The organism is Bacillus rugosus, from assembly GCF_023238245.1.
GTDB lineage: Bacteria > Bacillota > Bacilli > Bacillales > Bacillaceae > Bacillus > Bacillus rugosus.
In genome coordinates this window covers 1,448,917-1,679,602 of record NZ_CP096590.1, presented here as the reverse complement: position 1 = coordinate 1,679,602, position 230,686 = coordinate 1,448,917, and the positions used below count along the sequence as shown (strand labels likewise).

The 230,686-nt window shown below is 43.1% G+C and carries 233 protein-coding genes, 3 pseudogenes, 4 riboswitches and 1 other annotated feature (2 of these 241 running past the window's edge); of the genes and pseudogenes, 45 read left to right on the top strand and 191 right to left on the bottom strand.

Translation table 11 applies throughout. The features are described from left to right. Together M0696_RS08600 and M0696_RS08595 are read right to left on the bottom strand one after the other, a co-directional pair. Positions 1-185, bottom strand: the start of a protein-coding gene (locus M0696_RS08600; protein ID WP_166853050.1) for a DAK2 domain-containing protein. It extends 1,474 nt beyond the left edge of the window; the window shows 185 of its 1,659 coding nt (coding positions 1-185); it begins with the start codon at positions 183-185; its stop codon lies beyond the left edge, outside the window. A gap of 15 nt (positions 186-200) precedes the next feature. Continuing rightward, positions 201-563 carry an Asp23/Gls24 family envelope stress response protein gene (locus M0696_RS08595; protein ID WP_166853052.1) on the bottom strand — a complete coding sequence of 121 codons (363 nt, stop codon included), beginning with the start codon at positions 561-563 and terminating at the stop codon, positions 201-203. A gap of 278 nt (positions 564-841) precedes the next feature. Between M0696_RS08595 and rpmB the strand changes: the two genes are divergently transcribed. Further along, positions 842-1,030 (top strand): 50S ribosomal protein L28, encoded by a 189-nt coding sequence (gene rpmB / locus M0696_RS08590; protein ID WP_003221548.1) that lies wholly within the window; start codon positions 842-844, stop codon positions 1,028-1,030. 72 nt (positions 1,031-1,102) lie between these two features. Here rpmB and spoVM read toward each other — a convergent pair whose 3' ends face one another. The 17 genes from spoVM to M0696_RS08505 all read right to left on the bottom strand — a co-directional run bounded on the left by spoVM (position 1,103) and on the right by M0696_RS08505 (position 18,660). After that, positions 1,103-1,183: a stage V sporulation protein SpoVM gene (spoVM, locus tag M0696_RS08585; protein WP_003221545.1), complete on the bottom strand. Its 81-nt coding sequence runs from the start codon at positions 1,181-1,183 to the stop codon at positions 1,103-1,105. 70 nt (positions 1,184-1,253) lie between these two features. Then, the gene (locus tag M0696_RS08580) at positions 1,254-1,898 is read right to left on the bottom strand and encodes a thiamine diphosphokinase (RefSeq protein WP_166853054.1); all 645 of its coding nucleotides are present in this window, start codon (positions 1,896-1,898) and stop codon (positions 1,254-1,256) included. A gap of 69 nt (positions 1,899-1,967) precedes the next feature. After that, the gene (rpe, locus tag M0696_RS08575) at positions 1,968-2,621 is read right to left on the bottom strand and encodes a ribulose-phosphate 3-epimerase (RefSeq protein ID WP_166853056.1); all 654 of its coding nucleotides are present in this window, start codon (positions 2,619-2,621) and stop codon (positions 1,968-1,970) included. Positions 2,622-2,625: 4 nt separating this feature from the next. Continuing rightward, on the bottom strand, positions 2,626-3,522 hold the full coding sequence (gene rsgA / locus M0696_RS08570; protein ID WP_166853058.1) for a ribosome small subunit-dependent GTPase A: 897 nt from the start codon (positions 3,520-3,522) through the stop codon (positions 2,626-2,628). A 14-nt stretch (positions 3,523-3,536) separates the two neighbouring features. Next, the gene (prkC, locus tag M0696_RS08565; RefSeq protein WP_248602687.1) at positions 3,537-5,483 is read right to left on the bottom strand and encodes a serine/threonine protein kinase PrkC; all 1,947 of its coding nucleotides are present in this window, start codon (positions 5,481-5,483) and stop codon (positions 3,537-3,539) included. After that, positions 5,477-6,241: a protein-serine/threonine phosphatase PrpC gene (gene prpC / locus M0696_RS08560; protein WP_248602686.1), complete on the bottom strand. Its 765-nt coding sequence runs from the start codon at positions 6,239-6,241 to the stop codon at positions 5,477-5,479. The genes prkC and prpC overlap by 7 nt, the downstream gene beginning before the upstream one ends. 6 nt (positions 6,242-6,247) lie before the next feature. Beyond that, entirely contained in the window at positions 6,248-7,339 is a 1,092-nt protein-coding gene (rlmN, locus tag M0696_RS08555; protein ID WP_166853064.1) for a dual-specificity RNA methyltransferase RlmN, read from the bottom strand. A gap of 2 nt (positions 7,340-7,341) precedes the next feature. Continuing rightward, on the bottom strand, positions 7,342-8,685 hold the full coding sequence (gene rsmB / locus M0696_RS08550) for a 16S rRNA (cytosine(967)-C(5))-methyltransferase RsmB (protein ID WP_222142810.1): 1,344 nt from the start codon (positions 8,683-8,685) through the stop codon (positions 7,342-7,344). Next, complete coding sequence (fmt, locus tag M0696_RS08545; RefSeq protein WP_222142809.1) at positions 8,672-9,625, bottom strand: methionyl-tRNA formyltransferase; 954 nt, start codon at positions 9,623-9,625, stop codon at positions 8,672-8,674. Before fmt ends, rsmB begins: the two co-directional genes overlap by 14 nt. Before the next feature lie 4 nt (positions 9,626-9,629). Beyond that, complete coding sequence (gene def, locus M0696_RS08540; RefSeq protein ID WP_222142808.1) at positions 9,630-10,112, bottom strand: peptide deformylase; 483 nt, start codon at positions 10,110-10,112, stop codon at positions 9,630-9,632. Positions 10,113-10,138: 26 nt separating this feature from the next. Next, positions 10,139-12,556 carry a primosomal protein N' gene (gene priA, locus M0696_RS08535; RefSeq protein ID WP_222142807.1) on the bottom strand — a complete coding sequence of 806 codons (2,418 nt, stop codon included), beginning with the start codon at positions 12,554-12,556 and terminating at the stop codon, positions 10,139-10,141. After that, entirely contained in the window at positions 12,553-13,773 is a 1,221-nt protein-coding gene (gene coaBC / locus M0696_RS08530) for a bifunctional phosphopantothenoylcysteine decarboxylase/phosphopantothenate--cysteine ligase CoaBC (protein ID WP_248602685.1), read from the bottom strand. Before coaBC ends, priA begins: the two co-directional genes overlap by 4 nt. An 81-nt stretch (positions 13,774-13,854) precedes the next feature. Continuing rightward, positions 13,855-14,058, bottom strand: a complete 204-nt coding sequence (rpoZ, locus tag M0696_RS08525; RefSeq protein ID WP_003221520.1) for a DNA-directed RNA polymerase subunit omega — start codon at positions 14,056-14,058, stop codon at positions 13,855-13,857. Between the two features lie 3 nt (positions 14,059-14,061). Beyond that, on the bottom strand, positions 14,062-14,676 hold the full coding sequence (gmk, locus tag M0696_RS08520) for a guanylate kinase (RefSeq protein ID WP_010327898.1): 615 nt from the start codon (positions 14,674-14,676) through the stop codon (positions 14,062-14,064). A 7-nt stretch (positions 14,677-14,683) separates the two neighbouring features. Continuing rightward, a complete protein-coding gene (remA, locus tag M0696_RS08515) occupies positions 14,684-14,953 on the bottom strand; it encodes an extracellular matrix/biofilm regulator RemA (RefSeq protein ID WP_003154355.1) in 270 nt (89 codons plus the stop codon). A gap of 76 nt (positions 14,954-15,029) precedes the next feature. Next, positions 15,030-15,905, bottom strand: a complete 876-nt coding sequence (locus M0696_RS08510; protein ID WP_222142805.1) for a YicC/YloC family endoribonuclease — start codon at positions 15,903-15,905, stop codon at positions 15,030-15,032. A gap of 82 nt (positions 15,906-15,987) precedes the next feature. After that, a complete protein-coding gene (locus M0696_RS08505; protein ID WP_166853079.1) occupies positions 15,988-18,660 on the bottom strand; it encodes a calcium-translocating P-type ATPase, SERCA-type in 2,673 nt (890 codons plus the stop codon). 121 nt (positions 18,661-18,781) lie between these two features. Here M0696_RS08505 and rqcH point away from each other — a divergent pair, with 121 nt between their 5' ends. Further along, positions 18,782-20,494: a tRNA modification protein RqcH gene (gene rqcH / locus M0696_RS08500; RefSeq protein ID WP_222142804.1), complete on the top strand. Its 1,713-nt coding sequence runs from the start codon at positions 18,782-18,784 to the stop codon at positions 20,492-20,494. A gap of 38 nt (positions 20,495-20,532) precedes the next feature. On the opposite strand, the gene sirC is transcribed toward rqcH, so the two are convergent. The 53 genes from sirC to M0696_RS08235 form a co-directional block, all read right to left on the bottom strand. Beyond that, positions 20,533-21,021: a precorrin-2 dehydrogenase gene (sirC, locus tag M0696_RS08495; RefSeq protein WP_166853085.1), complete on the bottom strand. Its 489-nt coding sequence runs from the start codon at positions 21,019-21,021 to the stop codon at positions 20,533-20,535. Continuing rightward, on the bottom strand, positions 21,002-21,787 hold the full coding sequence (gene sirB, locus M0696_RS08490; RefSeq protein WP_133953802.1) for a sirohydrochlorin chelatase: 786 nt from the start codon (positions 21,785-21,787) through the stop codon (positions 21,002-21,004). The genes sirC and sirB overlap by 20 nt, the downstream gene beginning before the upstream one ends. Positions 21,788-21,789: 2 nt before the next feature. Further along, positions 21,790-22,563 (bottom strand): uroporphyrinogen-III C-methyltransferase, encoded by a 774-nt coding sequence (cobA, locus tag M0696_RS08485; protein ID WP_222142803.1) that lies wholly within the window; start codon positions 22,561-22,563, stop codon positions 21,790-21,792. A gap of 98 nt (positions 22,564-22,661) precedes the next feature. Further along, on the bottom strand, positions 22,662-23,255 hold the full coding sequence (gene cysC, locus M0696_RS08480; protein WP_222142802.1) for an adenylyl-sulfate kinase: 594 nt from the start codon (positions 23,253-23,255) through the stop codon (positions 22,662-22,664). A gap of 12 nt (positions 23,256-23,267) precedes the next feature. Then, positions 23,268-24,416, bottom strand: a complete 1,149-nt coding sequence (sat, locus tag M0696_RS08475) for a sulfate adenylyltransferase (RefSeq protein WP_166853097.1) — start codon at positions 24,414-24,416, stop codon at positions 23,268-23,270. Positions 24,417-24,464: 48 nt separating this feature from the next. Then, positions 24,465-25,529, bottom strand: coding sequence for a sulfate permease (gene cysP, locus M0696_RS08470; protein ID WP_222142801.1), 1,065 nt, complete (start codon positions 25,527-25,529; stop codon positions 24,465-24,467). Between the two features lie 11 nt (positions 25,530-25,540). Beyond that, complete coding sequence (locus M0696_RS08465) at positions 25,541-26,242, bottom strand: phosphoadenylyl-sulfate reductase (RefSeq protein WP_166853103.1); 702 nt, start codon at positions 26,240-26,242, stop codon at positions 25,541-25,543. Positions 26,243-26,406: 164 nt separating this feature from the next. Next, positions 26,407-26,512: riboswitch (SAM riboswitch) on the bottom strand. A 144-nt stretch (positions 26,513-26,656) separates the two neighbouring features. Beyond that, entirely contained in the window at positions 26,657-27,289 is a 633-nt protein-coding gene (pyrE, locus tag M0696_RS08460) for an orotate phosphoribosyltransferase (RefSeq protein WP_282707829.1), read from the bottom strand. Further along, entirely contained in the window at positions 27,286-28,005 is a 720-nt protein-coding gene (pyrF, locus tag M0696_RS08455; RefSeq protein ID WP_222142800.1) for an orotidine-5'-phosphate decarboxylase, read from the bottom strand. The genes pyrE and pyrF overlap by 4 nt, the downstream gene beginning before the upstream one ends. After that, positions 27,974-28,909, bottom strand: coding sequence for a dihydroorotate dehydrogenase (locus M0696_RS08450; RefSeq protein ID WP_222142799.1), 936 nt, complete (start codon positions 28,907-28,909; stop codon positions 27,974-27,976). The genes pyrF and M0696_RS08450 overlap by 32 nt, the downstream gene beginning before the upstream one ends. Continuing rightward, positions 28,909-29,679 carry a dihydroorotate oxidase B electron transfer subunit gene (gene pyrK, locus M0696_RS08445; RefSeq protein WP_222142798.1) on the bottom strand — a complete coding sequence of 257 codons (771 nt, stop codon included), beginning with the start codon at positions 29,677-29,679 and terminating at the stop codon, positions 28,909-28,911. The genes M0696_RS08450 and pyrK overlap by 1 nt, the downstream gene beginning before the upstream one ends. Beyond that, the gene (gene carB, locus M0696_RS08440; RefSeq protein ID WP_222142797.1) at positions 29,676-32,891 is read right to left on the bottom strand and encodes a carbamoyl-phosphate synthase (glutamine-hydrolyzing) large subunit; all 3,216 of its coding nucleotides are present in this window, start codon (positions 32,889-32,891) and stop codon (positions 29,676-29,678) included. The genes pyrK and carB overlap by 4 nt, the downstream gene beginning before the upstream one ends. Next, positions 32,876-33,970 (bottom strand): carbamoyl phosphate synthase small subunit, encoded by a 1,095-nt coding sequence (locus tag M0696_RS08435; RefSeq protein WP_166853122.1) that lies wholly within the window; start codon positions 33,968-33,970, stop codon positions 32,876-32,878. Before M0696_RS08435 ends, carB begins: the two co-directional genes overlap by 16 nt. Next, positions 33,967-35,253, bottom strand: a complete 1,287-nt coding sequence (locus M0696_RS08430; protein WP_222142796.1) for a dihydroorotase — start codon at positions 35,251-35,253, stop codon at positions 33,967-33,969. The genes M0696_RS08435 and M0696_RS08430 overlap by 4 nt, the downstream gene beginning before the upstream one ends. Beyond that, positions 35,237-36,151, bottom strand: a complete 915-nt coding sequence (locus M0696_RS08425; protein ID WP_222142795.1) for an aspartate carbamoyltransferase catalytic subunit — start codon at positions 36,149-36,151, stop codon at positions 35,237-35,239. The genes M0696_RS08430 and M0696_RS08425 overlap by 17 nt, the downstream gene beginning before the upstream one ends. A gap of 144 nt (positions 36,152-36,295) precedes the next feature. Beyond that, the gene (pyrP, locus tag M0696_RS08420; RefSeq protein ID WP_044445174.1) at positions 36,296-37,603 is read right to left on the bottom strand and encodes a uracil permease PyrP; all 1,308 of its coding nucleotides are present in this window, start codon (positions 37,601-37,603) and stop codon (positions 36,296-36,298) included. Between the two features lie 174 nt (positions 37,604-37,777). Then, on the bottom strand, positions 37,778-38,323 hold the full coding sequence (pyrR, locus tag M0696_RS08415; RefSeq protein WP_166853130.1) for a bifunctional pyrimidine operon transcriptional regulator/uracil phosphoribosyltransferase: 546 nt from the start codon (positions 38,321-38,323) through the stop codon (positions 37,778-37,780). A 182-nt stretch (positions 38,324-38,505) separates the two neighbouring features. Then, positions 38,506-39,417, bottom strand: a complete 912-nt coding sequence (locus tag M0696_RS08410; protein WP_166853132.1) for an RluA family pseudouridine synthase — start codon at positions 39,415-39,417, stop codon at positions 38,506-38,508. Between the two features lies 1 nt (position 39,418). Next, positions 39,419-39,883, bottom strand: coding sequence for a signal peptidase II (gene lspA, locus M0696_RS08405; protein WP_166853134.1), 465 nt, complete (start codon positions 39,881-39,883; stop codon positions 39,419-39,421). 102 nt (positions 39,884-39,985) lie between these two features. After that, positions 39,986-40,360, bottom strand: a complete 375-nt coding sequence (gene ylyA / locus M0696_RS08400; protein ID WP_222142794.1) for a sporulation-related RNA polymerase-binding protein YlyA — start codon at positions 40,358-40,360, stop codon at positions 39,986-39,988. A 144-nt stretch (positions 40,361-40,504) separates the two neighbouring features. Next, entirely contained in the window at positions 40,505-43,270 is a 2,766-nt protein-coding gene (gene ileS / locus M0696_RS08395) for an isoleucine--tRNA ligase (RefSeq protein WP_222142793.1), read from the bottom strand. A 52-nt stretch (positions 43,271-43,322) separates the two neighbouring features. Continuing rightward, positions 43,323-43,549, bottom strand: a binding site (T-box leader). A 62-nt stretch (positions 43,550-43,611) separates the two neighbouring features. Next, positions 43,612-44,106 (bottom strand): septum site-determining protein DivIVA, encoded by a 495-nt coding sequence (divIVA, locus tag M0696_RS08390; RefSeq protein WP_003221468.1) that lies wholly within the window; start codon positions 44,104-44,106, stop codon positions 43,612-43,614. Between the two features lie 93 nt (positions 44,107-44,199). Next, entirely contained in the window at positions 44,200-44,973 is a 774-nt protein-coding gene (locus M0696_RS08385; protein ID WP_166853141.1) for a YlmH family RNA-binding protein, read from the bottom strand. Between the two features lie 60 nt (positions 44,974-45,033). Beyond that, positions 45,034-45,306 carry a YggT family protein gene (locus M0696_RS08380; RefSeq protein ID WP_003221463.1) on the bottom strand — a complete coding sequence of 91 codons (273 nt, stop codon included), beginning with the start codon at positions 45,304-45,306 and terminating at the stop codon, positions 45,034-45,036. A 6-nt stretch (positions 45,307-45,312) separates the two neighbouring features. Continuing rightward, positions 45,313-45,768, bottom strand: coding sequence for a cell division protein SepF (gene sepF / locus M0696_RS08375; protein ID WP_166853143.1), 456 nt, complete (start codon positions 45,766-45,768; stop codon positions 45,313-45,315). Next, positions 45,765-46,457 (bottom strand): YggS family pyridoxal phosphate-dependent enzyme, encoded by a 693-nt coding sequence (locus M0696_RS08370; protein ID WP_222142792.1) that lies wholly within the window; start codon positions 46,455-46,457, stop codon positions 45,765-45,767. Before M0696_RS08370 ends, sepF begins: the two co-directional genes overlap by 4 nt. A 6-nt stretch (positions 46,458-46,463) precedes the next feature. Next, a complete protein-coding gene (gene pgeF / locus M0696_RS08365) occupies positions 46,464-47,300 on the bottom strand; it encodes a peptidoglycan editing factor PgeF (RefSeq protein ID WP_222142791.1) in 837 nt (278 codons plus the stop codon). A gap of 162 nt (positions 47,301-47,462) precedes the next feature. Further along, a complete protein-coding gene (locus M0696_RS08360; RefSeq protein ID WP_003232153.1) occupies positions 47,463-47,708 on the bottom strand; it encodes a YlmC/YmxH family sporulation protein in 246 nt (81 codons plus the stop codon). An 82-nt stretch (positions 47,709-47,790) separates the two neighbouring features. Next, positions 47,791-49,071 (bottom strand): acetylornithine deacetylase, encoded by a 1,281-nt coding sequence (locus M0696_RS08355; RefSeq protein WP_222142790.1) that lies wholly within the window; start codon positions 49,069-49,071, stop codon positions 47,791-47,793. A gap of 86 nt (positions 49,072-49,157) precedes the next feature. After that, positions 49,158-49,260, bottom strand: a riboswitch (TPP riboswitch). Positions 49,261-49,272: 12 nt separating this feature from the next. Then, a complete protein-coding gene (locus M0696_RS08350) occupies positions 49,273-50,067 on the bottom strand; it encodes an ABC transporter ATP-binding protein (RefSeq protein ID WP_222142789.1) in 795 nt (264 codons plus the stop codon). A gap of 153 nt (positions 50,068-50,220) precedes the next feature. After that, complete coding sequence (gene sigG, locus M0696_RS08345; protein ID WP_003221449.1) at positions 50,221-51,003, bottom strand: RNA polymerase sporulation sigma factor SigG; 783 nt, start codon at positions 51,001-51,003, stop codon at positions 50,221-50,223. 139 nt (positions 51,004-51,142) lie between these two features. Continuing rightward, complete coding sequence (sigE, locus tag M0696_RS08340; protein ID WP_003221446.1) at positions 51,143-51,862, bottom strand: RNA polymerase sporulation sigma factor SigE; 720 nt, start codon at positions 51,860-51,862, stop codon at positions 51,143-51,145. A 62-nt stretch (positions 51,863-51,924) separates the two neighbouring features. Continuing rightward, positions 51,925-52,854 carry a sigma-E processing peptidase SpoIIGA gene (gene spoIIGA, locus M0696_RS08335; RefSeq protein WP_222142941.1) on the bottom strand — a complete coding sequence of 310 codons (930 nt, stop codon included), beginning with the start codon at positions 52,852-52,854 and terminating at the stop codon, positions 51,925-51,927. Positions 52,855-53,048: 194 nt separating this feature from the next. Then, complete coding sequence (locus M0696_RS08330; protein ID WP_222142788.1) at positions 53,049-57,350, bottom strand: S8 family peptidase; 4,302 nt, start codon at positions 57,348-57,350, stop codon at positions 53,049-53,051. Between the two features lie 301 nt (positions 57,351-57,651). Next, positions 57,652-58,806, bottom strand: coding sequence for a cell division protein FtsZ (gene ftsZ, locus M0696_RS08325; RefSeq protein WP_222142787.1), 1,155 nt, complete (start codon positions 58,804-58,806; stop codon positions 57,652-57,654). 35 nt (positions 58,807-58,841) lie between these two features. Further along, a complete protein-coding gene (gene ftsA / locus M0696_RS08320) occupies positions 58,842-60,164 on the bottom strand; it encodes a cell division protein FtsA (RefSeq protein ID WP_222142786.1) in 1,323 nt (440 codons plus the stop codon). Between the two features lie 174 nt (positions 60,165-60,338). Continuing rightward, positions 60,339-60,704: a small basic family protein gene (locus tag M0696_RS08315; RefSeq protein ID WP_003238683.1), complete on the bottom strand. Its 366-nt coding sequence runs from the start codon at positions 60,702-60,704 to the stop codon at positions 60,339-60,341. A gap of 17 nt (positions 60,705-60,721) precedes the next feature. Then, on the bottom strand, positions 60,722-61,429 hold the full coding sequence (locus M0696_RS08310) for a DUF881 domain-containing protein (protein ID WP_248602684.1): 708 nt from the start codon (positions 61,427-61,429) through the stop codon (positions 60,722-60,724). A gap of 22 nt (positions 61,430-61,451) precedes the next feature. Then, positions 61,452-62,147 carry a DUF881 domain-containing protein gene (locus M0696_RS08305; protein WP_166853162.1) on the bottom strand — a complete coding sequence of 232 codons (696 nt, stop codon included), beginning with the start codon at positions 62,145-62,147 and terminating at the stop codon, positions 61,452-61,454. Further along, positions 62,144-62,935 (bottom strand): cell division protein DivIB, encoded by a 792-nt coding sequence (divIB, locus tag M0696_RS08300; RefSeq protein ID WP_222142784.1) that lies wholly within the window; start codon positions 62,933-62,935, stop codon positions 62,144-62,146. Before divIB ends, M0696_RS08305 begins: the two co-directional genes overlap by 4 nt. 128 nt (positions 62,936-63,063) lie before the next feature. After that, positions 63,064-63,975 (bottom strand): UDP-N-acetylmuramate dehydrogenase, encoded by a 912-nt coding sequence (murB, locus tag M0696_RS08295; protein WP_222142783.1) that lies wholly within the window; start codon positions 63,973-63,975, stop codon positions 63,064-63,066. Positions 63,976-64,006: 31 nt separating this feature from the next. Then, a complete protein-coding gene (murG, locus tag M0696_RS08290) occupies positions 64,007-65,098 on the bottom strand; it encodes an undecaprenyldiphospho-muramoylpentapeptide beta-N-acetylglucosaminyltransferase (RefSeq protein WP_166853168.1) in 1,092 nt (363 codons plus the stop codon). Between the two features lie 118 nt (positions 65,099-65,216). Then, positions 65,217-66,317 carry a stage V sporulation protein E gene (gene spoVE, locus M0696_RS08285; RefSeq protein WP_003244810.1) on the bottom strand — a complete coding sequence of 367 codons (1,101 nt, stop codon included), beginning with the start codon at positions 66,315-66,317 and terminating at the stop codon, positions 65,217-65,219. A gap of 60 nt (positions 66,318-66,377) precedes the next feature. Next, complete coding sequence (gene murD, locus M0696_RS08280) at positions 66,378-67,733, bottom strand: UDP-N-acetylmuramoyl-L-alanine--D-glutamate ligase (protein ID WP_222142782.1); 1,356 nt, start codon at positions 67,731-67,733, stop codon at positions 66,378-66,380. Further along, positions 67,734-68,708, bottom strand: coding sequence for a phospho-N-acetylmuramoyl-pentapeptide-transferase (gene mraY, locus M0696_RS08275; RefSeq protein WP_003238695.1), 975 nt, complete (start codon positions 68,706-68,708; stop codon positions 67,734-67,736). It abuts the gene before it with no gap. A gap of 111 nt (positions 68,709-68,819) precedes the next feature. Beyond that, positions 68,820-70,304: a UDP-N-acetylmuramoyl-L-alanyl-D-glutamate--2,6-diaminopimelate ligase gene (locus M0696_RS08270; RefSeq protein WP_248602683.1), complete on the bottom strand. Its 1,485-nt coding sequence runs from the start codon at positions 70,302-70,304 to the stop codon at positions 68,820-68,822. A 174-nt stretch (positions 70,305-70,478) separates the two neighbouring features. After that, positions 70,479-72,419 carry a stage V sporulation protein D gene (locus tag M0696_RS08265; protein ID WP_166853174.1) on the bottom strand — a complete coding sequence of 647 codons (1,941 nt, stop codon included), beginning with the start codon at positions 72,417-72,419 and terminating at the stop codon, positions 70,479-70,481. 134 nt (positions 72,420-72,553) lie between these two features. Continuing rightward, a complete protein-coding gene (pbpB, locus tag M0696_RS08260; RefSeq protein ID WP_487046756.1) occupies positions 72,554-74,698 on the bottom strand; it encodes a penicillin-binding protein 2B in 2,145 nt (714 codons plus the stop codon). Between the two features lie 5 nt (positions 74,699-74,703). Further along, positions 74,704-75,057, bottom strand: a complete 354-nt coding sequence (ftsL, locus tag M0696_RS08255; protein WP_166853178.1) for a cell division protein FtsL — start codon at positions 75,055-75,057, stop codon at positions 74,704-74,706. A 39-nt stretch (positions 75,058-75,096) separates the two neighbouring features. Continuing rightward, positions 75,097-76,032, bottom strand: a complete 936-nt coding sequence (gene rsmH, locus M0696_RS08250) for a 16S rRNA (cytosine(1402)-N(4))-methyltransferase RsmH (RefSeq protein WP_166853180.1) — start codon at positions 76,030-76,032, stop codon at positions 75,097-75,099. 69 nt (positions 76,033-76,101) lie between these two features. After that, positions 76,102-76,533 (bottom strand): division/cell wall cluster transcriptional repressor MraZ, encoded by a 432-nt coding sequence (mraZ, locus tag M0696_RS08245; RefSeq protein ID WP_003221402.1) that lies wholly within the window; start codon positions 76,531-76,533, stop codon positions 76,102-76,104. Positions 76,534-76,658: 125 nt separating this feature from the next. Further along, a complete protein-coding gene (bshC, locus tag M0696_RS08240; protein WP_248602681.1) occupies positions 76,659-78,278 on the bottom strand; it encodes a bacillithiol biosynthesis cysteine-adding enzyme BshC in 1,620 nt (539 codons plus the stop codon). 70 nt (positions 78,279-78,348) lie between these two features. Then, positions 78,349-79,245 carry a 2-dehydropantoate 2-reductase gene (locus M0696_RS08235; RefSeq protein WP_166853184.1) on the bottom strand — a complete coding sequence of 299 codons (897 nt, stop codon included), beginning with the start codon at positions 79,243-79,245 and terminating at the stop codon, positions 78,349-78,351. Positions 79,246-79,404: 159 nt separating this feature from the next. Here M0696_RS08235 and M0696_RS08230 point away from each other — a divergent pair, with 159 nt between their 5' ends. Further along, positions 79,405-79,887, top strand: coding sequence for an N-acetyltransferase (locus tag M0696_RS08230; protein WP_014113703.1), 483 nt, complete (start codon positions 79,405-79,407; stop codon positions 79,885-79,887). Between the two features lie 55 nt (positions 79,888-79,942). Here M0696_RS08230 and gerR read toward each other — a convergent pair whose 3' ends face one another. From gerR to M0696_RS08215, 3 genes are all read right to left on the bottom strand, one after another. Beyond that, positions 79,943-80,524 (bottom strand): sporulation-specific transcriptional regulator GerR, encoded by a 582-nt coding sequence (gerR, locus tag M0696_RS08225; protein ID WP_079287714.1) that lies wholly within the window; start codon positions 80,522-80,524, stop codon positions 79,943-79,945. Positions 80,525-80,669: 145 nt separating this feature from the next. Then, positions 80,670-80,849: a 50S ribosomal protein L32 gene (gene rpmF, locus M0696_RS08220; RefSeq protein ID WP_003154457.1), complete on the bottom strand. Its 180-nt coding sequence runs from the start codon at positions 80,847-80,849 to the stop codon at positions 80,670-80,672. A gap of 21 nt (positions 80,850-80,870) precedes the next feature. Beyond that, on the bottom strand, positions 80,871-81,389 hold the full coding sequence (locus M0696_RS08215; RefSeq protein ID WP_248602680.1) for a YceD family protein: 519 nt from the start codon (positions 81,387-81,389) through the stop codon (positions 80,871-80,873). A gap of 27 nt (positions 81,390-81,416) precedes the next feature. Here M0696_RS08215 and M0696_RS08210 point away from each other — a divergent pair. Both M0696_RS08210 and M0696_RS08205 read left to right on the top strand, forming a co-directional pair. After that, positions 81,417-81,602: pseudogene (locus tag M0696_RS08210) on the top strand (hypothetical protein). Then, positions 81,599-82,846: a nucleotidyltransferase gene (locus tag M0696_RS08205; RefSeq protein WP_248602679.1), complete on the top strand. Its 1,248-nt coding sequence runs from the start codon at positions 81,599-81,601 to the stop codon at positions 82,844-82,846. The pseudogene M0696_RS08210 and the gene M0696_RS08205 overlap by 4 nt, the downstream one beginning before the upstream one ends. 16 nt (positions 82,847-82,862) lie before the next feature. Here the strand turns inward: M0696_RS08205 and ddcP are convergent, their stop codons facing one another. After that, entirely contained in the window at positions 82,863-83,888 is a 1,026-nt protein-coding gene (ddcP, locus tag M0696_RS08200; RefSeq protein ID WP_019714317.1) for a protease DdcP, read from the bottom strand. Between the two features lies 1 nt (position 83,889). Beyond that, entirely contained in the window at positions 83,890-84,672 is a 783-nt protein-coding gene (locus tag M0696_RS08195) for a patatin family protein (protein WP_166853190.1), read from the bottom strand. Positions 84,673-84,852: 180 nt separating this feature from the next. Between M0696_RS08195 and spoVV the strand changes: the two genes are divergently transcribed. Beyond that, positions 84,853-86,079: a dipicolinic acid transporter SpoVV gene (gene spoVV, locus M0696_RS08190; RefSeq protein ID WP_166853191.1), complete on the top strand. Its 1,227-nt coding sequence runs from the start codon at positions 84,853-84,855 to the stop codon at positions 86,077-86,079. 10 nt (positions 86,080-86,089) lie between these two features. Here the strand turns inward: spoVV and coaD are convergent, their stop codons facing one another. From coaD to M0696_RS08150, 8 genes are all read right to left on the bottom strand, one after another. Further along, positions 86,090-86,575, bottom strand: coding sequence for a pantetheine-phosphate adenylyltransferase (coaD, locus tag M0696_RS08185; protein ID WP_003238727.1), 486 nt, complete (start codon positions 86,573-86,575; stop codon positions 86,090-86,092). Positions 86,576-86,579: 4 nt separating this feature from the next. Next, positions 86,580-87,134: a 16S rRNA (guanine(966)-N(2))-methyltransferase RsmD gene (gene rsmD / locus M0696_RS08180; RefSeq protein WP_222142777.1), complete on the bottom strand. Its 555-nt coding sequence runs from the start codon at positions 87,132-87,134 to the stop codon at positions 86,580-86,582. 325 nt (positions 87,135-87,459) lie between these two features. Next, positions 87,460-87,732 carry a YlbG family protein gene (locus M0696_RS08175; RefSeq protein WP_166853196.1) on the bottom strand — a complete coding sequence of 91 codons (273 nt, stop codon included), beginning with the start codon at positions 87,730-87,732 and terminating at the stop codon, positions 87,460-87,462. Between the two features lie 54 nt (positions 87,733-87,786). After that, entirely contained in the window at positions 87,787-88,236 is a 450-nt protein-coding gene (gene ricF / locus M0696_RS08170; RefSeq protein WP_003221370.1) for a regulatory iron-sulfur-containing complex subunit RicF, read from the bottom strand. A gap of 117 nt (positions 88,237-88,353) precedes the next feature. Then, complete coding sequence (locus M0696_RS08165; protein ID WP_166853198.1) at positions 88,354-88,593, bottom strand: YlbE-like family protein; 240 nt, start codon at positions 88,591-88,593, stop codon at positions 88,354-88,356. Between the two features lie 15 nt (positions 88,594-88,608). After that, on the bottom strand, positions 88,609-89,007 hold the full coding sequence (ylbD, locus tag M0696_RS08160; RefSeq protein ID WP_222142776.1) for a YlbD family protein: 399 nt from the start codon (positions 89,005-89,007) through the stop codon (positions 88,609-88,611). Between the two features lie 232 nt (positions 89,008-89,239). Next, positions 89,240-90,280 carry a CAP domain-containing protein gene (locus tag M0696_RS08155; RefSeq protein ID WP_166853202.1) on the bottom strand — a complete coding sequence of 347 codons (1,041 nt, stop codon included), beginning with the start codon at positions 90,278-90,280 and terminating at the stop codon, positions 89,240-89,242. 84 nt (positions 90,281-90,364) lie between these two features. Next, positions 90,365-90,811, bottom strand: a complete 447-nt coding sequence (locus M0696_RS08150) for a CBS domain-containing protein (RefSeq protein ID WP_003221362.1) — start codon at positions 90,809-90,811, stop codon at positions 90,365-90,367. 139 nt (positions 90,812-90,950) lie between these two features. On the opposite strand from M0696_RS08150, the gene M0696_RS08145 reads away from it, so the two are divergent. Further along, a complete protein-coding gene (locus M0696_RS08145) occupies positions 90,951-91,313 on the top strand; it encodes a YugN family protein (protein ID WP_166853204.1) in 363 nt (120 codons plus the stop codon). A 31-nt stretch (positions 91,314-91,344) separates the two neighbouring features. Here M0696_RS08145 and ctaG read toward each other — a convergent pair whose 3' ends face one another. The 6 genes from ctaG to cyoE all read right to left on the bottom strand — a co-directional run bounded on the left by ctaG (position 91,345) and on the right by cyoE (position 97,352). Continuing rightward, positions 91,345-92,238: a cytochrome c oxidase assembly factor CtaG gene (ctaG, locus tag M0696_RS08140; protein ID WP_222142775.1), complete on the bottom strand. Its 894-nt coding sequence runs from the start codon at positions 92,236-92,238 to the stop codon at positions 91,345-91,347. 26 nt (positions 92,239-92,264) lie between these two features. Continuing rightward, on the bottom strand, positions 92,265-92,597 hold the full coding sequence (ctaF, locus tag M0696_RS08135) for a cytochrome c oxidase subunit IVB (protein ID WP_166853208.1): 333 nt from the start codon (positions 92,595-92,597) through the stop codon (positions 92,265-92,267). A gap of 2 nt (positions 92,598-92,599) precedes the next feature. Further along, complete coding sequence (gene ctaE / locus M0696_RS08130) at positions 92,600-93,223, bottom strand: cytochrome c oxidase subunit III (RefSeq protein WP_003221354.1); 624 nt, start codon at positions 93,221-93,223, stop codon at positions 92,600-92,602. Beyond that, a complete protein-coding gene (gene ctaD, locus M0696_RS08125; RefSeq protein ID WP_222142774.1) occupies positions 93,223-95,091 on the bottom strand; it encodes a cytochrome c oxidase subunit I in 1,869 nt (622 codons plus the stop codon). Before ctaD ends, ctaE begins: the two co-directional genes overlap by 1 nt. Before the next feature lie 32 nt (positions 95,092-95,123). Then, complete coding sequence (gene coxB, locus M0696_RS08120; RefSeq protein WP_166853212.1) at positions 95,124-96,194, bottom strand: cytochrome c oxidase subunit II; 1,071 nt, start codon at positions 96,192-96,194, stop codon at positions 95,124-95,126. A gap of 240 nt (positions 96,195-96,434) precedes the next feature. Beyond that, positions 96,435-97,352, bottom strand: a complete 918-nt coding sequence (cyoE, locus tag M0696_RS08115) for a heme o synthase (RefSeq protein ID WP_003238752.1) — start codon at positions 97,350-97,352, stop codon at positions 96,435-96,437. 354 nt (positions 97,353-97,706) lie between these two features. On the opposite strand from cyoE, the gene ctaA reads away from it, so the two are divergent. After that, positions 97,707-98,627: a heme A synthase CtaA gene (gene ctaA, locus M0696_RS08110; RefSeq protein WP_166853214.1), complete on the top strand. Its 921-nt coding sequence runs from the start codon at positions 97,707-97,709 to the stop codon at positions 98,625-98,627. A 465-nt stretch (positions 98,628-99,092) separates the two neighbouring features. Here ctaA and pyc read toward each other — a convergent pair whose 3' ends face one another. The 4 genes from pyc to glsA form a co-directional block, all read right to left on the bottom strand. Beyond that, complete coding sequence (gene pyc, locus M0696_RS08105; protein WP_248602678.1) at positions 99,093-102,539, bottom strand: pyruvate carboxylase; 3,447 nt, start codon at positions 102,537-102,539, stop codon at positions 99,093-99,095. 74 nt (positions 102,540-102,613) lie between these two features. Further along, positions 102,614-103,825 (bottom strand): cell division protein FtsW, encoded by a 1,212-nt coding sequence (ftsW, locus tag M0696_RS08100; RefSeq protein WP_222142772.1) that lies wholly within the window; start codon positions 103,823-103,825, stop codon positions 102,614-102,616. Between the two features lie 200 nt (positions 103,826-104,025). Next, complete coding sequence (locus M0696_RS08095) at positions 104,026-104,307, bottom strand: Fpa/YlaN family protein (RefSeq protein ID WP_003221339.1); 282 nt, start codon at positions 104,305-104,307, stop codon at positions 104,026-104,028. A 97-nt stretch (positions 104,308-104,404) separates the two neighbouring features. Then, a complete protein-coding gene (gene glsA / locus M0696_RS08090) occupies positions 104,405-105,334 on the bottom strand; it encodes a glutaminase A (RefSeq protein WP_166853219.1) in 930 nt (309 codons plus the stop codon). Positions 105,335-105,436: 102 nt separating this feature from the next. Here glsA and M0696_RS08085 point away from each other — a divergent pair, with 102 nt between their 5' ends. Continuing rightward, entirely contained in the window at positions 105,437-105,922 is a 486-nt protein-coding gene (locus tag M0696_RS08085; RefSeq protein ID WP_166853221.1) for a peptidyl-prolyl cis-trans isomerase, read from the top strand. Between the two features lie 2 nt (positions 105,923-105,924). Here M0696_RS08085 and M0696_RS08080 read toward each other — a convergent pair whose 3' ends face one another. After that, on the bottom strand, positions 105,925-107,253 hold the full coding sequence (locus M0696_RS08080; RefSeq protein ID WP_003221333.1) for a PhoH family protein: 1,329 nt from the start codon (positions 107,251-107,253) through the stop codon (positions 105,925-105,927). Positions 107,254-107,407: 154 nt separating this feature from the next. Here M0696_RS08080 and M0696_RS08075 point away from each other — a divergent pair, with 154 nt between their 5' ends. Then, entirely contained in the window at positions 107,408-108,037 is a 630-nt protein-coding gene (locus M0696_RS08075; protein WP_222142770.1) for a YhcN/YlaJ family sporulation lipoprotein, read from the top strand. Positions 108,038-108,122: 85 nt separating this feature from the next. Next, on the top strand, positions 108,123-108,329 hold the full coding sequence (locus M0696_RS08070; RefSeq protein ID WP_003221329.1) for a YlaI family protein: 207 nt from the start codon (positions 108,123-108,125) through the stop codon (positions 108,327-108,329). Between the two features lie 58 nt (positions 108,330-108,387). Here M0696_RS08070 and M0696_RS08065 read toward each other — a convergent pair whose 3' ends face one another. Together M0696_RS08065 and typA are read right to left on the bottom strand one after the other, a co-directional pair. After that, on the bottom strand, positions 108,388-108,705 hold the full coding sequence (locus tag M0696_RS08065; RefSeq protein WP_003221327.1) for a YlaH-like family protein: 318 nt from the start codon (positions 108,703-108,705) through the stop codon (positions 108,388-108,390). Positions 108,706-108,760: 55 nt separating this feature from the next. Next, positions 108,761-110,599 (bottom strand): translational GTPase TypA, encoded by a 1,839-nt coding sequence (gene typA / locus M0696_RS08060; protein ID WP_222142769.1) that lies wholly within the window; start codon positions 110,597-110,599, stop codon positions 108,761-108,763. 112 nt (positions 110,600-110,711) lie between these two features. On the opposite strand from typA, the gene M0696_RS08055 reads away from it, so the two are divergent. Next, complete coding sequence (locus M0696_RS08055; RefSeq protein WP_003221324.1) at positions 110,712-110,900, top strand: YlaF family protein; 189 nt, start codon at positions 110,712-110,714, stop codon at positions 110,898-110,900. A 272-nt stretch (positions 110,901-111,172) separates the two neighbouring features. Next, on the top strand, positions 111,173-111,784 hold the full coding sequence (locus tag M0696_RS08050; protein WP_222142768.1) for a hypothetical protein: 612 nt from the start codon (positions 111,173-111,175) through the stop codon (positions 111,782-111,784). Positions 111,785-111,824: 40 nt separating this feature from the next. Here the strand turns inward: M0696_RS08050 and ylaD are convergent, their stop codons facing one another. The 4 genes from ylaD to M0696_RS08030 are packed head-to-tail and all read right to left on the bottom strand — an operon-like array spanning position 111,825 to position 114,835. Continuing rightward, on the bottom strand, positions 111,825-112,118 hold the full coding sequence (ylaD, locus tag M0696_RS08045; protein ID WP_166853229.1) for an anti-YlaC sigma factor ylaD: 294 nt from the start codon (positions 112,116-112,118) through the stop codon (positions 111,825-111,827). Further along, positions 112,115-112,636 (bottom strand): RNA polymerase sigma factor YlaC, encoded by a 522-nt coding sequence (gene ylaC, locus M0696_RS08040; RefSeq protein ID WP_248602764.1) that lies wholly within the window; start codon positions 112,634-112,636, stop codon positions 112,115-112,117. The genes ylaD and ylaC overlap by 4 nt, the downstream gene beginning before the upstream one ends. Continuing rightward, positions 112,636-112,905, bottom strand: a complete 270-nt coding sequence (locus M0696_RS08035; RefSeq protein WP_166853231.1) for a hypothetical protein — start codon at positions 112,903-112,905, stop codon at positions 112,636-112,638. The genes ylaC and M0696_RS08035 overlap by 1 nt, the downstream gene beginning before the upstream one ends. Continuing rightward, positions 112,895-114,835 (bottom strand): hypothetical protein, encoded by a 1,941-nt coding sequence (locus M0696_RS08030; protein ID WP_248602677.1) that lies wholly within the window; start codon positions 114,833-114,835, stop codon positions 112,895-112,897. Before M0696_RS08030 ends, M0696_RS08035 begins: the two co-directional genes overlap by 11 nt. 287 nt (positions 114,836-115,122) lie before the next feature. Here M0696_RS08030 and nprE point away from each other — a divergent pair, with 287 nt between their 5' ends. Both nprE and M0696_RS08020 read left to right on the top strand, forming a co-directional pair. Next, positions 115,123-116,688, top strand: a complete 1,566-nt coding sequence (gene nprE, locus M0696_RS08025; protein WP_248602676.1) for a neutral metalloprotease NprE — start codon at positions 115,123-115,125, stop codon at positions 116,686-116,688. A 398-nt stretch (positions 116,689-117,086) separates the two neighbouring features. Beyond that, positions 117,087-118,001 (top strand): class I SAM-dependent methyltransferase, encoded by a 915-nt coding sequence (locus M0696_RS08020; protein WP_248602675.1) that lies wholly within the window; start codon positions 117,087-117,089, stop codon positions 117,999-118,001. A 76-nt stretch (positions 118,002-118,077) separates the two neighbouring features. Here M0696_RS08020 and M0696_RS08015 read toward each other — a convergent pair whose 3' ends face one another. The 3 genes from M0696_RS08015 to M0696_RS08005 form a co-directional block, all read right to left on the bottom strand. After that, complete coding sequence (locus M0696_RS08015) at positions 118,078-118,506, bottom strand: GNAT family N-acetyltransferase (RefSeq protein ID WP_222142765.1); 429 nt, start codon at positions 118,504-118,506, stop codon at positions 118,078-118,080. Between the two features lie 25 nt (positions 118,507-118,531). Next, on the bottom strand, positions 118,532-119,329 hold the full coding sequence (suhB, locus tag M0696_RS08010; RefSeq protein WP_166853240.1) for an inositol-1-monophosphatase: 798 nt from the start codon (positions 119,327-119,329) through the stop codon (positions 118,532-118,534). Between the two features lie 138 nt (positions 119,330-119,467). Further along, complete coding sequence (locus M0696_RS08005; protein ID WP_166853242.1) at positions 119,468-119,656, bottom strand: hypothetical protein; 189 nt, start codon at positions 119,654-119,656, stop codon at positions 119,468-119,470. 238 nt (positions 119,657-119,894) lie between these two features. Between M0696_RS08005 and M0696_RS08000 the strand changes: the two genes are divergently transcribed. Beyond that, complete coding sequence (locus M0696_RS08000; RefSeq protein WP_222142764.1) at positions 119,895-120,533, top strand: YktB family protein; 639 nt, start codon at positions 119,895-119,897, stop codon at positions 120,531-120,533. A 32-nt stretch (positions 120,534-120,565) separates the two neighbouring features. Here the strand turns inward: M0696_RS08000 and M0696_RS07995 are convergent, their stop codons facing one another. Next, positions 120,566-120,832, bottom strand: a complete 267-nt coding sequence (locus M0696_RS07995; protein ID WP_166853246.1) for a UPF0223 family protein — start codon at positions 120,830-120,832, stop codon at positions 120,566-120,568. A gap of 184 nt (positions 120,833-121,016) precedes the next feature. Between M0696_RS07995 and speA the strand changes: the two genes are divergently transcribed. After that, the gene (speA, locus tag M0696_RS07990) at positions 121,017-122,489 is read left to right on the top strand and encodes an arginine decarboxylase (RefSeq protein WP_166853248.1); all 1,473 of its coding nucleotides are present in this window, start codon (positions 121,017-121,019) and stop codon (positions 122,487-122,489) included. 33 nt (positions 122,490-122,522) lie between these two features. On the opposite strand, the gene M0696_RS07985 is transcribed toward speA, so the two are convergent. Then, a complete protein-coding gene (locus M0696_RS07985; protein WP_222142763.1) occupies positions 122,523-122,642 on the bottom strand; it encodes a GapA-binding peptide SR1P in 120 nt (39 codons plus the stop codon). A gap of 419 nt (positions 122,643-123,061) precedes the next feature. Here M0696_RS07985 and slp point away from each other — a divergent pair, with 419 nt between their 5' ends. Continuing rightward, positions 123,062-123,436 carry a peptidoglycan-associated lipoprotein Slp gene (slp, locus tag M0696_RS07980; RefSeq protein WP_166853250.1) on the top strand — a complete coding sequence of 125 codons (375 nt, stop codon included), beginning with the start codon at positions 123,062-123,064 and terminating at the stop codon, positions 123,434-123,436. Between the two features lie 44 nt (positions 123,437-123,480). Here the strand turns inward: slp and lpdA are convergent, their stop codons facing one another. From lpdA to M0696_RS07955, 5 genes are all read right to left on the bottom strand, one after another. Beyond that, the gene (lpdA, locus tag M0696_RS07975) at positions 123,481-124,893 is read right to left on the bottom strand and encodes a dihydrolipoyl dehydrogenase (protein WP_166853252.1); all 1,413 of its coding nucleotides are present in this window, start codon (positions 124,891-124,893) and stop codon (positions 123,481-123,483) included. A gap of 4 nt (positions 124,894-124,897) precedes the next feature. Continuing rightward, on the bottom strand, positions 124,898-126,226 hold the full coding sequence (gene pdhC / locus M0696_RS07970) for a pyruvate dehydrogenase complex dihydrolipoyllysine-residue acetyltransferase (RefSeq protein ID WP_222142762.1): 1,329 nt from the start codon (positions 126,224-126,226) through the stop codon (positions 124,898-124,900). A gap of 114 nt (positions 126,227-126,340) precedes the next feature. Further along, positions 126,341-127,318 (bottom strand): pyruvate dehydrogenase complex E1 component subunit beta, encoded by a 978-nt coding sequence (pdhB, locus tag M0696_RS07965; protein ID WP_014113660.1) that lies wholly within the window; start codon positions 127,316-127,318, stop codon positions 126,341-126,343. Positions 127,319-127,321: 3 nt separating this feature from the next. Continuing rightward, positions 127,322-128,437, bottom strand: coding sequence for a pyruvate dehydrogenase (acetyl-transferring) E1 component subunit alpha (pdhA, locus tag M0696_RS07960; RefSeq protein ID WP_003222294.1), 1,116 nt, complete (start codon positions 128,435-128,437; stop codon positions 127,322-127,324). A 423-nt stretch (positions 128,438-128,860) separates the two neighbouring features. Then, positions 128,861-129,532, bottom strand: coding sequence for a YkyA family protein (locus tag M0696_RS07955; RefSeq protein ID WP_166853253.1), 672 nt, complete (start codon positions 129,530-129,532; stop codon positions 128,861-128,863). Positions 129,533-129,744: 212 nt separating this feature from the next. Here M0696_RS07955 and M0696_RS07950 point away from each other — a divergent pair, with 212 nt between their 5' ends. Then, complete coding sequence (locus tag M0696_RS07950) at positions 129,745-129,897, top strand: YjcZ family sporulation protein (RefSeq protein ID WP_003222298.1); 153 nt, start codon at positions 129,745-129,747, stop codon at positions 129,895-129,897. Positions 129,898-130,006: 109 nt separating this feature from the next. After that, complete coding sequence (def, locus tag M0696_RS07945) at positions 130,007-130,561, top strand: peptide deformylase (protein WP_151870254.1); 555 nt, start codon at positions 130,007-130,009, stop codon at positions 130,559-130,561. Between the two features lie 35 nt (positions 130,562-130,596). On the opposite strand, the gene M0696_RS07940 is transcribed toward def (M0696_RS07945), so the two are convergent. Beyond that, complete coding sequence (locus M0696_RS07940) at positions 130,597-131,370, bottom strand: Cof-type HAD-IIB family hydrolase (protein WP_222142761.1); 774 nt, start codon at positions 131,368-131,370, stop codon at positions 130,597-130,599. Positions 131,371-131,753: 383 nt separating this feature from the next. On the opposite strand from M0696_RS07940, the gene rnpZA reads away from it, so the two are divergent. Both rnpZA and rnjA read left to right on the top strand, forming a co-directional pair. Beyond that, on the top strand, positions 131,754-131,963 hold the full coding sequence (gene rnpZA, locus M0696_RS07935; protein WP_003222303.1) for an RNA polymerase subunit omega 1: 210 nt from the start codon (positions 131,754-131,756) through the stop codon (positions 131,961-131,963). 5 nt (positions 131,964-131,968) lie between these two features. Next, positions 131,969-133,636: a ribonuclease J1 gene (rnjA, locus tag M0696_RS07930; protein ID WP_014113653.1), complete on the top strand. Its 1,668-nt coding sequence runs from the start codon at positions 131,969-131,971 to the stop codon at positions 133,634-133,636. 35 nt (positions 133,637-133,671) lie between these two features. On the opposite strand, the gene ade is transcribed toward rnjA, so the two are convergent. The 5 genes from ade to abhA form a co-directional block, all read right to left on the bottom strand. Then, positions 133,672-135,405, bottom strand: a complete 1,734-nt coding sequence (gene ade, locus M0696_RS07925) for an adenine deaminase (RefSeq protein ID WP_248602674.1) — start codon at positions 135,403-135,405, stop codon at positions 133,672-133,674. Between the two features lie 157 nt (positions 135,406-135,562). Further along, entirely contained in the window at positions 135,563-136,228 is a 666-nt protein-coding gene (gene ktrC, locus M0696_RS07920) for a Ktr system potassium transporter KtrC (protein WP_003222311.1), read from the bottom strand. Between the two features lie 69 nt (positions 136,229-136,297). Further along, complete coding sequence (locus M0696_RS07915) at positions 136,298-137,125, bottom strand: gamma-glutamylcyclotransferase family protein (protein ID WP_248602673.1); 828 nt, start codon at positions 137,123-137,125, stop codon at positions 136,298-136,300. A 16-nt stretch (positions 137,126-137,141) separates the two neighbouring features. Continuing rightward, the gene (kinC, locus tag M0696_RS07910; protein ID WP_166853262.1) at positions 137,142-138,428 is read right to left on the bottom strand and encodes a two-component sensor histidine kinase KinC; all 1,287 of its coding nucleotides are present in this window, start codon (positions 138,426-138,428) and stop codon (positions 137,142-137,144) included. A gap of 191 nt (positions 138,429-138,619) precedes the next feature. After that, complete coding sequence (gene abhA, locus M0696_RS07905) at positions 138,620-138,898, bottom strand: transcriptional regulator AbhA (RefSeq protein WP_003244728.1); 279 nt, start codon at positions 138,896-138,898, stop codon at positions 138,620-138,622. Positions 138,899-139,181: 283 nt separating this feature from the next. Between abhA and mreBH the strand changes: the two genes are divergently transcribed. From mreBH to M0696_RS07890, 3 genes are all read left to right on the top strand, one after another. Beyond that, on the top strand, positions 139,182-140,189 hold the full coding sequence (gene mreBH, locus M0696_RS07900; protein ID WP_248602672.1) for a cell shape-determining protein MreBH: 1,008 nt from the start codon (positions 139,182-139,184) through the stop codon (positions 140,187-140,189). A gap of 101 nt (positions 140,190-140,290) precedes the next feature. Continuing rightward, complete coding sequence (locus M0696_RS07895) at positions 140,291-140,425, top strand: protein YkpC (protein WP_003238865.1); 135 nt, start codon at positions 140,291-140,293, stop codon at positions 140,423-140,425. Positions 140,426-140,537: 112 nt separating this feature from the next. Next, positions 140,538-141,770, top strand: a complete 1,233-nt coding sequence (locus M0696_RS07890; RefSeq protein ID WP_222142758.1) for an aminopeptidase — start codon at positions 140,538-140,540, stop codon at positions 141,768-141,770. Positions 141,771-141,799: 29 nt separating this feature from the next. Here M0696_RS07890 and M0696_RS07885 read toward each other — a convergent pair whose 3' ends face one another. Together M0696_RS07885 and M0696_RS07880 are read right to left on the bottom strand one after the other, a co-directional pair. Continuing rightward, the gene (locus tag M0696_RS07885) at positions 141,800-142,711 is read right to left on the bottom strand and encodes a ketopantoate reductase family protein (protein WP_222142757.1); all 912 of its coding nucleotides are present in this window, start codon (positions 142,709-142,711) and stop codon (positions 141,800-141,802) included. Positions 142,712-142,771: 60 nt separating this feature from the next. After that, positions 142,772-144,391: an ABC-F family ATP-binding cassette domain-containing protein gene (locus M0696_RS07880; protein WP_014113645.1), complete on the bottom strand. Its 1,620-nt coding sequence runs from the start codon at positions 144,389-144,391 to the stop codon at positions 142,772-142,774. A 181-nt stretch (positions 144,392-144,572) separates the two neighbouring features. Between M0696_RS07880 and M0696_RS07875 the strand changes: the two genes are divergently transcribed. Next, positions 144,573-144,842: a hypothetical protein gene (locus tag M0696_RS07875; RefSeq protein ID WP_222142756.1), complete on the top strand. Its 270-nt coding sequence runs from the start codon at positions 144,573-144,575 to the stop codon at positions 144,840-144,842. Positions 144,843-144,877: 35 nt separating this feature from the next. Here the strand turns inward: M0696_RS07875 and sipT are convergent, their stop codons facing one another. The 16 genes from sipT to M0696_RS07795 form a co-directional block, all read right to left on the bottom strand. Further along, positions 144,878-145,459: a signal peptidase I sipT gene (sipT, locus tag M0696_RS07870; RefSeq protein ID WP_166853270.1), complete on the bottom strand. Its 582-nt coding sequence runs from the start codon at positions 145,457-145,459 to the stop codon at positions 144,878-144,880. Positions 145,460-145,602: 143 nt separating this feature from the next. Beyond that, positions 145,603-147,507, bottom strand: coding sequence for a PTS fructose transporter subunit IIABC (locus tag M0696_RS07865; protein ID WP_222142755.1), 1,905 nt, complete (start codon positions 147,505-147,507; stop codon positions 145,603-145,605). A 14-nt stretch (positions 147,508-147,521) separates the two neighbouring features. Then, complete coding sequence (gene pfkB, locus M0696_RS07860) at positions 147,522-148,433, bottom strand: 1-phosphofructokinase (protein WP_166853273.1); 912 nt, start codon at positions 148,431-148,433, stop codon at positions 147,522-147,524. Further along, positions 148,430-149,185, bottom strand: coding sequence for a DeoR/GlpR family DNA-binding transcription regulator (locus M0696_RS07855; RefSeq protein WP_166853274.1), 756 nt, complete (start codon positions 149,183-149,185; stop codon positions 148,430-148,432). The genes pfkB and M0696_RS07855 overlap by 4 nt, the downstream gene beginning before the upstream one ends. A 279-nt stretch (positions 149,186-149,464) precedes the next feature. Next, complete coding sequence (gene skiZ, locus M0696_RS07850; RefSeq protein ID WP_222142754.1) at positions 149,465-150,658, bottom strand: sporulation-delaying-protein transporter subunit SkiZ; 1,194 nt, start codon at positions 150,656-150,658, stop codon at positions 149,465-149,467. Then, entirely contained in the window at positions 150,655-151,347 is a 693-nt protein-coding gene (gene yknY, locus M0696_RS07845) for an ABC transporter ATP-binding protein YknY (protein WP_222142753.1), read from the bottom strand. Before yknY ends, skiZ begins: the two co-directional genes overlap by 4 nt. After that, a complete protein-coding gene (locus tag M0696_RS07840; protein ID WP_222142752.1) occupies positions 151,348-152,481 on the bottom strand; it encodes an efflux RND transporter periplasmic adaptor subunit in 1,134 nt (377 codons plus the stop codon). A 4-nt stretch (positions 152,482-152,485) separates the two neighbouring features. Continuing rightward, positions 152,486-153,181 (bottom strand): YknW family membrane protein, encoded by a 696-nt coding sequence (gene yknW / locus M0696_RS07835; RefSeq protein WP_222142751.1) that lies wholly within the window; start codon positions 153,179-153,181, stop codon positions 152,486-152,488. Between the two features lie 114 nt (positions 153,182-153,295). Further along, on the bottom strand, positions 153,296-155,110 hold the full coding sequence (locus tag M0696_RS07830) for an ABC transporter ATP-binding protein (protein ID WP_222142750.1): 1,815 nt from the start codon (positions 155,108-155,110) through the stop codon (positions 153,296-153,298). 10 nt (positions 155,111-155,120) lie between these two features. After that, positions 155,121-156,878: an ABC transporter ATP-binding protein gene (locus tag M0696_RS07825; RefSeq protein ID WP_222142749.1), complete on the bottom strand. Its 1,758-nt coding sequence runs from the start codon at positions 156,876-156,878 to the stop codon at positions 155,121-155,123. Positions 156,879-157,100: 222 nt separating this feature from the next. Continuing rightward, positions 157,101-157,334: a molybdopterin converting factor subunit 1 gene (moaD, locus tag M0696_RS07820; protein ID WP_166853282.1), complete on the bottom strand. Its 234-nt coding sequence runs from the start codon at positions 157,332-157,334 to the stop codon at positions 157,101-157,103. Further along, positions 157,327-157,800, bottom strand: coding sequence for a molybdenum cofactor biosynthesis protein MoaE (locus tag M0696_RS07815; protein WP_019714246.1), 474 nt, complete (start codon positions 157,798-157,800; stop codon positions 157,327-157,329). The genes moaD and M0696_RS07815 overlap by 8 nt, the downstream gene beginning before the upstream one ends. Next, a complete protein-coding gene (mobB, locus tag M0696_RS07810; protein ID WP_019714245.1) occupies positions 157,800-158,321 on the bottom strand; it encodes a molybdopterin-guanine dinucleotide biosynthesis protein B in 522 nt (173 codons plus the stop codon). The genes M0696_RS07815 and mobB overlap by 1 nt, the downstream gene beginning before the upstream one ends. After that, positions 158,282-159,574: a molybdopterin molybdotransferase MoeA gene (locus tag M0696_RS07805; protein WP_166853285.1), complete on the bottom strand. Its 1,293-nt coding sequence runs from the start codon at positions 159,572-159,574 to the stop codon at positions 158,282-158,284. Before M0696_RS07805 ends, mobB begins: the two co-directional genes overlap by 40 nt. Before the next feature lie 17 nt (positions 159,575-159,591). Continuing rightward, complete coding sequence (locus tag M0696_RS07800; RefSeq protein ID WP_222142748.1) at positions 159,592-160,611, bottom strand: molybdopterin-synthase adenylyltransferase MoeB; 1,020 nt, start codon at positions 160,609-160,611, stop codon at positions 159,592-159,594. Positions 160,612-160,661: 50 nt separating this feature from the next. Continuing rightward, positions 160,662-161,261, bottom strand: coding sequence for a molybdenum cofactor guanylyltransferase (locus tag M0696_RS07795; protein WP_222142747.1), 600 nt, complete (start codon positions 161,259-161,261; stop codon positions 160,662-160,664). Positions 161,262-161,396: 135 nt separating this feature from the next. On the opposite strand from M0696_RS07795, the gene M0696_RS07790 reads away from it, so the two are divergent. Further along, positions 161,397-162,362, top strand: a complete 966-nt coding sequence (locus tag M0696_RS07790; protein WP_166853288.1) for a coiled-coil domain-containing protein — start codon at positions 161,397-161,399, stop codon at positions 162,360-162,362. Between the two features lie 40 nt (positions 162,363-162,402). Here the strand turns inward: M0696_RS07790 and rok are convergent, their stop codons facing one another. The 3 genes from rok to ahpA form a co-directional block, all read right to left on the bottom strand. Beyond that, positions 162,403-162,978 carry a transcriptional regulator Rok gene (rok, locus tag M0696_RS07785; RefSeq protein WP_222142746.1) on the bottom strand — a complete coding sequence of 192 codons (576 nt, stop codon included), beginning with the start codon at positions 162,976-162,978 and terminating at the stop codon, positions 162,403-162,405. A gap of 451 nt (positions 162,979-163,429) precedes the next feature. Beyond that, the gene (locus M0696_RS07780) at positions 163,430-163,888 is read right to left on the bottom strand and encodes a TlpA family protein disulfide reductase (protein WP_248602671.1); all 459 of its coding nucleotides are present in this window, start codon (positions 163,886-163,888) and stop codon (positions 163,430-163,432) included. A 69-nt stretch (positions 163,889-163,957) separates the two neighbouring features. Continuing rightward, complete coding sequence (gene ahpA / locus M0696_RS07775) at positions 163,958-164,500, bottom strand: biofilm-specific peroxidase AhpA (RefSeq protein ID WP_248602670.1); 543 nt, start codon at positions 164,498-164,500, stop codon at positions 163,958-163,960. Between the two features lie 247 nt (positions 164,501-164,747). Here ahpA and mscT point away from each other — a divergent pair, with 247 nt between their 5' ends. Further along, positions 164,748-165,551 (top strand): small-conductance mechanosensitive channel protein MscT, encoded by an 804-nt coding sequence (gene mscT / locus M0696_RS07770; protein ID WP_222142743.1) that lies wholly within the window; start codon positions 164,748-164,750, stop codon positions 165,549-165,551. Between the two features lie 36 nt (positions 165,552-165,587). Here mscT and M0696_RS07765 read toward each other — a convergent pair whose 3' ends face one another. The 13 genes from M0696_RS07765 to fadH form a co-directional block, all read right to left on the bottom strand. Then, a complete protein-coding gene (locus tag M0696_RS07765; RefSeq protein ID WP_019714238.1) occupies positions 165,588-165,833 on the bottom strand; it encodes a YkuS family protein in 246 nt (81 codons plus the stop codon). A gap of 61 nt (positions 165,834-165,894) precedes the next feature. After that, complete coding sequence (locus M0696_RS07760; RefSeq protein ID WP_222142742.1) at positions 165,895-167,019, bottom strand: N-acetyldiaminopimelate deacetylase; 1,125 nt, start codon at positions 167,017-167,019, stop codon at positions 165,895-165,897. Between the two features lie 69 nt (positions 167,020-167,088). Continuing rightward, positions 167,089-167,799: a 2,3,4,5-tetrahydropyridine-2,6-dicarboxylate N-acetyltransferase gene (gene dapD / locus M0696_RS07755; RefSeq protein WP_019714236.1), complete on the bottom strand. Its 711-nt coding sequence runs from the start codon at positions 167,797-167,799 to the stop codon at positions 167,089-167,091. A gap of 104 nt (positions 167,800-167,903) precedes the next feature. Beyond that, positions 167,904-168,359, bottom strand: coding sequence for a flavodoxin (locus tag M0696_RS07750; protein ID WP_166853292.1), 456 nt, complete (start codon positions 168,357-168,359; stop codon positions 167,904-167,906). Between the two features lie 15 nt (positions 168,360-168,374). Then, on the bottom strand, positions 168,375-169,268 hold the full coding sequence (locus M0696_RS07745) for an exo-alpha-sialidase (protein ID WP_222142741.1): 894 nt from the start codon (positions 169,266-169,268) through the stop codon (positions 168,375-168,377). Further along, positions 169,258-169,734 (bottom strand): flavodoxin, encoded by a 477-nt coding sequence (locus tag M0696_RS07740; RefSeq protein ID WP_166853295.1) that lies wholly within the window; start codon positions 169,732-169,734, stop codon positions 169,258-169,260. The genes M0696_RS07745 and M0696_RS07740 overlap by 11 nt, the downstream gene beginning before the upstream one ends. Before the next feature lie 111 nt (positions 169,735-169,845). Then, complete coding sequence (ccpC, locus tag M0696_RS07735; protein WP_014113620.1) at positions 169,846-170,727, bottom strand: transcriptional regulator CcpC; 882 nt, start codon at positions 170,725-170,727, stop codon at positions 169,846-169,848. A 146-nt stretch (positions 170,728-170,873) separates the two neighbouring features. Continuing rightward, positions 170,874-171,317: a cyclic-di-AMP-binding protein CbpB gene (cbpB, locus tag M0696_RS07730; RefSeq protein WP_166853297.1), complete on the bottom strand. Its 444-nt coding sequence runs from the start codon at positions 171,315-171,317 to the stop codon at positions 170,874-170,876. Positions 171,318-171,455: 138 nt separating this feature from the next. Next, positions 171,456-171,653: an AbrB antirepressor AbbA gene (gene abbA / locus M0696_RS07725; protein WP_010886502.1), complete on the bottom strand. Its 198-nt coding sequence runs from the start codon at positions 171,651-171,653 to the stop codon at positions 171,456-171,458. Between the two features lie 133 nt (positions 171,654-171,786). Further along, complete coding sequence (locus tag M0696_RS07720) at positions 171,787-172,305, bottom strand: ribonuclease H-like YkuK family protein (protein WP_019714231.1); 519 nt, start codon at positions 172,303-172,305, stop codon at positions 171,787-171,789. A gap of 109 nt (positions 172,306-172,414) precedes the next feature. Further along, positions 172,415-172,654, bottom strand: a complete 240-nt coding sequence (locus M0696_RS07715; protein ID WP_003218671.1) for a YkuJ family protein — start codon at positions 172,652-172,654, stop codon at positions 172,415-172,417. A gap of 614 nt (positions 172,655-173,268) precedes the next feature. Further along, positions 173,269-174,492 carry an EAL domain-containing protein gene (locus M0696_RS07710; protein ID WP_222142740.1) on the bottom strand — a complete coding sequence of 408 codons (1,224 nt, stop codon included), beginning with the start codon at positions 174,490-174,492 and terminating at the stop codon, positions 173,269-173,271. A gap of 63 nt (positions 174,493-174,555) precedes the next feature. Further along, complete coding sequence (gene fadH / locus M0696_RS07705) at positions 174,556-175,320, bottom strand: 2,4-dienoyl-CoA reductase (RefSeq protein ID WP_222142739.1); 765 nt, start codon at positions 175,318-175,320, stop codon at positions 174,556-174,558. Between the two features lie 142 nt (positions 175,321-175,462). Between fadH and M0696_RS07700 the strand changes: the two genes are divergently transcribed. The 4 genes from M0696_RS07700 to M0696_RS07685 all read left to right on the top strand — a co-directional run bounded on the left by M0696_RS07700 (position 175,463) and on the right by M0696_RS07685 (position 178,833). Then, complete coding sequence (locus tag M0696_RS07700; RefSeq protein WP_019714226.1) at positions 175,463-176,323, top strand: metallophosphoesterase; 861 nt, start codon at positions 175,463-175,465, stop codon at positions 176,321-176,323. Positions 176,324-176,379: 56 nt separating this feature from the next. Next, complete coding sequence (locus tag M0696_RS07695) at positions 176,380-176,874, top strand: L,D-transpeptidase family protein (RefSeq protein WP_248602763.1); 495 nt, start codon at positions 176,380-176,382, stop codon at positions 176,872-176,874. Between the two features lie 75 nt (positions 176,875-176,949). Further along, on the top strand, positions 176,950-178,242 hold the full coding sequence (locus M0696_RS07690) for an MFS transporter (protein ID WP_019714224.1): 1,293 nt from the start codon (positions 176,950-176,952) through the stop codon (positions 178,240-178,242). 126 nt (positions 178,243-178,368) lie between these two features. Next, positions 178,369-178,833, top strand: coding sequence for a YkyB family protein (locus M0696_RS07685; protein WP_019714223.1), 465 nt, complete (start codon positions 178,369-178,371; stop codon positions 178,831-178,833). Between the two features lie 40 nt (positions 178,834-178,873). On the opposite strand, the gene cheV is transcribed toward M0696_RS07685, so the two are convergent. Further along, complete coding sequence (gene cheV / locus M0696_RS07680; RefSeq protein ID WP_019714222.1) at positions 178,874-179,785, bottom strand: chemotaxis protein CheV; 912 nt, start codon at positions 179,783-179,785, stop codon at positions 178,874-178,876. A 206-nt stretch (positions 179,786-179,991) separates the two neighbouring features. On the opposite strand from cheV, the gene M0696_RS07675 reads away from it, so the two are divergent. Both M0696_RS07675 and M0696_RS07670 read left to right on the top strand, forming a co-directional pair. Continuing rightward, positions 179,992-180,153, top strand: a complete 162-nt coding sequence (locus M0696_RS07675; RefSeq protein WP_019714221.1) for a hypothetical protein — start codon at positions 179,992-179,994, stop codon at positions 180,151-180,153. Positions 180,154-180,353: 200 nt separating this feature from the next. After that, on the top strand, positions 180,354-181,535 hold the full coding sequence (locus M0696_RS07670; RefSeq protein ID WP_222142738.1) for an aminotransferase A: 1,182 nt from the start codon (positions 180,354-180,356) through the stop codon (positions 181,533-181,535). Positions 181,536-181,544: 9 nt separating this feature from the next. Here the strand turns inward: M0696_RS07670 and kinA are convergent, their stop codons facing one another. Both kinA and M0696_RS07660 read right to left on the bottom strand, forming a co-directional pair. Beyond that, positions 181,545-183,365: a sporulation histidine kinase KinA gene (gene kinA, locus M0696_RS07665; protein ID WP_166853303.1), complete on the bottom strand. Its 1,821-nt coding sequence runs from the start codon at positions 183,363-183,365 to the stop codon at positions 181,545-181,547. Between the two features lie 163 nt (positions 183,366-183,528). Continuing rightward, positions 183,529-185,649: a peptidoglycan D,D-transpeptidase FtsI family protein gene (locus M0696_RS07660; protein WP_248602669.1), complete on the bottom strand. Its 2,121-nt coding sequence runs from the start codon at positions 185,647-185,649 to the stop codon at positions 183,529-183,531. A gap of 337 nt (positions 185,650-185,986) precedes the next feature. On the opposite strand from M0696_RS07660, the gene M0696_RS07655 reads away from it, so the two are divergent. After that, the gene (locus tag M0696_RS07655) at positions 185,987-186,760 is read left to right on the top strand and encodes a CAP domain-containing protein (protein ID WP_222142736.1); all 774 of its coding nucleotides are present in this window, start codon (positions 185,987-185,989) and stop codon (positions 186,758-186,760) included. 468 nt (positions 186,761-187,228) lie between these two features. Here M0696_RS07655 and M0696_RS07650 read toward each other — a convergent pair whose 3' ends face one another. The 3 genes from M0696_RS07650 to mcpC all read right to left on the bottom strand — a co-directional run bounded on the left by M0696_RS07650 (position 187,229) and on the right by mcpC (position 191,682). After that, positions 187,229-188,119, bottom strand: a complete 891-nt coding sequence (locus M0696_RS07650; protein WP_222142735.1) for a Vgb family protein — start codon at positions 188,117-188,119, stop codon at positions 187,229-187,231. A gap of 575 nt (positions 188,120-188,694) precedes the next feature. Continuing rightward, positions 188,695-189,561: an NAD(P)-dependent oxidoreductase gene (locus tag M0696_RS07645; RefSeq protein ID WP_222142734.1), complete on the bottom strand. Its 867-nt coding sequence runs from the start codon at positions 189,559-189,561 to the stop codon at positions 188,695-188,697. A gap of 153 nt (positions 189,562-189,714) precedes the next feature. Continuing rightward, on the bottom strand, positions 189,715-191,682 hold the full coding sequence (mcpC, locus tag M0696_RS07640; protein WP_222142733.1) for a methyl-accepting chemotaxis protein McpC: 1,968 nt from the start codon (positions 191,680-191,682) through the stop codon (positions 189,715-189,717). 134 nt (positions 191,683-191,816) lie between these two features. Here mcpC and M0696_RS07635 point away from each other — a divergent pair, with 134 nt between their 5' ends. Then, positions 191,817-192,515 carry a GNAT family N-acetyltransferase gene (locus tag M0696_RS07635; protein ID WP_222142732.1) on the top strand — a complete coding sequence of 233 codons (699 nt, stop codon included), beginning with the start codon at positions 191,817-191,819 and terminating at the stop codon, positions 192,513-192,515. Here M0696_RS07635 and splB read toward each other — a convergent pair. The 8 genes from splB to papB all read right to left on the bottom strand — a co-directional run bounded on the left by splB (position 192,512) and on the right by papB (position 201,624). Continuing rightward, positions 192,512-193,540, bottom strand: coding sequence for a spore photoproduct lyase (splB, locus tag M0696_RS07630; protein ID WP_166853316.1), 1,029 nt, complete (start codon positions 193,538-193,540; stop codon positions 192,512-192,514). The genes M0696_RS07635 and splB overlap by 4 nt on opposite strands. A 77-nt stretch (positions 193,541-193,617) precedes the next feature. Beyond that, on the bottom strand, positions 193,618-193,857 hold the full coding sequence (gene splA, locus M0696_RS07625; protein WP_003218644.1) for a splAB operon transcriptional regulator SplA: 240 nt from the start codon (positions 193,855-193,857) through the stop codon (positions 193,618-193,620). Positions 193,858-193,947: 90 nt separating this feature from the next. Then, positions 193,948-195,660 carry a phosphoenolpyruvate--protein phosphotransferase gene (gene ptsP / locus M0696_RS07620; protein ID WP_003218638.1) on the bottom strand — a complete coding sequence of 571 codons (1,713 nt, stop codon included), beginning with the start codon at positions 195,658-195,660 and terminating at the stop codon, positions 193,948-193,950. Further along, positions 195,660-195,926 carry a phosphocarrier protein HPr gene (locus M0696_RS07615; RefSeq protein ID WP_003218637.1) on the bottom strand — a complete coding sequence of 89 codons (267 nt, stop codon included), beginning with the start codon at positions 195,924-195,926 and terminating at the stop codon, positions 195,660-195,662. Before M0696_RS07615 ends, ptsP begins: the two co-directional genes overlap by 1 nt. A gap of 97 nt (positions 195,927-196,023) precedes the next feature. Continuing rightward, positions 196,024-198,123, bottom strand: coding sequence for a PTS glucose transporter subunit IIABC (gene ptsG, locus M0696_RS07610; protein WP_166853320.1), 2,100 nt, complete (start codon positions 198,121-198,123; stop codon positions 196,024-196,026). 229 nt (positions 198,124-198,352) lie between these two features. Further along, complete coding sequence (gene glcT / locus M0696_RS07605) at positions 198,353-199,219, bottom strand: glucose PTS transporter transcription antiterminator GlcT (protein WP_222142731.1); 867 nt, start codon at positions 199,217-199,219, stop codon at positions 198,353-198,355. Between the two features lie 62 nt (positions 199,220-199,281). Further along, on the bottom strand, positions 199,282-200,247 hold the full coding sequence (locus tag M0696_RS07600) for a LacI family DNA-binding transcriptional regulator (protein ID WP_166853324.1): 966 nt from the start codon (positions 200,245-200,247) through the stop codon (positions 199,282-199,284). 282 nt (positions 200,248-200,529) lie between these two features. Next, the gene (gene papB, locus M0696_RS07595) at positions 200,530-201,624 is read right to left on the bottom strand and encodes a di/tri-peptidase (RefSeq protein WP_222142730.1); all 1,095 of its coding nucleotides are present in this window, start codon (positions 201,622-201,624) and stop codon (positions 200,530-200,532) included. Positions 201,625-201,788: 164 nt separating this feature from the next. On the opposite strand from papB, the gene M0696_RS07590 reads away from it, so the two are divergent. Then, a complete protein-coding gene (locus M0696_RS07590) occupies positions 201,789-201,992 on the top strand; it encodes a hypothetical protein (RefSeq protein WP_222142729.1) in 204 nt (67 codons plus the stop codon). 37 nt (positions 201,993-202,029) lie between these two features. Here the strand turns inward: M0696_RS07590 and pfeT are convergent, their stop codons facing one another. From pfeT to M0696_RS07565, 5 genes are all read right to left on the bottom strand, one after another. Next, entirely contained in the window at positions 202,030-203,943 is a 1,914-nt protein-coding gene (gene pfeT, locus M0696_RS07585; RefSeq protein ID WP_222142728.1) for a metal-transporting ATPase PfeT, read from the bottom strand. Positions 203,944-204,177: 234 nt separating this feature from the next. After that, positions 204,178-204,630, bottom strand: a complete 453-nt coding sequence (stoA, locus tag M0696_RS07580; protein ID WP_248602762.1) for an endospore biogenesis thiol-disulfide oxidoreductase StoA — start codon at positions 204,628-204,630, stop codon at positions 204,178-204,180. Positions 204,631-204,725: 95 nt separating this feature from the next. Next, the gene (gene ykvU / locus M0696_RS07575) at positions 204,726-206,063 is read right to left on the bottom strand and encodes a sporulation protein YkvU (RefSeq protein ID WP_166853335.1); all 1,338 of its coding nucleotides are present in this window, start codon (positions 206,061-206,063) and stop codon (positions 204,726-204,728) included. A 115-nt stretch (positions 206,064-206,178) separates the two neighbouring features. After that, a complete protein-coding gene (locus M0696_RS07570; RefSeq protein ID WP_166853336.1) occupies positions 206,179-206,808 on the bottom strand; it encodes a cell wall hydrolase in 630 nt (209 codons plus the stop codon). Positions 206,809-207,106: 298 nt separating this feature from the next. Next, complete coding sequence (locus tag M0696_RS07565) at positions 207,107-207,301, bottom strand: hypothetical protein (RefSeq protein ID WP_166853338.1); 195 nt, start codon at positions 207,299-207,301, stop codon at positions 207,107-207,109. A gap of 164 nt (positions 207,302-207,465) precedes the next feature. Between M0696_RS07565 and M0696_RS07560 the strand changes: the two genes are divergently transcribed. Beyond that, the gene (locus M0696_RS07560) at positions 207,466-207,651 is read left to right on the top strand and encodes a YkvS family protein (RefSeq protein WP_003218620.1); all 186 of its coding nucleotides are present in this window, start codon (positions 207,466-207,468) and stop codon (positions 207,649-207,651) included. 120 nt (positions 207,652-207,771) lie between these two features. Here M0696_RS07560 and M0696_RS07555 read toward each other — a convergent pair whose 3' ends face one another. The 7 genes and pseudogenes from M0696_RS07555 to M0696_RS07525 form a co-directional block, all read right to left on the bottom strand. Next, positions 207,772-208,062, bottom strand: coding sequence for a DUF3219 family protein (locus tag M0696_RS07555; RefSeq protein ID WP_248602668.1), 291 nt, complete (start codon positions 208,060-208,062; stop codon positions 207,772-207,774). Between the two features lie 285 nt (positions 208,063-208,347). Next, a complete protein-coding gene (locus M0696_RS07550; RefSeq protein ID WP_248602667.1) occupies positions 208,348-209,283 on the bottom strand; it encodes a glycosyl hydrolase family 18 protein in 936 nt (311 codons plus the stop codon). A gap of 97 nt (positions 209,284-209,380) precedes the next feature. After that, complete coding sequence (locus M0696_RS07545; protein WP_166853343.1) at positions 209,381-209,608, bottom strand: LysM peptidoglycan-binding domain-containing protein; 228 nt, start codon at positions 209,606-209,608, stop codon at positions 209,381-209,383. Positions 209,609-209,623: 15 nt separating this feature from the next. Beyond that, a complete protein-coding gene (locus M0696_RS07540) occupies positions 209,624-210,826 on the bottom strand; it encodes a DUF3880 domain-containing protein (RefSeq protein ID WP_222142724.1) in 1,203 nt (400 codons plus the stop codon). Between the two features lie 312 nt (positions 210,827-211,138). After that, a pseudogene (locus M0696_RS07535) lies at positions 211,139-211,351 on the bottom strand (tunnelling fold family protein); the annotation flags it as partial. Positions 211,352-211,420: 69 nt separating this feature from the next. Continuing rightward, positions 211,421-211,690: pseudogene (locus M0696_RS07530) on the bottom strand (tyrosine-type recombinase/integrase); the annotation flags it as partial. Positions 211,691-211,922: 232 nt separating this feature from the next. Then, positions 211,923-212,702 carry an SDR family NAD(P)-dependent oxidoreductase gene (locus tag M0696_RS07525; protein ID WP_248602666.1) on the bottom strand — a complete coding sequence of 260 codons (780 nt, stop codon included), beginning with the start codon at positions 212,700-212,702 and terminating at the stop codon, positions 211,923-211,925. A gap of 71 nt (positions 212,703-212,773) precedes the next feature. On the opposite strand from M0696_RS07525, the gene M0696_RS07520 reads away from it, so the two are divergent. After that, positions 212,774-213,130 carry a winged helix-turn-helix transcriptional regulator gene (locus tag M0696_RS07520; RefSeq protein ID WP_022553431.1) on the top strand — a complete coding sequence of 119 codons (357 nt, stop codon included), beginning with the start codon at positions 212,774-212,776 and terminating at the stop codon, positions 213,128-213,130. A 580-nt stretch (positions 213,131-213,710) separates the two neighbouring features. Here the strand turns inward: M0696_RS07520 and queF are convergent. From queF to M0696_RS07495, 5 genes are all read right to left on the bottom strand, one after another. Next, complete coding sequence (queF, locus tag M0696_RS07515; protein WP_003218613.1) at positions 213,711-214,208, bottom strand: preQ(1) synthase; 498 nt, start codon at positions 214,206-214,208, stop codon at positions 213,711-213,713. Between the two features lie 17 nt (positions 214,209-214,225). Further along, complete coding sequence (gene queE / locus M0696_RS07510) at positions 214,226-214,957, bottom strand: 7-carboxy-7-deazaguanine synthase QueE (protein ID WP_248602665.1); 732 nt, start codon at positions 214,955-214,957, stop codon at positions 214,226-214,228. Further along, positions 214,950-215,399: a 6-carboxytetrahydropterin synthase QueD gene (queD, locus tag M0696_RS07505; protein ID WP_222142721.1), complete on the bottom strand. Its 450-nt coding sequence runs from the start codon at positions 215,397-215,399 to the stop codon at positions 214,950-214,952. Before queD ends, queE begins: the two co-directional genes overlap by 8 nt. Further along, positions 215,392-216,051: a 7-cyano-7-deazaguanine synthase QueC gene (queC, locus tag M0696_RS07500; RefSeq protein ID WP_222142720.1), complete on the bottom strand. Its 660-nt coding sequence runs from the start codon at positions 216,049-216,051 to the stop codon at positions 215,392-215,394. Before queC ends, queD begins: the two co-directional genes overlap by 8 nt. 128 nt (positions 216,052-216,179) lie before the next feature. After that, positions 216,180-216,224, bottom strand: a riboswitch (PreQ1 riboswitch). A 140-nt stretch (positions 216,225-216,364) separates the two neighbouring features. Further along, entirely contained in the window at positions 216,365-217,408 is a 1,044-nt protein-coding gene (locus M0696_RS07495; RefSeq protein WP_222142719.1) for a YkvI family membrane protein, read from the bottom strand. A 366-nt stretch (positions 217,409-217,774) separates the two neighbouring features. Between M0696_RS07495 and clpE the strand changes: the two genes are divergently transcribed. The 3 genes from clpE (at position 217,775) to motB (ending at position 221,832) form a co-directional block, all read left to right on the top strand. Next, the gene (gene clpE / locus M0696_RS07490) at positions 217,775-219,874 is read left to right on the top strand and encodes an ATP-dependent protease ATP-binding subunit ClpE (protein ID WP_248602664.1); all 2,100 of its coding nucleotides are present in this window, start codon (positions 217,775-217,777) and stop codon (positions 219,872-219,874) included. A gap of 388 nt (positions 219,875-220,262) precedes the next feature. Continuing rightward, entirely contained in the window at positions 220,263-221,075 is an 813-nt protein-coding gene (gene motA, locus M0696_RS07485; RefSeq protein ID WP_003238984.1) for a flagellar motor stator protein MotA, read from the top strand. Beyond that, positions 221,047-221,832, top strand: coding sequence for a flagellar motor protein MotB (gene motB / locus M0696_RS07480; RefSeq protein WP_166853373.1), 786 nt, complete (start codon positions 221,047-221,049; stop codon positions 221,830-221,832). Before motA ends, motB begins: the two co-directional genes overlap by 29 nt. 39 nt (positions 221,833-221,871) lie before the next feature. Here motB and mhqR read toward each other — a convergent pair whose 3' ends face one another. Then, positions 221,872-222,309: a MarR family transcriptional regulator MhqR gene (mhqR, locus tag M0696_RS07475; protein ID WP_003232475.1), complete on the bottom strand. Its 438-nt coding sequence runs from the start codon at positions 222,307-222,309 to the stop codon at positions 221,872-221,874. Positions 222,310-222,501: 192 nt separating this feature from the next. Here mhqR and kinD point away from each other — a divergent pair, with 192 nt between their 5' ends. Continuing rightward, on the top strand, positions 222,502-224,022 hold the full coding sequence (gene kinD / locus M0696_RS07470; protein ID WP_166853375.1) for a sporulation kinase KinD: 1,521 nt from the start codon (positions 222,502-222,504) through the stop codon (positions 224,020-224,022). 26 nt (positions 224,023-224,048) lie between these two features. Here kinD and M0696_RS07465 read toward each other — a convergent pair whose 3' ends face one another. Both M0696_RS07465 and spo0E read right to left on the bottom strand, forming a co-directional pair. Next, positions 224,049-224,480, bottom strand: a complete 432-nt coding sequence (locus M0696_RS07465) for a hypothetical protein (protein ID WP_248602663.1) — start codon at positions 224,478-224,480, stop codon at positions 224,049-224,051. 86 nt (positions 224,481-224,566) lie between these two features. Next, positions 224,567-224,824, bottom strand: coding sequence for an aspartyl-phosphate phosphatase Spo0E (gene spo0E, locus M0696_RS07460; protein WP_003218598.1), 258 nt, complete (start codon positions 224,822-224,824; stop codon positions 224,567-224,569). 202 nt (positions 224,825-225,026) lie between these two features. Here spo0E and M0696_RS07455 point away from each other — a divergent pair, with 202 nt between their 5' ends. Continuing rightward, positions 225,027-225,347: a YkvA family protein gene (locus M0696_RS07455; RefSeq protein ID WP_222142716.1), complete on the top strand. Its 321-nt coding sequence runs from the start codon at positions 225,027-225,029 to the stop codon at positions 225,345-225,347. Between the two features lie 39 nt (positions 225,348-225,386). Here M0696_RS07455 and mtnD read toward each other — a convergent pair whose 3' ends face one another. The 5 genes from mtnD to mtnE form a co-directional block, all read right to left on the bottom strand. Then, entirely contained in the window at positions 225,387-225,923 is a 537-nt protein-coding gene (gene mtnD / locus M0696_RS07450) for an acireductone dioxygenase (RefSeq protein WP_003218594.1), read from the bottom strand. A gap of 14 nt (positions 225,924-225,937) precedes the next feature. Further along, the gene (locus M0696_RS07445) at positions 225,938-226,567 is read right to left on the bottom strand and encodes a methylthioribulose 1-phosphate dehydratase (RefSeq protein WP_248602662.1); all 630 of its coding nucleotides are present in this window, start codon (positions 226,565-226,567) and stop codon (positions 225,938-225,940) included. Then, positions 226,525-227,232 carry a 2-hydroxy-3-keto-5-methylthiopentenyl-1-phosphate phosphatase gene (mtnX, locus tag M0696_RS07440; protein WP_222142714.1) on the bottom strand — a complete coding sequence of 236 codons (708 nt, stop codon included), beginning with the start codon at positions 227,230-227,232 and terminating at the stop codon, positions 226,525-226,527. The genes M0696_RS07445 and mtnX overlap by 43 nt, the downstream gene beginning before the upstream one ends. Next, complete coding sequence (gene mtnW, locus M0696_RS07435) at positions 227,229-228,446, bottom strand: 2,3-diketo-5-methylthiopentyl-1-phosphate enolase (RefSeq protein WP_222142713.1); 1,218 nt, start codon at positions 228,444-228,446, stop codon at positions 227,229-227,231. The genes mtnX and mtnW overlap by 4 nt, the downstream gene beginning before the upstream one ends. 84 nt (positions 228,447-228,530) lie before the next feature. After that, positions 228,531-228,631, bottom strand: a riboswitch (SAM riboswitch). 41 nt (positions 228,632-228,672) lie between these two features. Continuing rightward, positions 228,673-229,866 carry a methionine-glutamine aminotransferase gene (gene mtnE / locus M0696_RS07430; protein WP_222142712.1) on the bottom strand — a complete coding sequence of 398 codons (1,194 nt, stop codon included), beginning with the start codon at positions 229,864-229,866 and terminating at the stop codon, positions 228,673-228,675. Positions 229,867-229,960: 94 nt separating this feature from the next. On the opposite strand from mtnE, the gene M0696_RS07425 reads away from it, so the two are divergent. Beyond that, positions 229,961-230,686, top strand: the 5' portion of a protein-coding gene (locus tag M0696_RS07425; protein WP_166853389.1) for a carbon-nitrogen family hydrolase. It continues 54 nt past the right edge of the window; the window shows 726 of its 780 coding nt (coding positions 1-726); the start codon lies at positions 229,961-229,963; its stop codon lies beyond the right edge, outside the window.

The window sequence follows — 230,686 nt, the reverse complement described above, 5'->3', positions numbered from 1 at the left end:
GTATCCATTTGCTCCACTTCTCTTGCTCCGGAAGTCATCGACAGGTTCATGTTTGTTCCAGTATCGCCATCCGGCACCGGAAACACGTTCAGCGCATCAACCGCACTCGCGTTTTGAGACAGATTCTGCGCTCCCGCAAGAATCATCTCGGCAAAGGTTCTGCCGTCTAATGTTCTGATAGACAATCCTACTCCTCCTAACTACGGGTTCGTCACTCGGACGCCTTGGACATAAATATTAACAGAGTCCACTGCCAGCCCGATGGTTTGATTTACTGTGTACTTTACTTTTGTTTGGACATTATGTGCCACTTCAGAAATTTTCGTGCCATAGCCGACAATGATATACATGTCAATATGTATCTGTTCTCCTTCTTGGCGAACTTGGACACCCCTGCTGAAATTCTCTTTCCGAAGGATCTCAGTCAGTCCGTCTTTAATCTGTTTTTTAGAGGCCATGCCAACAATGCCGTAACAGTCAATCGCCGCGCCTCCTGCAACCATCGCAATGACTTCATTAGATATATCAATCTGCCCGTATTTCGTTCTTAATTCAATGGACACACTAGTTCCTCCTTCGAATGCATAGAGTTACAGCTATTCTACTATATGGTTTCCATTATGAAAAGAAAAGACCCGGCTATTGCTGCCCGTCCCTCTACATATACTATAGCACCGCTGTTTCCGCAAGATGTCAAGTGAATTTTCTTGAAAGATGATGAAACAATAGTTGCAAACGTTTTTTAGCTGTGGTAAATTATTTAAAGTATCCATATCGAAAGCATCTAAGATTATATGAATGTTAAAAAGTAGATGTTTTGTGCAAGTGAGGAGGGAAACAAATGGCACGTAAATGCGTTATCACAGGTAAAAAAACAACAGCTGGGAATAACCGTTCTCACGCAATGAACGCTTCTAAGCGCACTTGGGGCGCGAATCTTCAAAAGGTTCGTATCCTTGTGAACGGAAAACCTAAAAAAGTATATGTATCTGCTCGAGCTTTGAAATCCGGTAAAGTTGAGCGTGTATAACAAAATGAACGCCTGCCTCGATAAGTGGCAGGCGTTTTTATGTGGTGAAAGAGGGCTTTGAACCCCTGGGCATTAATCTTTTCTAAATGAGCCCAGCATCGCCCGGACAATTCCTCCTAAAAACTTCGGCAATTTAATGGTGTAAAATTTCATTTTTTGTCCCCTCCTATAACGTCCCGTAACCGCCTGTTCATTGATTTCAGCAAATGAATGAAAGCACATGCTAATCCGTGCTTCTTATCATTATTAATATGCCTTTTGCAAACGAAAAAGTACCTCGTGAATGAATGAGTTCGTTACTAATACATAGTGTTGAACCAAGCGGAATATGACACTTATTTAGCGGATATTTAAAATCGGTCAGGGTCAGTTCATGTATTTCTTCGGAAAACGGTATAAAGGAGATATATCGCTTGTTTTCATCCTTCTCAATATCATATTCACCGGGAGGGAACATTTGAATATGATTTTGTTTGTCTATCAGCCTAATTTTTATATTCGTTTTTACACCTCTATACAGAAGCTGAATGTTTCCTAAAAAATGATCAGCTCTGCCGCCTGTAATGCCGAAAATCTGAATGATATCCGGCTGTTTTTCCAGCGCCCAATCAAGGGCGAGGTCTAAATCTGTTTGATCTTTTTCTGCTTGATACACATGGAGAGCGGGAGCGGCTTTTTCAATCCGGCGGCGTTCTTGCTCTGTTATGCTGTCAAAATCTCCAAAGGCTTCATCAGGAATGATCCCGGCATCTAAGAGAGTGACGGTGCCTTTGTCAACACCGACCCAAAGGATGTGCTCAGCCGTATAGCTCGTTAGATCAGGAATGAGATCTTTAGGGCCTCCCGCAACAATATTGATTGTTTTCATCTCTGATTCCTTTCTCTGCATACAGGAAAAAGAGCTTAGGCTCTGTATGCCCAGCTCTTTTTTTGCTGCTTATTTACTTCCTCTGATTTCAGAAATTGCTTTTTTGCGGTCGGACTGGCCATAAACAGCTGAACCGGCAACGAGTAAATTTGCACCCGCTTCAATAACTAACGGAGCGGTTTCCTTGTTGACGCCGCCGTCTACTTCAATTAACAGCTCTTTTTTTCCTCTTTCATCCGCCATTCGCTTAACCTCTTTGATTTTAGGAAGGACGGAATGAATAAATTTCTGCCCGCCAAATCCCGGGTTCACCGTCATTAACAGAACAAGATCAAGGTCGTCGAAAACATGTTCGATGACTTGTACAGGCGTGTGCGGGTTTAGAACAACACCGGCCTTTACACCTTGTTCCTTAATGAGCTGGATAGTACGGTGCAGGTGCGGACATGCCTCAGCATGCACGGACAGGATATCTGCGCCGGCTTTCGCGAAAGCCGGGATGTAACGATCCGGCTCTTCTATCATTAAATGAACATCAAGCGGCAGATCTGTTACTGGCCGGACAGCTTCTACAATCAGCGGACCGATCGTGATATTCGGGACAAAATGGCCGTCCATGACATCAATATGAATACAATCGGCTCCGCCCTTTTCTACATCTTTAATCTCATTGCCTAAAGCGGCAAAATCAGCGGAAAGAATAGATGGTGCAACCTTTATCATTATGCTAATACCTCGGCTTTCTGTCTTTTATCTCCGTCATAAATTCAACATAATGGTCATAGCGGTACTGCTTTAATTCCCCGTCTTCAACGGCTTGTTTCACCGCACATTTTGGCTCTTTTAGATGTAAACAGCCTCTAAATTTGCATGAAGAGCTTTTTTCTCTGATATCAGGGAAGGTATAGCCAAGCTCTTCTTCCTCAATGTCTGTAAATTCAAGTGAGCTGAATCCCGGAGTATCCGCAACCAAGCCTCCGGACGTGTGAATCAGCTCCACGTGGCGGGTAGTGTGTTTCCCGCGGCCCAAATGTTCGGAAATCTCGTTTGTTCTTAAACCAAGCTCCGGACTGATCGCGTTGAGAAGCGAGGATTTTCCAACACCGGACTGACCGGCAAATACCGTTGTTTTGTCTTGAAAATGCGGGATGATGTCCGCTAAACTGTCTTGGTTCTTAGAGGAGGTGAGATACACGTCATAACCAATATTTCGGTAGTCTTCTGCATAGGCTTGAATCGCATCTTGTGTATCTTGATCTTCAAGAAGATCCATTTTTGTAATGCATATAATCGGCTGAATATCATTGGCCTCAACGAGAACCAGGAAGCGGTCGAGCAATGCCGTGCTGAAAGAAGGCTGAACCGCTGAGAAAACAAGGACCGCTTGATCGACATTGCAAATTGGCGGCCTGATAAGCTCATTGGTTCTTTCTTTAATTTCTAAAAGATAGCCTTCTTTGTCATTTTCAGCCTGATATACAACGTAATCACCGACGAGAGGGGTGATTTTGTTTTTTCTGAAAATGCCTCTTCCTCTGCATTGTATTACTTTATCCGAATCCTCTGATTCATCCAGTACATAGTAAAAGCCGCTTAGCGCCTTAATAATTTTGCCCTCAGGCATATTTTCCCTCCTTGTTATTCATCTTTCGGATACTCAATGGTTTTGTAGCTGACGACTTTATTGTTTACCATTACTTGATAGTACCCTTTTTGGCCGGGTTCAATCTTTAGTTCAATCGTCCGTTCAGTCGGCTCTTTTATCTTAAATTCTTCGTAAGTGTCAGAGATGCTGTGATCCGCATCGTCAATTGCGATTTGCACTTCAAGCTCGTCCCCTTCATTTTCTGGCTCGTAGGGGATCTCGACCTTTTCTTTCACTGTTTTCGCAGGTTTTTTCTCAGGTCCCAGAGAGAATGTCACTTCAACTTCGTTTCCCGGCTTTACTGCCGCTCCTGCTGCTGGTTTTTGTTTGACAACCTGTCCTTCTGGAACGTCATCTGAGTATGCTTCTTTTTCTATCAATTTTAGTCTGTTGTCTTCCAGATATCCAGACGCTGCTTCTTTACTGTAAGTTTTCAAGTCTCTAAGCGTAATGTCTTCGGGTCCGATACTGACTGTGAGTTTGACTTGATCTTCACTCGGCACAAGCTCAGTCCCTGCTGACGGATTCTGTTCAATGACAGTGCCAGCGCTTTTCTCGTCATTCACTTCATTCACGGTTACATGTTTAAACCCTTGTTCCTTTAACGCTTTTTTTGCCTGATCGACCGTTTGGCCTGTAACATCACCGATCTCGGTTTTAGCTTTTCCGGTACTTTTATAAAGCGTGACCGTTGCGCCTTCTTTAACTGTGGAATCCGCTTTAGGATCCGTTTTTACCATCAGGCCTTCTTCAATTTTCTCATCTGAGATTTCCAAAACCTCGGAATCAACCTGCAAACCCTCTTTTTCCAAGAGGCCTGCCGCCTTTTCGTATTCCATTCCGGAGACATCAGGTATTTTGACATCTTCAGGCATAAAAAGCGACGGAAAAACGGTGACAGCGAGAATTCCAGCTGTAATGAAAACGATGCATATTGTGAGCAAAATCCATGGCCACTTTTTTCTTTTGCCGTTTTTCTTTGTTTTATTGTCTTGGGTGGATGTTACTTCAGCTTCTTTTTCGCCAGCAGCTTTAGCAAGCTCTTCATCTTTAATGATAGGAATCGCTTTTGTCATTTCTTCATCTTCTTGAACCGTAAATCTCTTTTCATTGAGTCTGTCGGCATCAAAAGCTGTTTGGATATCCGCTCCCATGTCTTCAGCCGTTTCGTAGCGATGAAAAGGATCTTTGGCAGTTGCCTTTAGTATGATGTTTTCAACGCTTTGGGGTACTGACGGATTCCACCTTCTCGCCGAAGGGGTTTCCGCCTGAAGATGCTTTAAGGCGATGCTGACTGCCGATTCCCCATCAAACGGGATACGGCCGGTTAAAAGCTCAAAAAGAACGATTCCTAGCGCATAAATATCCGATTTTTTTGTCGCCAAACCGCCCCGCGCCTGTTCAGGTGATAAGTAATGGACTGAGCCCAGCACAGAATTGGTATGGGTAATTGTGGTCGAACTTAGTGCTGTCGCAATTCCGAAATCCGTCACTTTGATATTTCCCATGTGGTCAATCAATATGTTATGCGGCTTAATATCTCTGTGAACAATCTGATTTTGATGGGCATGAGCGATGGCTGAGACAATTTGCTCCATGATGTCCAGCGCTTCTTTAGGGTGAAGCGGCCCGTTTGCTGTTATGTATTCTTTAAGCGTCATGCCCTCAACGTATTCCATGACAATATAATAGATATCATCTTCCTCGCCCAAATCGTAAATGCTTACAATATTCGGGTGATCGAGGCTTGATGCGGATTGGGCTTCTCTGCGGAAACGCCTGATAAACTCATTGTCGTTCACATAGTCAAACCGCAGGATTTTGATTGCGACTTCACGGTCTAGAATGATATCCTCAGCTAAATAAACGTTGGCCATTCCCCCGCCGCCTATAACGCGGAGAATTTGGTAACGTCCGCTGATCCGCTTGCCGATTAGCACTGATCTTCACCCTCTTCAACATGTAAAGCAAGCTCAAGCAAAACTGCTGTAATGTTGTCTTCCCCGCCATTCTGATTGGCTTTGTCCACAAGCAGGTTTACTTTTTCCTGAGGAGCTGAATCGCTTTGCAGGATGTCTTTTAACTCAGTGCCTTCCACTTTATTGGTCAGTCCGTCAGAACATAGAAGCAGTTTGTCCCCGGCTTCAATGTCAAAGGAACGTGTGTCAATGCTGACTGACTGGTCTGTTCCAAGTGCTTTCGTCAACACATTTTTACGCGGATGATGTTCAGCGTCTTCTCTGGAAATCTCCCCAGTGCGAACCAGTTCATTTACAAGCGAATGATCTTCTGTCACTTGGATGAAATCATCGTCCTGAAGCAAATAGCATCTGCTGTCACCTATATGAGCAACAGAAACCGTTTTCCCCGTAAAAAGCGCACAGACAATCGTCGTCCCCATGCCTTGGCATTCCTCGTGGGCTTGGGCATGATCGTATATTTTGCTGTTTACCGCAAGAATCTGTTCAATAAGCCATTTTTCACATTCTGAAGGCGCAACTGGAATCACCTCTGCTTCATTCCATTTCTCCCCCATGGCTTTCACAGCCATCTTGCTTGCAACATCTCCAGCAAGATGGCCGCCCATGCCATCAGCGACAACCGCTAATACAAATTCATCTTTCCCCTTGAATATCCCCGCATCATCTTCATTATGCTGGCGGATTTTTCCTGTATCTGTTTTTAAGGCTGTTAACAACCCTCATCACCTCGTCTCGTCTTGACGCTCCTTCGCGCGAAGCTGACCGCAGGCTGCATCAATGTCATGTCCTTGCTCTCTTCGGATTGTGACATTTACTCCGCGGGATTTCAGCGTTTTCTCAAAAGCAAAAATCTGATCACGCGGTGTGCGCACATAATCCCGTTCAGGCACGTAGTTTACCGGAATCAAGTTCACGTGGCATTTGACTCCTTCCAGCAAGTCGGCAAGTTCTTCAGCGTGCTCGACCTGGTCGTTTACACCCCCGAACAGCCCGTATTCAAAGCTGATACGGCGTCCCGTTTTATTAATATAATATTTAACGGCTTCCATTAAGTCAGGCAGCTTGTACGCTCTGTTAATCGGCATTAAACGGCTTCTGATTTCTGTGTTCGGCGCGTGCAGAGAAATCGCAAAGTTAATCTGCATTTGCTGATCAGCGAATTCGTAAATTTTCGGGATGATTCCGCTTGTAGAAACCGTAATATGGCGAGCACCAATATTCAGGCCCTTGTCATGGTTAATGATTTTCAAGAAAGCGAGCATTTCATTAAAGTTATCAAAAGGTTCACCGATTCCCATGATCACCACGGAGCTGACGCGTTCATCCGTTTCATCTAATGCTTTTTGAACTTTGAGTACTTGAGCGACAATTTCACCCGCTTCAAGGTTTCGTTTTAAACCTCCGAGCGTTGACGCGCAGAATGTACAGCCAATACGGCAGCCTACTTGAGTCGTTACACATACAGAATTGCCATACTCGTGTCTCATTAAAACGGTTTCGATTGTATAACCGTCATGAAGCTCGAACAAAAATTTCATCGTACCGTCTTGAGAGGTTTGCTTAACAGCCGTTTTCAGCGTTGTTAGCACAAAATGAGTGCTTAATTTCTCACGCAGATCCTTTGACAGGTTTGTCATTTCTTCAAAAGAAGATACGCGTTTTTCATATAGCCATTCAAAGATCTGTGCCGCGCGGAACGGCTTCTCTCCGTTGTCTGTCAGCCATTGTTTGATTTCATCTAATTCAAAAGAATAAATAGACGGACGCTCTGTCCGCAATTCTTTTCTAGCTTTTGTTTTTTTAAGTTCTGCCATTGTTATCCCTTCTTTCTCATGCTGCAAATAAAGAAACCATCTGTTCCGAAATAATGAGGAAGGATTTGCACCCTTCCATCCCGAACAAAGGGTCTCGCCTTTTCGGGCAGCCGCTTTTCAAGAGACAAATCGGGTTCAAAATCAGGATGTTCTTGTATAAACGCATGTATTACTTCTTCATTTTCTGTCCGGTCCATTGTACACGTACTGTAGACAAGAGTGCCACCTTTTTTTACTAATGGTGCGATTTCCCTCAAAATCGACAGCTGGATTTCAGAAAGCCGTGCGCTGTCGTCAGGCTTTTTCGTGTATTTCATGTCCGGCTTTCTTCGGATCACGCCAAAACCTGAGCACGGCGCATCGACCAATATCCGGTCAAACTGTCCATTTTCAAACGTTTCTCCTGCTTTTCTCGCATCCATTGATTTCGCGTTAATGATTGTAAGCCCAAGCCGGTCTGCAGCTTCTTTGATCAGCTTCACTTTATGCTTGTGAAGGTCAAGCGACGTAATGCTTCCCTTGTTCTCCATCAATTCTCCGATATGAGCTGACTTTCCGCCAGGCGCAGCACACGCGTCAAGCACCGTTTCACCGGGCCTAGGATCAAGAGCGCGGGCAACGAGCATGGAGCTCTCATCCTGAATGGAAACTTCACCGTTTTGGAAGAAATGAGTTCCAGCGATTGATCCCTTTAAAAGCTTCACCGCGTCTTCTGCAAGGTCACCTTTTTCAACTTCGATTCCCTCAGCAGCCATTTGATCAAGCAAATCCGCTCTGTCTGCTTTCATTTGATTGATACGCAGTGTCTGCTTCGGCGGAATAAGGTGGATGCGGCAAATCTTTTCAGCCGCATCAAATCCATACGCATCCGCCCACTCTTTCACGAGCCATTCCGGATGGCTTGTTTCTGTCGCCAACCGGCGGACAGGATCTTCGATGGCGTCAAAGGATGGAACTCCTTCACGCTGTATGGAACGCAGCACACCGTTGACAAATGAAGCAATGCCCTTGTGTCCGCGGATTTTAGCAATCTCGACTGCTTCATGAATGGCGGCCCTGTCTGGAATCTTCTCCAGATACTCCATTTGATATAAAGAGAGGCGAAGAAGCTGAATCACCCACGGCTTTACTTTTTGAGGCTTATTAATAAACGGTTTGAGCATATAATCAAGCGCGATCTTATTTTGCAATGTCCCGTAGACAAGTTCAGTCAAAAGCCCTCTGTCCTGATCACTCAGTTCATTTGATTTAATGACCGATTTCAGGAGCAGGTTGCTGTATGCCTGGTTTTGTTCTAGTTTGATCAGCGCCTCAAGGGCGATATCACGAACACTATTTTTTTTCATTGTTTACTCCTAACTTTTCACCAGCTTCAACATGAGCGCCGCGCACAAAATCCTCGCCTTTCATGCGCTTTTTGCCGGCTGGCTGAAGTTCGGTTAATAACAGGGCCGTATCGTTACCTGTGGCAACAATAATCCCTTCCTTTTCAACCGCAACGACTGTGCCGGGCTCTGCTTTTGTTGGTGCGGATGTTTTTTTCGACGCCCACACTTTTAAGTTTTGTCCATTTAGAGTTGTATAGGCAACAGGCCAAGGATTTAAGCCGCGGACCTGGTTGTAAAGCTCTTCACCCGTTTTTGACCAGTCGAGCAGCTCTTGCTCCCTTTTGATGTTAGGCGCATATGTCGCTTTCTCTTCATCCTGTTTTTCAGGTGATATGCTCCCTGCTATGACGTTTGGAACCGTTTCAGACAATAGCTTCGCGCCAGCTACGCTTAATTTATCGTGCAGTGTTCCGACATTGTCGGTTTCTTCAATGTCCACTTCCACTTTTGAGATCATATCGCCTGCATCCAATTTTTCTACCATATACATAATGGTAACACCGGTTTTTTTCTTCCCCTGCAGAATGGAGTAATGGATCGGAGCCCCTCCGCGCAATTCCGGCAAAAGAGACGCGTGAACGTTAATGCAGCCGTATTTCGGGCTGTCGAGAAGCTCCTTAGGCAAAATTTGCCCAAATGCTGCTGTTACAATAAGGTCAGGCTTTAATGCCAGCACTTTCTCAATTTCTTCTTTCAATCTGACTTTTTCCGGCTGAAGAACCGGGATGCCGTGACGCACTGCTTCTTCCTTTACCGGAGGCGGTGTCAGTACTTTTTTTCTGCCCTTCGGACGGTCCGGCTGTGTGACGACCCCCACTACTTCATAACCATCCTCGATCAGGGTTCTTAAAACAGGAACTGAAAAATCCGGCGTCCCCATAAATACGATTCTCGTCATCAAATCATCCTTCCATATCCGCTAGTTCATCTTCTGTATAGTATTTACTAATTTTAGATGTAAACAGCACACCGTCTAAGTGGTCCATTTCGTGCTGCACGGCTCTCGCTAAAAAGCCTCGCGCTTCCAGAATGAATGGTTTTCCCTGACGGTTAAATGCACGCACTTTGACATAATCGGCACGTGTGACATCACCATAGATGCCAGGAAAGCTCAGGCATCCTTCAATTCCGGTTTGCTCACCGCTTTTTTCTACAATCTCGGGATTAACGAGATCGATTCTGCCGCTGTTATCCCCGGTATCTACGACAGCCACCCTTTTTAAAATGCCGATCTGCGGCGCTGCCAGTCCGACTCCATCCATTTCAAGCATGGTGTCGTACATATCATCAAGCAGTTTTTTTAGCTTCTTATCAAAAACAGTCACGCTTTCCGCCGGTGTTTCCAAAACCTCCGCTGGATGTGTGACGACCTTTTTCACTGCCAATTTGTTACCCTCCAAGACGTGAGATCTTACATCATCATATAAGGATTCATATCAATTGAAATCATTACATGCTTTTGTTCAATTTCTCGTTTATAATGTTCCAGTATTTTCTTCAATAAAGCGGATAACTGGTTTTCCTGTTTGTATTTTATCACGCATTGATAGCGATATCTATCTTTGATCCTGGCTATCGGCGACGCGCTCGGCCCAAGAATTTTCGTGTCAGCTCCGCAGTTCTCTTTCAAGAAATGAGCGATTTTTTCAGCCGTAACAGCTGCTTTCGCTACTTCCTCATGAGAAACAGTCACAAGAGCCAAATAGTAATAAGGCGGATAGGATTGCTCTCTCCTGTGCGCCATTTCATGCTGATAGAACGTTTCATAATCGTGCGTCTTCGTCAGCTGGATGCTGTAATGGGACGGTGTGTATGTTTGAATGATCACATGGCCGGGTTTTTCATGCCTTCCTGCCCGGCCGCTGACTTGTGTTAACAGCTGAAATGTTTTTTCGGCCGATCTGAAATCAGGAATATGGAGTGTTGTATCAGCGCTTAACACTCCGACAAGGGTGACATTCGGAAAATCAAGCCCTTTCGCGATCATTTGCGTTCCGAGAAGAATATCTGCTTTTCCTTCTCCGAAAGCTGACAATAATTTTTCATGGGCGCCTTTCCGCGAGGTCGTGTCAACATCCATCCGAATCACTCTTGCATTTGGCAGAACTTTCGTCAGCTCTTCCTCCACTCGTTGTGTACCCGTTCCGAAAAAGCGGATATGCTCACTTGCGCATTCGGGACAATTATGCGGGACAGGCTCTTCATGCCCGCAATAATGGCATTTCAGTCTCTGGCCATAACGATGATACGTCATGGAAATGTCGCAATGCGGGCATTGTGGGACATATCCGCAATCCCTGCACATCACAAACGAAGAATAGCCTCTTTTATTTAAAAACAGCACTGCCTGCTCGCCCTTGGCAATCGTTTCTTCAAGCTTCTCCATCAATTCAACTGAAAACATCGAGCGATTGCCGTTTCTGAGCTCCTCTCTCATATCGACAAGCGAAACCTCAGGCATTACCTGATGGTTAACGCGGTGCTTCAACGAAAGAAGCTCGTACACACCCTTTTGCGCCCGTGCATATGACTCTAATGTCGGCGTAGCACTTCCCAGCACAACCGGACAGCTATGATGCTCAGCCCGTTTGATCGCCACCTCTTTTGCATGATAGCGCGGCATTTCTTCTTGCTTATAAGAGGATTCATGCTCTTCATCGATGATAATCATTCCGAGATTTTCAAACGGTGCAAAAATAGCCGATCTGGCGCCGACGACAAGCCGCACTTCCTTCCGGTGGATTTTACGCCACTCATCATATTTTTCCCCTGTGGATAATCCGCTGTGCATGACTGCTACCTGAGAGCCAAAACGCCCCTTGAAGCGATTGACCATCTGCGGTGTCAGCGATATTTCCGGTACGAGGACGATGGCTTCTTTTCCTTTCGCCAGTACTTTCTCAATCGATTGCAGATAAATTTCTGTTTTTCCGCTTCCTGTTACGCCGTGAAGAAGGAACACTTTATGCTCATCGTTGTCCAACGTCTGGCGTATTGGCTGAAAGGCAGCGCTCTGTTCGTCTGTCAGCGGGAGCGGCTCTGTTTTTTTGAACATTTTGTCCTGATAGGGATCTCTGTAAACCTCTTCATAGCTTTCCTGCAATAGCCCTTTTTGGATAAGGGTTTTGATGGTCGCAGAGCTCGCGTCCGTTTTTTTGCACAAATCCGCCGCAGGGATTTTCACCCCTTCCGGCTCAGTGATGAAAAAGTGAAGAAGCGCCTGCTGCTTGGCCGCTTGGCGGGATAATCCCTCAGCTTGCTTGCTAAGCTCTTCTTTACTGGCATTTGCCTGAATATGCCTGACCATTTTTTTATTGGTTTTTTGCGCAACTTTATACGTCACATCAATGCTGCCTTTTTGAACATGCTTTTGAATCAGTTTCAGCGTATCGTGATCGGGTATATCCGAATACAGAAGAGTCTTTGTTTCAGAAAACAGCCGTTCAACTTGAGGCGGAAGATCAGCGCCGTGTACGATTTTTAACTCTTTTTCATATTTCGCCTTTAATGCGGCAGGCAGCATCGCTTGTAGCGCCGTTATTTTAAAAGACAGTGTTTTGTCGGACAGCCATGATGACAGATTCATAAGCTCCTCTGTCAAAACAGGTGTAAGGTCTAATAAATCCTCTACTTCCTTGACAGATTTCCCCGAGAGATCGGATGCTTCTTTCACAGCTGTCACAAACCCTTGAATTTTACGGGGGCCAAACGGTACAATGACTCGCATGCCCGTTTTGATCATGCCTTTGAGATGGTCTGGGATTTTGTAATCAAAAGGCCTGTCTATATTTTTGGTGCTGACATCAACGATGACTTCGGCAAAATTCATGAGCGCTCTCCGGTTTGTTTTGAGAGCGCTGCGATTTCCTGAAGAATTTCAAAAGAAACATCAAGCTTAGACATGATCGGAAGCTCGCGTTTGCGCCCGTCTTTGAAGAAGATTGTTACGATATTCGTATCAGCACCAAAACCGGCCCCATTTGCTTTTACATCATTTGCCACAATCATATCAAGATTTTTGACAGCGAGCTTTTTACGCGCATAGTGTTCAATGTCTTGTGTTTCAGCTGCAAATCCGACCAACAGCTGCTCCTGCTTTCTCTCGCCTAATTCTTTTAAAATATCGGCCGTTCTTTTCAGTTCAAGGGTCATACCGCCGTCTTGTTTTTTCATTTTATGGTCAAATACTGTTTTCGGCGTAAAATCGGCTACCGCAGCTGTTTTGATGACAATATCACTCGAGCCATACACAGAGAGGACTGCATCGCGCATATCCGCGGCAGATTGAACAGGGATAAACTGAGCAAGGCCTTTCGGCTGTTCCAACGAAACAGGGCCAGAGATTAAAGTTACCTGTGCGCCGAGCTGGACAGCCGCCTCCGCTAATGCGTATCCCATCTTGCCCGTTGATTTATTGGTGAAAAATCGGACAGGATCAATGGCTTCCCGGGTCGGGCCAGCTGTAATGACCACATGTTTGCCTTCTAAAGGAGCGATTTTTTCCTCAGCAAAATGCTTTTCGGCTAGCTTCACAATATTTTCAGGCTCTTCCAATCTCCCTTTTCCTACATAACCGCACGCTAAATAACCCTCGCTCGGCTCAATAAAACGATAGCCATCCTGATAAAGAACAGAAATATTTCGTTTGACTGCCGGGTGGTCATACATGTGAACGTTCATCGCCGGCGCGATCCATACGGGAGCCGTTGCTGCTAACAATGTTGTTGTCAGCATATCATCAGCGATACCGTTTGCCAGTTTTCCAATCACATTAGCCGTAGCAGGCGCAACGATAATCAAGTCAGCCCAGTCTGCGGCATCAATATGAGAAATGACGCTTGGATTTTGTTCTTTAAATGTATCTGTATATACTTCGTGGCGGCTCAATGCCTGAAATGTCAGCGGTGAGACGAAACGGCATGCTGATTCAGTCATAATCACTTTGACATTTGCTCCTGCCTGAACCAGCTTGCTCGTTAACGCACAGGCTTTATAAACAGCGATGCCTCCGCTCACGCAAAGTAACACATTTCGATTGTTAAGCAATGACTTCTCCCCCTCTGCACTTTACAAAAACCGCACGGAAAAAAATAACAACCTACATGATATAGGTTGCTACTTGTGCTACTATTCGCGGTCTTCCTTTTCAAACGAAAGCAGGCCTGCATCAATTTCTTCTAAAGCTTTGCCTACATATTTGTGTGAAATCGTATGTTCAATCATTTGGTCTTTTTTGATTTGCATTTCACGGGCACGTCTCGCAGAAACAGTCACGAGCGTGTATTTAGAATCTAATTTATTCATTAAAGAGTCAATTGACGGATCTAACATTTGTTATTCAACCTCCAGCATTTTCTTATATCTCGGTGCAACGCGCTCGCGCTTTAAGTGTTCAGCGAGAACGATTGCTTTGATTTTATCGCAAGCCTTTTCAACATTATCGTTTTCAACGACATAATCATATGCATCCATCATTTCGATCTCAGCTTTTGCGGCTTTCATTCGATTTTCAATCAGAGCGTCTGTTTCTGTTCCTCGTGTCACGATTCTGTTCTTCAGTTCAGAAAGGCTTGGAGGCGCAAGGAAAATAAACAGGCCTTCCGGGAAAGCATTTCTGACTTGAAGAGCGCCTTGAACTTCAATTTCTAAAAAAACGTCTTTTCCATCTTGAAGCGTCTGTTCAACATAATCGACAGGCGTGCCGTAATAATTGCCGACATACTCTGCCCACTCAAGCAGCTTGTTGTCTGCAATCATTTGCTCGAATTCTTCTCTCGTTTTGAAGAAATAATCGACTCCGTTCACTTCGCCCTCTCGCGGACTTCTTGTGGTTACTGAAATCGAATATTCAAATTTTGTGTCTTCCTGCGAAAAGATCGCTTGCCGAACCGTTCCTTTACCAACTCCTGAGGGACCTGAGAGAACGATTAATAACCCTCTTTCTTTCATGCGGCAATTATCCCTGCCCTTCATCCATAATTTCTTCTTTAACAGAAAGTCTGTGTGCAACTGTCTCAGGCTGGACGGCAGATAAGATAATGTGATCACTATCCATGACGACAACTGCACGGGTTCTTCGTCCGTATGTAGCGTCAATTAGCATTCCGCGGTCTCTTGCATCCTGAATCATCCGTTTGATTGGCGCAGACTCCGGGCTGACAATCGAAATCATCCGATTAGCGGAGATAATATTGCCAAATCCGATATTAATCAGTTTAATCGTCATCTTCTACGTTCCCCCTGTAAAATAGACGTCTCTAGTTTAGCCTAGTAAGACCGTCTGTAAACAATACGCACAGTCACTATTCTATATTTTGCACTTGTTCTTTTATTTTTTCAATAGAACTTTTCATTTCGACGACAAGCTTTGTGATCTGATGATCATTTGCTTTTGAGCCAATTGTATTTGCTTCCCGATTCAGCTCCTGAACGAGAAAGTCGAGTTTGCGCCCGACAGCTCCGCCACCAGCTAATATATCACGAAACTGGGCGAAGTGGCTCTTCAGCCTGGTAATCTCTTCAGTAATATCAGAGCGGTCTGCAAAAATTGCACATTCTGTTACAAGCCGGCTCTCGTCTAATACATCTTCAGTCCATTCTTTTATTCTGGCGTACAGCTGTTCCCGATAACGAGATACGACATCCGCTGCCAGCAATTCAGTTTCTTTCACCAGCTCTTCAAGCTGATCAATATGCTTCAGGCAGTCTTTCGCTAAAAGCAGCCCCTCTTTTTCACGCATTTTACAGAGACCTTTTACCGCTTCCTCTGCAGCAGCGGTGATTAACGCCTCCAGCTTGTCATTTTGCGTTTGTTCTTCATGAATCTGGACGACATGGTCAAGCTTAAAGAAATCCATTACATCAGGCTCTGCAGACAATTGATACCGCTTCTTCATATTTCCCGCAGCTGCGACAAACTCATCAAGCAGCGGCCAATCAATTTCAAGCCTTTTCTCTACAAGCATATCGCTGTCAACTGATACGAAAAGCTCAATTCTTCCGCGCTGGATATGCTGCAGAATGGTCTGTTTCAGCTTATCTTCAAAATATAGCAAAGGCCTTGGCAAACGAGCGTTCACTTCTTTAAACCTGTAGTTCACAGATTTAAGTTCAACGCTTACAGAGAGATCATCTTGTGTTTTGCTTGCACTGCCGAAGCCTGTCATACTTCGTATCATTTTAAAACACCCAATTCTTCCCTGTTCTCATAATAAAAGGGCAATAGACATGCTATTACCCCTAAGATTATATCATATGAATTTATTTTTTTCTTGTCAAAAGTGACCCAGCCAGCAAAAAAGTAGGAATGGCGGACATGCCGATGACGAGCATCCAGTCTCCTGGCGTGATGGCAACGGTATGGAAAATCGGCTGAAGCGGCGGATAGTAGATCACAACAAGCATCAGTAAAATTGATGACAATACTGCACCGATTAAGTACAGATTTTGAAACGGATTTCTGGAAAAAACAGAGGTCTCGCTGCGGCAGTCAAAAACGTGAATAAGCTGAGCCAGCACCAATGTGGCAAACGCGATTGTCTGGGCATAAGCCAAATTCTCCGGATTACGGTGATACACAATGATAAACGCTAAAATAGTGGCAGCTCCGATTAAAAACCCTCTGGAGACGACCTTCCATCCAAGCTTGCGGGCAAACACCCCTTCTTTCGGGTGACGAGGCTTCCGCTTCATCACATCACCTTCCGGCTGATCCATGCCGAGCGCCATTGCCGGCAATCCGTCCGTCACCAAGTTGACCCACAAAATCTGAATCGGCACGAGCGGCAAAGGAAGGGCAAGGAGCATCGCAAACAGCATGACAAGAATTTCTCCGACGTTAGAAGCCAACAGATATCTGATAAACTTTCTGATATTTTCATAGATGTTTCTGCCCTCTTTTATCGCAGATTTGATCGTCGCAAAATTATCATCCACGAGAACAAGGGATGACGCTTCTTTTGCCACATCTGTCCCGGTAACGCCCATAGCGACTCCGATGTCAGCTTGTTTAATAGCTGGGGCGTCATTGACGCCGTCTCCCGTCATCGCCACAATATGCCCGTTTTCCTGATAGGCTTTCACGATTTTCAGTTTATGCTCAGGAGAAACGCGGGCAAATACATACACGTTCTCCACCACATCAGAAAGCTCTTCTTGAGAAAGTTCATTCAGCATCTTGCCGTCCATGATTTTGCCGTTTTTCGGAAGGAGACGCAAGTCTTTCGCTATCGCTTTTGCGGTCTCCACATGATCGCCGGTAATCATGACGGTCTTAATTCCCGCTTCACGGCATTCTTTAATCGCCTGTCTGACTTCGGGCCGCGGCGGATCAATGATGCCCGAAAGACCGAGCATCGTCAGATCTTTTTCCGCCTGCTCCATAGACGGTGTTTCACCTGCTTTTATCTGCCTGTAGGCGACCGCTATCGTTCTGAGCGCCTGTGATGCCAAATGTCTTAATACCGCCTCTGTTTCTGCTTTTCTCTCATTTGAGAAAAGAGCTGCTGAGCCGTCATAAAAAATACGGGAAGAGCGCTGCATCAGCACATCTGGTGCGCCTTTTGTAATGATATACCGCTTTCTGTCCTGATCCTCAACAATGACAGTCATCATTTTCCGTGCAGAATCAAAGGGAAATTCTTCAATTACCCGGTAATGAGATTCAACAAACTCCTTTGAAAAACCGCCTTTTCTTGCTGCGGTGAGCAGCGCTCCCTCAGTTGGATCTCCGTCAAGCACATATTCTCCGTCTCTTTTTTCAATATTAGAGTTGTTACAAAGCGCTCCAAACAGGAGCATTTGCTGAAGCGGCATATGCTCATTCACGCTGATCTCTTTTTCGTTCAGTGTGAAGCTTCCTTTCGGTTCATAGCCTGCCCCTGTCACTCTCCATGTTTTCCCTCCGGACCAGACATGTGTCACCGTCATTTTGTTTTGCGTCATTGTCCCTGTTTTATCAGAACAAATGATAGACGCACACCCAAGCGTTTCAACCGCAGGGAGCTTTCTTACGATTGATTTTTGCTTAATCATCCGCTGTACACCAAGCGACAGCGCCACTGTGACAATCGCCGGGAGCCCCTCCGGAATCGCGGCTACCGCTAACGACACACCCGCTAAAAACATGCTGTACAGATCGTGACCCTGGATGACACCGACAGCAACGACAAGTACGGTCAGAAGCAGTGCAACAACAATTAAAATCTTCCCGAGCTGCTCCAGTCTTCTTTGCAGCGGGGTTGACAGTGTCCCTGCCGATTCAAGCATATCAGCAATTTTCCCCATTGCCGTATTCATTCCTGTGCCAACCACGACCCCGACACCGCTGCCGCGGGTCACAATCGTTCCCATAAATGCCATATTCGTAATATCGCCGAGCGAAACATCCGGTTTTTTCAATTTATCGGCATGCTTCACAACCGGGATTGATTCCCCGGTCAGCGCTGATTCTTCTATTTCAAGGCTTCTCGCTTCGACAATTCGAACGTCCGCGCCAATCCTGTCTCCGCTCGTAAATTTTACAATATCACCCGGCACAAGTTCTTTAGAAGGAATCTTTATCCAACTACCTTCCCTGAGCGCCATGACATGCGGTGTTGAAAGCTCTTTTAAAGCCTGTAGAGATTGCTCAGCACGCCTTTCTTGAAAGAAACCGAGTATGCCATTCACAAACACAATCGCAATAATCGCAACCGCGTCTACGTATTCACCAAGAAATCCTGAGATTAACGTTGCTGCCAGAAGCACAAGCACCATAAAATCTTTGAACTGCGCGAAAAACAAGAGAAGCGCTGATGTTTTTTTCCCTTCTTGCAGCTCGTTTGGCCCATGCTTATCGAGGCGTTTTTTCACCTCTTTTTCTGTTAATCCTTGTTTCATGGACGTATTGGTTGCCTCTAGTAAATCTGTTTGTCCCATTTCATGAAACTTCATTCCGCTCGTCCACTCCCCTGCTCTCTTATAGAGATATCACTCTATAAGCATGCTTATTCTGACTCGTCCCATTTCATGCTATAATTATCGAATGCAGGAAGAATGAGAGGGTGTATTGCATATGTCGTTTGATGGCATGTTTACATACGGAATGACACAAGAACTTAACGAGAAAATGACGGGCGGACGAATTACGAAAGTCCATCAGCCATATAAGCACGATGTGATTTTTCACATCCGCGCCAATGGAAAAAACCAAAAACTACTATTATCGGCACACCCGAGCTATTCACGGGTGCACATCACGACACAAGCTTATGAAAACCCAAGCGAACCGCCAATGTTTTGCATGCTGCTGAGAAAGCATATTGAAGGCGGATTTATTGAGAAAATTGAACAAGCGGGCTTAGACCGCATTATGATTTTTCATATCAAAAGCCGGAACGAAATTGGTGATGAAACCGTCCGAAAGCTTTATGTAGAAATTATGGGACGCCACAGCAATATCATTCTGACCGATGGAGCAGAAAATGTGATCATCGACGGGCTTAAGCATTTATCGCCGTCAATGAACAGCTACCGTACAGTACTGCCCGGCCAAGATTATAAACTTCCGCCGGCGCAGAACAAAATCTCGCCGCTTGAGGCGACAGAAGACGATATTTTACGTCATCTCAGTTTTCAAGAAGGACGGCTGGATAAACAAATTGTCGAGCACTTTTCAGGTGTGTCTCCGCTCTTTGCCAAAGAAGCGGTTCATAGAGCCGGTCTTGCCAACCAAGTCACACTGCCAAAAGCATTGCTGGAGCTTTTTGCCGAAGTGAAAGAGCACCGTTTCATTCCCAACATTACGACCGTAAACGGAAAAGAATATTTTTACCTGCTGGAGCTGACTCATCTAAAAGGAGAATCGCGCCGTTTTGATTCATTAAGCGAGCTGCTCGACCGTTTTTATTTCGGAAAAGCTGAACGAGACCGGGTCAAACAGCAGGCCCAGGATCTTGAACGGTTTGTTGTCAATGAACGGAAGAAGAATGCAAACAAAATCAAAAAATTAGAAAAAACACTGGAGTATTCGGAAAACGCGAAGGAATTTCAGCTATACGGGGAGCTTTTAACTGCTAACTTATATATGCTGAAAAAAGGTGATAAACAGGCTGAGGTCATCAACTATTACGATGAAGAAAGTCCGACAATCACGATTCCTTTAAACCCGAACAAAACGCCTTCTGAAAACGCGCAGGCCTACTTCACGAAGTATCAGAAAGCGAAAAATTCGGTCGCGGTTGTCGAAGAGCAAATCAGGCTGGCACAGGAAGAGATCGAATACTTTGATCAGCTGATTCAGCAACTCTCGTCCGCTTCTCCTCGAGATATCAGCGAAATCAGGGAGGAGCTTGTGGAGGGCAAATATTTACGGCCTAAGCAGCAAAAAGGACAGAAAAAGCAAAAACCGCACAACCCAGTATTAGAAACTTATGAATCCTCTTCAGGCTTAACGATTTTAGTAGGTAAAAACAACCGCCAAAATGAATATTTAACGACAAGAGCGGCAGCCAGAGACGATATTTGGCTTCACACGAAGGATATTCCAGGCTCCCACGTTGTAATCAGAAGCAGCGAACCGGATGAGCAAACAATTATTGAAGCCGCAACAATTGCAGCTTATTTTTCAAAAGCTAAAGATTCAAGTTCAGTGCCTGTAGATTATACAAAAATCAGGCATGTCAAAAAACCGAACGGCGCGAAGCCCGGCTTCGTCACTTATGACAGCCAGCATACCGTCTTTGTCACACCTGATGCAGATACTGTCATCAAACTGAAAAAAAGCTGAGTCGCATAAAGAAAAGCCAGAGCATTGTATGCTCTGGCTTATTTCTTTCTTCTAACCTGATAAAGCCTGTCAACTTCAGCGACAAAATCACCGTCAATCTGCTCATCCACTTTTTCAGCCAGCTCCTTTGTGTGCTTTGGACTGGCGCCGTTTGTAGAAACAGACACCGTGACATGCCCTTTTTTTACGATTTTCGGTATGTACACGTTGCCAAGCTCAGCTTCACTGACACAATTGACAAGCTGAAAAGGTGAAGCTGTTTGAGCAATTTCTTTGTTCACTGCAGCATGATCCGTCGCGGCAATAATCAAAAAAGCATCGAGATAATCTTCTTTTTCAATTGTGCGGCTGACCCATTTGATGCGGCGATTGTCTGCCAACTGCTTGATTTCCGGTTCAACATCCGGACTGACAAGTGTAATATCAGCTCCCTCAGAAAGCACCGTTTTCAGCCTTCTGAGAGCGATGCTGCCGCCGCCCGCAATGACAACCTTTTTCTTTTCCAGGCTAATGTGCAGCGGGAGCATATGAACCTCCGTCAAAATCAAATTGTCCCTCAGGATTTTCGGCAGTTTCTCTCACACGGTTCAAAAATGCGTTTTTCACATGAGGGTGGAAACCGATATAGGAAGAGAGGTAGACATTCGGATTATCAGCCTTTAATGTCTGAACTTCTCGTTCGATTTCATTCATCAGCATGCCGGTAAAGAGCAGATATGGAACGATAAAGGTTGTCACGCCGTCATCTTTTTTAAGTTCTGAAAAAACCTCTTTGTAATTCGGGCCGCATGCTGTCAAAAAGCACGGGATGACTTCCTTGACCGGAATCATATTTTGAAGAAGATTGGCAATACCGGTTACGTCTCTTTTTACATCAGGATCTGAACTTCCCCTTCCGATGAGCACGACTCTGGCATTTTCATACGGAACACCGATGTCCTTCATTCGGTGATATACAGCCTTGACAACTTCTTCGTCAATCCCGATCGGCTTTCCATATGAAACGCGGACCGAAGGATATAGGGATGCAGCACGTGCAATTTCTTCGGGAATATCATGTTTTGCATGCGCAGCTGTTAAAAGAAGCAGAGGCACCACTGCGATATGAGTAGCGCCTTGCTTCACACATGCTTCAAACCCTGTCTCAATTGTCGGCTCCTGAAGCTCTAAAAAGCTGATTTCCTGTATAGGCGCAGAGACGTGCGCCTTGCACCCTTCCAAAAAGGCTGCGGCTTCTTGCTGCGCCTTTTTTACCCGGCTGCCGTGACCGACATATAAAATTGCTTGCTTCATTTTTACAACGCCTCGCTTAAATCTTGTTTTTTCAGCTCAGATTCAAACCATTCCAGCTTATAGTGATAATTTACAACATTTCCAATGACAATTAAACTCGGATTTTTAATGTCTTCTTTTATCACCGTTTCTGAAAGGGTGTCAACTGTACAAAAAACAGATTTTTGCCTGTCCGTTGTTCCCCAGTGAATAAAGGCTGCCGGCGTAGAACCGTCCCGGCCGTTTTCAAGGAGTTTTCTTTCAATCTGCTGCACGTTTTTGATACCCATATAGATGACAAGTGTATCAATTCCTGTAGCCAGCGCTTTCCACTTTTCATCAAAATCTTCGTCTTTTTTGTAATGACCCGTTACAAAAGCGACGTTAGAGCCCGCATCCCGGTGAGTAACAGGAATTCCGGCATAAGCAGCTGCCGCAATTCCTGACGTAATGCCAGGGATGATTTCAAACGGTATTCCGTTTTCAGAGAGGCATTCCGCTTCTTCCCCTCCTCTGCCGAACACAAAAGGGTCTCCGCCTTTCAGTCTGACAACGTTTTTCCCTTTTTGCGCATACTTCACAAGAAAGCGATTGATGGTTTCCTGCTTCATCGTATGAAAATCTGGAAGCTTCCCGCAGTAGATCAGGTCTGCTTGCTCTTTGGCATATTCTAAAATCTCTTTATTTACTAATCTGTCATATAGGATGACATCAGCTTTTTCAATGGCTTTCAGCGCTTTAATTGTCAGCAGATCAGGGTCACCGGGACCCGCTCCTACAATATATACTTTCCCCATCGTATTTCCCCCGATCTATTCGAGTTCTTCCAGAACATTCGCTGTGGTGTTGTTCTAGCTTGCATTCCGCCTTCTGAGAAGAACACAGCAGATCATATTCAGCTCAATTTTTGTTTGACAAACTCGATCAGCTGGCTCTTGCACGCTTCACGGTCATGCTGTCCTGAATCAAGAACGAGCTCTGGTGCTTCAGGCTCTTCATAAGGAGAATCAATTCCTGTAAAGAACGGAATTTCCCCGTTTCTTGCTTTTTTATAGAGCCCTTTCGGATCTCTTTGTTCACAAATATCGAGGTCGCATTTAATGTATACTTCATTGAATTCGCCTGCTTCCACAAGCTGGCGAACTTGCTCTCTGTCCTTGCGGAAAGGAGAGATAAAAGCAGTAATCACAATGGTGCCCTGCTGAACAAAAAGCTTTGCCACCTCTCCAATTCGGCGGATGTTTTCTTTTCGGTCTTCATCAGAAAAGCCAAGATCCTTATTTAAGCCGTGACGGATATTATCTCCATCCAGCACAATGACTTGGTAGCCCAGCTCAAACAATTCTCTCGCAGCGGCATTGGCAATCGTTGATTTGCCTGAACCGCTCAACCCTGTCAGCCAGAGAATGGAGCTTTTGTGCTTGTTTTTTTGCTGGTACTCTTCTTTTGTAATAGAGGCTTCATGCCATACGATATCGCGATTTGTCACTGCCAGTCCTCCTTAAGATACGCCTGCTTCTTCTTTTTTCTTCATCCCTCTGATTAACACTTCTACGACTTCTGCGCGGCTGAATTCTGCAGGTGGCAGTACACCGTCTCTCAGCATGCCTCTTACCTTAGTGCCTGATAAAATAACATGATGCTCTCTGCCGTGAGGGCACGTTTTCGCTGTTCCCATATTTCCGCATTTTTCACAGAAGAAGCTGTGCTCGAATTTTAGCGGTGTAATCCCGAGCTCTTCAGGTTTAAATGTGTCAAACAGCTCTTGTGCCTCATATGTTCCGTAATAGTCACCTACACCTGCGTGATCGCGGCCGACAATGAAATGCGTGCAGCCATAGTTCTTTCTGACAAGCGCGTGGAAAATCGCTTCTCTCGGTCCTGCGTAACGCATCGCCGCTAAGAAAACGCCGAGGAACACGCGGTCTTTCGGATAGTAATTGTCTAGAAGCACTTGGTAGCTTTCCATCCGCACATCAGCTGGGATGTCATCAGATTTTGTTTCGCCTACCAGAGGGTTCAAGAACAAGCCGTCTACTGTTTCAAGAGCCGTTTTTTGAATGTATTCATGCGCTCTGTGAACAGGATTTCTTGTTTGGAAACCGACAATGGTTTCCCAGCCTTTTTCCGCAAACTGGCGTCTTGTTTCCGCTGGTTCAAACGTAAACTCTGGGAACTGTTTTGAAGCTTTTTTAATCAATGTGATTGGTCCGCCGACGTATGTATCGCCGCGGCTGAACAGCTTTTTAACACCCGGGTGCTCCTGCTCATCCGTTTTGTACACATTGACAGCTTCTTTTTGTTTGTCAGGAACATACAAGTCTTCAATTTGGATAACGCCGTATGTTTCTCCTTCATACGTTAATTTAACCGTTTCACCGATTGACAGTTCCTCTGCTTTTTGCGCATCAACCGGAAGCGTGATCGGAAGAGACCAGACAATACCAGAAGATAGACGCATGTTTTCGACAACAGATACGTAATCTTTTTCATTGAAGAAGCCTTCGATCGGGCTGTATGCGCCGATTCCGATTAATTCCAAATCTGCAAAAGAAATTAAATCAAGTTCAATTTCTTTTTGAATGCTGCTCACATCATATGATTCATTTACTCTGTTTACTAATGTTCCTCCGTGTGGTGCTAAGCTCATAATATCGATTTCCTCCTAGTTAACATATAAAATAACTCAGATTAATAATCAGATTCCCCCGCCTTGTTCGTGGACAGAGCGTCTCTCTTTACGAATGGCCTTCGTCAGGCTTACGGCACCGCCCGTCGCTAAAAGCACACTTACCATGATAAAGATTGAATAATAATCCGCTTTTAAAAACAAGGATACAAGCAGATAAGAAATTGATAGAGATAAAAACGGCGATACGATCCATACCTTCAGCATCGTTTGCACAACTTGTTTATGAAACACGTTCGGACCGTTTTTCGCCATGCCTATTCCGATAATAGACGATGACGTGACTTGCGCCAAGGGCACCGGCATCCCAAATACAGAACTGATGATCACCAGTCCGGCTCCTGTACCGGATAAGAGAATGCCTTCTCCTTTTGAGAATCTCGTAATTTTCTTCCCGTTTGTTTCTAACACCCGCCGTCCTAATAACAGCGCGCCTAGAGCCACAAAAGCTCCCCCATACAAGGTTCCTTTCGCTACATCCAGCACACCGGCCGCTACTAACGGGCCAACGGCATTCGCCACGTTGTTCATGCCGGCAGAGAATGCTTCAAAAAATCCGGCACCTAACAAAACAATGCCAAGAATTTTTTGCTTTTTAGAAGATTTAATTTCAATCTTAAAATAACGAAACAGCTTAGATACGAAATATGTGAAACCGAAAGCGAACAGCGGGACAAAAACCCAAAACGACACAATCACCAGAAGGTTGTTCACAAACAATACTTTGTAAGCCACTCCCACGCCGACAACTGCGCCGACTGTTACTTCACTTGTCGACAAAGGAATGCCGAGGAGATTAGCCGTAAAAAGCGAAAGCGCCGCTGCTCCAATAATAATGCAAACAATCGTCAGTGTAATCGTCTGCTCGGGGATAATCCCGGAGCTGATGGTTTTTACAACCTCGCCCCCGCCAATGACCGCCCCGGCCAGCACACCGACTGCGCATAGGATCAAAGCGTAGGTTTTCTTTTTGATGGCTCCAGAGCCGTAAGCAACTCCCATCGAAGCTGCAGCGCCGCTAGCACCAATATTCATCGCGAAAAACAAGCTAAATAAAATAGCGGCTAGTTCCATTTTGCAGCTCCTTATTCATGCAGTCCGCATTCTGTTTTCGCCATACCATTCCATCTGCCTGAACGTAAATCCTCTGCAGTAAAAGCAGGAGCCGTACAAGGCGCGCAGCCAATACTAGGATATCCTTGGTCATGAAGCGGATTGTAGTCAAGCTCATTCCGGGATGTGTATCTCCAAATGTCTTTCCAAGTCCAATGGATAAGCGGGCATACTTTTACTGATTTGAATTTTTCATCTTTGTTTAAGAAATTCGTATTGGCACGGCTTGGCCCTTGATCGCGGCGCAGGCCGGAAAGCCAGGCTGGATGTCCTGAAAGCGCCTCTCTTAAAGGAACGATCTTTCTAAGATAGCAGCACTGATTCGGCTCTCTTTCCCACAGTTTGTCACCATGTTCTGCGGCTTGCTCCTCAAGGGTAAGGTCTGGTTTTTTCAGGATGATATTTAGACCCGGATAACGTTCCTTCACTCGTTCAATCGTTTCATAGGTTTCTTTAAAATGAAGTCCTGTATCAAGAAACACAATCTCTGCGTCTTTTTTCACTTTATAAATTAAGTCAATCAGAACGATTCCCTCAATTCCGAAACTGCAGGCATAAACAAGCTGGTCGCCGTAATGGCCGTATGCCCACTTTAAAACTGACAACGCTCCTTTATAAGGATCGTCTTCCGGAAATGTAATCGTTGGCTCTTCCCAATTATCGTACGTTAACATTTCTTCTTTCCTCCTTTCGGAGACAAACAAACAGTAGCTTTCTGCCGGTTGTCTTTTCCCAATTGTAATGTGATGCGCGGCTGCTGTTATCACAGACAGCCTTTTTTCCTCTTAAAATAAAAAACTTTCAATCCGGCGGAAAGAAAGACAGGAACAGCATGTAGCCCTTATCTTTCAAAATGGAATTCATTTTGCTGGAAGTAGCACCTTACAAACTATGCAGGTTGCCGGGCTTCATAGGTCCAGTCCCTCAGCCGCTCTTGATAAGTTTTTAGATTTGTAGTAAATTTTAGCACAATTCTAACATAAGTCAACCCGACTTTTTTTATAGGAATAATAAAAAAACAGGCCGCGAGGCCTGTTTTCAAGTACAGAAAGGCTTTGAAGCCTCTATACATCACCGAAATTTATTTTTTATTTTTTAAACCAATCTTTTGACTCGGGATTTTGTTTCCACGTTTTCAGTTTTTCTAGATCGTCTGAATGAATATTCCCGTTTTCAAGCGCGACCTCTGTGAGCGTATCATAATCAGTTAATGAGTAGTATGGCAGTTCTGCTTTCGTGAACGCTTCCTGCGCTTTAGGGAGCCCGTACGTAAAGATTGAGACGACACCGAGCACTTCGCAGCCAGCCGCTTGTAAAGCTGCCGCAGCTTCAAGTACGCTTCCTCCTGTTGAGATTAAGTCTTCAATGACGACAGTTTTTTGCCCCTTTTGCACAGCTCCCTCAATCTGATTGCCTTTTCCATGCGCTTTTGGTTTACTTCTCACATAACACATCGGAAGGTTCAAACGGTCAGCCGCCAGAGCAGCATGAGGAATACCGGCTGTTGCTGTGCCCGCAATCATTTCAGCATCAGGAAAATGCTCTTCGACAAGCTTACTGATGCCTGAGGCTACATCATTTCTGACCCCAGGGAAAGATAGCGTAAGGCGGTTGTCACAGTAGATTGGCGATAAAATGCCGCTTGCCCATGTAAATGGCTCGTTCGGGCGTAAAAATACAGCTTGGATGTCTAATAGATGTTTTGCAATGATTTGTTTCATGATTTGATTCCCTCCCATTCGAGTCTGACAGCTTCATAGGCTTTTACCGGGTCTTTCGCTTTTGTAATCGAGCGTCCTACTACAATTGCTGATGAACCTTTCTCTCTTGCAATCGCGGGTGTCGCTACGCGGATTTGGTCATTCGCAGCGTCCTCTGACAATCTGATCCCCGGAGTGACAGTGAGAAATGAAGGCGACACCGCTTGGTAAATGGCTTTTGCTTCATGAACAGAGCAGACCACTCCATCGAGCCCGCTTTCTTCTGCCAGTTTGCTGTAATGTACAACCGTGTCGATCAGAGGCTTTTCGATCAGCAGTTCATTATTCATAATTTGTTCAGATGTGCTTGTCAGCTGGGTTACCGCGATAAGTGACGGGCGTTTTTTTCCGGACGGCGTTCCTTCTTCTAAGCCTTCCAGAGCTGCTTGCATCATTTTTTTGCCTCCGGCCGCATGAACATTGACGAGATCCACTCCGAGACCGGCAAGGCGCTTCATCGCTTTGTTTACAGTGGTCGGGATGTCATGAAGCTTTAAATCTAAAAACAGCTCGCAATTTCTTTCTTTTAATTGTTTGACTATTGATGGCCCTTCTTGATAAAAAAGTTCCATTCCAACCTTTACAAATAACGGTTCTTGCTGAAAGAGCGCTAAGAACGCTAGCGTTTCTTCAGCTGATGCAAAATCAAGCGCGATGATGGGCAGGTTGTTTTTCATGGTTCCAGCTCCTTCCGATGCACTCTTCAATTGATTGATAGCCGTATTGACTCAAAACAGCTGGAAGCTGTTCAATAATGTCCGGGCATGCAAAAGGATTCACAAAGTTTGCTGTTCCGACAGCGACCGCGCTTGCTCCCGCGAGAAGAAATTCTAAGGCATCTTCGGCCGTCTGCACGCCTCCCATTCCAATAATCGGGATATTGACCGCTTGGCTGACTTCATACACCATGCGAATGGCAACCGGCTTTATGGCAGGACCGGAAAGTCCGCCTGTTTTATTAGCTAATATCGGCTTGCCTGATTTTAAATCGAGCCTCATGCCGATTAATGTGTTAATCATCGTAAGACCGTCCGCTCCCGCCTCTTCGATCGCTGACGCAATTTCTGTGATGTTTGCCACGTTCGGGGAAAGCTTTACATAAACAGGTACATCTGAAACCTCTTTAACCGCTTTCGTCAAATCAGCAGCCATTTCAGGGTTCGTGCCAAAAGCGATCCCGCCTGTCTTCACATTCGGACAGGAAATGTTCAATTCAAGTGCATGAACATTAGGCGCTTTACTGATATGCTCTGCGACTTCAACGTAATCCTCGACTTGAGAACCTGCGACATTGGCAATAATCGGCGTATCAAACTGTTCAAGCCACGGCAGCTCATTTTGCAAAACGCGTTCAAGGCCCGGATTTTGGAGACCGATCGCATTTAGCATTCCAGCGCCAGTCTCAGCTACCCTAGGCGTCGGGTTCCCGAAGCGGGGCTCCTTTGTCGTAGCTTTGATCATGATTGCTCCGAGACAAGATAAATCATAAAAACGTGCAAACTCTTTTCCAAAACCGAAGCAGCCTGATGCAGGGATGATCGGATTTTTCAATTCAAGTCCAGGCAGTTTGACCTCTAGCATTACAGTGCCACCTCCTGAGCTTTAAATACAGGTCCGTCGAGACATACTTTTACGTAGGATGTCTCACTTTCGTTTGTATGGCACACACACGCGAAGCATGCGCCGATTCCGCAACCCATTCGTTCCTCCATGGAAAGGTAAACTTCTTTATGGGCATATTCCTGTTTTAACGCCTTCAGCATCGGTGTCGGCCCGCAGCTGAGGAGAATGTCAAACTCTAGATTTTTCTGTTTTATTACATCTGTGACAAATCCGGTTTCCCCGTAGCTTCCGTCAGCTGTTGCCACATACGTGTCTCCATACTGCCGGCACTCTTCTTCGTAAAAAACATCCTTTGCCGATTGGAAGCCTAACACATGTATAACCTTTACCCCTTTTTCGTTCAAGCGTTTCGACAGCTCTTGGAGAGGCGGCACACCTACACCGCCTCCTACCAGCAAAGCCGTCTTTCCAGGTTGGATTTCATTAACAGGAAAGCCATTACCCAAGGGTCCGAGGACATCCACAAGCTCCCCCTGCTGCTTGAGCGACAAGAGTCTTGTGCCTTCCCCATCTACTCGATAAATGATAGTGACTTCATTTTTTTCAAAGTTGACGTCGGCAATGCTGATTGGCCTTCTTAAAAGAGGCGTAACCGCTTCGCTCACTTTAAGATGGAGGAACTGTCCCGGGGTTGTAAACCCTTGGACAAGCTCCCCTTTCAGAACCATTTGATACACCCGGTCTGCAATTTGCTGGTTAGAACATACTGTCAAATACGCTTTTTTCATATAGTGACTGCCGCCTCCTGATTTGTGTTGACTGCCGGCATTTGATCAGCACGGAATGTCATGCTTTCCAGTACTCGCAAGATTGCTTCAGCCGTATCTAAAGATGTTAAGCAGGCAACACCGTTTTCTACTGATTCACGTCTGATTCTAAATCCGTCTCTTGCCGGCTGCTTTCCTTTTGTCAGCGTATTGATAACAAACTGTGCTTCTCCGTTTCTGATCACATCAAGCAAGTTCGGGCCGTCCTGGCCGATTTTTCCGACGACCTTCGCCGGAATTGAAGCTTCTTTCAGGTAACCTGCCGTTCCTTCCGTGGCTAAAATGTTGTAGCCGATCGCATGGAACCGCTTAGCGATGGCAAGCCCTTCTTCTTTGTCCTTATCAGCCACTGTTAAAAGCACGGAACCGTAGTTAGGGATTTGAATGCCTGAAGCAATCAGAGCTTTGTAGAGTGCTTTTTCAAGGGTGGAATCTTTCCCCATGACCTCACCTGTTGATTTCATTTCAGGCCCTAACGTAATATCCACTCTTCTCAGCTTAGCGAAGGAGAAGACCGGCGCTTTTACAAATACACCCTGCTGTTCAGGCTGAAGGCCCTCTGTATAGCCAAACACATCCAGCTTTTGACCGAGAATAACTTTTGTGGCGAGATTTGCCATTGGGATACCCGTAATTTTACTTAAGAACGGTACGGTTCTGCTTGATCTCGGATTTACTTCGAGCACGTACACTTCGCCTTGTGATAAGACGAATTGAATATTGAGCAAACCGACAATGTTCAGCCCTTTAGCAAGTGCGATCGTGTGTTGTTCAATTTTTTTCTTGATGTCCTCTGTAAGTGACTGAGGCGGATAAACAGCGATTGAGTCTCCGGAGTGAACCCCCGCACGTTCAATGTGCTCCATAATTCCCGGAATGACGACTGTTTCACCGTCAGATACTGCATCCACTTCGATTTCTTTTCCTGTTAAATATCTGTCAATTAATACAGGGTGCTGCGGATTGATTTTGACTGCGTTTTTCATGTAATGAAGCAGTTCTTCTTCATGATAAACAATCTCCATCGCCCGGCCGCCAAGTACATAGGAAGGGCGCACCAGTACCGGGTAGCCGATATCACTCGCGATGCTTATCGCCTGATCAACTGATGTCGCTGTTTTGCCAAGCGGCTGCGGAACACCAAGTTCTCCAAGCGCTTGTTCAAATTTATCCCGATCTTCCGCACGATCTAAATCTTCTAATGAAGTCCCAAGGATTTTCACTCCGCGTGCAGAAAGCTCGTCAGCAAGGTTAATGGCAGTTTGTCCGCCGAATTGTACGACAACGCCCATTGGCTGTTCGAGATCAATGATGTGCATGACATCTTCAATCGTAAGCGGTTCAAAGTACAGCTTATCTGAAATACTGAAATCAGTTGAAACGGTTTCCGGGTTATTATTGACAATAATGGCTTCATAGCCTGCTTGTTTAATTGCCCACACAGAGTGAACAGTAGCGTAGTCAAACTCAACACCCTGACCGATTCGAATCGGACCGGAGCCAAGCACGATCACACTTTTCTTATCCGTAACGACAGACTCATTTTCTTCTTCGTATGTGCTGTAGAAGTATGGTGTTTCTGATTCAAATTCTGCCGCGCATGTATCTACCATTTTGAAAACCGGCGCAATTCCCGCTTGTTTTCTCAAGCTGTAAAGCTTCGATTCTTTCATTTTCCACTCACGGCTGATGTACTTATCAGAGAATCCTAGTTCTTTTGCCCGTCTCAGCACGTCAGTATCACCCGCATTTGCCTTCAGTTCTTTTTCAAACTGTACGATTCCGAACAGCTTATGCAGGAAGAAGACATCGATCGCGGAAAATTCATGTAGGTCTTCTACCGTGTAGCCTCTTCTGTACGCTTCAGCTAAGTAGAATAAGCGTTCATCACCGGCCTTTTTAATTCTTTTTTCAAGAAGCTCATCTGAAATGTCAGCAGCGTCCTTCAATTCAAGATGATACACATCCGCTTCCAGGGAACGAACAGCCTTCAGCAATGATTCTTCAAGCGTGCGGCCGATTGCCATGACCTCTCCTGTCGCTTTCATTTGCGTGCCGAGCTTTCTGTTTGCTGATTCAAACTTATCAAACGGCCAGCGCGGAATTTTGGATACGACATAGTCAAGAGCCGGTTCAAATGCTGCATATGTTTTTCCTGTCACCGGGTTCATCATTTCATCTAATGAAAGGCCGACAGCGATTTTAGCAGCAAGTTTGGCAATCGGATATCCCGTCGCTTTTGATGCAAGGGCAGATGAACGGCTGACCCGTGGGTTTACTTCAATAATGTAGTATTGGAAGCTGTCTGGGTCTAAAGCGAGCTGTACGTTACATCCGCCTTCGATTCCAAGTGCGCGGATCAGTTTTAACGATACATTCCGCAACAGCTGATATTCGCGGTCGCTGAGCGTTTGGCTTGGCGCGACAACAATACTGTCTCCAGTGTGGATTCCGACTGGATCAATGTTCTCCATATTACAAACGACAATGGCGTGGTCCTGGCTGTCTCTCATGACTTCATATTCGATTTCTTTATAGCCGGCGATGCTTTTTTCAAGCAGACATTGGTGCACTGGGCTTAATTTTAAGCCGTTCTCAACAATTTCTTTCAGTTCGGTTTCATTCGAGCAGATGCCTCCGCCTGTTCCGCCTAATGTATATGCTGGGCGGACAATGACAGGGAAACCAATTTGACTGACGAAGTTTTCAGCTTCTTCCAGAGAGTGGATGATCTCACTTTCAGGCACCGGTTCATTCAGCTCATTCATTAATGTTCTGAACAAGTCGCGGTCTTCAGCCTGCTGAATCGCAGTCAGCTTCGTGCCAAGCACTTCGACGCCACACTCTTCCAGCACGCCTCTTTCAGAAAGCTCAACCGCAAGATTCAAACCGGTTTGGCCTCCGAGAGTAGGAAGAATGGCATCCGGGCGTTCTTTTCTGATGATTCTCGTCAGGAATTCAGGAGTGAGCGGTTCGATGTAAACCCGGTCAGCCATTTCTGTATCTGTCATAATAGTGGCAGGGTTTGAGTTGACAAGGATGACTTCATAGCCTTCTTCTTTCAAAGCAAGGCAGGCTTGCGTTCCCGCATAGTCAAATTCTGCTGCTTGGCCGATGATGATCGGTCCAGATCCGATCACTAAAATTTTGTTAATGTCTACGCGTTTTGGCATACCGCTTCCCCTTCTTTCTCTGTTGTTTCGATCATTTCGATGAATCTGTCAAATAGATGGTTGGCATCCTCAGGACCAGGTGAGGCTTCAGGATGATATTGAACCGTAAATGCCGGCAGTGTTTTATGCTTCAGCCCTTCAATCGTATCGTCGTTAATGGCGATATGTGTCACGTCCAATTCTGTTTCGCTGATGGATGACACTGTATAGCCATGGTTTTGAGATGTTAAGGCGACTTTTCCAGTAGCCAGCTCTTTTACCGGGTGGTTTGAGCCCCTGTGGCCGAATTTCATTTTTTCAGTATTCGCTCCGCATGCCAGCGCAAATAATTGGTGGCCGAGACATATTCCGAATAACGGCACTTTTCCGAGAACACCTTTAATCATTTCAATCGCTTCAGGCACATCTTTCGGATCCCCAGGTCCGTTAGAAAGCATGATGCCGTCCGGTTTCAGCTGAAGCACTTCTTCCGCTGTAATGTTGTAAGGCACAACGATAACGTCACATTTCCGTTTGTTCAGCTCTCTAAGAATGCCGTGCTTCATGCCAAAGTCAACCAAGACAATGCGTTTGCCCCTTCCCGGGCTCGGATATGCTGTTTTGGCAGATACTTGGGATACTTGATTTCTCGGCAGTTCTGTTTCGTTCAGCCTTTTCAGCACCGCCTCGATATCTTCATCAGGTGAAGCGAATGTTCCTTTTAGGGCGCCTGCCGTGCGGATCATTCTTGTCAGCTTTCTTGTATCAATTCCCTGCAGTCCCGGAATGTTTTTCATTTTTAAATACTCGTCTAATGTGTATGCTGAACGCCAGTTGGAAGGCAGTTCACATAATTCTTTGATGATCAGCCCTTTCACAAAAGGGGTAATAGATTCAAAATCATCGCGGTTAATGCCGTAATTTCCGATAAGCGGGTACGTTAATGTTACGATCTGCCCGCAGTAAGAAGGATCAGATAAAATTTCCTGATAGCCTGTCATCCCAGTGTTAAAAACGACTTCTCCCATGCTGTGTTCTAAGCTTCCGAAGGCTTTCCCCTCGAATACCGCTCCGTTTTCCAGTACTAATCGTCTCTTCATTTGACAAGTCTCCCTTCTTCATAAGCAAGCTTCCCTGCCGCCATTGTAGCGACCGGCCAGCCGGTGCAGCTGATGCCGTTGAATGGCGTATTTTTTCCTTTTGATAAAAATGTTTCATTGTCTATAACTGTTTCTTTTTCCAAATCGATTAACGTAATGTCAGCAACTTGCCCCGTTTGTAATGCTCCGTATGGGAGACCGAATGCTTCGCATGGTTTGATTGTCATATAGTCAATGAGCTGTTTCAGCGACCAGCTGCCATTTTTGACAAAATGTGTGTATAGGAGCGGGAACGCCGTTTCTAAGCCGACAATTCCGAATGGCGCCAGCTTCATTTCTGTGTTTTTCTCTTCTTCTGTATGCGGGGCATGGTCTGTTGCGATAAAATCAATTGTTCCGTCTAAAAGACCTTCGATTAAAGCCGCTCTGTCTTCCGCACTGCGGAGAGGAGGGTTCATTTTATAATTTGTGTCAAGCCCCGGAATGTCCTCATCACAAAGCAGCAAATGGTGTGGCGACACTTCTGCTGTCACTCTGATTCCTGCTTTTTTCGCATCACGTACGACTCTGACAGATTCTTTCGTACTGATATGGCATACATGGTAATGGCAGTTTGTCGCCTCTGCCAGCAACACATCGCGGGCAATATGAACCGATTCACACACAGAAGGAATGCCATTGAGCCCATTCGCTTTAGAGAATGTTCCCTCATGAACGCTTCCTCCGTAAATTAAGGAGTTGTCTTCGCAATGTGCAACAATCGCTTTGTCGATCGCGGCTGCCCGTTTCATCGCTTCATACATCATTCCTGCTGTCTGTATACCGACGCCGTCATCTGTAAAAGCAAATGCCCCTGCTTCTTTTAAAGCTTCAAAATTTGTCATCTCATCACCGATTTGTCTGATCGTAATGGATGCATATGGAAGAACTCTGATGCATGATGTTTCTTTTATACGGTTTTGCACCCATTCCATCTGCTCCTTCGTATCAGGAACCGGCCGCGTATTCGGCATTGCAGCTACTGTTGTATAGCCGCCGCGCGCCGCGGCTTTTGCACCGGTTTCAATGGTTTCTTTTTTCTCTCCGCCCGGCTCTCTGAAGTGTACGTGGAGATCGACAAATCCAGGTGAAACAAGCAAGCCTTTTGCATCAATTACCGTTTCTTCACCCGCTGCATCAAGCTTGCCAATTTCGGAAATGATTTCTCCCGTCACTCGAATATCCGTTTCTGTTTTTTCACCATTTTCGTTAAGTATCCAGCCGTTTTTAATGAGATATGACATACGCTGCTTCTCCTCTTTTCACATTTGTTTGTAAGGCACGCTGTATCACTGCCATTCTGATAAATACGCCATTTTGCATTTGCTTGAAGATTCTTGATTTTTCGCTTTCGACTAAGCTGTCATCAATCTCCACTCCTCTGTTTACCGGAGCTGGATGCATAATGATCGCATGCTGCTTCATACGCTCAGCCCGTTCTACGGTCAGGCCGTATTTGTTTAAATAGCCGTCCTGACTGACAGCAGACTGATGTCTTTCATTTTGAATGCGCAGCAGCATAACGACATCGGAAGACTCAACTGCTTCATCCATTGTGACATACGTGCCGAATAGATTTTCTTCATCCTGCCATTCCGAAGGACCTGAAAACAGGATACGGGCACCCAATCTTGTCAAAACTTCCGCATTTGATCTAGCCACTCTGCTATGTTTGATATCGCCGTGAATGGAGACGGTGAGCCCTTTGAACGTATTGAACTCTTCATAAATCGTCATTACATCAAGCAGTGATTGTGTCGGATGCTGGCCGCATCCGTCTCCCGCGTTCAGAATCGGGATATTCACCTTGCTGACAAGCTCTTCATAGTACTCATCCTCACTGTGCCTGATGACGCACACGTCCACACCGATTGACTCGAGCGTCCGAATGGTGTCATATAAGGTTTCGCCTTTTTGCACGCTTGTGCTTGTTCCATCAAGATTCAGGACATTCATACCCAGCTTTTTTTCTGCGACCTCAAAGCTGAATCGCGTTCTCGTGCTTGGTTCAAAAAACAGGTTTGCTGCAAACTTTCCCGTAAGCTGATTGTCTATTTTTCTGCTTTTGAGGTCTTGTGCTATTTGAAGCAAATCTTTGATTTCCTCAGTGCTGAGTTCACTCATCGTCGTTAAATGCTTCATGTTTTTTCCCCTCTCATTTCAACATTAAGGCTGAAAAAACCCCGGTCTAAGATAGACTCGGGGTACGGTTAAATAGAGGGCAGCATTGAAGCTTCCTTCTCTTCATAACCCTTCCAAGCCTCTCTGGACTTTCTTTAAAAGGTTTTAAATATGATGTTGTTCAGATGTGTCCGCCTGCTCTTCCTTTGCCTGCGGAAGAATCAGGTTTAAGATGACACCGACAATTGCGGCAAGCGCCATTCCTGACACTTGGAATCCTCCTTGAGACACTTGGATAAACGCGCCGCCTACACCGATCACAAGGATAACTGACGTAATAATGAGGTTTCTGTTGTTTTCATAATCAATTTTGTTGTCAATCAGCATTCTGAGACCGCTCGATGCGATGATTCCGAACAGCAGGAAGGAGACGCCTCCCATGACCGCTGACGGCACTGAACTGATCAGCGCTGAGATTTTGCCGATAAAGCCGAAGCAAAGGGCAATCACCGCCGCGCCTCCGATGACAAAGACGCTGAATACTCTTGTAATGGCCAGCACGCCAATGTTTTCCCCATAAGTCGTTGTCGGCGGACCGCCGATCAGGGAAGCAAGGATTGTGGCCACGCTGTCACCCATGATGGAGCGATGCAGCCCCGGCTTTTTAATGAAATCTTGTCCAACAACTTTGCTTAGCACCATTTGGTGGCCGATATGCTCCGACATTGTCACAAACGCGACAGGAACCATTGCCGCTGCGATGCCGAGTGTTACTGACGGTGAATAGTCTTTGAACGGGATGATAAATTCAGGCACTGCAAACCATTTCGCGTCAAGCACCGGCTGGAAGTTGACGATCCCTTGAGTAAGGGCAAACAGGTATCCGCCGATGATTCCGATCAGAACCGGAATCAGGCTTAAAAATCCTCGTAAGAAAATCGCGCAAATAATCGTGATCGCCAGTGTAACTCCTGCGACACTGAAGTGCTTTAAGCTGTAGACCAATTCACTCGCGTTTGGATCAGCGTACATCGCCATGTTTACCGCAGTGCTTGCCAGCCCCAGTCCGATGACGATAATTACGGGGCCTACGACTACAGGCGGGAGAATCTTCATTAGCCACCCGGTTCCAAGCTGCCTGATCAATAAGGCAATCAGCCCGTACACTAGCCCTGCAAGAAACGCCCCGACCATTGCCGATCCCGGACCGCCGGTCGCTTTTACTAGTATGATCGGAGAAATAAAGGCAAAGGATGAACCAAGATACGCGGGAATTTGCCCTTTCGTAATCAGAAGGTAAGCAAGTGTCCCGATGCCACTTGTCACCAATGCCACAGCAGGACTCATTCCGACCAGCTTCGGAACCAAAATCGTTGAGCCAAACATGGCAAACAAATGCTGCAGGCTGAATGAAACCCAAGAGAAAGGTGTCGGGACATCCCTGACTCCTAAATTTACTTTTTTCTTACTCATGATGATTTTCCCCCTGATTGTTAACGTTCATTTTAGGATGACTCAATGACTGTATAAAAAAACCTCTTTGCTATTTTTACGCAAAGAGGCATACAAAGACCTGCCGAATACTTTCGGGACTTTGTTGTGCACCTCTTTGCAACCTCTCTGGATTGCCTTTAAAAAGGTAATCTATTATTCATTTTCATAAATGGCGACGAGATCGTTTTGATCTACTTCATCAAGCTGAACCATAACCTTTTCAGCTTTTGATGTCGGGATGTTTTTCCCGATATAATCCGCGCGGATCGGAAGCTCCCGGTGTCCTCTGTCAACTAGCACTGCCAGCTGAATGGAGGAAGGTCTGCCTACATCAACAAGCGCATCCATACCTGCTCTGACCGTTCTGCCTGTGTACAGGACATCGTCTACGAGGATCACTTTTTGATCTGTAATGTCAACCGGAATATCTGCACCTTTTACAAGCGGCTCTTCGTTGCTCGTTTTTTTGGAAAGATCGTCTCTGTAAAGAGTAATATCAATTTCACCGACTGTTACAGGACTCCCTTCAATCTGTTCGATTCGTTCCGCAAGACGTTTTGCCAAGTAAATCCCTCTTGTCTTAATGCCAACAAGGATGCAGTTATTCATTCCTTTATTACGTTCGATCATTTCGTGGGCAATCCTGGTCAGCGCCCGTCTGATTGCCTGTTCATCGAGAATGACAGCTTTTTGATTCAATGTATGACACCTCACAGTTCATATAGAAGAAAAAACCCCTCTTGCCAGAGCATAGAGGGGTTTCAGGACAAGGTGCGCACATATACACGCATCCCGTCTATCCGTTATCCTTCTCAGCCTCTCTGGACTGTTTTAAAGAATCTATTCAGCTTCGTTTATTATTTCAGAAAAGAAACAGTCTGTCAATCGTTTTTTCTGAGGTTTTCGATTAATTCTGCCATATCCTCCGGTAGCGGTGCTTCAAATTCGACATATTCGCCTGTGCGAGGATGATCAAAACCTAAAATTCCGGCGTGAAGGGCTTGTCCGTTAAAATCAATCGTTTTTCTTGGTCCGTATTTTGGATCGCCCGCTAATGGAAATCCGATATATTTCATATGAACACGAATTTGATGCGTTCTTCCTGTTTCAAGCTGGCATTCCACCAACGTAAAATCCTGAAAACGCTCAAGCACATGAAAATGAGTGACCGCATTTTTGCCATCACGCGTCACAGTCATGCTTTGACGGTCTTTCTTGTCCCGTCCGATCGGCGCGTCAATTGTGCCATCATCGTGAGAGATAAGCCCGTGGACAACCGCCGTATATTTACGCGTGACCGTTTTGTTGACCAATTGGTTTACAAGTGACTCATGAGCCATATCATTTTTCGCCACCATTAATAAGCCGGACGTGTCCTTATCGATTCTGTGAACGATCCCCGGACGCATCACGCCATTTATCCCGGAAAGATCCGTGCAATGAGCCATAAGGCCGTTTACAAGTGTGCCCGTAAGATGCCCGGGAGCTGGGTGCACAACCATTCCGCGAGGTTTATTGACGACAAGCACATCCTGATCTTCATAGTAAATATCCAGATCCATAGGTTCTGCCAGCACGTCGAGCGCTTCTGGCTCAGGTACAGTGACTGTCACCTGATCACCTGGCTGAATTTTATAATTTGATTTTACAGGGCTTCCGTTCACGACAATTTGTCCATCTTTCACCCATTGCTGTACCTGGGTTCTCGACCAATCATTCTCAGTCGATGCCAGAAATTTATCAATCCGCTCACTTTTTTGTTCTTCTGAAGCGGTTATATCAAATTGATTCATGCTATTGCTCCTTTTTCTTTTTCCCGCTGTCCAACAGCATTTGTATAAATAAAAGCATTACGCCGACACATAGTGAAGAGTCAGCGATGTTAAAAATCGGGTAATTGTAATTCACAATAATGACATGGATAAAATCCACAACTTCCTGTCTGACAGCCCGATCGATGAAGTTGCCAATGGCACCGCCAAGCATCAGTCCGAGGGCCACTCCAAGAAGCCTTTGTCCTTTTGTATAACGCTGTATGTAATAAACAATGCCAATAATAACCGCGGTTGTAATGAGGTAGAAAAACCACATCTGACCGGCTAATATCCCCCATGCAGCACCCGTATTGCGATGGGAGGTGATATAGAATACCTGATCAATGATCGGAATGCTTTGGCCAAGCTCCATGTTCTTAACGACAAGCCATTTTGTCAATTGATCGGCTGCAATAATAAGTAGTGCAATCACATAATACAGCACAAACGTTCCTCCAGTTTACGGTTACTTTAATCCATTATGCATTTTATCAATAAAAAGCACTGGAGTAAAGAAATATCAGGCATATTAACCGGCCAGACAATGTTATTCATACAGTGCCTGGCCATATTCGATATCCGTTGATTTCCACAGCGGAAGCGTTTTTTTTTCAAATTGGACAGAGTAAAGAAAATCGTTTGCTGTGCGGGCAGTCGGCAGCACAGCCAGCTTTGAAAGAGGAATGGGATCCCCGGTTTCTTCACAGTATCCAAATGTGCCGTTTTCGATTTTAGACAATGCGAGGAGAACGTCTTGTAGCTCTTCTTTAATGTGATAGATCAGAGTTGCTTTTTGTTTATGATTGATTGCTGCTTGTGGGCTTGTTGAAGCCTGAAAGCAAGAATACTCAAATAATCTCGACTGTAATTCTTCTTTCGTCAGAAGAAGTTCCGTATATATTGCGGTCAGTTGATCATTCATTCATCACAACTCCTGCTCTTAACGTAGTACCTATATTGTTGCCTGTGAACGATGATCTAAAGCACATAAGATTTTTCCTGCCGTTCTAAACGATGTCACTCTTGGCACAAAAAAAGCCCGGCTTTTACGCCGGGCTCTTTTCCATTATTTTTGATAGTATTTTTCAACGATTTCAGCGTTTCGCAGTGAGAGTGTAGGATATTTCGGATTTGCACCTACATCTTTTGAAATTACACGGGATCTCTCACACATTTCGCCTTCGGCTTTCTCGACAGCGATTTTCCCTGTCGCAAAGCTTTGCGCATCGTTCGGCGCTTCATTTTCTTCGCTGATTGTCAGTTCAGAAACAATAAACAGCTGAGAAAGATTTTCTTTAATGGAAGCCAAGAGCTCTTGGTTTTCTTTGTTTGGATACAATTTCAGGTTCGCTTCCAATGATTTACCGATAATTTTTTCATTCCGCGCAGTTTCTAACGCTTTTAGCACATCGTCACGGAAAGCCATAAAGCGGTCAAATTTATCTTCTGTCGCTTCGCTGTTTGGAACCGTGATTGTTTCCGGCATATCTGTCAACTGAACGCTCTGCTCTTCAACAAATGTTAAATGAGACCATAATTCGTCAGCCGTATGAGGAAGGATAGGCGCTGAAAGCTTCACTAATGCAAGAAGCGTTTCATAGAATACTGTCTGCATACTGCGTCTATCCGGATGATCCGCATGCTCGATGTACACAATATCTTTTGCGAAATCAAGATAGAATGAGCTCAATTCGATTGTGCAGAAATTATGGATGCTGTGATATACAACTGCAAATTCATACTCATCATACGCTTTTTTCACTTTATCAATCAGTTTGTTCAGTTTAATCAGCATATATTGGTCCACTTCGCGAAGATCTTCGACAGCCACCGCATTCGTTTTCGGATCAAAATCGAATAGGTTACCATGAAGGAAACGGAACGTATTGCGGATTTTACGGTATACTTCAGCAACCTGCTTCAAAATGGCGTCAGACACGCGAACGTCCGCCTGATAATCAACTGAGGACACCCATAATCTCAAGATGTCGGCACCAAGCTGTTTCATCACTTTAGCTGGAACAACGACGTTACCGATTGATTTACTCATCTTGCGTCCTTCTCCATCCAGTGCAAATCCATGGCTGAGCACACCTTTATATGGCGCTTTTCCTGTTACGGCTACTGCTGTAGAAAGAGATGAGTTAAACCAGCCGCGGTATTGGTCTGATCCTTCTAGATATAAATCAGCCGGGCGAACGAGGTCTTCACGTTCTTCAAGCACCGCTTGATGGGAAGAGCCTGAATCAAACCAAACATCCATGATGTCCTGTTCTTTTGTAAATGTGCCGTTAGGGCTGCCAGGATGCGTAAAGCCTTCCGGAAGAAGATCCTTCGCTTCTTTTTCAAACCAAATGTTTGAGCCATGCTGTCTGAACAATTCAGAAACATGTTCAATGGTTTCATCTGTAATAATCGGTTCTCCGTTTTCAGCATAAAATACCGGGATCGGCACACCCCATGCACGCTGTCTGGAAATACACCAGTCTCCGCGGTCACGAACCATGTTGTGTAAACGCTGCTCGCCCCATTCAGGAACCCATTTGGTTTCTTTAATGGCATCAAGCAGGTCTGATCTGAAATCTTTAATAGACGCAAACCATTGCGCTGTCGCTCTGAAAATGGTTGGTTTCTTTGTTCTCCAATCATGCGGATAAGAGTGGGTAATGAATTCAAGCTTCACAAGCGCGCCTTTTTCATCAAGCTGCTCTGTGATCGCTTTGTTCGCATCATCATAGAACATGCCTTCAAAGCCTGGAGCTTCGCTTGTCATTACACCTTTTGCATCAACTGGGCATAACACATCTAAACCGTATTTTTGGCCGATGATAAAGTCATCTTCCCCGTGTCCCGGCGCTGTATGAACGCAGCCTGTCCCGGCATCAGTTGTTACGTGTTCACCAAGCATAACGAGAGAATCTCTTCCATATAGCGGGTGTTCCGCTACAATGTTCTCAAGGTCTTTCCCTTTGATCGTTCTTGTCACTTCATATTGATCAAATCCGCATGCAGATGCTACATTTTCGACTAAAGCACTAGCTACGACAAAGCGGTCTTCACCTACTGCAATCACGCTGTACTCAAGATCAGGGTGCACTGAAATTCCGAGGTTCGCCGGAATTGTCCAAGGCGTTGTTGTCCAAATGATGATGCGCTCGCCGTTTTCAAGAACGCCTTTTCCGTCTTTTACACCGAAAGCAACATAAATAGATGCTGAACGTTTGTCTTGATATTCGATCTCAGCTTCCGCCAAAGCAGACTCACTTGAAGGTGACCAGTTAACCGGTTTAAGACCCTTATAGATGTAGCCTCGTTTTGCCATCTCACCAAATACGCGGATTTGCTGCGCTTCGTATTCCGGTTTTAATGTGACATAAGGGTTTTCCCAATCACCGCGGACACCCAGGCGTTTAAACTGCTCACGCTGTCCCTCGATTTGCTTCCAAGCGTACTCTTCGCACAGTTTGCGGAAATCCGCTACTGACATTTCTTTGCGGTTTACTTTTTTGTTTTTTGTGAGAGCCGTTTCAATCGGCAATCCGTGTGTATCCCAGCCCGGTACATACGGCGCGTTGTAGCCGCTCATTGATTTGTAGCGGACAATGAAGTCCTTCAAAATCTTGTTAAGCGCGTGTCCCATATGGATATCGCCGTTTGCATACGGAGGTCCGTCATGTAAAATAAATTTCGGGCGGTCTTTCGTCCGTTCCTGCACAAGACGGTAGATATCCTCTTCCTCCCAAGTCTTCTGAATGTCAGGCTCACGGTTTGGCAAATTTCCGCGCATCGGGAAATCTGTTTTCGGCATTAAGAGCGTATCTTTAAAATCCATTTTCATTCCTCCACTGCATTTTTTCAGAAAATAAAAAAAGCCCTCTCATCCCATAAGGGACGAGAAAGCTTATCTCGCGGTACCACCCTTTTAGAAAAAGCCTGCATATGCTTTTTCCTCTCGAGCATCGTAACGTGATGAACGTCCTAACCTACTGTGAGTTCAGAAAGGAAACTTAAGGGCTGATCTACATGATTCCGGCCATCCCGGACTCTCACCATCTCCGGGTCGCTATGAAGGCCTGAAGGAAACATGACTGTCCCTTTCAACCGTTTTTTCATCTGAATTTATGAACGTATTATATTCGACAAGCTAAGAAGATGTCAAGGTAATCAGAGAATTTATTCCTTTTCCTCAAATACTGCGTCGACTTCATACTCAAGCAGATGATCCCAATCGTCATTTTTCAGAAGATCGAGCTGGGCTTCAATCAGCATTTGGAAACGTGTTCTGAAAACTTTAGATTGTTTTTTCAGTTCTTCAATTTCCATGGCAATTTTTCTTGATTTTGATAAAGATTCGTTGATAATGCGATCAGCGTTTTTCTCCGCCTCCCGAACAATCAGCTTTGCTTCTTTTTGAGAATTGCGTTTTACGTCTTCAGCTGCTTCTTGAGCAACTAAAATCGATTTATTCAGCGTTTCTTCAATATTAGCAAAGTGTCCGATTCTTTCATCAAGTTCATTGACTTTCGCTTCAAGCTCAGTTTTCTTACGGAGAACAATTTCGTAATCTTTTCTGACTTGCGCTAAGAATTCATTTACTTCATCTTCATCATATCCGCGAAAACTTTTTGTAAACGTCTTGTTGTGAATATCATTTGGCGTTAATGGCATGATGCCACCTCCATTTTTACATTTCAGTACGGTTATCTAGTTCACATTATAAAACAAATTTCGCACAGATGGAGAAAAAAACTGAAAAACCGACTATTTTTGTCGTTCAAACGTGACTCTCCATTTGTCTTTCTTGGTTTTTCCTTCGATTTTTGTTAAGCTGCATCGGCCAAAGCCTCTGATAGACAGCATGTCCCCTTCTGCCACCATGTATGAAGGATCTTCAACTACCTTCCAGTTCACTTTCACGAGTCCGTTTTTCACAAGCGTCTGTGATTTCTGGCGGGATTGTCTGCTCATAGAGGCGCAGACGGCGTCAAGCCTTAAAGAAGAAACCGTGTCATCTCTTATTTCGACATCAACTGCTGGAATGTTAAGGTCTGACAAGTCAATTTTCTCTAGGCTGACCGCAGCTTTGCCTGCTTGGGTAAGCTGTGCAGCCACAAAATCAGCGGTATCGGCTGAGACAATCAATTGCACTGATGTCTCAGAAAACACGATGTCACCAAACTTTTGCCGCTTTAAGCCTATGCCCATTAATGCACCAAGCAGAGAACGGTGATCTACTGAGACAAACTTTTCAGCATAACGGACGTTAAACGCCTGCAGTTCAAAATCCGATTCTTCCGGAGTGATGTACTCTGGATACAGAATCGCCCGTTTTCGTTCCGCTCTGTCATAGCCGCCGGAAAAAGCAAGCCCGACGTCTGCCTGTCCGGTAACAGCTGAGAGAATAACCTGCTCTCTGGGATCTAAAAAGTCAGTCAGCTTCATCCGGTACTGCTCCTGGACAATACTTTTCCATTCGAGCGCCTGGTCAATAAAGGCCCGCTCGTCTTTTCTGAAGTGCTGATATATATCGCTCATCGTCTTTCCCTTCTATGTAAAGAGGCTTGGCTGCTGCCAAGCCCCTATCAAACTGTCACATTAAAACGCAATCATGCGATAAAGCCCCCACAAGCCGGTTGTCGCAAACCGAAGCACAAGAATGGCTACGATCGGTGAAATATCCAGCATTGCGATCGGAGGGATGATTTTTCTGAATGGTTCGAGATATGGTTCACAAATCGAAGCTAAAAAACGCCCGACTGCCGTTTCCCTTGTACTCGGCACCCATGACATAAAAATATATATGATCAGGGCAAATGAGTATATTGTGATTAATAAGCTTAAAACCGAAAAAACTTGATAAAGGATCATCTCGCTTTACCACCTCTGATGTTCGTCTTCAGATATGAGCTCAGAAATTGTGCCTGATACATCTACGTTGTCAGGCGTGCAGAGGAAAATATCCGAGCCGATTCTTTGAATATCGCCGCCGATGGCATAAACAGTTCCGCTTAAAAAGTCAACAATCCTCTTGGCCTGGTCATGCTGTATACGCTGAAGATTGACGACAACTGCCCGCCGGTTCTTCAAATGGTCGGCTATTTCCTGCGCCTCCGCATAAACGCGCGGCTCACTCAACACCACTTTAGAGGATTTCTGAACACTTTGCAAGCTCACTACATTCTGTTTGCCCGCCGGTTTGTTTGCGGCATAAGCAGGTTTTTCTTTTTGCTCATGCTCTTCATGAGATTCTTGCTCTGTCTCAATATATTCATATTCGTATTCTTCATCTTCCATTGAGAAAAAGTTTTTCAGTTTATTTTTCATACTCATTGCTGTACACCCCCTGTTTCATATCCGACTAACGATGAGCCGATTCTAATATAAGTAGCCCCTTCTTCAATTGCAATTTCAAAATCATTTGACATGCCCATCGACAGTTCAGTACACGGAGCGTTCGGCTGTTTCAGCTCCTGAACCTGATCACGGAGTTCTCTCAGCGCCCTGAAACAGCCTCTGATCTGATCTTGATCATCAGTCAGCGGAGCCATTGTCATCAATCCGGCCACAACGATGTGTTCGAAACCGGAAAGCTCCTGTATGAATGGAATGACTTCTTCTTTTTTCATGCCGTGTTTAGAAGGCTCAAGAGAGGTATTGACCTGCACAAAGCATTGGACAGTACCTTCAGCCCGTTTTTCGATTTCTTTCGCTAATGAGAGCCGGTCTAAGGAATGGATATAGGAAACAGAATTGACGACAGTTTTTGCTTTTCTTGATTGCAGACTGCCGATAAAATGCCATTCCGGATTCCCTTTCATCACTTCCTGTTTGCGGAGCAGTTCCGCATCCCGATTCTCTCCGAGGCAGGTAATGCCCGCATCCACTGCCTCTTGTGCTCTTTCAGGCGATACATATTTTGTGACTGCAATAACCGTAACTTCATCGGAGCTTCGGCCCGATCTGTTACATGCTTCGTTTATTCGTTCGTTTATATGTCGTAAATTATCAACAACACGCAAGATCTTTTATGCCTCCTTCATTCCGATAAAGGACATCATCCGTCCAGTTTTCCCCTGATCGCGGCGGTGAGAATAGAAAAGAGACGGCTCACTTTCCGTGCATAAACCGCTGACAGAAATCTGTTCATTTGCCAAACCGCTGTCGATCAATATAAGGCGGTTCAGCTCTTTCAGGTCAAGCTGATATTGCGCCTGTGCCGTTTGATTTACGGCACGTTCTCCCGACACCGGCAATGCCCGGACAGCATCCATGACACGATCGTCTACCGTATAGCATGTTCCGCTGATAGATGGTCCAATAACAGCATAAATATCTGAGAGATTAGAACCTTCCTGCTCGGTCCATCGCTTCACCATTTCTCTGCCAATCTGTTTGACAGTGCCTTTCCACCCAGCATGGGCGACCCCGACAAGCGATTTAACCGGATCATAAAAGTAAAGAGGCACACAATCAGCAAAGCATAATGCCAAAAACACATTCTTTTCATTTGTATAGAGCCCGTCCGTTGCTTTTAAAGCCGTATGATACTCTCGGGCGCCTTTTCCCCTATCCCTCTGCGTCACTTTTTGAACGCGATTATCATGTGTCTGATCAGCAAATACCCAAGACTGCAAATCAATATTAAACATATCGGCAATATATTCACGATTTTTAACTACATCTGCATCTTTGTCATGAACGTGCAATCCTGTATTTAACGATTCAAAAGGCTTTTGGCTGACACCGCCGTTTTTCGTAGTAAATCCGGCAATGACTTCTCTGTTGTTTTGATTCGTTTGTGTCCAGTCTTGTATCATGAGTGTCGAGGGTGTGGTAAGACTGAATGGGTGATATATATTCATGATGATCCAACCTTTCGACAAACATTTAAAAAAGCGGAATTTCCCACTTATTTTACCACATCTTTCTGCATTCGTTGAGCGCCGATTTGCATATTTCTAAATGAAATGTGCCGGAAGAATCGAGACTTCCGGCATTTGCCAATCCGCGGCAGACAAAGCAGGTTATGCATGCGGTTCACTTAATCGGACCAAGATTACATCTTCTCCGATTTTTACTATATTTCGCCATGGAATGACCAATTCCTCTTCTTTTCCAAAAAATCCGAGAACTTTCCCATTCCCCCCCAGTATGATCGCCTGAATTTTTCCAGTGGTCACATTGATATCTATATCACCAATGCTCCCCAGCTTTTTTCCATTTGAGACATTGACGACATCCTTCACCTGAAATTCTGAAATGCTGATCATTCCATCACGTCCTTTTTCCGTCCTTTTTTCAAGTATATGAACGGGCGGGCTGAACCTTGTCAGCAAGAAGAAATTTTCATGGTCACTGTTCTTTTTTACGGCTGCACCAGCCGATGATAAAATTGAGCATAATTTTCGTATAATCTACCAGTTGCTCAATCGATACCTCCTCGTTCACAGAGTGTGCATTATGCAGATCACCAGGACCGTAAATCACGCTTGGTATGCCGGCATTATACAGCCAGCCTCCGTCTGTAACGGATTGAGAAACGTCAACAACCGGACACTCCCGTTTCACTTTCTCGTGAGAAGCTGTAAGCACTGAGACGCCTGGGTGGCAAGGGTCAACTTCCAGAGCCGGAAAAATTTCTCCTCTGTCTTCAATCATAGATGAGCCTCCCCACTTGAAAACAGGGCGGTTTTCCCTAAGCCAAATATCACTGTCACTCAGTCGGTTAATGTAATCTTCTATTTCCGCTGCCACTTGTTCATGAGTTTCATTCGGGTAAAAATGGACTGTGATCCACAGCCGGCACTCGTCCGCTATAAAAGCCGCATGTCTGCCGCCTTCTATGACAGCCGGGTTAATCGTATTTGTGCCTGGTTTAAAACCGGGATAACTTTTCATAATGGACCAGTGGCGTTCAAGTTCACCGAGGCCTGCAATGATTTTTGCCATCTTTTCAATTGCGCTTGCTCCAAATGTTCCTCCGCCTGCGTGAATCATATTCCGCCTCGTCCCATCATGAAACGTTTGACTGCTTTTGATTTCGATCCAGCCTGTAATGACACCGCCTTGGCCTTGAATATGCATATCGCTCGTATCCGCAACAACTGCAAAATCAGCATGATAGCCCCTCTTGCAGCATTCAAGCGTACCGGCTTCTCCGACTTCCTCCCCGATAACCGATTGCAGAATCAAATCACCGGGAAGTTCAATGCCGGCTTCACGAATCAATTTGACAGCAAACAGCACACACGCCATTCCGCCTTTCATATCAGAAGCGCCTCGCCCGATTAAGAGACCGTTTTTTTCGATTGGATGAAACGGATCATGCTCCCAATCCTCATCCTCTTTTACCTCTGCCACATCTACATGACCATTGATGATCAAGCTATGATAATCTGCTGAATCTGTTCCCTTTAGCAGGCCTACAACATTGGGATCTCCCGGGTACACATCCCATTTGTCAATCGTGAATCCCATTTCATTTAAAAATCCGGCAATCCATGATTGAATGCCGTCTGTATTTCTTGCAGGCGGAGCAGGTGTTTGATAAGAAATCAGCGTTTTTGCAAGCTGAATAAGCTCCTCCTTTTGGGCTTCCACTTTTTTTATCAGAGAGTCTATTTGTTGATTCAATGTGATCCGCTCCTTTACTTAAAATCAAAAAGCCGTTTCATATGTTATGAAACGGCTCAATAAAAACAAACAGAGTCCTACGTACTCTGAATTTTTCACCGCTTCCCTCCGCTGGCATGATCCAGATCAGGTCAAAAGGGTTGAGACAAATATCTCTCTCAGCTTCGAAAAGCACCCCTAGGATGAATCGATATGTGTTTGTCAGGCATTCGTTATCGGCTCTGCTCTTGTTAAAAACGGCCGATCATGATTCCATAATACATGGATTGGCGTATCAAAAAAAGCAGAAAGTATTTGATCAGTCAGCATTTCCTTTATTTCCCCCGATTTAAAGACCTCTCCCTTTTTTAACAAAAGGGCTTTGTCAAACACCGGCAAAATTTCTTCCGCATGATGCGTCACATAAAGGATCGATGGCGCGTTTTCTTTATTTGCAATGTATGTAATCGTATCTAACAGCTTTTCCCGGGCAATAAAGTCCAGCCCTGTGACTGGTTCGTCCAATATCAGCAGCTCTGGATCGGCCATTAGCGCTCTTGCAATCAAAGCTCTTTGTTTTTCTCCTTGAGAAAGGGTTTCATAGCGGCGGTCGGCATATTCAATTGCTCCCAAGTCCTCTAACAAGCCAATCGCTTTTTCCCTGATTTCTGCACTTGGTGTTTCATATAAGCCAATCGAAGCGTAAGCTCCGCTTAAAGCAATTTCAAATGCTGAATCTGCAGGATAAAACTTTTGCTGAAGAGCCGCTGAGACGAGGCCAATTTTCCTTCTGAGCTTCTCCCCAAGCTCCGTTTTACCAAATTCATGGCCAAGCACCTGCATCTCGCCCGATGTTGGAAAATAATATGAGCAAAGCATATTTAACAGCGCTGTCTTTCCGGCGCCATTCAGTCCGTAAAGCACCCAATTTTCCTTTTCTTCTACTTTCCAATGAATATCTCTCAGTATCCATTTTCCATTCCGTTTTAGTGAGACATTGTCAAGCTGCAAAATCATCGTGGTCCTCCTCTTTACTGCTCTTTATAATTATTTAAATTTTCATAAAACTTTGTACGGACTAGGATACCTTATTTTTTCCAAAACGTAAACCGCCCGCAATTAATAGAAAAGCCTTTAAAACAAAAATTGTTTTAAAGGCTTTCCATTTCATTATTGATGAATATTCTTATTCATTTGTTTGATAGCCGCTTTTTCAAGCCTGGACACCTGCGCTTGGGAAATCCCGATTTCTTCGGCTACTTCCATTTGTGTTTTTCCTTGGAAGAATCGCTTTCTTAAAATCATTTTTTCCCTATCATTCAGTCTTCTCATGCCCTCTTTTAAAGCCAGCTCTTCAATCCATTGTGAATCTTTATTGCGCTCATCACTGATTTGGTCCATCACATAAATCGGGTCTCCGCCGTCGTTATAGATCGGTTCAAATAGAGAAACCGGATCCTGGATGGCATCAAGCGCAAATACAATTTCCTCATGCGGTACTTCAAGAACTTTTGCGATGTCTTCTGCAGTCGGCTCCTTGCTTGTCTCACTGATTAACCGCTCTCTGACCTGAAGTGCCTTGTAAGCGATATCCCGGAGTGATCTTGACACACGGATCGGATTATTATCGCGTAAGTACCTGCGGATCTCTCCGATAATCATAGGTACAGCGTATGTTGAAAACTTAACATTGTGGCTTAGGTCAAAATTATCAATGGATTTCATTAGTCCGATGCAGCCGACTTGAAATAAGTCATCAACATACTCTCCTCTGTTATTAAATCTTTGAATGACACTTAAGACAAGACGCAAGTTCCCGTTTACAAGCTTTTCTCTTGCTGAATCATCGCCTTCATCCTGCAGCTGTCTAAACAGCTTTCTCATCTCTTCATTCTTGAGTACTGGTAATTTGGAGGTATCCACCCCGCAGATTTCGACTTTATTTCTCGACACTTTTTTCCCTCCCTACAGGAGCTGCTGTACAACGTTAAGTATCTCCTTGGGTGGGAAAAATATGCACTGCACTCAGACCGAAAAATAGTCATAATTGGGAAATCCTTGTAGAATCAAGGGATTACCCGCAAAAAACTTTTTACACCATTTTGTTGAATTCCTTTCGCAATCTTTTAATGATTCGTTTCTCCAGACGAGAAATATAGGACTGGGAAATCCCCATCATATCCGCTACATCCTTTTGGGTCTTTTCTTCTTCGCCGACAAGACCAAAACGGAGTTCCATGATTTGTTTTTCTCTTTCATTGAGCTGTTCAAGGGCTTTTTTCAAAAGCTTTTTATCTACGTTAGCTTCTATATCCTTTGTGATGATGTCATCGTCAGTGCCGAGCACATCAGAAAGCAAAAGCTCATTGCCGTCCCAATCAATATTAAGCGGCTCATCAAAGGAAACCTCTGAACGGATTTTGTTGTTTCTCCTTAAATACATCAGGATTTCGTTTTCTATACAGCGGGAGGCATAGGTCGCCAGCTTGATTTTCTTTTCTGGATTGAACGTATTCACAGCTTTGATTAATCCGATGGTGCCGATGCTGATTAAATCCTCTATATTAATTCCCGTATTTTCAAATTTACGGGCGATATAGACGACCAGTCGCAAATTTCGTTCGATCAAAATGGCGCGAGCCGCCTGATCGCCGTTTGGGAGCTTCATTAATAGAACCTGCTCCTCATCTTTAGATAATGGAGGCGGCAGGGCTTCACTCCCGCCTATGTAATAGACTTCATCACTTTTCAGCCCAAGTTTCATCAGCAGCTTATACCAGAGGTGCGTCAATCGCAATTTCAGTTTTTTCATCTTCCTCTCCCTTCTAAATGTCACGTCGTTTGAGTATGATAAGTAACGGACATTTGCGAACATTATGAAACGTGTTTGATGGCCTTGCCCGAAAGCATTTTCGGATGAATAATTGCGTCAAACTCTCCATCTGCCGATAGCTTTGTTGTGCTGATGCCGATGAAGCATTTATCCGCAGAAATCATTTCTTCTTTTGTTATAATCGTTACATGATCCGGTTTAACGCATAGTAAAAATTGATTTTGCTGACCTACTCCTCTGTATGGAATCAGCCTCATTTTATCCAAAAAGCGAAACGAATCATCGAGCCGCTGGGTGGCTTCCAATGGATCTGTGTTTCGAATGATCATCGTTTCGGCTGCTCCGAATATCGGTTCCAGTTTATCAATGTACATAATCATGACCGGCGTTTTAGTAAGCGGATCATACAGCTGATTACCGGAATCAACCAGCCCTCTGACATGAAGCGTTTGCCCGCCAAAATCCGCCTGTACGCTGACTCGTTCCTCATACTGAATGTTTTTTGTTTCAATATCTTCAATTCTTCTCTTAGAAAAAAACCATAATGCTGGAAAGCCAGCAACAATAAACAACCAGCTGATTGGGTCTCCAAACCCAGTTTGATTGGTGATCATAACCCCGTTTCGAACAACAGAGTTTGACTGCAGCAAGGAATGGGCCCCGATAATTCCTCCCCCCATTAAAAAAGTGGCAAAATAAAAGGAAAACAAATTTTGAAAGAAATAGCGGAATCTCTTAAAGCCAAATGTCACCATCACAATAACAACTGAAAAAGCAAGCTTGCCTGCCGGATGTTCAACGATCGGCGAAAAAGGTGTAAACATCAATAGGACAATACTGGAACCGATGAACGCTCCGCCTATCAGTCTTCTTTTTTTCACATGCCGTTTTAAAATAAATGCCGTGAGCAAAAGCAAAAGTGCATCAAAACAAAAGTTTAACAGCCAAATGACATCTAAATAGATTTTCACATCTGACTCCTTTCTATCTTGCATCACGCTGTTTCCCTTCTTGTTACATAAGTATAAAGCAAGCTCTGTGGGAAAGTCTGTCAATTAATGTTGAGAGGAAAATACAATTTTTCAGGGATATCTGCTTAATTTGTCGAGGAAATGAATGAGAGGATATATAAAAAAAGCTGCCTGTAGAGGCAGCTTTTTTACACTTAATTTTCAGTATTGATATAAAGTTTTCCGTTCGCTGTTTTTCTTGTTTCATTTCCATAAGCATCTCGTACAATCACTTCTACTTTTGCTCCGTTTGCTTTAATAGAAGAAGTGGCTGTCCAATAGCCTTCATATCTCCCCGGAGAAATTTCTCTCAGCGGGAGCTCTGTGGCGTTTTGCACACTCGCTCTTGCATTTGTCAGCGGCAGCCGAATGACAAACGTTGCATCCAAATCTTCAGCGCTTGAGAACGCAATTTTCACAGATTCACCGGCTTTTAAAACTTTGTCCTCTCCCGGAATCAAACCGGAAATGACAGGCTGGTCAAAGTTGACATCAATGACAGCCTTTTTCGTCGTCTTGTTGCCTGCTAAGTCTGTAGCAGTTACCTTGATTTCATTGCTTCCGTTCTCCAACAGAATACGGGCTGAGTATGAACCATCAGTTACGGTTGCTTTTTTGCCATTCACCTTGACTTCTTTCAGATTGTCATCAGATACAGATCCTTTGACAGTCAGCGTTTCTTTATTTGTTTTCTCGCCATCCTTTGGATTGTCCAGCGTCAGTTCAGGCTTGTCTTGATCAAGCGTGACTGTGACCGGGCTGGAGGCATCCGTAGTTCCGTTGTCTGTTGATGCAGTGGCCGTCAGCTTATTTTCACCCTCGCTGAGTGTGATTCCCGCCTGGAACGTGCCATCCGCAGCAGCTTTCGTTTCTCCTGCTTCTTTCTCGCCATTATAAATGTGTACCGTTGTACCAGGAGAGGCTTTTCCTTTTACGGTGACGTTCTCCTTATTTGTGTATGATTTGTCTGTCGGTGAAGTAATAACAGGTACAGCAGCTTCATAATCAACTAATGCGCGGATCATATAGTTGCCGTCTGCTTTGTCACCTGGCTGCCATTCTCCGTCTATATACTGCCAGTTGCGGCCGGAATTCGGACCGGTTTCATCCATTGCAAGTCCAGGTGAATACGGGTCAGGTTTCGACTGGATATACACAAGATAAAAGTCTTTATCGACCATAATCCCTTTTGAACTGAGATCTACCTTGGTCCACTCGCCATTGCGAAGGGCTTCAGCGTTAAATGGTCCGGCAATTTTCTTGCCCGGTGCTCCGTCTTCTCCTGTAGCATCGTATACCTCAACCTTAAACTCTGTGCCGCCAGGGTCAGGGAACTCTGTATCCCAGAATCTGAACAGTCCTCCTGTAAGCATGCCTTTGTCCTTGCCGTCAGCCAGCGTCATTTTGACCGCCCATCCGTTACCGGCCGCAAAATAGGAATTGGCATTCTCCGCCGTTCCGTCATCATATGCAATCTCACCCGGATAGCCGACGAAAGGCTTCAGTACAACTTCTTTTGTCATATCACCTTTTAAATCAACGGAAAATTCATCGCTGTAATAACCCGGTGCAGCGACTTTAATCGTATAAGCGCCCTCATAGGCCTCAAGCGAATATTCGCCTTTGTCGTTTGTCGTAGCCGGTTCAACCGCAGCATCCTCTACAACATAAACGGAGGCGCCTTTTACCGGATCTCCTGTCGTTTTATTGATGACTGTTCCTTTTAATGTGCCCTTCTTCATTTCCTCTAACGAAAAATTAGCTTGTGTCGTCTGATCTGCCTGCAGAGAAACTTTCTGTGTTTTCGATTGATAGCCGTATGCTTCTGCCATAAGCGTATAGTCTCCCGCTTTGTGCGTAAGCGTGTACTGCCCTGTGGATTGATCTGAATATGTTGATTTTCCTGTTTCTACCACACTGACTTGTGCCCTGAGCGGCAAAACTTGAGGCTGTATATCTTTACTCTGATGTTTTACCGTTATGTTTGCAGATGGCTTAGCTTTTTTCGGATTTACTGGCTTTTTCTTTTGCTTTCCAGACGGCTTTTCGACACCCAGCTTATTCTTTTTGGCTGTTTTTCCGGCTGATTTGTCAGAAAGCACTACATCATCAATGTACCAGCCCTCTTTTGAAATACTTTCATCAGATTGGAGATTAAACATCACTTGAATGTTTTGACCTTGATAAGCGGATAAATCAATTTCTTCGTCCGTCCACCTTGATGTCTTTCCATTATAGACACCAGCCTGCTGCCAATTCTTTTCACCTTCAGGCAAAACAAAAACGTAGCCGTAGTCAAAATCATCCTCTAAATTGTGCCAGCTTTTAAATTGAAGAAACAAGTTTCCTGAATCCGGCACTTTAACAGGAGGCATCACGAGATTCATGTTGGCTGAGCTGGCATAGTTTCCTGCCAGATTTGTTCCGTATACTTTTTCTCCGGATGCTGCAGTATTTGGGCCTGACGATGGAACGCCCCATTCCCAGCTATTATTTGTTCCGCTCGCAATCCAGCCGCCGGGTACAGTTTCAAAGTCCTGCTTATATCCCGCTGTGATGCTTGGCTTCACTGGTACATCGTATGTGTCAGACTCAACGACATGGCCTCCAAAATCCTGAATAATCCACTTATAGCTTAGTGCAGTTCCTTTTATGTTTGGGATCTCTGCCTGATAGGTCCCTTTCAAATGATCGCCGCTGATTCGCTTAGCCGTTACTTCTGTCCAATCACCTTGGTCCAGCTTATAGGACAGTTTTACAGATGTCACACTTACATTGTCTTCAGCTGTCAAAGTAAGCGGCAGGCTCGCGCCCTCATAAGCTTCTGTTACTTTCTCATGCTGATAGACAGGAGGCTCTTGATCATCTCCCTCTACAGAAACTTGTCCTTCTGCTTTTCCTAAACCATCTGTAACAGCTGATACAGCATCAAAAGCGTTCACCAAACCATGACCGTATCCGTTATTCGGAGAATCAGGGAATGTTGAATCCGTCAGCGGTTCAGCCGTGCTGGTTAATATATCTTCCATCTCATCGACAGAAAGTGAGGCATCCGCCTGTTTCAGCAGTGCGGCAACAGCGGACACATGCGGCCCTGCCATTGATGTGCCGTCCCATCCGTCCTCATATGTCTGACCCGGAACAGAAGAACGAATATTTACGCCAGGTGCAGATATTTCCGGCTTTATTTCATCATATGGAGATGGTCCTTGAAGAGAAAAGTCAGCAAGCTTTTTGTTTATATCAGTCGCTCCAGTTGCAAACGATTCGGGATAGTTTGCCGGGTTTGCAATAGAACCAGGGCCGCCTGGAATAAAAAGATCCGTATTCCCCGCTGAAAACTCAGGGAAAATATCGGCCGCACGCCAGGCATTAACCATGTCTCTGTACCATTCATCGAGTCCTGAGCCCCCGCCCCATGAATTATTGACAACATCAGGAGCCATTTCCGGGTGAGGATTGCCCTCTGCGTCCTTCGGAGCTAAAACCCATTCACCGGCATCTAAAATGTCAGCATCAGTGCCGCCATCTTCGGAGAACGCTTTAACAGCAATCCATTTTGCGCCTGGCGCTACACCGATTTGATTTGTCCCATCGGGTTCAGATCCCACCATCGTACCTGTCACGTGGGTTCCATGAGCCAAATCATCATAAGGACTTGCTTCGCCTGCTACGGCATCATACCAGTTCATTTCATTATCCGGCTCATCAGGACTTTCCGGATTATATCCGCGATATTTCTCTTTTAAAGCCGGGTGGTTCCATTCCACACCGGTATCAATGGACGCGACAACCGTACCAGTTCCGTCATATCCAAGTGCCCAAGCTTTCGGGGCGTCGATTTGGTCTACATTCCATTCCACACCGTCAGTTGCTTTGATAGCTTTTTGCGCTTTTTTCATGTTAAATGGAGAGGATGATTTAAACAGCTGCCGTTTCTCATTTGGAAGCACTTTTTCCACTTCAGGGAACTGCGCCACTTTTTCCATCACCTCTTTTGAGGCATGGACAGCGATCCCATTCACCACATAATAAGAGTGAATCTGGTCTGCATTTCCCTTATTTTTCTGGCTGTTTAAGTATGTTAAGACATCTCTTTGGGATTCATCGGCTGTGACTTTTAAAGATGACACAACGGCAGAGCGCTTTTGATATTCCGTCTTAGCAGCAGTCAGCTTCTTCGATTTCGCTTTTTTAACAGCCGCTTTTGCCGCTTTTTCTGTGTCAGCTTGATCTTTAAATTTAATCAGGAAGGTCATTTTTTCTTTCTTTTTAAAGCTTTTCTTTAATGAACTCGAGATCTTGTTCTGAATGGATTCAGCAGATTGAAGCTCCTGTTTCACAGATGTTGAGGCACCTTTGCTGCTTGCCCCGGCTGTACCCGGAAACAGCAGTGAACCGATGACAACCGTACTTAAAACAGAACTGATGAGTCTGTTTTTCGTTCTTTTCCTCATTTTTATCCCCCTTTTTCAAAATACTTTGTAAAAAAATGTCGTCCCTCCTTTTAAAAATGAATGGTTTGTCAGAACATTGCTGTATGTTAACTGTAGACAATCTGAATTACAGATATTGTCGTTTCATGTCAGTTAATTTCCATATATATGAAAATGATAAAAACGTCATGAAATAAGAATAGGTCTAATAGTCCGATTTGCTGCTATGTGAAGGAAGACATAGGGAAAAAGACTTTACAAGAAGAAAAGTTATGGAGGAAAAACAAAAAGGACAAAATCGAAAACGATTTTGTCCTTTACATTAGCCGCGTTTATTACGGTTTCTTAAGAATGTCGGGATGTCAAGCGTATCATCAGCCGGCTGTGAGGTATGACGGCTTACTGTATTTTGTTGCTGCTGCTGAGGCTCCTCACGTTTTGGCTCACGCTTTGGAACACTTTGATTATGTGTTTTGATGCTTTGGTTTAAGCTTGGACGCTGAGGTTTCGTCACGTCCTTCTCTTGTTCGATAAAACCAGTCGCAATCACTGTCACCACAATTTCGTCTTTTAGATTTTCATTTATAACAGAACCGAAAATCATGTTTACGTCTTGGTCTGATGCAGAAGCGACAATGTCTGCTGCTTCCTGAACTTCATATAGGCTGAGGTTTGTTCCCCCAGTGATGTTCATGAGGACGCCTTGCGCACCGTCAATGGCCGCTTCAAGAAGCGGACTGGAAATTGCTTTTTTCGCTGCTTCTGCCGCGCGGTTTTCTCCAGTCGCAATACCGATACCCATCAAAGCAGATCCTTTGTTTGACATGATTGTTTTCACATCAGCGAAGTCAAGGTTGATAAGACCAGGTGTAGCAATCAAATCTGAAATACCTTGAACCCCTTGGCGGAGTACGTTATCCGCTTCACGGAATGCTTCAAGCATCGGCGTGTTTTTATCAACAATTTCAAGGATTCGGTCGTTCGGGATCACGATCAGTGTATCCACCGCTTCTTTCATAGCTGAGATTCCGCCTGCAGCCTGCAGTTGTCTTTTGCGTCCTTCGAATGTAAACGGTCTTGTGACGACTCCGACTGTTAATGCGCCTAAGTCTTTCGCAATTTGTGCGATAACCGGTGCGGCACCTGTTCCTGTTCCGCCTCCCATACCAGCAGTCACGAATACCATGTCAGCGCCTTTTAACGCTTCTTCAATCTGCTCTTTGCTTTCTTCAGCGGCTTTTTTTCCGACTTCCGGATTCGCACCTGCTCCCAATCCTCTAGTCAGTTTTGCGCCGATTTGCATTTTTACTTCTGCTTTTGACAGGTTAAGAGCTTGAGCGTCCGTATTTACCGCGATGTACTCTACTCCTTGCACTTCATTTTCAATCATTCGGTTAACGGCGTTGTTACCGCCGCCTCCTACTCCGATTACTTTAATTGATGCTAAGCCGTCTATGTTTGTTTCGAACTCCAACATGCTAAATCCTCCTAATCTGCCGAATGACTATCTATCTATTCCCAAAACATGCTTAATAGTTTTTTCATTTTGCTCTGTTTATTATGTTCGGCTTGTGTTTTTTGTTTTCCTTTTGGCCGCTGCTGCACCTCATTTTGGTGATGATGCTGCTCTTGTTCCTCTGATGATGAGACTGCAATTTCCTGTATCGCTTCTTCAGGCATCTTGAAGCCTATTTTTCTGCCTTGGATTCTTGCATTTCGGCAGGCGAATTGGATCAAGCCTACTCCCGTCATATATTGAGGATCTCTTACACCGATATAATTCGGGCTTGCCACTCTGACATTGTTTTGCAGCACATCCTGCGCCAATGACATGACACCCGGCATTGCTGCTTGTCCTCCTGTCAGCACGAAGCCTCCCGGCAGATCGGTAATTCCCATACTGCTAATCTCTTCTGAAACAATTTCAAGAATTTCTTCTACTCTTGCTTCAATGATATTCGCTACTTCCTGCTGTGTAAATGTTTGTTTTTGATTGGTGCCTATAACGGTTACCTCAAATACTTCATCTTCCGAGGCTTCGTCATAGTAGGCATGTCCAAATTGCTTTTTCACGCGTTCTGCTTCTTCTGTTGACGTTCTCAATCCGATGGAGATATCTTTGGTGATATTTTCGCCTCCGAGAGGAATGACACGGGTAGAAGTGAGATGTCCGTTCTGGAATACGGCAATGGTTGTTGACCCTCCCCCTATATCAATGAGAGCCACACCAAGGTTTTTCTCGTCCTTTGATAATGCAGCAGAACCGGCTGCCAGCGGCTGAAGACAAATATCAGTTATTTCAATACCGGCTCTTTCAACACAGCGGAGTAAGTTATGTAAGATTGTTTTTGAACCGGTGATCAAGGTGCCCTCTACTTCTAAACGCACACCCAACATTTTTTTTGGATCGGTGATTTCATCTCTTCCATCAACGATAAACTGTTTAGGAATGACGTCCACAATCAGCTGTTCGTGGGGTATTGAAACAACCTGTGCCGCCTCCATGACACGGCGTACATCTTCAACTTGAATTTCTTTATTTTCACTGGAAACTGCTACAACACCGTTTGTATCTTGAATATTGATATAATTTCCATTAACGCCGACAATAGCTTTTCTAAGCGGAAAACCTACCATTCTTTCAGCTTGGTCAAACGCTTTTCTTATAGAATGAACGGTCTCATCTATATCAACGATTGAGCCTTTTTTCAACCCTTCAGACGGTACATTTCCCACACCGATAATATTAAGGGAATCATCTGTCATTTCTCCGACGATCACTTTTGTATTGGACGTACCGATGTCAAGACTGACGTAAAGTTCATTGTTGTTCATTCTATGGCACCTCCTCACATTTCGATCATTTCTATTCTATTATTTGCGGAACAACAATACAATGAATGTGGCTTTACAAGTGTGTAACAAAAAATAACAACGGAATATTCCTTATGTGCTCTTCACATTTTATGTTTATTGAAAATATTCGTTATATCCTATGTATATCCTCTTTTATATCACATTTTTTTTATTTTTTTTAGAAAGAGTCCACTTTGTTAGTAGATTTCTTCTGATAACGGCTATATTCTGAAATAATCTGACTCCAAATGCGAATATACCTGCTAAATACAAGTCTACACCAAGATGGACTCCCAGAAAAGCTAAACTTATCGCCAATATAATATTAAAAAAGAAACCGGAAACAAATACCATTTCATCATATGTACCTTGTAAATGCGCCCTGATTCCGCCGATTAATGTATCAAGTGCGGCAAGCACCGCAAGCGATAAATAGTTTGAGTATTCACTCGGTATCGTTAAGTTTGTCATCAGTCCAATCGCTATTCCGAGCACCAGTCCCAGCACGGGCAGCCACATGACAATTCTCCTCCTTTTCAGTCTTTAAGCGGTTTCAGCTGTTGTACGTCCAATGGTCTGTCATATGCTTTTAATGTCAGCTTGCTTTCCGATTTACCGGCTTTTAATGCTAAATTTTCAGATGCAAAAAGGTCCTCAAGTCCTGACCCCTTCACTCTGCTGTACAGCATGTCCGGATCTTCGGCAAGCACTTTTACTGTTAAAGGATAATCGTCAAGGCCGTATCCGTCTATTTTCGTTGTGCCGTTTATATCCCTTATGACTGTATGATTCACAACTCTTCGCCCGTTAATCGAGATATGCTCTGCACCGAAGGAGTTGAGTTCATTAATCAGCTTCTTCAGCAAATCCGGAGGCGGATTTCCGATCGGCTCTCCTGTTAAGCTTTCAGAAAAAAGCGGGGAAATGGTGATGACAATTCCGCTACCTGTTATATCGGTCATGCCGGCTGTTTTTTTTAAGGTTTGCAAGGTATTATTGAGCGCAGTTTCTTTTGTCATTTCTTTCGTTTGCGAATAGCTATTCAGCAGTTTGTCATATTTGTTTATTTCAGCCAGCAGCTTTTCCTGTTTCTTCTGCTCTGCTGTCAGCTCTTCCCTTATATCCCACATATCTCTTGTGTCTCGGACTTGAGGGTGCTTTAATGAGTTAAACTGAACAGCTATCATGAGGCCGAAGATGACCATAAGCACACTGATGCTTATGAAGGAACGCTTTATTTTCAATCTGTTTCACCCGCTTTTTCAGTCATTCCTTCGTTTTCAGAATCGGTTTCATTTGTATGTTTTTCTCTTTTTCTGCGGAAACAGAAATATGATCCATTGACAGCTGATCGATCAGGCCTCCTGCTATATTTAACGAAGGCAGCAGGACATCTGGATCTCCAATAGCGGATATCGTAAACGGGGCAGGATGCTGCACCCCGTCTACCGTTACAACAGGACCGTTGCACTTGATATAGGAATCATGTGTCAATCGCTGGCCATTAACGGCGACGGCTGCCGCACCCGAGATATACAGTTCGTTTACCACTTGAAAGATATGGCTTTCGTGAACGATGTAACTATTCACATTTTCCCCTTCCGGTATGTACGACGCATCTTCCAAGGTCACCTCAACGCCATCTCCCTGCACACCGACTTCCCCAATATACATTCTGTATTTTTCAGTATCCTCGAGGACGTTATAGTATTCCGTCTTTTCTTTCTTCAGTTTATTTTCTGCCTGACGGACTGTGTTTTGCTTTTGATATAATTCTTTTTCAAGTTTCTTATTTTCTTTCTCCTGTTTCAGGAGTTCATCTCTCAGCGCATATTCTTTTTTCCACTCTTCCGTCTCAGCCGCGCTTTTGTTGTTTTCTTTTGTCATTTGAAAAGAAAATGAAATCAAAAAGCCTGCGATAAGCATGATCAAAGAAAGAAGGACTGCTGATTTGCCCCTCAATTTTCTTCTTCCTTTTTAGCAGCTTTATCGTTTTTTCCAAACTCTTCAAAATAGGTAGCAACTTCTAAATGAATAATTCCTTTTTTATTGCTGCTAAGCTGCGAAATGATAGAAGGATACGTTTTCATTCGGTCTGCAAAGGTTTTAATAGACGCAGTGACAACATAACCGTCGTTCATATACAATTTAATACGGTTTTCATCCATTTTTACAGGCGTATAATAAACTTCTGAAATCGACTGTTTTAACGAATTTGACAAAGCATCGAGCTGCTTGGCCATTTGAGACCGTTTCTTCGCGTTTGTCCAATTTACCAAAATCGGTCCGGCATCATCCGGCGTTACTTCGTTTGGCAGAACTGAACCGTTTTCAAGCACTTCGTAGTACACATCGTTTTTTTCTAAATAAGCAATTGCTTTATATTCTTCGATCGCAATGTTGATTTTATTAGGAAGCGATTTGCTGATCTCAGCTTTTTTTACTAATTTATTTTGCTGTATCTTTTTTTCTGTTTTTTTCTTGTCCAAACTCCAAAACTCAGTATCTCCGCTGTTAATATCGGAAAGTTCGATAATTTCCTTTTTGGATACATTCTCATTCCCTGTAACAGAGATTGTTGATACTTTACTGATTGGCGTCTGCAGATACACGATGATCAGCACCATAATAAAAAACAGCATAATAAATGAAATGAGACGGCGGTTTGCCTTCTGTTTCCGCTGCTCTTTAATTTTAGGAATCCGTTCTTCAATGTTTACGATTTTTTCTCTGTCATGACCCGGGTTCATTGCCTGTTCACCTCATTCAAATGAAACAGCTGTTAAAGTCTGTCTATTCCAAAACAAACGGCATACTATAGATGCCGTTTGCGTTTGCTTACAGTATATCATATGAACAGCTTCAGTCAGAACTTGAATCAGCGATTTTCGCCGATGATTTCAACCTCTGTGTGCATATCAATCTCGTATTTTTCACGGATGGTCTTTTTCACATGATCAATGAGATCAAGCACATCTTTTGCTGATGCTCCGCCTGCATTGACGATGAAGTTTCCGTGCATCTCCGATATCTTTGCACCGCCGATTTGATATCCTTTCAAGCCTGCTTTTTCTACAAGATTTCCGGCATGATTCGGAAGCGGATTTCTGAATATGCTTCCCGCACAAGGGCTTGAATACGGCTGTGTATTTTTTCTGTAGTCTTTATTGCTTTGCATTTGCTGAACGATTGATTCCTTATCCTTCTGTTCCAGCTGCAGAACAGCTTCAAGACAAACGCCCGGGCGTTTCTTTTGCAATACAGATGTTCTGTAGCTGAAATCCATCTGTTCATTTGTCAGCCACTCAATCGTGCCGTCTTCAAATAAAATATGTGCTTTGACGAGGATTTCGCTCATATCAGAACCGTGAGCGCCGGCATTCATATAAACCGCTCCACCGACTGATCCTGGTATACCCGCAGCAAATTCCAAACCGGACAGGCCTTTTTTACTCAATGATGTAGCAAGACGGACCACTGAATAACCGCCTCCGACCGTCACTTTTTCCCCTTCAAGCTCCAAATGGTCAAGGCCTGCGCCCAGCTTAATCACTACGCCTCTGATTCCCTCATCTAAAACAAGAAGATTTGATCCGCGGCCGATGACTGTCCACTTTACATCATATTTTTTAATCACGTCCATGATATCTTTGACAGCATCTACACTGCTTGGAATGACCAATACATCCGCAGGTCCGCCGATTTTCATCGTTGTATGATTCGCGAGCGGTTCATTTGCAAGAACCTTGCCGACTTCGCGTTCTTTTAATTCCTGTATCACTTTCTCCATCGTAAACCTCCGCATTCCATTTGCTTTTCTATTATTTTTTCAATTCTTCGAGTACGCTGTATAAACGGGCAGCCGCGTCAGGAACACCGAGTGACTTTGTCCGTTCGCTCATTTCCTTTAACGTTTGCTCATTCAATACAATCCGGTCAAGCGCATCAATCAGCTTTTCACCGCTGAGCTCTGTTTCTTTCAGAACAATCGCCGCATCATGCTGGCCGAGAGATCTCGCATTAACCTCCTGGTGATTCGCTGTTACATATGGGCTTGGGATCAAAACACTTGGGATTCCGAGAGCAGTAATTTCGGCAATCGTCGTCGCACCGGCTCTGGCCACAATGACATCAATGGCCTTTAAATACTCTGGCATTTGATGAAGAAACGGCTTTGTGACCATATTATCAGCGGCACCCTTGCTTTTCAGCTCATTCATCACTTTTTCATAGTGAACTTCACCGGTGATATACAGCACTTGATAGTCTCTTGTTTTCAGCGCATCCTGCATGTCAATGACAGCACGGTTAATCGGTGCAGCGCCTCGGCTTCCGCCAAAGATTAAGACCGTTTTTTTCTCTTCAGAAAGCCCAAATTCGGCCATTGATCTGCCCGTCTTTATTGAGACGACTTCAGAAGCTCTCGGGTTTCCCGTAAATACAACTTTCTCGCTAGGAAAATGTGATTTTGCTTCTTCAAAACAAATCGCTACTTTATTAACATATTTTGAAAGAAACTTATTCGTGATGCCCGGCAGGCTGTTTTGTTCATGGACAATAGTCGGAATTCCCATTTTCGCAGCGGCATAGACAACCGGTCCGCATACGTAACCGCCCGTTCCAATCACGGCATCGGGCTTAAATTCCGCTAAATACGATTTGCTCTTTTTTACGCCTTTCAGAAAACGCATCACAGTTTTGACGTTTTCAAATGATAGCTTTCGTTTAAATCCTGTAATTTCAATTGAACGAAATGGTATATTCTCCCGCTCAACAATTTTTTTCTCCAGTCCGTTTTCTGTTCCGATATATAAAAATTCCACATCAGGATGACGGCGCTGCACTTCTTTAATAAAAGCAAGCGCAGGGTAAATATGTCCCCCTGTACCGCCTCCGCTTATTGCAATTCGCATATCTCTTCCCCCAGTCTAAGTTTCTTTATAACATAACGATAACCCTGTTTTGTTGGACAGGGTTATCGCATCAATTGTTTGCAGCTTCCTGTTTATAGGACGCCTGGCAATACATTCATTAATACCTCGAGTAGCGGCTCACGTTCAGCAGCACGCCGACAGCCATCAGCATCAGGGTCAATGAAGAGCCTCCGTAGCTCAGAAATGGGAGCGTGATGCCTGTTACCGGAATAAGTCCCGTTACTACACCGATATTAATCATGACTTGAATGGCAATCATTGAAATAATGCCGACTGCAACAAAGCTTCCGTACAGATCAGGCGCACCAAGCGCAATTCTGATCCCTCTCCACAGCAAAACGCTGAAGAGAAGCAAAATAAGCGTTCCCCCGATAAAACCAAGCTCCTCTGACAAGATGGCGAAAATAAAGTCTGTTTGAGGCTCAGGCAGATAAAAGAACTTCTGTCTGCTTTGTCCAAGTCCCATTCCGAACAATCCGCCGGGCCCTACTGCATAAAGCGATTGAATGATTTGAAAACCGCTTCCGAGCGGGTCTTCCCACGGATTTAAATAGGAGGTAATCCGCTTAATCCGATAAGGAGCCGATAGTACAAGTCCAACAAACCCGCTGAGGCCGATTAGTCCGAGAAAGACAAAATGGGCGATTCGCGCGCCGGCTACAAAAATCATGACAATGCAAGTTCCGACCATTACTGTCCCCGTTCCGAGATCAGGCTGGCACATGATAATCAAAAATGCTGAAAACACGATGCCAAGTGCCGGGACGAACCCCCGTCTGAACGATGTTATGTTTTTTTGTTTTTCAGAGAGAAATTTAGCTAGGAATGCAATCATCGCAAGCTTCATAAACTCTGAAGGCTGTATGCTGAATGCCCCGACTCCGATCCAGCTTCTTGAACCGTTCCGCACCATGCCGACGCCTGGTATCAAAACAAGCACCAGAAGAAAAAAACAGATAACCATCAGCAACTTGGACCATGTTCTCCAAGTCCAATAATCAACATTCATGATAAAAAACATGGCAATGACGCCGATTCCCGCAAACAGCAGCTGCCGTTTCGCGAAAAAGAATGAGTCGTCAAATTTATAATCCGCCCAAACAGCACTCGCACTGTACACCATAATTAATCCGATTGTTAATAATAATAACGTAATGATGACCAATAACAAATCAGGCGATGTTTTTTTAGTAGTCAAAGCAATCGACACCCCAAGCTTAAAGTCATTAGGGCTGTCGATTTACTTCAAGACAAGCCCTTACTTAAGCATATGCACGGCATCTATAAACATGTCACCGCGTTCTTCAAATGTTTTGAATTGATCCCAGCTCGCACACGCAGGTGACAGCAGGATGACATCTCCTTCATTTGAGAGCGCAAACGCCGCAGATACTGCTTGTTCAACATTATCGACACGTTTGACATGTTGTATTCCCATCTCATTGCCGAGCTTCTCGAGTTTCGGCGCTGTCTGGCCAAATGTAAGCACTGCTTTGACATGCTTCATATACGGTTTTAAGTCGTCGAAACCATTTCCGCGATCCAGTCCGCCCGCAAGCAGAATGACCGGTTTGTCAAAAGCTGAAAGCGCCTTGCTTGTCGCCAAAATGTTTGTTGCTTTACTGTCATTATAAAACTTGCGGTTTTTCACTGTTGTGACATATTGGAGACGGTGCTTCACGCCAGTAAAGCTTGTCAGCACCTTTTTGACTGCTTCGTTGGATACTCCTGCCGTTTTCACAACTGCAACGGCAGCTAGAATGTTTTCCAGGTTATGAGCGCCGGGCAGCACAACCTCTTCCAGAGGAAGAATGGCTTCGCCGTTGAACATAATCATACCGTCTTTTACATAAGCGCCCTTTTCAAGCGTTTTGCTGACTGAAAAAGGGACGATACCGGCTTTTCCAGCTTCAGCCAGACGCAAGACGGTTTCATCATCCTGGTTGACAATGGCTTTATCTGAGGCAGTCTGATGAAGGTACACTTTCTGTTTCGCTTTTTCATAGTTTTCTCGTGTATGGTGATAATCCAAATGAGCGTCGAACACGTTTAAAATCAGGCTGATTTCCGGTCTGAAAGCGTGTGTTCCCATCAGCTGAAACGATGACAGTTCAGTAACGATCCATTCATCCCCATCAGCATGATAGGCAACCTCACTTGCGACTGTGCCGATGTTTCCGGCAATCAGTGCTTTTTGCGAGTCAGCTTTGAGCATTTCATAAATCAGCGTTGTCGTGGTCGTTTTTCCGTTCGATCCGGTAATCCCGATAAACTTGGCGTTTGTCAGGTAGTAAGCGAGCTCAATTTCCGTCCAAACCGGGATGCCTCTTTTTTCCGCTTCCTGAACCATAATATTTTCATAAGGAATTCCCGGGTTTTTGATCAAAACCGTGATTTGATGCTGATCAAACAGAGAAACTGGATGCTCTCCGCAAACAACCTCGATTCCTTTTTCAGCAAGCTTTTGCGCTGGCTCGTTTTCTTCAAAAGGCTTTTGGTCGTTGACTGCAACATAAATGCCTTTGTCATGAAGAATGGATGCAGCCGCATACCCGCTTTTCGCGAGCCCAAGAATTAAAAAATGCTGATTCTGTAAAAATTGATCGTTTTCCACTTATAACCACACCTCGATGTAAATTCCTAAAACGGCAAGCAAAAGTCCTGCAGCCCAAAACGTCACGACTACTCTCCATTCAGACCAGCCGACAAGCTCATAATGGTGGTGAAGCGGACTCATTTTAAAGATTCGTTTACCTGTCGTTTTAAAGCTGATAACCTGCAGAATAACGGATAATGTCTCGATAACGAATACACCGCCGATGATAACCAGCAGGATCTCTAATTTCGTTAAAATGGCAATGGTAACGATAGCTCCTCCCAATGCAAGCGATCCCGTATCTCCCATAAAGACTTTGGCCGGATGAGCATTAAATACGAGGAAGCCCAGCACTGCACCGACAACGGCAACTGAGAAAATCGCTACGTCATATTGAGACTGATTCCATGCCAGGATGGCAAAAGCGCCAAAAGCAATCGCAGCTGTGCCGGATAACAAACCGTCAAGACCGTCAGTCAGGTTAACCGCATTTGATCCGCCGACAAGCATAAAGAGCACTAGGATAAAGTAAGCCCAGCCAAGATCAAATGATAAGTCAGTTCCAGGCACGCGAATGTCCGTCGCAAAATTGTAGTAATGGTACACGGCATAAAATACAACCGCAATGATAATTTGTCCGATCAGCTTTTGCTTTGATGTCAATCCAAGGTTGCGCTTCATGACGACCTTTATGTAATCATCTAAAAAGCCAAGCAAACCGTAACCGAGCGTAACAAACAGAAGCAACACCATTTCCGGGCTTATTTCCGAAAATTTCTGTGTCATAACAATTGTTGTCACAATAATAGAAAGTATGATCATGACCCCGCCCATTGTCGGCGTCCCTGATTTTTTCTGATGTGATTTCGGTCCTTCTTCTCTAATACTCTGGCCGAATTTTAATCTTCTTAAAAACGGTATAAGAATCGGAGAGAGCAGAACACTAATTAAAAACCCCATTAAAATTGTAAACAGAATGACTTGCTCAAGCATTGTCCTTTTCTCCTCCTGTTTCTTTCAAACGACATACGTAGTTATCATATTCATGATTTTTTTCCATATGAAAAATCTTTTCATGCTCCATTATTCAATAACATCTCTTTCCTATGAATTCGTCTTATTTTTATTGAGTTCGACAATGGCTCTCGCCGCCACTTCAGCATCATCAAAATCGAAAGTTTCGCTTCCAATCTGCTGATAGGTTTCATGCCCTTTTCCGGCAATGAGAACAACGTCGCCTTTTTTGGCATTGGCTATCGCGAAAAAGATGGCCTGCTCGCGGTTTGCAATGCTGTGGTAGTATTCGTTCTCTACTCCAGCTTCCATATCTCTTAAAATCGCTCGGGGATCTTCGCTTCTCGGATTATCTGAAGTGAAAATCGGTTCGTCAGCCAGCTCCACAGCGATTTTAGCCATTTTCGGGCGTTTCGTCTTATCTCTGTCTCCCCCGCAGCCGACAACAACAAAAAGCTTTCCTTCCGTCATGTCTCTGCAAGTCTTCAGCACATTTTCAAGGCTGTCCGGCGTGTGCGCGTAATCTACAATGACCGGAAACTCCTGCTGCTGATTAACCAATTCAAATCGGCCTCTTACGCCATGCAATTCTTCAACAGCTGCAGTGATCGTTTCAAACGGTATGCCTGCTGCGATACATGTTGCAACAGCTGCCAGCACGTTATACACGTTAAATTGTCCGACGAGCGACATCGTGATATGTTTAGTGCCTTTGCCTGTCACAAGATCAAAGCTTGTGCCCTGTGCAGTGATCGTGATGTTCTTCGCCATCACATCAGCGTTGTTTTTAATGCCGTATGTAGAGATATGCGCTGCAGTCACCTTTTCAAAATAAGCGCTCGCCTCATCGTCAGCATTCAGTACGGCACACTTTGGATGTTCATGATTGAAAGCCCCGCCAAGCTGAGAAAAGAGCAGGCTTTTTGCCTGTCGGTACTCATCCATCGTTTTATGATAGTCCAGATGGTCCTGCGTTAAATTTGTAAACACGGCAATATCATAATCACAGCCATGAACACGACCTAAAGACAAAGCATGAGAAGAAACTTCCATGATGGCAGTGTCAACTTGCTTGTCATTCATTTTCTTAAACGTTTTCTGCAGCGTGACGCTTTCCGGAGTCGTGTTTTTAACGGGAAGTGTTTCGTCACCGATTTTCATGTACATGGTGCCGATCAAGCCTGTGCGTTTTCCCGCTTTTTTCATAATCTCATCGACCATATGGGTCGTTGATGTTTTGCCGTTTGTGCCTGTGATCCCGATCAGCTGAAGCTTCTTTGTCGGCTGTCCGTAAAACGCATCAGACAAAACGCTTAGCGCACGCAGTGACCGCCGGACAATAATGACAGGCACATCCACATCGAGCTCTCTTTCTGCCACAATAGCCACTGCGCCGCTTTCTACTGCTTTTTGCGCAAAGTCATGACCATCCACCGTATACCCTTTTACACATACAAAAAGACTCCCTTTCTTTACTTCTCTGGAGTCCATCTCAATTGAAGTTATTTCAGGGTCTTGTGAGTCGTTTACAGAAGGTTCGGTTGTTAAGTATGTAAGCAGCTTTGTAAGTTTCATCGTATCAAACCTCTCAACATTCTAATTCGTTCTTTTATCATTGAAGTCACATCAAATAATGTGATAATGATTTTAAGCATACAGTTCATATTTTAGCGTAAATAAAAGGATACATCCAGCTAATCTTGAAAGATATCAGCATTTTTTCTGCAATAAAAGAATAGGCAGCCCGAATTAATCGGCTGCCTCCTTTTCATCTTCTTCAGTCAAATAAACGCGTATCTTTGAGCCCTCTTTTACTTTCGTTCCGGCAGCTGGCGATTGTTTAACGATTTTGCTTCCTTTTCCGGAAGCATCTACATTGAGATTCACCAAAAGTGACTCAAGATCTGAGACAGACATCCCTACAACATTCGGAACTTCTACTGTTTTTGTGTCGTTCCATTGGTATTTTTTCTCGATTTGATTTTTCCGAGGCTTCACACCAAGCTCCGGCAGGCTGTCTCTCATAATATTACCGACAATTGGCGCTGCAACCGTTCCGCCAAACTGAATCGTACCTTTCGGGTTATCCACCGCGACATAGACGACAAGACTCGGATCGTCAGCCGGCGCGAAACCGATAAATGATACAATATGGTTGTTTTCAAGGTATTTTCCATCTTTAACCTTTTGTGCAGTTCCCGTTTTTCCGCCGACACGATATCCTTCAACAAATGCGTTGCGGCCCGTGCCTTCTGCGACGACGCTCTCTAGTGCATAGCGGATTTGTTTTGATGTTTCCTCAGAAATGACTTGTTTCTTTGCGATTGGTGATTGTTTTTTAACCGTTTTTTTCGTTACAGGGTCGATCCATTCCTTTGCAATATAAGGCGTGTAGAGCGTTCCTCCGTTTACAGCGGCAGATACGGCTGCAACCTGCTGAATCGGCGTGACAGATACCCCCTGTCCGAAAGCCGTAGTCGCTTGTTCTACCGGACCTACTCTATCAAGCGGGAATAAGATTCCTGTTCCCTCGCCTTGAAGATCAATTCCCGTTTTTTGGCCGAAACCAAAGTCTTTGATATATTTGAAAAGCTTCTTCTTTCCTAGACGCTCGCCTAATTCAACAAACCCCGGGTTGCAGGAGTTCTGTACAACTTCTAGATACGTCTGCAGCCCGTGCCCGCCTCTTTTCCAGCACCGCAGTCTCGCTCCGTCCACTTCAGCATGCCCTTTATCAAAAAATTGATCACGTTTTAAATTCACTTTTTGCTCCTCTAGTGCTGCTGCAAGTGTAATAATTTTAAAGGTAGATCCCGGCTCATACGTGCTCCATACCGGCAGATTCCGATTGTAGACGGATGGATCGACAGATTGATAATCAGCCGGGTCAAAGTCAGGCCTGCTAGCCATTCCCAATATTTCTCCGTTTTTCGGATTCATAGCCACGGCAATCATACCGTCCGGATGATATTTGGCCTCAGCGTTATCAAGCTCTCTTTCCATTATCGTCTGAACCTTTGAATCAACTGTCAGCTTCATATCAAGCCCATCCTTAGGCGGCGTGTAGTCATCCGCTTCATCAGGCATTTTCTTCCCCTTGGCATCTGTATAAAACTTAACAGAACCTTTTTCCCCTTTTAGATCATCGTCGTAATAGGCTTCAAGTCCAAGGAGCCCTTGGTTGTCGATGCCTGCAAATCCAAGCACATGAGATAAAAAGCTGCCGAATGGGTAATGGCGGATACTGTCCTCCGCAACATACACTCCCTTTAAATCAAGCGCTTTGATTTCTTTCGCCTTTTCATTTGAAATCTTTCTCCCTTCAGGAGTGATCTTTTCGATTGACGCTTTTTTTGTCACATGCTTATATACTTTTTCCTCTGACATGTTTAAAACCGCCGCAAGCTGCTTGCTCGTTTTCATCGGATTCTGAACTTGGCGCGGCACGACGAATACGGTCGGCGCACTTTTGTTTGTTGCGAGTTTCACACCGTTCCGATCCAGAATCTCGCCTCTCTCCGGTTCAAACGGCAAGTTCCTGCTCCAGGAATCTTTCGCCAGCGAAGTCAGTTTCTCGCCCATCACAAACTGAACATACCCCAGCCTTGTATCAATGATCAGAAACACGATCACGCCAAAAAGCAAAACAAATAATAAACGTTTTCTAACCGTTACATTCGAGACGCGCAAGAGACCGTTCACTCCTTATTTAGGCTTGTTTCATTTTATGTCTGTAATTGGACAGGTAGAACGATGCTCCTCTGAAGGTATAAAAAAAGAAAGCCTGCATAAAGGGGAGAATCCCCGGCAAGCTTTCTTTCTTTTTAATCAGGGTTTTTAAACTTAACCTTGATTACGGTTTTGTCTTTTATTTCTTTGTCCTTCTTGACACTTTGGCTGACAGCGTAGCCTTGGCCGCTTACTTCAATATGAATTCCCGCCAGCTCGCCGTACTGAAGAACCTCTCTTCTCGACCAGCCTGTCATATCTGGCATTTTGATTTTGCCGCCCGTTTTCAGAAAGACCTTCTGATTGGTGAGAACTTCCTCATCAGCTATCGGATATTGTTCTTTTACAGCGACATCACTGCCGATGACAATCGGTGTGAGATTCTCTTCTTTTGCTTTCTTTTGAGCAGCAGTTACCGTATGATCTGTTAAATCAGGCATGGTCTGCGCTTTTGTTTCTTCCTTATCTGAATTAGATTTCACAGTTGGTTCGATGTTCAGGTAGTGCAAGCTGTTTTTCATTGTTGGGTTGAAGATTTCTGATACTGGATTTGAGCCCGTTTCATCATTCTCTAATTGCGGCTGCTGTACTGCAACATAGATCAACAGCTCAGGGTCATCTTTAGGCGCCATCCCCATTACAGAAAATACGTAATTATCGCGGCCAGACAGATAACCGTTTTGTCCGGCAATTTGTGCTGTTCCAGTTTTAACAGCCACATCAAAACCTTCAATTTTATAAGGCCGTCCAGTACCGATATCAGATGTTACAACATCACCTAAAATATTACGAACCTCTTTAGCGGTGTCTGCAGAGATTGGCGTACCAACTGACTGAGGTTTATTTTGGTAAATGGTTTTCTTCGTATCAGGATCAACAATATGGTCTATGACGTAAGGTTGCATCATTTTACCGTCATTTGCTATTGCAGTCGCAGCCTGCAGCTGTTGAATTGGTGTAACAGCAGAGGCTTGACCATATGCAGTCGACGCTTTATCAAATTCATATTTAAAGTTAATTTTACTTGATACTTCATTCGGCAAGTCAATACCCGTTTTTTGATAGAAATTGAATTTATGAAGATATTCATTTAGACGGGTATAGCCTAGCTTTTCATTAGCCAGTTTGGCAAAAGCCACATTAGAAGACCTCACTACACCATCATGGTATGTTGTTGGCCCCCAGCCTACCCCTTCATTATGGTCTCTTACTATTCCTCCGCCTACTTTGTATGTTCCGGACTTGTACTTTTCATTGCCGTTATACACATTCTCCTGTATCGCAGCAGCAAGTGTAAAAATCTTCATCGTTGATCCAGGTTCATACGCATATGAAATTAAATCATTATAGTAGTTCGTCACATCGCGTGTGTTCGGGTCAAAGCTTGGACGCTGTCCCATGGCAAGCACTTTGCCCGTTTTCGGATCGACGACTGCGGCCATGATTTTTTTCGGATTATACTTTTTTGCCACTTTTGTCATGCTGTCTTCCAAAAAGGTTTGAATTTTCTGGTCAATGGTTAAATAAACATTGTCCCCATTTTTTGGTGCTGTAATTTTATTTTTGCTGTTCGGGAGCTCCCAGCCGGATTTGTCACTTTCATATGTCACATATCCGTCCCGCTCCTTCAAATACTTATCCAGCACTTTTTCTAATCCCATCGCGCCGGAAATTTCATTTGTTTTTTGATCAACCTCGGCATAGCCGATTAAATTGGATGCAAAAACGCCGTTTGGATAGTAGCGTTTTGTATCCCGTAAAAATGAAATGCCCGGGAGGTTCAGCTTTTCGATTTTTTGCTTTTGCGAATACGTAATATCACGGCCCGCTGAGCCAAATTCAACTTGTTTCGCACCCTCCTTATTTAAGATATCAAGGATATCAGCCTTATCCATTTTTATCACTTTAGATAGCGCTTCTGCCGTTTTTTCTTTGTTTTGGACATGCTGAGGATGCTTAACATCAGTCGTCATTTTTTTATCGAGGATGGCAATCAGCTTATACGTCGCTGTGTCCTCTGCAATCACTTTTCCGTTTCGGTCTAAAATCGAGCCGCGGCTTGCTTCGATGGTCCGTTTCTTTTCATGCTGCTCTGTCGCTTTTGTCGCAAGCACTTCACCGTCCGCTTTTCCGGTTATTTGAATATATGCCATTCTACCCAGGATGACAAAGAAAAAGAGAGCGAAACAAATACTTAGAATCGCTGCTCCCCTATTCATAAATTTATTCTTTTTTGGCATTTGAATCATTCCTGTATGTTTTTCACTTTTTTATCTTTTAAATCCAAGCCGTTCTTTTTCGCAATGTCCATAATGCGCTGCGGTTTGCTTAAGTCAGCAACATTTTTTTCGAGGTCACCAATTTGCTTGTTTTCGGCTGAAATTTGCTCCTCAAGTTTTTGCACCTCAATATTGGTTTGATATGCCGCATACGCTTTCGATACAATCAAAAGCGATACGCTAAGCACCGCCGCAGCAAAGAGGACAAGGAGCACTTTTTCTCCGAGAGTAATGGAAGCCCTTTTTTTGACAATCACTTTTTTCTCAGGACTGACCGCATGCCGCTGCTGTTTCTCTGGTTGGTAAGCTAAATTGCTCATAGGCTGATGACCTCCTTTTAATTTTGCTTTCGCGTTTCGTTATTTTCTTTTTTCGGCAATCCGAAGCTTCGCAGAACGGGCCCGGTTGTTTTCTTCAAGCTCTTCTTGAGATGCCGTAATCGGTTTTCGTGTGATGAGCTTCAGCTCCGGTTCAAACTCTTCCGGTATGACAGGAAGACCCGGAGGAAGTTCCGGAAGTGACGACTTTTCTTTAAAAGTGGATTTGCAAATTCTGTCTTCAAGCGAGTGGAAGGTAATGACTGATACCCTTCCCCCTGGCTTCAGAACCTCAATTGCCTGCTCCAAAGCCTCTTCAAACACCTTAAGTTCATCGTTCACAGCAATTCTGATTGCCTGAAACACGCGTTTAGCAGGATGTCCTCCGCTCCTTCTCGCTGGAGCGGGAATCGCGTCTTTTATTAGATCGACCAGTTGGCCCGTAGTTTGAATAGGAGATTTGATTCTTGCCTCCTCAATTTTTCTGGCGATCTGTTTACTGAACTTCTCTTCGCCGTATTTAAAGAAGATACGGACAAGATCCTCATAGCGCCACTCATTAACGACTTCTTTCGCCGTAAGTGTGGCCGACTGGTCCATCCTCATGTCCAACGGTGCGTCATGATGATAACTGAATCCGCGTTCCGGTGTATCCAGCTGCGGAGAAGACACCCCTAAATCAAATAAAATACCGTCTACTTCTGTAATGCCACGTTCATTCAAACATTCTTTTAAATACCTGAAATTGCTTTTAATCAGAATGAGCTGCCCTTTATAATCGGACAACGCTTCTTTCGCATGCTGTAATGCCGTATCGTCTTGGTCAAAAGCGATTAAACGCCCCTTCTCGGATAACTGCTGCAATAAATATGTACTGTGCCCAGCTCCGCCGAGTGTGCAGTCTACATATGTACCGTCCGGTTTAATATTGAGCCCGTCTACGGTTTCACGAAGAAGTACTGTCTTGTGTTGAAACATAATGTGTTGGTCCCACCTTTTATCAGGATGAATTGTAATTGTTTTTAGAGTGTTATACACGAAGAATCATTATATATCAAACCCAATCATGTTTTCAGCAATTTCAGCAAATGAATCTTCTTGCTCTTCTGTGTATTGTTCCCAAATTACTTTACTCCACAATTCAATTCGATTAGAAACCCCGATAACAACACATTCTTTTTCCAGTTTGGCGTAATTCAATAGAGAAGATGCGATATTTACCCTGCCTTGCTTGTCCAGTTCGCATTCGGTCGCCCCTGAAAAGAAGAAACGGGTAAATGCACGGGCATCTTTTTTTGTGAGAGGAAGGGCTTTTAGTTTTTCTTCAATTTGTTTCCACTCGTGCATAGGGTAGCCGAAGAGACATTGATCAAGCCCTCTTGTCAGCACAAACTGCTCACCGAGACCTTCTCTGAATTTAGCGGGTACGATCATGCGGCCTTTTGCATCGATTGTATGCTGATATTCACCCATAAACATGATCTCTTGCCCCACTTTCTCTCCTTAACTCACCACTATCCACCACTTCTCTCCACAACTTCATTTTACACTGTTTACCCATAAAAAAAAACCCTGAACTATTCAGGGTTCTTTAAAACTTTATTTCAAAGTTTGACAACTTGATGTTGATTTTGAAAAGAAAATGGCAGATTCTTGAATGATGTGAAGAATTTTGGACCGTACCTGTTTAAATAATACATAATATTCCAAACTCGTTCTTGGGGTGCAAGCAGCGGTTTAATGCTATTTTGGATTCTCTCATAATCCTTCAGGACGTAGCCTTCTTTTTCTTCAATTCGCTTCGTCACAGTACGCTCTAAGAATTGAAGCTGATCCTGAATAAAAGCGGCATTCTTCAAGAGTAAAGGTTCCATGCTTTGATCAACCTTTAACGCCTCCAGCCTGACTGTTTTATGAATCGCTTCAATTTGGGTTTTCGCCTGATCCATCACTGCGGTAAACTCTTCCGGAATCTGGCGCTCAAAGTATGTCTCTCTTTGATTCTCAGTTCCGCGTTCAATCGCGTCTTGTAATGAGATATTCCGTTCAACCAGTTTTTTCTCAATATGCCTTTCAAGTATCGTAATGTTCAGCCTCGGCATAACAGGAGGCATTTTAAAGCCCATCACCGCAAAGGCCCGTTTGAGCTCACCCCAATAGTTGATTTCTCCTGGCCCTGCAATAAATGCTAATGTCGGAATGAGGTATTCCTGCATTAAGGGCCTCGTCACAACATTATTGCTGAAGCGCTCGGGATGTTCTTCCATATGTGTATAAAGTTCATCCATCGTCCATCCGAGATCAAGCTCTTTGATGACAAAACGGCCGTTATCTTTTTCAATTAAAAAACGTTCTTCTTCATATTCATAAAACAGATTCGCCTGCTCTTTTCCGGACTCGATAATCGGTTTGTAGCCTGCTTTACGCATGAAGGCCTGCTGATCTGAAACCGCGCGGGCGAGTTCATCATTTTCCCGAAGAATCTTTCGGAACATGGCCGTTTCCAGCTTTTTAATCCCCGGATCTCCAGAATTCAATAAAACTAAACCTTCCTCTTGGAACAGATCCGCGATTAACAGTTCAAAGAAGTCAGTGAACGTACCAGATTCCCTTAAACATCGTTTTACATTGTCGAGAAGTGCATTCGTGTGGTCAGTTTCCTCAAAAGCGGCAAATACATCATCTATCCACGCGGCACATTTTTCTTGATCAAGCGATGTGCTCGCTGCCGAAGACTTCTTCCAGTAAGACTGAGGCAGCTTTTTTTTCACAGGCCCACTCTCTTCTGACGTATGGACAAAATTAATCTCATCCAAATCATGGTCTTCTCCGGCCACCCAGAAGATCGGTATGACAGGCACCTGCAGTTGCTTTTCTTGTTCCTTTGCTAACACAATGATTGAAATGATTTTATGTATCGTGTAAAGCGGTCCTGTTAAAAGTCCGGCCTGCTGTCCGCCGACAACAGCGGCACTTGTCGGGTCCTTCAGCTTCTCAATAGCAGACTGCATGGCATTTGAACCGAATTTGTTATGGTAAGAGGATAAGTACGCCGCCAATTCCTCTCTTGCGAAAAAACGGGAGGATAAGTCTTTCAGTCTTTCGCGCCACATGTCAGTATTATGAATGCTGTAATCAAAAAAAGAAGACATTTCTTCTTTGCCATCTATATAGTGCTGTACAAACACATTCTGATTTTTGATGGAAAGTTCAGTTAGCTGCATCTTCTAGAACTTCCTTTCTCCAATAAATAGTTAGTTATCCGAAATGAGTATAGCATGTTATAGAAAAAGCTCAAAAGACTTTGTTTGTATTTCGCTCCAAAGCTTTTATGCCACCGTATAAAAACTCCAGGTGGACGGCATCAAGGCTGTGAAGGCTTGCTTCCTTCAATAAATATCCGATAATGGCGTCAGCTTCTGTCTGTCTGCCTTCGATGACGTCAACAAGCATTGAAGAGCGATTTTCTTTCGTTTGCCCGCACACGGCCCGCACCCGCTCCCAAGCCTCTGCTTCGTCCTCAAGCCTTAAAATAAGGCAAGCCTCTTGAAAAACCAGCTTCATAAAAGCCAGATAAGCTGGCGTTGCCAGCAGTTCTCCATTTTTCACCCGCAATAAAGCGGTTAACGGATTGATACAAGCATTTACAATCAGCTTGCCCGTCAGCAGACGGTACCAATCCGTCTCATAACGAATTGGAAAGTCCGAGTGATTATGCTGAAGCAAGGTGTTCAACCGCTCTGGTTCTGCATCGTCGAACGCGCTCCATTTTATCGCACCTAAGCCTGTATGATCAACAGCTGTATCTGATTTTCTTACAGCTCCGTGTTCAACGATTCCAACATAAATGGAATGGCCTACGCGCCAGTCTTTTAGGTCGTGGATATGCCCCATGCCGTTTTGCAAAAATAATATGTTCGTTCTCCCGATCCGTTCAAGCAACGGATAAACAGACTGAAGCTGATGCTGCTTCACTGTCACGACAAGAAGATCAAAATCCGACTTGATACTCGTGTCCGCACTGCAATCAGCGCTGAATTCTTCTCCGCCTTTATAAAGCCGGATCCCTTCAGACTGAATGGCCGCAGCCTGTTCTTTCCGCCTTGTCACAACAGTCACCTCGTGATGAAGTGACAAATAATAGGCGCATAAAAGACCGACGGAACCTCCGCCGATAATTCCAATTTTCATGATGTCACACCCAATTTAGCATTTACGTATTATCATAGCAGAAGAACGAAGAAATTACTTCTCAAAGATTCCGTGTGCTTAAAATTAAAGTTTAAATATTTGGATTTTTTAAATAAAGCGTTTACAATATATGTAGAAACAACAAAGGGGGAGATTGGTTTGGTAAAGGTAGAACGTCTGCTAATCAACTATAAAACACTTGAAGAATTCAAGAAATTCAAAGAATACGGCATTCAGGAGCTTTCAATGCTTGAAGATCTTCAGGATAATATTATTGAAAATGACAGCACCTCACCTTTTTACGGTATTTATTTTGGGGATAAACTTGTAGCGCGAATGAGTCTATATCAAGTTAACGGCAAATCGAATCCTTATTTCGACAACCGCCAGGATTATTTAGAACTGTGGAAGCTTGAGGTTCTTCCAGGCTACCAGAACAGGGGATACGGGACAGCGTTGGTTGAATTCGCTAAATCATTCAAAATGCCGATTCGGACAAATCCGCGAATGAAATCAGCAGAGTTTTGGAATAAAATGAATTTTGAAACTGTTAAATACGATATGGCGCGGGACAAAGGGGAAAACCCGCTCATCTGGCACCCTGATATGGATCATGAGATGACACCGGGAGAGTCTGCATAGAAATAAAACAACCGGCCTATTTTTACTCTAGGGCCGGTTCATTTCAAGCGTTTCATTACGTTTCTTGAGCCGCTTTTTTCATTCTTCCATCTTCTTTTGAAACAACCATTTTTCTGGCCCGATCCATGATATCGATCAGTGCCTTGTAATCCTCTTCTGTCATCTCTAGCTGGTTCCTCAATGTTTGATTTTCACTCCGTAAATCCTCAAGCTCGTTTTGCAGCGATTGGATTTGCTCCTTCAATTTTTCCCTTTCGAGCTGAAATTCTTGTGCAGACGGCGCTTCTTTGAATTGTTCAAGAAATTGAATGACATCCTGTATGGACAAATCTCGTTTTCCTTCTGACGCTGCCGCGGCAGTCTGCTTAACGGAATTCGGCATATTAACCGAATGTACGCCGATTTGTTTTCTCAGTTCTTTCCTCTGCTTTTTCGCAAGCTCTATACCTGACTGGTATTGTTTTCTCACATACGAGTTCCACCTGAAACCACAGGCTGCCGCGGTTCTGGTAAGCGCCCTTCCAACCTCCTCAAAGGCGGAAAGCTGTGTTCCTCCCTCTCGAATATGACGAAGCACCACTTCTGCCAGCAGCAAATCCTCATCCTGAGTCCAAGCATCTTGTCTTGTAATGGTCAAATTCAATCTCCCTCCATGTCAGCTTATTTATCTCATACATATGCCGGTAATAGATTAGATAGACTATTTGCACTCACAAATTTTCCGCAAGCTGACAGGAAGAGAAAAAGAAAAAGCGCAGGGCTTTCACCCTGCGCTTTTCTTATTAGTTACTTTTTACATTTATGTCTTTGCCGTTGTATGATCCGCATGCTTTGCATACACGGTGAGACAATTTCATCTCTCCGCATGACGGACATTCTGTCATACCAGGTACATTAAGTTTGAAATGTGTACGGCGCAATCTTTTCTTCATTTTAGAAGTTCTTCTAAAAGGTACAGCCATTATTCCCACCTCCTTAAAGAGTTAAGATTCATCATCTTGTTTTAAGAGCTTTTCAAGGGCTGCGAGTCTCGGATCAACTTGCTTCTTCTTGTCTTCCTCCGAAATGACTTGCCAGTCCTTTCCTTCTTGAGGAGCAGCTCCTTTTTCTTGTTCAGATTCACAAAAGATTTGCATAGGGATTTCTAAAAGAATTTCTTCTTTCACGATCGGAGTTAAGTCGACAGTATCGTCCTCAACAATGTGAACGTCATCATCTTCTATATCATCCGTCTGATGAAATATAAACAGTTCTTTTGTTGAAATTTCAAATGGATACGGAACATCAACGAGTGTTCTTGAGCATAGCAAAATCATTTCGCCTGAAATTGCAAAATCAAACGAAACCTGTTTGGATTTGATATCCGCTCTGCCCTTCACCCGAACGGGAGAAATGCGGCGAATGTCAGAATTCAGCTTTGTCAGCTCATTTAACTCAACTGTTTCATCAAACTCAAAACTTTGTTTTGGCATTTGATGCAGCTGATAAATCGTCCATTTCATTTGTATCACCTCATGAAAGCAACAAACATGATTATAGCTTTTAAGATTGTTTTTGTCAATATTTTTTCTTTACAGCATAATGCTGCCATTCAAGTATCATTGACAGCGGAATAGGCGATGCATACACTTAAAATAAAAATAAGACGTAAAAGTTTTCATTTGCAAATGTACCATACGTTTTTAAACATAGCAAGAAAGGCGGAAAAAATATGAAAGCTGTCGGATTGGTGGTTGAATATAATCCCTTTCATAACGGTCACCTTTATCATGCCCAAACAGCAAAGCGGCAAACCGGTTGCGACACGGCTGTCGCGGTAATGAGCGGACATTTTTTACAGCGCGGAGAACCGGCTGTAGTATCAAAATGGGCCCGAACAAAAATGGCGCTGCAAAGCGGAGTCGATCTTGTCATTGAGCTGCCATATCTTTATGCGGTGCAAAAAGCGGAGATTTTTGCACGCGGCAGTGTTTCCATCCTGAACAAACTTGGATGCGAGGCGCTGTTTTTCGGTAGTGAAAATGGCGATATTGGGCCTTTTTTAGAAACAGCAAAGCTTATTGATGAGCATAAACATACATTTGATCAGCGTATTAAAGAAGAACTTAAAAAGGGTGTCAGTTATCCAGCCGCGGCAGCTATCGCCTACAGCTCCATTTTACATACCGAAAGTACACTTGATTTATCAAAACCAAATAACATTCTGGGATACCATTATGTGACTTCCATTCTTTCCGGGGGATATCCGATGAAACCTTGTACCACAGCGCGCATCTCCTCGGACTATCATGATGCCGACCTTCCTGGAGGCGAAAACCATATCGCAAGCGCCACGAGCATCAGAAAAGCAATGGTTGAACAGAATCTTGAAGCCTGCCTTCGTTTTCTCCCTGCTGTATCTGCACGTGAATTAGCATATTACCACAAATCTTTTGGACTGTGGCATACACCTGAAAGCTATTTTTCTTATTTAAAATACAGCCTATCAACTGTAACAGCACAGGAATTACAGCAAGTATACGAGGTGGAGGAGGGCTTAGAGCACAGAATTCTCCGTTCGATCAGAAAAGCCAGCTCCTACCAGGAATTTATGGAGCTGCTGAAAACAAAACGTTATACGTGGACAAGGATCCAGCGGATGAACACGCACATTCTAACCAGAACGAATAAACAAGATATGCACAAGCTGCTTAACGACGAAAAGGTGCCTTATATCAGGCTTCTCGGCATGACGAAAAAAGGACAGGCTTATTTATCGGAAAAGAAAAAAGTGCTGTCTGTACCGCTTGTAAGCAAATTGTCCTCTTTCTCCCATTCAGCTCTCGATCTGGATATAAAAGCAAGCAGAATCTACAGCCTGCCGATAGAAGAACCGCTGAGAACTGAGTTTGACCTGCAGGAATACGGACATGCACCAATTCGATATGACGAGGATGAACAACGTTTTTTAAATATATAGAAAAAGCACCTGAATATCAGGTGCTTTTTGCTTTCAGCTTATTCAAATAATCAATCGCATCCTGCATCGTATCAACAGGCACAATCTTCATATCTGAATCAATATCTTTTGCTGTTTTTACAGCATTTTTATAATCGGAATTATTGGCGCCGTTTTGATTTGGCGCAAAGAAAATGTCTTTTCCGGCTTTGTCTGCGGCAACGACTTTTTGATCTATGCCGCCGATCGGGCCTACTGTTCCGTCAACATCAATTGTACCTGTTCCCGCAATATCGTAGCCTTTTGTTTCGTCTGGTTTTGTCAGCTGATTATAGATTTCAAGAGACATCATTAACCCTGCTGACGGGCCGCCGATATTTTCAATTTCAAAATCAATATCAGGCTCCACTTTGACGTTTCTGTCCGTATAGAGCGAAACTCCGATTCCTGCCCGATCCGGCTCATCAGGGAATTGTTTTAACGTAAGAGTGACACGCTTTTCTTTTTCTTCTCTTTCGATTTTTAACGCGACTTTATCTCCCGCTTTTTTGCTGCTGATATAATCAATCAGCTTTTCAGCAGACTGATAGTTTTTTCCGTCTGCACTGATGATTTTATCACCGACTTCTATTTTCCCTTTCGCAGGCATGTTTTCTACAACTGAGCTAGCGTATATGCCGTTAAACGAATAGCTAACTTTTTTTCCTGCCTTTTGATAGGCGGCTATAACCGCGTTTTCTTGCGAGCTTTGCATCATTTGGAGCTGCCTTTTCATATACTCCTTATCTGATTCACCTTCTTCCTTGATGCTCTCATCAGGAACAATTTCATAATAAGGGTGCATCTTTGCCCACACATATGTAAACGGATTAGCCGGCCCCACTTTGACAGTCATTAAGGACAGGCTCCCTGTTTCCGGGTAGCCTCCCTCCACTTTTATCAGTGAAGCAAGCTCTGTCGCTTCTCCCGGTTTTGTAATATAGTATGGAAGTTTTATAAATGATAAAACGGCAATCAGAATGAGGATGACAAGCATCCAGCTAAAATGTTTTTTACGCAGCAAATTATGAGCCCTCCCAATTCTCTATTTCTTTTCTTATCTTGCTGATCATGCGGTTTGTCGCCTCCTCGCCTGCCGATATCATTGCTTCAATATTGGCAAACGAGCTTGAGCTGTATGTTTCAAGAGAAGGGCGAATCATGATATCTGCGGCGATCGTTTGATGTCGCACCAATTCATTTTGCAGTATATCCATACTTTGCATAATCACATCAAAAATATGCGCCGCCGTTTCAGTTTTTCGAACCCTGGAGACATCCGATGCGATGATGATATCAGCCCCCATGTCTTTTACAACCGAAACCGGAATTCGATCGACAACCGCGCCGTCTACAAGAAGCCGTCCGTCCAGCTTCTGCGGAATAAAAATACCCGGTATGCTGATGCTGGCCCGCACCGCATCTGACACTGAGCCTTTGCGAAACACAATCTTTTCTCCCGTCTGTAAATCACACGCCACAATGCCCAGCGGGATTTGAAGCTCTTCGATCGGTTTTCCGAATGTATAAGCATGCACAAGCTGCCTGACGCGGTCACCTTTTAAAAAACCAAGCCTGGGCACCGTATAATCAGCATAAAGCCGCCGTTTAAAGGCTTTGGCGACTTTTTTCATGGTTGCCACATCATGGCCGGCTGCATAGAAACTGCCCACCAAAGCGCCCATGCTGCTCCCCGCAATCATATCTACTTCAATTTGGTGCTTATGTAAACTGGAAAGTACACCGAGATGAGCAATCCCTCTGGCCCCTCCCGATCCTAACGCTAACCCGATTTTAGGTTTGGCCAACGCGTTAACCTCCTGCCTGAATTCCCTGTATACCGAATTCTATGGTCTAAACTGAACCCCTATGCTCGTATATTAGTACAAAGAATCAAGAGGACAGGTACTGCTTGGCCGTTTCGTGTCATACATTATTTTATCATGATATATATGTCATTGGGCATTTTTAGCATCGGGGAGGTAAGAATGAACTTGTCGAAGATTAACACACTTTTGATTGCTTCGTTTTTTCTTTTTTTAACAGCGACTGTCATCTCACATCCGCAGGCCTCATTCGAAGCCTCTAAAACCGGGCTTTCTATGTGGTGGGAGGTTGTGTTTCCGTCATTGCTGCCATTTTTTATTCTGTCAGAACTTCTAATCGGTTTTGGCATTGTGCGGTTTGTCGGTGTTTTGCTTGAGCCTTTTATGCGGCCGATCTTTCGCGTGCCCGGTGTCGGCGGCTTCGTTCTTGCTATGGGAATGGCATCAGGAAACCCAGCGGGAGCAAAACTCACTGCCCGTCTGCGGCAGGAAAAACAAATTTCAAGAGTAGAAGCAGAACGGCTTGCGTCGTTTACCAATTCTTCAAACCCGCTCTTTATCTTCGGCGCTGTTGCCGTCGGTTTCTTCCAAAACGCGTCATTGGGCATTTTATTGGCTTCTGCACACTATTTGGGGAATCTGGCTGTAGGTTTAACGATGCGTTCCTACGGCCGCAAGGAAGAGCAGCATCTCAGAGGGAAGAAAACAATACCTTTTCCTTCGATTAAAGATGCTCTACACGCTCTGCATACCGCCAGACTTGCGGAAAAACGGCCCCTGGGTAAAATTTTAGGCGACGCCGTGACCTCTTCTGTTCAAACGCTTCTTATGGTCGGCGGATTTATTATTTTATTTTCTGTCTTTAACCGGCTGTTGTCCGTCGTGCAGCTGACTGATATTCTGTCTATTTTCACAAAAGGTGTACTGGCCTTGTTTCAGCTGCCGGCTCAATTGGACATTCCCCTTTTATCAGGGATGTTTGAAATCACATTAGGAAGCAAGCTTGTCAGTGAGACAGATGTTTCTCTTCTGCAAAAAGCCATTGTCGTCAGCTTTATTCTCGGGTTTAGCGGCTTTTCTGTTCAAGCTCAGGTGGCAGGTATTTTATCGGAAACCGATATCAGATTTAAACCATTCTTTATCGCACGTTTGCTGCAGGGCGTTTATGCCGCCGTTTTCGTCATGCTTTTATGGAAACCGCTTTATACGGCATGGCATGATCCGTATCAGTATGTATTCAAATCTCTTAATATCAGCGAGATGCCAACTGCATTTATAAACGGCTGGAATCTGCTTGTGCAGATTGGACCTGCTGTCACATTATGCGCGCTGTTTACGTACATTATCATTTTTTCTTACAGACTGACAAACGGAACAAAAAAAGGATGAGTCAAAACCCTCATCCTTGTCTGAATTTTTGCTGAAGCGCCAGCTCTACTTCCGGCGGCACAAACTCTGATACCGATCCATTGTATCTTGCCACTTCTTTTACGATGCTTGAACTTAAAAACGAATATTGGTTATTTGTCATCATAAAAAACGTCTCAATGGATTCATCAAGCACACGGTTTACGGATGTCCCCTGCATCTCGTATTCAAAATCAGATACCGCTCTCAAGCCTCTTAAAATCGCTTTCGCATTTTTTCTTTTTGCATAATCAATTAACAGTCCTTGCGACGTTTCAACTGTTATGTTCGGAATGTCTTTTGTCACTTCTCTCAGAAGCTCACACCGTTCTTCCACACTAAACAAAGGCTTTTTTGAAGAATTATTCAGCACACATACATACACTTGTTCAAAAATATGCGCCCCGCGTCTGATGATGTCCAGATGCCCGTAGGTCACCGGATCAAAACTGCCGGGACAGACAGCTATACTCGCCACATCACTACCCCCTCTTTTTATAAATCGCCACACCTGTAAGTCCATAGGTTTCTTTTCTTGTCATCACAAGGTCTCCTACGGTTTCGGGAAGCTCGACCTCTCTGTCATGCTCAGCAACGATAAAGCCATCTTCTTCCAGCATATGATATTCATCAATCATAGTTAAAAGCGCTTTTAGTTTTTGTTCCTTATACGGCGGATCAAGAAAAATGCCGCGAAAGCCTGTTTCTCTTTTTGCAGCAGCATGCAAAGCCCGTTCCGCATCATTCCGGTATACCTGGGCATTTTTTGTAAGCTCCAGCGTTTTCAAATTTGATTTTACCGTTTGAATCGCTTTAAAATCACGGTCAACGAATATACAATGCTCAAACCCGCGTGAAAGCGCTTCGATTCCAAGGCCCCCGCTCCCCGCGAATAAGTCAAGTCCCCTGCCCCCGTCAAAATAAGGGCCGATCATATTGAAAATGGATTCCTTCACTTTGTCGGTTGTCGGTCTTGTTGATGTTCCCGGCACAGCCTTCAGTGAACGGCCTTTTTTTGATCCAGAAATTACTCTCATGTTCCACACCACTTTTTCTAAAAGCTATTTTGTTTCTTTGTTCGGCCGGACGCCGCTATGTACATCGAAAAAAAATCAATCCTATCTTAACATAAAGCATTCTTTCAAACAATGAACGCTAATCTTAATAAACAGGTGTATAGGCAGAATGATCCTTGTCCATACTATTAGCAACAGCATCTAGAGGATGTTGTTGCCAACCGCGGAGAAGACTTACGTTTCCCCATAAGTTCTTCCTCCGGTTTCTCCTCTCCCTTTGCCTTCTCCTTAACATGTTAAGGAATAGAAGGACCCCGCAGAAGCCTGCGGGGATTTTTTTATACAGCTATATGCCGATTTTATAATCGTATTCTTTTGCTTTATCAAGCTTTGACTCGAATTCCAATTTTAAAAACGGTTTATAAGAAGGCTCCACTTTTTTCACAAAAGAGTAAGACGCAATCTTGTCCATCGTTTTTTCAATATGGTCCATATCGCAATACAGCACGACATATTTCAAACGTTTTGATACATAGTGCACATTTCCGAACTTCCTCAGCATTTTGCTTTGCTTTAGGGAATGCAGATACACTATCATGCCCTGGCGCCTATTCTCCAATACAATCACCTGCCTGATTTCTCTTATATGTAAAAGACGAGACGGCCAGTCTCGTCAGGACACTTTGCATCCGCAGCTTCCGCCTGAACCGCAGCCGCCTCCGCATGAAGACAAACCGTCAAAATAAGGGTTCCCAGTCGGAACTTTCACATGCTCAGAAACAGCTGTCCCAATCTCGACGCTAACCTCATCAAGAATAGACTGGAGCTCATTTTCAGCTCTCTTGAAGTCAGCCACCTTATCGTTCAGGTCCAGCTCCCGCTTGATCTCCCTCATTTTCCGGGATATTTCTCTATAGTCAGGATGATATTTGCCAAAACGCTGTACATCCTCATACTGCTCTTTTATTTTGATAAAAGAACGAATAATCCGCCCTGCCTCTTCATCTTCTTGGAGACGCTTGTAACAATTGCGGTAGTTCTCAGCCGTCTCCGACTGCAGAATCATCTCGGCAAGCTGCTGAGCTTCACTTTGAAGCCGCACGGATTCCATCGTCGCATACATAACATGCACCTCCAGTTGTTAGTTTACCATGAAACCAGCCAATTGGAAAATGCTTAGCCGAAGCCTGAAAAACAATCTCCCTATAACAGCATGAAAAAAGACCCTCTATCGGGCCTTTTAATCTTTTGTCCGCATCGCTTGAAACATTTGCATCATCATTTGCGCCATTTGGATCCCGTTCGTAAATTGGTTCACCCGGTGCGGTATGGTTTTTTCATAAAAGTTCATCATCTCAAGCTGAAAGGCGGACAGATCATCCGGTTTTCTCGAAAGCCTGCGATACCATATCGGCTGTTCTCTGATGAATCGTTTCCGTTCTTCGTTTGCTGAAATAAATTCCTGAACCTCTTTGCGCATATGAGCTCCCCTTTTTTAATCCTTTCGAAAAGAAAAAGGATGCTGTCCAGAGCCTGGCTGAGATTGCTTATGGCCGCTCCCGGAAAATGTATTAAGAAGATTTTGCAACGATGAGATCGACTGGCTCATTTTATTGATTTGTTCGTTCATTTGATTGACATCCATCTTTTTCACCGCTGTCACCATTTTAGAGACAAAATCGTTTTTTTGCTCTGTTTCAGGCACAGCTTCCGCAGCCTCTTCCGGTTCCCGATACGGATCCCAAATCGGGTCGTTCTCCCCGAAGAGGACCCAATTCTCATATACGTCCTGCCAGCTTCTTTGTTCTTTGCGCACTTCTTTTATCAGCTTGGGATGCTTTTTGACGAATTGTTTAAAGTCATTGATTGAATGATTGGCATGTTGATTCGCCACAATCCTCACCCCCTCCGAAAATCGTACCTACTACAATGTATCGTTTTGTGAGGCATTGTGTTCGCCTATATTCATTCACGAATGAGAATTTTTAGCTTTTTCCGTCACTCGTGAAAAGCCTTATTGAAGGAATGGGAATCGGCCTCCCCTATTACTATCAGCACATGTATTCAAACCATCAAACTTTTGCAAAATTAGAAAAGCCGCGGAACCATTCGTCCGCAGCTTTACATTACCATCGCTTAATAAAATTTTGGGTGTAATATTTTCGGTCTACTCCGACCCCGAGATGCGTATAATCTGAATTCAGGAGCGCTTTTCGATGCCCTTCGCTATTCAGCCAGCCTTCTACAGCAGCCGGACCGTCTACATAATTGTATGCAATATTTTCTCCCGCTTGCTGAAAGTCAACATCCCCTTCTTCTAAGCGGTCTTTCAGCGTGCCGTATTTTTTAGAGACATGGGAGAAATAATTATTTTCCTTCATATCCTGGCTATGCCCAAAGGCAACTTCCGCCGTCGGCTGATCCCACTCAAGCTTCGCAAGCCCATGTTTGACGCGTATGACGTTCGTCAAATCAAGTATTTGCTTTTCGCTCGTCGTTTGGATCTTTTTCCACTTATCATCTGAAACAGCTTCCGGTTTCATTAACTCACCACGGTACACAACCTCATAAGGTCTTTGCTTTACAAAGGTTTGTGCATCAAACGCCCTGATGCTGGATAGTTTCCCCTCAAATTTGTCCATATACAGCTGGACATACATCTTTCCTACCTTAACAGTCGGCCTGGTATTGATATCCTCTTCAGAAAACTCAAACCGATAGGAATTTCCTTTATAATCTACATTCACAAACGGTGCCACCTGGGTCGTCTTGAATACTTCTCCCGTTGATTCACCAATTTTGAAAGGCTTTGCGTTAATATCATTCCCAGTAGCAAATAATGTGACCACTTTATGGTTTAATACCCCGATTTGGACATACTGGTCCTTTCCTTGATTGTATACCCACCAGTCGTAATCATAAGCTGAAGGGTCAATGCGTTCTGGTTCCCCAAGCTTTTTCGTTACATGATCGGAGGACTTGCCCATAAAGGACAATAATCCAGAAGTCGGCATATGTATTCGTTTGCCGCTTTGCGCTTCCTCGTTAGACACTTGAGGCTCGCTATCATTTGATTTTTGTTCAGGAACAGATCCATATTGAATAAACAGAACATAAGTTCCGCAGATAATCAAGAGGATAACAATTGCTCTCAATATATTTTTCAATCTATCACCCCCGTGGCGAATTACATTGTCTTGCCTTACATCTCATTACAATACAGCCTATTTAACATGTCAAAGATTTATGTGTTAATGAAAAAAGCCTTCTTCTCTATTATCACCTTCGGAAATATCCGATAAGGCGCTGCCGGCACGTTCATTCGTTTGTTCAGATAAAGAAAGGTCACCAAGCGTGACAATTCCAGTCAACTTTTTGTTTTTTGTAACAGGTATCCTTCTGAGCTGATGGGATGCCATCAAATGAAGAACCTCATCGACTGAAGCATCTTCCTCTACACTGACAGGTTTTTCGGTCATCGCGTCAGTGATTTTTTGCGAGTTTGGTTTTTTTATGGCGATTCCTCTTAACACGAGATCACGGTCGGTCACGATGCCGACCAGTGTTTCTCCATCCTCATCAACTACCGGAATTGCACCTACATTCGCGTCTTTCATCTTTACCGCAGCTTCATATACATTATCTAATACCGTGCAATATTGCAAGTCGGCTGTCATCAGATCTTTTATTTTTGTCATCCGTATAACCTCCTTTAGTCTAGTGCTATTGTCGTCAAAATTTAATTTTTGCATACTTGCAAAAGAAGAAGATTCATTGAAAGTTTAACGCTTTCATACTATGATTGTCAGGAAAGGTAATTTCTATAAGGAGGGGTCAGTGTTGAAGTTTACTGAAAGCGGACTTGAAGGGGTAAAGGCTGAGCTCAGCTGGCTAGACGACTTGATGGAAAGCAAAGGTCTCGTCAGAGCGGGGCAATGGGATTACGAAAGAGTCACCTATGACAAGAAGTTTTCGACGATTGAGGGTACGTTTTACCTGCGGATACAAGGCATTGCGACAGAGGGCGATGTTGGAAGCGGCCGCGCCGTGATTCAATTAATGTCCCCTCTCTTAGGCAAGCATTACTACCCTCACGGAGTAGAATATGGAGAAACTGAAGAGTTTCCCGTACAGGTTGTGACAAAAAGCAAGGCACTGATTCAGGACATATCCGACATGCTAAAAACAGTTCAAATGTAATGAAAAGGTACAGCATTTTTCGCTGTACCTTTTATGATATCGTTTGCTGAATATACGGCGGCTCCTCCTGCCCGTCCTTTTCCCTTTCTTTCTTCACCCATTGGAAAAAGACAATCGCTAAAAAAGTGCCGTACACAATTTCCTGAATGATTTTCATCATAACTGCTCCGAGCTGCTGATCCTCTAACAAAGGCAGTGTATTTAACATCTCCGGTCCTGTTAATGGGACCTGCCCCATCATATCCGCGGGCACACATAGCTTCATCGCCTCAGCCCACGCAGACGGATCTGTATAGGTGGCATATAACGGCGCGCCACTGAACATGATCAGCGCACAAGCAGGTGTGAGCAGCATACCGTCCGCCATAATATATCCCAGCTTCATCAAGCCGCTGAGCTGCCGAAGACGCTTGACCTTATGAACAAGCGGCCACCACATCAAAAACGCAAGTACAAAGATAAGCCAAGTCGTTAATGTATGGTAAAACGGATCCGTTTTGACAGTATCAAATATAAATGGAACGTGATATAAAGAAAAAATGCCGTTAAACAAAAGCAAAGCAATTAAAGGTGTCGTAAAAAATGAAAAAACCGGTTTAATAGCAGGCCTGAAAATGATTTTCTCCCAGAGCCATGCAGGAATTCCCGCGATCAATAAAGGCGGGACGACCAAATACAGGACAGCCATTTGCACCATATGCGCGCTGAACATAATATGTCCAAGTAAATCTACCGGACTCCCCTCGGCTGCATACAAAAACAGCATCGCCGATAGAAAGCACACCATTTCTTTACCCGTTATTCGATTTGGTTTTGAAGACATTCGCCTGTAAAAATAGAGATAAAGCACTGTAATGCCCAACAGGATACAAAAAAGATAAGGGCTCCACATCGCGCGAAACCCAAACACGTCTAACTGATTCATCTTTTCACCTCCGGCAGCTGTTCAAATTACCACCATATAATTGTGACAAACGCAAGCACAGTGATGAAAGCGACAAACATGCCTGAATACAAAAACATTGCCGGTGCCTCATGCCCTTTTTGATTCATATGCATGAAATAATACAGCTGGAAAATGACTTGAATTGCAGCAAGCAAAATAATGAAAGGAATCGTAAACCAGCTGCCTACACCGTCCGTTGCCACTGTCAGGAATGCAACAATCGTAAGACCGATCATTAAACCAAATGACAGAACCTGATATTTCATCTCCTGAGCGTGCTTCTTTTTCTTAAATTCAAGGTCGCTGTTGATATGCCCTTTGTTTTTTTTACCGACCATGTTTATCCCACCATCCCCATTAAATATACAACGGTAAAGATGAAGACCCACACGACATCAATAAAGTGCCAATAAAGACTGGCAACATAAAACTTAGGCGCCGTATACAGGTTCAGCCCTCTCTTGGCATTGCGAATCATCAGCGTGCTGATCCACATAAGCCCAAATGCCACGTGGGCGCCATGTGTACCGACAAGCGTGTAAAACGCGGAACCGAGCGCAGAGCTTGTGATCGTAAAGCCAAACTCATGGGTGTAATGCTTAAACTCATAGATTTCCAGTCCTAAAAAGCCAGCCCCCAATAAGATCGTAATTCCCAGCCAAAGCTGCATTTTGCCGAAAGAAAAGTTCTTCATATGGTACATCGCGTATACACTCGTTAAACTGCTCGTTAGTAGCAGCATTGTGGCGATAAACACAAGTGTTACATCGAACATTTCCGTCGTAGGCGGGTCACCTGCGTTTGAATTCCGGAGTGCAAGAAACGTTGCGAAGAGAGACGCGAACAAAACTGTCTCTCCCCCAAGAAAAAGCCAAAAGCCTAAAAATTTATTTTTCCCTTCCAGTGTTACTTTTTCGGGAGAAGCTGGAAAGGTTTCTGCGGTGAATTTTTCTTCAATTTGCATTATGCCTTCACCCCTTTATCATCGTTCGGCAGTTCCTCTTTATGAATATGATAGCCGTGGTCATCAATTACTGAGCGAAGCAGCATCGTAATAAATGTGATGCCGAGTCCGATAAAGATCACCGGCAGCCCCCAAGCGTGATCGCTTCTGTACAGCAGCCCGAACGCTGCGACAAAGAGGCCGAAGGAAATGATAAACGGAAGGATTGAGCCGTTTGGCATATGAATATCATCAACCGGTTCAGCCGGTGTCATTGATTTGTGTCCTGCCTGCTTCTCGATCCAAAACGGATCAAGCCCTCTGACAAAAGGGAGCTGTTTAAAGTTATACTCAGGTGGCGGTGAAGAAACGGTCCATTCAAGGGTACGTCCGTCCTGCCATGGATCAGCTCCGACATATTCGCCTTTTACTGATGTCCAAATGACATTGACCAGCAGAAGAATAACAGCTGCCGCCATAAAAAACGCCCCGATTGTACTGATCAGATTGCCGGTTTCAAGACCCTGGCCTGGCAAAAACGTATAAACCCGGCGCGGCATCCCCATTAAACCGACAAAATGCTGAATGAAAAACGTGAGGTGAAAGCCGATAAAAAACAATACAAATGAAATTTTCCCCATCGTCTCATGTAGAATTTTACCGAACATTTTCGGCCACCAGAAATGAACACCGGCTAAAAGGCCGAATACCACGCCGCCAATAATGACATAGTGGAAGTGTGCCACCACAAAATACGTATCATGGAACTGATAATCAGCTGCCGCTGCTGCCAGCATGACTCCCGTCACACCGCCGAGTACGAAGGACGGAATAAATGAGACGGCATACAGCATCGCTGTCGTATACTTTACATTTCCTCCCCAGATCGTCAAAAGCCAGTTAAAAATCTTAATCCCGGTCGGTATCGCGATAGCCATTGTGGCAACCGCAAAAATCGCATTTGCAATCGGGCCGAGTCCTGTCGTAAACATGTGATGCACCCAAACCATAAAGCCCAGAAAGCCAATGAGTACGATGGCAAAAACCATTGATGAGTACCCAAACAAACGCTTTCTGGCAAACACAGGGATGACCTCTGAAAAAATACCGAATGCAGGCAAAATTAAGATATAAACCTCCGGATGGCCAAAGATCCAAAATAAATGCTCCCAAATGACCGTATTCCCGCCAAGCTCCGGATTAAAGAAATTGGTGCCGAACAGCCGATCCAGCATCATCAGTGCCAATCCGACCGTAAGCGGCGGAAATGCAAACAAAATCAATGCCGAAGCCACAAATGTCGTCCATGTAAACAAAGGCAGCCTCATGTATGTCATGCCCGGAGCCCTCATGTTGATAATCGTGGCCAAAAAGTTAATCCCGGCTATCAGCGTCCCGAGCCCCGATATTTGCAGTCCGAGGACGAAAAAGTCTATGCCGTGCCCTTCAGAATGAAGCGAAAGTGAGGCGTATGACGTCCAGCCCGCGTCTGGCGCCCCTCCCAAAAACCAGCTTAGATTTAAGAAAATGCCCCCGAAAAAGAAGAGCCAAAAACCGAGCGAGTTTAAAAATGGAAACGAAACGTCGCGAGCCCCAATCTGCAAAGGCACGACCGCATTCATCAAGGCAAATAAGAGCGGCATCGCAGCCAGAAAGATCATTGTCGTCCCATGCATTGTCATTACTTCATTGTACGCTTGGGCACTGAGAAAAGCATTTTCAGGTTTTGCAAGCTGAATTCTGATAAACATCGCTTCAATTCCCCCGACAAGAAAGAAGAATCCCCCGGCGATTAAGTAAAGAATTGCGATTTTTTTATGGTCCACCGTCGTCAAATAATCCCAAAGTATAGATCCGCGCGTCCGTTTTTCTGTAAGCGCATTCAACATATGTGACCTCCCCCAATATCTCCCTTTCTTCCCTACTTGCTTTCCGTTTTTAAGCCTTTTAAGTATTCATAAAGCGCATCTGTTTCACTGTCTGAGAGCTTCGGATATGTTCCTGTCATTTTGTTACCCGGTTTTATGCTCTCAGGATCCTTCAGCCAAGCCTTCACATTTTCTTCATTGGCGTCTTTCACCCCTGCCACTTTCGCCCTTTCACCGAAGGTCGCTAAGTTAGGTGCCGTTCTTGCTGCTTCTGCACGTTTATCATTCGGCTCTACCGCATGGCAGCTCAGACAGTTCTTCTCTTTAAACAGTTCTTCGCCCTGCTTAGCCAAATCACTCTCTGTTGTAGACTTATAGTTTTTCATTTCTTTTGTCCAGCCCTGGAATTCTTTTGCAGACATCGTCTTTACCTTAAAATCCATCAGCGCGTGTGAAGGGCCGCAAAGCTCTGCACACTTCCCAAAAAACATATCTCCTGCCTCTTTGCTTCGTTTTGAATCAAATGTCAGGAAAAACTTATTTTCATTATCCGTATTCGTATCTAGTTTTCCTCCAACCGAAGGAATCCAGAAGGAATGTTTTACATCTGAAGCTTTTAAATTAAAATATACCCGCTGGTCTGTCGGCACAATCAGCTCCTGGCTTGTGATAATGCCGTAATCAGGATATTCAAACTCCCACCAATATAAATTTGCCCGGACATTGACTACAAGCGTATCCTCAGCTTTGCGGCTTTTCTTATCCATTGGTGATGTATCTGCTAGCTCAAGCGTATATAATACGACAGGGATCACAAGAATAATGAGCAGCAAAATCGGGATCACGGTCCATGTGATTTCTAAAAATTTGTTCCCCTCTACCTGTTTCGGTATCGTGTTCTCACCGACCCGTGATCTTCTGAATCTCACAATCACATAAAAGAAGATAACAGATACTACTGCAACAACAACCACCATAATCAATGTGCTGAGCACTGTCAGGTCATACTGTTTATCAGCCACCTCGCCAGCAGGCTTGAGCGTGGATAAAAAAGGTTTTCCACATCCGCTTAATAGAAGCGGCACTAAGGCTAATAATAAAATAAGACGCCAATGCTTTACCATTTCACCCAACCCCTTTTCTGGTCAATACAAAGGCGGAAAGCAGATTCGAAATCCATCGCAATCCAGCCTATCATCAATAAAGCACTTACATTTCCTCTTCTCTTAAATTATGAGTGTTTTTACTCAAAATGCCATCTATGTATAAAAGTAAAGCCGCCTGATTAAACAAGAGGTCAAGGCGGCATTTACTAGTTGTCATCGTTTATTTTGAAGTAATAAAACAAGCAACGTATCTATTTTTTAGAAAAGAGTTAAGACAACCATGGCAACGAAATAGATTGTCATGTAGTTAAGCGAGTAAACGAACATCTGCGTTGCCCACTTCATGATATTCTTGGAGCGGAAGCCCATCAAGCCGAGAATCAGCCAGCCGATATTTAACAGCAAGCCGAGGATGACAATCGGAAGGCCAAGGCTTCCAAGGAAAAACGGAAGCGGCATCAGGCACGCAACCCACACAATAATTTGTCTTTTTGTCACTTCAAACCCGTATACAACAGGAAGCATCGGAATATTTGCAGCTCTGTAATCCTCCGTTTTCTTAATAGCCAATGCTAAGAAATGAGGAATCTGCCAAATAAATAAAATCATGAATAATACCCATGCTACGACACCGATATTTCCTTCCACTGCCGTCCATCCAATAAGCGGCGGCACTGCACCGGAAACACTTCCTACTACTGTGTTAATCGTATAGCGGCGTTTCGTCCACATCGTGTACAGTACAACATACGTAAAGACTCCGATAAAACCGATAACAGCAGCCATTACAGTTGTCATTAGCAGCATGATCAATCCTAAAGCAACCAGCAAAATTCCAGACCATAACGCCTGATTCGGCTGAATTTTACCTGTAACCGTCGGTCTTACTTTCGTGCGCTCCATAAGATGGTCAATGTCCCGGTCATACCAGTTATTGATCGCGCAGGAGCCCGCAATAATCAGAGAAGACCCGATTAATGTAAGAAGAACGGTGTTTATATTGCCTAAAAAACTCAAACCGGAAATATGCAGTGCAAGCCACATTCCAGTAAAAGTCGTGATGAGATTAGAATTAACGATCCCTATTTTAATAAGGGACAGAAAATCTTTCCATGCCGTTGTTTCTTCAATTTGTCCGTCTATAGCTGTATCATTTAAGATTCTGGAGTTAGCCATAACGTAAACCTCCCTTACAAACCTAACGCAGGAGAATAAAAAACCTGCAACTCTATCATACAAGATAACATCTTGTAAAAAAACATCCTATTAAATATTAAACGACAAACCGGAATTTATTTGTGAACTTTTTATGAATTTTTACCAAAGATGAAGGCAATCACCAAATCGGCAGTGCGTTTACCTTATTTCTATCAGACCCGGCATGAATAATCAAGTGTACATTTTACGGAAGCCGTCATTCTATTATATTTTTGTGAACAAAAGGCTCTAAGAATTGCCACAAAACACATATTCGCTTACACTTGGAACGTATATAAAATCGCAGCAGTATGTTAAGAAGGTGAATATTGTATGAATAAAGCATTAAAAGCTCTCGGTGTTCTGACAACATTTGTCATGCTTATTGTTTTAATCGGGGGAGCTCTCGTTACAAAAACAGGTTCCGGCCAAGGCTGCGGAAGACAATGGCCTTTGTGTCACGGCCGTTTTTTCCCTGAAATGAATCCGGCTTCAATTATTGAATGGAGCCACCGATTCGCAAGCGGGATCTCTATTATCCTAGTGTTAAGCCTTGCGTTTTGGTCATGGAGAAAAATCACGCCAATTTTCCGTGAAACAACGTTTCTCGCGATCATGTCTATTATCTTTTTATTTTTACAGGCACTGCTTGGCGCATTGGCTGTCGTATTCGGTTCAAACGCGCTGATTATGGCGCTTCACTTTGGCATCTCACTGATTTCTTTTGCTTCAGTGCTCATTTTGACATTGCTCATATTTGAAGCGGATAAATCAGTTAGAAAACTGGTTAAACCGCTTCAAATCGGCAAAAAAATGCAGTTTCACATGATAGGAATTTTAATATATTCCTATATCGTTGTGTATACAGGCGCATATGTAAGACATACTGAATCAAGTCTGGCATGTCCTGATGTGCCGCTATGCAGTCCGCTGAACAATGGACTTCCGACTCAATTCCATGAATGGGTGCAAATGGGCCATAGAACAGCAGCATTGCTCTTGTTTGTATGGGTTATTGTGGCCGCTGTTCATGCTATTACTTCCTATAAAGATCAAAAGCAGATCTTTTGGGGATGGATCTCATGTCTTATTTTTATCACATTACAGGCGCTTTCCGGTATTATGATCGTTTACTCTGAACTGGCTCTGGGCTTTGCACTTGCCCACTCGTTCTTTATTGCTTGCCTGTTTGGCGTTCTGTGCTACTTCTTGTTATTAATTGCACGCTTCCGTTATGAATCAAGACAATCATAATAACTTTAGACCAAAGCTACCTGCGCTTTGGTCTTTTTTTATGTCATGTTTTTTGCAGTTTCATACGTTTCAAAGGCCACCCTTCGCTGAACTTAATGATCAATGAGCGGCTCGCTGCGCTCCGTATTTTTTGTCATCATGATTAAATTCATATGAATCCATCACAGCCTGCGAAACATAAGTATTGCTTCATGATAAAAAGGTACAGATAGAGCCTTTTGCCATGCTTCATACAAAAAACAGATAGGCCTTAATAAAATATTTATGGCTCATATCATACTACAAAACATCTGAAAGATCGGCAGCAGATCAGCCTGTTTTTGTTTTGAATACGAAATAATTGTTATAGTGCTGTATTGTCTTAAAGCCTTAGATCTCTTCTAGACCATACAATCACAAATTTCATTTACCTTCCTTTCGCATAAAAAACAAGAGTGTATATCAAATGATATACACTCCGGTTTATTATGCTTTTTCAATTTCGAGAAGCAGATCACCCGTTTGGATCGGCTCGCCATTTTTCACATGAACCTGCTTGATTGTTCCTGAGAAAGGCGCCTGAACCGTTGTTTCCATTTTCATCGCTTCATTGATCATCAAATGATCACCTTTATTGACTTTTGTACCTGCTTCAGTCAATACCTTAATAACCGTTCCCGGCATGGAGGCTGCAATGTGGCTTGGGTTTGTCCGATCCGCTTTTAGCCTTTCCTGAACAGAAGACTTAATGCTTTCATCTTTGATGACGACCTCACGTGGCTGCCCGTTCAGTTCGAAATAAATGACGCGAGTGGCATCAGGCTGAGGCTCACCGATTGAAATCAGCTTAACGATCAGCGTTTTTCCGCGCTCAATTTCCACTTCTATTTCTTCACCTAATGTCATGCCATAGAAGAATGTCGGCGTATCTAAGACCGAAATGTCTCCATAGCTTTCTGCCGTTTTCACATAATCAGAGAAGACTTTAGGATAAAGGGCATACGCCACAGCATCTTGATCTGAAATCTCCAAGTTATGCTGCTCTTTAAATTCCTGTTTGATCGCTTCAAAGGATACTGGCTCAAGCAGTTCTCCCGGTCTGACCGTAATCGGCTCCTGTCCTTTTAAGATCAGCTTTTGTAATTTTTCCGGGAATCCGCCATGAGCCTGGCCGATGTTTCCTTTGAAAAGCTCGACGACAGAATCAGGGAAATCTAATTGTTCGCCTTTTTCGTAAACGTCCTTTTCAGTCAGATTGTTTTGCACCATGTAGAGCGCCATATCTCCGACTACTTTAGAGGAAGGCGTGACCTTCACGATGTCGCCGAACATATCGTTGACGCGTCTGTACATTTCTTTGACTTCATTCCAGCGGTCGCCTAGGCCTACTCCCTTCGCCTGCTGCTGCAGGTTGCTGTATTGGCCTCCAGGCATTTCATGCTCATAAATTTCAGTATGCGGAGACTTCATTCCGCTTTCAAATTCGTTATAGTATTTACGAACTGACTCCCAATATTGGGACAGCATTTCAACGTTTTGGACATTCATTTCCGGACGGCGGGCGTTCCCTTCCATCGCATGATAAAAACCGCTCGCGCTTGGCTGAGACGTTAATCCCGCCATTGAGCTGACCGCCACGTCTATGATATCAACGCCAGCTTCAACTGCCTTCGCATACATATAAATACCGTTGCCGCTCGTATCATGCGTATGAAGGTGAACCGGAATGTCGATCGTCTCTTTCAAAGCAGAAACGAGTTCATATGCAGCCTGCGGTTTTAACAGCCCTGCCATATCTTTAATTCCAAGAATATGGGCTCCGGCAGCCTCAAGCTCCTTCGCCATCGACGTATAATAAGCAAGATCATATTTCGTGCGGTTCTTGTCAAGGATATCTCCTGTATAACAAATCGCAGCTTCAGCCACTTTGCCGGTATCCCGAACGGCATCAATGGCTAATGTCATCCCTTTTACCCAGTTTAAGCTGTCGAAAATACGGAACACATCAATACCGGATTGAGCAGATTGCTTCACAAATTCTTTAATCACATTATCCGGATAATTCGTATAGCCGACCGCGTTTGATGAGCGAAGCAGCATTTGGAATAAGGTATTCGGCACTTCTTTGCGAAGGTCCTCCAAACGCTTCCACGGATCTTCTTTCAGGAATCGGTAGGCTACATCGAAGGTCGCGCCTCCCCACATTTCCATACTGAATAGCTCCGGCCATAACACAGCCGTCGGATTCGCGATTTTTTTCAAATCATGCGATCTGAATCTCGTCGCCAATAGTGATTGGTGAGCGTCTCTGAATGTTGTATCAGTTAAAAGGACAGATTTCTGCTCCTTAACCCAATTTGCAAGCCCTTCAGCACCTTTTTCATCGAGAATTTGCTTTGTTCCTCTGGCAGGCTGCTGATCTATGTCTACTTTTACGTTTAACGGTTTGTCAAACGCCGGTTTTTCTTTTTTTCCGATCCCTGGGAAACCGTTCACTGTCACATTGCCGATGTAAGTAAGCATTTTTGTTCCGCGGTCTTTCTGTTTAGGAAAAATAAATAATTCAGGTGTTGTATCTATGAAAGACGTATCATATTGCCCTGTCAGGAATTTCTCATGCTTTGCAACGTTCTCAAGGAACGGAATGTTTGTTTTAATGCCTCTGATTCTAAACTCCTGAAGGTTTCGGACCATTTTGGCCGCCGCCTGTTCAAACGTTAAAGCCCAAGTTGAAAGCTTAACGAGAAGTGAATCATAATATGGCGTGATCACGGCGCCTTGGAAGCTGTTTCCGGTATCAAGACGAACTCCAAAACCGCCGCCTGAGCGATATGCCATGATTTTTCCTGTATCAGGCATGAAATCATTTTGCGGATCCTCAGTCGTAACCCGTGACTGAATAGCATAGCCGATTGTAGAGATGTCCTTTTGCTCAGGAATATTTACTTTTTTGCTGTGAAGGCTGTGCCCCTGGGCAACAAGGATCTGTGTTTGAACGATATCGACACCTGTAATCATTTCTGTAATCGTGTGTTCAACTTGTACGCGGGGGTTTACTTCAATAAAGTAGAACTCGTTGTTTGCAACAAGGAATTCTACCGTACCCGCGTTTATATAGTTTACATTTTTTGCAAGCGCAACTGCCGCTTCACAAATTTGGTCTCTTAATTCAGGTGACAGCGAGACACTCGGCGCCACTTCGATGACTTTTTGGTGGCGTCTTTGAACAGAACAGTCCCTCTCAAAAAGGTGGACGACATTGCCCTGCTTGTCCCCAATCACCTGAACCTCAATATGTTTCGGATTTTCAATCAATTTTTCTACATAAACTTCATCATTGCCAAAGGCTGCTTTCGCCTCTGATTTTGCACGCTCATATGCTTCTTTGACTTCGTTTTCAGATCTGACAATCCGCATACCGCGGCCGCCGCCGCCCAGTGAAGCTTTAATGATAATCGGATAACCGTTAGTCTGTCCAAATTGTTCGACTGCTTCAAGCGTTTCTGCAGGTCCGTCGCTTCCTGGAATCACAGGGATTCCAGCTTTTTCTGCCTGCTCACGCGCTTTTACTTTGTCACCAAACATATCTAGATGTTCGGACTTCGGACCAATGAACACGATACCTTCTTCTTCACATCGTTTCGCGAAATGGATATTTTCAGATAAGAAACCGTATCCCGGATGAATCGCATCGACTTTGTTTCTTTTCGCAATATCAATGATACCCTCAATATCCAGGTAAGCATCAATCGGTTTTTTCCCTTCACCGACCAGATATGCTTCATCCGCTTTGTACCGATGGTAGGAACCGGAATCTTCTTTTGAATAGACCGCAACTGTACGAATATTCAACTCGGTGCACGCCCGGAATATTCGGATTGCAATTTCTCCCCTGTTTGCTACTAATACTTTCTGTATCGATTGCTGTGACAAACTTTTCTCCCCCTTACCCGAATGGAATATAATCTATCATAGCGGAATATCCTTCCCCTGTACACACTTGTTTTTTACAGATAAACAGTTTTTTTGAGCTGTTTCTTTTTCATACCCTTCGGCGCCAAGGGCTCTCTCTTTTTCTTATTCTCTGAATATTTCACAAACATGCTGATATTTGCTAATATCCCCATACTCGCCAAGAGCAGCACTAAAGAAGAGCCCCCGTAACTGATAAATGGCAGCGTAACCCCTGTAATCGGAATTAATCCGCTGACACCGCCAAGATTAATAAACGATTGTATGGCAATCATGCTCGAAATGCCGATTGCTAGTAGACTTCCAAACGGGTCCTCGCATTTTCTGGCTATATAAAACCCTTTTATTACGACAAAGCCCAGTAGGAAAATCACAAACAATACCCCAAATATACCAAGTTCTTCGGCTATAACAGCCATAATAAAGTCAGTGTGTGATTCAGGCAGATATCCGTATTTTTGGATACTTTCACCGAGCCCTAGGCCGAAAATACCACCTGAGCCGATCGCATAATAAGAATTGATCACTTGCAAACCTGATGAATTTGCATACTTAAATGGGTCTTCAAGACTCTCAAAACGCGCTAAACGGCCTTCAGTTAAAATCTTGTCCTGATTTAAATAGATAATCGGGCTGACTAAAATGAAAACAATTCCGCCCAGCAAAACAAGCCTCGCCAGCGTCTTTCCGCTGAAGCCTGAGCACAAGATCATGCACGTCGCAATTAGGCCGATAATCATGGCAGTACCGAAATCTGGCTGCATCGCAATTAACCCGCAAATCACAAGCGTCATGACTACCGGAGGTGCTACTCCAGTTAACAGATGGTCGATATAGCTTTGTTTCTTGGCATATACAGCTGCAAGATATAAAATCACTACCAGTTTAACAAATTCCCCCGGCTGGATACTCATTCCGCCGATTTTAAACCAGCTTTGCGCGTTTCCGGCTACATGCCCGAATATAAACAGCGAGATAAGCGCAAGAACAGAAACTAGCAGTATCGCCTTCTGAAACTTTTGGTGGGCCAGTGCTTTATAAGGAAACAAAGCCATGAGAATAAAAAGAGCGCCTCCTGCAATTAAAGCAAACAGCTGCCGCATGAAGAAAAAATTACTGCTTACTCCGTATCGAGAGACAGCGGTAATCATGCTTGAGCTGTATACCATCACTAAACCGAATCCGCATAGTAAAACAATTGCGAATATCAGTGAGTAATCATAAGATTTTAGCATTTTTTTTAACATAACATCCTCTTCCCTACTTCTAACTTCCATTACCTATGGTTTTTATGTATTTATCTTTTTTATTTTACTACAATTTATCAAATGAGACGAAGAATCTCTATACGATTCGGAAGGAATGTGTAAAAAAAGACCGTCTTTAGTGTGAGAAAATTAGCGGTTATAAAAAAACCCAAACTGTTAATAAGTTTGAGTTTTATCATTTATTTACCTGTAAACGCGTCATGCAAAGCAGACAATTCGCGCTCCAATGTGTATAAAAGGTCTTTACCGTCTTTTTCATCAACCAATCCCAGGCGGACAGCGAAATCGATTTCCCTCGAAAGCCCGAACATTTGAGTATCTAAAACCTCTTCATATAGAGGACATTGAGGCATCGTTAAGTTATCCATTTGTACTCGGATCAGCTTCAAAATCTTCTCAGCGTCTACTTTTAAAAGTTCAAAAGCTTTTTGCCGATGGTCAACTATCATCTCTGAAGCCAAAAGTATCCCTCCGTTCCCCAGGCGAGTACCTAATTCTTCTATTTATCATAAAGGGTATCAGCAGAAAATGCAAGAGGATTTAAGCAGATGACATAAATTAAAAAATACTCAGCCTGTACATCTCAGACATTATTTCCAAAAGCTTTACACCTGCAATGCTGTTCCCTTTTTCGTCCAATGCCGGGCCAAAAATGCCGATTCCGAAATCATAGGGTGAAATGCCCATAATCCCTCCGGATACGCCGCTTTTTGCAGGAATTCCGACCTTAATTGCAAATTCCCCGCTTGCATTGTACATTCCGCACGTCACCATAAATGTTTTGCAAATTCTCGCGACATCTTTTGAGATGACTTGCTCCCCAGTCTCAGGGTGTCTGCCATTCAGCGCAAATACAGATCCGATTTTCGCCAAGTCCAGACTGTTCATCTCAATCGCGCATTGCTTCGTGTATAAATCCATTACCGCTTCTACATCATCCTCAAAAATGCCGTACTGCTTCATATAATAACACATTGCCCGATTAATCATTGATGTGCTGTATTCGGATTCAGCCACTTCCCGGCAGTAAGACATCTCTTGGTTGTTTGTCAGCCTTCTGATAAAAGAAAGTAAATAATCTAGTCTCTCTTTCACCGTTTTCCCTCTAATCAAGCTTGTCACTACCAAAGCCCCTGCATTGATCATTGGGTTTAACGGCTTGCTAGGATTCACTGTTTCCAGCTTGATTATTGAATTAAACGGATCACCGGTCGGCTCCTGTCCGACATAGCTGAAGACCTTATCTTTGCCGTAATCCATTAACACCAAAGCAAGCGACAGGACTTTCGATATACTTTGGAGCGTAAATGTTTTTTCTACATCACCTGCTGACAGACAAATATTATTGGAATAATAAATTGCCACTGACAGATCGTGTTTATCGGCTTTTGCCAATGCGGGAATATAGCTGGCTACCTCCCCCTTGTCCGTCACCTTTTTCGCCTCTCTCACTAAGGTTTCAAGCTCGTCATTATGCCGGCATACCATACAACCACCCTCGCTCCCTGAGCATTTCAATACACATAATTTGTACACAAAGTGACAATTCATGCGAAAACTTTTATAATTTTGAGAGAAGGGGGTTATATCATGAGCGTTATACAAGTAAAAGGCAATGTTACATATCCGATCACCATTGATCCAAGCGTATGGATTTTTGATGATCGCAAATTTTCGTTTGACCGCAAAGGGGACAGTCAAGACACACATTTACAGTCAGCCGGGGATGAATCCGATCTTGATCCTGAACGTGTCATCAGAGAGGGCCGAATTGCGCCGCCGACATTAAAAACAGAAAAACAATACGAGAAGCAAAAACTGATGAACGGCAGTTTTGCAATGAAACTTGGGAATGTGCTGAAAAATGCCGAGCCGCTCAGCTCTGCGACACAATGCGTATTTGTCACAAGTTCGGGAAAGGCCGCCGTTCCTCTTGAAACCGCTCTGAACGGTATTGTCCATTTCAGTGAGGCAGGCAAGCCGATTCAAGAAGGCGGCCCCGTTCATATTTACTTTGAAGATCCAGTTGATTACGAACAGCCGATCACCGATATAAAAGAAATCGAAATCATTTAGTATTACAGCAAGTCAGCGGCAAGCTGGGCGAGACCTGATCTCTCACCTTTTAACAGCTTCACGCTGCCTGAGATGGGTTGTCCTTTAAACCGCTCAACCACATAGGCCAAACCATTGTTCAGACTGTCTAAATATGGGTGATCAATTTGTTCAGGATCGCCCATTAAGACAATTTTACTCCCCTCACCGACTCTCGTCAGCAGTGTTTTCACCTCATGCCTGGTCAAATTTTGCGCTTCATCAATAATAATAAATTGATCTGGAATGCTTCTCCCCCTGATATAAGTCAGCGCCTCTACCTGAATTGAGCCAATACCCGCCAGAATGGCCTCAAGCTCCCCCGGTTTTTTCGCATTAAACAGAAACTCCAAGTTGTCAAAAATCGGCTGCATCCAAGGCTTTAGCTTTTCCTCTTTTTCACCCGGCAAGTACCCGATGTCTTTGCCAACAGGAACAATCGGTCTCGCCACGACCAGTTTTTTGTATATTCCTAAGTCTTCTGTCTGTAAAAGTCCCGCCGCCAATGCTAAAAGCGTCTTGCCGGTTCCCGCTTTTCCGATCAGGGTAACAAGCGGAATATCTTCACGCAGCAAAAGCTCTAATGCCATTGTCTGCTGTACATTTTTCGGTCTGATTCCCCATATATGTTCATCATCAAATACGAGTCTTTTTAATACCGTTCCGGTTTTATCTGCAATTCCGACTGCCGAGGAGGATCCTCCCAGCTCATCCTTCATTAATGCGAATTGATTGGGATAAAACGCATGCTGTTTTATATCATTTACTGAAATTTGATTTTTCCCATAAAAAGAGCTGAACAGCTGCTGGCTGATATATAAATCCTTATAGCCGCTGTACATTTCATCATTGTCCACAACCCGGTCATTTAAGAAATCTTCGGCAAGCAGTCCGATTGCGTCCGCTTTAACTCTGACAAGCACGTCCTTGCTGACGAGGATAACCGGCCTGCCATTTTCCTTTGTTTCTTCCTCGAGGCTTAAGTTTTTTGCAACGGCTAATATGCGATTATCGTTCGTCTTCTCAATAAAGATCTCTTGCAGCTGGTGAAACGAACGGTGATTCAGTTCAATTCTCAGTGTGCCGCCAGTGTGGAGCGGTACATGCTCATGCAGCCTGCCCTTTTGCCTTAGCGCATCGATCAGCTTAGATACGTGCCTTGCATTCCTCCCAACTTCGTCCATATACCGTTTTTTTGAGTCAACCTCTTCTAATACGACAGCAGGGATGACAACCTCATTTTCTTCAAAAGAAAATATCGCGTTAGGATCCTGTAATAACACATTCGTATCTAACACATAAATTTTACTCAAGTCTCAGCCTCCTGATATAAGGGTCAAAGTTCTTCCTGCTTCTCTTACGATGAAAAAGGTGAATGCCTGCTAAAATATATGTTTTTGTGCATAAAGATAGAAGGTTAATTCAACAATAAAATTAATGACTGCATTTCAAGGAGGGAACCCGCAAGTGCGAATTCTTTTCATTCTTATACAGCTGACGCTTATCCTGTCCGCATGTGCCTACCAACAAGGAAAACAGGATCAGAATGTTGAAAAAGAATCAACAAGACAGCAGGAAAGCAAACCGATTCACGTAAAGGACACAACTCAGGAAACAAAAGACAATGGAACAAGAACGGATATTGCCAAGCATCTAGTCAGCGTTGCTGAAAAAATTCCTGAGGTCAAGGATGCAACAGCCGTTGTGCTTGGAGGTTATGCCGTTGTTGGGATTGACGTCGATGATACTTTGGACAGAAGCAAAGTGGAAACGATTAAATATTCGGTGGCACAGGCTCTAAAAAATGACCAATATGGTGCCAACGCAGTTGTCATTGCTGACCCAGATACGGTCAGCCGCCTGAATGAAATGGGCAGAGAAATCAGTGAAGGCCGTCCGGTAACAGGCATACTAGATGAATTAGCTGCGATTGTCGGCCGAGTGCTTCCAGAAGTGCCTAACGATGTGATTGACAATGAAGACGAGCCGCAAACAAAGCAGCAAAATGACCAACTAAACAGAAAGCAGCAGCAGGAAATGGAACAGGAGCAAAACGATCAATCTGACAATCATATGAAAAAGAATACCAAAGAATAAGCTATAGCCTCGTGCTTTAGCTTTTTCTTATTTTGGACAGCTTCTGATCCGTGCTATAATACATGTTAGTGAAAGAGGTGATAAGATGAGGGTCCAATGTTCTATTTGCGATAAAATTGAAACAATTGATGATGATACCCTGATCGCGAAACGGCTTCGAAACCGCCCAATCCATACATATATGTGCCAGGAATGCCACGACCGGATTGCCCAAAAAACAGAAGAACGGCTGAAAACGGGAAAATTCACTTTTCACCCTGGGCAGCAGAAGAAAGAAAAAGTCAAAAAATAAAGCGGCCGCTTTACCATACACAACACAAAAAAAGACTCAGCTTCTCAGCTGAGTCTTTTTATGATTTTGCAGACTGTCCCTTTTTCGACTGATACAGCCGAATTTTGTAAATAATTAAAATCAGCGCAGCCACGATCAATCCCTCTGCAACGGGCAAAAACACTCCTAAAAAGGTCAAAACAGTGCAGCCCAAAGCCAGAAATACATACACCACTGCTGATTTTAATACCGGGAGCCTTTTTGCAAATCCAAGCTTAAATACAATAACGGCCAACACAAAAATCGTGCCGTACAGCAGCCACATGCCTGCCGCAGGCTGCCGGTCTACTTGATACAGTGCGGCGAAGAACGACAGGCGTTCGCTTACGTCATTCAAAAAGATTCCCTCCCCTGCAAAGTGCGGGTTCTATCTTTTCAAATTCTGCAAGAGATTAAGACAATCCTGCTGTTTTTTTCTTTTTAGCCGCTTTTTCACGTTCGTTTTTATTGAGGATTTTCTTTCTTAAACGGATGGATTCAGGCGTTACTTCACAGTATTCATCTTCGTTTAAGTACTCTAGAGATTCCTCAAGAGACATGATGCGCGCTTTTTTAATTGTAGTTGTCTGATCCTTTGTTGCAGAGCGGACGTTCGTCTGCTGTTTCATTTTGCTGACGTTAACAACAAGGTCGTTGTCACGGTTATGCTCTCCAACGATCATTCCTTCATATACTTCAGTACCCGGCTCAACGAAGATGACACCGCGGTCTTCAATTCCTTGAATACCGTAAGATGTCGCTTTTCCGTTTTCCATTGATACAAGCACACCTTGGCGGCGTCCGCCGACTTGGCCCGCCTGCATTGGCTGGTAGCTGTCAAACGTATGATTCAGAATACCGAATCCGCGTGTTAATGATAGGAACTCTGTAGAGTACCCGATCAATCCGCGGGAAGGAACTGTAAAGATGAGACGGACTTGGCCGTTTCCATTGTTGATCATATCGATCATTTCGCCTTTGCGGGCACCCATTGATTCCATAACTGAGCCTGTATGCTCTTCCGGAACATCGATTTGTACACGCTCAACAGGCTCACAGCGTACGCCGTCAATTTCTTTGATGATAACTTCAGGTTTTGAAACTTGAAGCTCATAGCCTTCACGGCGCATATTTTCAATTAAAATTGACAAGTGCAGCTCACCGCGTCCGGAAACAACCCAAGCATCAGGAGAAGCTGTTGGCTCAACACGCAAACTCACATCCGTCTGAAGCTGAGCCTGAAGACGCTCTTCGATTTTGCGGGCCGTTACATATTTGCCTTCACGTCCTGCAAACGGACTGTTATTCACGACAAATGTCATTTGAAGTGTCGGTTCATCAATGCGAAGCACTGGAAGCGGATCTTGATGGTCTACAGGACATACCGTTTCACCAACGTTAATATCTTCCATGCCGGAAACCGCTACGAGGTCTCCTGCTTTTGCTTCTTCAATTTCCACACGCTTTAAGCCTTGGAAACCGAAAATCTTTGTTACACGGAATGACTTAGCCGTTCCGTCAAGCTTCATAAGAGAAACCTGCTGACCGACTTTCATCGTGCCGCGGAATACGCGTCCGATTCCGATACGGCCTACATAGTCGTTGTAGTCAAGGAGGGCAACTTGGAATTGAAGCGGCTCCTCTTCATTATCAACAGGTGCCGGAACATGCTTAATAATGGTTTCATATAAAGCTTCCATGTTTTCATCCTGATGTTTCGGATCAAGACTCGCTGTTCCATTAATCGCTGAAGCATATACCACTGGAAACTCGAGCTGCTCTTCATTGGCATCAAGCTCAATGAACAGATCTAGAACCTCATCGATAACTTCCTCAGGACGAGCAAAGTCACGGTCAATTTTGTTCACAACAACAACCGGGTTCAGGTTTTGCTCAAGAGCTTTTTTCAGAACGAAACGAGTTTGAGGCATACAGCCTTCATATGCGTCAACGACAAGCAGTACGCCGTCAACCATTTTCATAATCCGTTCTACTTCTCCCCCAAAGTCTGCGTGTCCAGGGGTATCCAAAATATTGATGCGTGTATCTTTATAGTTAATCGCAGTATTTTTCGCCAAAATTGTAATGCCGCGTTCGCGTTCAAGATCATTTGAGTCCATTGCGCGTTCAGCAACCTGTTCGTTGGCACGGAACGTACCAGCCTGGTGTAAAAGCTGATCGACTAGAGTCGTTTTCCCATGGTCAACGTGGGCAATAATCGCGATGTTGCGAAGATCATTTCGAAGTTTCACTTTTTCATCTCCTAATAAAATTAGATAACTTTCATATTATACCACACATCCTCTTTAAAAGCGTCACGTTTTTCTGTAAACTTAATATAAGACGTAAAAGGGGATGGAAAATATGAAAAAAATGAATTGGCTTTTACTATTATTTGCATTTGCAGCAGTTTTCAGTATTATGCTGATCGGCGTCTTTATCGCTGAAAAAAGTGCTGCAGGCATTATCGCCAGCATTGTGCTTGTTTGCGCTGTTATGGGCGGCGGATTCACATTAAAAAAGAAAATGCGCGAGCAAGGCTTGCTTGATTAAAAGCATTGCCCTGCTAGAGACATTGTAATCAAAAAACACCGCAAAGAAAGCGGTGTTTTTCATTTCATTAAGTCTTATCTCCCCTGTTTCTTAGTCGGGAAGATGCAAAACAGCATTTGTACATAGACAATCGTTCTAACGATGACACATGCGACCGGCAAAAAGTAGTTCGGCAACGATATACATAAAATACTATTTAACCCATTCTTCCGACTCCAATCTATCCCTATAATGGAATTTGTAGCACAATTCATAAAAGGGAGAGAAGAAACATGAAGAAAACATTTGTAAAAAAAGCGATGCTAACGACTGCCGCAATGACCTCAGCTGCTCTATTCACGTTCGGCCCTGATGCAGCCAGCGCAAAAACAATGGTTGATAACAACACTGTTCATGTGCAGCATCAGACAATCACAAACGAAGATCTCAATACATTCATTGATATATTAAATCAATGTATATACGAACAAGACGGTGTGTATTATTTTGACAGCGAAAAAGCTGTCGAGTTAGGAATGACAAAGGAAGAGGCTCAGGTAATCGCTACACTCTGGGAATCGACATCAGAATTTTTCAGCATTGTTTCACAATGTGTGTATCTCGAGGGTGGAAATTACAAGTTTGATACAGAAAAAGCAGTTGAACTTGGCTTCACAGAAAAAGAAGCACTTGCACTTGAACAATTTTTCTCCGCTGCTTCCTTAAAGATACACATTCTTCAAGCAGCCATTGTATTACAAGACGGTGTGTACAGCTATGATAAAGATGCAGCGGTACAAGCAGGTGCGACACCTTTGCAAGCTGACGTTTATGAAAAACTATTCAGTGCTCTATCACAAGAACAGCTTGCCGCCATCTACGACATGATTCATCCTCAAGCTTAATTTAAAAAAGCGCTTGTCCGAATCGGACAAGCGCTTTTCTTTATATCAAAAGTTTGATGATCAGCATCACGGCAACCGCCGCTCCAAACCAGCAGGCAGCTTTCATGATCAGTAATCCATAGTACCTCTGTTTAAAACGCAGTTCTTCTTCCGGCAGAAAAGCCTCCTCAACGGCCTGTTCGCTTTCCAATTCAAATGGCTCAGCCATCGTGTTATACATGTCTCTGCAGCTGCTACACATTTTTAAATGCTCTTCTATAACGTGTTCCGTTTCTCTTTTACAATCACCTTCAAGATACAGAGGAAGCAGGTCTCTTACTAGAAAGCAGGTCATATCCGCTCCTCCTCTCTACTTTTCGTCATGTTTTTCTTTAGCTCTAATCTAGCCCGGTGCAATGTGGTTTTCACCTTAGAAAGACTCCATCCTAATATCTCAGCGATTTCTTCATAAGAAAGCTCTTGGAATTCTCTTAAAATCAAAACAGATTGATGCTGATCCTTTAACTGCAGAAGCTCCTGCCTTAGGGTTTCGCTTTTCACCGTCCGTGACAAATACTGTTCAGGCTGCTCATAAGTTGTTTGCGTTAACCCTTCATTTTTGCTGATATCAGTAAATTGGTATTTGACATCTCTGCGGTACCAATTGATAAAGGTATGATGCGCAATGGTGTAGAGCCATGTTCTGATAGAAGAATGCCCCCTAAACGAAGCCAGACCGTTAAGAGCTTTCACAAACGTGTCCTGTGCTAAGTCCTTGGCTGTTTCAAGGTGATGAGTCCTTCTGAATAAATAATTTGTAATTTCTTGATAATACTGCCGATACAAGTCCTCAATGGAATCCCTATGCTTCATTAAAAGTAAAACCACACCGTCATCCAAATGGCCAATAAAATGAAACAGATATACATGGAAGACAGGTATACTTTCATATATCTAATTTGGCTTTCTTCTTCAGCACCGAGGCTTCTCTTTAAACAAGTTTTACTCTTTAAGTCTTCCGCATTCTTTTGAAATAGGGACTCATGCTGTTTCATCCATTCCATTGATTCATCCTCTAGCTCTCCATCTTTATACAGGTCGTATAAGTCTAAAAAAACAGACTCTTTTTCCTTATGATTCATAAAGACTTTTCACCTCTTGTGTTTCTCCATCCACTACATAGGCATCATGGCGATTTGAACCAAACGGCTGAATAATGATCAGCCATGCATAATGCCGTTCATCCCCTCTTTGAACGATAATCGGACGCATACGCTTTTTGTAAATAACATCCTGATATGCAGAAGCTACTTTTTCGTAAGCCAATGTACCATTACGATACGTATAGGGGAATGACTGATCAGGTGTATCGCTGTATACATAAACGTTTAGCTGACCTTGATCTTCAAAAAACTCATATGTTTTAGAAGAATCAGTATACATTACCAAGTCACTCTTCCTGCTTTTTTTCTTCATTTCTGATACATCGGCATCGAAGACCGTTAATACCTGCCGCTGCAGCTGGCTGTTAGTCAGTGAAATTTCCTTTTTGATTGGAATCGAGAGACTGTGTAAACTACCGGATTCCCCCTTAAATTCCAAAACAACTCCTTCCTTTGTTTCAACTCTCACCATGCTTCCGAGCAGGCTGTCGCTTTCAATATCAGTGATCTGATAAGGCTGTTTTGATATATTCAGCGCTGTAAACATTTGTTCCATTTTGTCTTGAATGTCTTGTTCTGTTATATGAACATGCAGAAGAGAGTCAAGCTGATAAATCGAAGGATCTTCACTAAAACCCATTAAGGTTTCCTTTTCCCAATAAAATACCGCGCCATCATCAGCATTATTTTTTTTATGAAGTTGATTTTTCAGGTATATACGTACGACTGTCTGGCCGTCCTCATTAGAGACCTTTGTTTCGATATGCTCCTTATGTAACACACGTCCGTGTCGCTCAAGGAAAGCGATGGACTTTCGCTTGTACTCCTGATTCGTTAGCTTTTTCCCATGCGCTTTTTGTAAGTATTCATAATTACGAATCAGCTGCGATACTTCATCTACTTCAGCTTTATAACCTTTGCTTTCAAATGAGTAGAAATAATGCACATCCATGTTTGTATCGTGCAAATACAATGTCTCATCCGTAGGAAAAAATGACTTCAGTATCTGTTCCGCTTTTTCTGATGAAATGTGCTCCCCGACAAAATTGAATGAATCATGGACATTTATCGGTTTTGATACAGCGAAAGCAGCCGTTCCTATGTTATATATCGGATTTAAGAGAGGGACAAAAAACACCATGACAGCCATCGGCAGCCACTTATTCACACGCACATAAACCTTTCCTGACTTTTGGAACAGATGATAGCTCATCAAAAATCCCGCCATTGTTAAATAAATCGTGTATGGCATTACTGCACCATAAGCTTTTGAGATTTGATTGGGATATGGCGCAAGCAGCAAGACAAGCAGTCCGATAATCAACGTATAAAATAAACCTAGTAATATCTTATTCGTTCTCCAATACAGCTTGAAAAACACTACATTCAACACAATGGGAAGAGTAATGATGAAAAACAGAAACACAAATGCAATCGGCTCCATCCCATCCCGATATTCCTTCCAATACGAAAAGAAACTGAATATCATTTGTACGATCGGCAAACTGACAACGGCAAGATCGAACGTATAAAACATACCTTTTCCGCCATGATCACGAAGCACCAGCATATAGTGAAAAGCAGTCAGCAGCACATATCCGTATAACAAAAAATGCAGCAGCGGCAGCAGTTCATTTCCGTCCTCTCTTAAGTAAGCGCTGGTGAAGTTTGTTGATTGCACCTGGTGAATAAGTTCAACAGACACTCCCGCCAGCAGCACAATCCGCAATATAACACCCGCCAAGAACATTGTGCGCTGCCGGTTTATTTTGGGATGATGCACCAAAAGATATAAGACTGCAAGAACAACAATTGACCATTGAATCAGCAGGGTACCTTGTCTGCTTAATATAAAATAACGTTCAAAATGCAATACATAATGACTGAATAACTCCAACACGAACAACAATCCTTTACTTCTTATTAAGGCCTCATTTGGGTAGACAGCCGGCATCTCAAAAAGTTTCAATAAGAAACAAACATTTCTCTCTTCCCCTTGATATGTAAAAAGGCACAACACTTACAATAAGCCATCACATGACACTTGACTCATGTTGATATTATTCAGCAAAAATAAACACAGGACAATTCTATCAATTTTGTCTAGTTATGTTAGTTTTTGTTGAGTATTCCAGAATGCTAGTTTAATATAACAATATAAAGATTTTTCAGTATTTTCAAAAAGGGGGATTTATTGTGGGTTTAGGTAAGAAATTGTCTGTTGCTGTCGCTGCTTCGTTTATGAGTTTGTCAATCAGCCTTCCTGGTGTTCAGGCTGCTGAAAGTCATCAGCTTAAAGAGAATCAAACAAATTTCCTCTCCAAAAACGCGATTGCACAATCAGAACTTTCTGCACCAAATGACAAAGCTGTCAAACAGTTTTTGAAAAAGAACAGCAACATTTTCAAAGGTGACCCTGCCAAAAGGCTGAAGCTTGTTGAAAGCACGACTGACGCCCTTGGGTACAAGCACTTTCGATATGCACCTGTGGTTAACGGAGTGCCTATTAAAGATTCACAAGTGATCGTTCACGTTGATAAATCCGATAATGTTTATGCGGTGAATGGTGAATTACACAATCAATCTGCTGCAAAAACAGAAAACAGCCAAAAAGTCTCTTCTGAAAAAGCGATGACACTTGCTTTCAAAGCCATCGGCAAATCACCAGATGCTGTTTCTAACGGAACGGCCAAAAACAGCAATAAAGCCGAGTTAAAAGCGGTAGAAACAAAGGACGGCAGCTATCGTCTTGCTTACGACGTGACGATTCTCTATATCGAACCTGAACCTGCAAACTGGGAAGTCTTAGTTGATGCTGAAACAGGCAGCATATTAAAACAGCAAAACAAAGTAGAACATGCTGCTGCCACTGGAAGCGGAACAACGCTAAAGGGCGCAACCGTTCCTTTGAACATCTCTTATGAAAGCGGAAAATACGTTCTAAGAGATCTTTCAAAACCAACAGGCACTCAAATCATCACATATGACTTGCAAAACAGACAAAGCCGCCTACCGGGAACACTTGTCTCAAGCACAACAAATACATTCACATCTTCATCACAGCGGGCAGCCGTTGACGCTCACTATAATCTCGGTAAAGTGTACGATTATTTTTATTCGACATTTAAACGGAATAGCTATGATAACAAAGGCAGTAAAATCGTTTCTTCCGTCCACTACGGCACTCGGTACAATAATGCTGCATGGACAGGAGACCAAATGATTTACGGTGACGGCGACGGTTCATTTTTCTCTCCGCTTTCCGGCTCATTAGATGTGACAGCACATGAAATGACACATGGCGTCACTCAAGAAACAGCCAACCTGATTTATGAAAATCAGCCGGGGGCATTAAACGAATCTTTCTCTGACGTATTCGGGTATTTTAACGATACAGAAGACTGGGACATCGGTGAAGACATTACAGTCAGCCAGCCTGCTCTCCGCAGCTTGTCCAATCCGACAAAATACGATCAGCCTGACAATTACGCCAATTACAGAAACCTTCCAAATACAGATGAAGGCGATTATGGCGGCGTACACACAAACAGCGGAATTCCAAATAAAGCCGCTTATAATACCATTACAAAGCTTGGTGTCTCTAAATCACAGCAGATCTATTATCGTGCGTTAACAACGTACCTCACGCCTTCTTCGACGTTCAAAGATGCAAAGGCAGCTCTTATTCAGTCTGCTCGTGATCTTTACGGCTCAACTGATGCCGCTAAAGTTGAAGCAGCCTGGAATGCTGTTGGATTATAATATTAGTAAAAGCCTGAGATCCCTCAGGCTTTTTTTCGTTACATGTCTTGGTTTCTCTCTTCAGCATAATCATTCCAGCGAAAGATGTGAACACAGTCGCAAGCGTGCAGTACAGAGGAAGCGACAATACAGCCTTCCCCACTCAGCGTATAGACGCAAAAACAGCAGCAAGCCAACACTGCAGCATACAATAGTGATCCCGAATTTGTCAGGATAAGGGGAGATGCTTCCGGCAGACACTTGACTCATGGGAAAATATATGAAGATTCCACGACCGATTAAAGAACAAAAGGATTGACAAAAAATTTTATTTGTGCTATAATTTACTATTAATCTATTTGTATGTATAATAAGATTCTCCTGGCCAGGGGAATCTTTTTTTATTGGAGGATCATTTCATGAGGAAAAATGAGTCCAGCTTAACGTCTTTGATTTCAGCTTTTGCCCGTGCATATCACAGCCGATATGACACGCCTCTCATTTTTGATGATTTTATTGCAAAAGATCTCATTAACGAAAAAGAGTTTACCGACATCAGTGAGAATATGATCCAAGGAATATCATTTTTCAACAAAGAGATCGCCGAACGCCTGCACAATGATCCTAAAGACATATTAAAATGGGTTACACAAATCCAGCTGTCGCCCACACCTTTAGCACGTGCTGCGTATTGCGAAAAAGTCTTACATCATGAATTGATGCTGGGAACAAAACAGTATGTCATTCTTGGGGCCGGACTGGATACTTTCTGTTTTCGGCATCCTGAATTGGAAAACAGTTTACAAGTTTTCGAGGTTGATCATCCGGCTACACAGCAATTCAAAAAAGATAAGCTGAAAAATGCAAATTTGACAATTCCGGGACATCTTCACTTTGTTCCTATGGATTTCACCAAAACATTTTCGTATCAGCCTCTTATAGATGAAGGATTTGAAAACACAAAAACATTCTTCAGCCTTCTGGGAGTGTCTTATTATTTAACGAGAGAAGAAAATGCAAGCTTGATCAGAAATTTATTTTCTCATGTCCCATCAGGAAGCTCTATCGTTTTTGATTATGCGGACGAAACACTATTTACAGCAAAAGGAACGTCAAATAGAGTTGAACATATGGTGAAAATGGCTGCCGCAAGCGGAGAACCGATGAAATCGTGTTTCACTTATCAAGAAATTGAATATCAGTTAGAGTCATCAGGTTTACTGATCTATGAACATCTATCACCAGACGATATTAATGACCAATTCTTCAACAATCGAACAGACGACTTGTCAGCGTTTGAAACGATTCATTATATTCATGCGGTGAAAAAATAATTTTTTTATTATCAGAGCCTCTCAATTTTTCGGGAGGCTTTTTACGCTACTGGCATATTAAAATAAGCTGCCGTCATCATACGGCAGCTTTTGCTAAAGGCTTCACCAGGATCATAAATAGTTTGCCTTTCTCATCTTTTTCCGTTTTCAGCTGTTCAAAGCCGCATTGGCTCAAAAACAGTATCCATTCACTGCGATCAATTGGAACTGCCGCAAACATCGCTTTATGTTTGGCACTGAGCATTTTGCTAATCTGTTCAATGATCATTCTCGCATGTCCCTTTTTTTCTTCAGCCGGGTCAATCAGCACTGTTCCAAGCCACGGCTTTCCGTTGGAGGGCGCCCACTCGAGATGATAGCTGACGGCAACAGGCTGACCGTCTTTTTCCCATATAAGCCATGACCCGTTGTACATGGAGTAGGAGATCATATAGCTTTCTGCATCTTTCTCCCCAAACTCCTCCTCTTTCCATACAGGATGAGCTTCCGCGAGCTTCTCTAACAAGCAGAGATCGTCCTGTTCAAATGGCCTACTTTCGAGCATGAAGATACTCTTCAAATATCGTTTTATGTATGGATGGATTTCCGGCCAGCACACTGTGATTTTCTAAAAAGGTAAACGGCTCTCCCTCTACGGTCGTATAGATGCCCCCAACTTCATTTAACAGCACACAGCCAGCTGCATAATCCCATGGCGCAAGCCGCATCGTGATGTAAGCATCTATTCTTCCCGCCGCGACATTTGCCAGCTCTAAAGCAGCAGAACCGTAGGAGCGTGTGCCTCTAACTCTTTTTACAAGGGGCGCTAACACACTTGGATCAATTCTTCTGTTTTCCGTTATCCATGTCGCATTAATGGCAAGAATCGCTTCTTCAATGGCGGTTTCTTTTAAAGGAGCCAGCTTCGTTTCATTCATATAAGCTCCTCTGCCGCTAAATGCGTGATACAGCTCATCATGCACCACATCATAAATTAAACCGATTCTTCCTTCTCCGTTTTCAAAAATTCCAATTGAAATTGCAAAATTTCTTTGCTGATGCACAAAATTCATTGTTCCGTCAATCGGGTCGATAATCCAGACGACTCCCTCCAGTGAGTGGAGTTTGTCTCCTTGTCCTTCTTCGCCGAGTATGCGGTGTCCCGGAAACGTTTCTTGAATGCGTTCAATGAAAAACTTTTCCGTTTCTTTGTCAATATTGGTGACTAAATCATTCGGATTTGATTTCGTTTCAATTGTCAGGCTTTCGTTCATAGATTGTTTTATTCTCGTGCCTGCTTCTCTAACCCATTTCTTTGCAATCTCATCAATTTCCGTCCAATTTGTCATACGTGCGTACCTCTCTTCTATGTAGACCTTTATTTTATAGGATACTGATAACGGCGGTGAAAAAGCAAGGAAAATGAAAAATATCCCTTCTCATGTAAAAACGAACCATTCATGCGGTTCGTTTTCACTATCGCTTTTTTACCCGTTAAGACGAATCCATTCTTTTCTGAGTCGCTCAAGTTTGTTTTTGCTTTGTTCCATCTGTTCTTCGTTTTCAGTTTGCATTGCTTCATACAGGGTTGCCAGCTCATAATCAACCTCTAGTCTCCAGACAGCTACACGATTGTTTTTCTCTTCCTTAAATCCCTCTTTTACTACTTGCCTCATTGTCTTTCGCCCCTTCCAGAGATCATTTGTTTGTAAAAAGCATCCCATTTTGCCATTCAACAATGATTACTTCTTATATCGTATGATTGTTCTATTTACGCGTAACATGATTCTGAAAATTGTGTGTTTACCTATTCGTTTATTACCACATTTCCCCTTTCTTCAAACGCGCTCAATCTTTTTGACGCTCGTATGAACTGTGATAAAATATGTTTACTTAGCATGAAGGAGGAAAGTCATGACACAAATGCGTTTTACGGAAGAAGACTTTAACACATTTACAATAGAAGGCTTAGACGCGCGCATGGAGGTATTAAAAGAGACGGTTCGTCCAAAGCTTACAGCTCTAGGCGAACATTTTGCCCCAACTTTATCAGCTTTAACCGGAGATGAAATGTTTCCTCATGTGGCAAAGCACGCAAGAAGATCCGTCAATCCCCCTGCTGACAGCTGGGTGGCATTCGCAAACAGCAAAAGAGGCTATAAAAAACTGCCGCATTTTCAGATAGGTTTATGGGAAAGCCACGTATTTGTGTGGTTCGCGATTATTTATGAATCCCCTATCAAAGAAGAATACGGAAAGTTGCTTGAAGCGAATCAGGAAACCATTACTAAGAATATCCCTGACAGCTTCGTTTGGTCCGCAGATCATACAAAACCGGGAGTACATAAGCAGTCTGAAATGGACAAGGAACAGCTGAAGACGCTGTTTGAGCGTTTGCAGACTGTAAAAAAAGCTGAGCTGTTATGCGGCATCCAACTTCAAAAAGAAGAGGTGCTGGATATGAATAACCAGGAATTCCTTCAGCGTATTGATGATGCCTTTAAGCAGCTTGCTTTTCTGTACCGTTTCACCCAAAAAGTATCACAAGTATGAAAAAGAGCCGGGGTACCCCCCGGCTCTTTTTCTTACATCTTAATCTTCGCCTGCTCAGATTCTCTCGCCTGTTTGACCGTGCGATAAGGAGAGTATGTACTTTGTTCTTCAAACTCGCCGCATATCTTTTTTTCCTCGGCCTTTCCAGGTACAATTTCCTTAAAACGGCGGTAAGCTTTAAGCAGTTCTTCTCGATCTGCACCTTTTTCATATGCAAGCTCAACCTGCTGGAAAAACGCGATCACATCCACTGCTTCTTCGGTTGTCCAATCTTCATTCATCGGATATTGGTATTCCATTTTCTTCACTCCTTATAGATTTGCTTCCCTTAAGAGAAAGCATCTTCATTTGATCATAAATTGTTCTTTACATTCTTTCAAGTTCATAATATAATTCATTTGTTTTACGTCTAAAAAACGGTTGAGAAACTGATTTTAATACACACTATTATGCATAGGTATGATTACAAAGGTGGGAAAACAATTGTCGCAACATGAAACACCCTTATACACAGGACTGAAAAAGCATGCAAGCAGACAGCCTGTTCAATTCCACATTCCCGGCCATAAAAAAGGGGCAGGAATGGACCCAGAATTCAGACAATTTATCGGTGAAAACGCGTTAAGCATAGATTTAATCAATATTGAACCATTAGATGACCTGCACGCGCCAAAAGGCATCATTAAACAGGCACAGGATCTGGCGGCTGAAGCATTTGGCGCAGACCACACATTTTTTTCTGTTCAAGGAACAAGCGGCGCCATTATGACAATGGTGATGGCTGTTTGCGGACCTGGAGATAAAATTATTATTCCAAGAAATGTGCACAAATCAATTATGACAGCTATTGTATTTTCTGGAGCGATCCCAATCTTTATTCATCCTGAAATTGATAACGAGTTGGGCATCTCCCACGGCATTACACTTGAATCTGCCAAACGTGCGCTTACCGAGCATCCAGATGCAAAAGGGCTTCTCGTCATCAACCCGACATATTTCGGTGTTGCAGCTGACTTAAAAAGCATCGTAGAACTCGCTCATTCGTTTGATGTGCCAGTGCTTGTTGATGAGGCACACGGCGTTCACATTCATTTTCACGACGAATTGCCGCTTTCAGCCATGCAGGCAGGAGCAGACATAGCAGCGACCAGTGTACACAAGCTGGGCGGATCACTGACGCAAAGCTCTATTTTAAACATGAGAGAGGGCCTTGTATCCAAAGACAGAGTGCAATCCATCCTGAGCATGCTGACAACAACATCAACTTCTTATTTGCTTCTCGCCTCTCTGGACGTTGCCAGAAAACGCCTTGCGACAGAAGGCCATCAGCTCGCCGAGGAGACACTGAAGCTTGCCAACAAGACGAGAGATCGCCTCAATCAGATTGAAGGCATTTATTGTGTCGGTTCTGAGATTCTTGGTTCAAAAGCAGCTTACAGCTATGATCCGACAAAATTAATTATCTCTGTTAAAAACCTTGGACTCACAGGTCATGACGTTGAAAAATGGCTTCGTGAATCCTTTAATATTGAAGTTGAGCTTTCTGATCTGTACAATATTTTGTGTATTTTCACCCCTGGTGACAGCCAAAATGATGCAGACCGGCTTGTAGAGGCTTTAACAGAGATTGCACATCATATGTCAGAAAAAGATGTAACACATCAGCAAACTGAAGTTCTTCTCCCGGAAATTCCTTTATTGGCAATGACTCCGCGGGATGCTTTCTACGCAAATACAGAAGTCATCCCTTTAAAAGAAGCATCCGGACGGATTATCGCTGAGTTTGTCATGGTATATCCTCCTGGTATTCCAATCTTCATTCCAGGTGAAATTATTACAGAAGATAACATCAGCTACATTTTCAAGAACCTTGACGCAGGTCTCCCTGTTCAAGGACCTGAAGACTCAACTTTAAACATGATCCGGGTCATCAAAGAACAAAAAGCGATTCAATAAAAAAAGCATGCGGCTCAGGCCGCATGCTTTTTATTACTCTTCATCAATAGGACATTGACATTGTCCGCAGCATGTTCCGTATAATGTAGTCACTTTCTCATCTTCAAAGTAATGAATGGCTTCGTTGCAATCTTGGCAAACAATTGTACCCATCTGTCATTCCCCATTTCTTTGAAATTTGAAAACGCTTAATTTCTTTTGTTGCTATTATATTAATATGTCACATTTAAAATGTCAACAACAAACTGTATAACACATTTAATTTAGATTTCGTTATATATAGCGTATTTTTTCATTTTTCTCATATGATATTTCCTTCATGCAGCAGCGTTAATCGATACATATGCCAAAACACATAACATAATCTCATGTTTTCTTGAACTTTTATGAAAGAACGCAGCAATAAATTCTATATACCCCCAGATTGCTATTTTAAACGATGGATAAGATATGTAATCTCACTTTAAAAACGGTTTCAATTATATAACAATTAGGTAACAAGGAGCAGATTACGCTGTCTCTCATGATAAACTAAAGCTAGTTTATTTTTGTTTAAACAGAGGAGAAGATAGATGCGATATCGCGCGGTATTCCCCATACTGATCATAGTATTTGCTTTATCGGGCTGTACGCTTTCCACCATCAATCCGGTGAAAAAAAGCCGGATTGACAACATTCATCATACACAAATCCTGTTTTTTTCTGATGAGAACCAAATTGATCAGGAAGCGCCATATTACGATGCACTGCTTGATTTAGAAAAGGACTATCCCGAGCAAATAGATAAAATGAAGGTCTATGATAACAAAGAAGGCTGGGAAAATGAGATTGAAACCGTCCCTACCCTTATGGTTGTTGATCAGCGCCATGTCGTGGTGAAAATCGAGGGATGTGTGAAAAAGAAAGAAGACATTATTAAACCATTGCAGCATGTGCTGTCAAAATAAAAAAACAGCCCCGCTTAAAGCGAGGGCTGTTTTTGATATGAGCATTATTTTACGATGTGAATCGGGCTTCCGATTGCCACTTCAGCAGCTTCCATTGTGATTTCTCCCAATGTTGGGTGAGCGTGAATTGTCATCGCGATATCTTCAGCAGTCATACCGCCTTCGATCGCTAAGCTTAATTCAGAAATCATATCAGAAGCGCTTGCGCCGGCGATTTGCGCACCGATCACAAGACCGTCCTCTTTACGAGTGATCAGCTTCATGAAGCCGTCTGTTTCGTTAAGAGAAAGCGCACGGCCGTTTGCTGCAAATGGGAATTTAGCAGCAACAATGTCAAGACCTTCTTCTTTCGCCTGTGCTTCAGTGTAACCAACTGATGCAAGTTCAGGCTCAGAGAAGACAACCGCAGGAATACCAAGGTAATCGATTTCTGCAGGCTCTCCAGCGATAGCTTCTGCTGCGATTTTACCTTCGTAAGATGCTTTGTGAGCAAGCGGCGGTCCTTCGATGATATCACCGATTGCATAAATGTTAGGGACGTTTGTGCGGCACTGTTTGTCAGTTTTCACGACACCGCGGTCCGTCATTTCAATACCGACTTGCTCAAGACCAAGCTCATCAGTGTTTGGACGGCGTCCTACTGTAATCAGTACATAGTCGGCATCAACAGTTTTTTCTTCGCCTTTTACTTCAAAAGTAACCGTTACGCCGTCTGGTCTTTCTTCAACGCCTTTAGCCATCGCACTTGTATGGATTTCAACGTTGCCTTTTTTCTTCAGTCTGCGTGTAACAAGAGAACTCATTTGTTTTTCGAAGCCAGGAAGAATTTCATCTCCGCCTTCAAGAATAACTAGCTCAGTACCAAAGTTAGCATATGCAGTTCCAAGCTCAGTTCCGATGTACCCGCCGCCGATAACAACGAGCTTTTTAGGAATTTCTTTAAGAGCCAAAGCGCCTGTTGAATTCAGTACACGCTCACTATATTTGAAGTTTGGCAATTCGATAGGACGAGAACCAGTTGCAATAATTGCATTTTTGAACGTGTATGTTTGAGCAGAGTTCTCATCCATAACACGAACTGAATTGCTGTCTACAAAGTAAGCTTCACCTTTTACAACATCTACTTTGTTGCCTTTAAGAAGACCGGCAACACCGCCAGTAAGTTTGTTTACAACAGAAGCTTTCCATTCTTGAACTTTTGTGAAATCAACTGATACGTTCTCAGCAGTGATCCCCATGTCGTCAGAATGCTTTGCATTCTCATAACGGTGGCCTGCATTGATCAGCGCTTTTGAAGGGATACATCCAACGTTTAGACAAACGCCTCCAAGAGTTGCTTTTTCAACGACTGTTACTTTTTGGCCAAGCTGTGCAGCGCGGATGGCAGCTACATAGCCGCCAGGTCCCGCACCAATTACAAGAGTATCTGTTTCAATAGGGAAATCTCCTACTACCATAACATTACGCCTCCATTAAAATTAATTGTGGATCGTTCAGTAAACGCTTGATGTGATTTAATGCATTTTGCGCAGTTGCTCCGTCGATCATACGGTGGTCGAAGCTGAGAGAAAGAGCTAAGACTGGAGCTGCTACGATTTCGCCATCACGAACAATCGCTTTTTCTGCAATGCGTCCGATACCAAGAATCGCAACTTCTGGATGGTTGATAACCGGAGTGAACCATTGTCCGCCGGCAGAACCGATGTTTGTAATTGTGCAAGATGCGCCTTTCATTTCAGCTGGAGCAAGCTTGCCTTCACGAGCTTTTGTTGCAAGGCCATTGATCTCATCAGAAATTTCAAAGACAGATTTACGATCTGCATTTTTTACAACCGGTACAAGCAAGCCTTTTTCAGTGTCAGCAGCGATACCGATGTTGAAGTAATGTTTTTGGACTACTTCTTCTGTTTTATCGTCAATTGACGTGTTTAAAACAGGGAATTTTTTCAGTGCAGATGTAAGAGCTTTTACAACGTAAGGCAAGTAAGTCAGCTTGATTCCTTGATCAGCAGCAACCTGTTTGAACTGTTTACGATGTGCAACAAGGTTTGTTACGTCCACTTCGTCCATTAACGTTACGTGAGGAGCTGTGTGTTTAGAGTTAACCATCGCTTTCGCAATTGCTTTACGGATACCGCTCATTTTTTCACGTGTTTCTGGGAATTCGCCCTCTGGAGCTGGTGCAGCAGCCGGTTTAGCAGCTGTTTCTTGTGGTGCAGCTGTTTCTTGCGGTGCAGCTTCTTGTGCTCCTCCGTTTACAAAGCTGTCGATATCTTCTTTTACAACACGTCCGTTGTTGCCTGAACCTGTTACTTTACGGATGTCTACGCCTTTTTCACGAGCATATTTACGTACAGAAGGCATAGCGATCACGCGTTTGTTCGTGTCAACTTCAGCTTGATCCTGCTGTCCTGCGCCAGTTGCTTTTGCAGGCTCTTGAGCTTGCTCTTCTTTCGCAACGTCTTGTCCAGCTTCTGCTGTAGACTGAACTTGTGCTTCAGTTTTCGCATCATCTGACTCTTCGCTGCCTTTAAATTGAAGGTCTTCGTAACCAGGTGCATCAAACGTAATGATCGTTTGTCCAACGGTTGCAACCGTTCCCTCTTCAACTTTTAATTCTAATACTTTTCCTTTAACAGGTGAAGGAATTTCTACTACTGCTTTATCATTTTGGACTTCAGCCAGTACATCATCTTCGTCTACCTCATCGTTAGGCTTGACAAACCATTTTACGATTTCGCCTTCGTGGATACCTTCCCCGATATCTGGAAGTTTAAATTCAAATGCCACAGTTCTCGACCTCCTAGTTTGATTAAGCAATTTTAAAGTTACATCGTAAGCATTGAAAACAGATATATAATAGAGGGAAAACGTTCATCTTCCCTCTCGATTTATGCAGTTTGATTAAAATTCAAGTACTTTTCTTGCTGTTTCAAGAACATCTTTATGGTTTGGAAGCCATACGCTCTCCGCTTGTGAGAAAGGAAATACTGTATCAGGTGCAGCCACGCGAAGTACAGGAGCTTCCAAGCTCAAGATCGCACGGTCATTAATTTCTGCTACTACGTTAGCAGCAATACCGGCTTGTTTTTGTGCCTCTTGAACCACAATCGCGCGTCCTGTTTTTTCTACAGATGCGATGATTGTATCAATGTCAAGCGGGCTTACAGTGCGAAGGTCGACAACTTCAGCAGAAATGCCGTCTTTTTCAAGCTCCTCGGCAGCTTTTAATGATTCATGAACCATTGCGCCGTAAGTGATGATTGAAAGGTCAGTACCTTCACGTTTCACGTCAGCTTTGCCAAGCTCAATTGTGTATTCTTCTTCAGGAACTTCCTGACGGAAAGAACGGTAAAGCTTCATGTGCTCTAAGAAAACAACAGGATCATTGTCTCTGATCGCAGAGATTAAGAGTCCTTTGGCATCATAAGGAGTTGATGGAATAACAACTTTGATACCAGGCTGTTGTGCAACAAGACCTTCTAAGCTGTCAGCGTGAAGCTCAGGAGTATGAACACCGCCGCCGAACGGAGAACGAATGGTTACAGGTGAAGTCCAGCGACCGCCAGAACGGTAGCGCATACGAGCCATTTGGCCAGAAACTGAATCCATTACTTCGTAAACGAATCCGAAGAATTGGATTTCCATTACCGGGCGGAAGCCGTTTAAGCCTAAACCAAGGGCAAGACCGCCGATACCAGATTCAGCAAGTGGCGTGTCAAACACACGGTCTTCACCGAATTCTTTTTGCAATCCTTCTGTCGCACGGAATACGCCGCCGTTAACACCAACGTCTTCTCCGAAAACTAAGACATTTTCGTCATTTTTCAGTTCTGTGCGTAACGCATCCGTGATTGCTTGAATCATTGTCATTTGCGCCATGGCTTACTTCGACTCCTTCTGTGTATAAATTTCAAATTGCTCCTCAAGGTTGTGAGGCATTTTTTCGTACATGATTTTCATTAAATCAGTTACTTTTTGCTTCGGCTCAGCATCAGCTTTTTTGATTGCTTGTTTAATTTCTTCTTTCGCATCCTCAATTACTTTTGCTTCTTCTTCTTCAGACCATAAGCCTTTGTTTTCAAGGAACGCACGGAAGCGTACAAGCGGATCTTTTTGTTCCCACTCATTTTCGATTTCTTTTGTACGATATTTAGTCGGATCGTCACCAGCCATTGTGTGCGGTCCGTAACGGAATGTAAGTGTTTCAATCAATGTCGGGCCTTCGCCATTGATTGCGCGCTCGCGTGCTTCAGCAGTTGCAGCGTATACAGCAAGCGGATCCATTCCGTCTACTTGTACGCCGACAATACCTGCAGCTACAGCTTTTTGTGCAATTGTTTCAGCCGCAGATTGTTTTTCAACCGGAGTTGAAATCGCGTAGCGGTTGTTTTGTACTACGAAAATTGCAGGTGCCTTATAAGCGCCGGCAAAGTTAATTCCTTCGTAGAAGTCCCCTTGTGAAGCTCCGCCGTCACCAGTGTAAGTGATTGCGACAGCTTTTTTACCGCGTTTTTTAAGACCTAGCGCAACACCGGCAGTTTGAATGTATTGAGCACCGATAATGATTTGTGGAGAAAGGGCATTCACATCATCAGGCATTTGGTTTCCTCTGAAATGTCCGCGTGAGAAAAGAAACGCTTGATATAATGGAAGGCCGTGCCAAATTAACTGAGGCACATCACGGTATCCAGGAAGTACAAAGTCTTCTTTTTCAAGCGCGAAATGCGTTGCAATCTGAGAAGCTTCTTGACCCGCAGTAGGAGCGTAGAATCCGAGACGTCCTTGACGGTTTAATGAGATAGAGCGCTGATCAAGCACACGCGTAAATACCATGCGGCGCATTAGCTCTTTTAATTGATCATCTGTTAAATCAGGCATCGCCGCTTCATTCACGACTTCTCCCTTTTCATTTAAAATTTGGAACGTTTCGAACTGCTTCTTAATGGCATCAAATTGCTTTTTACTATCAACGATAGCTTTTTTCGTTTTTGCAGCCATACTAAGTCACCTCTTCCTTTCTTTTAAACAGTCATTAGACGTGCATTCCTTTTATACATACAAACTTAGGGTACCCTAAAGTATTAGCAGTAAGTCGTATATATTTTAGCCGATCCCCAGTTTGCCAAAACCTTTTATGTAGGATAGTTACACTCTGCTTTGAACTGTATTATTTCGAAGTTGTAAAAAACTAATACAACACCGCTTAACATGGATTAGTTTACACCAAATAAAGAAGAGCCGTCAATCGTTTTCATCGCTGATTTTCAATAAATGTATTCGCTTTACATTTTCAATAAAAAAACAGATGGCGGCTGTATCCAAAACTGTACTAGTATACACCATCATACTGTACTACAATAGAAATGAAAATTTTGAACGAAATTGGCGTCGCGTTTATTTTAAAAAAAGAGCTGTTCAAAGTCAGCTCTTTTTCACGCGATAGCCTGCAGCATCATATAGATCTTCCCGGGCATTATTATATTTTTCTGTTTGTTCATTAAACTCTCCGCTATATTTAAGGACCTTTTCATAAGAAGTATTGACTTTATCGATCTGCTTGTCCAGATCATCTCGTGTCAAGTCTTTATCTTTCAGCTGCATATACAGCTTTTTATTAAGCTGAAGCGCTTTTTTATATTCTTCATACATGGAGCCATATGATGTATATCTTTTCTCCATATGGCTTGCTGCGGCATCAGCCTTTTCTTTTATGTGTTTATCCTTAATTTGTTCAGCAGACGTTTTTGCTTCTTCAAATTCCGTTTCGGATTTTTTGATGCTGTCATTTTCAATCTTCAGATGTTCTTCGCGCTTGCTGACATTTTCTAGCGCCTCGTTAGATAAAGCAACAATTTTTTTGTAATCATCCATATTGAGCTTCATAACATCATCGTAAAGCTGATTTTCCTTCGCCTCTAATTTTTCGAGCGTTTTCTGTTCTTCTTGAAACGGTTTTTCCGATTCCGCAGCTTTTTCTAATGAATGGTGAAGTGAATCAACCGGATCCTGTCCCATGCATCCTGTTAATATCAGTGTCATCGCACAAAAAGCTCCGATTTTCATTCCAGGCCGCCGTTTTTTTGCGTCTTTCACGTTAAATCCCCCAATCATGACAATTTCTACTATAGAATCCATGGGGACGTTTGGCAATAGCTGTACTGTATGAGACAGCTCAGAAATCAAATCAAAAAAGTGAAAAATCAGGACAGATGACCATACAACTTTTTTGTTTTTACATAGGTTATAGTAGACGCTATGCCTACTTCTAAAGGCTCTGGCGTAATTAAAAGAGGAGGTTTTGTAATATGTATGGATATGGTTACGGCGGAGGCTGCTGCAGTTATGGTGGTTACGGATATGGCGGATATGGATATGGCCGCACCTTTGCGCTAATCGTTGTTTTATTCATTCTGTTAATCATTGTCGGTGCTGCTTATTTAGGCGGAGGCTGTTGCTAATTACACAGCTTGAACTTGACCAGCCATCTACGGCTGGTCATTTGTTTCGTTGCACCTTTGTGAAGAAATCCGATATAATTTACATATTAAGCTTTAGGAGTGAAGTTTCTTGATTACTATGGAAAACATCGTACGTGACGGCCATCCAGCCCTCCGAGAGACAGCCGAACCTGTTGAGCTGCCTCCGACTGATGCAGAAAAACAGCAGCTGGCCGACATGATCGAATTCGTGAAGAACAGCCAAAATCCGGAATTAGCCGAAAAATACAAGCTGCGTCCAAGCGTTGGGCTCGCAGCTCCTCAAATTAATATCAAAAAACGAATGATCGCTGTTCATGCGGAGGATGCTTCCGGTAAGTTATACAGCTATGCTTTGTTTAATCCTAAAATCGTCAGCCATTCTGTTGAAAAAAGCTACTTAACAAGCGGCGAGGGCTGCCTGTCTGTTGATGAAGCGATTCCCGGTTATGTTCCGCGCTATGCCCGCATTAGAGTAAAAGGAACAACCCTTGAAGGCGAAAACATTGATATCCGTTTAAAAGGATTTCCGGCTATTGTATTTCAGCACGAGATTGATCATTTGAACGGCGTTATGTTCTATGATCATATTGATAAGGAGAATCCTTTCAAAGAACCTGAAAATGCAATCGCGATTGAGCGCTAAAAAGAAAAACGGCTGGCACAGTGCCAGCCGTTTCTTTATTTTAAAAGGCCCAATTCTTTTACAGCGTATGCTATTCCATCCTCGTCGACCGGCTTTGTTACAAAGTCCGCGATTTCTTTCAATTCAGGAACAGCATTTCCCATAGCTACACCTGTCCCGACATACTCAATCATTTGCAGGTCGTTTAATCCGTCGCCGAAAGCATATGTATCGCTGATATCATACGGTAGACGCTCGATCACTTTTTTGATCCCTTCCGCCTTCGAACCCCCATGCGGCAGAACATCAGTCGAAAACTCATGCCAGCGCACTAAATCAAATTCAGGAAAAGCGGCATAAGCTTTTTCTTCTTCATCCTGGCAAAATAACAGAAGCTGAAAAATTTCTTTACCTTCATAGAAAAGGTCATCGGTTTCTGGATAATCGGTTTTAAGGCTGCCGATTCCCTCCAGAACATGAGGGTGATCCGCAACAGTCGCTTTCATCGTGTCTTCAGCCATAAACACGACAGGATGTTTGCCCTCTCCCGCCTGCTTTAATAATCGCCTGATTGCCTCTTCAGGCAGCGGATTTTTATAAATGACTTCATTTTCAAAGACAACATACTGCCCATTATAGGAAATAAATGAGTGTATGCCCAGCTCCTCCAAAATCGGCTTAACCAAAAAAGGAGACCGTCCGCTGGCAATAAACACATGGTGCCCTTGGCGCTGCAGCTCCGCAACCGTTTTTCTCGTACTTTCCGGTATATTCTTCTCATGATCATATATCGTACCGTCAATATCAAAAAAGATTAATTTTGAATCCATTGTAACTTCCCCTTTATCGTCTTGATCTGCAATTCCCACCCTCATCATACAAAAAGATTGCCATTCAGCAAACTATTTCGTTCAAAAATCATATTAAATTCCAGTAATAACCACGAAAAGTCTTCCACAACCTCCGTATACTATTTGTATAAAAAGAACTCTGGACAAATGTTTATTAAAGGAGGGACTGACAAATGCTGCGAAAATTAAGAAAGAAACTCAGAAGACAATGGAACGGAATGCTCCGCAAGAAAGTCATTGCCTGACAAGGGATCTTTCACTTTTCGAGAGATCCTTATTTTGCTCAAGGCTTTCCTTATATTCCGTTTTCGAATATAATAGAGTAAGCGAGTCTAACATACGGCATTTAAGGAGAGATTTGGATGATTTATAAGGTATTTTATCAAGAAAAGGCTGACGAAGTACCTGTTCGGGAAAAGACAGATTCACTTTATATTGAAGGCGTATCTGAGCGTGACGTCAGAACAAAGCTGAAAGAGAAGAAATTTAATATTGAGTTTATCACACCTGTTGATGGTGCATTTTTAGAATATGAACAACAGAGCGAAAATTTTAAAGTATTGGAGTTATGAGCGGTATGAAATTTGTAAAAAATGATCAGACTGCTGTTTTCGCCCTCGGAGGTTTGGGCGAAATCGGTAAAAATACGTATGCAGTTCAATTTCAGGATGAAATTGTGCTGATTGATGCGGGGATCAAGTTTCCCGAGGACGAACTGCTCGGCATTGACTACGTTATCCCTGATTACACGTATTTAGTCAAAAACGAAGATAAAATTAAAGGGCTTTTTATCACCCACGGGCACGAAGACCACATCGGCGGTATTCCGTACCTGCTCAGACAAGTGAATATTCCTGTTTACGGCGGTAAACTCGCGATCGGCTTACTTCGGAATAAACTTGAAGAGCATGGGCTATTAAGACAGACGAAACTGAACATTATCGGTGAAGATGATATCGTAAAGTTTCGCAAAACGGCTGTGTCATTCTTCAGAACAACACATAGTATTCCGGATTCCTACGGTATAGTTGTAAAAACGCCGCCAGGAAACATCGTACATACTGGAGATTTCAAATTCGACTTTACTCCAGTCGGCGAGCCAGCAAACTTGACGAAAATGGCCGAAATCGGAAAAGAAGGCGTACTGTGCCTGCTTTCAGACAGCACAAACAGTGAGAACCCAGAGTTCACCATGTCTGAACGCCGTGTCGGAGAAAGCATTCATGACATTTTCCGCAAGGTAGACGGCCGAATTATCTTCGCTACATTTGCGTCGAATATTCACCGCTTGCAGCAGGTAATTGAAGCTGCTGTATTAAATGGAAGAAAAGTTGCCGTATTTGGACGTAGTATGGAATCGGCTATCGAAATCGGACAAACTCTCGGATATATAAACTGTCCTAAAAATACATTTATTGAGCATAACGAAATTAATCGTTTGCCTGCCAATAAAGTAACGATTTTATGTACAGGAAGCCAAGGGGAACCGATGGCGGCATTATCAAGAATTGCAAACGGCACACACCGCCAGATTTCAATTAATCCTGGGGATACAGTCGTATTTTCTTCGTCCCCTATCCCGGGCAACACAATCAGCGTAAGCCGGACGATCAACCAGCTGTATCGCGCGGGGGCCGAGGTTATTCACGGACCTCTTAATGATATCCATACATCCGGTCACGGCGGACAGGAAGAACAGAAGCTGATGCTTCGATTAATCAAGCCTAAATTCTTCATGCCGATTCACGGTGAGTACAGAATGCAAAAAATGCATGTCAAACTTGCAACAGATTGCGGCATTCCTGAAGAAAATTGCTTTATCATGGATAATGGTGAAGTATTAGCGCTTAAAGGCGATGAAGCTTCAGTTGCCGGTAAAATCCCGTCCGGTTCAGTATACATTGACGGAAGCGGCATTGGTGATATTGGTAATATCGTGCTTCGCGACCGCAGAATTCTTTCTGAAGAAGGCCTTGTTATCGTGGTTGTCAGCATTGACATGGATGGCTTTAAGATTTCAGCGGGACCTGATTTAATTTCCAGAGGATTTGTGTACATGAGAGAATCTGGCGACTTGATCAATGACGCTCAAGAACTCATCTCAAACCACTTACAAAAAGTGATGGAACGAAAAACGACTCAATGGTCTGAAATCAAAAACGAGATTACAGATACGCTTGCGCCATTCTTATATGAAAAAACGAAACGCCGTCCGATGATCCTGCCGATCATTATGGAGGTTTAAAAAAAAGATGCACTCACTTTGGAGTGCATCTTTTTTTATTGCAATGCAATATGCTGAAAAGACTTTACATCAAATAATCCTGTAGTCGTCATTTTGATGTCAGGAATGACAGGCAAAGCTAAAAACGACAGCGTCAAAAATGGATTAAACCCGCCTCTGAAACCGACTAACGACAATTTATCATGCAGCGTCAGTAAGCTTTGATTCACTTGTTCTGCAGATTGATCGGATAATAACCCCGCAATCGGCAGCGGAACTGAATGAAGCTCTTCTCCATTTTTTATGACCGTTAATCCTCCGCCAATTTCCTGCAGCTTATTAACTGCAGCCGCGATATCGATATCATTTGTTCCAACAGCAATAATATTATGGGAATCGTGCGAGATGGTTGTAGCAATCGCTCCGCTCTTGAATCCAAATCCTTTCACAACACCAAGCCCGATTTCTTTTAAACCTTTATGCCGCTCGACAACTGCAATCTTTAACAAATCGAGCTCAATGTCCGACTCAAAGTCGCGTCCATTAGGAGCCTCGACATGTACCAATCGTGTTTCAAGCTGATTTGGAATGATTTGAATCACATTGATCTGCTGCTTTGTATCAATTGGCATATGAAAATTCTGTTTGTTAAGAGGAGCAGCAAGCTTAACTGAATCAAGCAGTGCCCGTTCTGGTGCTGCTGTTGAAGCACTATCTTGATAGACTGCTTTGCTGCCTTCAGCAACAGTCTGCCCTTTTACCATCGTCATTGTGACAGTGACGTTTTCCAAATCAGATACAAAGAGTAAATCAGCGTCAAAACCCGGGGCTATCGCTCCCTTTGTATCTAGTCCATAGCATTCGGCTGCGTTGAGGCTCCCTAATTGATAGGCTAAAAACGGGTTAAGTCCGGCTTGAATCGCCATTTTCACCTGATGATTCACACTACCCTCTGACAATAAATCATCCACATGCTTATCATCCGTACAGAAGAAGAAACGGCGCGCGTTCTTTTCATTCACAGCCGGCAGCACATTGAGAGTGTTTTTTGCGACTGACCCTTCACGCATCATCACATACATTCCCCTTCTAATACGATCAAGGGCTTCTTCCTTCGTCGTTACTTCATGATCATTTAAGACCAATGCGGTTCTATATATGTTAATGAGGTCTGACGATAAACCCGCCAAATGACCGTCTATCCGCTTTCCTGCAACACGGGCATCGAGCAGTTTCTGAACCATATTTTCTTCAGCCTGCTGAACCGACACATAATCCATGACTTCAGCCAGCCCCAATACTTCTTCCTCTTCGTAAAAAGGCTTTAAATCGGCTGCTTTGAGTACTGCGCCTGAGCGCTCAAAACTTGCGGCAGGCACACTGGAGGGAAGCATAAAATGGATATTCAGCGGTGTTTGCCGAGCCTGTTCAATCATGAATGCGATCCCTTTTTCCCCAGACACATTCGCGATCTCATGCGGATCAGTAACAACGGTTGTCACGCCATGCGGCAGCACCGCTTTAGCGAACTCTATCGGTGTTACCATTGATGACTCAATATGTACATGTCCGTCAATAAAACCTGGAACAATCATTTGTCCCTCTGCATCAATAATATTTTCGCCTTCATACTCGCCGAGGCCTACAATGACTCCATCAGTAATCGCAATATCTTCATATATCCACTCTTGATTATATACGTCCATAATTTTTCCGTTCTTAATGACGATATCAGCTTTTTGTCTTCGGGCTGAAGCATTCAGCCTATTGACCAGCGCTTCTTTATTCAAATAGGCCCCTCCTCTTTTTTATTATATGGTACAATATGCTATCGGAACGCCTATGCTTAGTCAATAAAATTTTAAGAAATTGACGCTCATTTCATTAAAGTTGTTATATTCTGATAATATCAAAAGAACCGCCCTTTGGGGACGGCTTGTTTTACTGCTATTTTGTATGAAGAACTCTTTTTTCGAAACGGGAAATGTCTGTAACTGATCCAATGACGATAAGAATATCTTCTTGATGTATAACTTCCGTCGCAAGAGGTGATACAATGACTTCCTTGCCCCGTTTGATGGCTACGATGTTAATACCGTATTTCGCACGAATATCTAAATCGAGAAGCGTATTTCCAGCCAGGCGGCTGTTAGCTACGATTTCAACAAGACTATGCTCTTCAGACAGCTCCAAATAATCAAGTACGTTGTTGGAAACGATGTTATGTGCAATTCGTTTTGCCATATCGCGTTCCGGGTGGACGATGTGATCCGCACCGATTTTAGACAGCACTTTTTCGTGATAATCGTTCTGTGCCTTAACTGTAATGGTATGAACGCCAAGTTCTTTCAGAATGAGCGTCGTTAAAATACTTGCTTGAATGTTTTCTCCGATTGCTACAATGACATGGTCAAAATTGCGAAGACCCAAATTTTTCAGGACAGATTCATCTGTTGAATCACCGATAACGGCGTGGGACGCGATCTTGGCATACTCGTTGACTTTATCTTCATCGATATCCATCGCCATTACCTCGACGCCTTCTTCGCTTAACGCTTTGCAAATACTGCCACCAAAACGTCCTAGTCCAATTACCGCAAATTCTTTTTTCATATTGGTGCTCCTTTATCTGACTTCATTGATCAAATTTTATCATATTCTTTTGTAACAGTGTTAATATCGTTATCCTTTTGGGAGCGAATTCATATGCCGCTTGAGCTTTTCAGCAAACCCCGGGGACAAATACATCTCCGCTCCGCGTTCAATTTCAATCTGATAGTGCTGAGGCGGGGCAGTTTCCGCTGCTTTTTGGAGGACGAGAAAAGTTAAGCAGTCTGTGTAGCGCCTTCCGCCTGCTTCAACGTCTACAAATGCCGGCCGATACGTAAGAGATTCAACGCCCTCCCTTTTATATAGATAGGAGAGAGCAGAGAAAGGAATACGATATAAAACGCCTTCTGTTGTACCTCCGTCTTCGATCATATCCGCTCTTGAGCCATCCTCTCTTTTTAGCGTAAAGCGGGTTGTGTATCCTTTTAAAACAGCTCTTCCCACTGGATCTTGAAAATAGTGATCGACTCCCGCCTTTTGAAAGCGGGCATTGTCCATGCAGGACCCATAGGCAAAATAATAAACAGGATTTTGCGATTTGCTGATCATCTGATGTTCTTTCCAGTCGCCGCTGCTTATTTTCGGAAAGCCAGCACACTTGTCTTTGTTCATAAAATAAATAAACGATTTTTTGATCCCGGTATCCGTTTCTACAAGCACCGTTTGTTTATCATAGCCTTGGAAAAACTGATCGAGCTTATGTATACACAATTCATCTGCTTCATATACTTCGCCGCATATATAGCATTCTTCTTCAAAAATGGCTGCGGGACCCTCCTTTGCAGCAAACAGACATCCCTTCGTTCTGGCCTGCTCATTGATACATACCGATTGAGCAAGCAGATGATGATTTTCTTCATGTTTTCTTAATGTCCCATATACAAACAGAAGCGAGTTCATCTTCATTTTCCCCCTCTCAGCTGTCTGATGTTAAAGGCAAAACAACTTGAAAGACGCTGCCTTTTCCAGCTTCACTTTCGATTTTCAATTCCCCGTCATGTTCCTTCAAAATCCTCAAACAAATGGCAAGTCCGAGTCCGGTGCCCTTTTCTTTTGTTGAATAAAAAGGTTTGCCAATCTGCTTAAGCTTTTCCTGCGGCATGCCGTTCCCTTCATCTTGGACGCTTATCACTGCGTGAGAGGCTGTTTTAGCAGTCGAAATGGTTACGACACCGCCTTTTGGCATTGCCTCAATCCCATTTTTAATGATATTGATAAAGACCTGCTTCAGCTGATTTTCGTCTCCGTTAATGATACAGCCATCTGTCTCTTTGAAATTTTTTTCTATGACGATATTGGACAGAATCGCATTGGTATCGAGCAATGTCGTGACTTGTTTCAAGATCTCATTGAGCTGATGCATTTTAAATGTGACCGCCTGCGGTTTTGCAAGCAGCAACAGCTCGCTGAGCACCAAATCGATTCTTTTAATCTCTGAAAAGATGATGTCAAAATAGCCTTTTCTGTCCGGATATTGTGTCTTCATAATCTGAAGGAAACCGCTGACAGATGTTAAAGGATTTCTGACCTCGTGTGCAATACCGGCGGCAAGTTCACTCGTGATTGACAGTTTTTGAGATTCTCTCGCCAGCCGTTCATTAATTTCAATGAGCTCATCTTCAGCCTCTTTCCGCTCAGTAATATCTGACATTGTACCCAGACTGCCTGTAAATTGCTCATCCCGGTCGTAATAAAGTTTATAATGAACTTCTCCCCAAAAAATCGTGCCGCTCTTTGTCACGTATTTTGCCGTAAACATGCCGGAAGACGCTTTGTTTTGAATTTGGGTGTTAATGTGGTCGGCTACGTGCTTTTCTTTTATGAAGTAATCATTATACATCGTTCCCATACATTCACTGATTGAAAAACCGGTTATGGATGCCCATGCTTGGTTTAAATATGTAATTTCGCCTTTTGCATTCGTTTGAAATACGATTTCCTGCAAATTATCCATGATGCGGTTTTTTTCTTCAGAGAGCTGTTTATACTTCCATTCATTATCCTTCATTTTCTTAACCAGCTGCTGTTTCTCATCGACATAATAAGCCAGCATCCAGACACTTGCTATCGTGACTGCAGTATACACAATATCAACAGGCCAATTAACCGGGTTTTTGCCTATAAAATAAAATAAATAATCCCAAAACATAATAAAAATCATTGCCAAAACGATGGAAATGATACGAGCTTGATATTTTCTCATATGACCACCTGCCGCTTGTGTTTCTCTACTTATTGTACCATTCTTCGACAAATAATTGAGTAAAATATGTAAAGTATCCCAAATCATTCATTACCTATTATTCATGATGTCATATCTTAGGCGGCGGTAATCAGAAATTGGCACGAAAAAAAGACGGAGATTGTATCGCTCCGCCTTTTTCAAACATGATATTATTCTTTTAAAGCGGCTTGAATTTCTTCGAGAAGCAGCTGTGCACCTTCAGGACTTAACGTAATTTTACCGTTGCCGTATTCTTTATTTTCTGAAGTGATTTCTCCGGTCATTAAACAGACGCCATGAGGTTTGTACTTTTTCAAAATAATTTTATCTCCGTCAACAAAAAACTCAATGCTGTCTTTTATAGCAATATCAAGTGCCCGTCTTAATTCTATTGGCATGACAATGCGCCCTAATTCATCTACTTTTCTTACAACACCTATTGATTTCATAAAAACCCTTCTTCCTTTAAATGTTTCTATTCTCATGTAATGTTTAAGGATGTACCTCAATATATCGTAGACGTACGAAACTTAGAAAAAGTTTCCCGCTTTCTATAAAGAATTACAAGATATTTTTTCCATAAAACCGAAAAATGTATTACTTCTGTTACACAGTTCCGCGATTTTTTACAAAAACATTTCTTTACCGACGCACACCCCCAAAAATCTCTTCATTTCTTAGAAACTTTAAATGTAGAATCATATAAAATCAGGATAAAGATTGGGTGAAAACATGTTTCAATCAACTGAAATCGGGATTGACTTAGGAACAGCTAATATACTTGTTTACAGCAAAAATAAAGGGATTATCTTAAATGAACCATCTGTTGTCGCAATGGATACAACGACAAAAGCAGTCCTTGCCATCGGAGCTGACGCGAAAAACATGATCGGTAAAACACCGGGAAAAATTGTCGCTGTCCGACCGATGAAAGACGGCGTTATCGCAGACTATGATATGACAACCGATCTGCTAAAGCACATTATGAAAAAAGCCGCAAAAAGCATCGGCATGTCGTTCAGAAAACCGAACGTAGTCGTTTGCACACCGTCAGGCTCAACAGCAGTAGAACGCCGCGCCATCAGTGATGCGGTGAAAAATTGCGGCGCGAAAAACGTCCATTTAATTGAAGAGCCAGTAGCAGCCGCGATCGGAGCGGATTTGCCGGTCGATGAACCGGTTGCCAATGTGGTAGTAGATATCGGCGGAGGGACGACAGAGGTTGCTATCATTTCCTTCGGCGGCGTTGTTTCTTGCCACTCTATCAGAATAGGCGGAGACCAGCTTGATGAGGATATCGTTTCCTTTGTCCGGAAAAAATACAATTTGCTGATCGGCGAACGTACAGCTGAACAGGTAAAAATGGAGATTGGCCATGCACTGATTGAGCATGTTCCTGAAGCAATGGAAATTCGGGGTCGTGACCTCGTGACAGGCCTTCCAAAAACCATTATGCTTCAATCTAACGAAATTCAAGATGCAATGCGCGAATCTCTCCTGCATATTCTTGAAGCCATCAGAGCTACTCTTGAGGACTGCCCGCCTGAATTGAGCGGTGATATTGTTGACCGCGGCGTCATTTTAACAGGCGGCGGCGCGCTCCTTAACGGGATTAAAGAATGGCTCACAGAGGAGATTGTCGTGCCTGTACACGTGGCGCAAAACCCGCTTGAATGTGTGGCAATCGGCACAGGCCGTTCTTTAGAAGTGATTGATAAGCTTCAAAAGGCGGTTAAATAGTCTTTTCCTGTAAAAAATCTCACATACAGCAAATTTCTTGCTTCTTTTTTCCTCACTCTCTTCATATTGTGGGAAATGGAGAAACGTTAAGGAGGAAACAGATGCTAAGAGATTTAGGTAGAAGAGTAGCCATCGCAGCCATTTTAAGCGGAATTATTCTTGGAGGCATGAGCATTTCTTTAGCAAATATGCCCCATTCGCCTGCAGGCGGCACTGTAAAACTGAATCATCCGTAATATCGAAAGACCCAAGACATGTTGTTTTGGGTTTTTCACTTTGGCCTCCTTTCTTTCCTTTATAGGATCATATTTGATATGATGAGAAAAAAGCTTGAGGAGGAATAAATTTATGGATTCATTTTCACAGAAATTAAATACATATGCGCAGCTGGCGGTAGAGGTCGGCGTAAACGTCCAAAAAGGCCAGTATGTAGTCGTAAATGCTTCAACAGACGTACGGGATTTTGTCCGCTTAATTGTGAAACATGCGTATGAAAAAGGCGCAAAAAATGTCACGGTAAATTGGCAGGATGATGAAGTTGCCAAATTAAAATATGAACTTGCGCCGTTTGAAGCTTTTGAAGAATACCCTGAATGGGAAGCAAAAGGCAGAGAAGAGCTTGCTAAAAAAGGAGCCGCTTTCATCTCTGTTGTGTCGTCAAACCCAGACTTACTAAAAGGTGTAGATTCCAAACGGATTGCTGCCTTTCAAAAGACAGCAGGCAAGGCATTACATACATACAGACAATATATTCAATCGGACAAAGTCAGCTGGACTGTCGTAGGTGCGGCATCAGCGGGCTGGGCTCAAAAAGTTTTTCCTGGCAAATCTGAGGAGGAAGCGATTCAGCTTCTGTGGGAAGAAATTTTTAAAGCGACGCGCGTAAACGAAGACAACCCGGTTCAAGCGTGGATTAATCACGATCAAAATCTTCATGAAAAAGTTGACCATTTGAACGAGAGACATTATGCTGCTTTACATTATCAAGCAGCAGGAACTGATTTAACCATTAAGCTGCCTAAAAAGCATGTTTGGGCAGGCGCGGGAAGCGTGAATGAAAGCGGTCATGAGTTTATGGCCAACATGCCGACAGAAGAAGTATTTACACTGCCTCAAAAAGACGGGGTCGACGGAGTCGTATCGAGTACAAAACCGCTAAGCTACGGCGGAAATATTATCGAAAACTTCACTCTCACGTTTGAAAATGGCCGCATAATAGACATTAAAGCCGAAAAAGGTGAGGACATTTTAAAAGAACTGGTGGAAACAGATGAAGGTTCTCACTATTTAGGTGAAGTGGCGCTTGTGCCTTACGATTCGCCTATATCACAATCAAATATTCTTTTCTATAACACATTGTTTGATGAAAATGCGTCAAATCATTTGGCGATCGGAAGTGCCTATGCCTTTAACATTGAAGGCGGAAAGCAAATGTCTCGTGAGGAGCTTGTCAAAGAAGGCTTAAATGAAAGCATCGCACACGTGGACTTTATGGTTGGTTCTAAGGATATGAATATTGACGGAATTACAGCAGACGGTAAAAGAGAGCCTATCTTCAGAAACGGAAATTGGGCTTTTTAATAAACAAAAGGAGGCTTTTCGCCTCCTTTTTATTTTTCTGCTTCATACGTTTGCAGATTGGCATAAATCGTTTCTAATATAGGTGCCGCAAGAGATAAACGCTTTGCTTTTTCAAGCAAAAAGCCGTGCAGGTGGTCGCCTTCAGTCGTTTGTCCGTTTTCCATGTCACGAAGCATGGAGGACTTCATATGATATGACATGCTTAACATCGTCCGGAAGCTCTCTTCCTCAAGATTCGGATCAGCCGGAACGCCGTCTTTTCGCAAAATAGAGCCAATCTCTCCAATAAGAGTTTGAGCCGTGTGACGTCCGCCTTCTGTTTCGAGGATCGGGCCAAGCGGCCTTTGAAATAACGTTGTAATCCCCGATTGCGCCGCAATAAACAGATACTTTTTCCAAATGTCCTTCTCGATATGCCCGCTGATGATGACTTCTGCCTTCACGCCTGAAAACGCCTCTTCAAGCGCTGTTATTCGTTCCGTACGCTTACCATTCCACTCTCCGAATACAAAACGATGCGATGCGCTCGTATGATGAATTTCTCCCTTGTTGTCTAGAGCACTTTCTATGAAACACAAACCGCCCAGCACCTGTTCTTTCGAAAATGCCGTAAACAGCTGCTCGTAGTGGCGGTACCCATTTAAGAAAGGGATAATGACAGATTCACGATCAATAAACGGTTTGACATCTTCTATCACCTGATCAAGTGAATATGCTTTAGAAGCGATGATAACGACGTCAAAATGCCCTGTTTTTCCGGCACTGATTAATGCAGGCTGAAATGATACATCCCCATTTTCACTATGGATGACAAGCCCGGTTTCTTTTAACTGCTTAGCTCTTTTTTGGCGTACGAGAAATGTCACATCATTTCCTTTCTCTGCAAGCCGGCCGCCAATATACCCGCCTACTCCTCCTGCTCCGACAACTAAAAATTTCATGCTGTGATCTCCTTTCAACTCTATGTATCAAAAAAAGCAGAGGTATCTCTGCTTTTTTTATTACGCGTATAGTTCAGCCAGTTTTTTCTGCACATCGGCATTTTCAAGGAACTCATCATAGCTCATTTGCTTATCGACGATGCCGTTAGGTGTAATTTCTATAATTCTGTTGGCAATTGTCTGTACAAATTGATGGTCATGGGATGTAAACAGCATAGCGCCTTTAAAGCTGATTAAGCCATTATTGAGCGCCGTAATGGATTCTAAGTCTAAATGGTTGGTAGGCTCATCTAAAATTAATATATTGGCGCCAGAAAGCATCGCTTTCGACAGCATACAGCGAACCTTTTCTCCCCCGGATAGTACGTTTGCTTTTTTGTGGACTTCTTCTCCGGAGAACAGCATCCGTCCTAAGAATCCGCGTAAAAAGCTCTCACTTTGGTCATGAGGAGAATATTGACGAAGCCAGTCTACAAGATTCAGATCACTGCCTTCGAAATATTCGCTGTTGTCTTTTGGAAAATATGCTTGAGAAGTTGTAACGCCCCATTTAAATGTTCCGCTGTCAGCTTCCATTTCCCCGGAAATGATTTTAAACAGCGTAGTAACAGCCAATTCATTGCGGCCAGTGAAAGCAATTTTATCTTCTCTATTCATAATAAAGCTGACATTGTCAAGCACCTTTACGCCATCGATTGTTTTCGTTAAGCCTTCCACCCGAAGAACATCATTTCCGATTTCCCTTTCTGGTGTAAAGTTAACATAAGGATATCGGCGGGAAGATGGTTTAATATCATCCAACGTAATTTTTTCGAGAAGTTTCTTTCTTGATGTAGCCTGCTTAGATTTAGACGCATTGGCGCTGAATCTAGCTACAAACTCTTGAAGCTGTTTAATTTGCTCTTCTTTTTTCTTGTTCGCTTCTTGAGAAAGCTTTAACGCCAGCTGGCTTGATTCGTACCAGAAATCATAGTTTCCGACATAGATTTGGATCTTGTTAAAATCAAGGTCAGCAATGTGCGTACACACTTTATTTAAAAAGTGACGGTCATGGGATACGACAATAACAGTGTTTTCGAAGTTAATCAGAAACTCTTCCAGCCACTGAATCGCCTGAAGGTCCAAGTGGTTCGTCGGCTCATCAAGCAGCAAAACATCCGGCTTGCCGAATAATGCCTGTGCCAAGAGCACCTTTACTTTCTCTGAACCACCAAGGTCTTCCATCTTCTTCGTATGAAGGTCCTCTGAAATACCAAGGCCTTTTAAAAGGATCGCAGCTTCACTTTCCGCTTCCCATCCGTTCAGCTCCGCAAATTCACCTTCGAGCTCAGCAGCACGAATTCCATCCTCGTCTGAGAAATCAGGCTTCATGTAAATAGCGTCTTTCTCTTGCATGACTTCATACAGGCGTTTGTGGCCCATAATAACCACTTTCAGCACTTCATACTCTTCGTACTCAAAATGGTTCTGCTTCAAGATGGCAAGGCGCTCGCCAGGACTCATATGAACATCGCCTGTTTGAGGCTCGATTTCGCCTGATAGGACTTTCAGAAACGTTGATTTACCGGCACCATTTGCACCAATTAACCCATAGCAATTGCCCGGGGTAAATTTAATATTAACATCTTCAAATAACTTGCGATCCGCAAACCGCAAGCTTACATTATTTACAGCAATCATTTATTATCCTCCATCATGTCTATCATCAATAAAAGTATACCATGAATGCAAGGCAAGAGAAATGATTCCCTGATAAAACAAGAGAGAAAACACTTATACACTCAAACCGGCCCGCTATGTTACAATTAAACAGAGAGAATGCATCCGGCTGGAAAATTACACACTCTCATGGAGGAACACGTTGAGGCTTTTAACACTTACTGAATACTGCTTATTGATCTTTTTTACGGGCTTTTACCTTGCCGTAACAGGCTTTACCGCCAAAGATATCGGCTTATATATTGGGATAGCTCTTATTTACATATTTTCGCACATTTTTTCTAAACGACTTTTAGAAAAACGCGGAAAAGAGAACAAACAGGTTCACCTTTTCTTCAGTGTGCTGACCATTATCGGTTCAGTGTTCATAACTGTATTATGCATTGCATTGGTCGCTTCTTTTTCAAATTAAAAAACGCCTGCTGTCCAAAGGCCAGCAAGGCGTTTTTATTTTGTTTGACGCATTTCGTTAAACGGGAAAAAGACAAACTTCGATGTGCCGACAATCCGGTCTTCCGCAATCAGTCCCAGCCCATTTCGACTGTCCATTGAATTCAGCCGGTTATCTCCCATGACAAAATATTTGCCTTTTGGAACCTTAACCGGTCCAAAGTCGCCTGTCAGACTGACACCAAGTTTTTCTGCTTCCTTTTTGTTTTTAGACAAGTAAGGCTCGGCTACTTTTTTTCCGTTTATATAAAGCGTGTCATCCTTCATTTGAACGGTTTCTCCAGGCTTTCCGATCAATCTTTTTACATAATGGATTTTCGAAGTCTCACCGTTGATAATAACGATATCTCCACGTTCTAGCTCGCCGATATAGTTGACTGTTTTATTCACAAACAGCCTTTCTCCATCATGTAATGTGGGATACATCGATGAACCTTCAACTAAATAAGGCTCAAACAAAAAGTGACGGATCAGGAGAGCCAGCAAAACAGCAATGACAATCGCTTTTCCCCATTCCAAGTACGTATTGGTTTTTTTCTTCGCCGTTTTTTCAGTTTTCGTGTTTTTTTCTTCGGTCAAAGTGTTTCCTCCTAGACGGTTGCTATGTCAGTTGTTTCCCTTCTTTTACTTTATCATAAAAGATAATAAAATACATAACTTAACCGCGCTCCAGCGAGCAGGATAAAGAAAAAGCGTCCTTTTGAATCAGGACGCTTTTTTTCTTATTTCTCTGTTACAGGTTTTTTAACGATACCAAGGATAATTGCCATCACGACAGCACCGATCACGATGCTTAATAAGTAAAGCAGCGGATGGTTAGTGATGAAGGCTACGAACACTCCTCCGTGAGGTGCCGGAAGCGTTACACGGAAGAATTCAGTTAATCCGCCGGAAACAGCTGCACCAACGACAGCAGCTGGAATGACGCGAAGCGGATCAGCTGCAGCAAACGGGATCGCTCCCTCTGTTACGAAAGCAGCACCCATGAAGTAGCATGTAATACCCGCTTCACGGTCACGCTGAGAGAACTTGTTTCGGAAAATTGTTGTTGCAAGTGCGATACCAAGCGGAGGAACCATACCGCCGGCCATAATCGCTGCATGAGGCGCATAGTTGCCTGCATCGATCATCGCGATACCGAACGTAAAGGCTGCTTTATTAAGCGGACCGCCCATATCGATCGCCATCATACCGCCCAAGATAATACCCATTAATACAAGGTTGCCAGTACCAAGGCTTTCAAGCCAGTTTGTTAAGAAATCCATAAATGCTGCTACTGGTGTATTCACAACGAAACGCATGATAATACCAGTTAAGAAAATACCAAGAAGCGGATAAATTAATACAGGTTTTAGTCCGTCAAGTGACTGCGGAATAAAAACGAATGCTTTTTTCAAAAGAACAACGATATAACCAGCCAGGAATCCGGCAATTAATCCGCCTAAAAATCCAGCATTTGCTTGAGTAGCCATAAATCCGCCGACCATACCAGGCGCAAAACCAGGACGGTCTGCAATACTCATTGCGATGAATCCGGCAAGAACAGCCACAATTAATCCTAATGCATTGTCACCGCCGATAAACTTAAGAGCTGCAGCAAATGTATTGTAAGTAGGATCATCCGGATTGGAAGAATTAATTCCCCAGAAGAATGAAATCGCAACAAGGATACCGCCGCCGACTACGAACGGAAGCATGTTGCTGACACCGCTCATCAGATGCTTATAAAACGCGCTTCCGATGCTGCTGCCAGATTTTCCGCTCGCTTCATCTCCATCGTTTGAAGCTGAAGAACCGCCGCTGCCTTGATAAACTGGCGCATCTTGATTCATCGCTTTTTCGATAAGCTCTTGCGGGCGTCTGATACCTGCTGTAACAGGTACTTGAAGTACGCGCTTGCCTTGAAAGCGCTCCATTTCAACCTGCTTGTCCGCTGCGACAATGATTGCAGGTGCATCTTCAATTTCTTGGGCTGTCAGCTTGTGCTTAATGCCGCTTGAACCGTTTGTTTCAACCTTTATGTCCACACCAAGCTCTTTCGCTTTTTCTTTAAGGGCATCCGCAGCCATGAATGTGTGTGCAATACCTGTCGGACACGCGGTCACGGCTAGGATTTTTCCTTTTCCGGCAGGTGCTGGTGCCGCTTCTTCTTCCTCTTCCTCTTCGTCATCATCCTTATCGTGCTGGTTAATAATGTCGATGATGGCATCTTCAGACTCAGCTTCAAGGAGCTGCTTGCGGATTTCTTCACGCATTAACAGCGTTGAAAGTCTTGACAATGCTTCAAGGTGAGTGTTGTTTGCGCCTTCAGTCGCCGCAATCATGAATACCAAATGAGCCGGCTGTCCGTCTAATGATTCATAATCGACACCGTCTTTTGAACGTCCGAACGCGATCGCCGGGTTGATAACGCTTGCTGTTTTCGCATGCGGGATAGCGATTCCTTCACCAATACCCGTTGAGCTTTGACTCTCGCGATTTAAAATGGCTTCTTTGTAGGCTTGTCGGTCATTTAACTTTCCAGCCTTATCAAGAACAGTGACCATTTCGTCAATAACATTTTCTTTTTCTTTGCTCTCTATATTAAGCTTTATCGTATGCTTCGTTAAAAGCTCAGTTATTTTCACTTTTGTTTCCTCCTCTATATACGTGTGACCTTAACTTCAGGAAGAAGCTGATGGACAAATTCTTCTGTTCCAAGTTCTTCAGAGAACGCGGTAGCGCTGCCTGATGTAACTCCTAAGCGGAAGGCTTCCTCAAGCGGCAGCTGTTTGGAAATACCGGCAAGGAACCCTGCAACAACGGAATCTCCCGCTCCGACTGAGTTTACCAATTTCCCTTTTGGCACGTTAGCAAAATAAACAGCTTCGTTCGTAAACAGAAGCGCTCCGTCTCCGGCCATGGATACGATTACATGTTCAGCGCCTTGTTCTACAAGCTTTTTCCCATAAGGAACGGCTTCTTCAACAGATGTAATTGTCGTGCCGAACATTTCTCCAAGCTCATGATGGTTTGGTTTCATCAAAAACGGTTTCATTTCTGTCGCTTTCAAAAGCGCCTCGCCTGAGATATCCAGCACAACTCGTGCGTTCTGCTGTTTGCAGGCCTCTGCGATTTTTTCATACGTATCATGAGGCAGTGAAGATGGAATACTTCCCGCAAGGACGACGATATCTCCTTCTTGCAGAGATTGGAACTGTTCTAAAAAGGCTTTGAAATCTTCATCTGAAATTGTCGGTCCCTGCCCGTTAATTTCAGTTTCATCACCAGTTTTCAGCTTTACATTGATACGGGTATCTCCTTTTACTTCAGAAAAAGCTGTTTCCAGGTTTTCTTCCCGCAAAAATGTTTTGATATATTCTCCGGTAAATCCGCCGACGAATCCGAGCGCTTTAGACGGTACATGGTGTCTTTTCAGCAGTCTCGATACGTTGATGCCTTTGCCCCCTGGATACTTTGTATCGTATGCGGAACGGTTCAGGCCTCCTACAGTAAAATCTTCAACGTGAACAATATAATCGACAGATGGATTAAGTGTTACAGTGTAAATCATGGTTTCACTACCTTTACGACAGTTTTTTCTTGGTAATTATCGAATGTAAGCTCTTCAGCGTCAGTCGTAATGATTGTTGCGTCGCCTATTCCGGCGAATGCCGAAAATGAAATTTCTCCGAATTTCGAAGGGTCTGCTAAGACGTAAGCGTGTTTTGCCTGTTTGACAGCTTTCTGTTTTAAAAGAGCCTCATCAGGGTCCGGCGTTGTGAAGCCAGCCTCTGTATGGACACCGTTTGTCCCCAGAAAACTCTTGTCGAATCTGTACTGATCCATGGCAATCAGTGAAGCGCCTCCAATAACCGCGCCCGTTCTGTGCTTTACGTATCCTCCAAGCAGATAAAAAGAAATTTCTTTCCTTACTAATGCTTCGATATGCATCACCCCGTTTGTGACAACGACAATATCCTTGCTTTTATCCATAAAATCAATCATGTGCAAAGTCGTCGTGCCTGCATCAAGGTAAATACAATCCCCCTCTTCTAACAGTGAAGCTGCTTTTTCAGCAATCTTCAATTTGTCGTGAAGGTTTTTGGATGATTTTTCAAGCATATCGGGTTCAAGTCTGATATCGGAAAGCTTGGCGGCTCCCCCATGAACACGCTTTAAAAAACCGCGTTCTTCAAGTGTCGATAAATCTCTTCTGATTGTTGATTCAGAAGCATTTGTCAGATTTATGAGCTCTTGAATTTTTACCACATCATACTTTTCTATTTGATCAATAATCAATTGATGCCGTTCAGGAGTTAGCATGCTTCACCTCCTAATGAAAACGTATTCATTTTGAATACAATTTCATTGTAAACGCTATTTTCAGTTTAGGCAACTAAAATCATTCAAATTCATTCAATAACTATCAAAATCTTTCACGTTTATCCATATTAACGTATGTATATAGGGTTTGTAAACTGTAAATTCGACAAAAATAAGGACAATTGTACGACATTTTCTTCTTATTTTAATGAAAAAAGTCTTTTATATTCATAGTAGAAGTCATTAGACATAAAAAAACCTCATGCATATTGCATGAGGTTACTCATAACGCAGTGCTTCAATCGGATCAAGCTTTGCGGCTTTATTTGCAGGAAGCATGCCGAAAATAACACCAATGAGCATACTGAACAGCACGCCCCCGCATACCACCTGCCAGGATATGAGCGACGGCCAGCCCGCAATAGCAGAAACAAGCGTGGCCCCTCCGTATCCGATTCCAATCCCAATCAGTCCGCCGATAAGCGTCAATACGACTGATTCAATTAAAAACTGAGTCAGAATCTGCCCCCTCGTCGCACCGAGTGATTTTCTGATTCCGATTTCCCGCGTCCGCTCCGTGACTGATACGAGCATTATATTCATGACACCGATCCCGCCGACCAAAAGAGAGATCCCTGCAATTGAGCCGATAATCGTCGTCATAATCGCCGTTACTTTGCCAATTCCGGCAGCAATCTCTTCCATGTTCATCACTTGGTACGAATCCTCTGTGCCATGATTGTCATTTACCAGCTGTGCCGCTTCCTTTCCAGCTGATTTTATGTCGTCTGCTGATTCGACTTGCAATGATACGTTACTGAAATCACTTGTGCCAAAAGAGGATTTCATCATATTAAAGGGCACATACATTTCACTTAAACCGAAAGAAAGCAAGCCGGTTTCTTTTTTCAGCACGCCGACAATTTCAACAGGCTGTCCGTTGATCCAGACAACTTCACCGAGAGGGGAGGTTTTATCAAACAGCTCTTCAGCCATCTTTTGTGAGATGACTCCGGCTCTTTTCCCCGCAAGAAAATCATTGTCGGTAAAGGTTCTGCCGCTTTCGATTTCTAAAGAATTGACTTTCATGTATCCATCGTTTATTCCGTTAATCGTAACATCGGTTTCTTCCTCATGATAACGCGCTGTCATACTTTGAGATGTCGAGGCGACGACTTGTTTGATGCCCTCTATCTCTTTTAAACCTTTAATATCGTTTTCTGTAAAAGTAGATTCTGCTAAGGCGTTCGGATTGCTTGCAAGCTCCTCATCGCTTGGCATATAGTACAGCTCCACGGTATTTCCCGGGCCGCTGATCGACTGCTTCAGCATTTGCTCTCCGCCCTGTCCTACCGCAACGACAACAATGACAGAGCCTACACCAATGATAATGCCTAGCATCGTTAAAACCGAACGCATTTTATGGGCAAGGACAGAGCTTAGAGCCATTCTGATGTTTTCTAACAGGCTCATTCTCCCACACTCCTTTGTCCGGAGTTGGCAGGAACAATGTTTCCGTCACGCACCATGACGATACGCTTCGTGCAATCTGCAACTTCCGGCTCGTGAGTAACAAGAACGATTGTGGTTCCCTCAGCATTTAATGCTGTAAATTGATCCATAATCGCCGTGCTTGTTTTCGTATCCAGCGCGCCGGTCGGTTCATCAGCTAAAATCAATTTGGGCTCATTCACGATCGCTCTCGCAATTGCAACTCGCTGCTTCTGTCCGCCCGACAGCTCATTGGGCATGTGGAGCATCCGATCGGCTAACCCGACCTTTTCCAACGCTCTCTCAGCCCGCTCCTGCCGTTCTTTTTTGCCTATGCCGGAATAAATCATCGGCAGCTCAACATTTTTTTTTGCGTTCAGCCGCGGAAGAAGCTGAAATTGCTGAAATACAAAACCGATAGACCGGTTACGGACTGCCGCTAATTCTTTATCTTTATATGAAGAAATATCTTCGCCGTCTAATTTATACGTACCGGAAGTCGGCCGGTCAAGACATCCGATAATGTTCATGATCGTCGATTTCCCTGACCCTGACGGCCCCATAATCGAGACATATTCCCCTTGATGAATGATCAAATCAATAGAATGGAGAACATCGAACGTTTCCCTGCCGATCTGGTAACTTTTTCGCACATTAGAAAGCTGAATCATTTATGCTTTCACTTCCGTTCCATCTGTCACCTGATCAGAAGGATTCAAAATGACTTGATCATCTTGAGAAAGTCCCTCTTTAATTTCTGTCAGATCATCTGTTTCTTCACCAATTTTGACATCAATTCGTTTTGCTTTTCCGTCTTTTACTGTATACACATAATATTGATCATCTTCTTTTTTGACAGCCTTTGAAGGAAGCGTATTTGCTTTCCGCTTATCTGTTTCTATATTCATGATGAATTTAAAGCCGGGCTTTCCTTCTGGAAGTTTCCCTTTTATTTTCACTTGAAGGGGGTATTGGACTGCTTGTTCTGTTCCTTGTGCCGCAGTGCTTTCCTGTTGATCCGGAACAAGTCCGACTGCGGAAACTGTGCCTTTCCATGTTTTACCCTGAATTACATCTGAAGTGAGTGTGACCTTCTGGCCTTTTTTCACTTTCAGTGTATCGTATTCAGACAATTTCCCTGAAACGACAAGGTCTTTCGGGTTGCCGATATGTATGACAGGCTCTTGAATATCTGATTTTTTCGATGCAGCTTCTTGGTTGACAGAAATAACGGTGCCTTCGATCTCGCTTTTCACTTGAAGATCTGACACCCGATTGGAAAGTGACTGCCGCTGAAGCTCGGTTTGTTTTAAATCGATCTCAGCGGTTTTTTCCTGCATTTGAAGGTTCGTCCGCTCAGATTCAATTTGTTTTGCTGCTTCTTTCTTTCCAACCTGTTTTGCCAGTTCTTTTTCTTTGCTGTCTAAGGCTTTTAACTTTTCTTGAATTTGGGCAATTTGAAGCTGGTTCGATTCAGCCGTTAACTGGTTCTGTTCTTTTTCGAGGCTCAGCTGCTCATTTGTATAGGTGACCAAAGGCGTGCCCTTTTTAACTTTATCGCCTTCCTTCACTTTAATGTCTTCTAATGTCCCTTTATCTGCTTCATAAAACACATACTGTTCATTTGAAAATTTAAGTGTGCCGGGAACCATAACCGTTGACGACATTTCTTTTTCTTCGAGGCTTCCCGTCTGAAACTCCTGCCCGGCACTGCCGCTTGTCGGAGCGGCAGACCGGTAAATATTCATTCCAATAAATAGAGCGACTAAAACGGCGATTCCAATTCCGATCCAGACTTTTTTCATGAGTTTATGCACCCGCCACAGAGTTGATTAAACCTGAAAAGAACGAAAATAAGACCAGAATCCCGAAAAGAACAATCACTGAAATCCATCCTGCTTTTTTTGAGATACCACCTGTTTTGTGAAGTCCGATTGCTAATAATACATAGCTCCATATGCTAAATATCTCAAAGGTATTTAACACACTGGCAAGAGCCCCGTCAGATGGGATAATCCCTGCCAGTGACGTCGTGCTGTAAAGGGGATTCACGTCAGTCGTAAAAGCAACGATTCCGTTAACCAATAATCCAAGGCTGCTAATCAAAGAGACAAACAGACCGAGTGAAAGCATTTTTTTGTATGTCGTAACTCCGCCTGATATTTTTACACAGAGCCAATAAATAAGAGGGGCAATAAATAACGCTGCAATACCGCCGAATATAGCGCCTGCCATTCCTCCAAATTTGGTAATCGTTGCTACAGTTTCAATTTGTTCAGCTGATAACCCTTGAGTGTCCCCGCTTTTCAAAAGCTCACTATAATCCGTACCGAGTGATTGCAGCACCGCGCCAACGATGATAATCGCTACAACAATAAAAAGCGGACCCCATACAGCCGGTCTTTCTCTTATTCTTTCAAATTGAACGGACGGACTTGTGATCACTCCAAAAAGTGATGGCTTTTCAGTCGCCATTCCGCCGTTTTTTTCTACATTTGTTTCCATTATAAAACCTCCTTGAGAATATCTAACAAATAGTACGGGAGAAGTATCAAAAAGTTTCATTTTTTATTAGTAAATTTCCAAAAGCCTTCAATATATAACTGAAGGCTTTTTATATTATTCTATCGCTGTGCTGTATTGCGCTTTCACAAGCCCGGCATAGATGCCCCCTTTAGAGAGCAGCTGCTCATGGTTTCCTTCTTCCATCTTCTTACCGTGATCAAGAACAATGATGCGATCGGCGTCACGGATCGTGGACAATCTGTGGGCGATCATCACTGCTGTACGCCCTTTCAGCAGCGTTTTTAACGCCTGCTGAATTTTCACCTCCGTCTCTGTATCAATACTTGCCGTTGCTTCGTCGAGGATGATAATAGCTGGATCGGCGAGCAATGCTCTTGCAAAGGAAATGAGCTGGCGCTGCCCGGCCGACAGTACGCTGCCCCTTTCCTCCACCTCTGTTTTGTATCGTTCTGCTAAACAAGAAATAAACTCATCCGCTCCGACCGCTTGGGCTGCTTTCACCACTTCTTCGTCTGAAGCACCCGGCCGGCCAAAACGAATATTTTCCATGATAGTCCCGGAGAAAATAAATGTATCTTGCAGCACAATGCTGATCTGAGATCGCAGACTGGCAAGAGAAAGATCCTTAATCGGAATGCCATCGATTTTAATGGTGCCTCCCGTGGCATCATAAAAACGGCTGATTAAATTGGCGATCGTCGTTTTCCCGCTCCCCGTATGTCCAACAAGCGCAAGCGTCGAGCCCGCCGGGATAGCGAAGGAAACCGCGTGAAGGGCTTTTCGTTTTTCATCATAGGAAAATTCAACCTCTTCAAAACTGATCTCCCCACTTATCTTTTTCTTATGAATGGCATCCGGCTTCTCCTTGACATTTGGCTGTTCGTCCAGAAACTCAAAAATCCGTTCTGATGATGCCATCCCCATTAACAGCTGGTTATAGACCTGGCCCAGTCTCGAAATAGGTTCCCAAAACATGCCCAGATAGAAGGCAAAAGAAACGAAGACGCCAATCGTGATGGTTTCATTCATGATGAGTGTGGCGCCATACCAAATCAAAACAGCAGTTCCTATCGCATTCGTCATTTCTACCAGCGGACGGAACATGGCATTTTTTCTTGTTGCTTCCCGCCATGATTTGTAGTTCTCCTGATTGACACCGTCAAAATACGTCATGTTTTCTTCTTCCTGTGTAAATGCCTGTGTGACACGGATGCCCTGAATGCTTTCGTTCAGATGAGAATTGAGCTTTGATTGCTTAAGGCGCACCGTTTGCCAGGAGCGGCGTATTTTTTTTCTGAGACTTGTTGAAATAAAAAACATAATCGGCAGTGTCACCATGATGACGATAGTCAGCTCTGGGCTCAGCGTAAACAAAATGATAATAACGCCGGCCAGAAGCAGCAAGTCCGTCAATAAGTTGATGACTCCGCTTGTAAAGAGCTCCTGAAGAGAGTTAATATCATTCATAATCCTGACCAAGATCGACCCGGCCGACCGCTGATCAAAAAACCGGTGGGATAAGCGCTGCACATGGGTAAATAAATGCTGCCGCAAATCGTATATCACATGTTGGCCAAGCTGATTCATCCACCTGATTCTTAACACATTGGCCGCATAATTGAGGACATATAAACCGCTAATAATGAAAATGAGCTGAATCAGCAGCTCCGAGTTTCTCGCTGTAATGGCTTGATCGAGAACATAAACGCCGATCAGAATAGGAATCACAAGCTTTACAGCAGTCCCAATCAATACGGTGAGAAAAGAAAGCGGCAAAATTGTTTTTCGATATGGTTTGACATAGCTCAGCAGCCGCCACATTTGAGCCCAGTTAAAAGGCTTTTCAATGATTTCATCTGAAGAATAATAGAAACGCTCCAAAATCCCCTGTTTTTTTGCTTGTTTCATATGGCCCTCCCTACCCGACCTGATGCGGCTCATTGATCAATTTGACATCACGGTATTGCAAATCGTAATTTTTTTTATAATAGCCGCCTTTTTCAAGAAGCTCTTGATGTGTTCCCCTTTCACAAATGCGCCCCTTATCAAAAACGAGAATTTCATCGGCGTGTTTCAGTGAAGAAATGCGGTGAGCGATGATAAAGGTTGTGCGGTTTTCCATGACTTCTTTTAAGGCAAGCTGTATGCTGTGCTCCGTTTGCATATCTACTGCACTTGTGGCGTCGTCCAATATTAAAATGCTCGGGTTCAAACAAATGGCTCTCGCAATGGCGATACGCTGTTTCTGTCCGCCGGAAAGCCCCATTCCCCTCTCTCCCAGCATCGTGTCATATCCATCTGGAAGCTCCATAATAAAGTCGTGAGCCTGCGCCCTTTTTGCCGCTTCGATAATGTCTTCCATCGAGGCATCCGGCCTCCCGTATGAAATGTTTGATCGAATCGTAGATGAAAACAGAAAAGATTCTTGAAGTACGACCCCGATATTGGAGCGAAGAGTTTTTAACGAATAATCTGTGATGGGTTTGTGATCAATGGTAATCATTCCGCCAACAGGGCTGTAAAATCTGGTGAGGAGCTGTGTAACTGAGCTTTTGCCTGAACCTGTCGGGCCCAATAGTCCGATTACCTTCCCGCTGCTAACCTCAAAGCTTACATTGCACAGCGCGTTTGTTTGTTCTTTTCCGTATGCAAGAGAGACATTTTCGAAATGGACATTGCCGGTTAATTTTTGTTTATGCAAAGCGTGAGCGGCGTCTGTGATGTCTTCTTCTTTTTCCAGAATTTCCAGCAGGCGTTCACCTGATGCTTTTGCTTGCGAGAACATATTGATTACAAAGCCTAAGTTCATAATCGGCCACATCATATAATTGACGAGACTGAAAAAAGCGACAAGCTCGCCGGGATTAAGCTGATTTTGCATGACCAAGTAGCCGCCATATGAGAGGAGAGCTACAATACAAATATTACCGATGAACTCCATTAAAGGGAAATACGCAGACCAAATGGATGATGTTTGTAAATACTGTGCCCTGTATTCTGCATTAGCCTTATTGAAAGTGCTGATCTGAAAATCTTCTCTGGAAAGAGATTTCACCGTATTGATGCCGCTGATATTTTCCTGAACTTTTGTATTGAGTGTCGCAAACGATTTGCGGATGCCTCTAAAGGCAGGATGGACCCTTTTGTCAAACTGATATACAGCAACAGCGAGAAATGGCAGAACAGCTATTGTTACAAGCGTAAGTGAAACAGAATAGTAAAACATGACCGACAGGCTGATGGCGACCAGCAGGCCGAATCGAATGAGCTCAGCGAGACCGTATGACAAGAAAAAACGAAGCCCTTCAACATCAGCTGTCAGCCTGGACATCAAATCTCCTGTTTTCGCGTTATCATAGTAAGAAAAAGAAAGCCGCTGCAGTTTTTCATACAGGCCATTTCTCAGCCGATAAACGGATTTGATTCCGAACATATCACCTAAATATTGATGAAAAAAAGTGGCGGTTCCTTTCAGGGCCATTACCGCAATAAATCCTAAGCTAACCCATGCTGCAAGCTGATACTGCCTACCCAGTACGATTTCATCAATCGTAATTTGCAGGATAATCGGGTATACGACAGTAATCGCAGTCATCAAAAGCATAGCCAGAAGCGACCACATAAACACTTTTCTGTACGGCCAATAAAACATTTTTAGTCTTTTAAATGTCTCCATATCCAGCACCTTTCCAGTTTTTATCATCTTTACTATATCGATACCCGAAATAAATTTCTATTGTTTTTCAAAAATTCAGTCTAATGATGGAGTGAGTCTCTTACTTTATAGGGAATCCCTTATGTAGAATAAACGCTTACAGAAAATCATTGTATGCTGAGGATACTTGGGGATATGCGAAAAAAATAAAGAAAAACCGGATGGCTGAATGCCGTCCGGTTTTCATCCACCGCTGACCGGCGGAATGATAGCTACCGTGTCACCTGAAGATACGGAGGTGTTTTCTTTTACATAGCTTTCGTTAACAGCAATCATAGCTGTATCAATGGATTCGAGGCCGTATTGTTCTTTTAGACTCGCTTTTATCTCGTCTGTCGTTGCTTGTTCCATATCTATTTCCACTGCCTGTGTGCCGGCCTGTTCGGCAAGCCCTGCAAATAAAAGAATTTTAATCATGCTGCTCTCCCTCGCTTAGATCTGGTTTTCCGTTCGGATAAGCTGTTGTTTCAAGCTGGTCGCCGATCCATTTCTCACCGTCTTCCCAAATTTCTTTTTTCCAAATCGGCACAATCTGTTTAATTCGTTCGATAGCATACTCATTGGCTTCATAAGCAGCTTTTCGATGGGGTGAAGATACAGCGATCACGACCGCTGCTTCACCGATATCCAGGACACCTACACGGTGCGTGATCGCGGCTGAAGCGCCCTCCCACTTTTCTTCAATTTCAGCGCCGATTCGAGCCAGCATCTGCACGGCCATCGGTTCATATGCCTCATATTCAAGGCGAACCGTTCTTTTTCCGTTTGTCCATTCCCGAACCGTGCCAATAAATGTAGTAATTGCCCCTGCTTCCCGTTTCTCCACTTTTTTGATGATGTCTTCAGTAATAATGGGTGTTTTCGTAATCTCAAACCGTTCCATTATGCAGATTCCCCCTTCAGCTGTGAAAGCACAAAATCCACGGCAACCGGATCATCCGCATGAAAAACGGGTAATCCCTGATGCTCTGTCATATGCTCTTTTTTTCTATAGATGATAGCGATTGTATTTACTGCCTGCAGCGCTTCTAGATCTTCCTTTTCGCTTAGTATAACTACTTTAGGATAAGGGGCTTTTTTAAAGCCTTCTATCAGAAGGCAGTCTGTTTCGAGAAACCGATGTAACTCGATCAGCCGCGGCAAATCCCAATTGCGGCGGGCTGTCAGCTGTAACACCCCGGCACCTTCTACTGCTGTCACATCAGCGCCTGCCGCTTGGTATCGGTCAGTGTCTTTTCCGTCAGTGAACGTTTGCGGTTCACCGCCGTGACCGTGATGCTTCAGGCAGCCCAAATTGAGCCCCTGTTTAGAGGCTTTTTTAAGAATACGCTCGATAAATGTTGTTTTCCCGCTGTTTTGAAACCCTACAACTTGGACGATCGGGAAAGGACGGACCAAGGCCATTCACTTCCATTCTCTTCTCTGATGAGCAGCACTTGAACCGTTCGGCCAGATTCATATCCTCTCGTGCCGCCCGGCAGGATAATAAACGCATTTGCTTCTGCAAGTGACGTGACGGAGCTCGACTTATCTAATCCGACGGGAGCCGCCAGCAGCTTCCCTTCCTGGTGGTACACGAACGCACGAACAAATCGGGTAAATGGGTTCGGCTTCGGAAAATCCTTTGTCAAAACAGCTTCCGCACAAATCGAATGCGGTTTTTCGTTGAGCAGCCACGTCTGGATCATCGGTTTGACAAACAGTTCAAAACCGACATAGCATGCTGACGGATTACCTGAAAGTCCAAACAGCAGCATATCGTTTGCATGCGCCACCGTTGTCACGCTGCCCGGGCGCATAGCAACTTTATTAAACAGCACGTCCGCTCCGAGTTTTTCATAGATCGCAGGCAAAAAGTCAAAATCACCGACTGACACGCCGCCAGTTGTGATTAGAAAATCAACCTTTTTCGTGGCTTCTCTGACGGCGGCGAAGCTTTTATCCAGATCATCAGAAATTTTCCCTAAATAAAGTGGTGATCCGCCTGCTTCTATCACTTGCGCATAAACCATACTGGCATTGCTGTTACGGATTTTCCCCGGCTCTAGCGGATCACTGACATTCAGCAATTCGGTACCGGTTGCGATAATCCCGACAACAGGTTTTCTTACGACAGGCACAGATGCGTATCCGAAGGTTGCCAAAAGCGCAGTCACTCCTGGTGTCACTCGGGTGCCCTTTCTCAATAAAACACTCCCTTTTTGAGCGTCTTCACCTGTTTTTGAAATATTATCGCCCGGCTGAAAGCGGCGTTTTAAAGACATAAACGCCTTGCCATTCTCTTCAAAGGTTTGAGTCAGCTCAATCATGACGACTGCATCTGCCTCTTCAGGGATTTGCGCGCCAGTCATAATCCGCACGGCCTGAAATGGGCCAAGTTTTTTTTCAGATACAGCCCCCGCTCCAATATGGTCAATGACCTCAAACCGAACTGGGTTTTCACGTGAAGCTTCAGCTGTATCACACGCTCTTACAGCAAAACCGTCGTATGGCGAACGGTCAAATGCAGGTACGTGGTGATCCGCTGTTATGTCTTCAGCTAAAAATCGATGAAGGCTGTTTTCGAGCGCCACCCATTCTATTTCTCCTTGTTTTTGAAAATGGCTGACACGCCGAACTGCCTCGTCTACCGGTATCGGTGTTCTTTTCTCCAGCATTCTGACCCCTCCTGTTGTTACAATCCAATCACTCTTGCCAACACAGAATTGGCTTCTTTCACATCATTTGTCCCATGGACCAGTGCCCGTCCGTCATTGAAAATGACGATTCTGAAATCTTCGTAAAAAATATGCAGCAAAAATGCATTGGCCTCGACTTTGCCGATTGTTTTCAACCGCTTGATGAGCTCCTGTTTCGGAATTCTTTTTAATGACTCCGACCTTACCTGTACTGTATCACGGCCGCATAGTACAGCGGCTTTTGGTGTGTTCCAGTCTTGGAGGTAAGGGTAAACCGCCTGTGCTCCGCAAGACGGACAATCCTCACGGCGAACATGATTAACGTTAATCTTCATATGCGAATTGTTCCAGACATCGAATGTCACAAAACCGCGCTGTATCGCTTCTGTTTGGCCGGTTAACAGCTTTAATGCCTCAGCCTGCTGATAAGCCGAAACGATATGCACAGCGGGCGGTATGATTCCGGCAGTATCACACGTCGCTCCGCCGACAGGAATCTGCTCAAACAAACAAGACAGACAAGGTGTTTCTCCCGGAATGATCGTCATGAACATCCCTTGGCTGCTTACACAAGCGCCATAGACCCACGGTGTCTTTGTTTTCTGGGCAAGATCGTTTATCAGCATGCGGGTTTCAAAATTATCAGTCGCGTCGATCACGACATCTGCTTTTTTAATCAACGGCTCAAGTGTTTCGGCTGTTCCTTCGGCAACATACGCCTCAATATGTATTCCGCTGTTAATCGCTGATAGATGCTCTTTGGCAGCCATGGCTTTCGGCATGCGGAGTTTGGCATCGCTTTCTGTGTAAAGCTGCTGCCTTTGCAGATTGCTCCATTCCACATAGTCACGGTCAATAATGGTAATGGTACCGACTCCTGCTCTCGTAAGCCCTTCCGCTCCTGCAGTCCCGAGCGCTCCAGCTCCGACAACCAGTACATGGCTGTCTGCCAGCCTTTTCTGGCCATTTTCCCCTATTTGCTTAAATCTGATTTGCCGTGAATAACGCTCCTCCATCAAACCTGATCTCCTTATCTTTTATGTCATCTTAACATGTTTTTCCCCCATCAGTCCCACCTGAAGGAGTTCGTTTTTTCTTCCAAACGCCTAAAATCATCACGTGTATTAACATTGACAAACTCTGCCGGGTTTGCCCCGATCTCTTCAGCCTGTACGTAACAAACCGAAATTTGGCCTAACAAATCTGATATTCTTAATCTCTTCTCAGAAAGCTGGTCATATAGAATGGGCATGATTCGTTTATGGTAAATTGCAATCAATGGCTGCTCCCGTCCGTCTGAAATCGGAACGACCGCGTCTATCCCCGGAGTCATCAGACGCTGGAGCTTCAGCATCGTCCTTCTTTGTATCAACGGCGTGTCACAGGAAAGAACAGTATAAAGATAACCGTCTGTCTTTTTAAAAGCCGTATATATACCAGCCAATGGCCCCATGCCTTGAAATGGATCGGCATCTTGATACACTTCATTTTCACCGTTTTCTTGAAATCTATCAATAAACTCAGGACGGCTGATGATAACCGTATGTTCTCCAAGCGCCTGTTTAGCCCATTCGTAAAACATTCTGCCCTTCCATTTTACAAATGCCTTCGGTTCCCCAAAGCGCCGTGAAGCTCCTCCTGCCAGCAGTACGTTTATATGCTTCATGTCATCTCACCTCTAGTTCGTTAAAAGCATAGCAAAAGCAAAGCCCTAACGCCACTGCTTGTCTGTTTATTAAAGAGGAATAGCTGTTCAGTATTTGCATATTGTAGTGTTAACATCATGAGGGAGATGGTTCGAATGAAAAGATCAGGTCCTTTTTTCCACGACGTGTCTCAGGAGAACCTTTATTTAAAATCTGAGCTTTCAAGGTGCCATAGGCTGATTTCCGAACTTGAAGCAAGCTACTTCCATCAGAAAAATAACAAACTGCTTAAAGAAAATAACGATATGAAAGAAAAACTCCAGCAGATGTCTGCCGAATTAACACAAATGTCAACGAAAGAGAAACACGCCTCCCATACCAGCCAAACCCTGCACCAAATAAGAGCTGAACTGCTTGGTAAAATCGTTGCGTTGCAGGAGTTACTTTCTGCTGAAACCTATAAACGCAAAGCCGAAATAGAAGAAAAACATAAACTTCATATTGCTAACATCAAAATTGAAGAAGAAAATAAAAATCTTCATAAACGAATCAGCCATCTTCAAGCCTCTATTGAGCAGGAACAGGACGCGCTGCTTCAGGCAAAACAGCAAACCGATATGATAAAAGCCGAAAACGGCCGTCTAAAAGAGCAAATGGTAGAAAAAGAATATCAGCTAAAACATATTAAAATAGAAATTGATCATATGAAAGATCGAATCATAGAAACGAAAGAAAGGCTGCTCGAAATAGAAAAAACGAAAGAAAAATTATTTCACGAAACTATTATATCGTATAAAAGGCAGCTTGATGAAAGTGATGCCTGGATTGCTTCTCATTTTGCCGATATTGATGGCGGCACGAAACAAAAAGAAGAAACGGAAGAAGAAGCTTCAGCGGTCTACGCGCAGCCAAATCATGTAGAAACCATACTTGAAGATGTCACCAAACAGATACATGTGCTTCAAAAACAGCTTGCCCGCGCCCAATCATCAGACCAGGCCATGAGCCATACAATCGAAGAGCTGAAAAACAGAGCCGTTGAAGAAAAGCCATATCAAAAGTGGGTATATAAGCTTAATCTTGAAAAAGAAAACAAACCTTCACAGAAAAAACCTCAATAAAAAAACTGCTTGAGCCATGCCAAGCAGTTTTTCTGTATCTTTATTCATTTGCTGATTCTGCTGATTCAATTTCGCCTTCTAAAATGTACTGGCCGCGATACGGCTTTTTCACTTCCGGGTACATTTTAATTAAGCTTTGCATAAACGTTGTCATATTAGGGATTTCAAGGCCGCTTTCTTTTTCAATCTCTTTTTGAAGCTCAGAGCTCTTAATCGCCGCGTTGTGGCGTTTTAATGTTTTAATTGCAGCTTCACGCAGCTTAGCTGCTTTTGACCCCGGTCTTGCCGTCCCTCTTCTTCTTCGTGTTGTGCCATCTGGTATACCGGCAGGAAGAGAGGAAATAGTTTGAAGCTGAGGCTGAACAGACTGCTGCTGTGATTGTGGCTGATAGCTTCTGATTTCCTGAGCCGCAAGCTCAGCGAGAACCGGCAGAGAGTCAGGTTTTTTTTCAGAACGGAAATCCTTTTTGATTTCGGAAGGGCTTCCATTTCTGTCAAGCTCTCTTAATTTTGCGTATATTTTATCACGTTCAATTTGATATTCACGAATGACTTTCACTTCAGCTTCATTTAATTGTTCTAACCGCAAGCGCAAAGCTTCTCTTTCATTAAACATTCCTCAATGTACCCCCTATCAAAATTAACATCTTTAATTAAGATATTAGATTACAAAAGTAATTTTATCAACTATTATTTTAGCATTTTACTATTATATTTACTCTATGAAAAATTCCTTATTTTCTGAAAATGTTTTATTTTTCAACAGAATCCTTTATTCACAAGGGATAGAGGGCTTTTCGAGTTCATTTGGTATAATGTTGAAAATATATATATTACTTACTTCTTTATTGAAATTTAGTGTAATATCTACAATTTTCGAGTTATGGGATATGAAATTTATCTAAAGTTGAGGAAAAACATCAAAAAATTAGCTGTGTTTTTAGCGTATCAATCAAACAAATCACCATTTCCTATGCCCAAATTTGGAAAAAAAATCTTCTTGCTCTTCTTCGGTTGCTTTCTTGTACAAATAAAAAAACCTGATCTTAAATCAGGTTTATGAAAAACTATTCAGATGCCTGTTCTGTTTCAGCCAGAACACGGTTCACACGTTTTTCAAGCATTTTCATACCGCTCCCGCCGGCTTGGAAGTGACGGAGCTGTCCTGTTTTATCAAACACATAGTATGCAGGCACATATTCATTTCCAAATGCATCGGTTAAAGTATGATCGCTGTCGACAAAAATCGGCTGAGTGATGTTATGTTCAGCAGCTACTTCTTTAATTTTGCCGAGGTCAAGATCATCTTCGGAACGAGGCATATGCACAGCTATAACGTTCAGTTTATCTTGATATTTATCACGAAATTCATTCACTTGCGGCATCGCTTCTTTGCACAGATGGCAGCTGATGGACCAGAAATGAATAAGCGTCGGCTTTTCTCCGATCAATTGCTCTTTCGTTACTTCACCATTGAACCAGGCTTTTTCCCCAGTCAATTCAGGCATTGGCTGACGTAATTTCATTGCTTTACCCTCCTATTAAACAGAAAGGCCTAACGAATAGGTTAGACCCTTTTTCGTTCTTAGAAAGAATTAAAGTGTTTTTTGGCCTGGTTTCCAGTTAGCCGGGCAGAGTCCGCCAGTTTGCAGCGCTTGAAGAACACGAAGCGTTTCATCAACGTCACGGCCAATGTTGTTATGGAAAACAGTTTGATATTGGAGCTCGCCTTCAGGATTGATAATAAACAACCCGCGGAGGGCCACCCCTTCTTCTTCGATTAAAACGCCATATTCACGGGATACCTCATGGTTTGTATCAGCAGCAAGCGGATATTTCAGCTGGCCAAGGCCGTTTTCTTTGCGGTCTGTATTAATCCACGCCAAATGAGTATGGATTGTATCAGTTGAAACGCCGATGACTTCAGCATCAAGATCTTCGAATTCGTCATAGCGGTCAGACATTGCTGTAATTTCAGTCGGACAAACAAAAGTGAAGTCCATTGGATAGAAGAACAATACTGTCCATTTGTCGTTTTTCATGTTTTCCTCAAGACTTACTTTGCCAAATTCTTTACTTGCAAGGACTGCTTCCATTTCAAAACGAGGAGCCTGTATACCTACCATACGTTCTGCCATATGTATCCCTCCAATTTATAGTTTGGCTTAAAAGCCGGATTCGCATGGAAATAAAGGATGTTTATCCATAATTCGTTAATAACATCACAATGCCCATTATTATATAGGAGCGGATTTTACGAGTCAATTTTTAACAAATCAAGCATGTCTTTGGCTTCGACAATTTTGAATAAAGAGTTTAACATATTCATGCATAGGGTAACTAATCTCAATGTCCAGCAATCAATTCAAAAAAAGGAGCTCCAACATGGATTTTATTAAACAATACGATTGGGCGGGACTGATTACAAACGCCAGTATTCTGCTCATTAAACTCGTCATTATGATATTGCTCTATTTTATCGTTCGATCTTTAGGCATAAAAATCATTAAACACCTGTTTGCGAAATTCGAGGAGCAGCACAGCTTGTCTATCGGACGTGCACATACGCTCCGAAGCCTGACTCTTAACATATTTGCTTACATATTAATTTTTATATTCTTTGTCATGGTACTGGATTTGTTTCACTACGACCCAAGCGCTCTTTTAGCGGGGGCAGGAATTGTCGGACTGGCTGTCGGATTTGGCGCTCAAGGGCTTGTCAGCGACATCGTGACAGGTTTTTTTATTTTGCTTGAAAAACAATTGGATGTCGGAGATTATATTACCGTTTCCACCTTTGACGGGATTGTTGAGCAGGTTGGCTTAAGAACCACTCAAATCCGCAGCTTTGACGGAACCCTGCATTATATCCCAAACAGAAACATTACAAACGTGAGCAATCATTCGCGGGGAACAATGCAGGCTTTAGTTGATATTAAAGTGCCGGCTGAAAGAAACATTGATGAAACGATTCATATTTTACAGCAAGTATGTGATGAGACAGCAGCCGCTCTTCCGCAAATAAAAGAAGGCCCTAACGTCATCGGGATTCAAGAACTGGGAACTTCTGAAATTGTGATCAGAGTCATTGCCAAAACAGAAAACATGGAACAGTGGCGGGTCGAGCGGGTACTTAAAAAGGAAATAAAAACCGCGCTTGACCGCGCTTTTCCTAAAGAAACAGAATAAATAAAAGAACCGAAGCTTTTTGCTTCGGTTTTTATTTTACTGAATTCTGCTTTCAACTTCGCTGCAAATTTCTTCAGCAGTCATCCCGGAAGCTGTAATGACAGGTGCTTGTGTTACCGTATCGGCTATGCCTTGCACATTATTATCAAGACCTGTTACGACACAGCAGTCACAGCCTTTTGCATCGTCAGGGCTTTTCATCATTACAACGTCATATCCTTTTTCTTTTAATGCAGCTTCTACATCTGATAACGATTGTTCAATTCCAATTTTTTTAGTCATTATTGAACACCTCCGTTTACTAGAGTGCTCATTTAATGGAATTTTATTCTTTCATTTATACTTAATTGGCATAAACAGAAAAATAACCTGTCATAACGTTAACCGCTGTTTCTATCGCATTTTCATCGGGATTCAGCTTTGCGTGATGAAGCCCATGTTCAGAGTCAGCACCTAACCAGAACATGAAGCCGGGATATTTTTTCAGCATGTAGCCAAAATCCTCTCCAGTCATTGCTTCTTTTGCTTCGATTACTGTTGCCAGTTGTTGTTCAGCAACAAAAGACATAAATTCTTCTGTCAGTCCGCTCGTATTGTAAACTTGGTGATACACAGACGGATATGTCACTTTTCCTTTGCAGCGGAAACCAATTTCGATTCCTTTCACCAAATCTTCAATCCGTTCCTTTACCTGCTTCATCGATTCTTCAGAAAGCGTACGGATCGTGCCTTCCAGGTGAGCTGTTTGCGCAATGATATTTTGCGCTGAACCGCCGGTAATGGTACCAACTGTAATGACGGCACTGTCCAGCGGATCTGTGTTTCTAGAGATGATCGTTTGCAGCTGGGTGACAAGTGTGCTTGCTGCTACAACCATGTCCTCAGCCAAATGAGGATAGGCTGCATGTCCCCCTTTTCCTTCCAGATCGATGACAAGCTCTGATGTATTCGCAAAAAGGAGGCCGCTTTTTGTCGAGATGGTGCCTACAGGCAGCTCTGGAGCAATATGCAGCGCAGTGATGAAATCAGGCTGCCACTTTTTTAAAACGTCGCTCTCAAGCATTGGTTCCGCACCGCCAGGTCCTTCCTCTGCCGGCTGGAACAGAAAAAGCAAATCATGTTTGACCGGGTGGTGAACAAAATGGTCAATAATGCCGAGTGCAATCGTCATATGCAAATCGTGTCCGCAGGCGTGCATGTTACCGTGATGCTCTGACGCGAATGGAAGACCGGTTTGCTCCTCAATAGAAAGCGCGTCGATATCCGCTCTGTACGCCAGCATTTTTTCCGGTGCCGTCCCGTTCACCTTTACAAAAAGCCCTGTTCGCCATTTCTCAATTTCAATTCTGTCTTGCGGATATTGTTCCAAGACATTTAGTAAATACTGTTGGGTTTTGAACTCCTGAAATCCAAGCTCCGGTATACGGTGCAGATCTCTGCGGATTGCGATGAGCTCCTCTTTCTTCATTTTCATTCCTCCTGCCTATACGAATAAGGCGTGGATATATTATCCACGCCTTTTTTATCAAACTATTCCTTACAGCTGGCGTAATTCCTGCTTGATTTCAGTTTTGCCTTTTGTTTTCTCATCAATGTCTTTGATTTTTTTAGCAGGTGTGCCTGCAACGACAGTGTAAGGCTCAACATCGTTTACCACGATCGCTCCTGCAGCAACAACGGCTCCTTTACCTACTGTTACGCCTTCAAGCACAACAGCATTTGCGCCAATCACAACGTCGTCTTCAATGACAACCGGTTTAGCGGATGGTGGCTCAATAACGCCCGCAAGAACAGAACCTGCGCCGATGTGGCAGTTTTTACCAACGGTAGCTCGTCCGCCTAAGACAACGTTCATATCGATCATTGTGCCTTCGCCGATGACTGAACCGATATTGATAGAAGCTCCCATCATGATGACTGCGTTATCACCGATTTCAACCTGGTCGCGGATGATCGCGCCCGGCTCGATACGCGCTTTGATATTTTTAAGATCAAGCATTGGGATCGCAGAATTGCGGCGATCATTTTCAACCACATAGTCTTCAATTTTGCTTTTGTTTTCTTCAATTGCTGTTTGGATTTCGCTCCATTCACCGAAAACGACACCAGTATTTCCGTTGATAAAAGCTTTCGCAGATTCGCCGAAATTGATTCCTTCCAGCTCACCCTTCACGTAAACCTTTACAGGTGTAGATTTTGTACTATTTTGAATAAATGAAATAATTTCATTTGCGTCCATCATTTTCATATGTATAGTCCTCCTCCTGATTTTCTACCTCATTACTGTATCAAAGGAAAGATACAAAGACAAGAAAAAAAGGAACAGCCGCTTTAGCAGTTCCCAGTGAGTGATTAGACAGTGCATCCGCTTTTTTTTGCGAATTGTCTCCCGAACTCCATTAATTCTTCCTCTTCTTCACCTTCTGGATTATTTTCGATTTTTACCGAAGGCAGCACAATTTCGCCTCCGCGTTCTTTTATTTTTGCTTCGAGCGTATCAACTGCCCCACAGAAAAATTCATATGCTGTATCACCGGAACCGAATACAGCGCATGTTTTGCCGGAAAAATCAATCTCATCCATATCTTCAGCAAGGTCTAAAAATTCATCAGGCAGATCTCCGTCACCCCATGTATAGGTTCCCATAATAATATGATCATAATCATTAAACAGCTGTGCATCATCAATATCCATCGCTTCAAAACGGTCCGCTTCAGCTTCCGCCTCCTTAAGCCCCTTTTCAATCAAATCTGCCATTGCTTCAGTGTTGCCTGACATTGTTGCATAAACGAGCAAAATCTTCCCCAATTCCTTATTCCTCCTCTAATGAATCATTGCTGAAACTTCGTACGGCTGGACAAATTTACATTCATACAAGCCTGCACAAAAGAAATTCTCTTTCTGATTGGCCACTCTCCACCCATGCCCCTTAATGGTATCGAACCATTTTAACGCCCGGGCTTCGAGATCAGCCTGGTAAATTCTAGAATAACCATTTTCATCTTGCGTTGTTGTGACATATATAATTCCATCATCCTCTGAAATATCAAGAAATGATTCTTCTTTTCTGATCATGCTGGATTGTATGGTGAATTCTTCGTCAGTCAAAGTATTCCGTACAGTGACTCCACCGTGCTTTCCTTTCACAGAACCCATTGCCGCCACAAGCCAATTTTCATTGAACACGAGCATGGATGCCGTCATCCGGTTTTCTTCTTTTTTAACGATTTGGACAGTATCACGTTTAAAATCGTAAGCCCAAATGCCCCCAAAATATGCGTGTATTTGCGTACCGATGAAAAGACTGCCGCCGTGCAGGCACAATGAACGGATTACAGGCGGGTTATCCAATTCCGCAAAAGGTTTGGCTACGCGCCATGAAACGCCAAAATCATCCGATACATAAATGCAATGCTTGCCATGGGCGCAGACAAATCCGTCGTTTCGGCCGGTAATCGCCCACACTGTTGCATTTGTCGGAAAGCTCGACATCGTCCAGGTTTTCCCCTCGTCAGACGAGCGAATGACCGTTCCTTTTTCACCGACACCAAATAAGTAAGGCCCTATGTAACTGATGCAATGAATTTTGCTTTTCAAACGAAAAAGCTTTCTCCAGCCCTGCTCTAAAGAATAATGAAAAATGCCTTCTCTTTGTACCGCCACAAAATAACCAGAAAATGCGGATGCCGTGACAGCAGTCGCTCCTTTATGAAACATGGATTTTTTCCTTGTTCATATAATCTGCCCATGCAAGAAAATCTCTCGCAAACGCGCGGCAGCTTTCCACATCTTCATCTGTTTCAGGCGCCAGTTCGATTTTCAAGGTTTCCTGGTAAACAGCAGCTCCCGCCTCTTGCAGCATGGCACTGAACAAATTGACCGCTTCACAAAACTTTGGATAAGAATAATCTCCAGATCCGAAGCAGGCTGTTTTTAAGCCATTAAGCTGAAGCTGTTTGACCTCTTCGAAAAAATCCTCCGCTTCGTAAGGCAAATCGCCGTCGCCCCATGTATAGGTGCCAATCAATACATAATCATAGGATGTCAGTGCAGACACATCCACATCATCTATCTCGACACAATCGATACCTAATTCATATTGCTGCAGCGTTTCTTTTATAATTACGGCAATGTCCTCTGTATTACCTGACATGCTGGCATATGTAATCAAGGCTTTAGCCATGTTATCACCTCATCAATTGATAATGATTTTCAATATCATATGTATCACTTTAACTGATAATGATTTTCATTGTCAATATGTAAATAAAAAAAAGACAGCACATCGCTGTCTTTAAAATGGATTTTCCTGATCCAGCATATCCTTTATCACTTGAACAAAAGCTTGAACTTGCTTCAGCTCAAATGCAGGCTCATAGCCTAATAGCCATGTATCCCGTCCGATCGGATGCTCTTTCATGTCTAACAGAGGCATTTTATTGACTTTATCTTCGTTTTGAAGGGTGACAGACGGCAAAATGGCATAACCGATTCCGTGCAGCGCCATCTGTTTGCACGTTTCAATCTGATCAACCAATATCGTCTGTTTTGGCGACGTTTTAAATTTTTGATGCCACCAGTGCTGAATTTCCTGAAAATAAGTGCTGTCGCTTTTAAATTGGATAAACGGCCGTTCTGTATGGGCAATATCTTCAATGCAGGAAATTTCAGTGTCCACTAAATACAGGTGATCTGTCATTAAGTAATCTTTACGGCCCTTCCACTCAGGGTTGCCCCTAATAATGCCGATATGAACCTGATCCTCATATAAGCTTTTCAGCATTTCGCTGCTCCAGCCGGTAATGAGTGAGACCTTTGCATTCGGATATTTTTCCACATACGTTTTTAGGACTTTAGGAAGCCAATGCTGGCCGATTATGGAGGCGACGGCAAGCTTCAATGTGCCATGAATTTCACCTTCAAGCTCATCAATATTTTCTCTTATTCTTTCCTGCTCTAACGTCACATCATTGGCAAACTGAATGATTTTCTCACCGGCCGGCGTTACCGTTAACCCTTTTTGGGATCTTAAAAAGATTTTTGTGCCCCACGCCTTTTCAATTGTTTGTAAGCGCTGAGATAAAGCCGGCTGAGATACAAAAAGCCGTTCCGCCGCCTTTCTCATATTTAACTCCTCAGCTAAAACTACGAGCATATGAAGCTCTTGAAGCTGCATGTCGTCCTCCTTTTTGTCATCAATAAGTTTTTCTTATCTCCCATTCTAATAAAATCTTAGTTTCTGATTCAAGCCCTATGCTGATTTAAATTATGTATACGCTTTCTTTCTTCCTCTGCCAATATAATAAAAATAGGCCGTGAAGCCTACTTGTTCAATGAGCGTATATGCTTATTCAATTCCTTTAAAACCACTCTTCTCGTAAAAATTCCTTCAAACACCTGTTCGTCATTTTCCACACAAACAAATCCGTTATTAATGACCATGCCAAATCCCTTCATAATCGGATCATTGATATGAAGCCGCGGAATATCAGTCAGCATGACTTCTTCGACAGTAATCTTGTCAAGCTTTTCAAACTCGATTCGCTCAAGCCCAAAAAGGCTGTTCATGATCATATTTGTACCGATTAATCCATGTAAACGATAGGAAGGATCAAGAACCGGGATGGCTGTGTATCCGGTTTTTGTCAGCACTAATAATGCGTGCTCAAGGTTGTTGCCGACTTGAACGTGCGCTACTTTGTCCGCCTCAATCATAAATTGTCCGACTGTTGCCTCAAGAAGCTGGTCTGATTGTAAGCTTATCATGTTTTCGACCCCTTTTCATTTTCATCAACAATACATTCCCTATATTACAATAATATAAACTTTATCAGTATTTGTCGAAAAGTTTCCTTTCAATAAAAAAGATACTCTTTGTGTGAGTATCAATTATAGGGTGCTCCATTAATTTTCAAATCGAAATCGGTCGTATAGCGTTACAAGTTTTTTGTAGGTGGTTCCGTCAACGTTTTTGGTTCCTGTCTCTATATCGTTGATCTCACTGCTTAATAGCTCGATGGCATACTCATGGTTGATCAGGATATTCAGCAGAAGTTTTTGTTCTTCTTCTGTAAATCGTTCACCGATAAGACTCATTCGCAATCAGGCCCCCTGTTTTATACTGAATACCTCTGAAAGCAAGACAACTTACTTTCAGCTCTACCGCTAGAATAAGTAATCAGAAAACAAACGTCAACCGCATAATTCGACATTTCCCTTGGCTTTTTAGCCGGAATTATTTTGTGAAACGATTTGCATAGCTGAAGGCAGTGTATGAATCCGGTTTTATTTTCGCCTCAATCCCCATGGAAGTGATACGCCCTGTCATCTCTTGAATCAGTTCTTTTGTAAGCCCTTTTTTCCCAATATCCAAATGAACCTCAAAGGTAAGATCCGCCCCCTCTCCTGTAAAGGGCAGGAGCAGATCGGTAATATCCATTAAGTGCCCATCAAGAATATGAGCGGCTGTTTCTTGGCTGTACGCCGTTTCTAACGAAATTTTCTCCCGAAGGCTATGTATGGGTCTGTTGACTGTATGATTTTTCAAGCAGCCCCAAGCTCCCTTGCCTGTACGATGCAAATGCAATGCGGTAATAAACTTTGTGTAATCGCGGTACACCTGTGAATCGGTTCCGATCGATAACACATAGGAAGAACGGGGGTCCTTTCGAACAAAGGCTTTAAGCCGTTCCATCACATCTTGAAAGGTCATCTGTGCTTCTGAAAGATTATAAAACAGAAAAGAATCAGCCATCACGACACTCCTTTTCAAGGATTTACAACCATGAAACAAGTATGCTCCTTACCGTTTATTTCGATTACTTTTGCAAAAGCGGAAGATTGTTCCCACTATTTCAGGAATCTTACTGAAGAAGTTCAAAGATTTCGATAGAAACCATGTCAATATTATCAAACGGATATGTGTTAGGTTTTTCACCTTTTTGGAAAACCGTCAGTTCAAACGTTTGATTTTTTTCGAAATATTTAACACTGCATATTTTCTCACCATTTACTTCGAAATAACGCTGCATTGGCTCGTTAGCCGCTTCCGCCGTTTCTTGCAGACTTTGCAGCCGTGTGATGATACCCATTAATTGTGACATTCTAAAAAAAGACTCCTTTCAAAAAGCAACTTCAAATCAACAAGTATTTATTATAATACAAGTTCTATTGAGCATCATACCATAAAGTCGAACAGGATGGCATTTTCACTGCTGAATTTAAGAAAAGAAAAAAAGTGAAAAAACTATTTTTTTTAGTTTGAGGCTTTTTTTTGAATGTCATGCATACAATTATGATTTTTTTGATATACCTGCAGATTCGAGAAGGCTTTTTGCAATTTCATCAAAATCTTCTTTTGGAATTTTGCAATATGTATTGAATCAGAGGAGACATCTCGCCGCATTTTCCGCCTAATAGCTCTTGCACTGCCGCATTGGTGCGGTTATTCGAGCGCTGAAAGAACATTTTTGATGCTCCCAGTGTGAACGTTTTCCCCTAGTTAGGTTTATTGTTTTATTGGATTGTCTTATGCTTTGGCAAATAAAAAAACTTGGCGGGGGTAGCGCCAAGCTTTTTCGGATCTTGATCTGATAGAGGGGTTGGGGAACAGAGAGTAGCTTCTCTCTATAATTAAATGATAATGATTCTCAGTATCAATGTCAATCGTTTTTTGATATTTTTTTCAATTCATAAAAAAAAACGGCCTTTCAGCCGCTTAAATCAATCCATCCTGCTCATATAAATAAGAATAAGGCAAGTCTATAAATAAATACATCTGATCATCCATCGGATACGAAAACGTCCTGATCATTTCACCTGTTTCCAAATCACTGTACAGATCACTGAAAAACCCTTTTCTGAGATTTCTCATTCTCATAATGTTCTCCAGAAAATAAGGACGCCAGCTCCAATTCTTTTCCGCGTATTCCGGCTGGTAAATCCATTCTCCATCTTGTTTGAACACATTTCCCGTCAGCTGATCGCCTTCTTCATCACACATGTAAATTCTAAAGCTGCAATCGGTCAGCTCTTCCGCCAGCTTTTTAATAAAGTCATCATCAGAAGACAGATTGTTTTTTCTCAAAGATGTTACAGCTTGATGAACCCGTCTGTAAAACTGTTCAGAGTGCTCGTAGACGGTTTCAAGCTTCTTTTTCTCATGTGTGATAAATTGGTGAAATTCAGTTTTAAGTCTATGTTTCAAAACATCTCTCTCTAGAAACGTTTCAGACGGGGACAACAAGTAATACCCCTGAAAATAACGGCCTCCGTTTCTCCAAGCGTATTGAAGCTGGAAGTTCGCCTCAATGTCTTCATACAGGAGCGCCGCACCGATTTTTCTCGCTAATAAAGATATGCTGTACAGAACATGCTCATATGACGGTGACGGCTGTGATACTTTCAGCGCCTGCAAATCGATTTTTAACAGATCTGGTGAAAGAAGTGCGATTCTGTCCAAATTGCTGCTTTCTTTTCCGATGTTATCAACTGCGATTTTAATTCCGTATGTACGATAGTAGGCAAGCATATGGTAGAGCTGCTCAATATCCCCTTCAAAATTGTGCTCCGTAATTTCAAGTACAAACCGGTGGAGTTCAATTCCCTTTGCTTCATATGATTTCAAAAGCTCCAGAAAGCTTTCGCCGTGATCAAGCATCAGCAGATTGGCATCCTGATTCATAAAAATCAGCAGATCAGAATCGGCCTCTAAAAAACGGTCAAGAGCCTGGCGGATAATTCTATTATCAACCTCTAATTTATATTCTTCGGGTATCCCCGCGTCTAAAAAGAAGGGCCCGAGACTTTGGATTTCTGAATCTGCCACAATTCGCCCCAGCACCTCATATCCGACGATCTTCTGTTCCTCGGCACTGAAAATCGCCTGGTAATATGGAAGGACATCATTAATGTTCGTTAAAATATCAAGTGGATCCAACATGTTATCACCTGCTTCTCTATCTTTGTCTGATTATACCACATTGAATCCATAGATTAATATGCTTTAAAACGGATAGGGATTCAGCCATTGCCCACCGTCCATTGTGACACACTCCCCATTCATATAGGATGCTTCATCTGAAAGTATAAACGCGGCCAAAGCGGCGATTTCCTCCGGTGTGCCCAGCCTGCCGAGCGGGACACTGTTCATTGTGCGGGCCATCGCTTTTTCCGATTCAAATAGCTTCTCCGCACCGCCTGTTCGCTCAATTGGTCCAGGTGCAATCGCGTTTGTGCGGATGCCGTATTGGCTTCCCCACTCCACGGCCAGCGTCCTTGTCAGTGACAATACTCCTGCTTTGGCTGCAGCGGAATGAACGACCCCCGCTCCCGCTCCCCAAGCGTATGTGGCGGCCATATTTAAAATGACGCCCTTCTGCTGCTGCTCGATCCAATGCCTTGCCGCGGCTTGGCTGCAAAAAAATGTACCGTTTAAAACAATCTCAATAACGGCTTTCCATCCATTGGGCGTTAGCTTTTCTGCCGGACAAATAAAATTTCCGGCTGCATTGTTAATCAGCGCATCAAGCCGTCCAAAGGCTTTTATTGCTTCTGTAATCATGTTTGAAGCTTCGGAATCAGAACGGACATCCATTTGAAAACAGGCGACTTGCCCCTCAAAGGTCTCAATTTCTCTTTTCGTATCCTCTAGTGCTTCCTGGTTCCGTCCTGTCACCATGACATACCAGCCTAATTCAGCCTGTTTTTTTGCCATCGCCTTTCCCATGCCGCTTGACCCGCCGGTAATGATAACTGCTTTTTTTTCCATGTTTCTCCCTCCTATTATGAATGAGTATTCATTCAATATTATTCTATCATTATATGCCTGCCTCTGTCAGTACATGCTGACATGAGATTTTTTCAAGATACAGATGCTATAATAGAAAAACTCTATTAAAGGTTGGTTTGAAATGAAAAAGATATCCAGAAGGCAATTTTTGAAAGGAATGTTCGGTGCTCTTGCTGCCGGGGCTTTAACTGCCGGCGGAGGATACAGCTATGCCAGATATCTGGAGCCGCATATGATCGAGACAACCGAACACACAATAAAAAGCTCTCTTATCCCGCACGGATTTGACGGATTTAAAATCGTGCAGTTCAGTGATACACACTTGAGTGATTATTTTACTCTTGAAGATTTAAAAACTGTCATCTTGACAATTCATGAATCTAAACCTGATCTCATTGTTTTTACAGGTGATATCATCGATAATCCTGATACGTACCAGCAACACCAGGCCGTAATTCCATTATTGAAAAAACTACATGCGCCCTTTGGAAAGATTTGTATTTACGGCAATCATGATCATGGAGGCTTTGGAACTGCCGTTTACAATAGCCTGATGGCGGCCGGCGGTTTTACGGTATACCGCAATGGCTATCAAACATTGTCGCTTGCAGATGGCAGCCAAATCGAGATTGCATCGCTTGATGACTTAATGCTCGGAAACCCAGATTATGAAGGCATCCTATCAAAGCTAAGTGACAGACTATTTTCCATTCTGCTCGTCCATGAACCTGATGCAGCCCTGAAAACAACAGGATATCCGGTGAATCTTCAGCTTTCCGGCCATACACACGGCGGCCAGATTCAGCTGCCTTTTTACGGACCGATTATTACGCCCCCATATGGAAAGGTCTACACAGAAGGAATGTATCAAACAGGCAGCACTCATATTTACGTAAACCGCGGCCTTGGGATGACCAGACTGCCTTTGCGGTTTCTAGCCAAACCTGAAATCACTGTCTTTACCTTAAAAAGCATAAATTAATGTAGCAGGATGGACTCCTCATCAATACTTATAAGTAAAAAAGGAGGATGAGGAAACTGCTTACGTACCAGGTGAAGCAAGGTGATACACTGAGCAGCATCGCGGCTGATTTTAGAATCAGCACCGCTGCAATAATACAGGCTAATCCGTCACTGCAGGCAGGGATCACTGCGGGACAGTCCATTGTCATACCCGGCCTGCCGGACCCAAATACGATTCCGTATCATATTGCAGTCTCAATCGGAGCGAAGACCCTTACGCTGTTCCAGAATAATCAAATCATGAAAACCTATCCCATCGCTGTTGGTAAAATACTAACGCAAACGCCTACTGGCGAGTTTTACATTATTAACCGCCAGCGCAAGCCCGGCGGCCCATTTGGCGCTTATTGGCTAAGCCTTTCAAAACAGCACTACGGAATACACGGGACGAATAATCCCGCTTCGATTGGCAAGGCTGTTTCTAAAGGCTGCATTCGCATGCATAACAAAGACGTGATCGAACTCGCTTCAATTGTGCCAAACGGAACAAGAGTCACCATTAACCGGTAATGTTTTCTTATTTGTTTCAAAAACAGGCGGTTTATAATATGATAAAGTGGGACCTTTAGGGTAAGGAGCGTTTTTATGGATATATTTAAAAATCGTAACTTTGTTCGTCTATTTTTCGCAGCACTCGCTTCTCAAATGGGTACGACAGTAGGCAACATGGCATTCGCTTTTTTCTTGCTGGACCGCTTCAGCAGCCAGCCTTCATATACGACCTTGGCGGAGCTGATGTATTCTCTTCCGACTGTATTTGTATTTCTGATCGTAGGAGTAGTCGCGGACCGGTTTGACAGAAAAAAGGTAGCAGAAAACTGTGATTGGATCAGAGCCGGCCTGACTGTCGTTCTTTTTTTCACTTTATTTACCGGCAATATTCCTCTTGTTTTCTGTATTTTATTTATCAGAAGCGCTGTAACGAAATTTTTCTTTCCGGCAGAAAACAGTTTGGTACAAGCCATCCTGCCGAAGGAGCATTATGCGAAAGCGGCAGGGCTTAACCAGATGCTTTTTAGTATTTTTATGGTGTTCGGAGTTGGAATAGGCGCTGTTATGTACAACACAATCGGTATTGAAGGCGCCATTATTCTTGATTTTGTCAGCTTTATCATTTCCGGGCTGCTGATCCGCAGCTGCCGGATCCCGAAAGAAGCCCGACAGCCAAACGGTGCATTCAGCTGGAGAAAAGCTTCTGTTAAAGATTCAATAAATGATTTTAGGGAAGGGATTCTCTATATTTCAAAAAACAAACTGCTGGCATCTCTTATTTTCGGTTTCTTCATTTTTGGATTTGTCAACGGAGGATTCGCCGTATTACCAATGTTTACAATGAAATACGGATTGGCGCCTGACCGTTATGAGTGGCACACATCTGTATTTACGATCGCACTCGGGTTTGGGCTGCTGGCGGGAAGTGTAATCGGCACGATCATCTCTAAAAAAGTGAAGCCGCACTTTTTAATGTCGATACCGATTTTCATTGCAGGCTTGCTGATTTTCGTTCTTGGCTACACGAATGTTTTATGGGTGTACTATGCGGCAGCTTTTGCCCTGGGAATGTGCATTGGACCGATCAACATTGCAATCGGAGGATGGATGCCAAAGATTGTTCATCCAAGGCTGATGGGACGTGTAAGCGGCCTGCAGGACCCTTTTATGATGTTTGCACAGTCTTTGACACTCGGCTTAGTTGCGCTGTTATTCCCTAAGTTCGTTTCAAACATTGATTATCTTTATTACGGCATGGGCGTTATCATCCTGCTTGTTTTTATTTTTTATTTTGTTGCATTGCCAAAATACAGTGCACAGGCTGCGGAAGTGAATGTTCAGGAAGCATTTCAAGAGCAGCCGAAGAAGAAAGCAAGATCTGTATAATATACGTTAAAAAATGCGCTTTTTTTCTAAGAAAAAAGCGCATTTTTACATTCAATATTTGCATTTCAACTTTAAAAAAGTATAATCTAATCATATAGAATTTGATAAGAGCAAAGGAGAGAAATAATGGACGACCATGCATATACGAAAGATCTGCAGCCAACCGTAGAAAATCTTTCAAAAGCAGTTTACACTGTGAACCGCCATGCAAAAACCGCCCCCAACCCTAAATACCTATATCTGCTGAAAAAACGGGCTTTGCAAAAGCTTGTTAAAGAAGGTAAAGGAAAGAAAATAGGGCTTCATTTTTCAAAAAATCCAAGGTTCAGCCAACAGCAATCGGACGTGCTTATCTCAATCGGAGACTACTATTTTCACATGCCTCCAACTAAAGAAGACTTCGAACATCTTCCGCATTTAGGTACACTTAATCAATCGTACCGAAATCCTAAAGCTCAAATGTCTTTAACAAAAGCGAAACACCTGTTGCAAGACTATGTCGGCATGAAAGAAAAACCGCTTGTGCCAAATCGCCAGCAGCCAGCTTATCATAAACCTGTTTTTAAAAAGCTTGGCGAGAGTTACTTTTAAAATAAAAACAGCCGTGCCACTCAGGCACGGCTGTTCTTAATTATTCGATGACATACGTATCCACTTTTTTAATCAAGTCACTGATCTCAGGCTTGCTGATTTGCTCATCTGCGCCAACGACTTCTCCGCGATGACGCAAATCATCCGTAATTAATGATGAGAAAATCATAACCGGAACGTCTGAGCTTTTCGGATTTTCCTTCAGCAGCTTTGTGAGCCTGTGTCCGTCCATTTTTGGCATTTCAATATCAGTGATGATCATGTCAATCTGTTCTGATAAATCAGTTTCGTTTTCAGCAAGGTTCATAATGTATTCATATGCCTCTTTTCCGTTTTCGAATGAAGAAACATTGTTGTACCCTGCTTCTTTTAACTCATCCTGCAAGAGGCGCATCAAGAGCGGTGAGTCCTCTACAATGATAAGCTTTTTATCAGCTCTTCTTTCATCGAAGCCCTCGGTATGCATATTGTACGTATCAACACCTGAGTCTGATTCAATGTCATAAATAATTTTTTCGTAGTCAGGCAAAAAGATCATCACGTCTTCGAGCTTAATAATTCCGGTAAGGTGCCGCTCCATTCCTTGATTTAACGATGTTGGCTTTTCAATTGCTTCCCAGGATACTCTGTGAATTTGAGAAACAGAGCCGACATGGAAAACAATTTTCCGTTTATTAAATTCAGTCACGATATATTTCTCGTCTTTTGATCCATCAGGCTCAACTCCAAAAAATGAGAAGAGGCTGATCACAGGGAGAATTTCTCCTCTGAGCTTAATCATTCCTTCTACATGCTGATGGGAGTGAGGTACTGATGTCACCTCGACTGGCTGAATTATCTCCCTTACCTTCATGACGTTAATCCCGAAAGCATTATCACCCACGCCAAACTTCACAATTTCTAATTCATTTGTACCAGAATCCAATAAAATTTCGTATTGTTGTAACGACACTTAAATCCCTCGCTATTCACATTCAGTATTGTACTGTATATATCGGCGTAAATTGTAAAAAGTGAATGGCACAGCTCTTCAAAATCGGATTATGAAAGCGTCATGCCGCGACTCTTTAAAAAAGAAACTTTTTTCCTAATACCCATTGACTTTCCAACTAACAATGATAAAATAGTCAAGGATTTTTCCAAAGAAGGGTGTAAATAATGGGTACCTTAGTAATATTTAAAGATAATGAAATGACTGTTTTAGAAGATATCAGCGAAGAGACTTACCTGCATATGAAGAAAGAATCAGCTGACCTTCAACAAGGACATCCCCCGTATATGATTTGGCACGAAGACCTTCATTTTGATTATGGTTATTAATGAAATTGGCACATATAAACAATAATAGAACATGATACAATAAAGACAATCAAATCGCTGGTTGTCTTCTTTTTTTCTGAACGAAAGGTATGTTTAGAAAAAGGGCGCATACAATCGAAATATATCTGCTAAAAAGGTGACAAATGATCAGCTAGTGGTAAAATAGGATAAACTCATTATATTTGTTAAGGTGATGAATTATGGAACATTTGCTGAATCCGAAAGCAAGAGAGATTGAAATTTCAGGAATACGCAAATTCTCAAATCTTGTAGCTCAACATGAAGACGTAATTTCACTTACAATCGGCCAGCCTGATTTTTTCACGCCGCATCACGTGAAAGCTGCCGCAAAAAAAGCCATTGATGAAAACGTGACGTCATATACTCCGAACGCCGGCTACCTGGAGCTGAGACAAGCTGTGCAGCTTTATATGAAGAAAAAAGCGGATTTCAACTATGATGCTGAATCTGAAATCATCATTACAACGGGCGCAAGCCAAGCCATTGATGCTGCATTCCGGACGATTTTATCCCCTGGTGATGAAGTAATTATGCCAGGCCCGATTTATCCAGGCTATGAGCCTATTATCAATTTGTGCGGCGCCAAGCCTGTCATTGTTGATACTACGTCACACGGCTTTAAGCTAACTGCCCGTCTGATTGAAGATGCTCTGACTCCTAACACCAAGTGTGTCGTGCTTCCTTATCCGTCAAATCCTACCGGCGTGACTTTATCTGAAGAAGAACTGAAAAGCATCGCAGCCCTTTTAAAAGGCAGAAATGTCTTCGTACTATCTGATGAAATATACAGTGAATTAACATATGACAGACCGCATTACTCGATCGCAACCCATTTGCGGGATCAAACGATTGTCATTAACGGCTTGTCAAAATCACACAGCATGACCGGTTGGAGAATTGGATTTTTATTCGCACCGAAAGACATAGCAAAGCACATTTTAAAAGTTCATCAGTATAATGTGTCGTGCGCGTCATCCATTTCTCAAAAAGCCGCGCTTGAAGCTGTGACAAACGGCTTTGACGACGCGCTGATTATGAGGGAACAATACAAAAAACGTCTGGACTATGTGTATGACCGTCTTGTTTCCATGGGGCTTGATGTTGTAAAACCGTCTGGCGCGTTTTATATCTTCCCTTCTATTAAATCATTTGGAATGTCTTCATTTGATTTTAGTATGGCTCTTTTGGAGGATTCTGGCGTGGCACTCGTGCCGGGCAGCTCGTTCTCAAAGTATGGTGAAGGATATGTGAGGCTGTCTTTTGCATACTCGCTGGACACGTTAAGAGAAGGCCTGGATCGCTTAGAATTATTTGTATTAAAAAAACGGGAATCAATGCAGACGATAAACAACGGCATTTAAGCCGTTGTTTTATTTTTTTGGAAATGAAATTTTAAACGCTGTGCCTTTTTCCGGTTGGCTGTCTACATGGATGACCCCCTGATGATTTTCGATAATATTAAATGTCACCATCAGTCCAAGCCCCGTGCCTTTTTCTTTTGTCGTTAAAAATGGTTCTCCAATCCGGTTCAGCACCTTTTCAGGTATGCCTTCCCCTTCATCTTTGACAGTGACATGAACAGAATGCTCATCCTCAGTTATGATAATGTCAACTGTTCCCCCGTCAGGCATTGATTCAACTGCATTTTTAATTAAATTAATGAATACCTGCTTTAATTGGTTTTGATCTCCGTTTATATAAATGCTGTCATTTTCATAGCTGGTTCTGATAAAAATGCCATTTAAATTTGCCTGCGTTTCTAACAGGGCTGAAACCTCACCAATTAATTTTTTCAAATTCAAATATTCTTTAACGGCATTTTGCTGGGGTTTCGCCAGCATAAGCAGCTCACTGAGTATTAATTCGATGCGGCTGAGTTCAGAAAACACAATATCAAAGTAATGTTCATTTCCTTCCATCGTCGGCTTCATCAGCTGTAAAAATCCTTTAATCGCTGTCAGCGGGTTGCGGATCTCATGGGCGATTCCAGCCGCGAGCTGCCCTGCGATTGATAATTTTTCTGATTTCAGCATCAATTCTTCTGTTTGTTTTCTTTCAGAAATGTCCCGAAGAATAACTTGGACAGCTGCTTCACCAAAAAAGGTCGTCGGAATGCAGACCATCTCCGTATAGATGACCCTGTTCTGGAAGGTGAACCATGATTGCTTGACAATTTCTGATTCTGTTTTTTGCTCGGCGATGTTTTGGATTCTTTCTTTTACATCCTCGTGATCGCAAGGATGCAGCTGATCATATATGTTTTTGCCAATTAAATCCTCATAGGTAGCCGCTTCAAACAGGGAAATTCCCGACTCATTCATAAACACCCATTTTCCATTATGAATCACCGCAATGGTATCGATTGAATTTTGAATCAGCAGCTGATATCGTTCACGGCTTTTTTGCAGGATAGTTTGGAATTTTTTCCTTGAAGAGATATCGATCAGCAGCAGCAGCTCAGCCTGCTGGTTTTTGTAGACGGTCGGGGACGCTTTCACTTCTAAATGAACAGGTGTGCCATCAAGCCTTTTCCACGTCTGTTCAATCATTCCGACTTCCATTCCTTTTTGCATTCGTATAATCCTGTTTTTCACGATATCATGATATTCTTCTTCAATAAATTCATAGGACCATTTGCCAATAATAGCATTCTTGCTTTTTGCTCCCAGCATTGAAAGCATAGCGTTGTTTACATAGACGATCTTGCCTTTGACACTGATGCATAGCGGGCTCGGGAGATTTTCAACTAACCGTTCGTAATCATCCGTTATATATGTAGTCGATTCCGGGCTTGCAGGCTCGATTTCATGTTTTTCGCAGTTTAGGGATTGATGGCCTGTTTCTTCTTCAAGAACCTTCATTTTCAAAATGATTTCCCGTTCTGTCCGCTCAGCTCTTGTCGTAACGATTTCTACCGCAGCCTCCACCCACACAATCGTATGGTCTTTTTTAATAAAACGAAAGGTGCACGGCATCAGATGGTGTTCATTATAAAAATAGCTTTCAACTAAAAATTGGTCTTCCTCATGCAGAAACGTTTTGAGGAATGATCCGATCATCTCTCCTTGGAGATAGCCTAAGTGCAGTTTGGAGTTGGCAGATATATAAATGATGCGTCCATTAGAGGCCAAGACTGCATGAATATCGGTTTTTGTTTGAAATGGTTTAACATGCTGCGTATCCTGTTCCACAGAATCCCTCCTTTGCATGATCATCGTGTTTCGATATATACAGATTGACTTTTACCTAGTATGATTCGCTAGAAAATGAGTATTCTCCTTCTATTCTTATGGTGAACGTCAATTTTTGAATAAAAGAAAGGGCACACAACCCTTCAGTTGAGCACCCTGTTTTTTATTTTTTACTGTGTTTCTTTTCGAGCTCTGCATAAGCGTGAATAGCTCTTTTGGCAATAAGTTTGTTGATCGGATCGTGGTCGTTCGCTACAGAAGGTACAACGACACTAAATGCCACTTTTGGATTTTTAGACGGATAATAGCCGACAAATGTCAGATTATACGTGCTATTTCCCCACCAATTACGGTTCGTGCCGTAGTAAAATGTTTCGGCTGTTCCCGTTTTCCCTGATACGTCTTCTGTAAACGTATTTTTAGCTGTCCCTGAAGAAGTGACTAATTTCATACCTGTTTGCACTTGCCTCAAATCACTCTCTGAATTGTTGATCTTATTTAGTACTTTAGCTTTTCTATGTTCAATCGCCTTGCCAAGCTGGTCTTTTTTGCCTGGCTCATGAATACTTGTGACGATTCTAGGCTGAACACGATAGCCTCCATTGGCGATTACTGAGATGTACTGGGCCATTTGAAGTGGTGTGTATGTATCGTATTGACCGATTGCCAAGTCTAAAATTAATCCCCCTACAGTTTCAGGTGTGGTTTGCATGCCGGCTGATTCCTGCGGCAGATCAATACCTGTCTTTACGCCCAAGCCAAATTGGCTGTAGTAATTTCTCATTTTATTTAAATCCTTCTGATCAGCAGGAAGAGGTCCATGCGGCTTGTATGTTACACCGGCAATGTGCATGGCGACATTAAACATATATACGTTTGAACTTTTTTGCAAAGCGGTTAATTCATTGATGGTTCCCATGTTCATATAGGATTTCTTTGGTTTGTTATTACCTGCAAAATACAAAGGTGTATCAACAAAATATTTATAATGCGGAATCCCGTCCTGATAGCCGGCAAGTACGGTGGCACCCTTTACTGCGGATCCCATTTCGTATTGTGTTGTAAAAGCACCTATCGCATAATCTTGAATTTTGTTTGTTCCTAAATCTATCTTTTTTCCTGCCATCGACAAAATATCGCCGTTATTCGGGTCCATCATTACGGCAAAGGCTCTGTCAAGCATATAGTTTCCGCGTGCACGGCTGTTTCTCACTTCCTCTTCAATGATCTTTTCTACTTCTGCCTGAAGCTCCATGTCGAAAGAAAGCTGAAGATCGTATCCCCTGCTGCCTTTATCAATCGTTTTTTGTCTGACGACATTACCTTTATTGTCTTCTACGTATTGCACTTTTTCTTTATGCGAATTTAAGTAGTCTTCATATTGATACTCTATATAACTTTTCCCCACTCTGTCATTATTCGCATAGCCTCTTGTTAAGTAGAAATCTTTACGGTCGCTCAGCAGGCCTTGATCAGGTGTCGTGACACCGCCAAAAACGGAATAAAGGGTTTTGTCATAAGGATATTTTCTTGTCCAATCGTTTACGATGTCGATTCCCGGAAGCTCTTCTAAATGCTCAGATACGATCGAAATTTCATCATATGTTAAGTCATTTTTTGGCCGTTGCTTGGAGCTTTTCTTCTCATCAAGCAGCGTTCCGTTTTTTCCATTGCTGTTGCTTTCATTTGGATTCATCGCCTTTACGATTTGAGGTTCGTAAGCATTTCCGCTTGAAAACCTTGTATATATCGCAGCAATTTCCATTTCTTCGTCGTCTCGCTGAATCGCCTTCAATTCTTGATCCGGAACACGTTCAATTTGAAGCTTGTAAGCCTGGGCCCCTTTTAGATTGCTTTCAGATTCCTTAAGCAGAGCGGCAGCTTTTTTCGGATGAGATGCGATCCAATAATCACGCAAATCTCTTTCCTTCAAAAATTCGGTATCAATATGAATGAAAGCAGCAAGCCGCTTCGCTGTTTTGATTTTGTCTTCTGTTTTTGTGCTCGATGTTGAAACATACACAATTTCAGGCACGCTCTGGTTATCGACAGCCACTTTCTGGTTTCTATCGTACATCTTCCCTCGAGGCGCCGGATAGTACGCTGTTTTTGCATTTGCTTTCTCAGCGTCTTCTTCATGCTGTTCGCCTTCAACAATTTGAACAACGCCAAGCTTGAAGATTAATGCAGTGAATAGAACAAAGACAGCAAGGAAAAAAAGGTTCATTCTGATTGCCCTGTTTCCTTTGCTTTTTTTCTTTGGTTCACGTCCTATTTCAGTCACTTCTGGTTACCCCTCTCAAATCATTCAATATATTTACATATACTGAGATTAATTGTAACACCTTTGTAACAGTTGTTACAGCAAAAAAGGATAAAAAAAGCTGTCAATATAAAAACACATTAAAATATAACTAACGATTCAAATAAAAGGAAGCAATGTAACTGTACAATAATATCATGAAATGCAGGTAATTCCCTTCATCTCAGCGGTTTAGCGCATATTGGTTACGAAAATGACAATCTCTCTTTGTCAAAGGAAAGTCATGGATACTTTATGACAAAAAAGCTATGTTATGATTTTTTTGTAGAAACAAACAACTCTAGGAGGTTATGAACTAATGAAGAAAGCATTTATTTTATCTGCTGCCGCTGCGGTTGGATTATTCACATTCGGGGGCGTACAGCAAGCATCAGCGAAAGAACTCTCCTGCCAGCATGTGGTAACGGTAAAAACGGGGAACACAGTGCAAAACATGTCTCTTAACGATGTAGTGAAAAAGCTGCATATTAACACAAATATCAAAACATTAAACGCTGCTAACGAAAAAGAGATCAAGCAGCTTCTTAAAAAACATGCGAAGCAATCTAACATGAACATTCAGGATGTTCAAAAGAAAGAAACTGCAAAACCTGCACAAAAAACTACAGAAAAAGCAGCTACGCAACAAAACACTGCTTCTAAAGCACCTGCAGCTGCTGAAAAAACAAACACAACAACATCTGCGCCTTCATCTGTAAGTGCATATGAGAAAAAAGTTGTTGAGCTTACAAATGCAGAAAGACAAAAACAAGGCTTAAAACCGCTTCAAATTGATGAAACGTTAAGCAAATCTGCACGTGCAAAATCTCAGGATATGAAAGACAAGAACTACTTTGATCACCAAAGCCCAACTTACGGCTCACCGTTTGACATGATGAAATCTTTTGGAATCAGCTACAAAACAGCGGGTGAAAACATCGCTAAAGGCCAAAAGACACCAGAAGAAGTAGTAAAAGCTTGGATGAACAGTGAAGGACACAGAAAAAACATTCTAAACCCTAACTTTACTCACATCGGTGTAGGCTACGTTGAGTCTGGAAGCATCTGGACACAGCAATTCATCGGAAAATAATATATAAAGATCCTGTACGATAACCTTCAGCTTGTAGAGAAAACCATGTTTTTTCTGCAAGCTTTTTTGTTTTATATATTTGCATACACCCATTCATCTGTTTCTAGAAACAGAAAAAAGCTCCCGCACCGGCTAAGTATGCATACTTTGGCACGCGGCTGTCCGGAGAACTTATTCGCGTTTTCCCTCAATCTGCACTACACTTTGAATCTGCAATGCTTCGCTCAATTTTTCTTTTTTTCAGGGATTTTCCCTGAAACAGACAAACGATTATACATGCCGGGTTGAACGATGGGTATTTCGGTCAGATTTTGGACAAGCCAGAACAAATTAGGCTTCATACTGAGTTTCTTGTGTGGAACAAAGTATGACACCTTCCTTTTAGTCTTTCTTTTATTTTATTACAGGTAAAATAAAAGCTGCCGAGGTTTTCTCGACAGCCTGAGGAGCAAAGGGTGCCCTTTTGCATTATTTTATTAAATGTAGTTTTCCTATTTTGTTACATTCTAATGCAAACCACACTGTTCCATCATTATCACATCCAATTCCATGAGGTTCAGCATTAGGTGTGTTGATTGTATATTCTTCAATTGTTTGATCACTTGCCAGCCTTCCGATTTGATTTGCTCCCCACTCGGTAAACCATAAATCAGATTTCACTCCTGCCACGATAGCGTGGGGACGTGCATTTGGTGTAGGGATATCATATTCAGTTATTTCACCTGAAACTGTAATCTTACCTATCTTATTACCCATTATTTCTACAAACCAAAGTGCATCATCATGCCCCTTTGTAATCCCTACTGGTCCTGCTGCTGGTGTCGAAATTGGAAATTCCGTTAACTGTCCTGATTCAGTTATTTTGCCAATAGCATTGTTCTGGTTTTCAGTGAACCAAAGTGACTGATCTGAACCCAATGTAATAAAAGAAGGGTATGATTCTTGATTAGGTAGTTCGTATTCATGGATCTTGCCCTCTGCCGTCAATTTACCTATTCGATTTCCATTCATCTCAGTAAACCAGATATCGCCGTTTGGACCTTCCGTAATTCCATATGGGGCTGAATTTGGATGCGGCAAAGGATATTCTATAAATTGCCCTTTTGTTGTTAATTTCCCTATCTTATTAGCTCCATTTTCAGTAAACCAAATATCTCCTTTTGAAGACACCGTTAAACACATGACTCTAGCATCTGGTGTCGGAACAGTATACTCTTGAACTTGTCCCTTCTTATCAATACAACTAATCTTGTTTGCTTTATGCTGAGTAAACCATACCTTTCCTTCGAGTGAAACTGCTATCCCATATGGACCTGAATCATCATGTAGAATATTTATTTCTTGCTGTTCAAATTTCATATAAATTCCCCCCCTAAAAAAGATCTACAAAAAAACCTCCTATTCTCATTTTCTGAGATAGGAGGCAATGCATAGTTCATACCTAAGTAGACTTGACTTAAAAGCCACTTTAGTCAGTATAAATAAAGAACATTACACATAATCCTATCTCAGAAATTCAACCAATAAACAAAACAAATAAGCATTCAGAAGCTGAATGTATAAGTTAAGCTATTGATTCTTTCTTAAAGTTAGGATTAATAAATCATGTTCTTATTTTCATCCTTCCGTTTTTTGTTAAGGTAACTGTAAAATACTAGCTCAATTTTGTCAAATGAAAAAAATGTGTGCGGAAGGCGTTCATTTTTCCAACAACAAAAGGCGCATGATCGAAAGAAGGGTGCTTTTTGGAAAAGCAAAAATATAATAAATGCGGATCAGTTGCAACAGTATTGTAAACTGTCCGAGTTTTTAAAAGGGTAAAAGCACGATTGAATTAATAAAGAGAAGGATAAATCCCTCTCAGAGAATGAGAAAGGCTGTCGAGGTTTTCTTGAAAGCCTAAAGGAATAACTGTATGTTACAGGCAATCTTTTTTATTTTACCCAAAGCTTATATATACTCTGTGTTCCGCTGTTTTCTTCGCCTTGTGCAGCGAGCTTGTCATATAAGGATTTTGCAAGCGACAAGCCTGGCATCTCTTCCCCCATTAATTCCGCTTCCTCAAGCGCAATTCCCATATCTTTAATAAAATGTTTTACATAAAAACCTGGTTCAAAGTTGCCTTGCAGCATACGGGGTGCAAGATTTGACAATGACCAGCTACCTGCTGCGCCAGTTGTGATGCTTTTCAGGACATTTTCCGGCTTCAGGCCTGATTTTTGAGCATATGCCATCGCTTCAGCAACGCCGATCATACCAGCTGCGATTGCAATCTGATTACACATCTTTGTATGCTGGCCGCTTCCAGCCGGTCCTTGATACTGAATGTTTTCTCCCATTAAAGAGAAAATCGGCAAGCAGGCTTCAAATGCTTCTTTTTCTCCACCGACCATAATCGCGAGTGTTCCGTTTTGTGCACCGATATCTCCGCCGGAGACAGGGGCATCTAAAGAGAACAATGCTTTTTCTTTGGCCGCTTCAGCAATCTTCTTCGCAAGCGAAGGTTTAGATGTCGTCATATCAATGAGATATGTGCCTTCTTTTGCATTTTCAATAATTCCGTTGCTTCCGAAATACACTTCTTCAACATCACTGGGATAGCCGACCATTGTAATGATAACGTCCGCTTCTTTTGAAAGATCTTTGACCGTTTCTTTCCATACCGCGCCTTTTTGCAGTATGCTGTCTGCTTTTTCTTTTGTCCGGGTGTACACCAATACAGGATGGCCGTCATCGAGAATATGTGATGCCATGCTCTTTCCCATCACTCCAAGACCGATAAAACCAATTGTTTTTTTCAAGGTCATTCCTCCCAGATGTTTCGTTTTGATTTTAGTTAAAATTTATCATTTTACCTTCATTTTCTAGACTACCATATCTATTCTTCATATAGTAGACCTCTTAATATAAAAAAACCCCCTGAAAGAAACCATGTTTTGGGGGAATTTTTTGGATTACAATGTGAATTTTGCAATTGTGTTCATAAGCTCTTGGCTTGCATGTTTTAACGTTTCCGTTGAGTGTTTGACTTTATCAAGGGTGATCAGCTGTTCATCGGTTGATGCGTTCACTTCCTCTGCTGCAGCGGCCGATTCTTGTGATATGGCTGATATGCTTTGAATCGCTTCAGAAATTGCGAGCTGTTCATCACTCATTCTTTGAATTTCTTCGTAAATGTGATCAATGCCTTGTACCAGTGATTGCATTTCTGCCGTTATCGTGTTTAATACCTCTCCAGTCTCATGAATGGCACTGTTTTGTTCATCATTCATTCTGCTTGCCTCAACCATTGCGTGAGAGGCCTCTTTTGTCTCAAGCTGGATAAGCTTCACAGTCTCGCTGATATGCTTTGTAGAAAGTGCTGATTGCTCAGCAAGCTTCCTCACTTCATCGGCTACGACGGCAAAGCCGCGTCCGCTTTCTCCGGCTCTGGCTGCCTCAATGCTGGCATTTAAGGCAAGCAAGTTGGTCTGGTCAGAAATATTCGAAATGGCTGTAACGACCTCTTCAATATTCTTTGTTTGATTTTCCAGATCAAGCAGCATCGTTTCAACCTTTTTTGTTTCCATGTTGGCTTCGTTTGACTTCATCAGCAGCTGGCCGAGCGCGTCAAGTCCTTTATAGCTTGCGTCCTCAGACGATTTTGAGCGTTCTTTAATCCCGCCTGCCTCCTCAGCGATTTGTCTGATTTTAGTTGACAGGCTTTCTGATTTTTCGTTAATGGTCTCGACTTCAGAAGCCTGTTCTGATGCCCCAGCGGCTACTTCTTCAATCGCTTTTGCAATTTGTCCGCTTGTTTCATTTGTTTCCTCAGAGACAGCCGTTAATTGCTCAGAGGTATCAGATACTTTCCCTGAAGAGAGTCTCACTTGCTCAACCATTTCCTTCATATTCTCAACCATCTGATTAAAGTCTCTTGTTAGAATACCGACTTCATCCTTGGATTTTGATTCAGCATGAACGGTTAAATCGCCTGCGGAAACTGCCTTCGTTTTTGCGATCAGCTGCTGTATCGGGCCGGTTATCGTTTTGGCCAGGAAATAGCTGAGAATAATCGTTGCGACAAGCGCGATCAGTGATATCCAAAGGTTCGCCCGGTTCATTTTATCTGAAATCCACATTAATTTATCAGTATCAAATTGTGTTCCGACTTTCCAGCCCGTTTCACCAATCGTTTGGTACACAACCATTTTCCCATTTTCATCCTGTATCCCTTTTTTCTCAGATGCAATGGTTTTCAATGCTTGATCCTTTGATATATTTTTTCCTTGGTTTGACGGGTGGGCTAAAAGATTGCCGCTCGCATCAGCTAAAAAGGCAAATCCATTGTAAGGCACCTTTTGCTTATTGACCATGCTCTGGATAGCTGAGAGTTTCAAGTCGTAGCTGGCAACCCCTATCACTTTCTGCCCGTTAAGTACCGCTTTCGATGCAGTGACAATCATGTCTCCTGTCACGACATCTTTATAGGGTTCCGTCCAAACGACTTGATCCGGAGTTTCAGCTGCAAGCTTATACCATGGTCTTAATGTCGGGTCATAATCATCAGCAAAATCGGCTTTCGGATATGTAAACATCTCTTTTTTTGCGGTGCCTATGTAAGCCATCGCAACATAATTATCGTTATCTTTGATTTGTTTAATGTCATCATTAAACAGCCGAGAAGCTTCTTTACTTGGTTTCGTTACAAATGTATGAGCTAATTCTCCATTAGCCAATCTTGATAACGATATCGCATAACTCTTTAATTGCAATTCAATATTTTGTTCAAGTGACTGCGTCACGTTTTGAGTTGTATTTTTCCCATCCTCTGTAATCATCGGTTTTAGCGTCAAATAAGAAGACAGCATTAAAAGAACAACTGTGACGATTAACATGATTGAGACAAAAACAGCAATCTTCATGTGAAGTTTTTTAAACAAACCAATCCCCTCCTAATTTCTATATCGGCCTTTTCGTTTGAAAAATGAATAATCAAAAAATAAATTATATGAAAAACGGAATATATTTACTGAAAATTCAATCTTCGTTATAATAAAACAACAAAAGGAGGGTGATGACCATACTCAAACAAATATATGTGCATAACGGCAGAAAATTTGAGTCTCTGACCATAAGAAACTATACTGAGACTGACGTAAAGGGGCTGATTTCTCTTCAAAGAGAATGTTTCCCTCCTCCGTTCCCCCAAGACTTGCTATGGTCAGAGGAACAGCTTGAGAGCCATATCCAAACCTTTCCGGAAGGCGCTTTATGCGCGCTGGTCAATGGCAGAATTGTCGGTTCTATGACTGCCCTTATTGTACATTTTGAGCCTGAATCTCCTGACCACACATGGGCGCAGGCAACAGACAACGGATTTATTAAAAATCATGATCCTCGCGGAAATACTTTATATGTAGTGGATATTTCTGTTTCTCCTCATTATCGTAAGCTTGGAATTGGAAAATGGCTGATGAATACGATGTATGAGCTGACTGTTGACAAGCGGCTGGAGCGCCTACTCGGCGGCGGACGAATTCCTTTTTATCATAAATACTCACACGAGATCAGCGCTGTTCAATACGTTGAAGACGTGATAGAGGGCAAGAAAAAAGACCCTGTGCTGTCCTTTCTTCTCCATTGCGGCCGTTCACCAATTCGTGTTGTCAGCAATTATTTAGACGATAAAGAATCTGTGAATTTCGGGGTTTTGATGGAATGGAAAAATCCTTTTTATAAAAAAGCGAGCTGTTCATCACAACAGCCCGTTTAAGTGAAATATTCGATTTTCGCGTTAGGGAAATAAGAATCAATATAGGATTCAAGCGTTTCCCGAAGTACATGCTCTTCATCTTTCTGATAAATATATTTTCCGATCCCGTAACGGCCCCATTTATAACGACGTTTTTCTTCATCTAATTCGAGCTTCGTCTTCGGATAATTCTTCTCTATCACTCGTTTGGCCGGTTTTGTAAAACGGTGCTGGATTAATTCAAACGTAATATCATGTCTAACATCCTGCGGCAAAGCAGCATCGAGCTTTTCAAACAAATGTCTGTATCCTTCTTCCCAGCCTTCATGAATATAAATTGGAGCAACAATAAAGCCTAGCGGGTATCCTGCTTTTGCAACTTTTACTGCCGCTTCTATACGTTTATCAAGAGGTGAGGTTCCCGGCTCAAAGTTCTTAATTACATAGTCGGCATTAATACTGAATCTGAATCTCGTTTTCCCGTTATGCTTTGCATCTAATAGGTGATCGACATGATGGAATTTTGTAACAAATCTGAGCTTTCCAAGGTCACTTTGTCCAAAATGTTCAATGGCGCGCTTCAGCGTGTGTGTCAGATGATCGATTCCCACAATATCTGATGTACATGAGGCTTCGAACCTTGTGAATTCTGGTGCGCGCTCCTTCATATACTGATCTGCCTGATCCAAAATCTCCTCGACATTTACATAAGTTCTGATATACGGCTTTGATCCCATGGTTGTTTGCAGATAGCAGTAATGGCAATGCCCCATGCAGCCTGTTGCAAACGGAATGGCATATTCAGCCGAAGGTTTGGAAGAATCAAACTTTAATGTTTTCCGTACACCGATGACTAACGTTGACTTCGCGTTGCGATATTGCTGAAGATGATTTTTTCCAGGAATATTACGCACTTGATTGTGGGATGTTGTTTCTCTGATTTCAATGCCCATTTTCTCAAATTTATCTTGTAATTCTTGGGCCAGCGGATATTCCAGCGCTCTCGGTTCAATATACACAAGCTGCGGAACAAATGGGTTCTGCATAATGCCACATCCTTTTCCTTTACTAACGTTACTTTTCTCATAAGGCGGAAAGGATATGAGTTGTAATGATTTCCTTGTTACTCATACGGATCGATATCAAATAGTTCTTTGTAGAGTGATTTAGCTTCTTCATAGCTTGCAAACACAGCATCGTCCTCAGCAAACGGATGATAGGTTTCATAAATAAACAACGAAAGCTCACCTTCATGGTACGGGTGATGTACAATTTCAGCTTCTTTTATGTGGGCAACATTGGCGGCGTGCGGATTTCTGTAGATCACGTAAACTGTATCTCCTGCGTTAAATTGGTTTGACATTCTATCCCTCCTAGCCATGTTATTGTGCCCTTCTATGCCCTTAGTTATGAAAAAAACCAGACAGGCCGGAGGCCGTCTGGTTTCTGTACATTACTTGAATGTTTCTTTTACGAACGCGACAACTTCTTCTGTCGTGCTCATAGACAAGATTTTCTCTTTGAATGACTCAGCTTCTTGTTTAGACAATTTGCTGATTTGTGTTCTTGCCGGAAGGATAGAAGTTGCGCTCATTGAGAACTCATCTAAGCCTAAGCCGAGAAGGATCGGAATCGCAATCTCGTCTCCTGCCATTTCTCCGCACATGCCAACCCATTTTCCTTCTTTGTGTGCCGCTTCAATTACGAGTGTAATTAAGCGCAGGATTGCCGGGTTGTATGGCTGATACAGATAAGATACACGTTCATTCATACGGTCAGCTGCCATTGTGTATTGGATCAAATCGTTTGTTCCAATACTGAAGAAATCAACCTCTTTAGCAAACTGATCAGCGATGACTGCAGTTGACGGAATTTCAACCATCATACCGACTTCAATATCATCAGATACGGCCTGTCCCGCTTTTACAAGCTTTTCTTTCTCTTCAAGAAGGATCGCTTTTGCTTCTTTGAATTCGTTAACTGTCGCAATCATAGGGAACATGATTTTCAGGTTTCCGTATGTACTTGCACGAAGCAGCGCGCGAAGCTGTGTTCTGAAGATTTCTTGCTCTTCAAGGCAAAGACGAATCGCTCTGTATCCCAAGAACGGGTTCATTTCTTTAGGAAGCTGCAGGTAAGGAAGCTCTTTGTCTCCGCCGATATCAAGTGTCCGCACGACAACTGATTTTCCTTCCATACGCTCAAGAACCGTTTTGTAAGCATCAAACTGCTCATCTTCTGTAGGCAGCTGATCTCTTCCCATGTAAAGGAATTCTGTACGGTACAGACCAACTGCTTCTCCGCCGTTTTCAAGAACGCCTTTCACATCATCAGGAGTACCGATGTTAGCTGCAAGCTCTACATGATGTCCGTCTTTTGAGACAGTCGGTTCATTGACAAGCTTCGCCCACTCAGCTTTTTGAGCCAAATAAGCATTATGTTTTTCTTCATACTCTTTTACCGTTTCCGCAGATGGATCGATAATGACATCGCCATTGATACCGTCAACGATAACAGTCACGCCGTTTTGGATCGTGCCTGTAGCCGCTTTCGTACCGACAACTGCAGGAATCTCAAGAGAACGCGCCATGATGGCAGAGTGAGATGTGCGTCCGCCGATATCAGTTGTGAATCCTTTTACGAACTCACGGTTTAATTGAGCTGTATCAGATGGTGTTAAGTCTTCAGCTACAATAATAACCTCTTCTGAGATCATGCTTGGGTTTGGAATTTCGACGCCAAGCAAATGCCCGGTTACGCGTTTTGTTACGTCGCGGATATCTGCCGCACGCTCTTTCATATATTCGTTGTCCATGGATTCAAACATAGTAACGAACATAGAAGACGTTTCTTTTAAAGCGAATTCAGCATTCACTGAATCAGTGCTGATTTTTTCTTTCACAGGGTTCAGAAGCTCAGGATCACTGAGAACTAAAAGGTGAGCAGAAAAAATATCAGCTTTATCCTGACCCAGTTCTTTCAAAGCGTGCTCTTTGATTTTTTCGAGCTCTTCTTTTGAACGTGCAATCGCTTCATCAAAACGGCTTACTTCCGCTTCAGAATCAGAGATGTTTTTCTTTTCAACCGTTAAATCTGGCTCTTCAAGCCGGTACGCTTTTGCAATTGCGATGCCGGCTGAAGCACCAATCCCTTTTAATTCTTGCATTACTCGCCGAGTCCTTCGCTTTTCATTGTTTCTTCTAAAGCGTTAAGAGCATCGTTTTCGTCAGCGCCAGTAGCAGAAATTGTGATCTCAGCGCCTTTAGCGATACCTAAAGACATAACACCCATGATAGATTTAAGGTTAACTGTTTTGCCGTTATATTCTAAATTAACGTCAGCGTCGTATTTGCTTGCAGTTTGTACTAGAACTGTCGCAGGACGAGCGTGGATTCCAGAATCTGCAGTTACTTTAAATGTTTTTTGTGCCATTTTTATCATTCTCCTTTTAACTTAAAGCTATATTACTTCACAATATTATATCATACAGCCGTACTTGTCATCTGACAAGCACAGCGTACTAACACCTTTATTTTTCAATTTTCACAATGTCTTCTTGCTCTCTGTTGACTGAGCCGCTTGCTTTCATGCTGACTGTTTCTCCTTCAGCAAGGTTCGTAAATACAATCGGTGTCATAAGAGACGGTACATTCGGTTTAACTGCGTCCAGATCAACTTCAAGAAGTTTTTGTCCAGGCTCAACGCGGTCTCCTTCTGATACGAAAGACGTAAATCCTTCGCCCTTCAGGCTGACAGTATCAATACCAAAGTGGATCAAAATTTCTCTTCCTCCGTCGGATTGCAGGCCGATCGCATGTTTCGTCGGGAACACATTTAGAATTTTCCCTCGAACCGGTGATACGACAATACCTTCAGAAGGGAGAATTGCAAAACCGTCACCCATCATTTTTCCTGAGAAGACTTGGTCAGGAACATCAGTAATCGGGTGAATTTCCCCGGCAATCGGAGAAACGAAAACTTCCTCGCCGATTTCATTTTGCAGCGGTTCTGCAATGACTTCCTCAACCTGCTGACCTACTTCCTCTTGAGCAGATGTTGTCGGTTCAGGTCTTGGCTTGCGTCCCGCAATGATGTCTTGCATTTGTGTTTTTAAACCGTCAGAACGCGGTCCGAAAATAGCTTGAATGTTGTTGCCGACTTCCAGCACCCCGGATGCGCCGAGCTGTTTCAGACGGTCTTTATCAACCTTTTTCTGATCGTTTACAGTCACACGAAGACGAGTGATACATGCATCAAGGTGTTTGATGTTTTCCTGGTCACCCATTGCCTGCAGGATCTCGTATGGAAGATCTCCTGCTTCACCAGTTTTCCCAGATGCTGCTGTTTCTTCCGTAGCATCCTCGCGTCCCGGTGTTTTCAGATTAAATTTGCGGATCGCAAATCGGAATCCGAAGTAGTAAATGACCGCAAGTCCTAAGCCGACAGGGATGACAAGCCACCATGCCGTCCGGTTCGGTAAAATACCGAATAGAAAGTAGTCAATTAAACCGCCGGAGAATGTCATACCAATCTTAACATTCAACAGCTGCATGACCATGAATGAAAGTCCCGCAAACACACAGTGAATCGCAAACAAGACAGGGGCAACGAATAGGAATGAGAATTCCAATGGCTCTGTGATCCCTGTTAAGAAGGATGTCAAGGCCGCTGAACCCATAATACCTGCAACGAGTTTTTTGTTTTGCGGTTTTGCTTCATGATAAATCGCAAGTGCCGCAGCAGGCAGACCGAACATCATAAATGGATATTTACCTGTCATAAACGTACCTGCTGTTAACTGTACGCCGTCTTTAATCTGCGCCATAAAGATACGCTGATCCCCGCGGATGATTTCCCCTGCTGCACTCTTATAGCTGAAGAATTCATACCAGAACGGCGAGTAGAAAATGTGGTGCAAACCGAATGGGATAAGCGAACGTTCAATCACCCCGAAGATAAATGCAGCAAGGGTTGGATTCGCTTCCACTAATCCTGTTGAAAAGGCATTCAATCCATGCTGGATCGGAGGCCAGATCACTAACATAATAAGACCCAGAATCAGTGCAGAAATTGATGTAACAATTGGAACGAAACGTTTACCCGCAAAGAAACCAAGATATTGCGGCAATTCAATTGTGTAAAATTTGTTAAATAATAATGCAGCTAACACACCGACGATAATACCGCCGAACACGCCTGTCGCCAAGGTAGGTATACCAAGCATGTTTACATATGCAGGATGGTTTTCCGTGAAAAACTTGGCTCTTTCGATTGAATCGGAAGGAATGGTTCCGTTTGCAAGAAGAACCGCACTCATGGATACGTTCATCACCAGATAACCGATAATTGCTGCAATCCCTGCAACTCCATCACCGTTGGCAAGCCCGATGGCTACACCTACTGCGAATAGAAGCGGAAGGTTATCAAAAACAATCTGCCCAGCGCTTTCCATAACACCTGCTACGAGCTGAACATTGTCATTGCTCAAGAAATGCAGGACCTGAATCATGTCCTTATTTTGCATCGCATTCCCGATCGCAAGCAAAATACCCGCAGCCGGAAGGATTGCAACTGGAAGCATAAGCGCACGCCCAATTTTTTGAAGAACGCCGAATAATGCTTTAAACATAAGAATTGACCTCCTCTTTTTACTAGTCTGACCTTACAGCTAAAAATCATGACAACGAATTCACAGGCGTAAGTCTTCCAGTTTAACCGTTTACATTTGCCCTTTTACACAACAAAAAGGGCATGAGCAAAATTGGGTGCGCAAAAGAACGAGAATGGACTTCCCGTTTTTTCCCCTCAATCACTCATGCCTGATCGAATCAGTAACACGTTATAAGGATAAACTGAATTTATGAAATTTTATTGGTTAATCGGTACAGATGAAGCGTCAGGTAAACCGCTTCCGCCTCATGAACTGGTTTCTTCAATGTTTGCTGCAAGATTTTAATCAATTTCCAAGCTGTATTGTAGCATAGCGGATATTCATTTTTCAATAACAACATTAATTTTTCTGGTTCTTTAGTCGGTTCTTCTTTTTTAATTCTTTCTATTGTAAATCTGATATGCCGGATCAGCCGCAAATAGTTGACACTTTCCTTGTTTACTTTCATTTGAAACGAGTCTTCAATCACCTCGACAAGCTGCGCCATCAGCTGCGAGTGCTGATTGACTTCGGACAGCGGACGGTTTGTCAGAGCTGAATGGATATGCAGGGCGATAAAACCGATTTCACCTTCCGGAAGGCAGATTCCCGCCTTTTCATTGATCATATCTATAACTTCTTTGGCAATTTGATATTCTTCAGGATATAGTGACTGAGTCTCCATTAAAAATGGATTTTTCATATCAAAGCCCTGCTGCTGCCTTTTGATCGCAAATGCGATATGGTCTGTCAGCGCAATGTGAATATGTTCATTTAATGGGTGGTTTGTCCTATTGCTGATGTGATAGATGACATCGTTTGAAATATCAACGAGCTTTTCATCAACATAGTCAAGGAGCTTTTTAAACTGCTTTTGTTCCTTCTCGTCCTTTAAAATGAACATTTTATCGTAGCCTTTATCTTCAATGACATCATCTTGTTTTTTCCCGAAACCAATACCTTTTCCGATTAAAACGACTTCGCTATATTTATGATGAGAAGCAATTAAGACGTTATTATTCAGTACCTTTTTCACTGTGAAGGACCCATTCACGATCCTCAGCTCCTTTGTCATTCAATACCTCATATCGTACATAACGAACGGAATGCGCGTCAAACCTTTTTTCAACGCTTTCACTAAACAGTCGATCTTTCGATGAGACGGTAATCCAGAACTTTCCTTTCAATCGACTTTCCCTGAATTCTTTTTTCCAGCATGGCAAACGCCTGCTTTCCCATTTCCTTTGTCTGAATATCGATTGTTGTGATACCAAGTGATTGGCTTATTTCATGGTTATCAACGCTTAGGATTGAAAGCTCATCCGGTACCGATACCCGCTGGGCCTTTGCTTCTAGTAAAAGCCCTGCTGAAACTTGATCATTGGCAACAAAAATAGCCGTCGGCCTTTCCTTCCACGTTTTCCACTTATGAAAAAGTGCCTTTCCATCATTGATTGTAATCGCTTTCTCGATCACCCAGTCTTCATGAAATGCCTCTCCGATCTCTTCCAATGCTTCTTTATAGGCTTTGATTCGAAAATGGCTGTTCATGCCTTTTTTTCTAGCCAAACAGATGGCTATTTTTTTGTGCCCTTTGGCAATTAAATAGTCCAATCCGTACCGGAATGCTTGTTGGTGAGGAATGCTGATGGTTGGGAAACGGCCGATGTCTGAATTCTGGCAGAGCAATATCGGGCCTTCCCATTCCATGAGTTTCTCATCAGCAAGCGCCTTTGAGCAAAAAATCAGCCCGTCAACCTGACGCTGCTTTAATTGGGACAACGCAAAGAGTTCTTTCTGAACATCATAGTTTGTTTGGAATAAAGAGAGGTGAATCCCGGATTCCGCGGCTGCGTCGGCTATACCTGCAATCAGCTCCGCAAAATAAGGCAGATTAACCGTCGGCAAGACAACACCAATCATGTTTGAAAATCCTTTCGACAAATGGACAGCGTGGATATTTCTCGTGTACGCCAATGCTTCCATTGCCTCAAGCACTCTATTTCTTTTGTCTTCACTGACGTAAGGATGATTGTTTATAACGCGGGAAACCGTTGTAACGGAGACACCAGCTTTTTCTGCAATGTCTTTAATATTAGCCATAGATTCCCTTCTTTCTAAATTCCCTTGATCTGGAATGCGTTTCATACAATATGATATGAACGACCAGACATATTTTATGTTTTTAGAGCTGAAAGGAGAAGATCACATGGGTTTCTTCATTTTAATTGGATTATGTCTGACTGTTCTCGGCGGCAGCTGTCTTGCAGTAAAACCTCTCAACCAAAAACATGAAATTAAACCATTTCGAACATTTGATGATTTTTTTATTTAATGCAGATAAAAAAGGACGATGTCGAGAACAAAGTCCTTTTTTACTTCCTGTTACGACAGTATGATTAATTCCTTTGGATATTGAGTCAGAGCAACCGCTCCGTCCTTTGTGACATGAACGTCATCCTCAATGCGCACGCCGCCGATCTCAGGCACATATATACCCGGTTCGATCGTGTAGACCATGCCTTCCTGTAGCAGAGTATCGTTTGCTTGGCTCATTGATGGGTACTCGTGGACAGAAATCCCGAGTCCGTGGCCCAGCCGGTGAGGAAAATAATCTCCGTACCCTGCTTTTTCAATGATTCCGCGGGCAGTTAAATCCAGATCTCCGATTCTGACACCGGGTTTGCTTGCCTCAATCGCGGCTTTTTCCGCTTGAAGCACGGTCTCATAGATTTCCTCTTGCTTCGTATTGATGGTCTTATATGCAAACGTTCTTGTAATATCAGAGCAGTAGCCGTCAAGAATCACACCGAGATCAAATAAAACAAAATCACCTTTCTTCAACGTGGCCGTCCCCGGATTTCCATGTGGCTGGCCTGATTTTTCTCCAAACAAAACCATTGTGGAGAAAGACATGCCCTGAATTCCTTTTTTCTTCAGCTCATACTCGATTTGAGCGAGCACTTCCACTTCACTGATGCCTTCACGCAAAGCGGCTGTGCCGACTTCAACACCATAATCAGCAAGCTTTGCAGCCTCTTTCAGCAAACGAATTTCATTGTCGTCTTTCATCAAGCGAAATTGATTGAGTGTTTCTTCTGCTGAAACAAATTGAGCCCCGCCCACTGAATGCTTCAGCTGTTCTGCGCGTGATAGTGAGATCGAATCCTTTTCTACCGCGAGTGTATGTATGCTGATATTTCGCTTTTTCAAGGCTTTCTCTATCAGCTCCCACGGATTTTGGTGATCCGCATAACCAATAATTTCATAATTCCAGCCTGCGTTGCGGGCCTGGTTTGCTTCCATCCCGGGACAAACAAAGAAAGGCTCCTCTTCTTGAAAAATAAATAAACCCATTACTCTTTCATGCGGCTCTGTGTAAAAACCGGTTAAGTAAAAAACATTCTCTTTCGTATGAATAAATGCGGCAGTATGCCCCGCTTCCTTCAACCATGAAGAGACGCGTTGTATTCTATTCATTTCTTGTTCCTCCCTGCCATTTGCAATGCATTGTTCTGTCTTCTATTGTAACAGGTTTTAGAGGTGTTTGCCTTTCGCGGCGCCTTCGTTTTCGATCCATTTTATTTCCTGCCCCTCTTCCTGTATACTGACAGTAGAGTTCAAGCACAGGGAGTTGTTCCGTTTTGCTGATGAATTTTTTCAGACGAAAAGCAGTTATGCTCTTAACGGTTTTGGGAATTTCCGCTCCTTTTATTGGCATGAAGATGGTCGGTTTTTATTATTACAGCTCCATCATAGGCTGTGCAGCAGGTTGCCTATTTTGCATCCTTGCTCTCATCATGGTTACGAAAAGATCCGATAAAGACAAAAAAGAAGGAAAAGCTTGATACATAAAAAACCAGCAGCCCAATTGGACTGCTGATTTTATTTTAGAAGTCTTAACCCGTTTAAGATCACCAAGATCGTACTTCCCTCATGACCGATCACGCCAAATGGCAATTCCATCACCTGCAAAAAGTTTGCACAAATCAGCAAGCAGATCACAGCTAGAGAAAATACGATATTTTGTTTGATAATCCTGTTCATTTTCCGTGACAAACGGCACATGTTTACGAGCTTTTTCAAATCGTTTTTCATGAGTACCATATCAGCAGTCTCAAGAGCGACGTCTGTTCCGCCGCCCATTGCAATGCCGACATCCGCCGCTTTAAGTGCGGGCGCATCATTGATTCCGTCACCGACCATTGCAATCGTTCCGAATTCTTCTTTTAACCGTTTGATTTCATTCACTTTTTGGTCAGGCAGGCATTCTGCCGCAACAGTTGTCATTCCGGCTTCCTTCGCTATCGCTTGAGCCGTGTCCTCATGATCTCCTGTCAGCATGGCCGTTTTAATCCCAAGTCGGTTCAATTCTTCCATGACCTCTTTTGTTTCGGGCCTGATTTGATCTTTCAGTGCGATACAGCCGGCTATTTGGTCATCCTTTTTTACAAATACAATCGTATGTCCGCTTTGATTGACATCTGGTGCTGTTTGTTTTATAAATTGTGCTGCCATTTCCTCGCCGATAAAACCCGCTTTGCCGATCTTCCATTTCGCGCCCGACACTTCTGCCATAACGCCAAACCCTGATGTTTCTTCTATAGATATGTAGCCAGACTGATTTATGCCGCGGCTTTCAGCGTACGTTGTTATCGCTTGAGCGAGCGGATGGCTTGATTGCGTTTCGATGGCATAGACGGCCTCAAGAACTTCCACTTCACTGAATCCTTCTGCAATTTTGATAGTCTCAACGGCAGGCTGGCCTTTTGTTACAGTGCCTGTTTTATCAAAGGCGATCATTTGCACAGAGCCCAGCTGTTCAAGAAAGACGCTTCCTTTCACAAGCATACCGTTACGGGCGCCATTTGAAATCAAGGACAGCGCCGCCGGCATAATAGAGGCGACAAGCGCACAAGGTGAAGCGACAACCATAAACACCATTGCGCGGTAGAAGGTTTCACTCCAGCTCCAGCCCAGCGCAAAGTGCGGCACGAATAATAAGAGCCCTACCGCGATCAGCACACCTTTTACATAAGCATTTTCAAATCGTTCGATGAAAGCCTGTGCGGGTGAAACACTGCTTTGCGCAGATTCAACCAGTTTGATAATTTTTCTGAATAACGAATCTTCATTTGCTTTCGTGACACGGACGGTCAAAGAGCCGTTGCGATTCACAGTTCCCGTAAATACCGCGTCGCCGGTGTTTTTTTCTACAGGCATTGATTCACCTGTTAATGCTGACTCATCAATGCTTGTTGATCCCGATTCAATGATACCGTCTGCCGCTACGCGTTCTCCAGGTTTGATCACAATCATATCACCGGCCTGCAAATCCGAAACCGGAACTCTTTTGGTTTCGCCACCGACCATCAGTGTTGCTTCTTCAGGCTCAAGCTGCATTAAAGATGTTAAATCTCTGCTGCTTTTATTCATCGTGTATGTTTCTAAAGCTCCGCTTAAGGAAAAAATAAATATTAAAATAGCACCCTCTGCCCAGTATCCGATCAAGGCGGAACCAATGGCAGCGAAAATCATTAAAAGTTCTACATTCAGCGTTTTGGATTCAAGCGTTTCTTCGATTCCTTCCTTTGCTTTAGCAAATCCGCCGATCACAAAAGCCAGCAGGTAAAGTGTTATTGATAATACTTGATGTCCGGATAAGAGCCAGCCTGCCAAAATTAGAGCGCCTGACACGAGTGAAGCGATAAGCTCCGCATGCTGTGCCAGGTTTTTTTCTCTCTGCTCTGTTTTTAATGGCTCATGCGGATCGTGTTTAACGATAACTTGTTCATTCATATCGAATTCTCCTCTCTAATTGAGAACGTAAATCATCTTCATTTCTTTTATAAAAACAAAATTGCTGCCTAAAAGGCAGCTTTATTGTCAGTTATTTCTTGATGTCTCCTTTATTATAGCATGCGTAATGAGAATTTCAATTATAATTATTTTAATTTCTTTTTGATAGTAATTATCATTAACATTTATCCGATTCTTCACTATATGAAAAAAGCTGAGAGGCTATGCTCCCAGCTATTCTTCCGTCCATTCTTTCAGTTGTTCAGCCGTCATCGGGCCAATTTTTGTTTTTTCAATTTCTCCCTTTTCATTCAGCAAAAATGATGTTGGGATCGTGATGATATGATACTCCTTCATCAATTCTCCTTTTGAGTCAAGAACTATCGGAAACGTCAGCTTGTTTGCTTTAATAAAGTCTTCAACAGTTTGCTGGTTTTGTTCTGAGTTCACTAAATTCACCGTTACCAGCTTTACGCCATCGGATTGATGGGCATCATAAAACGATTGAAACTGGGGAAGTTCCTTTTTGCAGGGCGGACACCATGATGTCCAAAAATGCAGGATGGTTTTTTGCCCTTTATTCGGGATCGAGATATCTTCCCCTTCTATCGTTTTCATAAGAAAAACAGCGGGAACTGCAGGCTGTTTATCCTCAGCTGCTGACACATCAGGAAACGATGCAATCATCCCCAATAACACAAGGCATACAGTAAGCAAGCGTTTCGTCAACTTGGAATCTTCCTTTCATGCTTTTCAATTAGCTTGCCCCTGCTTTTTCTTTATCATCCTTCAATTCGCGGCGCTCTGTTTCCTCCCGTTAGGAAAACAGATACCTGCAGCGCTTTGCAGATCGTGACATAGTGAAGGCTCGTCAGCAAAATCATCCCGGTATTCATCCCTAGGATTATCCCAAGCATTTGCAGATTCTCCATTGATCCCAGCACATACATCATACTTAGCGCAACGATATGGCTCCACACATTGTGATAAAAAGCTTCTTTCACAAACCCCATCCCGATTAAGCAGGCCTGCAGCGGCATGACAAACAGATGAAAGAGAAAGTAAGGCCACAACAGCTGCAAGTAATACTGCGCTTCAGGGGAGTGAAAAAACAAATGTGTAAGAGGTCCCGCAAACTGGAACATGATCCAGACGGCCGGTATGCCGTAGCCAAACGTAATGAAAATCGACTGCTTCAGTCTTTTTAATACGATATCATACTGAGAAAGCGCATAAGCTTCCGAAATACTCGGTATCATGACGACCATTAACGAATGGGCAATAAAAGCGGGAAACGACCCTATCGTCACAGCCACTCCCGCCAGCATTCCGTATTGATCGATTGCCGCTGTCCCGGCAACACCCGCAGCCAAAAGCGCTCCTTTTACTAAAAAGGGTTCAATCGCATTGACAACCGCATGAAAAATGCGCAGTCCTGTTGTAGGAATGGAAACGGCAAGCAGTCTTTTTCTCACATCCTTTCCGCGCAAATGAATGTGCTGCTGGCCGGATACCGCCCGCCTCGCTATGATAAATTGCGAATATAAATAAACAAGCACAACCACATCACTCACAACTAAGACAAACAAGGAAATCAGCACAGCCATGTCCAATTCAAATGAGTACCATTGAAAAAAGAGGAATAAGCACAAAAGCTGGATGATTTTTTTCAGCACATTGGCGATTGCGATCTTCCCCATTTTTTGCACACCCATAAAGTAGCCCCTGGCGATTGAAGTAAAGGCGACAATAGGAATTAAGCCGATAACAATCCCTTTAATAAACGGGTGGTATGTATCAAATACCGGAATAAACGGAAGCGCAATACTGGCGGCGGCAGTAGAAAACGCTGTAAAAACGACCGTCATTCTGAATGCGTGCCTCAGCATGCTTTCATGAAGCTTAGGGTTTGATTCGGCAATGAATTTAGAAATTGAGATCGGCAGTTCCAGGCTTGCGATGACAATAATTAAAAAGATCGTGGGCAAAATACTCATGTAAAGCCCCATCCCATGCTCGCCAAGCTCCCGCGCCAAAATCATATTCACGACAAATTCAAGGCATTCAGCGAAAAAGGCGGCAATGGATAAAAGAATGATCCCTTTCACAAATCGATTCATGATGTCTCTCCTTGTCTCTTGTTACCAACATCATATGAGACAAGTTCATAAATTATTTTATTTTTACTCTTTATATGAAAAAAAGCACAGCTGAGACAAATTGTCTCTTCTATGCTTAGATGGCAAAAACGTGCCTGCCGATTTTTTCTATGATTTTTCTTGAACGAATCCAATCATCTGACGCTGTTTTCGGATTATAAAAGAATATAGCATCTGTTTCTCTATTTTTTGAGGACAGCGCTTCTTCGGCAGCAGCAACCGATTCTTTATCAGGCTTTTGATTAATGCTTCCGTTTGCGACTGGTTCAAAGGCGTTTTTCTGATAAATAACCCCTCTAATGGTATCAGGAAAACCTTTTTTCTCCGTTCTGTTCAGCACAACGCTTGCTACAGCGACCTTGCCTTTATATGATTCTCCTTTGGCCTCTGCGTGAACGAGACGGGACAGCAAATCTTTTTCAGACTGTGTATATGTTTCATTCTTTTCTGTTGTTTTGTCTGGCTTGTCTTTCTCTTTCTTTTCAGTGTGTGCTGATAGCTTGATCGGCTTTATTTTTTTCTGGTCCTTATCAGCAGACAGTGAAGGGAAAGATTCTTCTCTGCCTTGATCTATATGTGTAAGCCATTTCGCTTCTTCATGTTTTGTCTTCTTTGTGCTCAGTAGTGAAGCTTGTGTATGTTCAATTTTTGCTGCAGGCATGAAACAAAGAAGAAAAACAGCCAGAGCAGTAAATTTCGTCGTCATACCGTTTCCTCCTTAAAGTGCTCAAAAAAACACTTCATAACCTTAACAAGAGATCAATTCATTTTCACGGAAAAAGATTTTCCAACTCTCCCAAGGAGGCATCAGGATGGAATATACCGGATGACAGGCTGGTTAATGGAAGAAAAACAGCCTAAAATTCCATAAATCTTGTCAATCAAAAACATTTTTATCCATTTTTTATGTTTTACATTTTGTTTACACCTGTTACAACTGATTGTAATAAAAGGCCTGTATTCTGTCATATATGATAAAAAGGCTTCTCACGTATGAGAAACCTTCAGCTTCTTGGCTGTTCTAAATATTGAAATATAACATCCCCGCCTTGCTGGGCAATTCCTCGGAAATGTTTAAAATCATCTTGTTTAGATAACACAGCCCTGAATTCCAGGAAATGCTCTTTCTGGACTCTCAGTTCGTTTATTGCGCCGGTGCGCAGCTGTTCAATCATTTCTGTTATTTCTTCTGGACGCAATGAAAATCCCCCCTTTTCTTTCTTTTGACGAAAATCAATATACCATCTTTATAACGTCGGGACAATTCATTAGGGAGATAAAACTCCTTATCGCTTTACTTCTCAATGAAAATACTGCAAAATACTTTCAAAAGGCATTATTATGTTTAAAGGAGAGGAAGCTTGTGAAAATCGCAAAGGTTGGAAACGTCATTGAATTTAAAAACGGATTAACCGGTGTTGTTGAAAAAGTAAATGAGAATTCTGTTATCGTTGATGTAACGATTATGGATAACTATCGGGATCTTGAGTTAGATTCATTGACAGTTGTAAATCATAAAAATTATAAGATCATCAAAGACTCCTATTAAAACCTCCTTATTTCCACATTCATTTTAAAAACTGCAAGACGGACAATTAAACACCTTACATATGAAATTCGCTTTCTCAAAAGCTGCCGGCCGGCAGCTTTTTTACCTCAAAAACACCGATTATGAATCGGCGTTTTTGTCTGTTTCCGTTATTTCTATATAGAACTCGCTGACAGATCCTGCTTCATACAGGTTGGTCAATGATGTTGAATAATTTGTAATTTCCCCCCGGAAGGCAAGATTTCGTTCCGGAACCTCGACGTTAAACGTTCTTTCATACAACAGGACAGCGATATCATGGTAAGTCTCACTCGTAACGTTTAGGGTAAATTCAATTTTGCGCTTCGGCTCGCTCTCCTCTTGATATGCAGCCATTTCTAACGTTACATCGTTTAATCGTAATGTCTTCACTTCATATCACTCCTTTATAGTCCATGCATCTTAGCATACCTTAACGAACGTTTACAATGAATCTGTTCCGGCTTGTTATGTTAACCAATTCTTTAGAAAAGACACCTTTACAAACATATGTTCGTTAATCTATAATAAAACAGACGAGCTGCCATCCAGCATCCCGTCTTTTCATTAGAAAGCGGCGAGTCGAATTCCCCCCCGAATTCACTCGTCTTTTTTTATGTAAAAAATCCCCTGCATTTCGCAGGAGAAATGATATTAACGATTATCAATAGTTTCCACCTATATTTTTTTAAACACTTTATTCCAGACTGAAGTATCCTCTTGTCCAAGACTCCAGCTGCCAAGACCTTTCAGATTATATTTTTGAACAAGTTTTATTTTTGCTCTGAGAGACTGTTCATTTTCAAACCATAATGTATACGTTTCTGGAGGTAATAAGCCTTTCTTATCGTGGGTGATCGTAAAAACAGCTTTTGGAGATTGACTCTTTGTGTCAAAAATAATTGTTCCGTTATGTCTTTTTACTAATGAGTCAACAAGATAAAGGGGAATGGCTTGGGAGTTAGATTCGCCATTCATCCAGCAGCGCCCATAGAATCGCAATCCTAAAACTAGTTTTTGAGGGGGGATTTTTTGGGTCAGAGCATATTGAATGGACTTTTCCACCCACCCTACACTTGCAGTAGGCCCAGCAAGACGACTTTCATCATAGGCCATAACCATTAGATAGTCCGCATGTTTAGCTAAATTCTCATAATCATATGATCCGTGCCAGCCCCTCGTCCAGCCAAAAGGATTTGCCGCTACTGCAACTGATACCTCTTTATGCCCAGTAATGCCTTTTCTTACCAGTCTAACAAAATCCGTTAATGCCTTCCGATCTTTCTCTGTAAGGTTTTCTATATCGATATTAACTCCGTCCAGATCCAGTTCTTCTATTGCATTAGAAATTTGTTTTGCCAAGAGCACTCGGTTGTTCAACGCAAATCTTCCCAAATCCTGATCCCAATGATTGCTTAGAAAAGGAACTACTTTTAATTTTCTTCTATGGAGAGCTTTAATCACATCAGGATTAGCCGAACGGAGAAGCAATGATCCATTTTTTCTGATATAGAAAAAGTCTGGAGACACGACTTTTAATACTCCGTTAGTTTGATCAGCGTGTTGAATAATATCGAAACCTAATCCAGAATAGAAATAGCTCATTTGAAACATCTCATAACCCCTTCATTCCCCAAAATATCATATTGCAACAAATAAAAAAATTGAAGATTAACTATTTCAATTTTTTTCGTTTGCGAGACCCCATAAATTACCTTTCTCTTATCTTTAACATTTGTCCAGGATAAATTCTATCTGAAGAAAGCTTATTAAGATTGATAAGTTGTTGTACTGGAATATTAAAGTATTTGGAAATCATCCATAATGTATCGCCAGATTCCACATGGTAAACCTCGTATGTCACGGGAAATTCCATATAACGAGGCGTTCTTTTTACTTTATTCTCTTGATTTCTTGTTTTAGGTATTTTTCCCTTCATTCATATTACTCTCCTTTAGAAAAATTTGTTTTTAACATTTCTAGACCGTTTCTCTCTAATCTTAATAATTTGTCCAGCATAAATTTGATCTGATTTGAATTGATTAAGCTCCATGATTTGCTGCAGAGAAACTTTATACTTCATGGCGATTTTCGTTAATGTTTCACCGGGAGTAACATGATGAATCTCGTATTTTTCTTTGAGAACATCTACATAATGAATGGTTTCTCCTACGTTATTTAAGATTCCTCTGCTTTTTAGCACCTCAATCATTCTCTCTGCTCTATGCCGATAGGAATCATTCTTAACTGCCTTTTTACCTTTTATCTGAATCTTTTTTCTCTCGCTATCATTATTCAAGTAGTATTTAACTTTTTCCAATGTTTCTTTGGGGGAGGAAGAAACGATGAGATCGCGGCCAGGTTTGAATTTACCTCGAACTGCTGGTGTATCCGATGTCAATAAAAACCCCCCGGAACCAAGAATCTCATAGGTGCGTTGCGTAAGTTGGCTTTCACAGTTTTGCAAACCGATAATGATTTTTGCTGAACTGTAAACTTTATATGCTTCTGTATAATCAAGGTATCCATGAATCCAATTGCGGGGAATTTCTCTTCCTATATGTTTACTCATTTTTTCCCAATTTCTCCCCCAAAAATCAATGCGAATACCTTTTCGTATAAGAGGACGAATAAGCGTTTTTAAAGAGGACGAACGAAACACTTCCGGATGTTCTTCAAGAAAATTAGGGTAAGCGTTGGCAACCACCGCTACATCACAACTGTATTTCTCCAATGGTTTAATCTGGTGATGTATACTTTCGTGATATGCAAAGTCTAAGTGGGCTGCTTTAATCCCCATCCTTTCATAAGTTTTACACAGAGAAGGTGTAACGGTGAAAACAAAATCCGGTTTCATCTTTTTAATTAATGGGATGGTAAAGGTTTGTGTGTGCAGCGGATCTTCGGTTGCCCAATAAACGAGGGGGATATTCACCTTTTTAGTAGCGTTGCGAATCCAGACTTGCTTTTCCTTTGAATGCTCTGGTGTCCATCCCATAGATACTATTAGATCCGGTTTAAATTCGTCTATCATTTCAGTAATATTTTCCCGGCTTACAGGGCCCGAAATCATTACGGTATGGCCTGCTTCCCTAAACCCATTTGGTAAACCATAAAGCCACATGGGATGACTCTCGAGAAAAAGAATTCCACACATTTTCGTCCTCTCTTTCACTTTTTAGTGTCTACTTTATTGGTATGTATAAGTAAAATAATTTGTCGCGGTACCAGTCTATAAAAAACGTTCAAGTGCAAGATAACGTGATTGGATATGGATGCCCCACAAAAAAAGAAAGCAATCTACAACATATTTTCCTTTGATTTTGTTAGCCTTTCTGCCAAAATACTTTCGTTAATAAATTGTTTTTGTGCTTAAAAGAAAAAGACGTACACATTTGTACGTCTTACATTACCTCTGCAATAGCAATTTATTTGCATAAAAGTCATAATAGGCACGCTTTTATAGTGATTAACGATTATCAATTGTCTCCGGATACAAATCATGGTTCATCATGCGGTACTCGGCCATTTTCTCATACTTCGTGCCAGGTTTTCCATAGTTTGTGTACGGGTCAATGGAAATTCCGCCTCTTGGCGTGAATTTGCCCCATACTTCGATGTAGCGCGGGTCCATTAACTCAATCAAGTCATTCATGATGATATTCATGCAGTCCTCGTGGAAGAAAAGGCAGGTCAAAGTCTTGTCCCATAAGTACTTGCTCTAGACATTAATCATGAAGTCACACCAATTTCACACCTTACCAAACGATTGATCAAGTTTTTTAGACACTTCAGCGTCCATTGCAGGAAGAACATGAGTATATGTTTTTAGTGTCGTTGTAATTCGTGCGTGCCCCAATCTTTCCTGAACAATCCTAGGGTTAAAATTTAGAATCCCAATTAAAAAGGTAGCATGTGTATGTCTTAAATCATGGCAGCGAATTTTAGGTAAATTCAATGCATCTCTTGTTACATTAAATGATCTCCTATAATTATTAGGATGTACCCAGTTCCCAGTTTTAGAACATACAACGCCCCCGTTACTTTAAGTACATTTAATCACAGTGTAATCTTTTTTACAGGTCATTTAGTGGTAGCCCCGGGAAAATGCGTATTTACAACGTTAATCAAATTCAAACATAAAAAAGTCGAATTCCCTGTCCTTTAAGGAAAACGACTTTTTTATACGACTTCTTCAAGTAAATCCCCATTAACCTTTTTTGGGGACTATTTGTAATCTCTGCGCTGTGAAATTATACCTGTGCTAGCCCGCCATCTACGAACAATTCAACACCCGTCAAGTAACTGCTTTCGTCTGAAGCAAGGAAAGATACAGCGTTTGCTACTTCTTCAGGGGTCCCAACTTTTCCAGCTGGAACAGTATTTCTGGTATTTTCCATTGCTCCTTCAAGTGCATCACCAAAAAGCTCATCGTATGCAGGTGTAAGAATAACTCCTGGACTAACCACATTTACACGGATTTCAGTACCTTTTAGGTCAAGAATCCAGTTGCAAACTAGTGCTCTTAAAGCTGCTTTAGATGCTCCATATACACTAAACGCTGGGTTGCCAATTGATCCAGCAGTAGAGCCCGTTACAATAATAGAACCTACTTTGTCCGGGAATAGTGATAACGCTTTTTGAACAGTAAAGATGGTTCCTTTAACGTTAATGTCGAACGTTCTATCAACCTGCTCTTCAGTAATTTCACCTAATGGAAGGAAGTTGCCGATGCCTGCATTAGCAAAAAGAATGTCCAACTTACCTTTTTCCTGCTTTATAATGTCATATAGTTTGTCTAAGTCTTCAAGCTTAGAAATATCACCTTGAACACCGGTTACGTTCTTGCCAATTTGGTTAACAGCTTTATCAAGTTCGTTTTGTCTACGTCCTGTGATATAAACATATGCACCTTCGTTTACAAACTTTTGTGCTGTAGCAAGACCAATCCCACTTGTTCCACCCGTTATGTCTAGTACCTTTAAGTACTTGAAGAACAACTTACAAGATATAGTATCCTTTAGTAAGCACATTATCGGAAGTACCCACTTTTTTGTGATATAGTAACTAAAAAGTAATAAATGTGGAATGGAGAGCTTTAGACATGAAAAAATTTAGCTGTGGGTTTGAAGTGACAAAGGAAGTTATTGGAGGAAAATGGAAAGGCCTTGTATTATACTTTTTAATGAATGGACCAAAGAGAACGAGTGAATTAAAGCGCATTATCCCAAATATAACTCAGAAAATGCTGATTCAAACACTTAGAGAGCTTGAAGCCAGTGGACTTGTGAGCAGAAAGATGTATAATCAAGTACCGCCGAAGGTTGAATATTCATCCACTGAACTTGGAGAATCTCTTAAACCTATCTTGCAGGAGCTCTGTCAATGGGGAAGCCATTATGCGGAGCAAGAGTATGCAGAAGGTGAATATGAAATTGTACAACCAGAACAACTAAGTTAGGATTGATGTAGCTGCTGAAGTAAATGCTAAACAACTTCAATACCATCACCTAACAGATGAAGAACAGTCAGAAATAAATGAGATATTCAATTTTGAAAGTGAAGTTCTAATAAGAAGTGTCATGGACTATATTCAGGAGAACTTTGATGAAATTCAAAAAAGAGCTGTTTCAAATGTTAAAGAGAAGGTTCAGAAACTTAGCCAAAAAATAATGAAGATATTGATAATAATATTTAATGCCTATGATCTCTAGATAGGCATTTTTTCTTTCGGATAAAAAAGAAAAGACGTACAAATTGTACGCCTTAATCTGCTTCTGTACTATCAATTTTTCACTGCATAAAAGTCACAGTTCAGGTTGCACCTCAGGTCACACTTTTTAATACAATTCCCATGAGTAGAGCCATTTTCAGGTGTGACTTTTCCCACTTTTATTGAGCTTAGTGCGGGTCACACTCCGGTCACTTCGGGTCACACTTCGCTGTGACCAGGTCACATTTCCGCTGAAAATTAACGCTGAATGTTCGGATTTTACTGTGACTCCACTTCCTTTTACACTCCGTATCACACAACGGAATAATTAACGATTATCAATTGTCTCCGGATACAAATCATGGTTCATCATACGGTATTCGGCCATTTTCTCATACTTCGTGCCAGGCTTTCCGTAGTTTGTGTACGGGTCAATGGAAATTCCGCCTCTTGGCGTGAATTTGCCCCATACTTCAATGTAACGCGGGTCCATTAATTCAATCAAGTCGTTCATGATGATGTTCATGCAATCTTCGTGGAAGTCACCATGATTTCTGAAGCTGAACAGGTACAGCTTTAATGATTTACTTTCAACCATTTTCTCATCAGGAATGTAGCTGATGTAGATTGTTGCAAAGTCAGGCTGTCCTGTTTTCGGGCATAAAGATGTGAATTCAGGACAGTTGAATTTTACAAAGTAATCACGGTTTACATGTTTATTCGGGAAGGATTCCAGCACGTCCGGCGCATATTCAAACAAATAATTTGTACCTTGGTTGCCAAGCAGTGTGACACCTTCTAATTCTGATTCTTTTCTTGTCGTCATATCCATCTTCCTTTCTATTATACTCCGCGTTTGTTGCCCCATAACAGGGTGTGCAGCTGCGGGAGCACTCTGACGAGGTTCAGCTCCGCGTCGCCAGCTACCTTATCAACAAGCGCTTCATATTTTCCAAGCAAATGTGCAATCAGTGACTGATCATCTGTCGTATGCACGTCATCATTACCGACTTGTAAATAAAACGGGATTCCCGGATAACGCTTGTGCACAGTTTTGGCAAACTCCAAATCTTCATCATTAAAAATAACAACCTTCAAGCTGACAGCATGCTGTCTGTTATTCTCTTTAAGTGAAGTCAAAATGTGATCAAGCTTTTGAAAGTTCGTCACCATTTTTGAGCTTGGCGGTTTTGGAGAAACTGTCAGATCATCAATCAGCGTAAACCAATCCTGATAAACAGTCCCCTGGGTTTCGAGCGCTGCACGGATGTTATTTTCCTTCAGCAGTTCGATAAAAGCATCCAGCTGTTTTAACAGGGCCGGGTTGCCGCCTGAGATCGTCACGTGGGAAAACGCGTCTCCCCCAATGTCCTTAAGCTCTGCAAAAATCTCCTCAGCCGCCATCCAGCGAATATCTTTTTTAGCAGACCCGTCCCAAGTGAAGGCGGAGTCACACCAGCTGCAAGAATAATCACAGCCGGCAGTCCGGACGAACATCGTTTTCTGTCCGATCACCATGCCTTCTCCTTGAATCGTCGGGCCGAAAATTTCTAATACAGGAATTCCTTTAGCCATTCAAACCACCCTTTTTCGGACGGTAGACACAGTAACTTGTCGGTGTTTCACGGACAAACACCTGTACACAGCTCGGCTTATTCTCCAATGTGTTTAAATAAGCCTGTACATTGTCATAAATCGTTTTCGCCACGACTTCAGTTGTCGGCAGCGAATACCGGTCGTCCTGAGAAAAATCTTCATGATCATTTAAAAGTGTATGATCATAGTTTCCGTGTACCAGTTTTTTGAGCACGCTGAAATTGACAAGGAAGCCGGAGTCGTCAAGTTCGTCGCCGGCAACGGTTATATTTACGGTATACGTATGCCCGTGAACCCTGCTGCACGCTCCAGCACTTTCCCGAGGGATAAAATGAGCGGCTGAGATGTGCATGTCTTTATTCAATTCAAATGAATAAGGATGCTGGGCCTGCGGATAAATTTGAGATAACAATTTATGCACGCTCTCCTTTCATCGCCATATATTCTGCATACCCTTTTGAACGAAGGTGGCATGCCGGACATTCGCCGCAGCCGTCTGCGATGATGCCGTTATAGCATGTCAGCGTGTTGTTTTTTACAAAATCAAGCGCGCCAAGCTCATCTGCAAGCTTCCACGTTTCTGCCTTATTAAGCCACATGAGAGGCGTATGAATTACAAACGGCTTCTCCATTGCCAGATTTACCGTTACATTGCAAGATTTCACGAATTCATCACGGCAGTCAGGATAACCGCTGAAGTCTGTCTCGCACACTCCTGTAATAATGTGGCGCGCACCAATTTGGTATGCAAGGATAGACGCAAAGGATAAGAATACCAAATTGCGGCCCGGAACGAATGTGGATGGCAATTCACCGTCTTTTACTTCTATCTCAATATCATTTCTAGTCAAAGCATTTGGTGCAAGCTGATTTAAAAGTGACATATCGAGCAAATGGTTTTTCACACCAAGCTTTTCTGCAATGGATTTTGCCACTTCGATTTCCTGCGAATGACGCTGATTATAATGAAAAGTCACCGTTTCGACTTCTTTGAACTCCTTTAGAGCCCACAGTAAGCATGTGGTGCTGTCTTGACCGCCGCTGAATACGACAATTGCTTTTTCTTTTTTCATGATTCCTCTCCTTCTCCGCAATCAAAACTTTCGGCGAGAGACATCGCTACAGCTGATTCACACAAAAAAACACCTTTTCGGAAGGTGCTCTAGAAAAACATAAAAAAGGCCGTATCCAAGGATACAGCTCGTCCTTAGTTTTTTATAGAGGGTGTAGCTAGAACCTCTCCCGCATATCGCACGGATTTTCTTCAATTTTTCACTTCTGCCATCTTACCATAATGTTGTTTTTCTTGACAATAAAAAAAGTCAGCCCCTAGCTCTCGATCAAGCATCGTTCTGCAATGACGGCTCGCTTCATTATATATGTATGTTACAAACTGCGCCGCCGGGGAGCCTTTTTGCAGATCAGGGCGCCTATGAAGGCCAGGCTCACATAGCCAAACAAGGGATAAATCGTTGAAATCAGTTTGCCGTATCCAATTTGGCTTGTGATATAAGCCGTAATCATAATGGCTGCGAAGATATATTTGCTTTTCATTGGCAGAAAGCTCTGCACTTGTTTTTCCAATCCATATAGATTGCCGATAACTGATGTGAACACTTCACCGAAAATAATGAGCAAATAAATCAAATGGACAGATCGCGCAAAGAGATAAACCACTTGAGCCATCGGTATATCATACAAAAATACATCCGGGAGAGTCGACAAAGACAGAAAACTCGCGGACAGCACAATCGTCAGCATCGTGCCTCCGATTAAAGCGCCTTTTTTTATCACTTTTTCCGATGGCATTTCATTCGCCAGCGGAACCAAAACCGCTTGGGCAAGCGATAAATTCAAAGCGCCGTAAGAAACTGCAGATAACAGCCAGTCCCAACGATGCGGCCAGACCCACTGAGCTGCGTTCCGCGACTCGCTGAAAATAAAAGAGTCGGCCACCACGATCATAGAAAAGATGATCAAAAGAGGAACAACAAACACATTGACACCGAAAATGCCTTTTACCCCTTTAGTCATCACAATTAAGCTCAATCCGATTGTAATCAGCATCCCAATCTGAGCAGACATCCCCAGCTGTTCCTCAAAAAGCGCCCCTGCCCCAGAAAGCATAACAGATGTGACACCGAGGAGAACAAACAGCATAAACACATTGATAATCCGCCCAGCCGTCGCCCCGAACAAGAATATGTTCATTTCTTGATATGACTTAGCATTGATTCGCTTTGAAATGACCATCAGCTTGGCCCCCAGAAATGTAAACATCCCGCCGCTGACGATAATACCGAATAAACCGAACCAGCCAAACTTCAGAAAAAACTCAACAATTTCCCTGCCAGTCGCAAATCCAGCTCCGACTACTGTACCGACATACACAAAAGCAAGCTGACTTGCAGACCCTTTTGATTGTTCCATTTCTCCCCTCCGAACGAACCGCAGTTTTGTCCATATATGCCTTTTTATAACCTATGAGACAAGATCCTTGAAAAGACGAAGAAAACATGTTTTACTGTGTAAACAAATCAAAAATTTTTTACGCAAAAGACTTGAAAGTCAAAGATGGTCAGAGTATACTATTAATCAAAGTCGGTCAAATGAACCGGCCTTTTTTAAAAACCAATTGGTCAAAGTTAGTCAAAAAGTCAGACTGCTCTGAGCATATTGTTTTGAAAGCCGATAAGTTTGCCGTATACTATTAGTCAAAGAAGGTCAAATTCAAACGGCCTTTTTATTCACATTCATTGGTCAAAGAAGATCAAATTTTTAAGGAGGTTTTGGCAAATGCGTTGTCAACATTGTCATCAAAACGAGGCGACGATTCGCCTTAACATGCAAATAAATTCCGTTCATAAACATATGGTGCTATGTGAAACTTGCTATAACGAACTGACCCGTAAGCCTTCAATGAGCATGGGTCCTAAATCTTTCGGATTTCCGTTTGAACAGGCATTCCAGCCGAATGAACAAAGCGCAGCAAAACATAGCGAGAAAAAAGGGTTGCTTGATGAGCTGGCTCAAAATATTACAAATGGAGCAAAAGCCGGCCTTATTGACCCCGTCATCGGCCGTGATGAAGAAGTGGCGCGCGTGATCGAAATTCTGAACCGCCGCAATAAAAACAATCCGGTTCTTATCGGGGAGCCGGGTGTAGGGAAAACTGCCATCGCCGAAGGACTCGCTTTAAAAATTGCTGAAGGTGATGTTCCAAACAAACTGAAAAACAAAGAGCTTTACTTGCTTGATGTTGCATCCCTTGTTGCAAACACAGGGATCAGAGGCCAATTTGAAGAGAGAATGAAACAGCTGATCACTGAGTTGAAAGAACGAAAAAATGTCATTCTGTTCATTGATGAAATTCATCTTCTCGTTGGCGCAGGCTCTGCAGAAGGATCAATGGACGCAGGCAACATTCTTAAACCTGCCCTTGCCAGAGGCGAACTGCAAGTCATCGGTGCGACAACACTGAAGGAATACCGTCAAATCGAAAAAGATGCCGCACTAGAAAGACGTTTTCAGCCTGTCATGGTGCAGGAGCCTTCAATTGAACAGGCCATCCTCATTCTGCAAGGGATCAAAGACAAATACGAAGCATATCATGGTGTGACATTCAGTGATGAAGCAATCAAAGCATGTGTGACTTTATCATCCCGTTACATTCAGGATAGACACCTGCCGGATAAAGCCATTGACTTATTAGATGAAGCTGGTTCAAAAGCCAACCTGTTAACTGATGAACTGAATGATGAAGATGCGGCTGAACGCTTAACTGCGATTGAAGCCGAAAAAACGAAAGCCCTAGAAGAAGAAAATTACGAACTGGCGGCAAAACTCCGTGATGAAGAAATCGCATTGGAGAAAAAGCTGAACAGCTCTTCTGCTCATTCCGCTGTCACTGTGGAAGCTGAGCATATTCAGGATATCATTGAACAAAAAACAGGCATCCCTGTCGGCAAACTGCAGGCAGATGAACAAACAAAAATGAAAGAGCTTGAATCAAAACTACATGAACGCGTGATCGGACAAGAAGCCGCTGTTCAAAAAGTTGCAAAAGCGGTAAGACGAAGCCGAGCCGGATTAAAATCCAAAAACAGACCAGTCGGCTCCTTCCTCTTTGTCGGTCCTACCGGCGTAGGGAAAACAGAGCTTTCTAAAACGCTGGCAGATGAATTATTCGGCACAAAAGACGCTATCATCCGTCTCGATATGAGCGAATACATGGAGAAACACGCTGTATCTAAAATCATCGGTTCACCGCCTGGATATGTCGGCCATGAGGAAGCTGGGCAATTAACAGAAAAAGTGCGCCGCAATCCATACAGCATCGTGTTGCTGGATGAGATTGAAAAAGCACACCCTGACGTTCAGCATATGTTCCTGCAAATTATGGAGGACGGCCGTCTGACAGACAGCCAAGGCAGAACTGTAAGCTTTAAAGACACTGTAATTATTATGACAAGCAACGCGGGTGCTGGTGAGAAACAAACGAAAGTCGGTTTCCAATCAGATGACAGTGTAATCGAAGAACAAACATTGATTGATTCACTGAGCATGTTCTTTAAACCTGAGTTCCTCAACCGTTTTGACAACATTATTGAGTTCCGCTCACTGGAAAAAGAACACTTGGTCAAAATCGTCAGCCTGCTTCTTGGAGAACTTGAAGAAACATTGGCTGAACGCGGCATCAGCTTGAGTGTGACAGACGAAGCGAAAGAAATAATCGCTGAGCTAGGCTACCACCCTTCATTTGGCGCACGTCCGCTCAGAAGAACCATCCAAGAATGGATTGAGGATAAAATGACCGATCTGCTGCTTGACAATAGCGAGATCACAAGTTTTCATGTCACTGCAGAAGATCATACAATCAAAGTGCAAGCGAAATAATGATCAGCGGTTTCCTATTTAGGAAGCCGCTTTTTTGTATTTTCATACTCTTGACTGAGAAAATACCGTCCCTTCCCCCGAAGTGTTACTTCCCTTCATCCTTTACACTTTTATTAAGGAGGGATGAAACATGTTTATATACAGTGAATATTTATTTCTATTATTATATGAAAACCGCCTGCAGGACAGCTTGCAATCAAGCTGCCAATTTCAATACCGCTAAACCCTTGGGCTTTTCAATTTTGAAAGGCCCGTTTTTGTTTATTTCTCCCTTCTATTCCTCTTCCTTGAATATTTCATGAACAAATTCACAATGTCCCTAAAGTTCCGGGCACCAAAACCGATATTAACCATAGACAAGCTAGTAAAAAAGGATTTGGTGAAAACTATGGATAAAACTTCGTTAATCGGTATTATTCTTGCATTTGTGGCATTGAGCGTGGGGATGGTTCTGAAAGGCGTCAGCTTCAGCGCGCTTGCAAACCCAGCTGCCATTTTAATTATTATCGCCGGGACAATCTCAGCAGTCGTTATTGCGTTCCCAACAAAAGAAATTAAAAAAGTGCCTGCGCTGTTCCGAGTGTTATTTAAGGAAAACAAACAGCTGACAATAGAGGAGCTCATTCCTATGTTTTCTGAATGGGCCCAGCTTGCACGACGCGAAGGCCTGCTTGCTTTAGAAGCAAGCATTGAGGATGTAGATGACGCTTTCCTGAAAAACGGGCTCAGCATGGCTGTTGACGGACAAAGCGCGGAATTTATCAGAGATATCATGACAGAGGAAGTCGAAGCGATGGAGGACAGGCACCAAGCCGGAGCCGCTATTTTTACACAAGCAGGAACGTACGCGCCGACACTTGGAGTACTCGGCGCTGTAATCGGATTGATTGCTGCCCTCTCTCATATGGACAATACAGATGAGCTTGGACACGCTATCAGTGCAGCCTTTGTCGCCACCCTTCTCGGTATCTTTACGGGTTATGTGTTATGGCACCCTTTCGCAAATAAATTAAAACGCAAATCAAAACAAGAAGTAAAACTGCGTGAGGTCATGATTGAAGGTGTTTTATCCGTTTTAGAAGGACAGGCACCGAAGGTCATTGAACAAAAGCTTTTAATGTACCTTCCTGCGAAGGACCGTTTGAAATTTGCAGAACAAGGAGAGGCGCAAAATGGCGAGAAAAAAGAAGAAGAAGCATGAGGACGAACACGTTGATGAATCATGGCTCGTCCCTTACGCCGACATCCTTACTCTTCTCCTGGCATTATTTATTGTGCTGTACGCGAGCAGCTCGATTGACGCAGGTAAGTTTCAAATGCTTTCAAAATCATTTAATGAAGTCTTTACAGGCGGCACCGGCGTAATGGACTACTCCAGTGTCACCCCTCCTGAAAACGAGTCAGACGGAATCGATGAAGTTGAAAAGGAAAAAGAAGAGAAAGAGAAAAACAAGAAAGAAAAAGAAAAGGCAGCTGACCAAGAAGAACTTGAAAATGTGAAGAGCCAGGTGGAAAAGTTCATCAAAGATAAAAAGCTGGAACATCAGCTGGAAACGAAGATGACTAGTGAAGGCCTTCTGATTACAATCAAAGACAGCATTTTCTTTGATTCTGGAAAAGCGACCATCCGTAAGCAAGATATTCCGCTTGCAAAAGAGATTTCAAATCTTCTTGTGATTAACCCGCCGAGAAATATCATCATCAGCGGGCATACTGATAATATGCCAATTAAAAATTCAGAATTTCAATCAAACTGGCATTTAAGTGTGATGAGAGCCGTCAACTTTATGGGGCTTCTAATTGAAAACCCTAAGCTTGATGCAAAAGTGTTCAGCGCCAAGGGCTATGGTGAGTATAAACCGGTGGCATCCAACAAAACGGCGGAAGGCCGAAGCAAGAACCGGCGCGTTGAAGTACTCATCTTGCCGAGAGGCGCAGCGGAAACAAATGAAAAATAGTAAAAAAGGAAGCCTTGTGACATATCAGGCTTCCTTTTTTTACTTATTATGAAACTGTTTTGCGTTTAATCCTACTCTTTTTAACATTTCCGTGCACATCTCTACCTCTTCTTCGCTTAATACGCTGATCATTTCATCAATTTCAGCAGCATGATCGGGGAAAATATCGTTCAAAAGACCGATGCCTTTTTCAGTGATTTGTGCAAATGTCACTCGTCTGTCTGTAGGAGACGCTTTCCGAATGAGGAGTTCTTTTTGCTCCAGCTTATCTACAACGTATGTGATGCTCCCGCTAGCCAAGAGAATTTTATCTCCTATCTGCTGCAGCGGCTGATCACCTTTATGGTACAACAGCTCTAGCACAGCAAATTCAGTCGGATTCAGTCCATGCTTATGAATATGCTTATTCATATGATCGTTAATAGACCGATACGCGCGCGACAGCACGATAAATAACTTCAGTGATTTTTCTGTCATGTCTCAATCATCCTTTTAGAAACCGTTACAGAGAAACATTAATAAACAAAGACCAAAATGTCAATAAAAATCTTTCCAATATTTCTCTTCTTTTTTATATGATAAGCAGCACAACATCTTTTTCTAATTTTTTTGGTTATTTTTTCTTATTAAAGATGAAGAAACAATGATATAATACCTCTAATCAGGTGTATGTTGGAGCGATGCAAATTGAAAATACTAAAAGGCGCCTGCGGGAGAGTCAAACTTTATATAATACTGGTCGTTATTCCGGCAATCGTCATCAGCTTTTTCGTATATGAAAAAGAAAAAGATACAATAGCTGCAGAACATAAGCAAGAAGCGAGTGTAATGCTGAACCTTCACCGCAACAAAATCAATTATTTAATCGGAGAAACAAAGGCGAGAATGACCTCCTTGTCCATCGCCATCGACAGACCGGTTGATATAAAGAAAATGCAGTCGATTTTGGAAAAAACCTTTGATTCAGAGCCAAGATTTTCCGGTCTCTATTTTCTAAATGCCAAAGGAGACGTCACCGCAAGCACAACAGAATTAAAAACGAAAGTAAACCTGGCCGACAGATCTTTTTTTACAAAAGCGAAGGAAACAAAAAAGACAGTCATTTCAGATAGTTACTCGAGCAGAATTACAGGCCAGCCGATTTTTACAATTTGTGTCCCTGTTTTGGACTCAAAACGAAATGTGACAGAATATCTTGTCGCAGCTATTCAAATTGATTATTTGAAAAATCTCATTAACTTACTTAGCCCTGATGTTTATATTGAAGTTGTGAACCAAGACGGAAAAATGATTTTTACGAGCGGACAGGCCTCTCATGCAAAAGATCAGAAACCTGTCAGCGGGTATCTGGATGATATCAGCTGGAATATGAAAGTATATCCGAACCCGGTTACAATAGAAGAACTGACGAAAAGCCTTGTGCTTCCGCTTTCATGTAGTATCGTTCTGCTGAATATCCTTTTTATTCTCGTGCTGTATTATTTGCTGAAGCGGCAGACACAACTGGAGCGCTCAGAAAATGAGGCGCAAAAATTAGAACTGATCGGAACGCTTGCTGCCAGTACAGCCCATGAAATCCGCAACCCGCTCACCGGTATAAGCGGCTTTATTCAGCTGTTGCAAAAGAAATATAAAGGTGAAGAAGATCAGCTTTACTTCTCCATTATCGAACAGGAGATAAAGCGCATTAATCAAATTGTGAGTGAGTTTCTCGTTCTAGGCAAGCCGACAGCTGAAAAATGGGAGCTGAACTCGCTTCAGGATATTATCGGTGAAATTATGCCGATTATCTATTCTGAGGGCAACCTATACAATGTTGAAGTCGAACTACAGTATTTAACCGAGCAGCCCTTGCTCGTAAAATGTACCAAAGATCATATTAAACAAGTGATTTTAAATGTAGCAAAAAATGGCCTCGAGTCAATGCCTGAAGGAGGCAAACTGACGATCTCCGTGGGAGCTTTGGATAAAAAGGCTATTATCAAAGTTGTGGATAACGGTGAAGGGATTTCTCAGGAAATGCTGGATCATATCTTCCTTCCCTTTGTTACTTCTAAAGAAAAAGGAACCGGTCTCGGCCTTGTCGTATGTAAACGGATCGTTCTGATGTACGGTGGCTCCATTCATATCGAAAGTGAAGTGCGAAGAGGCACAGAGGTGACGATCACTCTCCCTGTATCCGCTTCATAGCCCCCCTGACATGTCAGGAGGGTTTTTTATCTTCGTGACCGGGGAATGCCGTTCGACTTGCTTGCTGTTCTGCCAGAAAAGAGTATTTTGATGAAGCGGAACAGCAATTTTAGAAGCAAGAAAAACAAAAAGAATACCAAAAAACCCTTTAAACCTTCCGTTGCATCTAAAAACTCCATATTCCCTCTCCCCGTCACTTTTTGCTGAATTTCAATCGCAAAAACGATAACAATGATCACTGTAACGGTATAGATAAAGGACAAGGCTGTCATGCTCCATTTAGAAAGCCATGTAAATACAGCGTGAGTGACGCCGAAAAAGATTATGCCAAAAATGCCAATCACCCAAAAATGCATTTCCTTGTCAGTTAAATGAATGCCCAACATTCCGCATAACGAAATAAAAGCATCATGAAATTGATTGACCATTTCAGTAATGAGAATCGCCAGTTCTTTCATCAGTTCCCTCTTTCATATGAATTTTTCCAGAAAAAAAGAGCGCTTCTGAAAAGCCTCTCTCTTTATATATGCATTTGATAGCGCCGCTATTTATTTGCATCATATGCTGGCATAACGTCTCTGCGGGGCCACAAGCCTAATTTCTTTACAAGGCCTTGAATCCCTTGAGAATGTTCGTTTTCTTGCATGAGCTGGTGATATTCATTTATTAAACAATCCAGCTCCTGACTGTGTCTGATCGTGTCATGCCCTGTAAATCCCTGCTTTCTAGCGGCATCTATCATTAACTTTCTTTTTTCATCAATAGACACCAACAATCTTTCTTGTTCAGAAGAACCGCCCATTCACTTCACCCCTCGCCGCTAAGAAATAGGAAACAAGTTTGATTGGGTTATTGTGCATTATTACAGATTATACTTTATTTGTAAACATATTTTCATTAAATAAGTTATTTTTTCAGGTATAATAGATATATTGATAGGATTAGAAGAACAATACCCAGGTGAAGAATATCTTAAACACGCCGCCAGGCAGGAGGTATGCCCGATGAAGAAAAAGAAAGCAATAATGCTCGGAGCGGCAGGCGGAAAAGCGATTTTAAAAAGGAAAAACCGAAAAAAATGTATTCAGCACATTACTGTTTTTTTACAAATGATTCGGGATTGGAGAAACGGCAATTATCCCCGTTCACAGGTAAAAACGCTTTTTCTTCTAACTGCTGCCATCTTATATATCGCCATGCCACTCGATATCATTCCAGACGTTATCCTCGGTCTAGGGATCATTGATGATGCAGCTGTATTAGGTTTGATTTGGACGCTGATTAAAAAAGAAATGTCACAATATGAAAAGTGGCGTTTGCAATAAATATAAAAAGCCCCGTTCGATGAACGGGGCTTTTTCTGCTTACTGATTCACGCTGTCTTTTTCATAAATCGGAACCCAGCCTTCAGTTGTGACAAAGATTCTCACCGCGACAACTTTGCGGTCCTCCTGAAGTGTGAAGTAATGGCGGATATTTTCAGGCACGGAGATTAAATCTCCAGGGTTTAAACGGACATCAAAAAACGTGCCGTCCTTGCCCTGAATGACAAAAATGCCATGTCCGCTAACGATAAAACGAACCTCATCGTCTGTATGGTGATGCTCTCTTTTAAAATTCTCAAGCAGTTCATCAAGTTTCGGATTGCTGTCTGACAGTGAAATAACATCCTGTGCTTTGTAGCCGCGGCGTGCTGAGATATCTTTAATTTCAGTTTCAAAGGTATTAAGGATTTGCTGTTTTTCTTCTTCTGTCAGATCATATTTCTCTGAAAGCTGTTCCGGTAGCTTCGCAATATCCCATTGCTCATAAATAACCTCTTGACTGTCCAGAAAGCTTGCTACTTCCTCTTGATTTTCAATCGTTGTATTTGCCTCATCATGAATTCGAATTGTTGCCATTTCAGTTCCTCCTTTTATTTAACCAGCTGGTGCTGGAGTGTTTTCAATTTCAAATGGTAGCTGAACAAAAATTCATATGCTTCAAGGACTCTTTTTGCTTCAAATGCTGTTCTGCCCCAAGCTGTAATACCGTGATTTCGGATCAGAACAGCTCCTGAATCCTCTGAGACCTCTTCCGCAAACAGAGCTGCGAGCATCGGAATATGAGCTGGATTTTCAATGATCGGAATGGTCACTTCTGCATCCTCTTCCCACAGGCCGAGCGCTTTTATTATTTCCTGGCCTCTGAATGTGATTTTCTTTTGGTCTCCGTATAGCTCTGAGATTACATTATTGTTTACCGTATGGACGTGCAGGCAGCATCCGGCATTTGTTTTATTGTACAAATGTGTGTGCAAAAGCGTTTCCGCTGACGGTTTTAGAGAATGCCCGCTTTCGGCAGGTTCTCCGTTTTGATCCACCAGCAGAAAATCTTCATCCGTTTGTTTGCGTTTATCTTTTCCGCTTGCAGTGACGAGAAATGTTAAAGGCTCATCAGAAACTTTAATAGACAGATTGCCGCTAGTCGCCGGAAACCAATCTCTTTCTGCCAATTCCCGTTTTACTTCAGCGAGTTCTCTCCAGCGTTCTTGTTTTGCAGCCATTCCTGTACCTCCGTTACATTCTCGATATCTTTTCTTATCTCATAAAAATCTTGATACGGGAGATGATTCAGGTTCCGCTCCCGGCATTCGTTTAATAAATAATCTCTTGCAAAGCAAAGGTCTGACAGCTTTGCCGCCTCCACATCTGTAACCGAGTCACCGATCATGATGATATATTGGTTTGGCTCAGAAAGTTCATGTATCACCGACGGCTTGCAGCACCCGCATTGATTGCTGCAAGTCCCTTTACAGGAATGAGGCCAATCAATATGAATATAGTCACTGTCAAATGACGCATGGTTGCAATAAATACGATCTTTTTCCACAATGCCTTCAAGCAAAGGATATACAAAAAAGTCCATTCCTCCGCTTACGATATAAAACGGCAGCTCATGCTCATTGATAAACGCTACAAATTCCCGAAAGCCTTCCCTGATTTTTGCATCTTCCAATACAAATCTTGTAATCTCTTCTTTTAAACTGCTGGGCAGAAGGCCGAACATCCGCCCGACACCTTCTTTGATTGACAGCGTTTTGGAAAGGACGCCGTCTTTTAATGCCGTCCACTCCGGCGGAGCGAATGTTTTCATGATGCTTATAATGTTGTCGTTCATCGTGATGGTTCCGTCAAAATCACAAATAATTAAAGGCTTTCGAGTCGTCATACGGCTTCAACCTTTCCCCATTTATCAAGCGCGAGCTTCAGATCCTTGCATTGTTCGGCTTTTTCATCAATCGGCTGGGCTTCTAAGACAGCATCAATTATGGCTCTGAACGCTTTGCCCCCGCCTTGGGCACCGTTTGGATGTCCGTGTACGCCTCCCCCGGCGTTAATAATATGATCTATACCGAAATCCCGCATTAAAAGCGGAACCATGCCAGGATGAATGCCTGCTGACGGAACGGCAAATGTTTGGTTAAAGGCATCCTCTCTCACACATTCTTCATGAATCGCCAGCGCATCTTCTTTTGGAAGCGCAACCGAACCGTATGGAGATGGGAAGAGACTAAAGTCAGCACCGCAATACCGGTTTAATTTTCCGAGCAAAAGAGCGTGAGAAAAGCCGTAGAACGGAGAAGACGTAAACGCCCCGCTGACCGCTGGATGTGCCATAATCGGGATTGCGATTTCGGGATCTTCCGCTAGGCTTTGCATGACGTCCAAGCCGTAAGCAAAGACATTAAACAAAAGTGCATCCGCCCCCAATTCGGCAGCGCGTCTCGCTTTGTCTTTCAGATCCGCCGTGCGTCCAGTCAAATTGACCGCATACAGCGTTTTATGTCCGGTTTGCTCATACGTTTCTTTCAATATTTGCTTTCCTTCTGTAATTCTTGTTTCAAAAGGCGCCAGCCCTGTCTCAAAGAAAATTTCATCGTCCTTAATCAAATCAACTCCGCCAAGCGCCTGCTGTCTGAGCTGTTCTTTAATATCACTCAGGTCCCTTCCGATGACCCCTTTAAATATGCTCATTAACAGCGGTCTCTCAAACTCTCCCAGCAGTTTCCGAATGCCGTATACGCCAAACTTCGGTCCCGGCAGTGTGCGCTTAAATGCCTCAGAGAAGTGAAGATCGAGTAATTTGATTTTTCCGTCCAGCGACAGCTTGCCAAACACTGTTGTCAGTAAAGCCGGAATATCCTGAGAGAAATTGATTTCAGGATAGGCGATTGTGATCACCGCTTGTTTTCCTGATGCAGGAGTTCCCTCTCTTTCCTCGACCTTTATCACCCGTCCCTTGTGCTTTTGCATTTGCTCCTGTTTCACTAGAGGCAGATCTGTCCATGAGCCTACTGTCAATCCTGTTGCGATTTGTTCTGCTTTTTTCTCTGTATCGGCTCCCGGTTCGGTCAGGAGATATGTTGCTATTAACTCACTCATGCCTGAGCTCCTTTCATTTACATCCATATAAAAAAACCTCTTCAAACAGCAATCGCGTCTAAAGAGGTTTCGTTTCTCGTCCGAATCTTATCTCTCAGCCGCCAGCTGCAAGAATTAGCACCGTGCTTTATAAGTCGGTTGCCGGGCTTCATCGGGCTCGTCCCTCTGCCTGCTCTTGATAAGAAAATATAGATTTTATAAATTATTTTGAATTATCCCACCGTTATCAAATCTTGTCAATGCTTTTTTGGGTAAACAGGTTCAGTTTCCCAATTCGATAAGCGGCTTCTTTGAGACTTTCTTCACTTGTCAGCAGTCCGACTCTGACGTAGCCCTCGCCATATTTTCCGAAGCCGTTTCCAGCCGCAACTGCCACATTTGCTTTTTCCAGCAAAAGGTCTGAGAACTGCTCGGAAGTATAGCCTTCAGGCACAGGCAGCCATGCAAAAAATGAACCTGCCGGAGCTGTCACATCCCAGCCGATTTCCCGGCATGCAGCGATCCAAGCGTTTCGCCTGCTCTCATATCGGGCATTTTGCTCCGCCACACACGTCTGATCAGCTAGCAGTGCCGCTGCTGCAGCCTCCTGAGTCGCTCTGAAAAGACTGACAAACATGTGGTCTTGATAAAGATTGATTGCTTCAATGACCGAAGCGTTTCCGACGGCAAAGCCGACCCGCCACCCTGCCATGTTATACGTTTTTGACAGCGTGTAAATTTCAATTCCGATATCCTTCGCACCTTCAGTCTGCAAAAAGCTTAACGGTTTGCAGCCGTCAAACCCTACAGCGCCATAAGCAAAATCGTGAACGACACAGATCCCGTTTTCTTTCGCAAAACTGACCGTTTCTTCAAAAAATTCAGATGTAGCAATAGCTCCGGTCGGATTATTCGGATAATTTAAATACATCAATTTCGCCTGTTCTCTCACTTCGGCGGCGATGCTGCTGTAATCAGGAAGAAACGCCCTGTCCTTTACGAGCGGCATCATTTCCATTTTCGCTTTCGCGAGTGTGACACCTGACCAGTAATCAGGATAGCCCGGATCAGGAACTAAAATCGTATCTCCGGGATTCAACAGGCATTGCGGGAGCTCGACCAGACCGGCTTTCCCGCCGAATAATATAGCGACTTCAGTTTCCGGGTCAAGATCAATGCCGTATTCTCTTTTATAAAATGCTGCTGCGGCTGATTTTAGACTGTACGAGCCGCGAAAAGACGAGTATTTATGATTTTCAGGATCCGCAACGGCTCGTTTCATTTCCTCGACGATATGTTCCGGAGTCGGCTGATCCGGATTTCCCTGTCCGAGATTGATGACGTCATGCCCTTCTGCGAGCTTTTGGTTCACTTTCTGCACCAGAGAAGCGAAGAATTGTTTAGGCAATTCCTTCAATACATGAGACTGTTCAAATTTCATCTATTCTCACCTTCTAAAAAAATCTTGAAATGATAGTCCATCATCATATATGGTTAAATGAAAAAAGTAAAGAAAAATTTGGAGTGATAAAAAGATGAAATGGACGATATCTTGTCTTCAATTTGATATTTCATACGGTAAACGTTCGGAAAATATCAAAAAGGCTGAATTTTTGATCGAAAAAGAAAGCAAGCATGCTGATGTTCTTGTTCTTCCTGAATTATGGACGACCGGATATGACCTGGCCAACCTTGATGAGCTCGCTGATGAAGACGGGCGTTTTGCTCAGAGCTGGCTGAAGAAAACAGCAAAAAAACATGGCGTTCATATTGTCGCCGGATCGGTCGCTGTCAGAAATGATTCTGATGTTTATAATACAATGTACATCGCGGATAAGGAAGGACAAATCGTTAAAGAGTACAGAAAAGCCCACCTTTTTCAGCTGATGGATGAGCATGTGTATTTATCAGCCGGTTCCGAAGACGGATACTTTGAGCTTGATGGCGTCAAAAGCTCAGGATTGATCTGTTACGATATCCGTTTTCCGGAGTGGATCAGAAAACATACAACAAAAGGTGCCAACGTGCTGTTTATTTCTGCAGAATGGCCACTTCCCCGCCTTGATCATTGGAAAAGCCTGCTAATTGCCCGGGCCATTGAAAATCAATGCTTTGTCGCTGCATGCAATTGTACCGGTTCAAATCCAGATAATGAATTTGCCGGGCATAGCCTGATTATTGATCCATGGGGGCGTGTACTTGCTGAAGGCGGACGGGAAGAAGGCATTGTCCGAGCTGAAATCGACCTTCAGGAAAGCGTT

Excerpts from the sequence above, each read along its gene's own strand:
- M0696_RS07700 (WP_019714226.1), top strand. The coding sequence starts at position 175,463 with ATGAAAAAGATATCCAGAAGGCAATTTTTGAAAGGAATGTTCGGTGCT.
- ccpC (WP_014113620.1), bottom strand. The coding sequence starts at position 170,727 with ATGCAGCTTCAAGAGCTTCATATGCTCGTAGTTTTAGCTGAGGAGTTA.
- M0696_RS07465 (WP_248602663.1), bottom strand. The coding sequence starts at position 224,480 with ATGAAAGAACTGGCGATTCTCATTACTGAAATGGTCAATCAATTTCAT.
- lpdA (WP_166853252.1), bottom strand. The coding sequence starts at position 124,893 with ATGGTAGTAGGAGATTTCCCTATTGAAACAGATACTCTTGTAATTGGT.
- M0696_RS07830 (WP_222142750.1), bottom strand. The coding sequence starts at position 155,110 with ATGAAACAAGCAAAAAAACAGGGGATTTTGGAGCGTTTCTATTATTCT.
- M0696_RS08380 (WP_003221463.1), bottom strand. The coding sequence starts at position 45,306 with ATGATCCTTTATCAAGTTTTTTCGGTTTTAAGCTTATTAATCACAATA.
- glsA (WP_166853219.1), bottom strand. The coding sequence starts at position 105,334 with ATGGTATGCCGGCATAATGACGAGCTTGAAACCTTAGTGAGAGAGGCG.
- kinC (WP_166853262.1), bottom strand. The coding sequence starts at position 138,428 with ATGAGAAAATATCAAGCTCGTATCATTTCCATCGTTTTGGCAATGATT.
- M0696_RS08465 (WP_166853103.1), bottom strand. The coding sequence starts at position 26,242 with ATGTTAACGTACGATAATTGGGAAGAGCCAACGATTACATTTCCGGAA.
- M0696_RS08510 (WP_222142805.1), bottom strand. The coding sequence starts at position 15,905 with ATGATACGAAGTATGACAGGCTTCGGCAGTGCAAGCAAAACACAAGAT.
- fadH (WP_222142739.1), bottom strand. The coding sequence starts at position 175,320 with ATGGAAAAAAAAGCAGTTATCATTACCGGCGGGTCAAGCGGCATGGGA.
- skiZ (WP_222142754.1), bottom strand. The coding sequence starts at position 150,658 with ATGAGCCTGTTAGAAAACATCAGAATGGCTCTAAGCTCTGTCCTTGCC.
- remA (WP_003154355.1), bottom strand. The coding sequence starts at position 14,953 with ATGACGATTAAACTGATTAATATCGGATTTGGCAATATTATCTCCGCT.
- M0696_RS07570 (WP_166853336.1), bottom strand. The coding sequence starts at position 206,808 with ATGACGACGAAATTTACTGCTCTGGCTGTTTTTCTTCTTTGTTTCATG.
- ylyA (WP_222142794.1), bottom strand. The coding sequence starts at position 40,360 with ATGAATGATCAACTGACCGCAATATATACGGAACTTCTTCTGACGAAA.
- mtnD (WP_003218594.1), bottom strand. The coding sequence starts at position 225,923 with ATGGCAACAATTCGAATTCATGATGAGGCAAATACAACGATTGAAAAT.
- M0696_RS08270 (WP_248602683.1), bottom strand. The coding sequence starts at position 70,304 with ATGAAACTTACAAAGCTGCTTACATACTTAACAACCGAACCTTCTGTA.
- cyoE (WP_003238752.1), bottom strand. The coding sequence starts at position 97,352 with ATGGCTAACTCCAGAATCTTAAATGATACAGCTATAGACGGACAAATT.
- mscT (WP_222142743.1), top strand. The coding sequence starts at position 164,748 with ATGGATTTTATTAAACAATACGATTGGGCGGGACTGATTACAAACGCC.
- fmt (WP_222142809.1), bottom strand. The coding sequence starts at position 9,625 with ATGACGAGAATCGTATTTATGGGGACGCCGGATTTTTCAGTTCCTGTT.
- dapD (WP_019714236.1), bottom strand. The coding sequence starts at position 167,799 with ATGAAAATGATGGACGCAAATGAAATTATTTCATTTATTCAAAATAGT.
- M0696_RS08435 (WP_166853122.1), bottom strand. The coding sequence starts at position 33,970 with ATGAAGAGACGATTAGTACTGGAAAACGGAGCGGTATTCGAGGGGAAA.
- cbpB (WP_166853297.1), bottom strand. The coding sequence starts at position 171,317 with ATGATAAGCTTACAATCAGACCAGCTTCTTGAGGCAACAGTCGGACAA.
- carB (WP_222142797.1), bottom strand. The coding sequence starts at position 32,891 with ATGCCAAAACGCGTAGACATTAACAAAATTTTAGTGATCGGATCTGGA.
- spo0E (WP_003218598.1), bottom strand. The coding sequence starts at position 224,824 with ATGGGCGGTTCTTCTGAACAAGAAAGATTGTTGGTGTCTATTGATGAA.
- yknW (WP_222142751.1), bottom strand. The coding sequence starts at position 153,181 with ATGGAAACAAATGTAGAAAAAAACGGCGGAATGGCGACTGAAAAGCCA.
- sigE (WP_003221446.1), bottom strand. The coding sequence starts at position 51,862 with ATGAAAAAACTGAAATTGCGATTGACGCACCTCTGGTATAAGCTGCTG.
- rsmH (WP_166853180.1), bottom strand. The coding sequence starts at position 76,032 with ATGTTTCAACACAAGACAGTACTTCTTCGTGAAACCGTAGACGGGCTC.
- M0696_RS07685 (WP_019714223.1), top strand. The coding sequence starts at position 178,369 with ATGGACGACCATGCATATACGAAAGATCTGCAGCCAACCGTAGAAAAT.
- sirC (WP_166853085.1), bottom strand. The coding sequence starts at position 21,021 with ATGCTCCCGCTGCACATTAGCCTGGAAAAGAAAAAGGTTGTCATTGCG.
- rlmN (WP_166853064.1), bottom strand. The coding sequence starts at position 7,339 with ATGGCAGAACTTAAAAAAACAAAAGCTAGAAAAGAATTGCGGACAGAG.
- M0696_RS08005 (WP_166853242.1), bottom strand. The coding sequence starts at position 119,656 with ATGAGGCAAGTAGTAAAAGAGGGATTTAAGGAAGAGAAAAACAATCGT.
- ctaA (WP_166853214.1), top strand. The coding sequence starts at position 97,707 with ATGAATAAAGCATTAAAAGCTCTCGGTGTTCTGACAACATTTGTCATG.
- cysP (WP_222142801.1), bottom strand. The coding sequence starts at position 25,529 with ATGGAACTAGCCGCTATTTTATTTAGCTTGTTTTTCGCGATGAATATT.
- M0696_RS07710 (WP_222142740.1), bottom strand. The coding sequence starts at position 174,492 with ATGTTGGATCCACTTGATATTTTAACGAACATTAATGATGTCCTTCCA.
- M0696_RS08055 (WP_003221324.1), top strand. The coding sequence starts at position 110,712 with ATGAAAAAAATGAATTGGCTTTTACTATTATTTGCATTTGCAGCAGTT.
- M0696_RS07880 (WP_014113645.1), bottom strand. The coding sequence starts at position 144,391 with ATGATTGCTGTAAATAATGTAAGCTTGCGGTTTGCGGATCGCAAGTTA.
- M0696_RS07800 (WP_222142748.1), bottom strand. The coding sequence starts at position 160,611 with ATGGAGGAGCGTTATTCACGGCAAATCAGATTTAAGCAAATAGGGGAA.
- M0696_RS08020 (WP_248602675.1), top strand. The coding sequence starts at position 117,087 with ATGAGGAAAAATGAGTCCAGCTTAACGTCTTTGATTTCAGCTTTTGCC.
- ftsZ (WP_222142787.1), bottom strand. The coding sequence starts at position 58,806 with ATGTTGGAGTTCGAAACAAACATAGACGGCTTAGCATCAATTAAAGTA.
- divIB (WP_222142784.1), bottom strand. The coding sequence starts at position 62,935 with ATGAACCCGGGTCATGACAGAGAAAAAATCGTAAACATTGAAGAACGG.
- rpe (WP_166853056.1), bottom strand. The coding sequence starts at position 2,621 with ATGATAAAGGTTGCACCATCTATTCTTTCCGCTGATTTTGCCGCTTTA.
- M0696_RS07655 (WP_222142736.1), top strand. The coding sequence starts at position 185,987 with ATGAAGAAAGCATTTATTTTATCTGCTGCCGCTGCGGTTGGATTATTC.
- M0696_RS08215 (WP_248602680.1), bottom strand. The coding sequence starts at position 81,389 with ATGAAATGGACGATTTATCAGCTGCATCAAATGCCAAAACAAAGTTTT.
- ricF (WP_003221370.1), bottom strand. The coding sequence starts at position 88,236 with ATGTATGCGACGATGGAATCCGTGCGGCTTCAAAGTGAAGCTCAGCAG.
- sat (WP_166853097.1), bottom strand. The coding sequence starts at position 24,416 with ATGAGCTTAGCACCACACGGAGGAACATTAGTAAACAGAGTAAATGAA.
- M0696_RS08070 (WP_003221329.1), top strand. The coding sequence starts at position 108,123 with ATGAGGGTCCAATGTTCTATTTGCGATAAAATTGAAACAATTGATGAT.
- M0696_RS08580 (WP_166853054.1), bottom strand. The coding sequence starts at position 1,898 with ATGAAAACAATCAATATTGTTGCGGGAGGCCCTAAAGATCTCATTCCT.
- pyrP (WP_044445174.1), bottom strand. The coding sequence starts at position 37,603 with ATGAGTAAGAAAAAAGTAAATTTAGGAGTCAGGGATGTCCCGACACCT.
- mraZ (WP_003221402.1), bottom strand. The coding sequence starts at position 76,533 with ATGTTTATGGGTGAATATCAGCATACAATCGATGCAAAAGGCCGCATG.
- M0696_RS08315 (WP_003238683.1), bottom strand. The coding sequence starts at position 60,704 with ATGTGGCTGCCCGTGCTGGGACTGGTGCTCGGAATAGCGATTGGACTG.
- M0696_RS08085 (WP_166853221.1), top strand. The coding sequence starts at position 105,437 with ATGAGCGTTATACAAGTAAAAGGCAATGTTACATATCCGATCACCATT.
- pdhA (WP_003222294.1), bottom strand. The coding sequence starts at position 128,437 with ATGGCTGCAAAAACGAAAAAAGCTATCGTTGATAGTAAAAAGCAATTT.
- papB (WP_222142730.1), bottom strand. The coding sequence starts at position 201,624 with ATGAATAGAATACAACGCGTCTCTTCATGGTTGAAGGAAGCGGGGCAT.
- M0696_RS07760 (WP_222142742.1), bottom strand. The coding sequence starts at position 167,019 with ATGAAGAAAGAGGAGCTCATCGCAATCCGCAGAGATCTGCACCGTATA.
- M0696_RS08035 (WP_166853231.1), bottom strand. The coding sequence starts at position 112,905 with ATGAATCATAAGGAAAAAGAGTCTGTTTTTTTAGACTTATACGACCTG.
- rqcH (WP_222142804.1), top strand. The coding sequence starts at position 18,782 with ATGTCGTTTGATGGCATGTTTACATACGGAATGACACAAGAACTTAAC.
- mhqR (WP_003232475.1), bottom strand. The coding sequence starts at position 222,309 with ATGACAGAAAAATCACTGAAGTTATTTATCGTGCTGTCGCGCGCGTAT.
- murG (WP_166853168.1), bottom strand. The coding sequence starts at position 65,098 with ATGCGAATTGCAATAAGCGGAGGCGGTACAGGGGGACATATTTACCCT.
- M0696_RS07765 (WP_019714238.1), bottom strand. The coding sequence starts at position 165,833 with ATGACTAAAAAAATTGGAATTGAACAATCGTTATCAGATGTAGAAGCT.
- M0696_RS07690 (WP_019714224.1), top strand. The coding sequence starts at position 176,950 with ATGGATATATTTAAAAATCGTAACTTTGTTCGTCTATTTTTCGCAGCA.
- M0696_RS07815 (WP_019714246.1), bottom strand. The coding sequence starts at position 157,800 with ATGGAACGGTTTGAGATTACGAAAACACCCATTATTACTGAAGACATC.
- M0696_RS07995 (WP_166853246.1), bottom strand. The coding sequence starts at position 120,832 with ATGGAATACCAATATCCGATGAATGAAGATTGGACAACCGAAGAAGCA.
- M0696_RS07740 (WP_166853295.1), bottom strand. The coding sequence starts at position 169,734 with ATGGCTAAAGCCTTGATTACATATGCCAGCATGTCAGGTAATACAGAG.
- M0696_RS08050 (WP_222142768.1), top strand. The coding sequence starts at position 111,173 with ATGAAGAAAACATTTGTAAAAAAAGCGATGCTAACGACTGCCGCAATG.
- pdhB (WP_014113660.1), bottom strand. The coding sequence starts at position 127,318 with ATGGCGCAAATGACAATGATTCAAGCAATCACGGATGCGTTACGCACA.
- M0696_RS07745 (WP_222142741.1), bottom strand. The coding sequence starts at position 169,268 with ATGTTTCATAAAGGAGCGACTGCTGTCACGGCATCCGCATTTTCTGGT.
- yknY (WP_222142753.1), bottom strand. The coding sequence starts at position 151,347 with ATGATTCAGCTTTCTAATGTGCGAAAAAGTTACCAGATCGGCAGGGAA.
- M0696_RS07855 (WP_166853274.1), bottom strand. The coding sequence starts at position 149,185 with ATGCTAACTCCTGAACGGCATCAATTGATTATTGATCAAATAGAAAAG.
- M0696_RS08150 (WP_003221362.1), bottom strand. The coding sequence starts at position 90,811 with ATGACAAAAATAAAAGATCTGATGACAGCCGACTTGCAATATTGCACG.
- M0696_RS07950 (WP_003222298.1), top strand. The coding sequence starts at position 129,745 with ATGTATGGATATGGTTACGGCGGAGGCTGCTGCAGTTATGGTGGTTAC.
- M0696_RS07545 (WP_166853343.1), bottom strand. The coding sequence starts at position 209,608 with ATGAAGGGAAAAATACCTAAAACAAGAAATCAAGAGAATAAAGTAAAA.
- M0696_RS07840 (WP_222142752.1), bottom strand. The coding sequence starts at position 152,481 with ATGAAAAAAGTCTGGATCGGAATTGGAATCGCCGTTTTAGTCGCTCTA.
- M0696_RS07715 (WP_003218671.1), bottom strand. The coding sequence starts at position 172,654 with ATGTCACAATTAATGGGTATCATCACACGGCTGCAAAGTCTGCAAGAA.
- rpoZ (WP_003221520.1), bottom strand. The coding sequence starts at position 14,058 with ATGTTAGATCCGTCAATTGACTCTTTAATGAATAAATTAGATTCTAAA.
- M0696_RS07985 (WP_222142763.1), bottom strand. The coding sequence starts at position 122,642 with ATGGGTACAATTGTTTGCCAAGATTGCAACGAAGCCATTCATTACTTT.
- suhB (WP_166853240.1), bottom strand. The coding sequence starts at position 119,329 with ATGACAAATTGGACGGAAATTGATGAGATTGCAAAGAAATGGGTTAGA.
- M0696_RS08410 (WP_166853132.1), bottom strand. The coding sequence starts at position 39,417 with ATGAATCAATTTGATATAACCGCTTCAGAAGAACAAAAAAGTGAGCGG.
- murB (WP_222142783.1), bottom strand. The coding sequence starts at position 63,975 with ATGGAGAAAGTGATACAGGAATTAAAAGAACGCGAAGTCGGCAAGGTT.
- pfkB (WP_166853273.1), bottom strand. The coding sequence starts at position 148,433 with ATGATTTACACTGTAACACTTAATCCATCTGTCGATTATATTGTTCAC.
- rpmB (WP_003221548.1), top strand. The coding sequence starts at position 842 with ATGGCACGTAAATGCGTTATCACAGGTAAAAAAACAACAGCTGGGAAT.
- spoVV (WP_166853191.1), top strand. The coding sequence starts at position 84,853 with ATGAACTTGTCGAAGATTAACACACTTTTGATTGCTTCGTTTTTTCTT.
- glcT (WP_222142731.1), bottom strand. The coding sequence starts at position 199,219 with ATGACAAAGGAGCTGAGGATCGTGAATGGGTCCTTCACAGTGAAAAAG.
- M0696_RS08385 (WP_166853141.1), bottom strand. The coding sequence starts at position 44,973 with ATGAGCGATATATATCAGCACTTCAGAAAAGACGAGCGGGCCTTTATT.
- M0696_RS07495 (WP_222142719.1), bottom strand. The coding sequence starts at position 217,408 with ATGGAACAATCAAAAGGGTCTGCAAGTCAGCTTGCTTTTGTGTATGTC.
- sepF (WP_166853143.1), bottom strand. The coding sequence starts at position 45,768 with ATGAGTATGAAAAATAAACTGAAAAACTTTTTCTCAATGGAAGATGAA.
- stoA (WP_248602762.1), bottom strand. The coding sequence starts at position 204,630 with ATGATTGCATCGTTTCCTGATGTGTCAGCAGCTGAGGATAAACAGCCT.
- M0696_RS08235 (WP_166853184.1), bottom strand. The coding sequence starts at position 79,245 with ATGAAAATTGGAATTATCGGCGGAGGTTCCGTCGGTCTTTTATGCGCC.
- rpmF (WP_003154457.1), bottom strand. The coding sequence starts at position 80,849 with ATGGCTGTACCTTTTAGAAGAACTTCTAAAATGAAGAAAAGATTGCGC.
- sirB (WP_133953802.1), bottom strand. The coding sequence starts at position 21,787 with ATGAAGCAAGCAATTTTATATGTCGGTCACGGCAGCCGGGTAAAAAAG.
- M0696_RS08330 (WP_222142788.1), bottom strand. The coding sequence starts at position 57,350 with ATGAGGAAAAGAACGAAAAACAGACTCATCAGTTCTGTTTTAAGTACG.
- cobA (WP_222142803.1), bottom strand. The coding sequence starts at position 22,563 with ATGGGGAAAGTATATATTGTAGGAGCGGGTCCCGGTGACCCTGATCTG.
- M0696_RS07915 (WP_248602673.1), bottom strand. The coding sequence starts at position 137,125 with ATGAACTCGCTTCTGTTTGTATATGGGACATTAAGAAAACATGAAGAA.
- M0696_RS07540 (WP_222142724.1), bottom strand. The coding sequence starts at position 210,826 with ATGTGTGGAATTCTTTTTCTCGAGAGTCATCCCATGTGGCTTTATGGT.
- ylaD (WP_166853229.1), bottom strand. The coding sequence starts at position 112,118 with ATGACCTGCTTTCTAGTAAGAGACCTGCTTCCTCTGTATCTTGAAGGT.
- clpE (WP_248602664.1), top strand. The coding sequence starts at position 217,775 with ATGCGTTGTCAACATTGTCATCAAAACGAGGCGACGATTCGCCTTAAC.
- kinD (WP_166853375.1), top strand. The coding sequence starts at position 222,502 with ATGTTGGAGCGATGCAAATTGAAAATACTAAAAGGCGCCTGCGGGAGA.
- mobB (WP_019714245.1), bottom strand. The coding sequence starts at position 158,321 with ATGGCCTTGGTCCGTCCTTTCCCGATCGTCCAAGTTGTAGGGTTTCAA.
- M0696_RS08350 (WP_222142789.1), bottom strand. The coding sequence starts at position 50,067 with ATGATTTTGCAGCTTGACAATGTCTCACTAAAACGGAATGGAAAATGG.
- splA (WP_003218644.1), bottom strand. The coding sequence starts at position 193,857 with ATGTCAAACCAATTTAACGCAGGAGATACAGTTTACGTGATCTACAGA.
- mtnW (WP_222142713.1), bottom strand. The coding sequence starts at position 228,446 with ATGAGTGAGTTAATAGCAACATATCTCCTGACCGAACCGGGAGCCGAT.
- mtnE (WP_222142712.1), bottom strand. The coding sequence starts at position 229,866 with ATGAAATTTGAACAGTCTCATGTATTGAAGGAATTGCCTAAACAATTC.
- M0696_RS07890 (WP_222142758.1), top strand. The coding sequence starts at position 140,538 with ATGGATTCATTTTCACAGAAATTAAATACATATGCGCAGCTGGCGGTA.
- M0696_RS07670 (WP_222142738.1), top strand. The coding sequence starts at position 180,354 with ATGGAACATTTGCTGAATCCGAAAGCAAGAGAGATTGAAATTTCAGGA.
- M0696_RS07550 (WP_248602667.1), bottom strand. The coding sequence starts at position 209,283 with ATGTTTCAAATGAGCTATTTCTATTCTGGATTAGGTTTCGATATTATT.
- splB (WP_166853316.1), bottom strand. The coding sequence starts at position 193,540 with ATGCAGAACCCATTTGTTCCGCAGCTTGTGTATATTGAACCGAGAGCG.
- ftsW (WP_222142772.1), bottom strand. The coding sequence starts at position 103,825 with ATGTTAAAAAAAATGCTAAAATCTTATGATTACTCACTGATATTCGCA.
- rsgA (WP_166853058.1), bottom strand. The coding sequence starts at position 3,522 with ATGCCTGAGGGCAAAATTATTAAGGCGCTAAGCGGCTTTTACTATGTA.
- M0696_RS08205 (WP_248602679.1), top strand. The coding sequence starts at position 81,599 with ATGAAAGCTGTCGGATTGGTGGTTGAATATAATCCCTTTCATAACGGT.
- M0696_RS07525 (WP_248602666.1), bottom strand. The coding sequence starts at position 212,702 with ATGTGCTTACTAAAGGATACTATATCTTGTAAGTTGTTCTTCAAGTAC.
- rok (WP_222142746.1), bottom strand. The coding sequence starts at position 162,978 with ATGTTTAATGAAAGAGAAGCTTTGCGCTTGCGGTTAGAACAATTAAAT.
- motA (WP_003238984.1), top strand. The coding sequence starts at position 220,263 with ATGGATAAAACTTCGTTAATCGGTATTATTCTTGCATTTGTGGCATTG.
- M0696_RS07635 (WP_222142732.1), top strand. The coding sequence starts at position 191,817 with ATGACCATACTCAAACAAATATATGTGCATAACGGCAGAAAATTTGAG.
- M0696_RS07780 (WP_248602671.1), bottom strand. The coding sequence starts at position 163,888 with ATGAAATTACGTCAGCCAATGCCTGAATTGACTGGGGAAAAAGCCTGG.
- coxB (WP_166853212.1), bottom strand. The coding sequence starts at position 96,194 with ATGGTAAAGCATTGGCGTCTTATTTTATTATTAGCCTTAGTGCCGCTT.
- M0696_RS08425 (WP_222142795.1), bottom strand. The coding sequence starts at position 36,151 with ATGAAGCATTTAACGACGATGAGTGAACTCAGCACTGAGGAAATCAAA.
- mtnX (WP_222142714.1), bottom strand. The coding sequence starts at position 227,232 with ATGACGACTCGAAAGCCTTTAATTATTTGTGATTTTGACGGAACCATC.
- M0696_RS08450 (WP_222142799.1), bottom strand. The coding sequence starts at position 28,909 with ATGCTAGAGGTCAAACTGCCTGGACTTGAATTGAAAAATCCGATCATC.
- ctaE (WP_003221354.1), bottom strand. The coding sequence starts at position 93,223 with ATGCAAATTGAAGAAAAATTCACCGCAGAAACCTTTCCAGCTTCTCCC.
- M0696_RS08360 (WP_003232153.1), bottom strand. The coding sequence starts at position 47,708 with ATGATCAGCATTTCAGAATTTCAGGTGAAGGATGTCGTCAATGTCTCA.
- M0696_RS07825 (WP_222142749.1), bottom strand. The coding sequence starts at position 156,878 with ATGGAGACATTTAAAAGACTAAAAATGTTTTATTGGCCGTACAGAAAA.
- ctaD (WP_222142774.1), bottom strand. The coding sequence starts at position 95,091 with ATGTTGAATGCGCTTACAGAAAAACGGACGCGCGGATCTATACTTTGG.
- ykvU (WP_166853335.1), bottom strand. The coding sequence starts at position 206,063 with ATGAATCGATTTGTGAAAGGGATCATTCTTTTATCCATTGCCGCCTTT.
- gmk (WP_010327898.1), bottom strand. The coding sequence starts at position 14,676 with ATGAAAGAAAGAGGGTTATTAATCGTTCTCTCAGGTCCCTCAGGAGTT.
- M0696_RS07885 (WP_222142757.1), bottom strand. The coding sequence starts at position 142,711 with ATGAAATTTTTAGTTGTCGGAGCAGGAGGAGTAGGCGGGTATATTGGC.
- M0696_RS07790 (WP_166853288.1), top strand. The coding sequence starts at position 161,397 with ATGAAAAGATCAGGTCCTTTTTTCCACGACGTGTCTCAGGAGAACCTT.
- ftsL (WP_166853178.1), bottom strand. The coding sequence starts at position 75,057 with ATGAGCAATTTAGCTTACCAACCAGAGAAACAGCAGCGGCATGCGGTC.
- divIVA (WP_003221468.1), bottom strand. The coding sequence starts at position 44,106 with ATGCCATTAACGCCAAATGATATTCACAACAAGACGTTTACAAAAAGT.
- queF (WP_003218613.1), bottom strand. The coding sequence starts at position 214,208 with ATGACGACAAGAAAAGAATCAGAATTAGAAGGTGTCACACTGCTTGGC.
- M0696_RS07455 (WP_222142716.1), top strand. The coding sequence starts at position 225,027 with ATGAAGAAAAAGAAAGCAATAATGCTCGGAGCGGCAGGCGGAAAAGCG.
- M0696_RS08000 (WP_222142764.1), top strand. The coding sequence starts at position 119,895 with ATGACACAAATGCGTTTTACGGAAGAAGACTTTAACACATTTACAATA.
- pfeT (WP_222142728.1), bottom strand. The coding sequence starts at position 203,943 with ATGAATGAACAAGTTATCGTTAAACACGATCCGCATGAGCCATTAAAA.
- M0696_RS07520 (WP_022553431.1), top strand. The coding sequence starts at position 212,774 with ATGAAAAAATTTAGCTGTGGGTTTGAAGTGACAAAGGAAGTTATTGGA.
- ftsA (WP_222142786.1), bottom strand. The coding sequence starts at position 60,164 with ATGAACAACAATGAACTTTACGTCAGTCTTGACATCGGTACGTCCAAT.
- M0696_RS07600 (WP_166853324.1), bottom strand. The coding sequence starts at position 200,247 with ATGGCTAATATTAAAGACATTGCAGAAAAAGCTGGTGTCTCCGTTACA.
- M0696_RS07445 (WP_248602662.1), bottom strand. The coding sequence starts at position 226,567 with ATGGCTGCAAAACAAGAACGCTGGAGAGAACTCGCTGAAGTAAAACGG.
- pyrE (WP_282707829.1), bottom strand. The coding sequence starts at position 27,289 with ATGAAACAAATCATTGCAAAACATCTATTAGACATCCAAGCTGTATTT.
- ctaF (WP_166853208.1), bottom strand. The coding sequence starts at position 92,597 with ATGGTCGGTAAAAAAAACAAAGGGCATATCAACAGCGACCTTGAATTT.
- rnjA (WP_014113653.1), top strand. The coding sequence starts at position 131,969 with ATGAAATTTGTAAAAAATGATCAGACTGCTGTTTTCGCCCTCGGAGGT.
- motB (WP_166853373.1), top strand. The coding sequence starts at position 221,047 with ATGGCGAGAAAAAAGAAGAAGAAGCATGAGGACGAACACGTTGATGAA.
- pyrF (WP_222142800.1), bottom strand. The coding sequence starts at position 28,005 with ATGAAAAACAACCTGCCCATCATCGCGCTTGATTTTGCATCAGCTGAA.
- rsmD (WP_222142777.1), bottom strand. The coding sequence starts at position 87,134 with ATGAGAGTAATTTCTGGATCAAAAAAAGGCCGTTCACTGAAGGCTGTG.
- M0696_RS07650 (WP_222142735.1), bottom strand. The coding sequence starts at position 188,119 with ATGAAATTTGAACAGCAAGAAATAAATATTCTACATGATGATTCAGGT.
- M0696_RS07895 (WP_003238865.1), top strand. The coding sequence starts at position 140,291 with ATGCTAAGAGATTTAGGTAGAAGAGTAGCCATCGCAGCCATTTTAAGC.
- pgeF (WP_222142791.1), bottom strand. The coding sequence starts at position 47,300 with ATGAATATATATCACCCATTCAGTCTTACCACACCCTCGACACTCATG.
- M0696_RS07805 (WP_166853285.1), bottom strand. The coding sequence starts at position 159,574 with ATGCTGGAGAAAAGAACACCGATACCGGTAGACGAGGCAGTTCGGCGT.
- bshC (WP_248602681.1), bottom strand. The coding sequence starts at position 78,278 with ATGCAGCTAACTGAACTTTCCATCAAAAATCAGAATGTGTTTGTACAG.
- ptsP (WP_003218638.1), bottom strand. The coding sequence starts at position 195,660 with ATGCAAGAATTAAAAGGGATTGGTGCTTCAGCCGGCATCGCAATTGCA.
- pbpB (WP_487046756.1), bottom strand. The coding sequence starts at position 74,698 with ATGCCAAAAAAGAATAAATTTATGAATAGGGGAGCAGCGATTCTAAGT.
- ptsG (WP_166853320.1), bottom strand. The coding sequence starts at position 198,123 with ATGTTTAAAGCATTATTCGGCGTTCTTCAAAAAATTGGGCGTGCGCTT.
- M0696_RS07615 (WP_003218637.1), bottom strand. The coding sequence starts at position 195,926 with ATGGCACAAAAAACATTTAAAGTAACTGCAGATTCTGGAATCCACGCT.
- abhA (WP_003244728.1), bottom strand. The coding sequence starts at position 138,898 with ATGAAATCAATAGGTGTTGTAAGAAAAGTAGATGAATTAGGGCGCATT.
- ylaC (WP_248602764.1), bottom strand. The coding sequence starts at position 112,636 with ATGAAGCATAGGGATTCCATTGAGGACTTGTATCGGCAGTATTATCAA.
- M0696_RS07675 (WP_019714221.1), top strand. The coding sequence starts at position 179,992 with ATGGGTACCTTAGTAATATTTAAAGATAATGAAATGACTGTTTTAGAA.
- M0696_RS08165 (WP_166853198.1), bottom strand. The coding sequence starts at position 88,593 with ATGCGCAAAGAGGTTCAGGAATTTATTTCAGCAAACGAAGAACGGAAA.
- spoVM (WP_003221545.1), bottom strand. The coding sequence starts at position 1,183 with ATGAAATTTTACACCATTAAATTGCCGAAGTTTTTAGGAGGAATTGTC.
- M0696_RS07795 (WP_222142747.1), bottom strand. The coding sequence starts at position 161,261 with ATGAAGCATATAAACGTACTGCTGGCAGGAGGAGCTTCACGGCGCTTT.
- ktrC (WP_003222311.1), bottom strand. The coding sequence starts at position 136,228 with ATGAAAAAAGAATTTGCGGTAATTGGACTAGGACGTTTTGGTGGCAGT.
- M0696_RS07720 (WP_019714231.1), bottom strand. The coding sequence starts at position 172,305 with ATGGCTGATTCTTTTCTGTTTTATAATCTTTCAGAAGCACAGATGACC.
- mraY (WP_003238695.1), bottom strand. The coding sequence starts at position 68,708 with ATGCTTGAGCAAGTCATTCTGTTTACAATTTTAATGGGGTTTTTAATT.
- ctaG (WP_222142775.1), bottom strand. The coding sequence starts at position 92,238 with ATGAATCAGTTAGACGTGTTTGGGTTTCGCGCGATGTGGAGCCCTTAT.
- priA (WP_222142807.1), bottom strand. The coding sequence starts at position 12,556 with ATGAATTTTGCCGAAGTCATCGTTGATGTCAGCACCAAAAATATAGAC.
- queE (WP_248602665.1), bottom strand. The coding sequence starts at position 214,957 with ATGGCTAAAGGAATTCCTGTATTAGAAATTTTCGGCCCGACGATTCAA.
- moaD (WP_166853282.1), bottom strand. The coding sequence starts at position 157,334 with ATGATTAAAATTCTTTTATTTGCAGGGCTTGCCGAACAGGCCGGCACA.
- ileS (WP_222142793.1), bottom strand. The coding sequence starts at position 43,270 with ATGGATTTTAAAGATACGCTCTTAATGCCGAAAACAGATTTCCCGATG.
- queC (WP_222142720.1), bottom strand. The coding sequence starts at position 216,051 with ATGAAAAAAGAAAAAGCAATTGTCGTATTCAGCGGCGGTCAAGACAGC.
- M0696_RS08430 (WP_222142796.1), bottom strand. The coding sequence starts at position 35,253 with ATGTCATATCTCATTAAAAACGGCTGGATACTTAACGAAAATGGTGAA.
- pyrK (WP_222142798.1), bottom strand. The coding sequence starts at position 29,679 with ATGAAAAAAGCGTATTTGACAGTATGTTCTAACCAGCAAATTGCAGAC.
- ahpA (WP_248602670.1), bottom strand. The coding sequence starts at position 164,500 with ATGGCAGAACGTATGGTAGGTATACAGGCTCCTCGTTTTGAAATGGAA.
- mreBH (WP_248602672.1), top strand. The coding sequence starts at position 139,182 with ATGTTTCAATCAACTGAAATCGGGATTGACTTAGGAACAGCTAATATA.
- M0696_RS07940 (WP_222142761.1), bottom strand. The coding sequence starts at position 131,370 with ATGGATTCAAAATTAATCTTTTTTGATATTGACGGTACGATATATGAT.
- M0696_RS08505 (WP_166853079.1), bottom strand. The coding sequence starts at position 18,660 with ATGAAGTTTCATGAAATGGGACAAACAGATTTACTAGAGGCAACCAAT.
- rsmB (WP_222142810.1), bottom strand. The coding sequence starts at position 8,685 with ATGAAAAAAAATAGTGTTCGTGATATCGCCCTTGAGGCGCTGATCAAA.
- rnpZA (WP_003222303.1), top strand. The coding sequence starts at position 131,754 with ATGATTTATAAGGTATTTTATCAAGAAAAGGCTGACGAAGTACCTGTT.
- slp (WP_166853250.1), top strand. The coding sequence starts at position 123,062 with ATGCGATATCGCGCGGTATTCCCCATACTGATCATAGTATTTGCTTTA.